178 protein-coding genes, 2 tRNA genes and 3 pseudogenes (1 of these 183 cut by a window edge) are annotated in these 230,686 nt (G+C 66.4%); 87 read left to right on the top strand and 96 right to left on the bottom strand.

Annotation, left to right across the window (positions count from 1 at the left end; genetic code table 11):
- Positions 1–352: 352 nt before the first annotated feature.
- The gene (locus tag ACFYO1_RS27155) at positions 353–1,360 is read left to right on the top strand and encodes a zinc-binding dehydrogenase (protein WP_387236605.1); all 1,008 of its coding nucleotides are present in this window, start codon (positions 353–355) and stop codon (positions 1,358–1,360) included.
- A 55-nt stretch (positions 1,361–1,415) separates the two neighbouring features.
- A complete protein-coding gene (locus ACFYO1_RS27150) occupies positions 1,416–1,574 on the top strand; it encodes a hypothetical protein (protein WP_387236603.1) in 159 nt (52 codons plus the stop codon).
- 6 nt (positions 1,575–1,580) lie between these two features.
- Here the strand turns inward: ACFYO1_RS27150 and ACFYO1_RS27145 are convergent, their stop codons facing one another.
- Together ACFYO1_RS27145 and ACFYO1_RS27140 are read right to left on the bottom strand one after the other, a co-directional pair.
- A complete protein-coding gene (locus ACFYO1_RS27145) occupies positions 1,581–2,012 on the bottom strand; it encodes a nitroreductase family deazaflavin-dependent oxidoreductase (RefSeq protein WP_378717354.1) in 432 nt (143 codons plus the stop codon).
- 150 nt (positions 2,013–2,162) lie between these two features.
- Positions 2,163–3,584 carry an RNA-guided endonuclease InsQ/TnpB family protein gene (locus ACFYO1_RS27140; RefSeq protein ID WP_387236600.1) on the bottom strand — a complete coding sequence of 474 codons (1,422 nt, stop codon included), beginning with the start codon at positions 3,582–3,584 and terminating at the stop codon, positions 2,163–2,165.
- A 129-nt stretch (positions 3,585–3,713) separates the two neighbouring features.
- Between ACFYO1_RS27140 and ACFYO1_RS27135 the strand changes: the two genes are divergently transcribed.
- Positions 3,714–3,787 (top strand) — tRNA-Ile (locus tag ACFYO1_RS27135).
- Positions 3,788–4,103: 316 nt separating this feature from the next.
- Here the strand turns inward: ACFYO1_RS27135 and ACFYO1_RS27130 are convergent.
- The gene (locus ACFYO1_RS27130) at positions 4,104–6,953 is read right to left on the bottom strand and encodes an ATP-binding protein (protein ID WP_387236598.1); all 2,850 of its coding nucleotides are present in this window, start codon (positions 6,951–6,953) and stop codon (positions 4,104–4,106) included.
- A gap of 62 nt (positions 6,954–7,015) precedes the next feature.
- Positions 7,016–7,453 (bottom strand): hypothetical protein, encoded by a 438-nt coding sequence (locus tag ACFYO1_RS27125; protein ID WP_387236596.1) that lies wholly within the window; start codon positions 7,451–7,453, stop codon positions 7,016–7,018.
- A gap of 150 nt (positions 7,454–7,603) precedes the next feature.
- Here ACFYO1_RS27125 and ACFYO1_RS27120 point away from each other — a divergent pair, with 150 nt between their 5' ends.
- The gene (locus ACFYO1_RS27120; RefSeq protein WP_387236594.1) at positions 7,604–8,011 is read left to right on the top strand and encodes a YdeI family protein; all 408 of its coding nucleotides are present in this window, start codon (positions 7,604–7,606) and stop codon (positions 8,009–8,011) included.
- On the opposite strand, the gene ACFYO1_RS27115 is transcribed toward ACFYO1_RS27120, so the two are convergent.
- Positions 7,991–8,638 (bottom strand): NAD(P)H-dependent oxidoreductase, encoded by a 648-nt coding sequence (locus tag ACFYO1_RS27115; protein ID WP_387236592.1) that lies wholly within the window; start codon positions 8,636–8,638, stop codon positions 7,991–7,993. The genes ACFYO1_RS27120 and ACFYO1_RS27115 overlap by 21 nt on opposite strands.
- A 51-nt stretch (positions 8,639–8,689) precedes the next feature.
- On the opposite strand from ACFYO1_RS27115, the gene ACFYO1_RS27110 reads away from it, so the two are divergent.
- Both ACFYO1_RS27110 and ACFYO1_RS27105 read left to right on the top strand, forming a co-directional pair.
- The gene (locus ACFYO1_RS27110; RefSeq protein WP_387236590.1) at positions 8,690–9,052 is read left to right on the top strand and encodes a MerR family transcriptional regulator; all 363 of its coding nucleotides are present in this window, start codon (positions 8,690–8,692) and stop codon (positions 9,050–9,052) included.
- Between the two features lie 126 nt (positions 9,053–9,178).
- Entirely contained in the window at positions 9,179–9,685 is a 507-nt protein-coding gene (locus tag ACFYO1_RS27105; RefSeq protein ID WP_387238591.1) for a flavin reductase family protein, read from the top strand.
- 1 nt (position 9,686) lies between these two features.
- Here ACFYO1_RS27105 and ACFYO1_RS27100 read toward each other — a convergent pair whose 3' ends face one another.
- Positions 9,687–10,523 (bottom strand): RNA polymerase sigma factor SigF, encoded by an 837-nt coding sequence (locus ACFYO1_RS27100; RefSeq protein WP_387236588.1) that lies wholly within the window; start codon positions 10,521–10,523, stop codon positions 9,687–9,689.
- Entirely contained in the window at positions 10,513–10,995 is a 483-nt protein-coding gene (locus tag ACFYO1_RS27095) for an anti-sigma factor (RefSeq protein WP_387236586.1), read from the bottom strand. The genes ACFYO1_RS27100 and ACFYO1_RS27095 overlap by 11 nt, the downstream gene beginning before the upstream one ends.
- 168 nt (positions 10,996–11,163) lie before the next feature.
- Here ACFYO1_RS27095 and ACFYO1_RS27090 point away from each other — a divergent pair, with 168 nt between their 5' ends.
- Positions 11,164–11,844, top strand: coding sequence for an ANTAR domain-containing protein (locus ACFYO1_RS27090; RefSeq protein ID WP_387236584.1), 681 nt, complete (start codon positions 11,164–11,166; stop codon positions 11,842–11,844).
- Between the two features lie 3 nt (positions 11,845–11,847).
- On the opposite strand, the gene ACFYO1_RS27085 is transcribed toward ACFYO1_RS27090, so the two are convergent.
- On the bottom strand, positions 11,848–12,750 hold the full coding sequence (locus tag ACFYO1_RS27085) for an STAS domain-containing protein (RefSeq protein ID WP_387238588.1): 903 nt from the start codon (positions 12,748–12,750) through the stop codon (positions 11,848–11,850).
- Between the two features lie 498 nt (positions 12,751–13,248).
- Between ACFYO1_RS27085 and ACFYO1_RS27080 the strand changes: the two genes are divergently transcribed.
- Positions 13,249–13,422, top strand: coding sequence for a CsbD family protein (locus ACFYO1_RS27080; RefSeq protein WP_375909435.1), 174 nt, complete (start codon positions 13,249–13,251; stop codon positions 13,420–13,422).
- Positions 13,423–13,579: 157 nt separating this feature from the next.
- Positions 13,580–14,263 carry a hypothetical protein gene (locus ACFYO1_RS27075; RefSeq protein WP_387236582.1) on the top strand — a complete coding sequence of 228 codons (684 nt, stop codon included), beginning with the start codon at positions 13,580–13,582 and terminating at the stop codon, positions 14,261–14,263.
- 26 nt (positions 14,264–14,289) lie between these two features.
- Here the strand turns inward: ACFYO1_RS27075 and ACFYO1_RS27070 are convergent, their stop codons facing one another.
- Together ACFYO1_RS27070 and ACFYO1_RS27065 are read right to left on the bottom strand one after the other, a co-directional pair.
- On the bottom strand, positions 14,290–14,709 hold the full coding sequence (locus ACFYO1_RS27070) for a MarR family winged helix-turn-helix transcriptional regulator (RefSeq protein ID WP_387236580.1): 420 nt from the start codon (positions 14,707–14,709) through the stop codon (positions 14,290–14,292).
- Positions 14,699–16,075 carry an MFS transporter gene (locus ACFYO1_RS27065; protein WP_387236578.1) on the bottom strand — a complete coding sequence of 459 codons (1,377 nt, stop codon included), beginning with the start codon at positions 16,073–16,075 and terminating at the stop codon, positions 14,699–14,701. The genes ACFYO1_RS27070 and ACFYO1_RS27065 overlap by 11 nt, the downstream gene beginning before the upstream one ends.
- 80 nt (positions 16,076–16,155) lie before the next feature.
- Between ACFYO1_RS27065 and ACFYO1_RS27060 the strand changes: the two genes are divergently transcribed.
- Together ACFYO1_RS27060 and ACFYO1_RS27055 are read left to right on the top strand one after the other, a co-directional pair.
- Positions 16,156–16,692, top strand: a complete 537-nt coding sequence (locus tag ACFYO1_RS27060) for an ATPase (protein WP_387236576.1) — start codon at positions 16,156–16,158, stop codon at positions 16,690–16,692.
- Positions 16,693–16,741: 49 nt separating this feature from the next.
- Positions 16,742–18,019 (top strand): VWA domain-containing protein, encoded by a 1,278-nt coding sequence (locus ACFYO1_RS27055; RefSeq protein ID WP_387236574.1) that lies wholly within the window; start codon positions 16,742–16,744, stop codon positions 18,017–18,019.
- Positions 18,020–18,032: 13 nt separating this feature from the next.
- Here ACFYO1_RS27055 and ACFYO1_RS27050 read toward each other — a convergent pair whose 3' ends face one another.
- The gene (locus ACFYO1_RS27050; RefSeq protein WP_387236572.1) at positions 18,033–18,551 is read right to left on the bottom strand and encodes a PadR family transcriptional regulator; all 519 of its coding nucleotides are present in this window, start codon (positions 18,549–18,551) and stop codon (positions 18,033–18,035) included.
- Positions 18,552–18,656: 105 nt separating this feature from the next.
- Between ACFYO1_RS27050 and ACFYO1_RS27045 the strand changes: the two genes are divergently transcribed.
- On the top strand, positions 18,657–19,211 hold the full coding sequence (locus tag ACFYO1_RS27045; protein ID WP_387236570.1) for a hypothetical protein: 555 nt from the start codon (positions 18,657–18,659) through the stop codon (positions 19,209–19,211).
- A gap of 18 nt (positions 19,212–19,229) precedes the next feature.
- Entirely contained in the window at positions 19,230–20,534 is a 1,305-nt protein-coding gene (locus ACFYO1_RS27040; RefSeq protein ID WP_387236568.1) for a carotenoid oxygenase family protein, read from the top strand.
- A 73-nt stretch (positions 20,535–20,607) separates the two neighbouring features.
- Here the strand turns inward: ACFYO1_RS27040 and ACFYO1_RS27035 are convergent, their stop codons facing one another.
- A complete protein-coding gene (locus ACFYO1_RS27035; protein ID WP_150406360.1) occupies positions 20,608–20,886 on the bottom strand; it encodes a hypothetical protein in 279 nt (92 codons plus the stop codon).
- Positions 20,887–21,273: 387 nt separating this feature from the next.
- On the opposite strand from ACFYO1_RS27035, the gene ACFYO1_RS27030 reads away from it, so the two are divergent.
- Positions 21,274–21,567 (top strand): hypothetical protein, encoded by a 294-nt coding sequence (locus tag ACFYO1_RS27030; protein ID WP_378717390.1) that lies wholly within the window; start codon positions 21,274–21,276, stop codon positions 21,565–21,567.
- Between the two features lie 82 nt (positions 21,568–21,649).
- Positions 21,650–23,065 (top strand): DUF1254 domain-containing protein, encoded by a 1,416-nt coding sequence (locus tag ACFYO1_RS27025; protein ID WP_387236565.1) that lies wholly within the window; start codon positions 21,650–21,652, stop codon positions 23,063–23,065.
- Here ACFYO1_RS27025 and ACFYO1_RS27020 read toward each other — a convergent pair.
- Positions 22,986–23,342 carry a hypothetical protein gene (locus ACFYO1_RS27020; protein ID WP_387236563.1) on the bottom strand — a complete coding sequence of 119 codons (357 nt, stop codon included), beginning with the start codon at positions 23,340–23,342 and terminating at the stop codon, positions 22,986–22,988. The two genes, ACFYO1_RS27025 and ACFYO1_RS27020, sit on opposite strands and share 80 nt — an antisense overlap.
- A gap of 160 nt (positions 23,343–23,502) precedes the next feature.
- On the opposite strand from ACFYO1_RS27020, the gene ACFYO1_RS27015 reads away from it, so the two are divergent.
- The 3 genes from ACFYO1_RS27015 (at position 23,503) to ACFYO1_RS27005 (ending at position 26,931) form a co-directional block, all read left to right on the top strand.
- Complete coding sequence (locus tag ACFYO1_RS27015) at positions 23,503–24,792, top strand: epoxide hydrolase family protein (protein WP_387236561.1); 1,290 nt, start codon at positions 23,503–23,505, stop codon at positions 24,790–24,792.
- A 175-nt stretch (positions 24,793–24,967) separates the two neighbouring features.
- Positions 24,968–26,197, top strand: a complete 1,230-nt coding sequence (locus tag ACFYO1_RS27010) for a cytochrome P450 (RefSeq protein ID WP_387238585.1) — start codon at positions 24,968–24,970, stop codon at positions 26,195–26,197.
- An 8-nt stretch (positions 26,198–26,205) separates the two neighbouring features.
- Positions 26,206–26,931, top strand: a complete 726-nt coding sequence (locus ACFYO1_RS27005) for a TetR/AcrR family transcriptional regulator (protein ID WP_387236559.1) — start codon at positions 26,206–26,208, stop codon at positions 26,929–26,931.
- A gap of 1 nt (position 26,932) precedes the next feature.
- On the opposite strand, the gene ACFYO1_RS27000 is transcribed toward ACFYO1_RS27005, so the two are convergent.
- Positions 26,933–28,705, bottom strand: coding sequence for a TerD family protein (locus ACFYO1_RS27000; RefSeq protein WP_387236557.1), 1,773 nt, complete (start codon positions 28,703–28,705; stop codon positions 26,933–26,935).
- Positions 28,706–28,799: 94 nt separating this feature from the next.
- Positions 28,800–31,040: an aminodeoxychorismate synthase component I gene (gene pabB, locus ACFYO1_RS26995; RefSeq protein ID WP_387236555.1), complete on the bottom strand. Its 2,241-nt coding sequence runs from the start codon at positions 31,038–31,040 to the stop codon at positions 28,800–28,802.
- An 89-nt stretch (positions 31,041–31,129) separates the two neighbouring features.
- Between pabB and ACFYO1_RS26990 the strand changes: the two genes are divergently transcribed.
- The 3 genes from ACFYO1_RS26990 (at position 31,130) to ACFYO1_RS26980 (ending at position 34,063) form a co-directional block, all read left to right on the top strand.
- Positions 31,130–32,185 carry a phosphotransferase family protein gene (locus ACFYO1_RS26990; protein ID WP_387236552.1) on the top strand — a complete coding sequence of 352 codons (1,056 nt, stop codon included), beginning with the start codon at positions 31,130–31,132 and terminating at the stop codon, positions 32,183–32,185.
- 71 nt (positions 32,186–32,256) lie between these two features.
- Positions 32,257–32,787 (top strand): DinB family protein, encoded by a 531-nt coding sequence (locus ACFYO1_RS26985; protein WP_387236550.1) that lies wholly within the window; start codon positions 32,257–32,259, stop codon positions 32,785–32,787.
- A 145-nt stretch (positions 32,788–32,932) separates the two neighbouring features.
- On the top strand, positions 32,933–34,063 hold the full coding sequence (locus ACFYO1_RS26980) for an NDMA-dependent alcohol dehydrogenase (RefSeq protein WP_387236548.1): 1,131 nt from the start codon (positions 32,933–32,935) through the stop codon (positions 34,061–34,063).
- Positions 34,064–34,094: 31 nt separating this feature from the next.
- Here ACFYO1_RS26980 and ACFYO1_RS26975 read toward each other — a convergent pair whose 3' ends face one another.
- The 5 genes from ACFYO1_RS26975 to ACFYO1_RS26955 all read right to left on the bottom strand — a co-directional run bounded on the left by ACFYO1_RS26975 (position 34,095) and on the right by ACFYO1_RS26955 (position 36,877).
- Positions 34,095–34,595, bottom strand: a complete 501-nt coding sequence (locus tag ACFYO1_RS26975; protein ID WP_387236546.1) for a peroxiredoxin-like family protein — start codon at positions 34,593–34,595, stop codon at positions 34,095–34,097.
- A gap of 72 nt (positions 34,596–34,667) precedes the next feature.
- The gene (locus tag ACFYO1_RS26970) at positions 34,668–35,015 is read right to left on the bottom strand and encodes an iron chaperone (RefSeq protein WP_375909464.1); all 348 of its coding nucleotides are present in this window, start codon (positions 35,013–35,015) and stop codon (positions 34,668–34,670) included.
- Positions 35,016–35,101: 86 nt separating this feature from the next.
- A complete protein-coding gene (locus ACFYO1_RS26965; protein WP_387236543.1) occupies positions 35,102–35,410 on the bottom strand; it encodes a GNAT family N-acetyltransferase in 309 nt (102 codons plus the stop codon).
- Entirely contained in the window at positions 35,343–35,591 is a 249-nt protein-coding gene (locus ACFYO1_RS26960; protein ID WP_387236541.1) for a hypothetical protein, read from the bottom strand. The genes ACFYO1_RS26965 and ACFYO1_RS26960 overlap by 68 nt, the downstream gene beginning before the upstream one ends.
- 92 nt (positions 35,592–35,683) lie before the next feature.
- Positions 35,684–36,877 carry a serine hydrolase domain-containing protein gene (locus ACFYO1_RS26955; protein WP_387236539.1) on the bottom strand — a complete coding sequence of 398 codons (1,194 nt, stop codon included), beginning with the start codon at positions 36,875–36,877 and terminating at the stop codon, positions 35,684–35,686.
- A gap of 42 nt (positions 36,878–36,919) precedes the next feature.
- Here ACFYO1_RS26955 and ACFYO1_RS26950 point away from each other — a divergent pair, with 42 nt between their 5' ends.
- The 3 genes from ACFYO1_RS26950 (at position 36,920) to ACFYO1_RS26940 (ending at position 41,294) form a co-directional block, all read left to right on the top strand.
- Entirely contained in the window at positions 36,920–37,753 is an 834-nt protein-coding gene (locus ACFYO1_RS26950) for a serine hydrolase domain-containing protein (protein ID WP_387236537.1), read from the top strand.
- Positions 37,754–37,848: 95 nt separating this feature from the next.
- Positions 37,849–38,382, top strand: a complete 534-nt coding sequence (locus ACFYO1_RS26945) for a DUF3145 domain-containing protein (RefSeq protein WP_387236535.1) — start codon at positions 37,849–37,851, stop codon at positions 38,380–38,382.
- Positions 38,383–38,693: 311 nt separating this feature from the next.
- The gene (locus tag ACFYO1_RS26940; protein WP_387236533.1) at positions 38,694–41,294 is read left to right on the top strand and encodes a P-loop NTPase fold protein; all 2,601 of its coding nucleotides are present in this window, start codon (positions 38,694–38,696) and stop codon (positions 41,292–41,294) included.
- Between the two features lie 28 nt (positions 41,295–41,322).
- Here ACFYO1_RS26940 and ACFYO1_RS26935 read toward each other — a convergent pair whose 3' ends face one another.
- On the bottom strand, positions 41,323–42,087 hold the full coding sequence (locus tag ACFYO1_RS26935) for an IclR family transcriptional regulator (RefSeq protein WP_387236531.1): 765 nt from the start codon (positions 42,085–42,087) through the stop codon (positions 41,323–41,325).
- Between the two features lie 144 nt (positions 42,088–42,231).
- Between ACFYO1_RS26935 and ACFYO1_RS26930 the strand changes: the two genes are divergently transcribed.
- From ACFYO1_RS26930 to ACFYO1_RS26915, 4 genes and pseudogenes are all read left to right on the top strand, one after another.
- The gene (locus ACFYO1_RS26930; protein WP_387236529.1) at positions 42,232–43,053 is read left to right on the top strand and encodes a hydroxypyruvate isomerase family protein; all 822 of its coding nucleotides are present in this window, start codon (positions 42,232–42,234) and stop codon (positions 43,051–43,053) included.
- Positions 43,054–43,068: 15 nt separating this feature from the next.
- Positions 43,069–43,977 (top strand): annotated as a pseudogene (locus ACFYO1_RS26925) (2-hydroxy-3-oxopropionate reductase); the annotation flags it as partial.
- Between the two features lie 2 nt (positions 43,978–43,979).
- Entirely contained in the window at positions 43,980–45,755 is a 1,776-nt protein-coding gene (gene gcl, locus ACFYO1_RS26920) for a glyoxylate carboligase (RefSeq protein ID WP_387236527.1), read from the top strand.
- Positions 45,756–45,762: 7 nt separating this feature from the next.
- Positions 45,763–46,911: a glycerate kinase gene (locus ACFYO1_RS26915; protein WP_387236525.1), complete on the top strand. Its 1,149-nt coding sequence runs from the start codon at positions 45,763–45,765 to the stop codon at positions 46,909–46,911.
- A 473-nt stretch (positions 46,912–47,384) separates the two neighbouring features.
- Here ACFYO1_RS26915 and ACFYO1_RS26910 read toward each other — a convergent pair whose 3' ends face one another.
- Complete coding sequence (locus tag ACFYO1_RS26910) at positions 47,385–48,113, bottom strand: IclR family transcriptional regulator (protein ID WP_387236523.1); 729 nt, start codon at positions 48,111–48,113, stop codon at positions 47,385–47,387.
- A 99-nt stretch (positions 48,114–48,212) separates the two neighbouring features.
- Here ACFYO1_RS26910 and ACFYO1_RS26905 point away from each other — a divergent pair, with 99 nt between their 5' ends.
- The 4 genes from ACFYO1_RS26905 (at position 48,213) to ACFYO1_RS26890 (ending at position 54,847) form a co-directional block, all read left to right on the top strand.
- Positions 48,213–49,379: a pyridoxal-phosphate-dependent aminotransferase family protein gene (locus tag ACFYO1_RS26905; RefSeq protein WP_387236521.1), complete on the top strand. Its 1,167-nt coding sequence runs from the start codon at positions 48,213–48,215 to the stop codon at positions 49,377–49,379.
- A gap of 298 nt (positions 49,380–49,677) precedes the next feature.
- The gene (locus tag ACFYO1_RS26900) at positions 49,678–51,030 is read left to right on the top strand and encodes an MFS transporter (RefSeq protein ID WP_387236519.1); all 1,353 of its coding nucleotides are present in this window, start codon (positions 49,678–49,680) and stop codon (positions 51,028–51,030) included.
- A gap of 75 nt (positions 51,031–51,105) precedes the next feature.
- Complete coding sequence (locus ACFYO1_RS26895; protein ID WP_387236517.1) at positions 51,106–54,045, top strand: FAD-binding and (Fe-S)-binding domain-containing protein; 2,940 nt, start codon at positions 51,106–51,108, stop codon at positions 54,043–54,045.
- A 7-nt stretch (positions 54,046–54,052) separates the two neighbouring features.
- Complete coding sequence (locus tag ACFYO1_RS26890) at positions 54,053–54,847, top strand: fumarylacetoacetate hydrolase family protein (RefSeq protein ID WP_387236515.1); 795 nt, start codon at positions 54,053–54,055, stop codon at positions 54,845–54,847.
- Positions 54,848–54,866: 19 nt separating this feature from the next.
- Here ACFYO1_RS26890 and ACFYO1_RS26885 read toward each other — a convergent pair whose 3' ends face one another.
- Positions 54,867–55,217, bottom strand: coding sequence for a hypothetical protein (locus tag ACFYO1_RS26885; protein ID WP_387236513.1), 351 nt, complete (start codon positions 55,215–55,217; stop codon positions 54,867–54,869).
- 128 nt (positions 55,218–55,345) lie between these two features.
- Here ACFYO1_RS26885 and ACFYO1_RS26880 point away from each other — a divergent pair, with 128 nt between their 5' ends.
- Complete coding sequence (locus ACFYO1_RS26880) at positions 55,346–56,305, top strand: helix-turn-helix transcriptional regulator (RefSeq protein ID WP_387236511.1); 960 nt, start codon at positions 55,346–55,348, stop codon at positions 56,303–56,305.
- A 6-nt stretch (positions 56,306–56,311) separates the two neighbouring features.
- Here ACFYO1_RS26880 and ACFYO1_RS26875 read toward each other — a convergent pair whose 3' ends face one another.
- Positions 56,312–57,007, bottom strand: a complete 696-nt coding sequence (locus ACFYO1_RS26875; RefSeq protein WP_387236509.1) for a DUF2993 domain-containing protein — start codon at positions 57,005–57,007, stop codon at positions 56,312–56,314.
- Between the two features lie 382 nt (positions 57,008–57,389).
- On the opposite strand from ACFYO1_RS26875, the gene ACFYO1_RS26870 reads away from it, so the two are divergent.
- Entirely contained in the window at positions 57,390–57,833 is a 444-nt protein-coding gene (locus ACFYO1_RS26870) for a hypothetical protein (protein ID WP_387236507.1), read from the top strand.
- Between the two features lie 35 nt (positions 57,834–57,868).
- Here ACFYO1_RS26870 and ACFYO1_RS26865 read toward each other — a convergent pair whose 3' ends face one another.
- Entirely contained in the window at positions 57,869–58,648 is a 780-nt protein-coding gene (locus ACFYO1_RS26865; RefSeq protein ID WP_387236505.1) for an alpha/beta fold hydrolase, read from the bottom strand.
- A gap of 276 nt (positions 58,649–58,924) precedes the next feature.
- On the opposite strand from ACFYO1_RS26865, the gene ACFYO1_RS26860 reads away from it, so the two are divergent.
- Positions 58,925–59,419: a hypothetical protein gene (locus ACFYO1_RS26860; protein WP_387236503.1), complete on the top strand. Its 495-nt coding sequence runs from the start codon at positions 58,925–58,927 to the stop codon at positions 59,417–59,419.
- A gap of 66 nt (positions 59,420–59,485) precedes the next feature.
- Here ACFYO1_RS26860 and ACFYO1_RS26855 read toward each other — a convergent pair whose 3' ends face one another.
- From ACFYO1_RS26855 to ACFYO1_RS26845, 3 genes are all read right to left on the bottom strand, one after another.
- On the bottom strand, positions 59,486–60,604 hold the full coding sequence (locus tag ACFYO1_RS26855; protein ID WP_387236501.1) for a serine hydrolase domain-containing protein: 1,119 nt from the start codon (positions 60,602–60,604) through the stop codon (positions 59,486–59,488).
- Positions 60,605–60,756: 152 nt separating this feature from the next.
- Positions 60,757–61,911, bottom strand: a complete 1,155-nt coding sequence (locus ACFYO1_RS26850) for an MAB_1171c family putative transporter (protein WP_387236499.1) — start codon at positions 61,909–61,911, stop codon at positions 60,757–60,759.
- 22 nt (positions 61,912–61,933) lie between these two features.
- On the bottom strand, positions 61,934–62,434 hold the full coding sequence (locus ACFYO1_RS26845) for a hypothetical protein (RefSeq protein WP_387236497.1): 501 nt from the start codon (positions 62,432–62,434) through the stop codon (positions 61,934–61,936).
- A 328-nt stretch (positions 62,435–62,762) separates the two neighbouring features.
- Between ACFYO1_RS26845 and ACFYO1_RS26840 the strand changes: the two genes are divergently transcribed.
- The 3 genes from ACFYO1_RS26840 to ACFYO1_RS26830 all read left to right on the top strand — a co-directional run bounded on the left by ACFYO1_RS26840 (position 62,763) and on the right by ACFYO1_RS26830 (position 65,111).
- Entirely contained in the window at positions 62,763–63,401 is a 639-nt protein-coding gene (locus tag ACFYO1_RS26840) for an O-methyltransferase (protein ID WP_387236495.1), read from the top strand.
- A 157-nt stretch (positions 63,402–63,558) separates the two neighbouring features.
- Entirely contained in the window at positions 63,559–63,954 is a 396-nt protein-coding gene (locus tag ACFYO1_RS26835) for a hypothetical protein (protein WP_387236493.1), read from the top strand.
- Positions 63,955–64,175: 221 nt separating this feature from the next.
- Positions 64,176–65,111, top strand: coding sequence for an alpha/beta hydrolase family protein (locus tag ACFYO1_RS26830; protein ID WP_387236491.1), 936 nt, complete (start codon positions 64,176–64,178; stop codon positions 65,109–65,111).
- A gap of 6 nt (positions 65,112–65,117) precedes the next feature.
- Here the strand turns inward: ACFYO1_RS26830 and ACFYO1_RS26825 are convergent, their stop codons facing one another.
- The 3 genes from ACFYO1_RS26825 to ACFYO1_RS26815 form a co-directional block, all read right to left on the bottom strand.
- Entirely contained in the window at positions 65,118–65,864 is a 747-nt protein-coding gene (locus ACFYO1_RS26825) for a HEAT repeat domain-containing protein (RefSeq protein ID WP_387238582.1), read from the bottom strand.
- 70 nt (positions 65,865–65,934) lie between these two features.
- Positions 65,935–66,291 carry an STAS domain-containing protein gene (locus ACFYO1_RS26820; RefSeq protein ID WP_387236489.1) on the bottom strand — a complete coding sequence of 119 codons (357 nt, stop codon included), beginning with the start codon at positions 66,289–66,291 and terminating at the stop codon, positions 65,935–65,937.
- A 191-nt stretch (positions 66,292–66,482) separates the two neighbouring features.
- Positions 66,483–66,902, bottom strand: coding sequence for an Hsp20/alpha crystallin family protein (locus ACFYO1_RS26815; RefSeq protein WP_387236487.1), 420 nt, complete (start codon positions 66,900–66,902; stop codon positions 66,483–66,485).
- Positions 66,903–67,045: 143 nt separating this feature from the next.
- Here ACFYO1_RS26815 and ACFYO1_RS26810 point away from each other — a divergent pair, with 143 nt between their 5' ends.
- Positions 67,046–67,405: a helix-turn-helix transcriptional regulator gene (locus ACFYO1_RS26810; protein WP_387236485.1), complete on the top strand. Its 360-nt coding sequence runs from the start codon at positions 67,046–67,048 to the stop codon at positions 67,403–67,405.
- 54 nt (positions 67,406–67,459) lie between these two features.
- On the opposite strand, the gene ACFYO1_RS26805 is transcribed toward ACFYO1_RS26810, so the two are convergent.
- The 4 genes from ACFYO1_RS26805 to ACFYO1_RS26790 are packed head-to-tail and all read right to left on the bottom strand — an operon-like array spanning position 67,460 to position 71,584.
- Positions 67,460–68,470: an ABC transporter ATP-binding protein gene (locus ACFYO1_RS26805; protein ID WP_387236483.1), complete on the bottom strand. Its 1,011-nt coding sequence runs from the start codon at positions 68,468–68,470 to the stop codon at positions 67,460–67,462.
- On the bottom strand, positions 68,471–69,295 hold the full coding sequence (locus ACFYO1_RS26800; protein WP_387236481.1) for a carbohydrate ABC transporter permease: 825 nt from the start codon (positions 69,293–69,295) through the stop codon (positions 68,471–68,473). It abuts the gene before it with no gap.
- Positions 69,292–70,206, bottom strand: a complete 915-nt coding sequence (locus tag ACFYO1_RS26795; protein WP_387236478.1) for a carbohydrate ABC transporter permease — start codon at positions 70,204–70,206, stop codon at positions 69,292–69,294. The genes ACFYO1_RS26800 and ACFYO1_RS26795 overlap by 4 nt, the downstream gene beginning before the upstream one ends.
- Positions 70,199–71,584, bottom strand: coding sequence for an extracellular solute-binding protein (locus ACFYO1_RS26790; protein ID WP_387236476.1), 1,386 nt, complete (start codon positions 71,582–71,584; stop codon positions 70,199–70,201). Before ACFYO1_RS26790 ends, ACFYO1_RS26795 begins: the two co-directional genes overlap by 8 nt.
- A gap of 112 nt (positions 71,585–71,696) precedes the next feature.
- Here ACFYO1_RS26790 and ACFYO1_RS26785 point away from each other — a divergent pair, with 112 nt between their 5' ends.
- Positions 71,697–74,699, top strand: coding sequence for an alpha-mannosidase (locus ACFYO1_RS26785; RefSeq protein ID WP_387236473.1), 3,003 nt, complete (start codon positions 71,697–71,699; stop codon positions 74,697–74,699).
- A gap of 69 nt (positions 74,700–74,768) precedes the next feature.
- On the opposite strand, the gene ACFYO1_RS26780 is transcribed toward ACFYO1_RS26785, so the two are convergent.
- The 5 genes from ACFYO1_RS26780 to ACFYO1_RS26760 all read right to left on the bottom strand — a co-directional run bounded on the left by ACFYO1_RS26780 (position 74,769) and on the right by ACFYO1_RS26760 (position 80,938).
- Positions 74,769–76,157: a cytochrome P450 gene (locus ACFYO1_RS26780; RefSeq protein WP_387236471.1), complete on the bottom strand. Its 1,389-nt coding sequence runs from the start codon at positions 76,155–76,157 to the stop codon at positions 74,769–74,771.
- Between the two features lie 8 nt (positions 76,158–76,165).
- Positions 76,166–77,245, bottom strand: a complete 1,080-nt coding sequence (locus tag ACFYO1_RS26775; RefSeq protein ID WP_387236469.1) for an alpha-hydroxy acid oxidase — start codon at positions 77,243–77,245, stop codon at positions 76,166–76,168.
- On the bottom strand, positions 77,242–78,810 hold the full coding sequence (locus ACFYO1_RS26770; RefSeq protein WP_387236467.1) for an NAD(P)-binding domain-containing protein: 1,569 nt from the start codon (positions 78,808–78,810) through the stop codon (positions 77,242–77,244). The genes ACFYO1_RS26775 and ACFYO1_RS26770 overlap by 4 nt, the downstream gene beginning before the upstream one ends.
- 21 nt (positions 78,811–78,831) lie before the next feature.
- The gene (locus ACFYO1_RS26765; protein WP_387236465.1) at positions 78,832–80,229 is read right to left on the bottom strand and encodes a class I adenylate-forming enzyme family protein; all 1,398 of its coding nucleotides are present in this window, start codon (positions 80,227–80,229) and stop codon (positions 78,832–78,834) included.
- A 70-nt stretch (positions 80,230–80,299) separates the two neighbouring features.
- Positions 80,300–80,938, bottom strand: a complete 639-nt coding sequence (locus ACFYO1_RS26760) for a WXG100 family type VII secretion target (RefSeq protein WP_387236463.1) — start codon at positions 80,936–80,938, stop codon at positions 80,300–80,302.
- Between the two features lie 35 nt (positions 80,939–80,973).
- Here ACFYO1_RS26760 and ACFYO1_RS26755 point away from each other — a divergent pair, with 35 nt between their 5' ends.
- Complete coding sequence (locus tag ACFYO1_RS26755; protein WP_387236461.1) at positions 80,974–81,513, top strand: hypothetical protein; 540 nt, start codon at positions 80,974–80,976, stop codon at positions 81,511–81,513.
- A 26-nt stretch (positions 81,514–81,539) separates the two neighbouring features.
- Here the strand turns inward: ACFYO1_RS26755 and ACFYO1_RS26750 are convergent, their stop codons facing one another.
- From ACFYO1_RS26750 to ACFYO1_RS26740, 3 genes are read right to left on the bottom strand one after another with little or no spacing between them, the layout of a single operon-like run.
- Complete coding sequence (locus ACFYO1_RS26750; protein WP_387236459.1) at positions 81,540–82,571, bottom strand: WD40 repeat domain-containing protein; 1,032 nt, start codon at positions 82,569–82,571, stop codon at positions 81,540–81,542.
- A gap of 43 nt (positions 82,572–82,614) precedes the next feature.
- The gene (locus ACFYO1_RS26745; protein ID WP_387236457.1) at positions 82,615–95,610 is read right to left on the bottom strand and encodes a hypothetical protein; all 12,996 of its coding nucleotides are present in this window, start codon (positions 95,608–95,610) and stop codon (positions 82,615–82,617) included.
- 19 nt (positions 95,611–95,629) lie between these two features.
- On the bottom strand, positions 95,630–96,052 hold the full coding sequence (locus tag ACFYO1_RS26740) for a YbaB/EbfC family nucleoid-associated protein (protein ID WP_387236455.1): 423 nt from the start codon (positions 96,050–96,052) through the stop codon (positions 95,630–95,632).
- Between the two features lie 238 nt (positions 96,053–96,290).
- On the opposite strand from ACFYO1_RS26740, the gene ACFYO1_RS26735 reads away from it, so the two are divergent.
- The 8 genes from ACFYO1_RS26735 (at position 96,291) to ACFYO1_RS26700 (ending at position 111,504) form a co-directional block, all read left to right on the top strand.
- Positions 96,291–96,782 (top strand): YbaB/EbfC family nucleoid-associated protein, encoded by a 492-nt coding sequence (locus ACFYO1_RS26735; protein ID WP_387236453.1) that lies wholly within the window; start codon positions 96,291–96,293, stop codon positions 96,780–96,782.
- Between the two features lie 12 nt (positions 96,783–96,794).
- A complete protein-coding gene (locus tag ACFYO1_RS26730) occupies positions 96,795–102,791 on the top strand; it encodes a hypothetical protein (RefSeq protein ID WP_387236451.1) in 5,997 nt (1,998 codons plus the stop codon).
- Positions 102,784–105,408 carry a hypothetical protein gene (locus tag ACFYO1_RS26725; RefSeq protein WP_387236449.1) on the top strand — a complete coding sequence of 875 codons (2,625 nt, stop codon included), beginning with the start codon at positions 102,784–102,786 and terminating at the stop codon, positions 105,406–105,408. Before ACFYO1_RS26730 ends, ACFYO1_RS26725 begins: the two co-directional genes overlap by 8 nt.
- A complete protein-coding gene (locus tag ACFYO1_RS26720; RefSeq protein ID WP_387236447.1) occupies positions 105,405–106,214 on the top strand; it encodes an ESX secretion-associated protein EspG in 810 nt (269 codons plus the stop codon). Before ACFYO1_RS26725 ends, ACFYO1_RS26720 begins: the two co-directional genes overlap by 4 nt.
- A 29-nt stretch (positions 106,215–106,243) precedes the next feature.
- Positions 106,244–106,552 carry a hypothetical protein gene (locus ACFYO1_RS26715; protein ID WP_387236445.1) on the top strand — a complete coding sequence of 103 codons (309 nt, stop codon included), beginning with the start codon at positions 106,244–106,246 and terminating at the stop codon, positions 106,550–106,552.
- Positions 106,553–106,567: 15 nt separating this feature from the next.
- A complete protein-coding gene (locus ACFYO1_RS26710; protein ID WP_387236443.1) occupies positions 106,568–107,869 on the top strand; it encodes a hypothetical protein in 1,302 nt (433 codons plus the stop codon).
- 166 nt (positions 107,870–108,035) lie between these two features.
- The gene (locus ACFYO1_RS26705) at positions 108,036–110,960 is read left to right on the top strand and encodes a BTAD domain-containing putative transcriptional regulator (RefSeq protein ID WP_387236441.1); all 2,925 of its coding nucleotides are present in this window, start codon (positions 108,036–108,038) and stop codon (positions 110,958–110,960) included.
- Positions 110,961–111,066: 106 nt separating this feature from the next.
- Positions 111,067–111,504, top strand: a complete 438-nt coding sequence (locus ACFYO1_RS26700) for a TIGR03618 family F420-dependent PPOX class oxidoreductase (RefSeq protein ID WP_387236439.1) — start codon at positions 111,067–111,069, stop codon at positions 111,502–111,504.
- A gap of 36 nt (positions 111,505–111,540) precedes the next feature.
- Here ACFYO1_RS26700 and ACFYO1_RS26695 read toward each other — a convergent pair whose 3' ends face one another.
- The gene (locus ACFYO1_RS26695) at positions 111,541–112,536 is read right to left on the bottom strand and encodes a LacI family DNA-binding transcriptional regulator (protein ID WP_387236437.1); all 996 of its coding nucleotides are present in this window, start codon (positions 112,534–112,536) and stop codon (positions 111,541–111,543) included.
- Positions 112,537–112,709: 173 nt separating this feature from the next.
- On the opposite strand from ACFYO1_RS26695, the gene ACFYO1_RS26690 reads away from it, so the two are divergent.
- The 8 genes from ACFYO1_RS26690 to ACFYO1_RS26655 all read left to right on the top strand — a co-directional run bounded on the left by ACFYO1_RS26690 (position 112,710) and on the right by ACFYO1_RS26655 (position 122,929).
- A complete protein-coding gene (locus tag ACFYO1_RS26690; RefSeq protein ID WP_387236435.1) occupies positions 112,710–113,786 on the top strand; it encodes an ABC transporter substrate-binding protein in 1,077 nt (358 codons plus the stop codon).
- Between the two features lie 22 nt (positions 113,787–113,808).
- Positions 113,809–115,353 carry a sugar ABC transporter ATP-binding protein gene (locus tag ACFYO1_RS26685; RefSeq protein ID WP_387236432.1) on the top strand — a complete coding sequence of 515 codons (1,545 nt, stop codon included), beginning with the start codon at positions 113,809–113,811 and terminating at the stop codon, positions 115,351–115,353.
- Complete coding sequence (locus tag ACFYO1_RS26680) at positions 115,346–116,314, top strand: ABC transporter permease (RefSeq protein WP_387236429.1); 969 nt, start codon at positions 115,346–115,348, stop codon at positions 116,312–116,314. The genes ACFYO1_RS26685 and ACFYO1_RS26680 overlap by 8 nt, the downstream gene beginning before the upstream one ends.
- Complete coding sequence (locus ACFYO1_RS26675; RefSeq protein ID WP_387236426.1) at positions 116,311–117,333, top strand: ABC transporter permease; 1,023 nt, start codon at positions 116,311–116,313, stop codon at positions 117,331–117,333. Before ACFYO1_RS26680 ends, ACFYO1_RS26675 begins: the two co-directional genes overlap by 4 nt.
- Before the next feature lie 447 nt (positions 117,334–117,780).
- On the top strand, positions 117,781–118,611 hold the full coding sequence (locus tag ACFYO1_RS26670; RefSeq protein ID WP_387236422.1) for an SDR family NAD(P)-dependent oxidoreductase: 831 nt from the start codon (positions 117,781–117,783) through the stop codon (positions 118,609–118,611).
- Between the two features lie 91 nt (positions 118,612–118,702).
- Positions 118,703–119,752 carry a 3-oxoacyl-ACP synthase III family protein gene (locus tag ACFYO1_RS26665; RefSeq protein WP_387236419.1) on the top strand — a complete coding sequence of 350 codons (1,050 nt, stop codon included), beginning with the start codon at positions 118,703–118,705 and terminating at the stop codon, positions 119,750–119,752.
- 3 nt (positions 119,753–119,755) lie between these two features.
- Positions 119,756–120,697, top strand: a complete 942-nt coding sequence (locus ACFYO1_RS26660) for a hypothetical protein (RefSeq protein WP_387236416.1) — start codon at positions 119,756–119,758, stop codon at positions 120,695–120,697.
- Between the two features lie 216 nt (positions 120,698–120,913).
- On the top strand, positions 120,914–122,929 hold the full coding sequence (locus ACFYO1_RS26655) for a LuxR C-terminal-related transcriptional regulator (RefSeq protein ID WP_387236413.1): 2,016 nt from the start codon (positions 120,914–120,916) through the stop codon (positions 122,927–122,929).
- 480 nt (positions 122,930–123,409) lie between these two features.
- Here the strand turns inward: ACFYO1_RS26655 and ACFYO1_RS26650 are convergent, their stop codons facing one another.
- From ACFYO1_RS26650 to ACFYO1_RS26590, 13 genes are all read right to left on the bottom strand, one after another.
- Positions 123,410–124,936, bottom strand: a complete 1,527-nt coding sequence (locus ACFYO1_RS26650) for a condensation domain-containing protein (RefSeq protein ID WP_387236410.1) — start codon at positions 124,934–124,936, stop codon at positions 123,410–123,412.
- A 23-nt stretch (positions 124,937–124,959) separates the two neighbouring features.
- The gene (locus ACFYO1_RS26645) at positions 124,960–126,261 is read right to left on the bottom strand and encodes an ATP-grasp domain-containing protein (RefSeq protein ID WP_387236407.1); all 1,302 of its coding nucleotides are present in this window, start codon (positions 126,259–126,261) and stop codon (positions 124,960–124,962) included.
- Positions 126,258–128,063, bottom strand: coding sequence for an amino acid adenylation domain-containing protein (locus tag ACFYO1_RS26640; protein WP_387236404.1), 1,806 nt, complete (start codon positions 128,061–128,063; stop codon positions 126,258–126,260). Before ACFYO1_RS26640 ends, ACFYO1_RS26645 begins: the two co-directional genes overlap by 4 nt.
- A 27-nt stretch (positions 128,064–128,090) precedes the next feature.
- Positions 128,091–128,342, bottom strand: a complete 252-nt coding sequence (locus tag ACFYO1_RS26635; protein ID WP_387236401.1) for an acyl carrier protein — start codon at positions 128,340–128,342, stop codon at positions 128,091–128,093.
- Complete coding sequence (locus ACFYO1_RS26630; RefSeq protein WP_387236398.1) at positions 128,335–130,224, bottom strand: HAD-IIIC family phosphatase; 1,890 nt, start codon at positions 130,222–130,224, stop codon at positions 128,335–128,337. The genes ACFYO1_RS26635 and ACFYO1_RS26630 overlap by 8 nt, the downstream gene beginning before the upstream one ends.
- Positions 130,225–130,248: 24 nt before the next feature.
- Positions 130,249–131,259 (bottom strand): 3-oxoacyl-ACP synthase III family protein, encoded by a 1,011-nt coding sequence (locus tag ACFYO1_RS26625; RefSeq protein WP_387236395.1) that lies wholly within the window; start codon positions 131,257–131,259, stop codon positions 130,249–130,251.
- Positions 131,260–131,279: 20 nt separating this feature from the next.
- On the bottom strand, positions 131,280–132,752 hold the full coding sequence (locus ACFYO1_RS26620) for a M28 family peptidase (RefSeq protein WP_387236392.1): 1,473 nt from the start codon (positions 132,750–132,752) through the stop codon (positions 131,280–131,282).
- A complete protein-coding gene (locus ACFYO1_RS26615; RefSeq protein WP_387236390.1) occupies positions 132,749–139,120 on the bottom strand; it encodes a condensation domain-containing protein in 6,372 nt (2,123 codons plus the stop codon). Before ACFYO1_RS26615 ends, ACFYO1_RS26620 begins: the two co-directional genes overlap by 4 nt.
- Positions 139,117–140,322 carry an MFS transporter gene (locus tag ACFYO1_RS26610; protein ID WP_387236387.1) on the bottom strand — a complete coding sequence of 402 codons (1,206 nt, stop codon included), beginning with the start codon at positions 140,320–140,322 and terminating at the stop codon, positions 139,117–139,119. The genes ACFYO1_RS26615 and ACFYO1_RS26610 overlap by 4 nt, the downstream gene beginning before the upstream one ends.
- 5 nt (positions 140,323–140,327) lie before the next feature.
- Complete coding sequence (locus ACFYO1_RS26605; protein WP_387236384.1) at positions 140,328–141,104, bottom strand: thioesterase II family protein; 777 nt, start codon at positions 141,102–141,104, stop codon at positions 140,328–140,330.
- A gap of 3 nt (positions 141,105–141,107) precedes the next feature.
- Positions 141,108–142,379 (bottom strand): cytochrome P450, encoded by a 1,272-nt coding sequence (locus ACFYO1_RS26600; protein ID WP_387236381.1) that lies wholly within the window; start codon positions 142,377–142,379, stop codon positions 141,108–141,110.
- On the bottom strand, positions 142,376–144,088 hold the full coding sequence (locus tag ACFYO1_RS26595; RefSeq protein ID WP_387236378.1) for an amino acid adenylation domain-containing protein: 1,713 nt from the start codon (positions 144,086–144,088) through the stop codon (positions 142,376–142,378). Before ACFYO1_RS26595 ends, ACFYO1_RS26600 begins: the two co-directional genes overlap by 4 nt.
- Before the next feature lie 883 nt (positions 144,089–144,971).
- A complete protein-coding gene (locus tag ACFYO1_RS26590; protein ID WP_387236375.1) occupies positions 144,972–146,198 on the bottom strand; it encodes a Glu/Leu/Phe/Val dehydrogenase dimerization domain-containing protein in 1,227 nt (408 codons plus the stop codon).
- 347 nt (positions 146,199–146,545) lie between these two features.
- Between ACFYO1_RS26590 and ACFYO1_RS26585 the strand changes: the two genes are divergently transcribed.
- From ACFYO1_RS26585 to ACFYO1_RS26565, 5 genes are all read left to right on the top strand, one after another.
- Positions 146,546–147,097 carry a GNAT family N-acetyltransferase gene (locus ACFYO1_RS26585; RefSeq protein WP_387236372.1) on the top strand — a complete coding sequence of 184 codons (552 nt, stop codon included), beginning with the start codon at positions 146,546–146,548 and terminating at the stop codon, positions 147,095–147,097.
- Positions 147,098–147,216: 119 nt separating this feature from the next.
- Positions 147,217–147,522: a hypothetical protein gene (locus ACFYO1_RS26580; protein ID WP_387236369.1), complete on the top strand. Its 306-nt coding sequence runs from the start codon at positions 147,217–147,219 to the stop codon at positions 147,520–147,522.
- 329 nt (positions 147,523–147,851) lie between these two features.
- The gene (locus tag ACFYO1_RS26575) at positions 147,852–148,118 is read left to right on the top strand and encodes a hypothetical protein (protein ID WP_387236367.1); all 267 of its coding nucleotides are present in this window, start codon (positions 147,852–147,854) and stop codon (positions 148,116–148,118) included.
- 49 nt (positions 148,119–148,167) lie between these two features.
- A complete protein-coding gene (locus tag ACFYO1_RS26570; protein ID WP_387236364.1) occupies positions 148,168–148,929 on the top strand; it encodes an HAD family hydrolase in 762 nt (253 codons plus the stop codon).
- A gap of 4 nt (positions 148,930–148,933) precedes the next feature.
- The gene (locus ACFYO1_RS26565; protein ID WP_387236361.1) at positions 148,934–151,294 is read left to right on the top strand and encodes a glycoside hydrolase family 65 protein; all 2,361 of its coding nucleotides are present in this window, start codon (positions 148,934–148,936) and stop codon (positions 151,292–151,294) included.
- On the opposite strand, the gene ACFYO1_RS26560 is transcribed toward ACFYO1_RS26565, so the two are convergent.
- Entirely contained in the window at positions 151,286–153,118 is a 1,833-nt protein-coding gene (locus ACFYO1_RS26560) for an FAD/NAD(P)-binding protein (RefSeq protein WP_387236359.1), read from the bottom strand. The two genes, ACFYO1_RS26565 and ACFYO1_RS26560, sit on opposite strands and share 9 nt — an antisense overlap.
- Before the next feature lie 179 nt (positions 153,119–153,297).
- Positions 153,298–154,233 (bottom strand): LysR family transcriptional regulator, encoded by a 936-nt coding sequence (locus ACFYO1_RS26555; protein WP_387236356.1) that lies wholly within the window; start codon positions 154,231–154,233, stop codon positions 153,298–153,300.
- A gap of 237 nt (positions 154,234–154,470) precedes the next feature.
- Between ACFYO1_RS26555 and ACFYO1_RS26550 the strand changes: the two genes are divergently transcribed.
- A complete protein-coding gene (locus ACFYO1_RS26550; protein ID WP_387236353.1) occupies positions 154,471–155,130 on the top strand; it encodes a TetR/AcrR family transcriptional regulator in 660 nt (219 codons plus the stop codon).
- Between the two features lie 81 nt (positions 155,131–155,211).
- On the opposite strand, the gene ACFYO1_RS26545 is transcribed toward ACFYO1_RS26550, so the two are convergent.
- From ACFYO1_RS26545 to ACFYO1_RS26530, 4 genes are all read right to left on the bottom strand, one after another.
- Positions 155,212–155,835 (bottom strand): hypothetical protein, encoded by a 624-nt coding sequence (locus ACFYO1_RS26545; RefSeq protein ID WP_387236350.1) that lies wholly within the window; start codon positions 155,833–155,835, stop codon positions 155,212–155,214.
- 148 nt (positions 155,836–155,983) lie between these two features.
- Complete coding sequence (locus tag ACFYO1_RS26540) at positions 155,984–156,445, bottom strand: DUF6299 family protein (protein ID WP_387236347.1); 462 nt, start codon at positions 156,443–156,445, stop codon at positions 155,984–155,986.
- 252 nt (positions 156,446–156,697) lie between these two features.
- Positions 156,698–156,868 (bottom strand): hypothetical protein, encoded by a 171-nt coding sequence (locus ACFYO1_RS26535; protein WP_387236344.1) that lies wholly within the window; start codon positions 156,866–156,868, stop codon positions 156,698–156,700.
- A gap of 139 nt (positions 156,869–157,007) precedes the next feature.
- A complete protein-coding gene (locus tag ACFYO1_RS26530) occupies positions 157,008–158,711 on the bottom strand; it encodes a TIGR03767 family metallophosphoesterase (RefSeq protein WP_387238579.1) in 1,704 nt (567 codons plus the stop codon).
- Positions 158,712–159,645: 934 nt separating this feature from the next.
- On the opposite strand from ACFYO1_RS26530, the gene ACFYO1_RS26525 reads away from it, so the two are divergent.
- A complete protein-coding gene (locus tag ACFYO1_RS26525) occupies positions 159,646–160,317 on the top strand; it encodes a hypothetical protein (RefSeq protein ID WP_387236342.1) in 672 nt (223 codons plus the stop codon).
- Between the two features lie 391 nt (positions 160,318–160,708).
- Here ACFYO1_RS26525 and ACFYO1_RS26520 read toward each other — a convergent pair whose 3' ends face one another.
- From ACFYO1_RS26520 to ACFYO1_RS26490, 7 genes are all read right to left on the bottom strand, one after another.
- The gene (locus ACFYO1_RS26520; protein ID WP_387236340.1) at positions 160,709–161,317 is read right to left on the bottom strand and encodes a hypothetical protein; all 609 of its coding nucleotides are present in this window, start codon (positions 161,315–161,317) and stop codon (positions 160,709–160,711) included.
- Between the two features lie 98 nt (positions 161,318–161,415).
- A complete protein-coding gene (locus ACFYO1_RS26515) occupies positions 161,416–161,880 on the bottom strand; it encodes a hypothetical protein (RefSeq protein ID WP_387236337.1) in 465 nt (154 codons plus the stop codon).
- Between the two features lie 132 nt (positions 161,881–162,012).
- The gene (locus tag ACFYO1_RS26510; protein WP_387236335.1) at positions 162,013–163,224 is read right to left on the bottom strand and encodes a hypothetical protein; all 1,212 of its coding nucleotides are present in this window, start codon (positions 163,222–163,224) and stop codon (positions 162,013–162,015) included.
- Positions 163,225–163,727: 503 nt separating this feature from the next.
- Positions 163,728–164,294: a hypothetical protein gene (locus ACFYO1_RS26505; protein ID WP_387236333.1), complete on the bottom strand. Its 567-nt coding sequence runs from the start codon at positions 164,292–164,294 to the stop codon at positions 163,728–163,730.
- Between the two features lie 349 nt (positions 164,295–164,643).
- On the bottom strand, positions 164,644–165,894 hold the full coding sequence (locus tag ACFYO1_RS26500) for a hypothetical protein (protein ID WP_387236331.1): 1,251 nt from the start codon (positions 165,892–165,894) through the stop codon (positions 164,644–164,646).
- A 147-nt stretch (positions 165,895–166,041) separates the two neighbouring features.
- Entirely contained in the window at positions 166,042–168,987 is a 2,946-nt protein-coding gene (locus ACFYO1_RS26495) for a BTAD domain-containing putative transcriptional regulator (protein WP_387236328.1), read from the bottom strand.
- Positions 168,988–169,092: 105 nt separating this feature from the next.
- The gene (locus tag ACFYO1_RS26490) at positions 169,093–169,944 is read right to left on the bottom strand and encodes a LysR family transcriptional regulator (RefSeq protein WP_387236325.1); all 852 of its coding nucleotides are present in this window, start codon (positions 169,942–169,944) and stop codon (positions 169,093–169,095) included.
- Between the two features lie 68 nt (positions 169,945–170,012).
- On the opposite strand from ACFYO1_RS26490, the gene ACFYO1_RS26485 reads away from it, so the two are divergent.
- From ACFYO1_RS26485 to ACFYO1_RS26460, 6 genes and pseudogenes are all read left to right on the top strand, one after another.
- Positions 170,013–170,906, top strand: a complete 894-nt coding sequence (locus tag ACFYO1_RS26485; RefSeq protein ID WP_387236322.1) for a DMT family transporter — start codon at positions 170,013–170,015, stop codon at positions 170,904–170,906.
- A gap of 54 nt (positions 170,907–170,960) precedes the next feature.
- Complete coding sequence (locus ACFYO1_RS26480; protein ID WP_387236319.1) at positions 170,961–172,223, top strand: alpha/beta fold hydrolase; 1,263 nt, start codon at positions 170,961–170,963, stop codon at positions 172,221–172,223.
- Between the two features lie 134 nt (positions 172,224–172,357).
- Positions 172,358–173,715, top strand: a pseudogene (locus ACFYO1_RS26475) (IS256 family transposase).
- A gap of 29 nt (positions 173,716–173,744) precedes the next feature.
- Positions 173,745–174,056, top strand: a complete 312-nt coding sequence (locus ACFYO1_RS26470; RefSeq protein ID WP_387236316.1) for a PadR family transcriptional regulator — start codon at positions 173,745–173,747, stop codon at positions 174,054–174,056.
- Positions 174,053–174,700, top strand: a complete 648-nt coding sequence (locus tag ACFYO1_RS26465) for a hypothetical protein (protein ID WP_387236313.1) — start codon at positions 174,053–174,055, stop codon at positions 174,698–174,700. Before ACFYO1_RS26470 ends, ACFYO1_RS26465 begins: the two co-directional genes overlap by 4 nt.
- Before the next feature lie 1,268 nt (positions 174,701–175,968).
- Positions 175,969–177,597, top strand: coding sequence for a DNA/RNA helicase domain-containing protein (locus ACFYO1_RS26460; protein ID WP_387236310.1), 1,629 nt, complete (start codon positions 175,969–175,971; stop codon positions 177,595–177,597).
- Between the two features lie 246 nt (positions 177,598–177,843).
- Here the strand turns inward: ACFYO1_RS26460 and ACFYO1_RS26455 are convergent, their stop codons facing one another.
- The 13 genes from ACFYO1_RS26455 to ACFYO1_RS26395 form a co-directional block, all read right to left on the bottom strand.
- Positions 177,844–180,075, bottom strand: a complete 2,232-nt coding sequence (locus ACFYO1_RS26455; RefSeq protein WP_387236307.1) for a 3'-5' exonuclease — start codon at positions 180,073–180,075, stop codon at positions 177,844–177,846.
- Entirely contained in the window at positions 180,075–186,377 is a 6,303-nt protein-coding gene (locus tag ACFYO1_RS26450; RefSeq protein ID WP_387236304.1) for a DEAD/DEAH box helicase, read from the bottom strand. Before ACFYO1_RS26450 ends, ACFYO1_RS26455 begins: the two co-directional genes overlap by 1 nt.
- Before the next feature lie 100 nt (positions 186,378–186,477).
- On the bottom strand, positions 186,478–191,061 hold the full coding sequence (locus ACFYO1_RS26445) for an Eco57I restriction-modification methylase domain-containing protein (protein WP_387236301.1): 4,584 nt from the start codon (positions 191,059–191,061) through the stop codon (positions 186,478–186,480).
- A 2-nt stretch (positions 191,062–191,063) separates the two neighbouring features.
- On the bottom strand, positions 191,064–193,946 hold the full coding sequence (locus ACFYO1_RS26440) for a helicase-related protein (protein ID WP_387236298.1): 2,883 nt from the start codon (positions 193,944–193,946) through the stop codon (positions 191,064–191,066).
- A gap of 160 nt (positions 193,947–194,106) precedes the next feature.
- On the bottom strand, positions 194,107–195,216 hold the full coding sequence (locus tag ACFYO1_RS26435; RefSeq protein WP_387236295.1) for a hypothetical protein: 1,110 nt from the start codon (positions 195,214–195,216) through the stop codon (positions 194,107–194,109).
- Positions 195,213–195,734, bottom strand: a complete 522-nt coding sequence (locus tag ACFYO1_RS26430) for a DUF4365 domain-containing protein (RefSeq protein WP_387236292.1) — start codon at positions 195,732–195,734, stop codon at positions 195,213–195,215. Before ACFYO1_RS26430 ends, ACFYO1_RS26435 begins: the two co-directional genes overlap by 4 nt.
- Positions 195,735–195,976: 242 nt before the next feature.
- A complete protein-coding gene (locus tag ACFYO1_RS26425) occupies positions 195,977–196,369 on the bottom strand; it encodes an integrase core domain-containing protein (RefSeq protein WP_387236290.1) in 393 nt (130 codons plus the stop codon).
- A 54-nt stretch (positions 196,370–196,423) separates the two neighbouring features.
- Positions 196,424–197,056: an IS3 family transposase gene (locus tag ACFYO1_RS26420; protein WP_387236288.1), complete on the bottom strand. Its 633-nt coding sequence runs from the start codon at positions 197,054–197,056 to the stop codon at positions 196,424–196,426.
- Positions 197,053–197,208: a transposase gene (locus tag ACFYO1_RS26415; protein ID WP_387236285.1), complete on the bottom strand. Its 156-nt coding sequence runs from the start codon at positions 197,206–197,208 to the stop codon at positions 197,053–197,055. The genes ACFYO1_RS26420 and ACFYO1_RS26415 overlap by 4 nt, the downstream gene beginning before the upstream one ends.
- 810 nt (positions 197,209–198,018) lie before the next feature.
- Positions 198,019–198,090 (bottom strand) — tRNA-Val (locus tag ACFYO1_RS26410).
- Between the two features lie 19 nt (positions 198,091–198,109).
- Positions 198,110–198,574, bottom strand: a complete 465-nt coding sequence (locus ACFYO1_RS26405) for a peroxiredoxin (protein WP_378721904.1) — start codon at positions 198,572–198,574, stop codon at positions 198,110–198,112.
- A 75-nt stretch (positions 198,575–198,649) separates the two neighbouring features.
- Positions 198,650–199,072: a DUF3052 domain-containing protein gene (locus ACFYO1_RS26400; protein WP_378721905.1), complete on the bottom strand. Its 423-nt coding sequence runs from the start codon at positions 199,070–199,072 to the stop codon at positions 198,650–198,652.
- 126 nt (positions 199,073–199,198) lie between these two features.
- The gene (locus ACFYO1_RS26395) at positions 199,199–199,756 is read right to left on the bottom strand and encodes a hypothetical protein (protein ID WP_387236282.1); all 558 of its coding nucleotides are present in this window, start codon (positions 199,754–199,756) and stop codon (positions 199,199–199,201) included.
- A gap of 234 nt (positions 199,757–199,990) precedes the next feature.
- On the opposite strand from ACFYO1_RS26395, the gene aceE reads away from it, so the two are divergent.
- The 8 genes and pseudogenes from aceE to ACFYO1_RS26355 all read left to right on the top strand — a co-directional run bounded on the left by aceE (position 199,991) and on the right by ACFYO1_RS26355 (position 210,296).
- Positions 199,991–202,897 (top strand): pyruvate dehydrogenase (acetyl-transferring), homodimeric type, encoded by a 2,907-nt coding sequence (aceE, locus tag ACFYO1_RS26390; protein ID WP_387236279.1) that lies wholly within the window; start codon positions 199,991–199,993, stop codon positions 202,895–202,897.
- Positions 202,898–202,908: 11 nt separating this feature from the next.
- Positions 202,909–204,243 (top strand): PucR family transcriptional regulator, encoded by a 1,335-nt coding sequence (locus tag ACFYO1_RS26385; protein WP_387236277.1) that lies wholly within the window; start codon positions 202,909–202,911, stop codon positions 204,241–204,243.
- Between the two features lie 127 nt (positions 204,244–204,370).
- The gene (locus ACFYO1_RS26380; protein ID WP_387236274.1) at positions 204,371–205,285 is read left to right on the top strand and encodes an ACP S-malonyltransferase; all 915 of its coding nucleotides are present in this window, start codon (positions 204,371–204,373) and stop codon (positions 205,283–205,285) included.
- 120 nt (positions 205,286–205,405) lie between these two features.
- A complete protein-coding gene (gene acpM, locus ACFYO1_RS26375) occupies positions 205,406–205,705 on the top strand; it encodes a meromycolate extension acyl carrier protein AcpM (RefSeq protein ID WP_150408150.1) in 300 nt (99 codons plus the stop codon).
- A 10-nt stretch (positions 205,706–205,715) separates the two neighbouring features.
- On the top strand, positions 205,716–206,966 hold the full coding sequence (locus tag ACFYO1_RS26370; protein ID WP_387236271.1) for a KasA/KasB family beta-ketoacyl-ACP synthase: 1,251 nt from the start codon (positions 205,716–205,718) through the stop codon (positions 206,964–206,966).
- Between the two features lie 196 nt (positions 206,967–207,162).
- Positions 207,163–208,596, top strand: coding sequence for an acyl-CoA carboxylase subunit beta (locus tag ACFYO1_RS26365; RefSeq protein ID WP_387236269.1), 1,434 nt, complete (start codon positions 207,163–207,165; stop codon positions 208,594–208,596).
- A 216-nt stretch (positions 208,597–208,812) separates the two neighbouring features.
- Positions 208,813–209,766 (top strand): annotated as a pseudogene (locus ACFYO1_RS26360) (cation:dicarboxylate symporter family transporter); the annotation flags it as partial.
- Between the two features lie 38 nt (positions 209,767–209,804).
- Complete coding sequence (locus ACFYO1_RS26355; RefSeq protein ID WP_387236267.1) at positions 209,805–210,296, top strand: winged helix-turn-helix transcriptional regulator; 492 nt, start codon at positions 209,805–209,807, stop codon at positions 210,294–210,296.
- On the opposite strand, the gene ACFYO1_RS26350 is transcribed toward ACFYO1_RS26355, so the two are convergent.
- Positions 210,269–210,964, bottom strand: a complete 696-nt coding sequence (locus tag ACFYO1_RS26350) for a nitroreductase (RefSeq protein ID WP_387236263.1) — start codon at positions 210,962–210,964, stop codon at positions 210,269–210,271. The two genes, ACFYO1_RS26355 and ACFYO1_RS26350, sit on opposite strands and share 28 nt — an antisense overlap.
- 130 nt (positions 210,965–211,094) lie before the next feature.
- Between ACFYO1_RS26350 and ACFYO1_RS26345 the strand changes: the two genes are divergently transcribed.
- Entirely contained in the window at positions 211,095–213,053 is a 1,959-nt protein-coding gene (locus ACFYO1_RS26345) for an Eco57I restriction-modification methylase domain-containing protein (protein ID WP_387236261.1), read from the top strand.
- On the opposite strand, the gene ACFYO1_RS26340 is transcribed toward ACFYO1_RS26345, so the two are convergent.
- Complete coding sequence (locus tag ACFYO1_RS26340) at positions 213,054–213,677, bottom strand: TetR/AcrR family transcriptional regulator (RefSeq protein WP_387236258.1); 624 nt, start codon at positions 213,675–213,677, stop codon at positions 213,054–213,056.
- Positions 213,678–213,881: 204 nt separating this feature from the next.
- Between ACFYO1_RS26340 and ACFYO1_RS26335 the strand changes: the two genes are divergently transcribed.
- The gene (locus ACFYO1_RS26335; protein ID WP_387236255.1) at positions 213,882–214,694 is read left to right on the top strand and encodes an SDR family NAD(P)-dependent oxidoreductase; all 813 of its coding nucleotides are present in this window, start codon (positions 213,882–213,884) and stop codon (positions 214,692–214,694) included.
- A gap of 102 nt (positions 214,695–214,796) precedes the next feature.
- Positions 214,797–215,792, top strand: a complete 996-nt coding sequence (locus ACFYO1_RS26330) for a GAF domain-containing protein (RefSeq protein WP_387236253.1) — start codon at positions 214,797–214,799, stop codon at positions 215,790–215,792.
- A gap of 24 nt (positions 215,793–215,816) precedes the next feature.
- On the opposite strand, the gene ACFYO1_RS26325 is transcribed toward ACFYO1_RS26330, so the two are convergent.
- The 3 genes from ACFYO1_RS26325 to ACFYO1_RS26315 form a co-directional block, all read right to left on the bottom strand.
- Positions 215,817–216,002 (bottom strand): hypothetical protein, encoded by a 186-nt coding sequence (locus tag ACFYO1_RS26325; protein WP_387238576.1) that lies wholly within the window; start codon positions 216,000–216,002, stop codon positions 215,817–215,819.
- A 170-nt stretch (positions 216,003–216,172) separates the two neighbouring features.
- On the bottom strand, positions 216,173–216,688 hold the full coding sequence (locus ACFYO1_RS26320; protein ID WP_387236250.1) for a gamma carbonic anhydrase family protein: 516 nt from the start codon (positions 216,686–216,688) through the stop codon (positions 216,173–216,175).
- Entirely contained in the window at positions 216,685–217,647 is a 963-nt protein-coding gene (locus ACFYO1_RS26315; RefSeq protein WP_387236247.1) for a GlxA family transcriptional regulator, read from the bottom strand. Before ACFYO1_RS26315 ends, ACFYO1_RS26320 begins: the two co-directional genes overlap by 4 nt.
- Positions 217,648–217,718: 71 nt before the next feature.
- Between ACFYO1_RS26315 and ACFYO1_RS26310 the strand changes: the two genes are divergently transcribed.
- Positions 217,719–218,492 carry an MBL fold metallo-hydrolase gene (locus ACFYO1_RS26310; RefSeq protein WP_387236244.1) on the top strand — a complete coding sequence of 258 codons (774 nt, stop codon included), beginning with the start codon at positions 217,719–217,721 and terminating at the stop codon, positions 218,490–218,492.
- 209 nt (positions 218,493–218,701) lie between these two features.
- Here ACFYO1_RS26310 and ACFYO1_RS26305 read toward each other — a convergent pair whose 3' ends face one another.
- On the bottom strand, positions 218,702–219,472 hold the full coding sequence (locus ACFYO1_RS26305; RefSeq protein WP_387236241.1) for a MerR family transcriptional regulator: 771 nt from the start codon (positions 219,470–219,472) through the stop codon (positions 218,702–218,704).
- Positions 219,473–219,541: 69 nt separating this feature from the next.
- A complete protein-coding gene (locus tag ACFYO1_RS26300) occupies positions 219,542–220,120 on the bottom strand; it encodes a TetR/AcrR family transcriptional regulator (RefSeq protein ID WP_387236238.1) in 579 nt (192 codons plus the stop codon).
- A 102-nt stretch (positions 220,121–220,222) separates the two neighbouring features.
- Here ACFYO1_RS26300 and ACFYO1_RS26295 point away from each other — a divergent pair, with 102 nt between their 5' ends.
- Complete coding sequence (locus ACFYO1_RS26295) at positions 220,223–220,903, top strand: nitroreductase (protein WP_387236235.1); 681 nt, start codon at positions 220,223–220,225, stop codon at positions 220,901–220,903.
- 9 nt (positions 220,904–220,912) lie between these two features.
- Here ACFYO1_RS26295 and ACFYO1_RS26290 read toward each other — a convergent pair whose 3' ends face one another.
- Positions 220,913–221,794 (bottom strand): alpha/beta fold hydrolase, encoded by an 882-nt coding sequence (locus ACFYO1_RS26290; RefSeq protein ID WP_387236232.1) that lies wholly within the window; start codon positions 221,792–221,794, stop codon positions 220,913–220,915.
- A 134-nt stretch (positions 221,795–221,928) separates the two neighbouring features.
- Between ACFYO1_RS26290 and ACFYO1_RS26285 the strand changes: the two genes are divergently transcribed.
- Positions 221,929–222,546: a TetR/AcrR family transcriptional regulator gene (locus ACFYO1_RS26285; RefSeq protein ID WP_387236229.1), complete on the top strand. Its 618-nt coding sequence runs from the start codon at positions 221,929–221,931 to the stop codon at positions 222,544–222,546.
- A gap of 270 nt (positions 222,547–222,816) precedes the next feature.
- On the top strand, positions 222,817–223,212 hold the full coding sequence (locus ACFYO1_RS26280; RefSeq protein ID WP_387236226.1) for a hypothetical protein: 396 nt from the start codon (positions 222,817–222,819) through the stop codon (positions 223,210–223,212).
- 103 nt (positions 223,213–223,315) lie between these two features.
- On the opposite strand, the gene ACFYO1_RS26275 is transcribed toward ACFYO1_RS26280, so the two are convergent.
- Together ACFYO1_RS26275 and ACFYO1_RS26270 are read right to left on the bottom strand one after the other, a co-directional pair.
- On the bottom strand, positions 223,316–223,480 hold the full coding sequence (locus ACFYO1_RS26275; RefSeq protein ID WP_387236223.1) for a hypothetical protein: 165 nt from the start codon (positions 223,478–223,480) through the stop codon (positions 223,316–223,318).
- A gap of 99 nt (positions 223,481–223,579) precedes the next feature.
- Entirely contained in the window at positions 223,580–224,614 is a 1,035-nt protein-coding gene (locus ACFYO1_RS26270) for a hypothetical protein (protein ID WP_387236220.1), read from the bottom strand.
- 652 nt (positions 224,615–225,266) lie between these two features.
- Here ACFYO1_RS26270 and ald point away from each other — a divergent pair.
- Positions 225,267–226,379: an alanine dehydrogenase gene (gene ald / locus ACFYO1_RS26265; protein WP_387236218.1), complete on the top strand. Its 1,113-nt coding sequence runs from the start codon at positions 225,267–225,269 to the stop codon at positions 226,377–226,379.
- Positions 226,380–226,638: 259 nt separating this feature from the next.
- Here ald and sigJ read toward each other — a convergent pair whose 3' ends face one another.
- Positions 226,639–227,601, bottom strand: coding sequence for an RNA polymerase sigma factor SigJ (gene sigJ / locus ACFYO1_RS26260; protein ID WP_387236215.1), 963 nt, complete (start codon positions 227,599–227,601; stop codon positions 226,639–226,641).
- 512 nt (positions 227,602–228,113) lie between these two features.
- On the opposite strand from sigJ, the gene ACFYO1_RS26255 reads away from it, so the two are divergent.
- Positions 228,114–229,031, top strand: a complete 918-nt coding sequence (locus ACFYO1_RS26255; RefSeq protein WP_387236212.1) for a cobalamin biosynthesis protein — start codon at positions 228,114–228,116, stop codon at positions 229,029–229,031.
- Positions 229,032–229,346: 315 nt separating this feature from the next.
- On the opposite strand, the gene ACFYO1_RS26250 is transcribed toward ACFYO1_RS26255, so the two are convergent.
- Together ACFYO1_RS26250 and ACFYO1_RS26245 are read right to left on the bottom strand one after the other, a co-directional pair.
- Entirely contained in the window at positions 229,347–230,255 is a 909-nt protein-coding gene (locus ACFYO1_RS26250; RefSeq protein ID WP_387236209.1) for an SURF1 family protein, read from the bottom strand.
- Positions 230,255–230,686, bottom strand: partial view of a low molecular weight protein-tyrosine-phosphatase gene (locus ACFYO1_RS26245; protein ID WP_387236206.1) — the 3' portion only. The gene runs 69 nt beyond the window's last position; the window shows 432 of its 501 coding nt (coding positions 70–501); its start codon lies beyond the right edge, outside the window; its stop codon occupies positions 230,255–230,257. The genes ACFYO1_RS26250 and ACFYO1_RS26245 overlap by 1 nt, the downstream gene beginning before the upstream one ends.

Here is a 230,686-nt window from a genome sequence, read left to right as displayed (position 1 = left end):
GACAGCTCGGACCCGTACTGGGCCGCCGGTGCCGCCGGGTTCGCCGATGGTGGGTCGTCGAGTAGCTGTAGCGGAGGGTGGGATTCGGGGCACGGGGGCGGTCATCATCACCATCACGGCGGTCATCACGACAGCGGTGGCAGTAGCAGTAGCTGTGGTGGTGGAAGCAGCAGCAGTTGCGGTGGGGGAAGCAGTTCCAGCTGCGGTGGTGGGAGCAGCAGTAGCTGTGGCGGAGGTTCCTGAGTTCGAAGGGGTTTCGCGGTCGGCATAATCGCTCGGCTTGACCTCAACGTTAATTGAGGTTCAATGCTTGTTCCTGTCAGTCGGAACAGGGAAGCGATGGAGGATGGTCATGCGGGCTGTGCAGGCAAGGGAATTCGGTGGACCCGAGGTGCTCACCGTGCGGGAGGTAACGGATCCGGTCGCGGGGCCGGGCGAGGTGGTCGTCGACGTGGCCGCCGCCGACGTGATGTTCCTGGACACCCGGTTGCGCAGCGGGTGGGGTGGTGAATTCTTCAAGCTGGAGACGCCGTATATACCCGGTGGCGCCGTGGCCGGCGTGATCAGCGCGGTGGGCGCCGGGGTCGACGCGTCCTGGGTCGGCAAGCGCGTCACCGCCACGACCGCGGCGAGCAAGATCGGCGGCGGCCAGCCGATCGGTGGCTATGCCGAAAAGGCGTTGGCCAAAGTCGAATCGCTGACCGTGGTGCCCGAGGAATTGAGCTCGGCGCAGGCGGTGGCGCTCGCGCACGACGGCAAGATGGCCCTCGCGGTGTTCGACCGGGCCGCGATCCGGCCGGGGGAGTGGGTGCTGATCACCGCGGCCGGAGGTGGCCTGGGCACCTTGCTGATTCAGCTCGCGCACGCGGCCGGCGCGCACGTCATCGCTGCGGCGCGGGGGCGCACCAAGCTGGAACTCGCCGAGCGGCTCGGTGCCGACGCCGTCGTGGACTACTCCGAACCGGACTGGCCGGACAAGGCGCGTGCGGCGACCGGGGGCGCGGGCGTGGACGTAATACTGGATGGTGCGGGCGGCGCGCTGGGCGAGGACGCGCTCGCCGCCGCGGCGGACAACAGCCGATTCCTCGGATACGGTGCCTCGGCAGGCGAATTCGCGGCGCCGGACACTGAGGCGGCGACTGCGCGCGGCATCACCGTCTACGGACTGTTCGACCTCACCGACGCGAACACCGACTGGGCCGGGCTCGCCGAACGTTCGCTCGCCGAGGCTGTGGCCGGTCGGCTGGAAGTGGTGATCGGCCAAGCCTTTCCGCTCGACGACGCCGAAAGCGCGCACGCCGCCATCGAATCCAGGATCGCGGTGGGGCGCACCCTGCTGACCGTGGGTTCTGCCCGCTGAGACCGTACGGTTTCAGCCCTGGCGGGCACCCTGGCTCGGCGCTAGGGTGCCCTGGGTGGAGACTCTGATCGTTATTGGTGTGGTCCTCGTGGTACTGGCCCTGGTCGTCGTTGTCGTGCAAATCGCCAGCAGACCCCCGAAAGACGGGAGACGTTGGGACAGAGATGATCCCGACGACTACTGGGAGGAGCCCGACGACGACTACCGGGCCTGACCGAACTCAGCCGACCGGCGTCAGCACGACCACCGGGATGGGCCGCTTGGTCATCTTCTGGTAGGCGCTGTACCGCCCCTTATTGATCTTGTCGACGATCGCGAACCGGCGAGCGTAATCCGCGTCGTCCGGATAAGTCGGCCGCGCGACCACCGCTATCGCGCGCCGCCCGATCTGAATCTCACACTCCGGCTTGGCTTTCACATTCGCCAGCCATCCCGGCGGCCGCGGCGACCCGCCATTGGACGCCGTCACCAGGTAGTCCGCCCCATCCGTCCCGTACGTCAGCGCCGAGGTCCGCGCCTGCCCCGTCTTGCGCCCCACCGTCCGCAGCAGCAACGTCGGATTCCCGAACAGCACCCGGTGCCCCACCAGCCCACCACTGTTCTCATACACCCACTGGTGCACCTTCAGCACATTCGCGAACAAACTCGCCATGCTCAACCCTCCACACCAGTCGCCGGACCCCAACCCTAACCGCCACCCGGGTCCAAGTGGTGCAAGCGCTTCATACGTGCGATAGCTCAGTCGGTTGAAGCGCGTCTCCCACGCCAAGTGGTAGAAGACGCCGTCCTTCTCGGACGTCCATTACCCACGCAATGCGCAGGATTTGGTTTCCGCGTCAGTCGGGCCGGTTTCACCGACACGTGGGTGCCGGCCAGTGCTGGCCCGTCGGCGGACATTGATCACCGGGGCTCGTGCTTCGGGCTCCCGGGCCTGGGAATTGTTGCGTTCGCCCCAGGCGGCGAGGTTGACCGCGGCGTTGAGGTCGCGGTCCAGTCGATGGCCGTTCTCGCACGAGAACACCCGATCAGCGAGAGTCAACTCCCGATTGCGCGCACCACAGCGTGAGCAGACACGGCTGGACGGGTACCAGCGGTTCGCGAGGAGGACTTCCCCGCCCCGCCAGGCCTGCTTGTAGCGGACTTGGCGGGCGAACTCGGCCCAGGCGGCGTCACTGATCGCCCGGGCCAGGCGCGGATTGCGGAGCATGCCAGCGGTATTGAGATCCTCCAAGACCAGCCGATCGTGAGTTTTGACCAGTTGGTTGGATACTTGGTGCAGAAAATGGTGACGAATGTTGCGCATGCGCGCGTGATGACGTCCCAGCCGAGCAACACACCTTCGTCGGTTGTTGGAACCCTTCGTTTTCCGGCATATCGACCGCGATAACCGACGTTGTTTCTTCAGCCCGGCAGCCAGCGCTCTGGGCGGATGGTCAGCGCGTGCGACCTCGATACCGTCGCATGTGCCGGCCACGACGAGCGCCGACAGACCGCGATCGACGCCTATCCACCCGCTGGAATCGTTCCCGTCCCGTGACTGGTGGCGCGCCTGTGGATGAAGCTCGTCGGCCTCGACATTGACGGCAATCCACCATCGCCCTGCGCGAAAGCTGACGGTGGCGAACAGGATCTTCGCCCGCCCGGCCGCCAGCATTCGTCGTAGTCGACGGGTGTCGTCATGCACCCGGATCACGCCGATCATCGGCAGTGTCACTGATCGCGCACACGCACCATCGCCGATTCGAATCGACGGTCGCCGCCCCTGGGAGTGTTTGTTGCGTAACCGGAAAGACCGCGTGCCACCCGCCTTCTTCTTGAATCGAGGGAAGCCGACCCGGCGGCCAGGCCTGGCGCCGCGCCGGGAGTCGGCCCGTGCGGCGAGAGCCCGTCCGCAATCCACCGCGGCCTCTTCGAACACCTGCTGGCACACTTGGTCTCGCCAGCTCAACCCCAGTGCGACCGTCGTGACGTCGCCCGCATTGTCAACGACGAAGACCCGGCCGGCATTCTCCGATTTCTTCCACTGATTGAAGTGATTGATCAGATCGAACCCTGACCACGGCACCGTGAAACCGGAGTCGGACCTGCGTGCGACCAACGCGGATTTGACGGTGTGCAGGCACTGATTGAAGGCGAATCGTGCGGCACCGGCATGGCGTGACAGGACTGCTTGCTGGTGACTCGACGGGTCCAGACAGAACTTGAATGTCGTGTGCCTCCCCACGCGGACAGCATCTCACCCGCCACCGACAAGGAGGACTACATCGCGCCGCTACCGGACAAAATGGCAGCTTCGATGGCGGTGTAGGTCGTTTTGCCCGTCAGACGCGGCACCCGGTAGGGTGTCCCCGATGCGCGGGTAGCTCAATAGGTTAGAGCCGTCGACTCATAATCGATTGGTTGCGGGTTCGAGCCCCGCCCCGCGCACAATTCTTCTGTTCGGCTCATTCGCAGATCGGCCACTGGGCGTCATGCCTTTATCGCGACTGGCCGTCGGTTCCAGAGCACGAGCGATGGGCTGCTCGAGTTCTGCCAATCTCCGGTTCCGGTCTGTTCCGGACCGGAACTTTTGTTTGCGGCCTCTGACCTGGTAGTTCGCCGTAAAACAGCCGATCTGGCTTGGCGGTACTTCAGTGTTTTCAGTGATGATTGCCCCGCCATCAGGGGTGATGGCGGGGGCGCCGCAGGTGGAGGGGATCAGCGGCGAGTCCAGGTATCCGGGCCGGTGCGCGGGAGCCGATCTCTAGGGCTCGGGCGGTGGGGGTTCGAGTGTGGCGAGATAGGTTGTCGCGGCATCGGTTTCGGATACGCCCAGAGTGCGGTAGAGGTCGATCGCGGCGCGCAGGTGGTTGGTGGCGCCTGAGGTGTCGCCATGGGCCGCTCGGCAGCGGGCGACACCCTCCAGGGCACGCGCCTGCTGGATTCGGCTGTCGATGTCGCCGGCTATGGCCAGCGCATCGGTGAACATTGTCGACGCCGCACCCGGGTCGCCGGTTGCCAGCAGCACCTTCGCGGTGTTGTTCAGTGCCTCGGCTTCGCCGATCCGGTAGCCGATTTCCCGAAACAGAGTCAAGGCCTGCTGGCAGAGGTCGGCGGCCTGTTCCCGGTTCCCGGTTTCCCAGCTCGAGGCGCCGAGGTTGGCGAGTGCTTCGGCCTCGCCGACGCGGTAGCCGGTTTTTCGGCACAGGGCGAGGGCTTGGCGGGAGAGGTCGGTGGCCTGCCGGTGGTTCTGGGTTTGTCGGCACACGCCGGCAAGATTGTTGAGGTTGATGGCTTCGCCGATCTGGTCGCCGAGTTCCCGGAACAGGGCCAGGGCTCGACGCGAGAGATCGATGGCCTGCTCGTAATCCCTGGTTTCCCGGCGCATGCTGCCGAGCGAACTGAGGGCGTTGGCCTCGCCTCTGCGATGGCCGATCTCCTGGAACAGCGTCGTGGCGCGCGAGAGCAGGTCGGCGGCTTGGTCGTAGTCCCCGGTGTACCGGCGCACGGTGCCGAGGAAGCCGTGGGCGCTGGCTTCACCGAGACGATGATCGGCCTCCCGGTACCGGACCAAGACTTCTCGGAACAGATGCGCGGCCTGCTCGTAGTCGCCGTTGTCCCGGCGGAGGCCGCCCAGGCTGGCAAGGGTTTTGGCTTCGCCGAGCAGATAGCCGGTAGCTCGGTAAAGGATCAATGCCTGCCGGAGTAGGTCGGCGGCCTCGTCGTAGTTCCCGGCTTGCCACTGCACCATGCCGAGATTGCGGAGCGCGTCGGCTTCGCCGAGCGGGTCGCCGGATTCCTGATACAGCGTCAGCGCTTGCCGGAGCAGGTCGGTGCCTTGGTCGTAGTTTCCGATCTGCCACCGCATCGCGGCGAGATTCGTGAGTGCGTTGGCGAAGGCGAGGGTGTTGCCGAGCCGGCCTGCGGCAGCGGCGGCGCGCTGGTGTAGCCGCAGGGCCGATGACCACGGTCCGTCGCGGTCCAGCAGTTCCGCGAGTACCTCGGTGAGATCGACCATGCGCGCGGGATCGTCGGTGGCGGTGTGTTCGATGCAGGCGAGCAGGTTGGCTCGCTCGGTGCGCATCCAGGTCAGCGCGTGCGACTCGTCATCGAATTCGCGCACGAGGGCGCCGACCCTGCCGGGGGTTCGGTTCTCATCGGCGGCGCGGGGTCTTCGGGTCAGCCGACGGTCCGCCGCTGCGGCGGTGCCCTGGTAGTAGTCCAGTAACCGCTGCACCGGCCCGGAGCTACCGCTCGAGGCGAGGGCGCGCACGTATTCGCGCACGAGGTCGTGCGTGCAGTATCGGCCGGGGGTGGTTTCTTGGATGAGGTTGTCGAGGTAGAGGGCGTCGAGGTGGGTGCGGGCGTCGGCGAGTGCCATGTTGTTCAGGGCGGCGACGGCGTGGGCGTCGAAATCGGTGCCCGGGTGCAGGCCGAGGGTACGGAACAACTGTTGGCGGTCGGGTGGCAAGTTGTCGTAGGAGGCGGTGAAGGCGGCGCGGACGGCTCGTTGGCCTGCGTTGAGTTCGCCGAGTCGGTCCTGGGCGGTGCGGAATTCTTCGGCCAGGCCGGTGAGGGTCCATGCGGGGTGGTGGGCGAGGCGGCCGGCGAGCAGCACGATGGCCAGCGGTAGATATCCGCATAGCTGGACGATTTCGGCGACCGCGGTCCGGTCGTCGCCCTGTGGTTTCCGTTGGGCCAGGCGGCAGAACAGGTCTGCCGCGTTATCGGGGTCGAGGGTGCCGAGGGGGAGTGGGAGGGCGTTGTCGAGGGCGATGAGTCGGCGGCGGCTGGTGATCAGGGTGAGGCATTCGGGTCCGGCGGGTAGTAGCGGTTCGATCTGGTCGTGGTCTCGTGCGTCGTCGAGGATGAGCAGGATTCGTTTGGTGGCGACGCGGTCGCGCCAGAGGTCGCGGCGTGCGTCGAGGGTGTCGGGGATGTGGTGGGGTGCGATGCCGAGGTCGGTGAGCAGGGTGGCCAAGACTTCGGCGGGGTCGGCGGGTGTCTGCCCCGGGGTGTGGGAATTCAATTCGACGAAGAAACGGCCGTCGGGAAACACCTCCGACAGTAGATACGCCGCACGGGTGACCAGAGCGGTTTTGCCGATGCCTGGCATGCCGTCGATGGTGTGGATGGAGACCACCCGGCCCGGTCCTGCCGCGTCGAGGATCCGCTGCACTTCGGCCTCGCGTCCGACGAACATCGGAACGTCCCGGCGTAGCGAGGTCAGTACCGCGGGGCGTACGGGTTGGGCGATGGCGGCTTTCCAGACCCGCCGCCACGTCGTCCGGTTGGACAAGACCGAGGGGACCGGGCCGGACGTCTGCCGGGCGAGCGAGATCAGTGTTACCAGTACGGGATCCAGTGATTCGAAGCGGGACGGAACGTTGCGTCCGCTGCGCCAATCGCTGATGCGTTGCATCGAGGAGCGTTGACTCTGTGCCGGTGTGCGGGCGGCTTTGAGTCGCGCCTCGGTGGTATCCGCGACCCGCTGCAGTGTGGGATTGCCCGCAGCCTCCCAGAGTTCGGCAAGTCTGGTGACGAACAGCGCCCGCGGCGAAACGTCCCCGCCGCTGGCTCCGGTCCGACCGGTCTCGCTAGTCTCGCCACGCACCCCCACACGATAAGGGGCCTGGTCGGCGGATTGCGGATGGGAGCCCGGCGATCGACACGCGACTAACGCGTCTTGCCCTTTTCCCTGGTCTGCTTGGCCAGCTCCTGCTCGAACTGTTCCGGGGTGAACTTGATGTCGCCCTTCGGGAAGGTCTTGCATCCCTTGGCGGTGACCTTGCCGGGAAGGGTGGCGGTGCCGGTCGCCGTTGTCGCGGGCGCGAGTCTGCCGTCGGGGTTGACCCCGCAGAGGTAGTACGGCTCCTTCTTGGTGGCGTCGAGGATGAAGAAGAGGCCGGTGATGTCGCCTTCCTTGGGCGCCTTGTTCACCGGGGTGCACTGGCCGGCCGTGACGGGAGCGAGGTTGTCGCTGATTTCCTTGCCCGGCTCGATGGTTGTGCATCGATAGCTCGGCGACGTCACGGCGTGCGCGGTGGGCGCGAGGAGGACCAGCGCCGCGACGGCGGTGAGGCCGGCGGCGAGGTGAGCAGGGCGACAGGGCACTGGGCGGGCCTCGATTCTGTGGGATTCCGGTGTGGAACACCCCGCTATTCGGACCCGAGTCGGTCTTTGGATTGGTCGCGTCCGAGATCATCTGCGGACCTCGACCGAAAGTGCTCATTCGGTGAGCACTTAAGTGCGGATCATGAGCTCATGGAAAACATCGACGCAGGCTCCCATCGGTTTTCGAACGCGGCGCAATGGGAGTCGTGGCTTGCCGATCAGCACGACGACGCGGTGGAGGTATGGCTGGTCATCGCCAAGCAGGGCACCGAAGGGCTCACGATCGGCGAGGCGCTGGATGTCGCGCTCTGCTTCGGCTGGATCGACAGCCATCGAAAGGCTTTGGACGAGCGGCATTTCCTGCAAAGGTATTCACCGCGCCGCGCGAAAAGCCCTTGGTCGCAGCTGAATGTGATGAAGGCCGAGGCCCTGATCGCGGCGGGCCGGATGCGGGAACCCGGATTCGCGGCGATCGAAGCGGCCGAGACGGACGGGCGTTGGGCTGCCGCGACGCCACGCGCCGCGCGGCCCATGCCGTCACTCGAGCAAGCGAGCTGACCGATCGAACGCCGCCTGCGCCCGCTGGGCCAGGTCGGCACCCAGCTTGTACCCCTGGGCGGCCAGCTCCTGATGTGCTTGCGGGTCACTGGTTTCGGTGCCGTAGAGGATCTCGATCGACGATTCGGCGATCTCGGAGTAGTCGGCGATCCCGTGCCGCAACTGGAGCGCGAGCGAGTCCTTGTATCCGTGGCGCTCGAACGAGTCCTGGTTGACGCCGGCCAGTGCGATGAAATGCAACTCGTCGATCGCGCTCGGGCCCTTCGGCGAGGTGTTCTCGTACGCCCAACCGCGGCTGAAGACCCGATCGATCCACCCCTTGGCCAGCGCGGGCATGGACCACCAGTAGACCGGGAACAGCAGGGCGACGAGGTCGGCCGATTCGACCAACCGCTGCTCGCGCCGCACATCCTCGGGAACCTCGCCGAGCAGGCGGTGGACCGCGAGATCCGCCGCGCTGAACACCGGATCGAATCCCGATTTGGTCAGGTCATGCGTTGTGGCAGTAGTGTTTCCGTCCGCCTGGAGGCCTTGCTCCACCGCGCGGGCGATGGCCCAGGTGGCGGATTCATGGTCCGGGTGCGAGACCACCAGCAGGACGGTCGGCCGAGTCCGTTCGTTCGTCATAGGGCCAAGGTAAAGTATGACACTAACGTCAATGTCAAGGAGGAGTGGGCGGTGCGGATCAAGGATTTGAGCGAGCTCACCGGCGCGACCCCGCGCATGCTGCGGCACTACGAGAACGCCGGCGTGCTGACCCCGCGGCGCGATCCCAACGGCTACCGGCATTACCGCCAGGAAGACGTCAAGACGGTGCACGACATCCGCTGCCTGCTCGCCTCCGGCCTGTCCTTGTCCGAGGCCGCCGCGCTGATCCACATCGCCTGTACCGCCCCGCAGAGCGCCACCGACCAGGACCGCGTCGACGTGCTGGCGCAACTCGACGAGCGCGCGCGCCAATTGGACGCCGGCATCGAACGACTCCTGGCCGAAAAGGCGAACATTCTCAAACTGCGCGAAGACGTCATGACCGGGCTCTGACGAAAACTCGTCGCCCGGCTCACCGTCGATGTCTCGTAGTGTGGGTTACGGACAGCCCACTTGCCGTGGTCCCCAGCCCTGCCGAAACCGCAGGAGAAGGTCACGGCCGAGCCGAGTGCGAGGACCATGTCGGACAACGCCACAGCAGCTAGAACCGGTTTCGACGCGGTGATCGCGGCCGCCGACTACCCGGTGTTCGTCGTGACCACCCGGGCCGATGGTCGCCAAGCCGGGTGCCTGGTCGGCTTCACCTCGCAGGTGAGCATCGAGCCGCCGCGCTTCCTGGTCGGCATCTCCAAAACCAACTTCACCTTCGGTGTCGCGATGGCGGCCGGGCACCTCGCCGTCCATCTGCTCGGCCGTGAACAGTCTTCGCTCGCCGCGCTGTTCGGCGCGGAGACCGGCGACGACATCAACAAGTTCGCCCATTGCAAGTGGCAGCCCGGCCCGGCGGACTTACCGATCCTGACCGCCGCCGCGGGCTGGTTCACCGGCCGCATCCTCGAACGACATGATCTGGGCGATCACGTCGGCCTGCTCATCGCACCGGAGGAATCGTCAGCCCCGCCGCCGCGAACGGAACCGTTGCGCTACAACCTCGTCGCCGGTTTGAAGCCCGGGCACATGGCCTAGCTCAGGCCACCTGCGCGGGGCGGTCGTCCAGCGCCTGCTCGCGCAGGGTGTTCAAGGTCTTGCTCAGAATGCGCGACACCTGCATCTGTGAGACCCCGAGTTGCTCGGCGATCTGCGCCTGGGTCAGCGAGTCGAAGAACCGCATGATCAGTACCTGACGCTCCCGCTCGGGCAACGCCGCGATCAACGGACGCACAGTCATCGACTGCTCCAGCAGTTCGTAACACGGCTCCTCGGCGCCGAGTCCGGCCACGACGGGCGCCGCCGCGTTCTCGTCATCGTCGCGGGTGAGGCCGTCGATCGAGTTGGACTGATACCCGTTGCGCGCGATCAGCGCCTGGGTTACCTCGCTGAGTTCGATATCCAGCTCGGCGGCGATCTCCCTGGCATTGGGCACCCGCCCGAGCTTGTTCGACAGAGTCTCGGTGGCCGGCCCGATCAGTTGCTGAATTTCCTTGAGCCGACGCGGAACTCGTACCGCCCAGGTGTGATCGCGGAAGTGCCTGCGCACCTCGCCCATGATCGTCGGTACCGCGAAGGACAGAAACGAACTCCCGCGCGACGCATCGAACCGGTCGATCGCGAGCACCAGGCCGACCCTGGCGATTTGATGGAGGTCATCGAAGGCCTCTCCGCGGCCGGCGAATTTACGCGCGATGTGTTCGGCCAGCGGCAGGCACAGCCGGGTTATCTGCTCGCGCAACTCGTTTCGGTGCGGGTCGTGCGCGGAGAGTGCGGCCATCTTCTCGAACCAGGGCTCGATGTCGTCGTAGCTGTCACCACGCGGACTGCTGTGCCGGGGTGTCTCGGTCCGGTCGGTGGTGAGCTCACGTTGCATCGGATATACCTCGCTCCCAACTGAATTCGATGGCCGTCGGATATCCACCCGTTTCGGGATCAAACGAATCCTGGTGCAACTCGGCCGAATCGGTCAGCACCTGCACCAATTGCCAGCTCAACGGATCGCGGCTGATTTCGACATCGCGGGTCGTGCTCGCGCTGAGCCGCACGCTGAGCCGTCGCTTGTTGTAGGTGAAGGCACACCGCAGGACCGAACCGGCCGCCGCGTCGAGCATCAGCGCGGTCGCCGCCTCGCTGAGCACCAGCCGGATATCGGGGATCGCGTCGAGTGTGACATCGGCCATCATGCATGTCGTATCGGTGAGCGCACGCAGCATCCCCAACTCGTGCGGCTCAGCGGCCAGCTCGAATGCCACTCGGTGTGCGACCACGGCCGTTTGATGTGGTGCCGATGTCTTGGAAACCACCTTCATCATGTTCACCGCCTCCCAACGATTCACTGATGCCATACCCGCGAAGCGTGGGCCCAACCCCGAGAGCCGAGAATCTCAGCGCGGCGATGTGACCCGATTTCACTGTCGGATAGGGCATAAGGTCCCTGCGGATAGGGCACAAAGACACGAGCGAGCGACCACCGAGATGGAGCAGAAAGCGCAGGTAGGGCGCATACTTACCCGGTGAGAGAAACAGGCGCGACGGCCACCGATGCGACCAGTGCGGTCGTCCAGGTGGTCGGTGGCGGCACACCGCAGGTGGCCGGAAGCTTTTCCTTCTGGTTCGCGGATCAGCGGTGGCAGTGGTCGGACGTGGTCGCCGCGATGCACGGGTACAAGCCGGGGACGGTGACGCCGACGACGGAATTGCTGTTGTCGCACAAGCATCCGGAGGATCGCGCGCAGGTCGCGGAGACCATCGCGAAGTCGCTGCACGATGCCCAGCCGTTCTGTAGCCGCCACCGCATCATCGACACCGCCGGCCAGGTCCGCCATGTGATCGTCTTGGGCGACACCCTGACCGAGGACGGCAAGGTTGTCGGCACCACCGGCTACTACGTCGATCTGACCGAAACCATCGACGAACAGCGCCAGGAGATGCTGGACGACGCGCTGCCGGAACTGTTCGAGACGCGCGCTGTGATCGAGCAGGCCAAGGGCGTGTTGATGCGGGTGTACCGGCTCAATGCCGAGCAGGCGTTCCGGGTGTTGCAGTGGCGCTCGCAGGAGACCAACGTCAAGCTGCGCACGCTGGCCTCGCGGCTCATCGCCGAACTCGACTCACTGCCGCCCGCGCCGCCACAGGTGCAGACCGCGTTCGACCATCTGCTGCTGACCGTGCACGAGAACGCCGGACCGGACTAGCCTTCAGATCTCCGGTCGCCGGCCGGTCTCGCCGGTGCCGCTGCGGCTGACCTCGTAGCCGAGCAGTCGTTCGGCCTCTTCGATGCCGCCCTGGAGGTCGCCGACCGCGTTCATCTTGGACAGGTCCAGGCCGATGGTGACCAGGGTCAGCGCGATCTCCGAGGACAGTCCGGTGATGATCACGTTCGCACCCATCAGTCCCGACGCGTCGACGGTCTGCACCAGGTGGTTGGCCACCGTGGAGTCGATGGTCGGCACACCGGTGATATCGATGACGACCACCTTGGCGCGGTTGGCGCGAATCGCGCGCAGCAGCTGCTCGGTGAGCTGACGGGCCCGCTGACCGTCGAGCACGCCGATGATGGGGAGGATGAGCAGCTGTTCACGCACCTGGAGAACAGGGGTGGACAGCTCGCGGATCGCCTCCTGCTGCTGGCGGATGATGCGCTCGCGTTCCTCGACGAAGGAGACGCCCACGGTGTTGGCGATGCGGTTGGCGGCCGGCTCGTACGCGTCGAGAACGGCGTTCAGCAACTGGAAGTCGGTCTGGTACTTCTCGAACAGCGAGCGGGCCAGCACGTCGCGCAGCAGCAGCACGATGCCGAGGACCTCGTCGGTTTCGACGCCTCGCGGAATGATGCGCTCGGACAGATCGCGGGCGTAATCCTGCAGCGCCTCCACCGAACCCGTTTCCAGCACGGCCACGTAGTTGTCGTAGACCGAGGTCGCTTCGGAAAACATCTCGTCCGGTGTCATCGCGGTCAGTAACTGCGCCTCGGTGATGCGCCGCGCCCACTCCTCGCGCAGCACGGTGCGGTTCTGCCGCAGGTGCTCCACCAGCTCGGACAGCAATCCCTCGCTGACACCGTTGGAGCTGGTGTCGGTCGCGAACGCAGTAATCGACAGCTCGGACAATGCCGCCTCCGGTCCATCCCACGCTTTTCGGAATCGCGTGCTCGAAATTACGATGCCCGGCCACTTTCTGGACCGTTCCACCGCCCGCAGAATCGTATACCTACCGGGGGCGACGCAGGCGGCGAAATCGGCGACACCGGGTTTCCGGGCGCGGCGGCCGGGGTATACCGCTCGCCCATTTCGTTTCCGCTCTCCGCCAGGCGAATTCGTCGCGACATCGGGTCACGTTCGGCCATCGGGATGGGGAGGACCGGATCGATCAGTGGTCGGCAGCCCGGCGTCGCTGCTCGGGGTGGCGCACAGCGCCATGTGCCGATGAAATTCACGTCGCACTGTCGGCCGTATCCCCAGCTCGGAGGGCGAGTGCAAGTTACCGGTAGTAACGGAAACGACTCGCGGGTGTTTGCATCGGCGTGAGCCGGTTATACGGCACACGACTGGCCCAAAAAAGGCAGGTCGGTCGAACCCGATTCGGAAGGGGTTAGACAAATGAGCACAGCTGACAAGGCCAAGAACAAGGCTGAGGATCTCGCCGGTCAGGCGAAGGAGAAGTTCGGTGACGCGACCGACGACCAGGACCTGAAGAACGAGGGCAAGGCCGACCAGGTCAAGTCCAACCTCAAGGACGCAGGCGAGAAGATCAAGGATGCCTTCCGCAACTGACCGATAGTTCGGTCGACTGCTGTCGAGCGGGTGTGCGCCCCACCGGGCGGCACCCGCTCGTCCATGTCTGGGTGCGGGTAATGCGTCGCGAGCCGGCCGGGTTCGGCGATAGGGTGCTGAGGTCCAGCGCGTAGATCGGCGACTCGGGAGGATCGGGATGATCGCGGCACGGATGGTGGCAGTTGTTGCGTCGGTGTTCGTCGGTGCGGGCTTGGTCGGGGGAGTGGGGCCCGCCGCGGCGGGGCCGGCGGCGTGTGCGGCGGGAAATCCGTTGCAGCCCACCGCGGAACTGTTCGCGACCGACAACACCGCGACGATCACCGATCCGCAGGACGAGCGGCTGCGTAACCGGCTGGCCGGGTTCGAGCTGGCCGTCGACGCAATCGCGGTGCAGCACATCGGATTACCCGTGGGATCGACGCTGGTCAGCGGGGTTTTCTGGTCGGACGAGCGGCAGCAGGCAACCTACGAGCGCTCCCGCGAGTTCCATCTGGCCTGTGTCGACGGCGCCGAACTGCGGCAGATAGCCGACCAGGTGCGTGTCCGGTATCAGCAGGAATCCGTGCTGACGTTCCAGCGGCTCGCCGCGAATTCGCCTGGGGTGGATGCCTTTACGGTTGCCGTCGGCGGAGTCGGCGAGCAGCGGTTCCGCGACGGGCTGGTCGCCGACCCGGTGGCCAGGGAACGGCTCGTCGGCGGCTCGATCACCGAGGACGGCACGCTGATCCTCGTGGTCGATCTCTCCGACCTGGAGTTGGCCCAGCGCTTCGTCGCGGGTCTCGGCGGTACCTGGGACACGGCCGGCATCCAGTACGGCGATCGCGAGTTCGTCAGCGCCTGAACGGTTTCAGTGCTCGATCCGGCTTTTCAGTGCTCGATCCGGCTGAGGATATCGCGTAGCGCCCGCAGTTCGCCGGCGGACAGCGCCGCGACGGATTCCGGCGCGGGATCCGGGGTCGCCAGCGCCTTGGCGAGCACGGCGCGGCCGGCGTCGGTGATGGACACCAGTTTCTGCCGCCGGTTGGTGGGATCGATCTCGCGCACGACGTAGCCCTGTTCCTCGAGGTCGTTGACCGCGACCGTGGCCGCCGGGGCGTCCATCGCCGCGGCGTGTGCCAGCTGCTTGACCGTCATCGGCCCGGTTCGCAGCCGGCGCAACACCCGAATCCGGCTGAACGACACCCCGGCCCGCTCGCTCGCGGCCCGCCGCCACGGGTCGCGCGAGTACATCACGATGCGGGTGAGCAGGGCCCACACCTCGTCGGGGGTGGGGTTGTCATGCGGCATGGACGGGCACTTTCTGTTCCAGTAGCGGGGCGACGCGGTCACTGGACCGCTTGGCCCACGGCGTGTTCGCGACTACGCCGAGTATGGCGACACCCGCGGTGAACACCGCGATCACCCACCACAGCCCGGCGCCGGCCAGCGCGCCGCACAGCGCGACCCCGATGCTCACGCCCACCTGCCGGCTGGTCGAGGCCACCGCCGACGCGGCGCCCGCCCGATCCAGCGGCATCCCGCTGACCGCGGTGGTGGTGATCGGCGCGTTCACCGCGCCGAACCCGATCCCGAACAGCGCGAATATGATCACCAGCGCCCACACCGGGGTGTGCGCGTCGAGCGTGGTGAGCAGCACGGCGGCCACGGTCATCAGCACGCCCGCGCCGATCAGCGACGGCTTGGTCCCGACCCGGCCGACCAGGCGACCGGACAGCGGCGAGACGATCACCACGGCGACGGCCATCGCGAGATACAGCAGCCCGGTGTGCACCGCCGAGTAGTGCCGCACGTTCTGCAAATACAGCGAGCAGCTGAACAGGAACGCGCCGAGCGCGGCGAAGGAGAAGATCGCGATCACCGTCGCCGAGGCGAACGGCACGCTGCGGAAGAACCGCAGATCGATGAAGGGATCCACGCGGCGCGACTCGTAGTAGACGAACGCGGCCAGCGCCAGCGCCGAAACCACGAAGATCAGCGGCATGCGCTCGATCAGCCCGAATACCGTGGTGAACAGGAACACCACCGCGAGCACCTGCCCGATCGGGTCGATGCCTCGGAAGGTCACCGACTTCGACTCCGGCACGAACAGCGCCGTGAACAGCAGCGCGAGCAGACAGATCGGCAGGTTGATCCAGAACACCGACTGCCAGCCCAGCGCATCGATCAGCACGCCGCCGATCGTCGGCCCGAGAGCCATCGAAATGCCGACCACCGCGCCCCACACGCCGATCGCGCGTGCGCGTTCCATTCGGCCGGTGAACACCGTGGTGATGATCGACATCGCCACCGGGTTGAGCATCGATCCGCCGATCGCCTGCAGGAACCGAGCGCCGATCAAAATGTCGATGGACGGCGCGAGGCTGCACAGCAGCGATCCGATCGCGAAGGTGACCAGCCCGATCCGGAACACCCGGCGCCGCCCGAACCGATCCGCCATGCCGCCCGCCAGCATCAACAGGCTGGCCAGCGTGAGCGTGTAGATATCGACGATCCACTGCAACCGGGACAGCGGAGCGTCCAGGTCGGTCTGGATCGCGGGTATCGCCACGTTCACGATCGTCGAGTCCATCGAGACGATCAACAGGCTGAGGCAACAGGTAACCAGCACCAGCGTCTTACGCTGTGCCGTCATCTCCGGAACAGTTGTAACCACACAACTATTGTGTAGTTACAACTGTTCCAGACGCAAGGGCTGTGATCTGAGTCGCACGACCCGGTTGGCATGCTGAGCGGGTGATCTCGGAAGCGCTGTTTCTCGGCGGACGTTCAGGAGTGGGCAAGACCCGGGTCGGGCTCGCGGTGCACGCGTTGCTGTCCACCGCGCGCGTCCGGCACGCCCTGATCGAGGGGGACAACCTCGATCAGGCTTATCCGTCGCCCGCCGAACAGGGGCTGGCCGAGCGGAACCTGGCGGCGATGTGGACCAACTATCGTTCGCTCGGCTATCGGCGGCTGGTCTACACGAACACGGCGAGCGTGTTCCCCAGGGTGATCGAAGAGCTCACCGCCGCGATGGGGGATCGGCCCTCGGTCACCGCGGTTTTGTTGACCTGCGACGATCAGACCGCGCGTGCGCGACTTGCGCAGCGGGAGAACGGTGTCGAGTTGGCACGTCACCTGGAGCGGAGCATCCTGATGGCGCGGGCGCTGTCTACCGCGGTGTCCGGTCGGACGCACGTGGTCGACACCATCGGCCGGTCGCCGGAGGAGATCGCCGCCCAGGTCATCGGATTGACCGGCTGGCGGCCGGATCCCCCGATGCTCGGGTAGGTACTGCCCTAACCTGACTGTGGTCGAAGGTCCGGATTAGGGAGTCGCGGTGGGTGCTGCACTGGTCAAGGGGCAGAACGGGGGAGTGGCGCAGGCGCGGGTGGTGGTGTCGGTGCGCACTGAGGCGGCGATCGATGTGTCGGCGTTGCTGGTGACCGCAGTGGGGAAGGTGCGCTCGGACGCCGACTTCGTGTTCTTCAATCAGCCGGCGGCGCCCGGGGTGGTGCTGCGGTCCGGGGCGCTGGAGGTTTCGTTCGCCGAGGTGCCGGCGGAGATCGCGCAGTTGCGGACGGTGATCACGCTGGACGATCCGGGCGCTACGTTCGGCCGGTTCGCCGCGCCGGTGGCCACGGTGGCCGATGTGTCCGGAAATGTGTTGTACGAGTACCGGATCGACGGGCTCGGCAGTGAGTCCGTGGTGATCGCGCTCGAGTTGTACCGGCGCGGTGCCGAGTGGAAAGTCCGGGCGGTGGGGCAGGGGTACGCCGGGGGCTTCGCGGATCTGGTCACCGATCATGGTGTGCGCGTGGACGATGCGCCCGACAGGTCGGAACCTGATGTGCCGCAGTCCGTCTCGGAGCCGTCCGGATCGGATCCGCAGGTGCGCACCGTGCCCGGTGAGGCGGCGCTCTCGTTCGAGAAGCGCCAGAAACTGGACCTGCGCAAGCGTGCCGTCGCCAAAGCTCTGATCAGCAAGGACGCCTTCGGCATTCGTGCCCGCGTGGTGCTGGTGATCGACAAGACCGGCAGCATGATCGGGCAGTACCGTAGCCGGGTGGTGCATCGCGTGGTGCAGCGGATGGTCCCGGTGGCAACCCAATTGGACGACAACGGCGCGCTGGAGGCGTATCTCTACGCCCTCTCGTTCGCCAAGCTGCCGGACATCACCGTCGAGCACAGCGACGAGTGGTCGCGGACCTACCTGCACCTCAGCGGAACCCACGCGGGCATCGACTACAACCGGATCGGTGGCCGCAACGACGAATTGCCGATCATGCGCGACATCATCGCGTCGCTGCGCCCCGGCGACGGGCCGACGCTGATCCTGTTCTTCACCGACGGCGGCTTCGCGAACAAGCGCGAGATCGCCGCGCTCATGCGCGAGGCGTCGCACCTGCCCGCCTTCTGGCAGTTCATCGGACTCGGCCGGGCCAACTACGGCCTGCTGCGCTCGCTGGACGAGATGACCGGCCGGATCGTCGACAACGCGGGCTTTTTCGCACTCGACGACATCGATCGAGTCGACGACGGCGAGCTGTACGCCCGCCTGCTCGGCGAGTTCCCGGACTGGCTGCGAGCCGCCAAGGCCGCAGGTGTCCTGCGCTGAACCGCAACGGATTTCAGTCCTCGGGGAGCTGCTCCATCGCCCACCTGGCCCACTGCTCGTTCATCGCGTAGAAGCGTTCGCCCCACTCCATCGCGATGCGGCCGTACCGGGAGAAGTCGTCATCGTCCCAGTCGATGGTCTCTTTGAGCGCGAGCAGCTCCTGGTGCCCCTTGCCGGATGTGGTCGCGATGCCGTCCAGATAGTCCGTGGCCTGAGCCCGTGACACCACGCCGAGGAAGAACACGCGCAGCAGCGTCTCGTTGCGGATCACCTGCTTCGGCCGGGTGCCGGTCAGCCAGTGCCGCAGCTCCGCCAGGCCGGCCGCGGTGATCGTGTATTCCTTGCGGCCGCGCGGCCCCTCGTCGGACACGGCGATCAGCTCGGCGTCGGCGAGCTTGCCCAGCTCGGTGTAGATCTGGCTCTGCGTCGCGGACCAGACATTGGCCAGCGAGACCTTGAACCGTTGCAGCAGGTCATAGCCGCTGGCCGGGCGGTCGGCCAGCAGTCCGAGCATGGCGTACCGGAGACTCATGGTCCTCACTCTACATTCCACTATTGACATGTCTAACTCGGATACTCTAGTTTCGACATGTCACAACTGGAATGTCGCGGCAACGCGAGTCGAGGAGCTCCGAACATGTCGTATCTGCGCACTTTCGCCCCCTGGATCGTCTACGCGATCATTCCGGCCGCGTACTGGCAGTGGGCCGCGTTGATCGCGCTGCTGCTGTCGGTGGTGGAGGTGGCCCGCCAAGTCCGCGGTGGCCGGACCCTCGACGCCCTGATGATCGACCTCGGATCGCTGGTTTTCTTCGCCGCGCTGACCGTGCTCGCCTTCGTGGATCCGAACACCGCCCTGCATCCCTACAGCCCCGCGTTGTCCTCGGGTGTGCTCGCGTTGATCGCGCTCTTCTCGCTCGCGGTGCGCAGGCCGTTCACCCTCGGTATCGCGAAACAGTCCACCCCGGAAGAGTTTTGGGACAACCCGGTATTCATCCGGACCGCCTATGTGCTCACCTCGGTCTGGGCCGCGAGTTTCACCATCGGCTGCCTCGTGCTGACCGTGCTCGCGCAGGCCGGCTCGACCCCGCGGACCATCGCGCAGGTCCTGGCCTTCGCGATCCCGGTGGTCTTCACCATTCGCTACGTCGCCTACATCCAGTCCAAGGCGCCCGCCGGCGCCGCAGCCTGACCAGATCGGTTGTCTCCCTTGACTTCTTCACCTCCGTACCTCGCCGGCAACTTCGCACCCGTCACCGAGGAACTGACCGCCCACGATCTCCCGGTCACCGGGCAGATCCCGCCGGAGCTCACCGGCTGGTACCTGCGCAACGGCCCCAACCCGCAGGCCGCGGCCGCCCGGCACTGGTTCGCCGGCGACGGCATGGTGCACGGGGTGCGGATCGAGAACGGCCGCGCGGTCTCCTACCGCAATCGCTGGGTCCGCACCTCGACGTTCACCGACGGCGCCCGCGGCTACGGCGAGACGGGCGAGCGGAACCTCACCGCCGGTGTCGCCAACACCCACGTCATCCGGCATGCGGGACGCACCCTGGCGCTGGTCGAAACGTCCTACCCCTACGAATTGACCCGCGAGCTGGACACCGTCGGCCCGTACGATTTCGACGGCGCGCTGCGCACCGCGATGACCGCGCACCCCAAGACCTGCCCGGTCACCGGCGAGCTGCACTTCTTCGGCTACGAGGTGGTCGGCGAGCCCTTCCTGACCTACCACCGCGCCGACGCCGACGGCACTCTCCTGCTCAGCCGTCCGATCGACGTGCCGGCCGCGACGATGCAGCACGACTTCAACCTGACCGCCGAGCACGTCGTATTCATGGACCTGCCGGTCGTTTTCGACCTGGCGAGCGCGGTCGCCGGCGACGGCATGCCGTTCCGCTGGAGCGACGACTACCAGGCCCGGCTCGGGGTGCTGCGGCGCGACGACCCGTTCGGCGAGGTGCGCTGGTTTCCGATCGACCCCTGCTACGTCTTCCACTCGCTCAACGCACACGACGAGCCGGGCCGAATCGTGCTGTACGTGATGCGCTACGCCGAGCTGTGGCGCGGGACCTCGGACGGTTTCGACAGGTCGACCTTGTGGCGCTGGACCATCGACCTCACCACCGGCACCGTCACCGAGGAGCAGCTCGACGATCGCAACGCCGAGTTCCCGCGGGTGGACGATCGCCTGACCGGCTTGGATGCCCGCTTCGGCCATGCCGCGGTGTCCGGCGATTCGGGCGCCCTGATCCGCTATGACCTGCACACGGGCGGCCAGACCGCGCACGAGTTCGGCCCCGGCCGGATCCCCGGCGAGGCCGCGTTCGCCCCTGCGGATCAGAACCCCGGCGGCCCCGGCTATCTCATGACCTACGTCTACAACGCCGAGACCGACCGCAGCGATCTGGCCATTCTCTATGCCGGTGACGTGGCCGCCGAACCGGTCGCCACCATCCACCTCCCGCGCCGCGTCCCGTTCGGGTTCCACGGAAGTTGGCTCGCGGACCGGTAGTTCGCCGCGCGGCCGCGGCGGTTCGATACCGCTGCGGCCGTTTCGCGGGCGTCGAGCAGCGGATTCGGGTAGGTCAGCCGATGACGGCGTTCATGATGGTGCCCGCGCTGGTGGCGACGACACCACCGATCATGGCTCCGGCCACCATCTTCGGGGAGTCGAGTCCGCCGCCGGTCCACTTCTCCCACGCGAACTTGCCGCCCGCGTAGATGATGGCGGTGATGCCCGCCAAGAGAACGAACCAGGTGAAGTAGCGGACCAGTTGGAGGAACTTGTCCGAGATCGGCGGAGCCTCGGGGCTGGGGTTGCCGATCTGAGCAAGCAGTGTGTCGTGCACGGCGAGCAGGATCATCGTGGTCAGCTCATTCTGGATTCGGGACAGGGCAAGATTCGCTGACTGCGATGGTATCGGTTTGTTCGCGGCAATGCAGTCGGGTCGGTGCAGCGCAGTGAAGTTCGGTGTCGCTGTGCCCTTGCCGGGGCTGCCATACGTCGGGATGATGGGTGGGGCGGGGTGCTCGATGACCCGGTCGCCGCGCGCCGTCGGTCCGCCGGCGGGTGGTCGCTTACTACCGCTTGGGGGCGATTTTCGGAGGTGCCGTGTGGTTACCCGCACGGTGGTCACGCGAGAGCCGGCGTGCCAGTATCCTCATTCAAGATCGAATTCATCGGTGGTCGAACAACTTTCGCGTGGCAGCTCGGCGGCGGAGAAGTTGTAGTGAAGCGTAGGGAGCAGACGGTGAGCATCATTTTGACGTCGATCGGGGACAGCTTCACGACGTTGGCGCAGGTGAGCAACCCGACCCCGGAGGCGCCGCCGTTGTCGGACAAGCTGTTACAGATGGTCCGCTACCTCACCTGGTTCGCGCTGCTGTCCGGGATCCTGGCGATCGTCTTCGCCGGCGGCAAGTTCGCCTGGGAGAAGTGGCAGGGCGGCGCGCTGCAATCGCCGAAGATGATCGCCGGCGCCATGATCGGTGGCGTCGTCGCGACCAGCGCGGGCACCATCATGAACGCCGTGCTGGGCACCTGAGCCGCCTTCGGCAAACGTTTGGCTATACTCCTGCGCGGATCTCTCGCAATGTCCGATCGGATCGGAAGCAGGGGAAAAACCTATGGGCGAGACCGACGGCGGAGTGTCGCGCCGGACCATGTTCGGCTTGGCGGCAACCGCCGCGGCCTCGGCGTTCGGGGTGACGGCGTGCGGCGGCTCCGATGAGCCGTCGGCGTCGCCCACCAGCGCGGCGCTCAGTACGACCGAGTCGATCGCCAAGGACGCGTACATCTTCGGCTTTCCGCTGGTGCTGATGGACGTCACCAGGACGGCCGCCGAGGCGCGCGTCCCGGCCAACCGGTTCCAGCACGCCGCCGCGCTGCCCACGCCCGAGCGCCGGGATGTGGTGCGGCTCAACCTGGACACGCTGTATTCGTCCGCGTGGCTCGATCTGCGCGCCGAGCCGATGGTGTTGCAGGTGCCGGCCATGGACGGCGGACGGTACTGGCTGATGCAGCTGCTCGACGCCTGGTCGAACACCACGCACAATCCGAGCAGCGTTCGGCCGCAAACGAAGTCGGGGGCGCCGTTCACCTACGCGATCGTCGGGCCCGGCTGGTCCGGCACGCTGCCCGACGGGCTCACCCCGTTGCCCATGCCGACGCCGACCGTCTGGCTGCTCGGCCGGATCCAGGTCAACGGCGCCGACGACCTGCCCGCCGTGCACGCACTCCAGCGGCAATTGCGGCTGGCTACGCTGAGCGACTGGACCGCCGGGCGACCGGCGGCGGATGTTCCTCCTGCGCCGCAAGCTGATTCGACGCCGCCGGCCAAGCGGATCGCCGAGCTGGACGCGCGGGCCTTCTTCGATCGGATGTCCGCGCTTCTGGCGATCAACCCGCCCGCGCCCGACGACGCGGCCGCGATGAAGCGCTTCGCCACCATCGGTCTCTCGCCGGGCGGCGAGGTCGACCGCCTCTCCGATCGCGAGCTGGGGGCCGCGGTCAGCACTGCGCGGCAACAGATTCCGGTCTACCTCGATCCGGCGGCGGTGAACGAGAACGGCTGGACCTTCGATCCCGCCATCGGCGCCTACGGCACCAACTATCTGCAACGGGCCGGCGTCGCGTGGAAAGGACTGGGCGCCAACCTGCCTCAGGACGCCATCTACCCGACCCTGTTCGCCACGGCGGGCGCCAACGGCAGCACCGGCCGGTTCCGGCTGCACTTCCCGGCGGGGGAGCTGCCGCCGGTCGACGCCTTCTGGTCGTTGACCGCCTACGACGCCGACAGCTATCTGATGCCCAATCCGGCTGGGATCTATGCGATCGGCCACCAACTGCCGGTGGTGCCGAACCCCGACGGGTCCGTCGATCTCGCGGTTCAGCACGCCGACCCGGGCCCGGCCGTGCCACCGGGCAATTGGCTGCCCATCCCGGAGTCGGGCCAGTTCTCCCTCACCATGCGCTTGTACGCGCCGAAAGACGAAGCGATCCAGGGGCGTTGGCAACCGCCACCGCTGACGCCGGTGTCCTGACCTCAGTCGCCCGCCCACGTCCAGTGCGGTACTGCTCGTCGGTGATGGCCAGGCCGCGGTGCACCGCGATCAGGTGGTCGAAACCGAGCTCGCGGCTGAATTGCTCAGGCCCACCGAATGATTCGGCGGTGAACCAGGTGAGATGATCGACGTGATCCGGCCGCCGTTCGGTGAACAGGGTCTTCAGCACCGGGTCGGCGAGCGCCCTGTCATAGAACGCCGCCTCGACGCGATGCAGCACCTCGGCGCCACCGACGTGCTCGTACATACTGGGCATGGAACCTCCCCGAACCGATGCGGGCCTCCACACCATTACATGCCCCTCCGTCGGCGAACGGGTGCGATTCCGGACGACTCGTTTCCGCTCAGGGCAGAATCCGTCGGCGGGTGCGCGGTTGGGAACGTAGCTGTCCTAAGCCGCCAATAGCGTTCTGACCATGACAAACACACCGGAGAGCATCCGTCCCTTCCGCATCGGCATCCCGCAGGCCGATCTCGATGACCTGCATGCGCGACTGGCCAACACCCGCTGGCCGGCGGAACTGGCCGGGGTCGGTTGGAGCCGAGGTGTTCCGGTCGACTACTTGAAAGGGCTCGCCGACTACTGGCGGTCCGGATTCGACTGGCGGGCACAGGAATCCCGGCTCAACGCGCACCCGCAGTTCGTCACCGACGTCGACGGCCAGACCATCCACTTCCTGCACGTGCCCTCGCCGGAACCGGATGCGACGCCGCTGCTGCTGTTGCACGGCTGGCCGGGCGGGGTTGCCGACTTCCTCGAGCTGATCGGCCCGCTGTCGGACCCGCGTGCGCACGGCGGCGATCCGGCCGACGCCTTCCATCTGGTGATTCCGTCACTGCCCGGCTTCGGCTTCTCGATTCCGCTGGCGGGTCCGGGCATGAACGCGGCGAAAATGGCTGGGGCGCTGAGTCGGGTGATGGACAAGCTCGGTTACGACCGGTACGGCGTGCACGGCTACGACACCGGTGCGTTGGTCGCGCCGCGGCTGGGCAAGCAGGACGCGGAGCGGGTCACGGGCGTGCACGTCAACGGGTTGATCACTTTCCCGGTGGGGATCGACGGGGAGCTGGACGGTCTCACCGAGCTCGAGCAGCAGCGCTGGGCGCGGATGCAGAACTTCAATGACGCCTACCTGCAATGCAATTCGAAAAGGCCGCAAACTGTGGCGTTCGGACTGAACGACTCGCCCGTAGGTCAGCTTGCCTGGATGGTGGAGAAGTTCAAGGAGCTGACCATGCCCGAGGACGGTCTGCCCGAGGACAGCATCGATCGCGATCGGATACTGCTCGAGGTATCGCTGTACTGGCTGACCGGGACCGCGGGTTCGTCGGCGCAGATCTACTACGAGGAGATCTCCGCGAACGACTGGAGTTCGGCCGAGTGGTCCGCAGGCGACACCGCCGGACGATCGGCAGACACCTGGGGTGCGGACAGCGCCATCGAGCAATCCGCCGGCGAGCGGATCGCCGGGCAACCCGACGAAGCCTGGGCCGACGGCGGCGCGGATTGGACGACCACGGCGCGCTCCACCGTCCCGACCGGCGTGCTGGTCTCCGCGCACGATGTGACCATCCGCCGCTGGGCCGAGCGCGATCACCACATCGTGCACTGGACCGAACTCGGTCGCGGCGGGCACTTCCTCTCGCTGGAGGATCCGCAGGCGGTGGTAGATGACCTGCGCGTATTCTTCCGCAAACTCGGCTGAGCCGGACGTCCGCGCGCCAAGCCGGGCGCGCGGACGGCCCGCGCGACTCGAGTAAACAGGATTTACTAAACACTGTTCACCGGCACCGGTTCTGTGGTTCCATCGTCACTGGAACGTGTTCCACACAATGTTGTGAGGTCTGCACGCCAGACCGGTAGGAGATAGCCCCGTGACCGTGACCACGCCCGCGATTCCCGCAGGATTCGACTTCACCGACCCCGACATGCTCGCCAGCCGACTGCCCGTGCGGGAATTCGCCGAGCTGCGCCGCACCGCGCCCGTCTGGTGGTGCGCCCAGTCCGGCCGCGCCAGCGGCTTCGACGACGGCGGCTACTGGGTGGTGTCGAAGCTCGACCACATCAAAGAGATCTCGAAGCATCCGGAGCTGTTCTCCTCGCACGAGAACGGCTCGATCATCCGATTCAACGAGGACGTCACCCCGGAGCAGATCGGCATGCTCAGCGACATGCTGCTGATCAACCTCGATCCGCCCAAGCACACCAAGGTCCGCCGGATCATCTCCAAGGGCTTCACCCCGCGCGCGATCGAGAGCCTGCGCGCCGCGCTCACCGAGCGGGCGGCCAAGATCGTGCACGAGGCGAAGAAGAACGGCAGCGGCGACTTCGTCGAGCAGGTCGCCTGCGAGCTGCCGCTGCAGGCGATCGCGGAGCTGATCGGCATCCCGCAGGAGGATCGCAAGAAGATCTTCGACTGGTCCAACCAGATGATCTCCTACGACGATCCGGAATTCGAGGGCGATCACCAGGTGGCCACCGCCGAGGTGATGGGCTACGCCTGGAACATGGCCGAGGACCGGCGTAAATGCCCGGCCGACGACATCGTCACCCAGCTGGTCAACGCCGACATCGACGGCGAGGGCCTGGCCTCCGACGAATTCGCCTTCTTCGTCATCCTGCTCTCGGTGGCAGGCAACGAGACCACGCGCAACTCGATCACCCACGGCATGAAGGCCTTCGTGGACAACCCCGCCCAGTGGGAGCTGTACAAGGAGCAGCGGCCGCGCACCGCGCCGGACGAGATCGTCCGCTGGGCCACCCCGGTGAATGCCTTCCAGCGCACCGCGACCCAGGATTTGGAGCTCGGCGGGCAGCAGATCAAGAAGGGCCAGCGGCTGGGACTGTTCTACGGCTCGGCCAACTTCGACGAGGAGGCGTTCCAGGATCCGTTCAGCTTCGACGTGCTGCGCAACCCCAACCCGCACGTCGGCTTCGGCGGCACCGGCACGCACTACTGCGTCGGCGCGAACCTGGCCCGGTTGCAGATCGATCTGATGTTCAACGCCATCGCCGACGCCATGCCGAACCTGCGTCAGGTCGCAGAACCTGTGCGCTTGCGTTCCGGGTGGTTGAACGGCATCAAGCGGTGGGATGTTCAATACGCTTGAATCACACCATGAGTAACCCCAAACCCCGGGGCCGCTCGCCGATCGTGACCGACGCTGAGATCCGGCGGGTGGCCAGGACGCTGCTGGTCGACCATGGGCAAGCAGCGGTGAGCCTGCGCGCGATCGCGCGCGAGCTCGGCATCACCGCACCCGCGCTGTACCGCTATTACGGGTCGCTGGACGACCTGTTGGAACGGCTGCGCCTGGAGTTCTGTGCCGACCTCGCCGACGAGTTGTCCGCCGAGATCGCGACGCTGCCGGACGACGGCGTGGTGCAGTTCTTCGCCATCTGCAAGGGCTTTCGCCGCTGGGCGCTGGCGCACACCAGGGAATTCACCCTGGTGTTCGCCTCGCCCGGCGGCGGCGAGGCCCGCGCGCTGCGGCGATTCGACGAACCCTTCGGCCGGATCTTCCTCGCCGCCGCGGGCCGGCTGCTGGCCAACTATGACATCGTCACCCCGCCCACCGACGTCATCCCGCCGGAATTGCGCGAAGACCTCGTGCACTTCCAGACCGAGCTGCTCGCGGCGCTGTCGGAGAGCGGGCAGAAGTTCCCGGCGGAGAAGCTCGACCTGGGCGTGACGTACCTGATGATCCAGATGTGGGCGCGGTTGTACGGGCACGTCACGCTCGAGGTGTTCGGCAACTACCCGATTCCGCTGTCCAACCCCGAGATCCTCTTCGACGCCATGCTGGTCGACCTGGGCCACACCGCAGGTCTGCTGACCGAGTAAGTCAGATACGCGCGCCCTTCGCGCGGTTGCAGGCGCGGCAGAGGATCTGCAGGTTCGTCGCGCTGGTGGCGCCGCCGCGGCTGAGCGGGATGATGTGGTCGAACTCCAGGTAGTGGCTGTCGCCGCATTCGACGCATTTGCCGCCGTCGCGTTGCCACACCTCGGCCTTCACCTCCTGCGGGATGCTGCGCGTGTCCAGCTGGCCCGGGGTCAGGATCAGGCGCTTGGCCACCCGGAGCGCGCCTTCCAGCGCGGCGGCGACGTAATCCGGGTCGCTGACGGTGAAGCTGGCGCCGCCGCGCGCCGAGGTGGCCGCGAGCACCACCGTGTTCTGCTCGGTGTGCACGGAAACGACACGGGACCAAGGCAATTCGGTGCCCGTGCCATCGCCGACGAAGCGCAGCTTCTTGTTGCTGACGATGAGCCTGCCCTCGGTGAGCCGCGGCCCGCGGGCCAGTTGCCGGACGTGCACCGCGGGCAGATCGAGGTGCACCTTCTCCTCGGGGTCCAGATGCAGGCCCGGTGTCCGCACCACCGGCAGGTCACCGGCCCGCAGCCGGGACAGGGTGCGGCCGCGATGCAGTCGCCGGCGCAGGTCCTCGATCAGCGGACCGGCCAGCGCCAGCTCGGTGACGGCGTGCTCGAAGGCGGCCAGCTCGTCCTGCTCGACCTCGCCGTCGGCGAAGGTGAAGGCGACCAGCCGCTCCACGTAGCTGAGCGCCCCATCGCGCAGCGCCTCCCGGCCCATCTGCTCGTCGATGCGCTGATACCGCAGCGACGCCCACAGCGCGGCCCATTCGGGTCCGCGCGGGCCGTGCGCGGTGAGCACCCGCCAGGCCTGGGTGTGCCAGTGGGTGAGGAACTCTTCGATCTCCGATTCGCACGACTCGCACCGGGCCAGGCCGCCGAACAGCTTGCGGCGCCGGAGGTTTCCGCATCGATCGCAGTGCCGGTCGCGCGGCTGGGGCCGGTGGTGGGTGGCACCGGTCCACTCGGTGCCGTCCCACCAGCGCAGGCGGGCCGGGTTCTCCGGATCCGAATGCCAGTCGGCCAGCTCGGGATTCGGCGGCGGGGCCGGCGGCGGCACCGGGTCGGCCGGGCGGCGGCCGAGAGTGATCGGGCGCCGGTGGTCGAGCAGGTCTGTGTGCCGCGACCGCGGATTCGTCGCGGCGCTCTGGTCGATCGAGCTGTCGTCGGCGGGAATCCGCTCCAGCGTCGGGGGTTGCGGAGGATGCCCGCCGAACGGGTTCGGCGGGTGCTGTGCGCGCGGCTGTTCGTCGACGCTGACCCCGAATTCGGTGACCAGTCCGGGCAATCCGGTGGACCAGCCCTGCGCGATGGCCCGGAATCGCCACTGTCCGTCGCGCCGGTAGAACTCGCCGAACATCAGCGCGGTGACCGGATCGGCGTCCTCGATGGCGAACCCGGCCATCGGCCCGTGCGCGTCGTGGATGGTGAGCGACAGGCCGGCGATGTCGCCGAAGGTCCCCTCGTCGACCGAGCCGGTGATCACGATCCGGTGCACGTCCGCCTCGGTGCGCGGCAATGAAACGCTGAGCCGGGCCGTGCGCGGCGCGGGCTCCTGATCGAGGGTCACCGCCTGGGAAACGTGGCGCGGGGCGTTGTAGAAGACCAGATCGCGATCCGTGCGGACCGTCCCCGTCTCGCCCAGCAAGAGGGCGTGCGCATCCACCGTGTGGTCCGACCGCCACGAAACAACCACGGCAAGAAGGGATGTCGGTACCGCTGCGTTGGCGCCTTTGCTGAGTTTCATCGTGACCGAACTATGCCACGACCCACCGACACGCCGAACCCGCCGACCCCCGCACTCGGCGGGCCGCACCGTATTCGGGCGGAGTTCGCCCGCGTCAGCGAGCGACGCGGTCCGTTGCCGCGCGCAACGTGGCGGCGGCCTTGAGCACCATCTCGTGGTACTCGTCCTCGGCGTCGGAGTCGAGCACGATCGCCCCGCCCGCGCCGATCCGCCAGCGCCCGGCGTAGCGCACCGCCGTGCGGATGACGATGTTGAGGTCGGCGGTGCCGCCGAGCCCGAGGAAGCCGATGGTGCCCGAGTAGATGCCGCGTGCCTCGGTCTCCAGCTCGTCGATGATCTCCATGGTGCGCAGCTTCGGCGCGCCGGTCATCGAGCCGCCGGGGAAACACGCACGCAGGCAGTCGATCACGCCGACGCCGGGGCGCAGCGTGCCGCGCACGGTGGACACCAGCTGATGCATGGTCATGTACGACTCGATGGCCATCAGCTTCGGCACGTGCACGCTGCCGATCTCGCAGACCCGGCCGAGATCGTTGCGCAGCAGGTCGACGATCATCAGGTTCTCGGCCCTGGTCTTCGGGCTGTCGGCCAGCTCGCGGGCCAGCCGTTCGTCCTCGGCGGGTGTGCCGCCGCGCGCGGCGGTGCCCTTGATCGGCTTGCTCTCCACCGTGCGGCTCCGGTCGACCTTCAGGAAGCGTTCCGGTGAGGAACAAGCGATTTCGAGGTCGTCGAAGCGCAGGAAAGCCGCGTACGGTGCCGGATTGCAGCGCCGGAGCGTGCGGTAGAAGTCGAGGCCGCCGTCCTCGACGGCGGGCACGGTCACGCTGTCGGTCAGGCAGATTTCATAGGACTCACCGGCCAGCAACCGTTCCCGGCAGACCGCGATGTCGGCGAGATAGCGTTCCCGCCCGCGGGTCAGCAGTGGTTCGACCGCCTCGCCGTCCGACGGCACCTCCAGGGTGGGCGGATTGGCCCAGGTGGGAAGGGTTTCCAGGGTTTCACCGGTGTCGCGCAACCAGTCCGCGCCCGCGCGCAGCGAGTCCGCCGTCGAATCCGTCAGGGACAGTAGGTGCGTGCGGCCGCCGACATGATCGACCACCACGATCCGGTCGGCGAAGATCCACTGCGCGTCCGGGGTCGGCGCTCGGTGAGTGGTCCGGCCGCCGCAATCGGCCTTCACCTCATACCCCAGGTAGCCGACGTACCCGCCGGCGAAATCGAAAGGCAGATCGGGCAGTTCGAGGTGGCGCAGCCGTAACTCGGTGGCCAGATAGTCCAGCACCCCACCGGCGACGACGCGCCGATTCCCGTCGGACGATTCGACGGTCACCGCACCGGTGCCGACCCGGTAGCGCACCACCTCGGCCAGCGGCCCGCTCGCGTCACCCAGGAACGAGAATCGATCCAGCCCCGGCTCGACGTGCTCGCTGTCGAGCCAGAAAGCCGTGGGCGAGTTGCCATACAGCCGCACGAACGCGCTCTCGGTATCGATCGCCCGGTCGATCACCGCGTGCTGGAGCTGCCAATGCCGCGGCGCACCGCCGTAGCGATCCAGGATGTCGGGTCGTGCCGCGCCGGTCAGCAGGTCGCCGCCCAGCGCGCCGAACTGCTCGACCAGCGCGGGGAACTGCTCGTGAGTCGACGTCGAGGTGGTGGATCGGGTTGTCTCGGAAGGTGATTGCGCGAGGGTGACCGGCCGCAGCCGCATCGTTACCGGATCTGCTCGCCGCGCGGCGGTCTCGCGGCCGGTCGCCCGGGCCCGGTGTGCGGCAGAAAGTTTCGCGAAGTTGCGCAGCAGCGCGGCGCCGAACTCGCTGGCGATCGACTCGGGATGGAACTGCACGCCCCACTGCGGCCGGGTGCGATGCCGCACCCCCATGATCACCCCGTCGGCGGCCGTCGCGGTGACCTCCAGGCTGTCCGGCAACGGCTGCTCGGCGGCCAGCGAGTGGTAGCGCACGGCGGTGAATCCCTGGGGCAGGCCCGCGAACAGGTCCCGATCGTCGTGCTCGATCCGGTCCAGGTAGCCGTGCCGCGCGGCCGGCGCGACGGCGACGGTCCCGCCGGCCGCGACCACGATGCCCTGGTGCCCGAGGCACACGCCGAGCAGCGGCAGATCCGTCTCGCGGATCACCGCGGCCGAGATGCCGACGTCGCGGGCGATGTCCGGCCGACCGGGTCCGGGGGAGATGACGATGTTGTCGAAGCGGGCCAATTCCAGCTCGCCGGCCTCGTCGTTGCGCACGACAGTCGGCTCGATGCCGTTCACCTCGCTGATCAGCTGATACAGGTTATAGGTGAACGAGTCGTAATTGTCGATCAACAACGTGCGCATGGTGCCCGAAACCCTACGCCGCCCAGGTTGGGCCAAACTGTTGTCCAGTGCCCTCAGTTTGGTTCGACCGGTGGTGCACAATGTGGGACATGTCTGTTGCGCAACCAGTCGGCGTCGATCCGGCACTCGTCGATTTCGCCCTCGTCGGCAAGTGGATGGATGAGCAGGGCTTGCCCGCAGGGGAATTCGAGGATGTGACCGCCCTCGGCGGCGGAACGCAGAACGTCATGCTGCGCTTCGGTCGCGGCGGCGCGGACTATGTGTTGCGCCGTGGCCCGAAGCATCTGCGGGCAAAGAGCAACGACGTGATCCGGCGCGAGGCCCGCCTACTCGCCGCGATCAACGGCACCGACGTGCGCGCGCCGCGGGTGATCGCGGCCTGCCCCGACGACTCGGTGATCGGCGCCGTCTTCTATCTGATGGAGCCGATCGACGGCTTCAATCCGGCCAACGAACTGCCGGAGCTGCACGCCGGCGATCCGGCCGTGCGCAAGGCGATGGGCCTGTCCGCGGTCGAGGCGATCGCCCGGCTCGGCGCGCTCGACTATCAGGCCCTCGGGCTGACCGACTACGGCAAGCCGGACGGCTTCCTGGAGCGGCAGGTTCCGCGCTGGCTCGGCGAGCTCGAGTCGTACTCGGCCAACGAGGGCTACCCCGGCCCGCAGATCCCCGGCGTCGAGCGGACCGGTGAATGGCTGGATCGCAACCGGCCCGCGCAGTGGACGCCCGGCATCCTGCACGGCGACTGCCACCTCGCGAACATGATGTTCGCCTACGACGGCCCGCAGGTCGCGGCGATGGTCGACTGGGAGATGTCCACCATCGGCGATCCGCTGCTCGATCTCGGCTGGCAGATCGCGACCCGGCCGGAGCCCGGCACCACCGGCGCCGCGCTGGTCGGCAAGCTGGGCGCCGCGGGCGGGCTGCCGACGCCGGAGGAGATGGTGGCGCACTACGGGCAGTTCTCCGACCGCGACCTCGGTGCCGTCCCCTGGTACACCGTGCTGGCCTGTTTCAAGCTCGGCATCGTCCTGGAGGGCACGCACGCCCGCGCCTTCGCCGGCAAGGCGCCCAAGCAGGTCGGCGACTTCCTGCACGCGATCACGCTGGAGCTGTTCGAACGCGCGCACCGGCTGATGGAGTGATTGTCGGGATGTTGCCGACAGTTGGCTGAATATCTGTGGTTGTCGATATTCGGCCAGGTTAGGTTGGCCGCATGCCGATCGTTCCTGATGTGAAGAACTGGACCTGGGTGCTCGAACGTGCCTGTGCCGATTGCGGTTTCGACCCCGCCGCGACCGGCTACGCGGATGTGCCCGCGCTGACCAGGGACACCGCGACGCGGTTCGCCGACGTGCTGGCCCGCCCCGACGCCAGGGTTCGCCCGGACGACGCGACCTGGTCGCCGCTGGAGTACGGCGCGCACGTCCGGGACGTGTGCCGTCTCTTCGATCACCGCCTCGCACAGATCCTGCGCGGTACGCCGGACGGCACGGTTCCGCGCTTCGCGAACTGGGATCAGGACGAGACGGCCGTGGCCGACCGCTACGGCCAGCAGGACCCGGCGCGGGTCGCCACCGAACTCGCCGGCGCGGCCGAGACGATCGCGCGCGCGTTCGAGTCCGTTCCGCTGGAGCGGCGCGGCCTGCGCGGGGAGCGCAGCGACGGCGCGGACTTCACCGTCGACTCGTTCGCGCTCTACTTCATCCACGATCTGGTTCACCACGTGCACGATGTGCGCGGCTGACATCGGCCACCGGACTAGAACGTGTTCCGAACCCTCGAGTGCCGATACCGCTCTATTTCCAACTCGGTACTAGAACGCGTTCCACTTTTCGCTTAGTGTGGGTGCAGTCACATATAAGCACGTGCATGCGAGAGGGTCGACAGGAATGAAGACGAAGGGCGCGATCCTGTGGGGGATCGACCAGCCATGGTCGGTAGAAGAGATCGAGGTCGGCGATCCGGTCTCCGGCGAGGTGCAGATCCGGCTGGAGACCGCCGGCATGTGCCATTCGGATCATCACATCGTCACCGGAGCGACGCCGATGCCCGCGTATCCGGTGATGGGCGGGCACGAGGGCGCGGGCGTGATCACCAAGCTCGGGCCGAACTGCCCCGCCGATCTCGCGGTCGGCGATCACGTGATCCTGTCGTTCATTCCCGCCTGCGGTCGCTGTCCGTCGTGCGTGAGCGGCAACATGGCGCTGTGTGATCTCGGTGCGGGCCTGCTGATGGGTCAGGCGATCAGCGACGGCACCTACCGCATCCAGGCGCGCGGCGAGAACGTCATTCCGATGTGCCTGCTCGGCACCTTCGCGCCCTACATGACGGTGCACCACACATCGGTCGTGAAGATCGACCCGACCATCCCGTTCGAGGTGGCCTGCCTGGTCGGTTGCGGCGTGCCCACCGGCTTCGGCTCCGCCACCCACGTCGCGCAGGTCGCGCCGGGCGAGACCGTGGTGATCGCGGGCATCGGCGGCGTCGGCATGAGCGCGTTGCAGGGCGCGGTGCTCTCCGGCGCGTCGAAAGTCGTTGCCATCGACCCGAATCCGTGGAAGCGCGAGCAGGCGCAGAAGTTCGGCGCCACGCACACCTACGAGAGCATGGCTGCCGCGATCATGCCGCTGATGGACGCCACCGAGGGGCGGATGGCGGAGAAGGTCATCCTCACCATGGGCGAAATGCACGGCGACTACATCGAAGAGGGCCTCATCCTCACGTCCAAGGCGGGCACCTTGGTGGTCACGTCGATGGGCCGGATGGAGCACGGCGATGTCAAGATGAACAGCTTCCTGCTGTCCATGTTGCAGAAGACCGTGAAGGGCTGCATCTTCGGCGGTGGCAACGCCCGCCAGGACGCGCCGAACCTGCTCCGCCTGTACAAGGCCGGTCAGCTCAACCTCGACGACATGGTGACCCGCACCTACGCGCTCGAGGAAATCAACCAGGGCTACCAGGACATGCTGGACGGCAAGAACATTCGCGGCATCATCAAGTACACCGAGGCCGATTGGTAGTCGAGCGTGTTCGTGACCTGGCCCGGCCAGGTCACGAATCCAGCTCGGCCAGAATGTCTTTGGGGTGGGTGGGCGGCAGGCCCTCGACGCGGACGTCGATGAAGCGCACGGTGCGGTTCCGGTCGAGAATGAGCGTGCTGGGATGGGGGAGCTCCCACTCGCCGTCCGCATTGCGGTTACCGACCGCGTAACCGGCCCGCTCGATCGCGTCCATGGTGTTCGGGTCCGCGAAGTGGGCGAGGCCGAGCGTGCGGGCGATCACGTTGCCCGCGTCGGTCAGCAGCGGGAAGGTCAGGTTGTTCAATACCCTGGTGTACTGCGATCCGTCGGGGAGCTGGGGACTGATCGCCACTAGGCGCACGCCGCGCCGGGACAGTTCGGGCAGCAGTTCCCGCTCGTATCGGCGCAGGGCCTCGGTGCAGCGCTGCGACCAGGCGCCGCGGTAGAAAATCAGCACGGCGCGGCCGTCGGCGACGACGTCATCGAGCGTGACCCGCCGGCCTTCGTCGTCCACCGTGGCGAACGCGGGCACGGTGTAGCCGAGCGGAACCGATCATGATGCCGCCTGCCGCGACGGCTGCGTAGACCCTTCTCCTGTGGGCCGTCAGGAGCGGGCGGCGAGGGTGGTCGCGATCTGCGCGATGAGCTCGTAGGGGATCGGCTTGGTCAGCGGGAACTTCAACGTGCCCTTACCTGCTCGATAGGGTTCGACGGCGCGATTGAAGGCCTTGTCGCCGTCCGGGATCGGATAAACGCTGATGTGCTTCTTCCAGCCGGCGAAGTGGACGGTGTTGTGGCCGTTCACCTTGAACGTCGGAATGTCGTAGCTGATCGCCTCGGTCGCCTCCGGCAGCGCGCGCTGAATGGTGTGCCGGATTTCCTCGAGGATGCCGCGCACGTCTTCGGGAAACGCGGCGATGTAGGTGTCGACGGTGGTGGGCTGCTCTGCCACGAGGTCCCTCGATTCCGTGCTGGGGTGGGGAGGCGAATCGCTGAAGCGGGTGGAGCATCGTCAGTGTAAGCAGGACTGCCGTTCGGTTACAGCCTCTTCTGATACCAGCACTCGGCGTACATCTGGTCGTTGTGTGGTGGCGACTCCGCGTATCCGAGCCGGGCATACAGGGCCCGGGCTTCGACCAGGTCGAGGCGGGTGTCGAGGATGATTCGCGCGGCGCCGAGGGCGCGGGCGTGCTGTTCGGCGGCGGCGCTGAGCAGTTGGGCCCCGCCCTTTCCGCGCATTGCTGGGAGGATGAACATCCGGTTCAACTCCGCGGTCTGCTCATCGAGCAGGTGAATTCCGGCGGTCCCGGCAGGCTCGCCCGCATCGAGCGACCAGTAATACGCCACCGGGCGGCGTGAATTCGGCCCCGGTCGTCGCGGCGATACCGCGTTCGAGTTCGGCCGGGTCGGTCGAGCGGCCTTCGTGCAGCTGATACCAGCGGTCGCTGACCTCGGTGTAGTAGGCGCGCCACAGCACGGCGGCGGCGGGGGAGTCGAACGCTTCCGGGGCGATGGTCCAGGTACCCATGTGGTCATTGTTGCCGCCGACCCGTTGCTCAGGTTTCGGCAGGTTCGGCGAAATGCGCTCGGGCAGTGCGGTTTCGGTGCGCCGCTCGATAGTCAGCCCACGCTGCGCAGCAGGGCTTCGCGGAGGTTGCGGCTGCGGACGTCGTCCAAGACGGCGAGACCGAGCCGGTTCATCGTGTAACCGAAACCGAGACCTGTTGTCGGATCGGCGAATCCGAAGGAGCCGCCGAGACCGGTGGTGCCGTAGGCGCGCTTGTCCGAGCCGAAGCGGAACTCGCCGCCGGACTTGCGGAAGCCCAGGTGGTAGCGAGTCTTGATGTGCAGCACCAGATCTCCGGCGGGAACATCGTCGGCGGTGTCCGCGGCGGCCAGCCGGTCGAGCAGCGCGTCGTCGATCGGGAGTTCGCCCGTGCGCCCCGCGGCGGCACCGTAGACGCGGGCCAGCGATCGCGCGTTGCCGACACCGTTGGAGCCCGGTAATTCCACCTCGAGGAATTCACGGCGGGTCGCCCGCGCCGGACTGCCGGTGCGCGGATTGCTCAGGGCGGCATAGGCGAACCCGCGCTTGGCGGCGAGCTCGGCGCCGATGCGCAGCGGGAAGTCACGCTCGTACCGCAGCGCGTCCAGCCCGCGGGTGGCGGCCATGGTGGCGATGCGTTCCAGCCCCTGCTCGGGCGGCAGGCCGATGAAGAAATCCAGGCCGAGCGGTGTCGCGATGTCCTCGGCGAAAATTCGCCCCAGCGTGCGGTGCTCCGGATCGACCCGGCGCAGCAATTCGCCCTGATAGAGGCCGAGGGTGATCGCGTGATAACCGTGCCGGGTGCCCGGCCGCCACGCCGGCTTCTGGCCGGCCAGGATCGGCGCGAGCCCGTCCAGGTCCGCGATCTGACTCAGCCGCACCACCGAATCGAGGCCGGACAGCCCGGCCTGATGGTCGATCAGCTGCCGCACGGTCACCGCACCCTTGCCGTGCGCGGCGAACTCCGGCCAGTACTTCGCCACCGGCTCCGCGTAATCGAGCAGCCCCTTCGACACCGCCGACGCGACGGTGAACGCCGCCAGCCCCTTGGTCGAGGAGAACACCGGGACGATCGTGTCCCGCTCCCATGGCAGCGTCTTGCGCCGGTCGCGGTGACCAGCCCACAGATCCACCACCGGCCGATCGCCCGCGTACACCGCGACCGCGGCGCCGATCTCGCCGTGCTGGGCGAAATTGCGCCGGAAGGCATCGGCGACGGGCCCGAAGCCGGACTCGACCTCGCCGTGGATCGTTAGCTTTTCACTCATGGTCATTCGATGGTAACGGCGTTCTTCTCGTACGCTCGCTGAGTGGGTGCACTCGAGCAGATCAGGGAATGGCCGGTTCGGCACGCGGCGGCCGCGGTCGTCGTGCGGGACGGGGAGACGGTGACCGAGGGCGACCTCGACCGGGTGTTCCCGCTGGCGTCGGTGACCAAGCCGCTGGTGGCCTACGCGGTGCTCGTCGCGGTGGAGGAGGGGGCGGTCGAACTCGACCAGCCCGCAGGCCCGCCCGGCTCGACCGTGCGGCACCTGCTCGCGCACACCTCCGGACTCGCCTTCGACACCACCGAGATCCAGGCCGCGCCCGGCACTCGCCGCATCTACTCCAGCGCCGGATTCGAGGTGCTGGCGCGTTTTGTCACCGAGCAGACCGGGATCGCGTTCGACGAATATCTGCACGACGCGGTGTTCGAGCCACTCGGCATGAAAGGTTCGGTTCTGGCCGGGCCCGCGGGTCACGCCGGCCGGTCCACCGCCGCCGATCTGACACGTTTCGCGGCGGAATTGCTGGACCCGCGGTTGATCTCCGCGCAGACCCACGCCGAGGCGACCTCCGTCCAATTCCTCGGGCTCAATGGGGTGCTGCCCGGTTACGGGTCGCAGCGCCCCAATGACTGGGGTCTGGGTTTCGAGATTCGGAACGGGAAGACTCCGCATTGGACGGGGAGCGCCAATTCGGGGGAAACGTATGGTCATTTCGGGCAATCGGGCACTTTTCTGTGGGTCGACCCCGCGTCGGCGTTGGCGTGTCTCGTATTGACCGATCAGAATTTCGGCGACTGGGCGAGAGCGGCCTGGCCGCCCCTCAGTGATGCCGTTATTGCGGAGGCGACACTCCCACGCAACACGGCGGTGAAGTAACACACGTAACATCGGGCACTCCAGTACACTCAGGCAACACCAGCAGACGGGCTCGTTGGGGAAGACGTCCCCTGTCGACGCTGGAGGTGTTAGTAGTGCGCGGATCGAGTCAGTTCGCGGACGTGACGGCGGGTGTGGTGTACATCCACTCGTCGCCCGCTGCGGTGTGCCCGCACGTCGAATGGGCGCTCGCCTCCGCTCTCGGCTCGACCGCCAAGCTGCGCTGGACCGCGCAACCCGCCGACGGCCAACTGCGCGCAACCAGCGAATGGCTGGGCCCGGTCGGCACCGCCGCCCGCATCGCTCAATCCCTGCGCTCCTGGCCGGTGCTGCGGTTCGAGGTGACCGAGGATCCCAGCGAGGGAGTCGACGGCGAACGGTACTGTTTCGTGCCCGGACTCGGCCTCTGGCACGGTTCCACCAGTGCCAACGGTGACGTCACCCTCGGTGAAATGCGGCTGCGGGCAATGTTGCAGGCCGCGGGGGAACTCGGGAAATACAACACCTACGACCTGGCCGCCGAGATCGATCGCGCGCTCGGGACACCGTGGGACGAAGATCTGGAGATCTACCGTTACGGGACCGAATCCGGGGCCGAGGTGACCTGGTTGCGGCGGGACGTGGGTTAGTCCCGCAACACCCGGTTTCGGCGATGTCTGTTGCACTACAATCCCTTTCGGCCTAGCAGACGCAGGCCGGCAGGGGGTGCACGTGGCTGACGAGGTCCCGTCCGGAATCGCGCTCGGTGTTATCGGGGATGTGCTGTGTTCGGTCGCGCGGACGAGCCGCCCGTGGGACCTGGAGATCGACACGATCGTGGTGTCGCTGGGTAGCAGTCTCGGAAATCTGGGGCGGGCGCTGGAAGGCCGGTTTCCCGACGCGGCTTGGGGTTCTATTCGGTTCGGTGAAATCCGCGCCGACGCGCCGACGGTGCTGGAGTTTGTCCGGGGAATTGTCGAGTTCCAGCACGCATCTGCGGCGCGCGATCCTGGCCACACCGCGGGACCAGGTCGGTGACCTCGGCGAAATTACCGACGGTTCTTTGCGACTCGTCGCCAGGAGCGCCGTCGCCGCCGCCGCGGCGAGCGGATCGAGAGCGCTCGGATTCCCATTGCTGGGCACCGGTGCGATGGCCGAGCCCGCGGGCGATATCGCGGCCGTCCTCGTGCCCGCCGTCCTCGACGCGGTGCAGGCGCTGCCGAGTGGGCGGCCGGATTTTCTCGTCTTCGTATGCCGGACAAGCGAAGACGAGGAGCTGATCAACCGGGAGTTCACCCGCTATCTGGAGCAGAGCGGATCGGAGCTGGCCGGTGGGACCGCCCGCGATCTCGTCGACGCCAACGAAGGACTCCCGCTCTCCAGCGACCAACTGGGCTTCGCCCCTTACGTCAGCATGCTGGCGACCGTAATCGCCGACAAGACAACCCCGTTGCCGCTGTCCATCGGCATCTTCGGCGAATGGGGCTCGGGCAAGAGCACTTTCATGGCCATGCTGCGTGACAGAGTCGCTCTGCTGGCCGGATCGGACGGGACCCGGTACTGCGGCCAGGTCGCGCAAATCGGTTTCAACGCATGGCATTACGCGGATACCAACCTGTGGGCGAGTCTCGGCGACGAGATCTTCCGGCAGCTCGCCGGCCCCGCGTTCGACCCGAAGGAGCACGCGAAGCAGATCCGCTCCGAACTGGCCGAGCGGCTCGATCAGCGAGATCAACTGGAATTCGTCACCGAGCAGGCAGGCGTGACTGCGGCTCGGCTACAGGCCACCGTGGATCGGGCGATTGCCGAGCGCAGAACCACGGCAGGCGATTTCATGACGGCGCTGCGGGCCTCGCCGGTGTTCGGCAGCCGGGTCGATCGGCTGTGGAGCCAACTGGGCGTCGACGATCAGGTCGAGCAAACCCAGCTGTTCACCGCGCAATTGCACGGCACGCTGACCGAGGTGGACGGGCTGCGGCGCGGGTCGTATGAACGCTGGGGCCGGCGCTCGCTGGCGGTCGCGGGGGTGCTGCTGCTGGTCGGCGCCGTGGTGGCGTTGGTGGCCCCGGTGGTCCGGGAGTGGGCGGCCCCGGCCCTCGCCTCGGTGGCGGTATTCGGCAGCATGGGGATCGGGCTACTGGCCCGCACCCGTGCGGGATTGCGGAATCTGCGCGAGGTCACCGAAGACGTGCAGTCCCAGCTGAGCCGGGCGACCCGGGACTCGGCCGTCGCGGAACTGGCCGACAAGCTCGCCGAACTGCGCACGGCCGAGGCCGAGCAGCGCGTCGCCCAGGCGCAACTGGACGACGTCGTCGCGCATGTCGGCGAGCTCGGCAGGCAGCTGGCGCAACTGGCGCCGGGCAGGCGGCTGTACTCGTTCCTCGCCGATCGTGCGCGAGGTGACTCCTACTCCGGAAATCTGGGCCTGGTTTCGACAATCCGAAAGGACCTCGCGCAACTCGTTCAGTTGATGGAGGAATGGCGCGCGAATCCGGAGGAATGGGCTGGTACCCAACGCCCTGCGGACCGAATCGTTTTGTACATAGACGATCTCGATCGCTGCCGTCCCGACCAGGTTGTCGCCGTCTTGCAGGCGGTCCATCTCTTACTGGCATTCAAGTTGTTCGTAGTCGTCGTCGGGGTCGACCCGCGGTGGTTGCTGCGTTCGCTGCGCAGTCAGTACGCGGACCTGCTGGACGACGGAATCGCCGGGGATATGGCCGATGACTGGCATACGCCCGAGGATTACCTGGAGAAGATCCTCAATATCCCGCTCGCGCTGCCCGCCATGTCGGAAGGAAGTCTCGGCAGACTGCTCAGATCGATCGATCAGGATCAAGCCGTTTCTCGCGCATCGGCCGAACAAGTAGCGACCCAGGCGAATACCCGTCGCCAACTCCTGCCCAATTCCACGAATCGTGTGTACAACGAGGGCGGGTTCACCATCATCGAGCCCGGCTCCGAGGTCGACACCCAGCGCCGCGCCACCCCGGTCCCGCCGAGACCGCTCACCGAACCCGAACTGGCCCTGCTGACTTCGCTGGACCTCCTGATCGAAACTCCACGCGAAGCCAAACGCCTCTTCAACCTCTACCGGATGGTGCGCGCCACCCGCGACCTCTCCGACGCCTCCCGCTTCCTCGGCACCGACGGCCACCCCGGCGAATACCAGGCCGTGATCCTGCTGCTCGGCCTGCTCACCGCCCACGCCCGCCTACTCGGCGGCGTCCTCGACACCCCACCGGACCCCGCCGCCGGCGTGGAAGGCGGAATCGCCCACCGCCCACCCCACACCCCCTGGCCCCGGTTCGTCCAGGACCTGGCACCCCACCGCACGGACGCAACCTGGTCCAACCGAGTAGTCGGCCAGTTCCCCAATCCCCAACTCCCACACTGGACCCGACTCCACCGAGGGCTGACCAAACTCTCCGAAACCATCGACCTCCAAGACCTCTCCCCCCTCCAAACCTGGCTCCCCCGAATCCGCCGCTTCTCCTACGTCCTCATGACCACCGAAACCCCGCCCGAAGCCCCCCGAACACCGGGAAATCCTTTGAGCTGACCACAGCGTCGAACGATCGTCATGCGGGTCAGCGGAGGTCGGTGGAGAGGGCTCGGCTTACTTCGGTGAGGAGGGGGACGGCTCGGTCCACCAGTTGTTCGGACATGCGGCCTACGGGGCCGGAGATGGAGATCGCCAGGTGGGCGGGGGCTTGGGGGACGGCGACGGCTACGCAGCGGACGCCTAGTTCTTGTTCGCCGTCGTCTATGGCGTAGCCGTTGCGGGCCGCGGTGTCGAGTTGGCGGGCGAATTCTTCGGGGTCGGTGATGGTGTGTTCGGTATAGCGGGGCATTCCGTTGCGCTGCAATAGGTCTCGGGTGCGTTCGAGGGGCAGGCCGGCGAGCAGCGCTTTGCCCACGGCGGTGCAGTGGGGGAGGACGCGGCGGCCGACTTCGGTGAACATGCGCATCGAATGGCGGGACGGGACCTGCGCGACGTAGACGATCTGGTCGCCGTCGAGCATGGCCATGTTGGCGGATTCGCCGAGCTCGTCGACGAGCCGCGCGAGGTGCGGGCGGGCGCGCAACCCCAGCATGCGCGCGGAGCTTTCGCCGAGCTTGATCAGCTTCGGGCCGAGGACGTATTGGCGCGACGGCTCCTGCCGGAGGTAGCCGAGGTCGACGAGCGTGCGCACCAGGCGGTGGATGGTGGGCAGCGGCAGGCCGGAGGCGGTGGCGAGCTGCGAAAGTCCCATCATGCCGCCCTCGTCGGCCATCGTCTCGAGCAGCCGGAACGCTCGCTCGATCGACTGGACGCCGCCGGTGCGGCCCTGCGTTTCGTTCGCTGCGGTCACTGCCTGCCTCCATGTTTCCGGATGGTGGAAGCCTACCGGCGGTGATCGACCGGAACGGTCCTTGACCAGGTCAGGGGCGGCTCCTAAGCTATTCCGTATATCAGAATACTTTTTCCGCATTGTGGAATTTGACCGGGAGGATTCATGAGTCATTCGCTCCGATACGAGGTCAACTGCTCGATCCTGTTCACCGAGCTGCCCCTGCTCGAACGCCCGGCGGCGGTGCGGCAGGCCGGATTCGACGCGGTCGAGTTCTGGTGGCCGTTCGATCGCGCGGTGCCAGGCGACAAGGAGATCGACGCCTTCGTCGCCGCTGTCGAAGAGGCCGGAGTGTCGTTGGTGGGCTTGAACTTCGCCGCCGGCGACATGCCGGGCGGCGACCGCGGGCTGCTGTCCTGGCCCGCCCGCTCCGCGGAGTTCCGCGACAATATCGACGTCACCATCGGCATCGGTGAGCGTCTCGGTTGCCGGGCGTTCAACGCGCTCTACGGCAATCGGACCGGCGAGCACACCGCCGCCGAGCAGGACGAGCTGGCGACCGAAAACCTCGCTCGCGCAGCCGAAGCCGCCGCTCGCATCGACGGCACCGTGCTGATCGAGCCGGTGAGCGGCGCGGACCGCTACCCGTTGCGGACCGCCGCCGACGCGCTCGCGGTCATCGATCGCGTGCAAACATCCACCGGCGCAGCGAATGTCGGGCTGCTCGCGGACCTGTACCACCTCGCGGTCAACGGTGACGACGTCGACAAGGTCATCGCCGAGCACACCGCCCGCATCGCCCACGTGCAGATCGCCGACAGTCCCGGCCGGAATCAGCCCGGTACCGGCGAACTCCCGCTGCACCGCCAGCTCGCCGAACTCGAGACCCGCGGCTACCGCGGCTGGGTCGGACTCGAATACAAACCGTCCGCGGCCTCCACGGACAGTTTCGACTGGCTGCCGCGCGAGCGCCGTGCGAGCGCGTAAACCCTTGCCGACGAACGACTTCAGGGACTACAGATGACCACTATCGCTTTCATCGGCCTGGGCATCATGGGCAGCCCGATGGCCGTCCATCTGGCCGAAGCGGGCCACGACGTGACCGCCTACAACCGCACCGCCGCCAAGACCGCGCCCCTCGTCGAAGCGGGCGGTCGCGCCGCCACCTCGATCGCCGACGCGGTGCATCGCGCCGAGGTGATCTGTGTGATGGTGCCCGATTCGCCCGACGTCAAGGCCGTGCTGGCCGGCGAGAAGGGCGTGTTCGACAGCGCCGAGCCGGGTGCGTTGATCATCGACTTCTCCAGTATCCGGCCGGACGTCACCGTCGATCTCGCGAAACAAGCTGTCGCACAGGGATTCCGGATGCTGGACGCACCGGTCTCCGGCGGGGAGAAGGGCGCGGTGGACGCCGCGTTGTCCATCATGGTCGGTGGTGCGGCCGCGGACTTCGAAGCGGCGAAACCGATCTTCGATGTCGTCGGCAAAACCGTTGTGCACGTGGGCCCCAGCGGTTCGGGGCAGACCGTCAAGGCGGCCAATCAGCTGATCGTCGCGGCCAATATCCAAGCGCTCGCCGAGGCGGTGATCTTCCTCGAGGCGTACGGCGTCGACACCGAGGCGGCTCTGCGCGTGCTCGGCGGCGGCCTGGCCGGTTCGAAGGTGCTGGACCAGAAGCAGGGCAACATGCTGTCCCGCTCGTTCAAGCCCGGCTTCCGGATCGACCTGCACCACAAGGACATGGGCATCGTGACCGCCGCCGCGCGCGAGGCCGGCGTGGTGGTGCCGATCGGTTCGCTGGTCGAGCAGTTGATGGCCTCCGCCAAGGCGATCGGTGACGGCGGACTCGACCACAGTGCCCTGCTGCGCGGGGTGGAGCGCCTGAGTGGGCGTGCGGATAAGGAGAACTGAAAATGGCACGGATGCGTACCGTGGATGCTGCGGTGTTGATTCTCGAAAAGGAAGGCGCGACGCAGGCGTTCGGGTTGCCTGGCGCGGCGATCAATCCGTTCTACAGTGCGATGCGGGCGCACGGCGGGATCAGGCATGTGCTGGCTCGCCATGTCGAGGCTGCTTCGCATATGGCTGAGGGTTATACCCGGGCTGCGGCGGGCAATATCGGTGTCTGTATCGGTACTTCGGGGCCGGCCGGCACCGACATGGTCACCGGGTTGTATTCGGCGAGTGCGGATTCTATTCCGATCCTGTGCATTACCGGGCAGGCGCCGGTGGCGAAGTTGCACAAGGAGGATTTCCAGGCTGTCGATATCGCTTCGATTGCTGGGCCGGTTGCCAAGTGGGCGGTGACTGTTCTGGAGCCCGCGCAGGTGCCGGGTACTTTCCAGAAGGCGTTTCGGGTGATGCGTGAGGGGCGTCCGGGTCCGGTGTTGATCGATCTGCCGATCGATGTGCAGCTCGCCGAGATCGAGTTCGATATCGAGACATACGAGCCGTTGCGGGTGCATCGTCCTGCGGCGAGTCGGGCGCAGGCGGAGAAGGCCATCGCGATGCTGAATGCGGCCGAGCGCCCGCTCATCGTGGCCGGTGGCGGCATCATCAACGCTGATGCCGCGAGTTTGTTGGTCGAATTCGCTGAGCTGACCGGTGTTCCCGTGGTGCCGACGTTGATGGGCTGGGGCACGATCCCCGACGACCATCCTTTGCATGCGGGCATGGTGGGTTTGCAGACCTCGCACCGCTATGGCAATGCGACGATGCTGGAGTCCGATTTCGTGCTGGGTATCGGTAATCGGTGGGCCAACCGGCATACCGGTGGGGTCGAGACCTACACCAAGGACCGCACTTTCGTGCATGTCGACATCGAGCCGACGCAGATCGGACGGGTGTTTGCCCCTGATTTCGGGATCACTTCCGATGCTGGTGCGGCGTTGCGGGTGTTCATCGAGGTGGCTCGTGAGCTGTCGGCGGCCGGAGAACTGGCCGACCGTAGCGATTGGGCCGGTCAGGTGCGGGCGCGAAAGCAGTTGGGCCAGCGCAAGACTCACTTCGACACTGTGCCGATCAAGCCGCAGCGGGTGTATGAGGAGATGAACCGCGCCTTCGGGCCGGAAACCCGCTACGTCAGCACCATCGGCCTCTCGCAGATCCAAGCCGCGCAGATGCTGCATGTCTACCGGCCGCGGCACTGGATCAATGCCGGCCAGGCGGGGCCGCTGGGCTGGACCTTGCCGGCCGCGCTCGGTGTGGCGACCGCCGTCCCCGACGCCACCGTCGTTGCGCTGTCCGGTGACTACGACTTCCAGTTCCTGATCGAGGAATTGGCTGTCGGCGCGCAGTTCAATATCCCGTATATCCATGTGCTGGTGAACAACTCGTACCTGGGCCTGATCCGTCAAGCCCAACGCGCGTTCAGCATGGACTATTACGTGCAGCTCGACTTCGACAACATCAACAGCCCCGAAGTCGGCGGCTACGGTGTCGACCACGTCAAGGTGGTCGAGGGGCTGGGCTGCAAGGCGATTCGAGTCTTCGAGCCCGAGCACATCGGTCAGGCCTTGGAGGATGCCAAGAAGCTGATGGCCGAGCATCGGGTGCCGGTGGTCGTGGAATGCATCCTCGAGCGCGTCACCAACGTGTCCATGGGCTTGGAGATCGACAACATCGTCGAATTCGAGGAGCTGGCCCAAACCGCCGCGGACGCCCCCACCGCGACCGCACTGCTGGACTGAGGAAGCAATGACCCGAGTCCTCATCGCACCCGACAAGTTCAAGGGTTCGATGACCGCCGCCCAGGTCGGCGCCGCCGTCGCGGCCGGTATTCGTCAGGTCGTGCCGCATGCGTCGGTGACCGTCGTCCCGGTCGCGGACGGGGGCGACGGCACCGTCGCCGCCGCGCTGGCGGCTGGCTTCGAGGCGGTACCGGTAGTCGCCACGGGACCGACAGGAGAACCGGTCGAGACCACCTACGCGAAGCGCGACGACCTCGCCGTCGTAGAGCTGGCGGACGTATCCGGTCTGCTCCGCCTACCGGGCGGCGCATTCGCCCCGATGTCGGCCACCAGCCGGGGGACCGGGGAGGTGATCGCCGCAGCCGTCGACGCGGGCTGCCGTCGGGTGGTGCTCGGCATCGGCGGCAGCGCGGGCACCGACGGCGGCGCGGGACTGGTGCGTGCTCTCGGGGCCCGCCTACTGGACGCTGGTGGCATTGAAATCGGCGACGGCGGTGCGCCATTGGCAGATGTGGCGACACTAGACCTGACCGCACTGCGCGAACGAATGGCCGGTGTCGAGATCACCGTCGCCTGCGACGTAGACAACCCGCTCACCGGACCACCCGGTGCGGCAACGGTTTACGGTCCGCAGAAGGGCGCAGACGTCGTCCAGGTAGCCGCACTCGACTCCGCCTTGGCGCATTGGGCCGACATCGTCACCGCAACCACCGGCACGGACCGCCGAGACATCCCCGGAGCAGGCGCAGCCGGGGGAGTAGGCTTCGCCGCCGTGGCAATACTCGACGGCACATTGGCCCCGGGCATCGAATTGATCCTGGAGCTAACCGATTTCGCCGACCACCTGGTGGCCACGGACCTGGTAGTGACCGGAGAAGGCGCCCTCGACGAACAAACATTGCACGGCAAGGCCCCCGCTGGCGTCGCCACTGCAGCACTGGCAGCAGGTGTCCCAGTCGTGGCGGTCTGCGGCCGTAACACGCTGTCCGGGAATCGCTTACAGTCCGCCGGCTTCACCGCCGCCTATTCACTATCAACGATCGAACCTGACATCAACCGCTGCTTCACCGACGGAGAGGAACTCCTGAAACGCCTAGGCGCCCAAATCGCCGAGCGCCATCTGGCCCGAGCACCTGCCGCCCCGAACCAGCGCTGAAGCACACTGGGCTCCACCCCTTGTGCGCTGAATACGCCCCGGCTCTGTCCCGTTCGGCGCACGCTGATGCCTGGATCGGGACCTGACGGAGCGTCCACTCGACGCCCGTCCCGGTCTGGTCCCGCTCGGCGCGTGGTGGTTTCCGGAACGGGACCTGACAGGGTGCCTATTCGGCATTTGCCGTAGTGCCGACTGGGGGCCGCAGCAGCACCGCTTCTGATGTCCCGCACTCCGACTCCCCGTAATCGGGTCGGTATTGGTCGATTACGGCGGTGTTGTGGCGTTGCGTGGTGGGCGGCTCGTCTCCCTCGGGCCTCCACCTCCCGGGATCCATAGAGTGCTGATGTTGTCCGGCTCTGTTGGTTGTCGATCTGCTCTTGGCCGGATATTCAGCTAATCATTCCGCTGGTGAATCGCCGCCCTGACACGCGTGCGTGTGTCAAAAGGCGTGCGTGTGGGGCGAGAAGGACTGGTTAGCCGAGGCGGGTGCTGAGGGTGGTTGCGGCTGCGTTCACTGCGGCGCCGAAGATAGGTTCGGTTTTGTCGGTGAGTCGGCTGAAGGGGACGTTCACGCTGAGGCTCGCTATCGGTTTTCCGTTGTCGCCCAGTACAACTGCGGCGACCGCGCCTACGTCGGAGCGCCATTCGCCGCGGTTGACCGCGTACCCCGTTTCCCGGATCACCGCGAGTTCGGCACGCAATTCGTCCGGGTCGGTGACGGTGGTGTCGGTGTAGCGCGGTAGTTCGGCGCCGAGCAGTTGCCGGACGAACTCCGGGTCGCTGTGTGCGAGAACGGCTTTGCCGTTGGCGGAGGCGTGCATGGGCAGCGAGTGGCCGAGTGCCATGTTGGTGCGCACGGGTTTGTCGGTTTCCAGCCGCTCGATCAGCACCATCCTGCTGTCCTCGGGCACGGTCAGGTGGATGGTTTCTTCGGTCTGGCGCCGCAGGTTTTCCATGATCGGCAGGGCGACCCCGCGAAGCCCGAGGTCGCCGCCGGCCCGGCTGCCGACCGCCAGCGCCTTCGTGGTCAACGCCCATCGCGTCACCTCGCCGGACGCAGGCCGGATCCACCCCGCCTCATCGAGGGTGACCAGCGCCCGCTGCACCGAACTCTTGGGCATCTCCAGCACCCGCGCCAGCTCGCCGACGCCGATCGGCTGCCGCGCCGCGACCTCTTCCAGCACGCGGAGCGTATTCAGCACGTTTCGCAAGGTATTGACTCCTTCATCACACATCCCTACCCTTGCTGCACCTTTTCACGGCACAGTGTGCCATATCACGGCACGGAACGGAACCGATCAATGACCGCTCACAGTGGACGGCATTTCCTGCAAATCCCCGGCCCGACCAACGTCCCGGACCGGGTGCTGCGCGCCATCGCGCAACCGACTATCGACCACCGCGGGCCGGACTTCGCCGAACTCGCCCTGGACCTGCGCGAACGGGTGAAACCGGTGTTCGGCACCGCCGGCCCGGTCGTCATCTACCCTTCGTCCGGCACCGGCGCGTGGGAGGCGGCGCTGGTGAACACCCTCTCGCCCGGCGATCGCGTGCTCGCCTTCGAAACCGGCCACTTCGCCAGCCTGTGGCGCGACATGGCGCAGCGTCTCGGTCTGGTGGTCGACTTCGTGCCCGGTGATTGGCGCCGTGGTGTCGATGCCGCGGTCGTCGCCGAGCGGCTGGCCGCCGACAAGGGCCACGGCATCGCGGCGGTGATGGTCGTACACAACGAGACCTCGACCGGCGTCACCAGCCGCATCCCGGAAATCCGGGCCGCCATCGACGAGGCCGAGCATCCCGCGCTGCTGCTGGTCGACACGATCTCGTCGCTGGGCTCCATCGACTACCGCCACGACGACTGGGGCGTCGACGTGACGATCGGCTGCTCGCAGAAGGGGCTGATGCTGCCACCGGGCTTGGGCTTCAACGCGATCAGCGATAAGGCGCTCGCGCTCGCACCGACGGCCCGGCTGGCCAAGTCCTACTGGGATTGGACGCCGATTCTCGACGCCAACGAGCACGGTTTCTACCCGTACACCCCCGCCACCAACCTACTCTACGGCCTCCGCGAGGCGCTGCGACTCCTCGAAGAGGAGGGACTGCGCAACGTCTTCGCCCGGCACAACCGCCATGCCGCGGCCACCAGGGCCGCCGTCCGCGGCTGGGGCCTCGAGGTGCTGTGCGTCAACGAGCGCGAGTACTCCGGTTCGCTGACCGCCGTGCTGCTCGGTGCGGAACACGACGCGGACAAGGTGCGCCGAATCATCTTGGACCGCTTCGACATGTCGCTCGGCACCGGTCTCGGCAAGCTGTCCGGGCGGGTGTTCCGGATCGGACATCTCGGCGACCTGAACGACCTGACCCTCGCCGGCACCCTCTCCGGTGTGCAGATGGGTCTCGAACTGGCCGGCGTGAGCGTCGACCCCAGCGGCCTGCAAGCCGCACTGTCGGTGCTACGCGCCGAGTGAATTATCTTCCGGTGCAACCGGATACCGCACAGCTCAACTGAATTCGATCGCTCCCGCTGGGCAAGTCGTCCGCCCCCGCCCGCCAACGGCGTTGGGCCGCAATGACAGATCCGCCAGATCGGCGCTTCACCGCGATACCGGCCTCCTGATCTCGACCCCTCGATGCTCCGCCCCGAGTGACTCTCCCGATGCTCCGCCGCGAGCCGGGATCCGCAATACGCCGGCGCTTTTCGTCGGCAACCTACGAGGAGGTAGGTCGTTGTCTCAGCGAACTTCCCCAGTCCGGCGCCTGTCCGAAATGAAGCGATGGACTTACATTCTGCCGGTCGTCGTCTTCATTTACGTCATCTGTTATATCGACCGAACCAACATCAGTTTCGCGCTGCCGCACCTCGAGACCGACATGGGGCTCACCAAAGCCCAGCAGGGCCTGGCCAGCGGCATCTTCTTCTGGGGTTATCTGCTGTTGCAGATTCCCGGCGGATATATGGCCGAAAGATGGAGTGCCAGACAGTGGATCGCGATCCTGATGGTGCTGTGGAGCGTGGCCGCGATGGCGCAGGGCCTGACCAATTCCGTCGGTCAATTGTTGATCGCGCGATTCCTGCTCGGGGTGGCCGAGGGCGGGGTGCAGCCCGCCCTGATGGCGACCATCCGCTCCTGGTTCCCGTTCGCCGAACGCGGCCGGGCCTACGCGATTTTCAAGCTGTACACGCCGATCGCGGCGATCGTCGCGGCTCCGTTCTCCGGCATCATCCTGACCTACTTCAACTGGCGCTGGATGTTCATCATTCAGGGCGGCGCCCCGCTGGTCGTCGGGCTTATCGCCTGGCTGGCCGTGGTTCGCGATACACCGGCCAAAGCGGGCTGGCTGTCGGCGGCCGAGCGGGACTATATCGAGCGTTCCCGGCTCGAGGAAGGTGAGCCGCTCGAGCATCACGGTACGTTCAAAGCCGCGTTCAAGAGCAAGATCGTGTGGCATTTCGCGCTGATCTACACGTGTACGCAGATGGGTCTGCTCGGGCTGACGCTGTGGCTGCCCAGCGTGCTCAAGAAGGCGTTCCACACCGATCTGAAGGTGGGGCTCGTCGCCATGCTGCCGCAGATCGCGGCGGGTATCGCGATCATTCTCGTCGGACGATCGGTGGATCGGCGCGGTGGGCACATCGCGCACATGGCCCTGGTGCTCGGGTCGGCGGCGATCATCCTCGGCGGCGCGAGTCTTGTTTCACCGCAACAGAAGTGGGTGGTGCTGGGCGCGATGATCCTGGGTACGGCGGCGTCGATCGCCTGGTACGGGCCGTTCTGGGCGACGGTCACCAAGCTGGTTCCGGTCGCCGCGGCCGGCGCGGGTCTGGGACTCATCAACGGGGTGGGCAATCTGGGCAGCTTCTTCGGACCCTATATCGGTGGCTGGCTCAGTGATCTCAGCGGTGGCGGGTACGCGCTCACGCAGGCGTTCTTCGGTGGGATCTTCGGTGTCGCCGGGTTGCTCGTACTGACGTTGCGAAAGAAGTTGCGCGAGGCCACGAGCCAGGAGGGGGTGCCGCCGGAGCCGAAACCGGTTCTGCCGGAGGGGAAACCGGTGGTCATCTCGAAATCGGTCAAGACGGACACACATCCGGCGACCGATCCCGCTCCGCTCGTCTAACCGCTACGGCGGCCGATTCGCCGGCCGGATCGGCCGCCGTGACCGTCGGAATCGCCAAGGACCAGAAGGACTCTCATGAACCAATCCACGACCGACCCCGAGCTATCGACCGTCGCCACGCGGCTGGAAGACGCGCTTCGGGCCACGATGGACGGCGAGGTCGCCTTCGACGACTACAGTCGGCACATCTTCGCTCGCGACGCGAGCATGTACTCGATAACCCCGCTGGGCGTGGCGTTTCCACGGCACGCCGACGATGTCGCCGCCGCGGTTCGGGCCGCCGCGGCACACGGTGTGCCGATCGTGGCGCGTGGCGCCGGAACGAGCCTCGCCGGGCAGACCGTCGGTCCCGGCCTGGTGCTGGACCTTTCGCGGTATATGAACCGGATCGTGTCCATCGATCCCGAGGCGCGCACCGCGCTGGTGGAGGCCGGCGTGGTGCAGGACCAGCTCAATCAGGCCGCGGCCGCGCACGGTTTGATGTTCGGGCCGGACACCTCGACCAGCAACCGGGCCACCATCGGCGGGATGATCGGAAACAACTCCGCGGGAAGCGGTTCCAGGACCTACGGCATGACGATCGATCACGTGCGGGCCCTGGACGTGGTGCTCTCCGATGGGTCGCGCGCCAGGCTGGAACCCGTCGACGAGTTCGAACGGAAACGGCGCGCGACCGCCCAAACGCTGGAAGGGCATATCTACCGGGCACTTCCGGAGTTGGTCATCGCCGAGGAGGCGGCGATCAAGGCGGGGATGCCGACATTCTGGCGGCGCGCCTGCGGTTACCGGCTCGACCGGCTGATGGGCTTCGGCGCGAACAAACCATTCGATCTGGCGAAGTTCGTCGTCGGTGCGGAAGGCACCCTGGTGATCGCCACGCACGCGCTGGTCGACCTGGTGCCCAAGCCGGCCCGCACGGTATACGCGGTGGGGCACTTCACCGATACCGTGAGCGCCATCGCGGCCACCGCGGACGCACTGAGCTGCGAACCGCATCAGGTCGAGCTGATGGACCGGACCATCCTGGAGTTGTCCCGGCAGAAGATCGAGTACGCCGAGCTCGGCACCATTCTCGTCGGCGATCCCGGTGCGCTGCTTTTCGTTTCGTTCAGCGGGGACGACGAGGAGCGGTTGATCGCCGATCTGGACCGGCTCGAGCTGCTGTGGCGGCAGAACGGGCACGGCTATCACACGCTGCGGGCGATCACCTCCGCCGATCAGACCGCGCTGCTCAAGGTGCGCAAGTCCAGCCTCGGCCTGCTGATGGCGGCGGGGGAGGGCACCCGGCGGCCGCTCGCGTTCGTGGAGGACACCGCCGTCGATCCGGCGCATCTGGCCGAATACACCAAGCGGTTCAAGGAGATCCTGGACGAGCACGAGCTGGAGGCCGGGTTCTACGGGCACTGCTCGGTCGGCTGCCTGCACATCCGCCCGTTCGTCGATCTGACCGATCCGAACGAGGTGATCAAGATGCGCACGGTCGCCGAGGCGGTCAAGGATCTCGTCGCGGAGTACGGCGGGGTGAACTCCAGCGAACACGGTGACGGACTCGCGCGCAGCGAGTTCAACCGCGAGATCTTCGGTGATGAACTGTACGAGGCGATGCGAAAGGTCAAGCGGCTCTTCGATCCCGGCGACATCATGAACCCGGGCAAGATCGTCGACGCGCCACCGATGACCGACAACCTGCGCGACCGTGACGCGCTGCCGCCCGCACCGCCGCTGACGACGGCGTTGACGTTCGAGGTGGTCGGCGGGATGCGCGGCGCGGCGGACCGGTGCATGAACATCGGGTTGTGCCGTAAGTCGGCCTCGGGGGTGATGTGCCCGTCGTACATCGCGACCAAGAACGAGGAGCATGCCACGCGCGGGCGGGCGAATGCACTGGTGAAGGCGTTGTCCGAGCCCGATCCGCACGCTGCGCTGGGTGGTGAGCGGTTGCACGAGATCCTCGATCTGTGCCTGATGTGCAAGGCATGCAAGAGCGAGTGCCCGATGAGTGTGGATATGGCGTCGCTCAAGGCCGAGACGCTGTCGCATCATCACGAGATCCACGGAACACCCTTGCGCTCCAGGGCTTTCGGATCGATCAGGCTGCTCAATCGGATCGGTTCGGCGACGGCTCCGTTGTCGAATCTGCCGGGGCGCAACGGATTCGCGCGCCGGATTATGGACCGTACGCTCGGCATCACCGCCGCCCGCCCGCTGCCGGTGTTCCAGCGAGTCAATCTGCTTCGATGGTTCCGTCGTCGCGACGTGCCCGCCGGCCAGGCCCCGCTGGGTACGGTCAACTGGCTGGCCGACTCGTTCACCACGTTCACCGAGCCGCATATCGGCGCTGCGGCAATCGAATTGCTGGAGCGTTCCGGCTGGCGGGTCGAGCTGGCCGGCGGTGGGTGCTGCGGGCGGTCGAGCATGTCCAAGGGGCTGCTCGACGATGCGAAGAAGAAGGCTTCGACGCTCGTCCGCTCGCTCACCGAAGACACCGAACCCGGCTCGCCGATCGTCGGCTGCGAGCCGTCGTGCCTGTTCATGCTGCGCGACGAACACGGTGCGCTGCTACCGGATTCGACGGCGGTGCGGGCGGTCGCGGAGCGGGTCCGGCAGGTCGAGGAGCTGCTCGTCGAGGCGATTGACGCGGGACGCCTGACATTGCGCGCGGATTCCCCGCTCGCGGGCCGGCGCATCGTGTTCCATGGTCATTGCCACCAGAAGGCCGAGGTCGGCACGGCGGCCACCATGGCTCTGCTGCGCCGGATTCCGGGTGTGGAGGTCATGGAGATCAACTCCGGATGCTGCGGGATGGCCGGTTCCTTCGGTTTCGAATCCGAGCATTACGAAACGTCAATGGCCGTAGGCGGTGACCGTCTTTTCCCGGCGCTCGCGGCGGAACCGGAGGACACCATCGTGGCCGCGACCGGTGTGTCCTGTCGCCAGCAGATCTTTCACGGCGCGGGCCGCACCGCGTGGCATCCCGTCGAGCTGGTGCGCGAAGCACTGGCCGGGTCCGAATAGGAGAGTTATGCGTATCGTCCGCTATTCCCTCGACGGACGGACCGGGTGTGGTGCGTTGGTCGGAGATGTCGTGCATGACCTGCTCGACGCAGAACTCGGCGCGGTGGTCGGAAGACTCTCGGAACTAACGCTTCTCGCGCCGTGCGAGCCGCGCACGATCGTCTGCGCGGGCAGCAACTACGCCGGGCAGATCATCGAGAAAGGCCGGCCCTGGCCGCAACAGCCTTCGCTGTTTCTGAAGTCCCCCAACGCGATTACCGGCATGGATGCTCCGATCCACCATCCCGCCGAGGTGGAGCGGCTGGAGTACGAGGGCGAACTGGCCGTCGTCATCGGGCGCACGGCGCAGAACGTATCTGCTGATCGCGCAACGGATTTCATCCTCGGATACACCTGCGCCAACGATGTCACCGCCGACGACTGGCGGGCCGACGGACAATGGACTCGCGCCAAGAGCGCAGACACCTTCTGTCCCTTGGGTCCCTGGATCGAAACCGACGTCCCCGACCCCTCGTCCCTGCGCATCACCACCCGCCTGGGCGGCCGGATCGTTCAATCCGCCGTCACTTCGGAAATGGTCTTCGGCGTCGGAGAACTACTGGCCTACGTCACTCGTTGGATCACCTTGCAACCCGGCGACGTCCTGCTGACCGGTAGTCCGTCCGGGGTAGGGCCGATGGGCCCCGGCGACACCGTCGAAGTCGACATCTCCGGCATCGGCACTCTGCGCAACACGGTCACGGGGCGAAGCGACCGGGCACGGCCCGCCGCCTGGACGGGAGCCCGCCCATATCGCTGCTGAAACGACGGTTGTCCTCGACTCAGAGGCTTCGAAACCAATCCGCCAGGACGGTGAAGTCCTCGTCGTCGAGACCACGAGCGGCTTCCACCCGGTGGAGCAGGGCCCGGCTCGCGTGGGTCGACGCGACCCACTCTCGATCGGACCGGGTGATCTCGTCGTCGACCCAGGCGAACGGGCGTCCAGCTGCCCAGTCCGATAAAGTCCTTGTCTTCCAATGTAATCCGAACCATCGGTCTTCGTGCAGGTGTTCGTCGGACGGATCGGGCCAGGCGACGACCGGTAGCGGCGGCAGGCCGATGCGCGGCGCTATCTCGGTGTTGGCGTCGTCCGCCCAGGTTGTGGCCCAGACCAGCTCGCAGGGCAGTGCCATCAACCGCAGTCCGATTTTCGGGCGTCACTATCGGTCCGTGGCGCTGAGTATCCGGCGGTGCGAACCGGCTCGATACGGCCGCGGAGTAGCGGACAGGATGTGTCCTTTTCTTGGGGGAGTATGGACGCATGCCGAAAACGTCCGCGCGACTGCTTGCGTTGCTCTCGCTGCTCCAGGCGCGCCGGGACTGGCCGGGGGCGCTGCTGGCCGAGCGGTTGGAGATCAGTCCGCGCACCGTGCGCCGCGACGTCGACCGGCTGCGCGAGCTCGGGTATCCGATCGCGGCCGTCAAAGGGCCGGACGGCGGGTATCGGCTCGAGGCCGGATCCGAACTGCCGCCGTTGCTCTTCGATGACGAGCAGGCGGTAGCGCTGGCCGTCGCGTTGCAGATCGCCGGCACCGCCGGGGCCGGCATCGAGGAGGGTGCGGCGCGTGCGCTGAATACCGTTCGACAGGTCATGCCCGCGCGGTTGCGCAGGCGGATCGACATCGTCCAGGTGACCGCCGTCGAGCAGTCGAATCAGCAGGTCGACAGCACTGTACTGATGACACTCAGCGCCGCTGTGCACGCCGGCGAAGTGCTGCGTTTCGACTACGCCTCGTCCGGAGACGCGCCGCCCCGTCGAGTAGAGCCGCACCACCTCGTCACCTGGGGTGGGCGCTGGTATCTCGTCGCCTGGGACCTCGACCGCGCGGACTGGCGCATCTTCCGCGCCGATCGCGTCTCGCCCCGCATTCCCACCGGACCCCGCTTCACCCCGCGTGACCTGCCCGGTGGTGACGTAACCGACTTCGTAGCCAGCAGGTTTCGCGGGTCCGACTCGGTCGACTGGCCGTGCCGTGGCGAGGTGATCCTCGACCTTCCGGCCGCGGTCGTCGCCGGTTTCACTCCGGAGGGAGTCGTCGAGGAGGTCACCCCGGACCGCTGCCGACTCATCCTCGGCTCGTGGTCATGGCCAAGCCTGGCGGCGGCCATCGGCCGGTTCGACGCAGAAATCGAGGTTGTCGGCCCGCCCGAACTGGCCGCTGCCTTCGCCCACCTGTCTCGCCGTTACGCCGCCGCTGCCCGCCTGCCTCGTCAAGGGTGAGCCGGCTCAGTTCAGGTCGGAGAACCGCACATCGTGGGCTACCGCGGTCACGTGCAGACCGTCAGGTCCCGGTTGGATCGACGTCAGCCGCGCGCCGAGCGGTAGCCGCTGCAACGGCACCGTGAAGGTGAGCGTCTGGCGCAGCATCGCCAGCGAAATCGTCGGCCCACCCACCGCGGACTGGACCGAAACCGGCGTGACCTCGATACCGTCCTCGACCGGCGCGACAGTGACGATCACCGTTCCCGGCACCGGGATGCCCTCGATCGAGAAGGTCCCGGTGACCCGCAGCCCCTCCGGAGCCTCCGACATGGACTCCACTCCGGACGGCGCGAAACCCCGCACGGTGTCGTAGGGCACCACCGCCGTCGCCGAAGCCGTGGCCGCGACCAGGTTCGACGTGCGGTTGTTGAGCAGATCGCCGAGCGGCGCAGACACATCGGTCAACGTCACGTCGAGATCGTGCACGGTGACCTTCTGCTCGCTCCAATCCCCGACCCGAATATCGATATCCCGATACTTCCCATCGACCGCCTGGGTCAAAAACGGAAACCCGCGAATATCGACACTCGGCCGCTGCGCCAGCTGATAGTCCGCCGCGATCTTGCGCCCGATCTCGTTCTGCGCCATCACCACAGCAACCCGATCGCCCACCACCAGCCCGATCGCCAGCACAACGACCAATATCAACAATCCACGCATACACTCACCAGCTCAGCCATCCCCCCATCATGCTGCGAAACACCGAATGCTGCCCACAACCCGCCACCGGACCGATCATGGTCGCCCGGAATCGGCACGCGGCAATCGGCACCCCGTGATCGAGTCAGTGGTCGACCGCCGCGCTGAGCTGCGGCAAGACGAGCCGCTTCCGAGCACGGCGCGAACTCCGGCCAGTACTCGACCGGTGACTTTGCGTTGTAGGACCGCAGCTCACTCGCGATGGTCAGCGAGGCAACGCCTTTGGTGGTCGAGAAGATGTTGACCGTGATGTCGCGCCGTCAGGTCGACCGGACGGCCGTTCCGGCGGAATTCCTGCCGTGGTGATGGATTATCCGGTGCGCGGGGGAATACATTCGTTCGAGTGATGGACGGATTGTGCACTCGCCGGCTCGAGGGGTCGGCACTGCGTGGGTTCCTGATGGATTGTTTCGAGGTTCCGGCATCGGAGATCTTCGTCGGACATCAGGACCGGGTGGACGAGTTGTTGCGCGATGTGCTGCGCGTGGGTCCTTTCGCGGTTTTCTGCACTTTCGCCGACGTCGGTGGGGACTTCTGTTCGAGTTTCTCTCTCGGTGTCGACGAGCGGGTGGCCGAACGAGCGGGAGTTGACGGGGAGGGCTTGGTCGTGTCGCTGGCCGGGCATTCGGGTGGCGGTGTTCTCTGTGGTCTCGGTACGGAGCCGCGGCCGTGGTTGTGGACGTTGATCGGGCCGGAAGGGGATCGGGAGCTGGTTCATCTCGATGAGGACGGCGAAGGTCTCGTCAGCACCTGTCCTTGCCGGTATGTGCATCGCACCGTCACCTGAAGTCTTGGGCGGCAACAGTTCTCGGTCAGGTAGGGCTATAGGTCGAGGAGGAACTCGTTGACTGCCTTGGCGAATCCGTCCGGATCGTTGGTGTAGACGAAGTGATCGGTGTCTAGTTCGATCATTCGGGTGTTGGGGCGGCGTTCGATCATGGCTTCGGCCTGCTCTCGCGGGATCACGCCGTGGGTGGCACGGATGAGGAGGGCGGGGCAGGTGGTGGCCAGCCAGTCGGCCCAATGGTCGCCGTGTACTTGGTTTTCGGAGTCCACGATGTCGCGGGGGTGGAACGGCAGGCTCCAGCTGCCGTCGGCGCGCTCGCGGACCAGATTGCCGAACATGGTGGCCATCGATCCCATGCCGTCGACGAGTTCCTGGCGGGTGGGTGCCGCGTAGGGGAGGGACAGGACGAATTGGAGTGGGTTCTGGCCGTCGAGGCCGAGACTGGCCGGTCCGTCGGCGTCGATGAACGCCTCGACCCGCTCGGGATGGCGGGCGGCGAACTGGTAGGCGTTGATGCCGCCGAGTGAATGTCCCAGCAGCACAACGCTTTCCAGTTGGAGATGGTCGAGCAGTGCGGCGATGTCGGCGATATAGCCGGCCCGGGAGTAGTCGGCGGCGCGATCGGAGAAGCCGTGTCCGCGTTGGTCCAGTGCGATCAGCCGCGAGCCGGGCGCCAACCGCTCCGCGAGCCCGCTGAAGCTCTCGGCGTCGGACATGTGGCCGTGCAGTGCGAGCACGGTGCGTCCGGTACCGCCGAAGTCCAGGTAGGACAGGTTGCGGCCGTCGATGGTGAAAGTGGTGCGGGTGATGGGCATTTCGGTCTCCTTCAGTTGCTGACAAGAAGAACCTAAACCAGTTGAGACAAATGTGCAAGACATTTGTACAAGATTTTCGTGCTCGCGGTCCGGGCCGATGCGAGCACAGGCGTAATGCCTGGTGAAGCGGGTTTTCTGAGGTGCGCGGGTGGAACCACCGAGCCCGGCACCGTAGGAATACTCATGATCCGATCCGGGATTCGGTGAACACTCGAACCGCAGGCACGACCCGAGCATGGGAGGGAAGCGGTGATTAGTGGGATGCGCAGGTGGGCCGTGGTTACCGCGACGGCGATCCTGGTAGTGCAAGTGGTAGACATCGTGGCCAGGTTCCTCGTAGAGCCCGGCTGGATCTTCGCCTTCCTGTTCGTCTTCGGCGCACCGCTATGGCTGGTGAGCTTTGCGCTCCTGGCCTGGATGGCACGCGGAATATGCTTGCCCACCAGTGCTTTCACCGCCGCGACAAAGATGCGGCAGGCCGTCGTCCTGACCCTGCTGTGCGGCTACCTCCTCGGCTTGACGATCTTCTGCTGGTTCATGTCCGACGGCGGTGACGCCGACGACTGGCAGTCACCGGCCGGCCGCCTCCTCGGCGTCGACGGCTACAACAGCCACACCCCCGAGTATCTGAACCAAGCTCAAACGCTCGCCATGCCTGCCCTGGGCCTAGGTTTCCTCGCGCTGTTCACCGCGACGATTGTCTACGCCACAATCAGCACCCCGGCTCGAACGGCTGAATCCGCGGTACCCATCGATCCGGTCGCCCCGTGACGAGCGGCACCGCGAATGTCGACGGTTGGTTCAGCAGTTCGAGCGGTCGCACGGCCGGCGGGATGTTCACCCGCACAGCGCGTGGCTGAGCATCCCGCCGAGATCCGCGTCGGTCACGGTGCCGGTGTAGGAAAAGGTCACCGCCCGACCGGAAGACGTCGCACCGGAGACGGCGGTAAATCCGGGCACTCCGCCGACATTGCCGACAAACTGTGCGCCGCAAGGCAGTTGGGTGTATCCGACACCGAGCCCGTAGGACATGCCGTCACCATTGCCCATGTCGACACCGTCGAGCATCTGCCGTAGTTGGTTGTGCGGCACCACCTGTCCGGCCAGCAACGCGGTGAAGAAGCGATTCAGGTCGGCGCCGGTGCTGACCAACGCACCCGACGTCCACGGCATGGACGGCTCGATCCGCGTCTGGTCCGTCATGAGGCCGTCGACCGTCGCATAGCCGGTCAGGTGTGGGTCGCGCAGACCGGTGTCGCCGGTGGCGGGCAGGTAGGTGTCCAAAAGTCCCAGCGGAGTGAGGATTCGGTCGCGCAGCTCGTCGGCGTACCGGTGCCCGGTCACCGTTTCGATCAACACACCGGCGACCAGATAATTGATGTTGGCGTACTCGAATCGAGCACCGGGAACGAATGTTGCCGGATGCCGCAAGGCCAGAGCGATCTCCTGCGCGGGTGTGTAGGTGCGCCCCGCGCGTGCCGCCGTGTACTCGTTCAACCCCTCGGGTTCGACCGGCTCGGGCAGCCCACTTCGATGTCCGAGGATCTGCCGGACGGTGATGACCCGCCCGTCGATCCCGTCACCGACGAGCAGGCCCGGCAGATACGTGTCGATCGACCGGTCCAGGTCGATACGCTGTTCGGCCACCAGTTGCAGCACGATCGCGGCGGTGAAAGTCTTGGTGACACTGCCGATCCGGACATACTCCGGACGATCGGTGCGGATCGAGGTCCGCGTAGCGGCATCGGCCAGACCCGCGGTCGAGACGGTCGTGTCACCGTTCTCGGTGAGGGTCGCAAGCGCCCCGACCGCGCCGGAACGGACCAACGCGTCGAGATCGCCGCGGACCACATCCACACGGGCGCCGTCCGCCGCCGCCTCGACCGGGTCCGCCGCACAGCCGACCACCAACGCCGCCACCGCACAGATCGAAAAAGCAAAGGCTGGAATACGCATGGACCGACGTTAAGAACCCCGGCCCCGCAGGCACATTGGACCGCAGTACTACTGCCCCTCACGCCGGAGTGCCAGATGGAATCGCGGCCGCTGGCAATCGTCGATGCCGGGCCGCCACGGATGACCCAGAACGCAACGGCAACCAGCGCGAGTCATCGCAAGCTGCGCTGTCCGGCCGCGATGCCCTCGGCGATCGCCCATTGCGCGCTGATGGCGGTCAATTCGGTGACCTCGTCGAGCAGGCTGTCGGCGGCGGAGAGGACGAAGTGGCGGCTGCCGGTCGGTGGGCCGCCGTGCGCTTTGGTGTCGCGGGCACGGACGAGCATGACGGCGCGGTCCAGTGCGTCGCGGGCAGGCCCGGCCGGCGCGGTGCTGACGATCGCCGCGTCGATCTCGGGTGGGTGCGGTGTCGCGTAGCGGGACAGGTCGAGGATGCTGTCGCGGATCTCGATGACGGTGCGGTGCAGCAGATATCGGTTGGGCTGGGCGCCGTGCGGTACGGGGCCGTGGTGCACGATCTCCGGACACGCGGCGGTCAGTTCGGCCCACAGCGGGCGAAGCGCTCGCCGATGGCGGGTCAGATCGTTGACGTCGCGCCGGCTGCGCGCCGCGGCGACTATCGCGGTCAGGGTCAACCCCATGCAGAGCAGGAGATCGAAGAACACGCCGTTGCGATCGATGACGGCCTGGACATCGGTGAACGAGTTGCGCGGCCCGGCGATTCGGATGGTGGCCGCCGCCAGCGTGGCGCCGACCCGGATGAGGACCGCGACGCCGCACAGCAGGATCGCCACGTACACCGCCGACTCCCGGCGGCCGACCTGGTTGCGCAGTTCGGCCATGGCCGCGCGGATGACGAGGACCGCCATCGCCGTGCCGATCGGCATCGTGCACAGCCAGTAGCCGAACTGCGCCCAGCCGGTGCGTTCGAAGATCGTGCCGTCGCCTCCGTCCACCGTGCTAAAACACAGCGCCACCACACTGAATACGACGGCCATGCCGTAGGCGACGCGCGGCGAGCGGGTGCGATGCAACAGCGCCGCCCCGATCAGCAGACCGCCCGCGTAACCGACATTGAAACCGACCACACCCAGTTCGAGTATCAGCTTTTCGGAGAGCCGGCCGCCGGAGAGCTCGCTGACGAGACGGGCCACCGTCGGTTCGCGGGTCGCCGCCGTGGCGACGAGACAGCCGAAGGCGATGGTGACCTGGCGGTCGAGGCCGGTGCTGAGCAAGCCGACGAGACGGCCGGCGAGCAACAGGAAGGCGGCGATCACGGTGGGCAGCGTCACCGCCGTCGGCAGCATCGAGGTCATCGTTGCGCGCGGCTCAGCGCCGGAAGACCAAGCGGCCGAGCACCGAGCGCGGCCGATCGACCTCCACGTCGGACATGAGCATGGAGGCGAACAGTTCGGCCTGGTTCTCATCGACGTCGTCGTAATCGCTGCGGGCCAGCACGCGCAGCACGCTGTCGATGTCCAGGTCGGGAAACAGCGTCGCGAGCGTCCGGCGCTGGGCGCCCGCCGAGACGAATCCGGCGTGATCGAGCAACAGATGGGCGATCTCGTGCATCACGATGTGATCGGTGTGATAGCCGGTGCTGGCCGCGTCGTAGGCGATGACGATATCGTCGGCGCGCTCGACGACGAGTCCGCACGGAAATCCGCCGGTGGTCAGGTCTTGCCGGGGAACGATCAGAATCGGCTTGCCGACCCGTTCCGCCACACCCTCGACGAAGGTCGCCAGATTCCACGGCCGCGGCACGTCGAGCGAATCCGCCAGCTTTCGGACTCGTTCGACGGCGGGGTCGAGACCGGCGCGTCGGAACATGGAGCCATCTTCGCCGCCGGTGGTCCGGATTGTCCAGGGGAGCAGGCTGCCGTCCGGCTGCTGCGCGAGCTGGTTCAGCCGGACCCGGGCGATCTTTCAGCGATCGCGGGCGGGCCGGCGTCCGTCCGCGATCGGCCGTTTCGCGGCTGTGGTTGGCCGCCTGCCGTCATCAGGCCACATTAGCCTTGCCTTACTACCGGCGGCGTCCCGCTCGGGCGGAGCGTCGTTGTGAGTGATTTATGCTGGGCCGCAATGCATTACGGATGTCCGCGCGAGGCGGGCGTCCGTCGGAACGCATTGCCGAACACTGAGCGAAGGAGATTCGATCATGATCGCCGACACCCACCGCCCCATCCTCGACCCCGTGGTCAACGCCGTCATCGCCAGACTCGCCGCGGCGCAACAGTATCCACCCGACGACCCGCGCCACGGCCGCGAGCGTGATCCGCACGCCTACAGCGAGTACGGCTTCTCCATTTCCCCGGACCAGGGTGACCTGCTCTATCTGCTGTGCCGCGGTCTCCGCGCGACCCGGGTCGTCGAGTTCGCGACCTCGGTCGGCATGTCGACGCTCTACTTCGCCGCTGCCATGCGGGACAACGGCGGCGGCACGGTGATCGGATCGGAGATCGTGCCCGCCAAGGTCGCCACCGCCCGGCGCAACCTCGCCGATGCCGGGCTCGCCGGCTACGCCGAGATCCGCGAAGGTGACGCGCGGATTACGCTGCGCGACCTCGGCGGCCCGGTCGACTTCGCGCTGATCGATGGCTGGCTCGGTGCGGAGCCGTCGCTCGCGCGGGAGCTTATCGAGATCATCGCACCGCAGCTGCGCATCGGCGGGTATGTCATGAACGACAACGCCGAGCCCGATTTCCTTGCCTACGTTCGTGATCCGGCCAACGGCTTCCTGTCGGTCACGCTGCCGTTGCACGGCGGAACCGAACTCTGCGTCAAGGTGGGGGAGTGACGATGGGCGAGGTGAGCGGTGGGGTGCACCTGTAACGCGCCGATCGCGATGTCAGTGGGACTGTCAGGTGCGTGTCAGCGCGGTGTCAGCGGTCCCGGACAGAGTGTGTACATCGGCACCGACCCGGTGCCACAACCGATTTCGAGGAGTACACGACATGTCCATCACCATCACCGACCAAGACAAGAGCACCCTGCGCACCGCCGCCTACGGCGCCGTCGCACTGCTGGCCGCCGCCGGTGCGCCGCACAAGGGCATCGCGCAGGGATCTACCGCACTGACCTCGGCGACCGGGCTGGTCGGGCACGTGCTCTCGGCCAAGTCGAAAGACATTCACCTGCCGGGTAAGTCCGTGGCCGAGCTCGCCGATCAGGTGCTGCCCGCGCTGACCGCGAGCGTGCAGTTGCTCGGCGAGCAGTCTCCGGACGAGGCGGGCAACTTCCGCGACACGGTCTTGGTCGCGGTCGAAGCCGCCGAACAGTCCGGCAAGGGGCAGGTGAGCCCCGCGGTGGCCGCAATGGCGCGCAAGATCACTGCGGCTCTCGACGCCTGACGAATGTGATTCCGGCGCAGCCTGATCGGGCGTGGGGTCCATATCGGACCGCACGCCCGGCGGTTCTCTGCCGGTACGCGGCGCTCCCTTCGCGGACCTCACTTGTCAATCGGAGCGCTGTTCCGTATATTCGGAACGGCGCTCCGGTTGACTGTCGTGCCCGCCGGAACCTGCGCGTCCGCCCATGGACGCGGCGCTCCTCACGTTCGAAGGGAACCCGCATGCCCGCACCCGCCCCGAGTGCCGTCCCCGCCCTGACCACTCCGATCATCAGCATCAAACCGGTCGTCCTACCAGTGCCGGATCGCGGTGAAGACCTGCAAGTTCGCCTCTCGGCACCGGTCTCCGGCCTCGACCTCCCGGTCGTCGTCCTCGCCCACGGCTTCGGCAAGTCGATGGCGTCCTACGACCCGCTGGTCGATTTCTGGGCAGGCAACGGGTTCGTCGTCATCCAGCCGACATTCCTCGATTCGCGCACGCTCGCCCTCGCCCCGTCCGACCCGCGGTATCCGGACATCTGGCGCACCCGCGTCGACGACGTCGTGCGCGTACTCGACCGGCTCGACCACATTGCCGCCGCTGTCCCCGGCCTCGCCGAGCGCATCGACCGCGACCGCATCGCCGTCGCCGGCCACTCGTGGGGCGGGCAGACCGTCGGCATGCTGCTCGGCGCGCGCGTCCTCGACGCCGACGGGCAACCCGGTCCGGACCTGACCGACGCTCGCGTGAAAGTCGGTGTGCTGCTTGCCACTACCGGCATCGGCGGTGGTGACCTGACCCCGTTCGCGGTGCAGAACTTCGCCTTCATGAACCCCGACTTCACCGGCCTGGCCACGCCGACCCTGGTGGTCGCCGGCGACCACGACCAGTCCCTGCTCTCGACCCGCGGCCCCGACTGGTTCACCGACGTCTATACCTACAGCCCCGGCGCGGAAAGCCTGCTCACCTTGTTCGGCGCCGAACACTCGCTGGGCGGAATCCACGCCTACGACGCCAAGGACACCACCGACGAGAGCCCCGACCGGGTCGCCCTGATCCGTCAGGCGTCGTGGGCCTACCTGCGCAGCGCGCTAGGGATCGACGAAACAGGTTGGAAGCAGTGCCAATTGGATCTCGCCCGATCCGCCGATCCGATCGGGCGCATCGATAACAAGTAGGCCGGGTTACCGGCGCTGCATCGCCTCGCGGCGCACTTCGGAATCGGGATCGGCGGCCAAGCGGGCCAGCAGGCGCCGGGCCTCCTTGCCCCGATATCGGTGCAACGCCCACGCGAGCGCGTACCGGACGTCGGGGTTGGGGTGGTCGGCGTAGCCTGCTACGTCATCGACGTCGCCACGGCTACGACGGCCGAGGCCATAGAGTGCGATCATCACGTCGTCATCGGTGGCCGCGTTCCGGAGTTGTTCCAGCAGTTGAGGTTTCGTGAGCTCCGGCGGGTCGGGGTCGAATCGGCGGCGCAGGACGGCAGCCTTGTATTCTCCGCGTCCCAGACATGCGGGACACGCGCAAGGTCGCCGGCCGTGCGCGTCGGGCCGGTACCGCCACCCGGTCACCTGACGTACCTGCCGAACCCGATGCAGCTCGGCGGGTGCGATCGAACGGGGTATGACGATCTGGTATCCGCGTGGATCGTCAGCATGCAGGATCACCGAAACGGCCTCGGCCGCGGTCATTTCCGTGCCGCCCGCCGAATAGTGCCCGACTCGGACGAGCTCGTGGTCGGGAACTCGGAAGTGCACTGCCACAATCAGTCGCTGCCCGCCCCGACGCAACTCGCGCAACCATTGATGCGACAGCACGTAAGACGGCAGCACCGGCATGCAGAACACCCCGCGCCGATATCCCGACGCGGCGATGCCCGCCCGGCGGATTCGGCGGGCGTTCTTCTCCGGTGTCAGGTGCACGAGCATGGCCACCAGAAGGCCGTAGCGATGTTATGGCGCTTGTGGATAAGGGTTTTCGGTTGAAACCAGGGTCAGGTCAAGCGGGGAGGTCCCCTGAGTGCAGCGCGGCCGGCAGGGTCTCGAACAGGTCGAGCATCCCGTCGAGTCCGGTCACCTCGATCGGTCGCCGCACCTGCGGCGAGGCGACCACCCGCAAACTGTCCTTCGCGAGCTTTTCCAACGCGAGCAGCAGCACGCTGAGCCCGGCGGATCCGAAGAAACCCACCCCCGAAAGATCGATCACGAGCACCGGGGGCGTCCGGTCCAGCGCTTCCTCGATCCCGGATTGCAGCTGGGGCGCGGATGCCGCGTCGACCTCGCCGCGGGCGGTCAGCACCGCTGTCGTGCCGACCCAGTTCAGGCGTACCTGCAGCGCACGCGACTCGGCGGTCATAGCGGCCCTGTCATCGTGACGGATTCGCTGACCACGGCCTCGCCCCCATGGGTGTGCCGCCCGGCGTAGCTGCTGGGGACCACGGCCATGGCATACCTCCTCGCATAGTTGTTTCCAATGGTGGACCGGGCGGGTCCGGTGGCCGGGCCCGCCCGGAACGCCGGGCTTTCGTCAGCGCCGCGGCAGACGGATCAGGCGTTGATCGCCTGCCGCCGATCGTGGTGCTCGATCTCGATCTTGCGCGGCTTGGCCTGCTCCGCGACCGGAATGGCCAGGCGCAGCACCCCATCGGTGTAGTCGGCGCGGATATTGTCGGTATCGAGGCCCTCACCCAGGAACAGCTGGCGGCTGAATGCCCCGCGGGAGCGTTCCGCGGCGATCATCGATCGACCCGAATCCAGTTCCGGGCGAGCGGCTTTCACGGTCACCACATTGCGTTCGATGTCCAGATCCAGCGATTTCGGGTCGATCCCCGGGAGATCGAACTCGACCAGGAACTCGTCGCCCTCGCGCCAGGCGTCCATCGGCATCACCGCGGGCCGAGCCGCTGTGCCGAACACCTGCTGCGTGAGACGGTCCAGATCACGGAACGGATCGGTACGCATCAGCATGGTCGCCACCTCCAACACACTCCATTCTTTATCGAGTCAGATAATCTGCGCCAAATGGCATAGATTTGTTGTAGCACTCTCGACATATGAGTGCAAGTGTCTAGAATAGAAAACCTGAACGAAACCTACAGATGAGGAGAGCGATGCAGCAGGACCCTCAGCCAGGATCACATCTACCCGACCCAGGCCAAGCTGTGTACGGGATCTCGGTCGCCGCCGACCTCGCCGGGATCGGCGTGCAGACACTGCGGCTCTACGAACGCCACGGCCTGCTCACCCCCGCTCGCAGCGACGGCGGCACCCGTCGCTACAGCGGTGACGACATCGCTCGGCTCCAGCGCATCGCCGCCCTCGCCGCCGCCGGGGTGAACCTCGCGGGCATCGGACGCATTCTCGACCTAGAAGACACCAACGCCACCCTGAATACCGACAACGACCGCCTCCGCGACGACAACACCGCCCTGCGCGCCGACAACCGAGCCCGCAGCGAGACATCTAAATAGCATCGATCGATGCGGCGCTCGCGCGTGACCTGATGACGTTCGGCCGACGCGAGGTCAGGGCAGTAGGTTGCCCGACGCTGCGTCGTAGCGCAGGACGCGGTCGGGTTGCGGGACTACCCAACCGGCGGTGCCCAAGGCGGGCTCCGCCGCCTCGGGGACGGTGACGCCCACGCTGAACCCGGTGCCCGCCACGGTGACAAGGGAAGTCGCGCCGAGGTGCTCGACCGTGGACACGGTGCCGTGCAGAGCGCCGTCGACGGCTGTGGTGGAGAAGCTGAGGTATTCCGGGCGGGCTCCCCAGACGACGGATGATTCGAGCCCGGCCAGCTCGCCGGGGATCAGGTTCATGGGGGTGGAGCCGATGAAGTTGGCCACGAACGTGTCTGCGGGCCTGCGGAATACCTCGCGGGCAGTGCCCAGTTGGCGGATCCGGCCGTCGGACATCACGGCGATCCGGTCGGCGAGGGCGAGCGCCTCGGCTTGATCGTGGGTGACGAACACGGTGGTCACGCCGAGTTCGTGTTGCAGCTTCTTCAGGAACGTACGGGCTTCCAGTCGCAGGCGAGCGTCGAGGTTGGACAGCGGCTCGTCGAACAGAAAGACCTTGGGGTGGCAGGCCATCGCGCGCGCCAGCGCGACTCGTTGTTGCTGCCCGCCGGACAGTTCGGCGGGGCGGCGGTCCATCAATCCCTGTAGCGACAGCTGATCGCCGGTCTCGGTCGCCTTCGCCGCGCGGGTCCGCCGATCGGTGCCGCGCACCTTGAGCGGGTAGGCGATGTTGTCGAGCACCGTCATGTGCGGGAACAGTGCGTAGTCCTGGAACACCATGGCCACGTCGCGCCGACCGGGGGACAGCCGGGTGACGTCCTTGCCGTCGATCCGAATCCGGCCGCTGGTCGGGGTTTCCAGGCCGGCGATGGTGCGCAGCAGGGTGGTCTTGCCGCATCCGGAAGGGCCGAGCAGCGCGAAGAACTCACCGTCGTTGATCGTGAAGCTCAGGGCGTCAAGGGCTTTGACGTCGCCGGGGAAGACCTTGGTGAGGCCGGCCAGATCGATCTGCGCCATCTAGGACTTGATCCCTCCGTGGAGCCGGAAGCCGTAGCGCCGGTTGACGAACAGGTACATCAGCACGACCGGGATGGAGTACAGCAGGGAGAAGGCCGAGATCGGGCCGAGTTGTGCTCCGCCGCCCTCGTCGTAGAAGGTGCGCACGACCACGGCGGCCGGCTGCTTGTCCTGATCGCGCAGCAGCAGGAACGGGACCAGGTAGCTGCCCCACACATTCACCACCGTCCATACCGCGATCGTCGCCAGTCCGGGCCGGGCGAGCGGCACCACGATGTCGCGGAGGATGCGCAATGGTCCCGCGCCGAACACTCGCGCTGATTCCTCGTAGGACCGGGGCACCGAGTCCATGAAGTCCTTCAGGATGAAGATCGCCGCGGGCAGCAACCCGCCGGACAGCACCAGCACGACGCCGAATTCCCGGTCCAGCAAACCGATTTTCCAGATCATCAGGAAGATCGGCACCATCGCCGCGGTGCCGGTGACCACGCTGGAGAGCAGTAACAGCAAGTACAGCAGGGCATCTCGGCCGGGGATCCGGACCCGAGACAGCGCGTACGCCGCGAGCGCCGCGCTGGAGACCACCAGCACCATGCAGAGGAAGGACAGCAGCACGGAGTTCCACAGCGAGCCCATGGTGAGGTCGTTCTCGAACAGCGCCGAGAAATGGCGCAGGGTCGGCTTTTTCGGAAACCGTGGGGCATACCCCGGGTTGGCGTCGAACGGCGCCGAAGCGAGCCACAGCATCGGCAACGCGAAGAACCCGGTCACCACCGCGACGAACGTATAGAACCCGATCCGCCCGGCCATCTGGCGTGGATTCACCGCGTCCTCCTTCGCAGCAGGCGCAGATAGAACAGTGCCAGCACCAGATTGATCAGCAGCATCAGCACCGACGCGGCGGCGCCGTAACCCAGTGCGCCGTCGTCGATTCCCTGCCGGTACAGGAAGATCGGCACGGTCTCGCTGCGATGATTCGGTTCACCGCGGGTGAGCAGGTACGGGGTGAAGTCGTTGAAGGTCCACAGGCTGATCAGCAACGTATTGGTCAGGACATGCCCGCGCAGGTGCGGAAACAGCACGTCCCGCGCGATCTGCGGTCCGGAAGCCCCGGCGAGCCGGGCCGTTTCGAGGTGCGAGGGCGGGACCGTGGACAGCGCCGCCGAATACAGCAGCATCGAGAACGCGGTCCCGCGCCAGATGTTGAACACGACGATGACGACCAGCGGTTGCTGGATCATCCACGCGTACCCGGGGGTGTCCAGCAGCCGGTTGGCGGAACCCTCGTCGCGGTCGAGCATCGCGATCCACAGCACCGCGACCACACTGGCGGGCAAGATCCAGGCCAGCAGCACCAGGCTTTCCACCACCGCGCGCACCCAGCGCGCGGCGGTGCGCATCGACCAGGCCAGGGTGAACCCGAGGCAGTTCTGCCCGATGATGGCCGAACCGAACACGAACAGCAGCGTGATCCACACGCTGTTGCCGAACAGTGGATCCGTCAGCGCCTTCGCGTAATTGTCCAGTCCCACAAAGGAAACGTGCACCGAGGTGCGCCCGGACACGGTGAGATTCGTCAACCCGATCCACAGCAACCACAGCGCCGGGAAGACCAGGAACGCGGCGATCAGCAACAGCGCCGGTGCGACGAACGCACTCGCCCGCCAGCGCCCCAACCCGGCGACGTCGGTGTCGGATCCGCCCCTCGGTACCTCGGTGACGACGGGTTCAGTCACCGGATACCTTGTCCGTGCCGACCGCCTCCTTCACCGCTTTGCCATACGCCGCAGCGGCATCCGCCGTGCTCTTACCGGTGACCACGTCCAGCGTCGCCTGCGCGAGCGCCTTGGATACCTTGGTGTACTCCGGCAGCGCCGGCCGCAACGACGTGATCGGCAGGATCTGCTCGGACACGAAGGTCAGCATCGGATCTTCGCCCAGGGCATCGGCATTCACGTCCTGCCGTGCGGTGATTCGTGGCCCGCCGCCGGCGATCAACGCGCTGAACGCCTCCGGTGAGTTCATGAATTGCAAGAGTTCCCAGGCCAATTCGACGTGCTTGCTCTTCGGGTTGATCAGCCTCCCGCCGCCACCGGACACGCTCACGAAGTCCTGGTTGTGCACTCCGGTCCCAGGCGCGGCCGCGGGGATCTTCGCCCAGCCCACCTGGGTGTCCCGGTCGGCCATCGGGAAGCTGCCGCCGCGGGGATTCAGTACGCCGCGCCAGAAGTAGTCGCTCTCCAACAGGATTCCCACCTGGCCCTTGGCGAACTTCTCGAAGCTCTTCTCCCGGCCCTTGGCGTCCTGCTGTAATTCCGCGTCGCCCAGCTGCTCCCCGTACAACGCGCGGTAGAAGTCCAGCACCGCACGGAATTTCGCAGTGTTCCCCACCCACTTCCCGTCCTCGAATAGGTTGCTGCCGGTGCCGGCCAGCAAGGGCAGAATGCCCTGCGTGGTGGTCGCCTCGCCGAAGCTGGTGCCCGCATTCAGTTGCACCGGAACGATTCCGGGCACCGCCTTCAGCTTTCGTGCGGCCTCCAGCACCTGATCCCAGCTGGTCGGCTGCCAGTCCGCCAGCATGCCCGCCTGCTGGAACAGCTTGCGGTTGAAGAACAGCACCCGTCCGTCGGTCTCCTGCGGTATGCCGTACTGCGTGCCGTTGTACGAGGTCAGCTGCTGCACGGTGGCCGGAATGTGCTGCCAGCCATCCCACGCCCGCACCCGATCCGCGCCGACCAGCTCATCGAGCGGCTCGATCTGCTCGCCCTCGGCGAACTCGCCGACCCAGATCCCGTCCAGCGACACGACATCGGCCCCGGTGCCGGTCTTCAGGTCTTTGGCGATCCGGCTCTTGTAATCCTCGTCCGGAACCCCGGTCGCCTGGAACTTCACCGTCACGGTGACGCCCTTGGCCTGTTGCTGGGCCACGAATTTCGGGATGACCCAGTCTTCGATCCATTTCGCCTCGGCCGCGTTCTTCCCGCCGGCCGAGTTGATCGCGTTCGCGGTGATCGTCACCGTCTCCCGGCCGCTGTCCGACCCGCACGCCACCCCTCCTGCCAAGAGCGAGCTGACGCTCACCACCGCCGCGAACAACCGCCAGTTCGACGCCATGGGTTCCTCCTGCAAGGCAGATCCATACTCACTGTGCCGGAGAATTCACCGCGCTGTCGCAGAATGGGTGCAGTTCGATCATCATGCCCACGATCCGATCGGAGCCACCGCTATGCACGATGACCGTCGGTTGATCGAGAGCCGCCTCGGACGAGTCCTGACGGAACGGATCGCGCCGGCGATCTATCCGGAATCGGTGCCGCTCACCGCGGGTATCTGGGTCGCGCCGGATGAGCCGGTGCCGGTCGCCGAGGGCTTGGCCGCGCCGCGGACGCCGATCCGGCCCGGCGCGCAATGGGGTGCGCCGTGGGGGACGAGCTGGCTCACCGTCGAGGGGACGGTGCCTGCCGAGTGGGCGGGCAAGACGGTCGAGGCGATCATCGATATCGGCTTCGATCCGAACATGACCGGCTTCCAGTGCGAAGGGCTGGTCTACCGGCCGGATGGATCGCCGGTCAAGGGGCTGCATCCGCGGAGCCAGTGGGTGCGGGTGGCGAAACCGGCGGTCGGCGGTGAACAGGTGCTGCTGCATGTCGAGGCGGCCTCGAATCCGGTCATCCCGTTCTTCGCGCCGACCGCGCTCGGGGACAAGCTCACCGCGGGCGCCGATCCGCAATACCGTTTGGGCCGAATGGATCTCGTGGTGTTCGACGAGGAGGTCTGGCAGCTGGTGCTCGATCTGGAGGTGCTCGGCGAGCTGATGCACGAGATGCCGGAGGATCCGGCCCGGCGCTACGACATCGTCCGGGCAATCGAGCGGGCACTCGACGCGATCGATCTACAGAACGTCAACGGCACTGCCGCGGCGGCACGCGCCTGCCTGGTCGAGGCGCTGGCCAAGCCGGCGATATCGTCCGCGCACACGATCTCGGCGGTCGGGCACGCGCATATCGACTCGGCGTGGCTGTGGCCGCTGCGGGAGACGGTGCGCAAGGTCGCGCGCACCACGGCGAACATGGCCGCGTTGCTGGCCGAGGAACCCGAGTTCGTCTTCGCGATGTCCCAAGCGGCGCAATACGACTTCATCAAGCGGCATCGGCCGGAGGTGTACGCGGAGGTCAAGGCGGCGGTGGCGGCGGGGCGGTTCGTGCCGGCCGGCGGCATGTGGGTCGAGGCCGATACGAATATGCCCGGGTCCGAGGCGATGGCGCGGCAGTTCGTGCACGGCAAGCGATTCTTCCTGGCGGAATTCGGGGTCGAGAACGAGGAGGCGTGGTTGCCCGATACGTTCGGCTTCGCCGCCGGGCTGCCCCAGATCATCAAGGCCGCCGGGAGCAAATGGCTACTGACCCAGAAGATTTCCTGGAGCCAGATCAATCAGTTCCCGCACCACACGTTCCTGTGGGAGGGGGTCGACGGGACCCGGATCTTCACTCACTTCCCGCCGGTCGACACCTATAACTGTTCGATGCAGGGGCGTGAGATCGCGCATGCCGCAAGGAATTTCAAGGAAAAGGGCCGGGCGACGCGGTCGCTGGCGCCGACCGGTTACGGCGACGGCGGGGGCGGGACGACGCGGGAGATGGTCGCCAAGGCGGCCAGGATGAAGAACCTCGAGGGTTCGCCGAAGGTGCGGTGGGACAAGCCCGCCGACTTCTTCGCGAAAGCAGAAGCGGAGTACCAGAACCCGCCGGTGTGGGTGGGTGAGCTGTACCTGGAGCTGCATCGCGCGACGCTGACCAGTCAGGCGAAGACCAAGCAGGGCAATCGGCGTAGCGAGCACCTGTTGCGGGAAGCCGAACTGTGGGCCGCGACTGCCGCGGTTCGCAAGGGTGTCGAGTATCCCTATGCGGCGCTGGACCGGATCTGGAAGACGGTGCTGCTGAACCAGTTCCATGACATCCTGCCGGGGTCGTCGATCGCCTGGGTGTATCGAGAGGCGGAGCAGACCTACGCCGAAGTGGCCGAGGAGCTTACGGCGATCATCGAGCAGTCCCAGTGGGCGCTCGGCGGTGAGCAGGTGGGGCCGAACGTCTTCAACCCGGCACCGCACGCGTGGCGCTCGATTCCGGCCGGTGCCGCCGGACCGGCGGATTCGGGTGATCCGTGCCCGGTGACCGAGCGCACGGAGGGCGGATTCGTTCTCGACAACGGTCTGTTACGGGTCGAGGTCGATGCGCGTGGACTCGTCGTGTCGCTGTTCGATGCCGAGCGTCAGCGCGAGACCCTGCCGCCGGGTTCGGCCGCGAATCTGCTTCAGCTGCATCCTGATCTGCCCAACTCGTGGGATGCCTGGGATGTCGACATCTTCTACCGCAACCGCGTCACCGACCTCGTCGAGGTAGACTTTATTGCCGCAGAACCGGATTCGAGTCGGATCCGGATTCGCCGGTCATTCGGCTCGTCCACGGTCGAACAGACCCTGACCCTGCGGCCGGGCGCGCACGGCCTGGACATCGACACCACCGTCGACTGGCACGAAACCGAGAAGTTCCTCAAACTCGCCTTCCCCCTGGACATTCACGCCGACCGCTACGCCGCCGAAACCCAGTTCGGCCACCTGTACCGCCCCACCCACACCAACACCAGCTGGGAATACGCCAAGTTCGAAGCCTGCAATCACCGCTTCGTCCACTTCGCCGAACCCGGTTGGGGCGTAGCCCTCGTCAACGACTCCACCTACGGCCACGACGTCACCCGCACCGTCCGCCCCGACGGCGGAACAACCACCACCGTGCGTGCCTCACTGCTCCGCGCCCCCCGCTTCCCCGACCCCCAAACCGACCACGGCGCCCACCACTTCCGCCACTCCCTGATCCCCGGCGCCACCATCGGCGACGCAGTCCGAGCCGGCTACCGCATCAACCTCACCCCCCTGCGTGCGGGCGTAGCCGAACCCGTTGCCCCCCTGTTCACCATCGACAACGACGCCGTAGTCACCAGCGCCGTCAAACTCGCCGACGACGCCACCGGCGACCTCATCCTCCGCGTCTACGAGTCCCACGGCGGCCGAGCCTCCACCCTGATCACCCCCGCTTTCGAATACACCCGGTTCCGGGCCTGCGACCTACTGGAGCGCCCGATAACCGACACCCCCGCAACCCCAGCCCCCTCCGGAGTCCGCCTCCACCTGCGCCCCTTCCAACTCGTCACCCTCCGCTTCACCCGTCCCTGAACCCGCCGCCGGGTGCGATCTATGTAGATCGAATCTACGTAGATCCGATCTACATAGATCGCATCTACGTCAGTGCAGTGGTGTGCAGGTGGGTTGGGGTGGATGGGCCACCGGGCAGGTGGGGGGTTGGGTGGCGAAGTGGGTTTGGCAGAGGTGGAGGCGGCGGGCGTCCAGGACCATCCAGGTGCCGAGGAGGAGTTGGGTGGTGCCGCGCCAGACGTCTTCGAAGCGGTCTCGGGCGCGTAGGGCGGTGAGGGCGGTGCGCAGCCGGATCGGGGATGGGGGGTTGGCGGGGGAGAGGAGGAGGCAGGGGGCTCGGTGAGGGATGGAGCGGGTGTGGGAGACGGAAGAGCGTAGGTGGTGGTGGGACAGGACTGTTCGGGTTACGGCGCGCATGGCTATCGGGGAGAGGCGCCAGGCGGGGCAGGGTCGGTTGGCGGCCACGCCGAAGGGGATGTGGTGGGTGTCTTTGGGGCGGTGGGTGGTCCAGCGGTCGGGATTGAAGCGGTCGGGGTCGGTGTGGCCGGTGCGTTCGAATTCCTGGTAGTTGAAGCAGAGCACTGTTCCGGAGGGGATGGTGGTGCCGTTTCCGATGTTGATGTCGGCGGTGGTGATTCGGTGGGCGATGCCGAAAAGCGGGAACTGGCGCAGGGTTTCGTCGAGTACGTGGTCCAGGTACTGGGTGTTCGGCTCGGCCAGGAGACGGTCTTGGACGTCTTGGTGCTGGGCGATCGCCAGCAGCAGGTGGGCCATGCCTTCGGACATCTGGACGACGGCGGTGTTGAAGAATGCGCCTTGCAGGTAGTGGGCGCGTTCGAGTCGGTCGAGCGAGCCGGGCAATTGGTGCGGTACATCGCCGGCGTCGATTCGGTCCAGCAGGTAGCGGGTCAGGCGGTCGCGGCGGCACATATGGCGCAGGCCGGTGCATTTCAGTGAGGTGACCACGTCGTCGGCATTGCCGACGATGAGAGCTCGGGCGTGCGGCGGGCAGGGCTCGCGAAAGACCAACTCGTAGAAGAACTCTGCCCAGATCGGCATCATCAGGTCGCGTAGCCGGACCAAGGCCAGTGGCCGGCGGGGTAGTTCGCGGAGTACTCGGCGGGTGCAGCGGTCCGCAAGGCGCTCGATCTCCGGAGTAGGCAGCGACAGGATGGCCCGGGTGGTGCGGGCCGCCTCGTCGTAGCGCGGCCCGTCCTCGAGGTGTTCCTGATGTACCTCGGGGCCGGGGGCGAGCCAGTACCAGAACAGGTCCGACAGCGCCGCTCCCCGGCTGCGTCCGTTGGCCGCCGGGTCCGAGTACAGACGCAGGAACAGGTCGGGCCCGCCGCGTTCGCCGGGGAGGGTTATCTCGTTGCTGCCGTTGACTTTCGCGAAAATCCACACCCGCAGGGTCACCACTGCTCGCGGCAACCAACGCGACACGGCCCACAGTGCGCCCGCGGCCGCCAGCAGCGACATCGATCGCTTCAAGACCTTGCCGCCCCTCGCACGGTGACCAGGTCCGCGTTCAGGTCGGACAGTGCGGCTACTCCGCACATGGTCAGCGTGTGCTCGAACTCCGAGCGCAGCGTGTCCAGCACGTCCGTCACCCCCTTGTCGCCGCCGACGGTCAAGCCCCACAGCACCGGCCGTCCCACACCGACCGCCGTGGCGCCGAGGGCCAGCGCCAGCACCACATCCGAGCCGCGCCGGACCCCGCCGTCGAGGTACACCGGGATCCGCCCGGCCACCGCCGCACTGATCGCGGGCAGCGCGTCCAACGTCGCGCACACGGTATCGAGTTGGCGGCCACCATGATTGGACACGACGATCGCGTCGGCTCCGTGCTCCACCGCCAGCCGCGCGTCCTCGGGGTGCAGGATCCCCTTGAGCACGACCGGAAGCCGGGTCAGCTCACGAAGGCGACGCAGGTGGTCCCAGGTGAACTCGGCCGACATCGCGATCGACCGAACCCCGTTTCCGGTCGTCCCCGGTAAGCCGCGCATGTTCTCCGCGTACATACCCGCGGGCAGGTCGTGGAAGCCGTGGCGATCCTCCCGGAACCTCCGGCCGCGCACCGGGGAATCGACGGTGACCACCAGCGCCGTGCAGCCCGCCCGCTCGCCGCGCCGGACCAGCTCCGCGGTCACCTCCGGCTCGGGGTGCAGATACAGCTGGAACCACACGCGCGCGTCGCGGTCGACCTCCCGGGCGGCGGAGGTCACCTCGCCGATGGCCACCGTCCCGGCCATGCTGGCGATCATGACGAGACCGGCTTCCGCCACACCTCGCGCGGTCGCCCGCTCACCGTCGGGATGAGCCAATCGGTGAAACGCGGTAGGCGACACGAAGACCGGCATGCTACTCGGATCGCCCAGCAGTTCGATGGCACTGGACCGGCCGGTGGTGTCGCGTAAAACCCTGGGCAGCAACGCGAGCCGCCGGAACGCGTGCTCGTTGTCGGCCAGGGTGACCTCTTCGCCCGCGCCGCCGGCGAAGTAGTCGTAATGTGCTGGGTCGAGCAGCTCCCGCGCCCGCTGCTCGAGCGCGGACAGCGGGCCGCTCATCGGGACGGCTCCGGCGCGGGTAGCGCTGTCTCGAGGAAATCGAAAAGCGGCTTGCGGTGGACTGTTTCGTGCACCCACTCGTTCTCGAGGTTCTCCGTGATGTGGTGTTCGGCGATCTGCTCGCCATCGCGATACTGCCGCAACACGGGGTGCAGATAGCGGCCGTCCAGAGCGTTCTCGGCGTCGGACTGTGCGATCCGCTTCGCGTTGATGTCGAACGGATCGACCCGGTCATGGTCTTTGCCGTACTCCAACGTGATCACGAAGTAGCTGTCCACCTCGCCGAGCGACCCCGCCGCGATCGCGTCTGCCACATAATCGACCGGCAGCTCCTCCCAATACCGCGCCGTCCCGGTCGCGTTCAGCGTGACGACATCGCCGAGGAACCCGAACAGCTGCCACAACGCCGACGTCCGGTTGACCCGTGCCAGGATCGCCTCACCGACATCATCGGCGGTCCCGGCCAGCTCGCGGTTCGGCCATTCCCGCGCATGCTCGCGTTGCTCCAGAATCCGATGCAATGACCTTGTCCCATAACGGAACCCATGGATGAACGCGCTGGTCGACTTCTTGAAATCGCGTACCTGCGTGATCGTGCCCGCGAAGTAGAGCCCTGGCACGTTGACCGATTCCCACGCCGGCGTCTGCGCCGGGAACCGGTCGTTGATCGCCAGCTCCGGCCGGCATTCCGGCGCGAAAATCGAAGCGTCGAACCGGAAGCCGGTCGCCACGATCACCCGGTCGTAGCGGATGTCCTTGGTGACCTCGTCGGCCCGGGAGAAGCTCACGGTCACCAGATACGACGAATCCGACTGCCGGGCAATGTCGATGACGTTGCCGTCCAGGATCGCGTTCTGCGACTTCAGCTGATAGGTGTCCAGGAAGTTGTTGTTGACCGCACGCAGGTGGCCGAGAAAGTGCGACTGCCAGGCCAGCCGGATGGAATGCGGACCGGCCACGTGGATGACGGCGGTGGTTTCGATCAGGTTGTCGGCAGTCTCGAAGGCCGAGTTGCCCTTTCCGATGATCAGCACCCGCTGGTCGGTGAAATCCGCTGGGTCCACCGATACTTCGGTGTACAGCTCGGCGGTCTCGATGCCGGGGATCTGCGGGACATAGGGTTTCGAGACACCTGTGGCCACGATCAATCGTCGCGCGCGCAGCACGTTCCCGTGCTGATCGACGGCTTCGAACGCGTCCGGTCGGGTGATCCGCTCGATCCGGGTGTCGTACCGGACCGAAAGCTCGTGTCGCGCAGCGAAATCGCCGAGGTAGCGGACCATGTCGTCGGCGGCGGGGAAGAAGCGCGGGGTGTATTCCTTGAACAGCGGTCCGGGGAGCAGCGAGTTCCAGTCCATCCGCATATTGAGCTCGGGATCGTCCCAGCCGGTGTGCACCTTGTTGATGGAGATCAGCTGACGGTGCCGGGGATACCGGCTGAAGAAGGTGCCCGCGGCCGCTCCGGCCTCGACGATCAGATAGTCGCGACCGGCCGCCTGTAAATGGTGGCCCATCTGGAGACCGGCCGGACCCGCGCCGATGATCAGGTAGTCGAGCTCTGACAAGGTCTCCTCCAAACGTCGTGCTTACCTTGGATATAGCTCCAGCAAGGCCTTCTTGTCCGGCTTGCCGCTGGCCGCGATCGGGGCGTCCGGCACCACCGTGTAGGTCTGCGGCACGCTCGATTCGCCGAGCTCCGCGCGCACCAGGGCGGACAGCGCGGTGGCGTCGGGGGAGTGCCCGGCGCGCGGGACGACGAAGGCGTGTACCGCCTCGCCGCGCCGGTCATCGGGTGCGCCGACGACGTAGGCCTGGTCCACATCGGGATGCCCGGCCAGTACCCGCTCGATCGGCCCGGCATACACCGGCAGCGCGTCGACGATGATCACGTCTCGCGCGCGGCCGGTCAGGTAGAGGTAGCCGTCCTCCAGATAACCCAGGTCGCGAGTGCGCATCCAGCCGTCGACGAGCACGTCGGCCGTCTCGGCCGGATCGCCGAAGTACTCCGACATCATGTAGTCGTTGCGGACGTAGATCTCGCCGTCGCGGACCTCGACGCGCACCCCGGGCAATGGCCGGCCGACCGAGGTGAGCACGCCGCTGCCGATGTCCTGCGGGGACAGCGCGGCCAACCCGCCGGTCTCGGTCTGCCCGTAGGCCTGGTGCACCACCGGACCCAGTACCTCGGCCGCCTCCGCGAGCCGATGTGCGGCCAGCGGCGATCCCGCGACCACCATGGCCCGCAGGGTCCCGGTGTCGGCCGGCGTGGCGCGCAGCGCGTCCAGCATCTGATAGAGCCGGGGCACGTTCATGATTGTCGCGGTGATCCGCAACCGCTCGATGACCTCGGGAAATAGTTGCGCACCACCGGGTTCGGGAATCACCGCGGTGCCGCCGCCGAGCAGGCACAGCGCGAGATAGTCCTGCACGACCGCGCTGGCCAACGTGCCGAACAGTAGATAGCGGCCGAAACAGGCAGCCAGCTGCGCGGTATCCGGGCTCCACGTCGGTTCACCCCAGGACCAGTGCGCGGACATCGCCGCATAGGTCTGCGCACAGCCCTTGGGGAGCCCGGTCGTGCCGCTGGTGTAGGACACCCGCGCGATGTCACCCGCCCGCGCCTCGATGGTCAACGGCTGCGCCGGGCCGCGCAGCAACGCCGCTACCCGCTGGTCGTCCAAGACGGCGTCCACGCCATTGCTCAGCACATGCCGCCGCTGACGCTCGCTGAGCCCGGGCCGCACCCCGATCACCCGGCAGCCGAGCGTGTACGCCGCGAGATACGCGGCCAACGACTCGGCGCTCACGTCCACGACCATGGCCACGCCGGACCCCGGGCCGAGTCCCGACCCACGCAGTCCCTCGGCGATCGTGCCCATCATCGTGAGCAACTGCCCCCGGGTGACCACCCGCGCACCGTGCTCGACCACCGCTTTCTCCGGGGCGGCACGCAACGCCTGAACGATCGACCCGGGAAAGCTCACCGGACCGATGATAGTGATTCCGCCCTCGAGATACTTTGAGATTCAACAAGTTTGGCCGCTACGCCAAACCCTATTCGGGGTCGGTGACTTCGCCTTCGGGTGTGTACATGTCGGCGCGCACCGCGTGGAGTGGTGCGCGGTCGGCCAAACGCAGTGGTTCGGGTTCGGTGACCTCGCCTTCGGGCGTGTACATGTCGGCGCGCACCGCATGGCGCGGCGCGATATCGGTCGCGCGCAGCGGTTCCTCGAACGGCTCGAGCGGGGCCGTGTCGTTCTGCGGCTTGAAGTCGGCGCGCAAGAGCCTGCTGCGCGGCACCGCCGCGATGGAATCGTGCAGGGCGGGGCTGTAGCCGTCGGTATAGCGTCTTACCGCGTGCTGCCGGGTGGGGTGCAGGGGTTCCCGGGCGCGCAATGCCGCCTGCTCGTTCTCCTCGAACGTCTTCGCCGAGTCCCGCAGGTTCTTCGCGTTGTCCTGGAAGACGCCGACGAGGCTGGACAGCGAGGAGAACGTGCCGTCGCGATTCTTCTTGTACCCCTTTTCCCCGTCCGCGAATTTCTCCCCGGCATGGTCGTGCCCCCACGGCTCGCCTTTGCTCTCCGAGGCGGCCTTCAATCGGTCCAGCACCTGCTTGGCCCGATCGGCGACATCGTCGAATTCGGTTGCGGCGCGGCGCAGTCCCTCCGGCTTGATCTCTACGGGTTTACTCATCGTGCTCCTTCGGTCGGTCGGGGTAGCATTTCCAGGTGCTTATTGCTCGGTCGTCCGTTGAATGCCAGCTCTATATGGATCTGCACGCCTGCTCCTGCGGCGAGACGAAATTCGAAGCCGAACATGTGCTGCGTGAGGACCAGGAGGGGCGCCTGCTTGCGGTCTACGGCGGCAGTTGTGCGCGGTGCGGGCTGCCGCGGCAATTCACCTTCGAACTGGATGAGGCCATCCCGCCGTCGCCGCCCGCGTTCGGTGGCCCGACCGCCTCGCGGATCATCTGCCCCGGTGAATTCCTGCTGGTCGCCGAGCAGGCCGCCGCGTCGGTCGCGCTGGTGCCGGTGGCCGGTGCCGCACCGGACCAGGACGTCCGCGACCGGCTCGCGGTGGCTACCGCCGTCGAGGCGGTGACCGAAGTCTTGAAGTTCATCCCCGACTCGATGGATGCCGTCCCCGAGGACGCGTTCATCTCGACGGCCGGTCGCGCCGCCTACACCCGCGAGCCGGGGCGTTTCACCCGCGCGCGGCTCGAGGCGGCCGCCAGTGCCTATCGCGAGGCCCTGTCTGCCCGGCTCTAGTTCCCGGCTGCTGAACCTGCTGCGGGTCAAGGCGTTTCCGGCCGCCGCAGCAGTTGGACCCGGTCACCCCAAGGGACGATAACGCTGCCGTCCGGAGCGATCGCGCAGCTCGAGATGCCGCCGGTCCCGGTACTGGCCTCGGCGATCAGCCGCCAGTCGCGCGGATCCCAGAGCCGCAGCCAATTGCGGCCGTCCGCCCGCACGTCACCGCCGCCGGCCAGCACGACCGGTCCGCTCGCGAGCTCCCCCCAGACGATCGCCTCGATCCGGCCGGGGCAGGCGACCGTCGTCCGCTGGCGCCGCTCGGCGAGATCCCACAGGCACAGACCTTCGCCGCCCGCCACGACCGCGACCGCGCGCCCGTCCAGGACACCCGCCGCCATCGGTTCGGCCACCGAGTTGCCGGTGAGCAGGATGGGTTCGCCGAGAGTCGCACCGGTCCGGATATCCCAGGTCGTGAGCTGAGATTCGGCGTCGTCCGGATCGAGCAGCGGTCGCGCGGCGTAGGTCGACCCCACGACCGCCACCGTGCGGTCGCCGTGCTCGACGACCGCGAGCGAGTCGGTGTAGCCGCCGTGCCACAGCGAGTGGATGGACTGCCCGGCCGTGATGTCCCACACCTCGACCGAACCGGAACTGGCCGGCACCTCGTACACCGACGAGGTCGCGCCCGCGCCGCGGCCGATCAGCAGCAGCTCACGCGCCGCGACGAGGGCGGCCGCGCGTCCGTACAGCTCGGCGATGGGCTTCCCGAGCGGTTCACCGCCGGCCAGGTCCCACGCGCGGACGCGGCCCGCGACGTCGGCGGTCACCGCGATCGGGGTTCTGTCGAGGCGCCCGATCGTCAGATTCAGCAGCGTCGAATCCGCTTGCTCGCCCGGAATGCTCGATCGGATGAGCGGTGCACCTGACTCGAGGTCCCACGCGGCGAGCGTAGGCCCGGCGACGGCGATCGCCGCCGGTCGTCCGGCCACCTCGGCCCAGGCGACGGCCCGCACCCACGCGTTCGGCTCGTCTACCACTGCCGTCCGCCATGCCTCCGCGAAGGCCGCGGTCATGGTTGGCTACCCATCTTGTCCTCCACGCCATCGGTTGTTCGTTTCATGAGAAGGCTCGACCGCCGCCGCGTCGCCACGCTGCATAGTGTGTGGCCTGAATGGCCGAGGCGACGTATCCGCCGTCGAAGTTTCCGCCCTCGGGTGGCGCGTCCCGGTTCGAGGCGTTCTGTGCGGCGAAGCCGTTGCCCGGCCGCGACAACGCGTAGCGAGAGTCATCGGTAGTCCATACGGTGCCGGGATTCGTCGCCGGCAGCGGCGGGACGACTCCGGTTCCAGGCTTGAAGAGCCGGCCGCCCGGGAAGAAGCGGGACGCGGCGCCCGTGACATCGATATCGCGGCCGTCGACAGTGATCCGGTAGCCGAGGTATTGGCCGTCGTTGTCGAAAAGCATTCGCGCGGAAACCGAATTCGGGTCGCGTTTGATCGCGGTGTCCACGAGGTCGGCGACGGCCGGGGGCACCGAATTGCGGGTGCCGAGCGAGGCGATAACGCCATCGCCTTCGAATCCCGCGACTACGAATGGACTGGGGCCTGCCTGCTTCGTGATGCCGGTGATGTCCATGTTTCCGTCGAACGACATCGTCAGTCGGCCGGTTGCGCCGGGGTTGGGCCACACACCGTTGATCTGCTTGCTCGCCGCCCTGGGGTTGTTGTGGTCGTAGCCGAGGTCGTGCTGCCCGCGTACTTCCTTCCACTGGGTGTTGTCGGCCAGCCCCGGTGGTGCGTTGCGCCCGATCATGGTGAATTTCGCGTCGGTGCTGAGCTTGAGCATGTTCTCGACACCGCTGATGCCGGTGCCGCCGGTGCCGGCGACGATCCAGTGTTTGGCGAGGTCGGGGTTGACGCCGGTGAGGTTGGCTTCGTCGCCGGAGAGGATTTGGCCGGGGTGGTCTTCGCGCAAGGATTTCCAGTTGGCGAGGGAGTCCAGGGCGTGGTTGACGTTGTTGCTGAGTGCGGAGCGGTCGACGTTGTTGTCGGTCAGGATCGTCAATACCTCGCCCGCAGACGCGGGGTCGCGCCAGGACAGTGCTTCGACCTGAGATCTGGCCGCGGTGGCTTCGGGTGTGTTGAGTTGCCCCAATTCCTTTGCGGCCGTGTCGAATGTCCCGTGCATTCCGCCGACGTTGCGGGTGCCGGGGATGATCTCGGGCGGGAAACCGGTCGCGATGACCGGAGTGCCTTGGACTTCCACGGTGAGTGGCGCCGAGCGATCCACCGGGGTGATGTCGGCGAGCAGCTTTCCATCCTCCATGCGGAAGGTCGCTTTGCCGTCGACCACCGGGCCTTGCGCGGCGATGGTGTCCTCCCAGTAGCGGACCGCGTCGAGCGGCACCCGCGCGCCGGGTCGGCGTTCGTCGACGAACTGGTAAGGGTCGCCGAGTCCGGTTTGGCGGAGGTTGCGCAGTTGGTCTGCGGTTTGGGCGATGCGGTCGCCGTTGTCGGACTGCCATCGTCCGCGATCATCGATCAGCAGTGCTTTCGGATCGCGTGCGGCGAGTGCGGCGCCGCCGCCTGCCTCGATGACCGACAGCTTCGGGTAGTCGCCGCCCGCGGCCTGCTCGCGCAAGTCGGCGAGGGTTGTCGCGCTGCGTTCCGCGCGTTGCTGGGTGCTCTGGTCGGCGAGGGTCCGCGTCTGTTCGGGTGTGGCTCGTTCTCCGTCGAACGCGATCGGGCGCTCGAAGGCCGGTCGCAATGCCGCCCGGTGCGCGTCGAACGCGGCCTGGTCCTGTCCGGCTTGGCGCTGAATGGAACGCAGCAGGCGCCGGTCATCGGCGGAAAGCTGATCACGGTGGCCACCGGTGTCGTCGAGCAGATGACGCACCTGGTCGCGGCCGTCCGGGGTGGACTCGAGGTGCTCGAGCACCAGGGCTCGGCGTTGCTCGGCGCCCGGTGTGCCGTCGCGCAGACCCACGTGCTCGACCAGCGCCATCGCTTCGCGGTGCAGTTCGTCGTAGCGGGTTCGGTCTTCGGGCGTCCGGTCGGCAGGGCCGGGGAGTTCGTCGAGTTGCTGTCCGAGTACGCGGAGTTCTTGGATGCGACCGGTGTCGTGCGGGGTGAGCTGGGGCTGGTCGGTGGGTCCGCCGGGACGCAGCACGCCTTCGTCCGGGCCGAAAGCGTCGAGCTGGTCGAGGAGGTAACGCCTGCGGTCGGCGACGATCTCGCCGATCTCGTGCGCCAAGGCGCGCGGTACGTGCTTGGTCGAAATGCGGTCGGAGATCTGGATGACGTGCTGGCCCTTGTCGTGGTTGAGGATCGAGCGAGCCGCGGTGTCATCGCCGATCCGTTGCGTTTCCACGCGCACGGTGAAGCTGTGCTGGTCCGTGCCGTAGATACCGCTGGTGTCGGTGACGCGATACTCGCCCCGGTTCGTATCGATGGGGTCGATCCGCAGGCCGCCATGGCCATCGATGGCGCTGTGCAGTGCGCTGTCGACTTGGCCGCGGATCTGTTCGACGTGACTGGTCGAGGGTGGTTCGACGTGACCGTGGAAGTCCGAACCCGGCACGGCCGCAGCGGTAATGACGTTCGATCCGTCGGCGTCGCTGCGTCGCCATGCGGCGTAGTGCGTGGCTTGAGTGGCGGTGGCGACGTAGCCGCCGTCGAAGTTTCCGCCTTCGGGTGGGGCGTCTCGGTTCGAGGCGGTTTGTGCGGCGAAGCCGGGCTCGGGCCGGGCCAGCGCATAGCGGGAATCCTGTGTGCTCCAGACTGTTCCGGGATTCAGCGCAGGCAGCGGTGGGACGTCGCCGGTTCCGGGCTTGAAGAGTTGTCCGCCGGGGAAGAAGCGGGAGGCTGCTCCGGTGACATCGATATCGCGGCCGTCGACGGTGATCCGGTAGCCGAGGTACTGCCCGTCGTTGTCGAAAAGCATTCGCGCCGATACCGAATTCGGGTCGCGTTTGATCGCGGTGTCCACGAGGTCGGCGACAGCGGGTGGCACCGAGTTGCGGGTGCCGAGCGAGGCGATGACACCGTCACCTTCGAATCCGGCCACCGCGAAACGGGATCCGGGACGTTCTTCGATTCCGGTGATGTTCATGGTCCGGTCGAATGCCATGGTCAGTCGGCCGGTTGCGCCGGGGTTGGGCCAGCTGCCGTCGGAGTTCTGCCGGCTGGCCGCAGTGGGATTGCCTGCGTCGAAACCGAGGTCGTGCTGCCCGCGTACTTCCTTCCATTGGGTGTTGTCGGCGAGCCCCGGTGGTGCGTTGCGGCCGATCATGGTGAATTTGGCGTTGTCGCTGAGTTTGAGCATGTTCTCGACGCCGCTGATGCCGGTGCCGCCGGTGCCCGCCACGATCCATTCACCAGCACGGTCGGGGTCGACGCCGGCGAGGTTGGCTTCATCGCCGGAGAGGATCCGGCCGGGGTGGTTGTCGCGCAACGACTTCCAGTTGTCGATCGCACCCAGGGAATCCCGCGTGGGCTTGGACAGCACCGAAGGATCGATACCGTTGGCCGACAGAATCTCCAGAGCCTTGCCCGCCGAGGCCGGGTCCCGCCAGGAGAGGGCTTGGATCTGCGCTTTCGCCGCCGCCGCGCCGGACGTGGTGACGTTGCCCAATTCCTTTGCGGCCGTGTCGAATGTCCCGTGCATCCCGCCGATGCCGCGAGCGATGCCGGGGATGATCTCGGGCGGGAAGCCGGTGGCGATGACCGGGACACCTTGCACCTCCACGGTGATCGGCGGGGTACCGTCGAGCGGAGTGATGTCGGCGAGCAGCTTCCCGTTCTCCATGCGGAATGCTGTTCTGCCGTCTACCACCGGGCCTTGGGCCGCGATGGTGTCTTCCCAGTAGCGGACTGCGTCGAGGGGTACGCGGGCATCGGGCCGACGGTCACCCACGAACTGGTAGGGATCACCGAGTCCGGTCTGGCGGAGGTTGCGCAATTGGTCTGCGGTTTGGGCGATCCGGTCGCCGTTGTCGGACTGCCACCGGCCGCGATCGTCGACCAGCAATGCCTGCGGATCGCGCGCGGCGAGCGCCGCCCCACCGCCTGCCTCGATGACCGACAGCTTCGGATGTTCGCCCTGCGGTGCGGCGGCCGCTTGCGTGCGCAGGTCGGCGAGGGTTTGTGCGCTGCGCTGCGCACGCTGCCGAGTGCTCTCGTCGGCGAGCACACGCGTCTGTTCGGGGGTGGCTCGTTCGCCGTCGAACGCGATGGGTCGTTCGAAGGCGGGGTGCAGGGCTGCCCGACGCGCCTCGAACCCGGCCTGATCGTCCTTGGCCTGATCCTGAATACGTTGCAGGAGTTGCTGATCCTCGGCCGGTAGTCGATTCCCTTCGCGGCCTGCGTCGTCGAGCAGGGTGCGGACGTGCTCGCTGCCGGAGGGGGAGCGGTCGAGATGGTCGAGCACCAAGGCCCTGCGCTCCTGGGCGCCAGGCATGCCTTCGCGCAGACCCAGGTGATCGACCAGCGCCATCGCGTCGCCGCGCAGGGCGTCGCGTTCCGGATGCGTGGCAGGCAGCCGGTCGAGCTCGTCCCCGAGTACGCGCAGTTCTTGGATACGGCCGGCGTCGTGGGGTGTGAGCGCAAGTTCGCCGGTCGGTTCGCCCGGACGCAGAACACCTTCATCGGGACCGAAGGAATCGAGCTTGTCTACGATGTAGCGTTTCCGGTCGGCGACGATCTCGCCGATCTCGTGGGCCAGCGCGCGGGGCACGTGCTTGGTCGAAATGCGGTCGGAGATCTGGATGACGTGTTGGCCCTTGTCGTGGTTGAGGATCGAGCGAGCCGCGGTGTCATCGCCGATCCGTTGCGTTTCCACGCGCACGGTGAAGCTGTGCTGGTCCGTGCCGTAGACACCGCTGGTGTCGGTGACGCGATACTCGCCTCGGTTCGTATCTATGGGGTCGATCCGCAGGTTGCCGTGACCATCGATCGCGCTGTGCAGTGCGCTGTCGACTTGGCCGCGGATCTGTTCGACGTGACTTGTTGACGGCGGTTCGACGTGACCGTGGAAATCCGAACCCGGCACGGCCGCAGCGGTAATGGTGTGCGATGCGTCGGTACCGTCGCTGCGTCGCCATGCCGCGTAGTGCGTGGCCTGGGTCGCGGTGGCGACGTAGCCGCCGTCGAAGTTTCCGCCTTCGGGTGGTGCGTCTCGATTGGAGGCGGTTTGCGCGGCGAAGCCGGGCTCCGGCCGGGCCAGCGCGAATCGGGAATCCTGTGTGCTCCACACTGTTCCGGGATGTCCCGCGGGCAGCGGTGGAACGGAGCCGGTGCCGGGGCGGAAGAGTTGTCCGCCCGGGAAGAAGCGGGAGGCCGCGCCCGTGACGTCGATGTCGCGGCCGTCGACGGTGATGCGGTAGCCGAGGTATTGGCCGTCGTTGTCGAAAAGCATTCGCGCCGATACCGAATTCGGGTCGCGTTTGATCGCGGTGTCCACGAGGTCGGCGACGGCCGGTGGCACCGAATTGCGGGTGCCGAGCGACGCGATGACACCGTCGCCCTCGTGCGGGCCGACGGAGAACCGGGTGCCCTGGGGACCGGTGTGTTCTTCGATCCCGGTGATGTTCATGGTCCGGTCGAATGCCATGGTCAGTCGGCCGGTTGCGCCAGGATTGGGCCAGCTGCCATCGGGGTTCTGCCGACTGGCGGCGGTCGGGTTGTTCACGTCGAAGCCGAGGTCGTGCGGCCCGCGTACTTCCTTCCACTGGGTGTTGTCGGCCAGCCCCGGTGGTGCGTTGCGCCCGATCATGGTGAATGTGGCGTCGGTGCTGAGCTTGAGCATGTTTTCGACGCCGCTGATGCCGGTGCCGCCGGTGCCGGCGACGATCCAGTGTTTGGCGAGGTCGGGGTTGACGCCGGTGAGGTTGGCTTCGTCGCCGGAGAGGATTTGGCCGGGGTGGTCTTCGCGCAAGGATTTCCAGTTGGCGAGGGAGTCCAGGGCGTGGTTGACGTTGTTGCTCAGTGCGGAGCGGTCGACGTTGTTGTCGGTCAGGATCTTCAATACCTCGCCCGCAGACGCGGGGTCGCGCCAGGACAGTGCTTCGACCTGAGCCTTGGCCGCGGTGGCTTCGGGTGTGTTGAGCTGGCCCAATTCCTTTGCAGCCGTGTCGAATGTCCCGTGCATCCCACCCACCTCGCGGGTGCCGGGAATGATCTCGGGCGGGAAACCGGTGGCGATGACCGGGATCCCCTCGACCTCCACGGTGACGTGCGGACCGCCGTCGAGCGGGTCGATGTCGGCGAGCAGCTTCCCGTTCTCCATCCGGAAGCTCGCCTTGCCGTCGACCACCGGCCCTTGGGACGCGATCGAATCTTCCCAGAAGCGAACCGCATCGAGCGGCACGCGAGCGTCCGGCCTGCCCTCGTCGACGAATTGGTAGGGGTCGCCGAGTCCGGTTTGGCGGAGGTTGCGCAGTTGGTCTGCGGTTTGGGCGATCCGGTCGCCGTTGTCGGACTGCCACCGTCCGCGATCATCGATCAGCAGTGCTTTCGGATCGCGTGCGGCGAGCGCGGCGCCGCCGCCTGCCTCGATCACCGACACCTTCGGGTAGTCGCCGCCCGCGGCCTGCTCGCGCAGCCCGGCCAGGGTCTGCACGCTGCGTTTCGCCCGCTCGCTGGTGCTCTCGTCGGCGAGCTCCCGGGTTCGCTCCGGGCTGATCTTTCCGCCCTCGTCCGCGATAGGCCGCTCGAAGGCAGGCCGCAACTCGGCCCGGTGCGCGTCGAACGCGGCTCGGTCCACCCCGGCCTGGCGCTGGATGGAACGCAGTAGGCGCTGATCGTTGGCCGAAAGCTGATTCCGGTTGCCACCGGCGTCGTTGAGCAGATGGCGCACCTGGTCGCGACCGGCGGGGAAAGACTCCAGGTGCTCGTCGATCAAGGTTCTGCGGTCACCGGCACCCGGCGTGCCCTCGCGCAGGCCCAGATGCTCGACCAACGCCATCGCTTCCCGGTGCAGTTCGTCGTAGCGGGTTCGGTCTTCGGGCGTTCGTTCGGCCGGGCCGGGCAGCTCGTCGAGTCGCTGCCCGAGTATCCGGAGTTCTTGGATGCGCCCGGCGTCGTGCGGGGTGAGCGCCGGTTCGTCGGTCGGTCCACCGGGCCGCAGCACGCCTTCGTCCGGGCCGAAAGCGTCGAGCTTGTCTACGATGTAGCGCTTGCGGTCGGCGACGATCTCGCCGATCTCGTGGGCCAGCGCGCGGGGCACGTGCTTGGCCGAGATCCGGTCGGAGATCTGGATGACGTGCTGGCCCTTGTCGTGGTTGAGGATCGAGCGAGCCGCGGTGTCGTCGCCGATGCGCTGGGTTTCCACGCGCACTTCGAAGCTGTGGTTGTCACTGCCGTAGACACCGCTGGTATCGGTGATGCGATACCGCCCCCGCGCCACATCGATCGGGTCGACCCGCAGGCCGCCATGGCCATCGACCGCGCTGTGCAGCGCGGTGTCGACCTGGCCGCGCACCTGATCGACCTGCGCGGCGGTCGGGGCTTCCACATGACCGCGAAAATCCGAACCCGGCACGGCGGCCGCGGTGATCGGGTTGTGCTGATCGGGCGTGCGGTGCGCGCTGCTGCCGTCGGCGGTCGCGCTGCGGTCCGGTCGATTCGACATGGAATCCGTTGCGCCGTTACCAGATTCGGTCGATCTAACGGACTCGTTGGAAAAGAGTCGGTGTCCGGTTCCGGACTGCCGCGAAGGCTGCTCCGCCGGACCGGACTCGTGCCGGCTCGGCAGTGAACCGTCCGGCACGCCGCCCGGCATCCGGTTTCCGGTGGTGTCGTGCACCGTGACGGAATTCGAATCGACGTGCGGGACAAGCGACTTCGCGAGCGAACCCGGTGCGGACACCTGCACCCGTGCCGCAGGGTGCTGCCCGCTGAATTCGGCGATCGCCGTCCCGAGCCGGTCCGGCGTGGGGTCGGGCGATCCGGGAAAGAGCTTGGCGAACAGCCGAGACGGCCCGGCGTTGCCGCGCGTGGAGTCGTGGTCGACCCACATCACGGTCGCGTGGTCCGGTTGGTTGCGTGCGGTTTCCACGTGCTGCTGCGCGGCATGCGCCACCGCGGGACCGGCCGATCCGAGAGACGCGCTCGGCGAGGCCTGCCAGTGCACCGTCGCGGCGGAGTCGACGGGACCGAATCCGATGACCTCGCGGCCCCGCCGCCCCCGGGCATCTTGATCGAAGGACAGCAGATGTGTCGCGGGCTGCTCGGTGCCCGCGTGGTGGGCGGCGATCGCGGAGTCGAGGTCCGCGGTGTGCACGTCGGTGAGTACGGCTTTCAGGTTGTTCAGTTGCCGCCGCTCGTTCGACGACAACGACGAGCTTTCCGCGATCTTGTCCAGGCGCTGGATCTCATGCTGGATATAGGTGGTGTTGAGGGTGTTCCGGACCGCCGCCGGGATGCCTTCGCTGTTGCGCAGGCCGGGGAAGTCGGTGAGCAGGCCGTGCTGGTAGCCGGGTGACAGGTCGTCGAATCGCAGGTTGTTCCACCAGGATTCGCCGGTGTCTCGCCACCAGGCGGCGGTCCGGTCGGCCGAGGGATTCCTGCCGTCGAGCCCGGGTGGCGGTTGTGGTGGCGTGATCCGGTCGTTCGGGCCGGTGGGATTCGGATGCGCGACGAGCTGGTCCCGCAGCTCCGGCTGAACCGTGCCCTGGTCGAGTCCGGTCCGCCACCGGTTCAGCTCGTTCTGCTCTTCGTTCAACAACTCCCGTCGGGCCTGCACGATCCGGCGGGTATCGGCATCATCGTGGGTGCCCGGCCGGTCGAGTGCGTCCTCCTTGCGGCTGAGCGCTTCGGCGGCGGCATCGAGCGCGATCTGGCGGCGCGTGAGTTCGTCCTGCTGCCGATCCAATTCGCCGAATCGGTCACGGGGTTGGTTGTCGAAGCCGAGGCGCGCGAAGTTGTCGTCGAGGGAAAGACCCTGTCGCCGTAGGAGATCCACGGCGTAATCGTTGAGCTCGCCGCGCGGCAGGTAGTGCCCGCTGCGATCGCTCATCACGACCAGCCTGCCGTCGCGCACCTCGATCTCACCGGCGGCCGTGACGGTTCGGCCACCGAGGAACGACGAATGATGGAGCGAACCGAGTTCCTGGTCACCGGCGTAGAGGTTGCCGAACTCGTCCATGACGAAGATGGCGCGCGCGTCCCCGCCCTCGCGCGCCGAGGCGATCTGGGTGGTGTCGAACAGCCGTCCGTCGGCGGCGCGGAACAACCTCCCCTCGTGCACGAACAACCGGTGGTTCTCCAGCTCCGCGGGGCTCATGTGCCGCACCGGCGTGTGATACGGCAGGCGTTCGTGAACGGCAAGCGGTTTCGCGTCCGGGATCGGGTCGAGCTGGGACTTGACCGCGATCGGGCGGCCTTCTCCGGTGTAGTGCGACGCCAGCGGTGCGCCGTCGAGCAACGGGATCTGCGGCGAGGCGAGGACGCGATCCAGCGGCGGCGGGATTTCGCTGCGCGGCACCACCGTATCGATCACCGAACTGAGCGGCGCGGGCGGACTCGGATGCCGGTGCGCCGCGAACAGGTTGCCCTCGGGCGTGACGCCGATCTCGAACTCGCCGGTTGATGCGTAGCGCAGGAACACATTCCGCTGTCCCGGCACGAAGGCGTGCTCGGCGCCGGCCCCGTCCGGATGCTGGACGACGACGTTCATCCCGAAGGCGGACGCCGCCAAGTGCAGATCCCGGTCCACGGAGTCGCGTTGCGGCGCGGCCGGTGGCGCCGCCGCGAGGTTGCGCTGGTCATCGAGCCACTTCTCGAACTGACCGCGGCGATCCAGTTCGCTCTGCCATTGGGTGTCGTCTACCCGGCCCTGCCGGCGTTCCTCCTCGATGGTGGCTCGCCATCGAGTGTCCTGCTGTTCCAGCCGGTTCAGATGATCGGTAATACCGGACCGGACCTGCGTGGCATCCGGGAGACCGAGAATCCGGGCGACGGTGGTGAACAGCGGATCGGTGCGATCGGGCACCGGTGCCCAGTGCTGCGGCCACGGCGCCTGCTGCGGAGTCGGGTCGCCGACCACTATCTCGGGGGGCAGTGGTGACGAATCACGCGACGGCACCGGGGTATCCGTCCGCTCCGGGCCGGGATCGCTTCGGGCGGCGTCGGCCGGATGCGTGCTCGCGTCGTCGGGGTGACGCATGATCGGTTCGGACGCGGTTCCGAGCCGTGGATTCGGTTCGGCTGTGCGTGAATAGTCTGTGCCCGAGCCGTTTTCATGGGTGGTGGTCGGCGAGTGCTCGGATCCCGCCTGGATCGGTTCGGCGACGTGATAGTGACCGCCGGCCTCGTCGACGCGGACCAGGATGTGCTCGGGCCGGTCCTGCGGGCCGAAATGCATTGCGGTGCCGTCGTGGTCCACCACCACGAGGTGCAGGCCGAGGGCGTCGGCGCCCTCGGGGATGAGGAAATCACCGAGTTCGTTGTTGTAGTGGCCCGGCCGGGACAGATCGTCGAGCTGCCGATCGAACGCCTCCGAGCGCTCGAAATCGTATTCCCACTGGCGGAATTCCCGCTCGGCGAGCAACTCGGCGCGCGACGGATGGTCGGGCTGGTCGCGCAGCGTGGTGTCGATCCGGGTGATCTCCGCCGCGGCCTCCCGGAAGTCCGCGGAATTGGGCACGAACCTGTCCAGCAGCTGGTCTTTCCTGGCCCGCAGCACGCCGACGAATTCCCGGCGGATGTCGTGCGGCCCGAGTCCACGGGTCTGGCCGGTCGCGTGGTCTATCGCTCGGAAGAGGCAGTCGCCGTCGGCCGGGATGCGCTCGAGGCGATGACCGGGCAGCGCGGCCACCTGCTGCGGGGTGGGGTTGAAGTCGTCGTGGGGCACGAATTCGAGTCCGGCGGGCGGCTTTTCGCCGATCGACTGCGGGCGTTGCTCGGGAGCGATCGAGTCCGACGGATGCGGTACCTGATCTTCAGGCTTCTGCGTCGAGAGGTCGCCCGAGTCGCGGGGTGATCCGAGCCGGGTCTCGGGGCTTGTGGACGCGTTCGAGCCCGGCGAAGCCTCAGGCTGCCTCGGGGTTACCGGGTGGTCCTGGGGACCCTGTGCCGGTTCGACCTGACGGAATTGCGATTCGGGGGTGACCGCCGACGAGGTCGATGCGCGTTGATTGGTCGGGATCGGGTCGGTTCGCACGCCTGCCGTGATCGGCGGGCGGGCGGAGCCGTCGCCCACCGAGGAGATGCTCGGGCGGGGCGACTGCGGTGGCGCCTGGACCGAGGACTTGTCGGTGACCGAAGGCGGAGGAGGTGGTGCCTCGCTCCGCGACGACGTCACCGATGGCGGGGTGCTGCTCGCCGCTGCGCTGGCGTTCGTCGTCCCCGGCTGCGCGGCCGGCCCTTCCGCGCGGATTCCGGTGCTCGACTGTGCGGAGGGCGGCGGCACAGGCGATTCCATGACGTTCGGCACGTGCGACGACTGCGGGATCGGCGAATTCGTGGACGCATCCGTGCGTGGTTGCTCCACAGACGTCTGGGGCTGTGCGACCGAGGTCGTCGAATTGTTCGAGTTCCCTTCGAGATTCGACGTCGCCGCGGAGTGGGTCTGCGATGCTGCCGGTGGCGCAGGGGAATCCGTGGACTGTGCGTGCACCGGCTGCTGCGGCGGTTGCGACGTAGCCGAATTGGGATCGATCCCGGTGCGCGTCGCGGGTTGCTGGGTGGTCTGTCCCTCGACACGGGAGGACGTGGCGGGCTGCGGCGCGGGCGAGGTGCCGTTGGACCGCCCAGAGCTGGAGTTGGACTGCGACTGGTTGTTGGATTGCGACTGGTGGTTGGACTGGGACTGGTTGTTGGATGGCGACTGGTTGCCGGACTGCGGTCGGTCGCTGGAACTCGTGGAGTTGTTGTTCCGTGGCGAGCCGTTCGCCTGCTGCGCGGCCGAGTTTCCGGTCTCACTCCTGCCGTTCGTCTCCGCGGAGTTCGGCCGACCGTTCCGGGTGGTCGAATCATTGTGCGTGGAGATGTTCTCCGCGGGTGCCGTGCTGGACCGATCACTCGTCGAATGCACTGACGGCGAACGGTAATTCCCGCGGTCACCGTCGTAAAGCGAAGAGGCGCGCGAAGATCCGCCGTCTCCCTCGTTGACCCGCGGGCTCGGTCGCTCGTGACTGCCGTCGGCGCCGACCGGCGGCGGGACGGCAAGACCGGTGTAACCGCCCTTGGCCATCCCGATCGACTGCGCGTGTCCGGCGACCCCGTGCACGCCACCGACCAGGCCACCGCCGACACCGCCGAGAATCGCGGCCGGATCGAACTCCCACTGGCCGGTGAACACACCATTGGCGACAATGCCTGCCCCGGCGCCGACCACACCCGCGGGGATGCCGGCGCCGATCGCGATGCCGCCGGCCTTCCACCAGGTCATCGACTCCTGACCGACCCAATTCCCGAGGCGCTTACCGATCATGCTGCCGACCGGCGCCGCCACCGCGCCCGAGATACCGCCGACGGCGCCGGAGATGACCATCTGCTTGACGTCGAAGCTGTCCCGATGGCCCTTGCCCAGCTGAATGCCCTGAGCCAAAGCGTCCGCGCCCAGGCCGATGGCGGCCTGCTCGACGCCGGTGATCGCGGCGAGCTTCCACATCGGCATCTGCGCGAGGCGGGTGGCGCGGTTGGCCAGAAAGGTGACCAGGCGCTGGCCGATGAGCTGGCACACGCCGGCCGCCTCGGCCTCCATGGCGGGCACCGCCCACGCGCCCCAGAGCGTGGCCAGCGCGTAGGCGATCTCCGCGGCCAGGATCGCCAGGGTGATGATGATCTGGAGCTTGGCGTACTCGGTCTGGGTGCCGCACTGGCGCACCGATTCGCCCAGCTGCTCGAGCTGTTTGGCCAGCTTGTCGACGGACTGATCGCCGGCGAAGAACTGGTCGAACTGCTTTTTCATCTTGTCCGCGCCGTCGCCGGAATAGCTCACCTGCGCGGTATTACACGCGACGTGCAGCGCCTCGATCAGGTCGTGCAGGTCCTTGGATGCCGTTTTCCAGTCGTCGCCGAGCGCGAACAACGCGTCCTCGTCGCCTTTCGGCCAGGACGCGCCGGCGAGATAGCTGAGCCACTGCAGGCCCTCGGGCATCTCGATGCTCATGGATCAGGCCAGGGCTGGTTCAGCGGTCGTTGTCACGTGCCGACGGGGGATCGAAGGAGGCCCGCTGCGGTTCCGGGACACGGGTTTTCAGATCCGGCAGGCCGGCGACGATCTCGGACAGGCTCGGCAGTTGCGAACGGGTGCGCTGGATGGGTGCGATCAGCTCGTTGGCGCGCCGCGCCACCTCCATCGCGGCTTCCTGGGTGGCGTCGGTGACGGCGTCGGCGATCTCGTCGTAGTCCAATTCGTCGATGTCGTCGGCGAAGCGGGTCTCGATCACGACCCCGTCGGCGTTGACGGTGATCTGCACCCGGCCCTTGGCCGCCGTGGCGGTCGCGGTGAGTTCGACCCGCTGGCGCTGTGCCTCGGCGATCGAGCGGATATGCAGATTGACCGTGTCGAGCAGATCTGCGAGGTCACCCTTGGCTCGGTCGTTGTCCACGTCGAATTCTCCTGCTGCCCGACGAAATTCGGAACCCGCGATGCCTCCGCATCGATTCCCCGCTGAACGTTACCGTGCCTAATCGGAGGGCATAATCTCCGATTATCAAATACTTATGCCGAGATTATGCGGAAGATTATGCCCGCGTGACCGGTGCCGTGTTGAATCGCATTATGCGGCAACTGGGTTCGGCGTGGCGCCGCGTAGCGAGCTCGAACTACGAGGTGGAGGCTTTCTGGTGGCGAACGAACGACTGAAGGCCGACGCCGCGATGATGCTGGAAGCCCTGCATGAGCAAATGCTCGGTATCGCCAAAATTCAACGAGATCGTTCCCGGCTCACCGCCACCGCCACCGCGTGCGACAAACGCATCACCGTGACCGTCAACGCCGACGGCATTCTCATCGACACCAAGTTCGCCGACGATATCGGCGACCTGACCCACACCGAGATCGCCGAGGCGATGACCGAGGTCGTGCAGGAGGCCGCCCGGCGGGTGACCGCGCAGGTCGGCCTGCTCATGGAACCGTTGCGCGAGCGCAAGTCCCAGCTGCCGAAGCTGTCCGATCTCATCGAGGACGCGCCCGACCTCGGATCCGCGATGCCGGTCGCACCGCCCGCGTCGTTCGCGCCGCCGAACTCACCGGAGCGGCGTTACGACGACGCCAGCTTCGATGACGCGCACAGATTCGGCGGACGACGGTCGATGGTCAGTGGCCACGACGACTGAGTTCGCGCCGAGATGGGACTGTATCTGCCACCTGAGCTGCGCTGGCTGGGGTGGATCGCGGGCGGTGCGTGGCCGGACGGCGACGAGACCGAGGTATGGCACGTCTCGGACGCCTTCAAAGACGCCGGCTCGGCGCTGAGCAAGCTCACCCCGGATATCGAGGACGTCAAGCGCATGACGATGTCCGCCTATCCCGAAGGGGCGGGCGGCGAGAAGATGGGCGCGCTGTTCGACCAGATGATCACCGGCGATCAGTCGATGGAATCGCTGGCGAAGTTCATGGAGCAGATCTCCGACGCCGTCTTCGATTTCGGCACGCAGATCGAGGCCGCGAAGCTGATGACGATCGTCTCGCTGATCGCGCTGGCCATCGAGATCGCCTGGGCCTGGATGTTCCCGCCGACCGCGCCGGCCGTCGAGGCGGCCGAGACCGCGGCCACCCAATCGATCCTGCGCAGGCTGGAATTGCAACTCCAGGAACGGATCCTGGCGAAGGTGCTGTCAGTGTTCGGCGAGAAGTTCGCCAACCTCAGCAAGAGCTACCTGCTGAAGATCCTCGAGGCGATGTTCATCTCCGGTGCGCTGGACGCGAGCGTGCAGCTCGGGCAGATGGCCGCCGGTCACCGGAAGCATTTCGACGGCAAGGAGTTCGGGGTCTCGGTGCTGTCCTCCGGTCTCGGTTCGCCGTTCGGGCGCATCGCGGCCGACGGGATCGGCAAATTCACCGGAAAGCTGCTCGGCGAGAAGATCTCCAACCCGTGGGTGCGCGCCGGGAACGGGATGGTCGTCGGCATCGGCTCCAGCCCGTTCGGGGCCGCGGTCGGCGGTCTCGGCGCGGTCATGATCACCGGCGATTGGGAGGGGACGTTCGGCAACCCGGCCAGCTGGGTCGGCGGTGCGGCACGCGGCGGGATCGCGGGCGGCGTCAAGGGTTATGTCGGGATTCACGGATTCAACAACCGCAACGGCTTCGAGGTTCCGTGGGGATCGCACAAGGACGGGTCGGCCGGCTTCTCCGGGAAGGGCGGGTTCTCCGCCGATCCGGGGCGCAACGGAGCCAACGGCAACCGCGCCGGTTTCGACGGTGAGCACGCGACGAACCGGCCGGGGAACTTCGGGACGAACGGATCCCCGGGAAGCAACCGGGCGATCACCTTCGACGAGTCCGGTTCGGGATCGCGTGGGGGCGGCCGGGATACGTCGCCCTCGACCTTTCCGACCCGGACCAACGAGTCGAACGGCCCTGGTGAATCGAACAACAGCGGAAACTCGCGTAACGGGTCGGGTGGCGGGAACGGCACCGGCGGGAATAGGTCCGAGCACAGCACGGCGAACGGGCAGAACAGTTCCTCGCCGGGCGGCGGGGGAGGCCGTGAAGGAAGCTCGCCGCCGCTGAATACTGCTGGGGGGAACGGGAATTCGCGCGACGTGAACGGCTCGACGTCGACGCATGGCGGATCGGCGCCGAATAATCAGTCCACCGGTGGCGGGCAGAATGGGCAGCAGTCCGCGTCGAATCAGCCGGGCAGCACGCAGCAGCGCCCCTCGGCCGCCCCGAATTCCACCGCCGGAAACGGCAATTCGTCGAGCGCCGGCGGTTCGCCCGAACGCACCGACGGCGCCGGCCGGGACACGCGCACCGCCTCCGGGAACGATGGCTCGGCGCAGTACCAGCGTTCGCCGGCCCCGCAGCCGTCGGCCGGCGACGCGCAGCCCTCGGTGCGCCCCACCACGCCCGAATCGAATATCACTGCGGGACAGTCGCAACGGCCGTCGGGTCCGGAGTCGACCCCGGCCGGTTCGTCGCCGCAGCGGGTGCCTGGTTCGGAGTCGGGTTCTGCTGGCTCGTCGCCGCAGCGGGTGCCTGGTTCGGAGTCGGGCTCTGCTGGCTCGTCGCCGCAGCGGGTGCCTGGTTCGGAGTCGGGTTCTGCTGGCTCGTCGCCGCAGCAACGGGTGCCCGGTTCGGAGTCGAGTTCGGCGGGTTCGTCGGCGCAGCGTGGGGCGGGTTCGGAGTCGAGCTCGGCGGGTTCGTCGCAGCAGCGGGTGCCTGGTTCGGAGTCGGGTCCGGCGGGTTCGTCGGCGCAGCGTGGGGCGGGTTCGGAGTCGGGTCCGGCGGGTTCGTCGCAGCAGCGCGGGGCAGGCTCGGAGTCTCCGGCCGGGCCGCCGCAACGTCCGTCGGTGTCGAATGCCGGTGCGGGCGAGGGAACATCGTCGTCGCAACGCCCGCCGACGAACGAGTCGAACTCGACCCCGGCCGGCCGCCCGCGTTCATCGGTGCCCGAGCCCAACTCGACTACTGCGGGTCAGCAGCAGCCGCCGCAACGGATCGCCGCGTCGAATTCCGGTGGGACACCGCCGGCCTCGCGTCCGGAGTCGACCAACGTTTCCTCGTCGTCCAACGCACGGGGCGAACACGACACGGGTGCGCCGCCGCGCCCGGAGCAGCGGCTGCTGCCGCCGCCCGAGGGGCACCAGCCACCGCCACGGGCGGCCACGCCGCCGGGTCAGCACGACCCGAGCGGGCCGCCGGGAGCGGTGCAGAGCGGCCGCGGCGGCTGGACCCACGAGGAACAGCGTCCGGGGAATCCGAACTGGATCCGCAACGAACGAGGCGACGTGCTGGTCACCTCGCCCGACGGCACCCGCCACCTGGTGGGCCGCGACGGGAACATCACCATCGCGCGTCCCGGCGATCCGACGGCGGTCCGCATCCGCCCCGACGGCGCCACCGAGTTCGTGCCGAACTCCGCCAATCACCCTGCGGCACAACCCGCCCCACGCGGCGGCGGAGCGAACGGGTCCGAGCGCGAGTTCGGTTTCGGCCGGCCCGACGGCACCCGGCACACGGTGCTGCCCGACGGCTCGGTGCAGACCAGGTCCCCGGACGGCTCGACGACGACCATCCAGCGCAACGGCGCGACGGACTTCCGTTCGGCGTCCGGCGATCGGACGCAGCGCGAGCCGGACGGCACCACCATCCACACGCCGCCGGACGGGCCCACCACGGTCACCAGGCCCGACGGCAGCACGCACGTCGTGCCGAATGATCGCGCGGGCTGGGAACGCAAGGCCGACGGCTCCTTCGTCGTCACCTCCCCGGACGGCACCAAGCACGTGATCGACCCCGACGGCACCATAGTGGTGAGCCGCCCCGGCGATCAGCAGGCCCTCCGGATCGCCCCCGATCAACCGATCGCGTTCGTCTCGCCCGACGGCACCGGCGCGGCACCGCGTCCCGAGGGTTCGGCGGGCAAGGACACCGGCGTGCGCTCGCCGTCCTTCAACCGGCCGGAACGCATCTCGCACACGGTGCTGCCCGACGGGTCGGTGCAGACCAAGTCGCCGGACGACTGGACCACGACGGTGAAGCCCAACGGCGCAACCGAATTCACCGCACCCAACGGCGACAAGACCGTCTCGAAGCCGGACGGCACGGTGGTCGAATCCGGGCCGGGCAAGCCGATCGTCACCACCGGCATCGACGGGACGAAGCAGACCGCCGAGCCCAACGGCGCCGTCACGGTCGAGAACCCGGACGGCACGAGGCATGTCGTCTTCGACTCCGGTAACAATCAGGGCGGCGGTCGATCTCAGCATCCCGACGGGACCGTCGTCCACAGCGACCTGAAAGGCACGCTGGAATTCAGTCCGCGCGACCGGCTCGGCGGCTTCCCACAGGACGGTCCGCGCAAGCACGGCATCATCCAGATGGATCGGCCCGACGGGACCGGCTTCGAGTCGACGCCCAAGGGCAGCAAGGTGTTCGACCCCGATGGGACCACCTACGAGTCGGGCTCGCGCGGATCCGTGCGCATCACCACGCCGAACGGCGAGACCGAGGTCCGGAAGGTGACAGGGCCGCTCGACCTGTCCAACGGTGCGCAGGTCGAGCGGACCTCCGACGGCTTCCGCGTCACCCATCCGGACGGTTCGACCGCCGAAATCGGTTCGCGGGGTGCGAAGGTCACCGATGCCGACGGCGTCGCGCGCGGGACTCGGCCGGACGGCACGACTTTCGTCACCGAGGCGGACGGTACCGTGCGCGAGGTCCGGCCGGACGGGGCCGTGCGGGTCACCGCGCCGGACGGAACCTCCTGGGGCAGCAGACCGGACGGCACCACCTGGAAGGTCGACGGCGACGGAAAGATCTACGTCTCCCATCCGAACGGGACCGACGCGCCGCCGCCACCTCCGCTGCGCAAGAACTCCTGGATCGACGGCAGTGACGAGACCACCAAGACGCGTCCGCGGCGCGTGCCGGAGATCGGTCCGCGGCCGGGCGAGTACCACGCACCGCGAGCGCCCGAGCTCGACGATTGGATTCCACCGGGATACGGCAGAGACGTAGATGGGAACGATTGGGAGCCACCGGATCCCGATCTCTTCGACGACTATCAAGGGTATTGGGGTCCGGGTGGGGAGGACCGCTACTACTACGGCGACGGTGCGGGCTCCGACGGTGACGGCCGCGACTCGGGTGACGATCGGGATTCCGGACAGGGCAACGACTCCGGCGGCCCGGGTACCGGCGGCGACTCGGGTCAGGGTGACGGACCCGATGGCGTTGGTGGTAACCACTACCGCGATTCCGATGACTCCGGTGGTTCCGGCGAACAGCGAGACGATTCCGGCCAGGGGGATGAAAGCCGCGGTGATTCCGGTGCGGATCAAGCGGACTCGGCCGAAGACGACCGCGGAGATCAGTCCGCCGACCAGCAACTGGACCCGGCGGAGCTGGCGAACATGTTGCAGAACCTGCACGCCGCGGACGGGATGATTCCGCCGCCGGATGACAGCGGCGCGTCCCTGCTGCCGAGCGAGAGCGGGCAGTCGCCGGACTTCACCCGCCTTGCCGAATCGAGTGCGGGTTCATCGCCGAATGTGCCGCCGCCGCCGGACCTGTCCGGGTTGCGCGGGATGCTGAATCAGCTGGGCGAGCAGGCCGCCGGCGGTTCGGGCGAGCAAGGTGCGCATTCCGGTACCGGGGGCAACTCCGCTTCATCGAACGACTCGCGCGGCGGCTCCGGTGCGCCGGACCCGCGGGGCGAAGCGAAATCGCTTGGCACTGAGCGCAATCCCGGCAGGCCAGAGTTCCGCAATCATCCGGATACTTCGGGTGCCGGCAACCGTCCGGGTGATGGCCAGCCGAGTGGTCAGGGCACAGATGGGCAGGGTTCGGACAATCGCCCGGGTGGTTCGGGTTCCGAGGGCCGACCAGGCGGTGTGGGGTCTGAAGGCCGACCAAATGGTTCGGATTCTGAAAGTCGCCGGGGTAGTGCCGGTTCGGAGAACCATTCAGATGGTCGCAGCGCCGAGGATCGCCTAGACGGGCGGGGGGCGGAGCATCGTCCGGATGGACAGAGCGATTCCAACGATTCCGGAGGTCAGGGCTCCAGAGGCCACGCGGGTGCCCCCGGTGGCCCGGATCAGCCGCACGCTCCCGGCGCCGAGAACGGCTCGGATACACCGGGTTCCGGCGACCGACCTGGTGATCCGGGCCACGGTGAACGGCAGGGCTCCGGAGAACATCCCGGCGGCCAGGGCGCCGGGGACCGGCATGGCGGGCCAGGTGGCCAGGACGACTCGTCCAGGCCTGGAACGACGAAAATCCCCGAGCAGCACGGAAACTCGTCGCATCCGGACGCGGCCGGAGCCCAGCACCCGTCCACCCCCGGACGCCCGCCCGCGCCACCGCAGGACGGCCATCAGCCGGGTGGGTCCTCCGCGCCAGGAGGCACGCCGCCACCGGGTGCCCCGCCCAGCGCCCCACCGCCCACCACGCAATCCGCCGCCGGAGCGAAACAGAAGCCACCACGCCGAGAGCGCAAGAAGAACGACAAGCCACGAAAGGCACCGAAATCAATGCTGATGCCTTCGCCGTCCGAGGCACCCGAACGAGCCGGACCCGACGAATCCGTCGATGTCCCTTTTGCTTTGGGAGCTTCGAACCAGGACCCCGAACCGGATAGCACAGCGCGATCGACCACGAGGAGAAGCGCAGATGGCTGACGAGCCCAAGAAGATCGACGACACGACCAAGACCTCGGCCAACGACTGGAAAGACCTGCATTCCAAGGCCGATAACGGCACGTTGTCGTTCGACACCGTCAAATTCGATCCCAAGGTCGTGCTCGCAGCCGCCCAACTGTGTCACGACATGATCGGAAAACTGAAGTGGTATCAGGACTTCATCACGAATAACAAGATGGCCAGCATGGATGATTGGTCCGACGAGACGGGCGGCATCCAGCTCACGCACCGATTCAATCAAAAGGGTCGAGACGTCCTGACCGCGATGGACACCATGAAAAAGATCATGGAGGACATGGGGGACACGTTCATCATCGCGGGCAAGAAATATCGCGACGCTGACGGCAAGTCGGCCGAGGGGATCGACAAGGTCGGCGACATGGGCAAGGTCGATCCCATGAAGCCGAAGAGCGATCCGCCGAAGGAGCCGCATCTTTCGAATACCAACAGCAACCCGGACAAGCTGAAGCCGCCCACCGGCGTCGATCCCGGCCAGCCGATCAGCGTCGAGGACGGCAGCGGCTGGGGCTGGGATCGGTTTCACACCTTCGGCCGCTCGTTGATCGGGCACGATTGGCGGACCTATGAGGCCGGTACCCGCTACAACTGGATCAGCGGACAGCTCAGCGGAGATCTCACCGATCTGAACGGCGCGCTGAAGCGCGTGACGTCCGAGATGTGGACCGGCCAGGGTGCGGACCAGGCCACCAAGGCGATTCAGCGATTCACCGAAAGCTCGATCACCTTCTCCAACAGCCTGATCAACCTCGGCAACGATCTGCTGTACTGCTCGAAGTGGCTCAACTACACGTTCAACAAGACTCCGGAGAAGACCTGGGACAACACCTACGCCTCGGATTGCGTGAAGCGGGATCGGCTCGGCGATTACCGGGGCCGGTACAAGGACACCTATCTGCCGGGCATCGAGGGCGCGGTCGCCGCGATGCCGCTGATCGCCGTGACCGGCACTGTTGCCGCACCGCCGCCGCCCGGCGACAACAAGGGCGACGGGAAAGGCGACAACAAGGGTGATGGAAAGGGCGACAACAAGGGTGATGGAAAGGGCGACAACAAGAACAAGGTCGATAAGGACAGTCCTGAATACAAGGCGGGTTACCAGGACGGTTACAAACAGGGCCTGAAAGATGGCGGTGGTAAGGGCGACGGCAGCGGCGGAAACGGTAACGGCGACGGCAAGGGCGACGGCAAGGGCGGACCCGGCGGTGGCGGAAACTCCGGCACCGGCGGCGGCGGTAACCCCGGCGACGTAGACAAGAACAGCCCCAACTACAAGGGCGGCTACGAGGACGGCCACAAGCAAGGTCTCGGCGACAGCAAGTCCGGCGGCATCGGCGGCCCCGGCGCCAGCGGACCGGGCGCCAGCGGCTCCGGGTCGAAAGGCGGCCCCGGTTCGAGTGGCAGCGGCTCGCCCGGCCCGAACACGCAGATCCCCGATTTGTCCAAGCTCGGTGCGGCCGACGAGGAGCGCAAATCGCCCGCGCCGAGCGGCTCGGTCGGCGGACCCGGCCTCGGTTCTACCGGCGGCCCGGGCGGCGGTTCCAGCGGCAGCCCCACCGGTAAGCCGATCGGTGGTCCGGGCTCCGCGTCGCCCGGACCCAAGATCAACCCGCCGATCCCGGGGCCGGGCAAGCCGGGTGGCAGCCCCGCCCCCGGCTCGCCGGAGGATCTGCTCAGCAAGCTCCTGCACGGGGAGAACCCGCTGAAGGATCTGAATCCGGAGGCGCTGAAGAAGATCGGGGCGGATCTGCTCGGTGGTCTGAGCCCGGATCTGCTGAAGAACATGAGCCCGGAGGCCTTGCAGAAGCTGGGTGCCGATCTGCTGCAAGGGTTGAGCCCGGACGAACTGAAGAAGCTGGGCTCCGACATCCTCGGCGGCATGAGCCCGGAACAGTTGAAGCACCTCAGCCCGGAAACCCTGAAGAACCTCAGCCCGGACGTGCTCAAGAACATCAGCCCCGAGACGCTGAAGAACCTCAATCCGGAAGCACTGCGGAACCTGAGCCCGGACACCATGCGCGATCTGGGGCGCAGCATCGCCCAGACCCCGGGCGGCGGGGACCTGCTCAAGCTGTTGACGGACGGATTGAACGGGCTCACCTCGACGATCGGCGACGTGGTCAAGACCGGCACCGAGGCGCTCGCCGGCCTTGCGCACAACGGGGCGCTCGGCATCCCCGGCCTCGGCGAACTCCAGCACATGGAGATGGCCGGTGGCAGCGGAGCGCCGACCGATCTCGCGTCGGCGCTCAGGCACGCGGCCGGCCTCCCGTCCGGGCCGGGCGGTCCCGGACCCGGCGGACCCGGCGGATCACACCCGCCGCTCACCACGCTGTCCGGTGGCCCGGTCGAATCGTCGAAGTTGTTCCCGCGGGCGGCGATTCAGGGCATCTCCGAAGCTCATCAGGTGCAGACCTCGCCGGCCGGAGCCGCTCCGGGCCCGATGGGTCCCGGACCTGGTCCCGGCGCGCAGGGCAGCGGGGAGTACAAGCGGCCCAAGTACCTCGACTCGGTGACCAATCTGGATAGCGCCCTCGGGCCGGACATCGAGCGGTCGAAGCCGGTGATCGAGCCGTGACGCAGCAATGGAAGTTCACCGCGCTCGAATTCATCGTCCTGTGCGAGCAGTATCGCGACGGCTCGCTGCCGACGCCGTTCCTGTTCGTCACCGACGAGGTGGTCATGGCCGATGAGCTGCAACGGCGTAAGCGGGTGGTCTGGGCAGACCTGCGGCGTCGGCTCGGCGGCTCGTTCGACGGCGCGATCGAGGTGCTGACCGCGCCCGAACTGTTTGTGCGCGTGCGCAGTTGGGACGAGCAGGCGGAGAGCAATTTGGCCAAGCAGTACCACCTGCACGCGGCGCGGGCAGGCGCGCACGGCTACCTCTTCGAACAGGCGCCCGGCCTGATCACCTACGACACCCCGGCGTTCACCGTCACCGAGTGTGATCCGCGCGCGCTGGCCGGTGCGGTGGTCGCCTCGCTCCCGCCGGTGGAAGCCGGTCGGCTGCCGGACATTCCGGTGATCACCGATCCGGCCGAGCACGAGGTGCCGACCTGGGGCAGCAGCTATATCCGGGACGAGCGGGAGGATTCGCCGGTCTATCAGACCCAGCAGTTCTTCCAGCGGCGCGCGGACTGCACCGGATCGATCATCGTGGTGCAGGGGCGCTCGAAGTACGGTCCGCGCGGCATTCACGAGACGAAGATGATGTGGCGCGACGTGGCCGACGACGGCCGGTACGTCATGTCGCTCGACGAAGCGCCGATCGCGGTCGCCACCGGTCAGCGGCAGCTGACCGAGCGGATCCAGCGGGATATCGACAATCTGATGCAGCGCCTGGAAACGCATTGGGAGACAGGGCGTCCCGACGACCGATACTGACCGTACGAGCAGAGACAGGAGGCGACGCCATGTCCGGTGAACGCAGGATCGAGGTGGACACCACGCGATTGCGCGGTGCCGCGGCCAAGATGGAGGAGGTCGGCAAGAAGACCGAGGACATCATGACCACATTGCGAAACAACTTGCAGGCCAGGGGGTTTCCGTTCGGCACCGACGACTACGGGGACAAGTTCACCAAAGGCGACAAGGGTTACACCAAGTCCGCGGAGAACCTGCTGACCGGTGGTGACAACATGACCGATTCGACGAAGAAGTTCAGCAAGGGCATGAACGGCGCCGCGGACAAGATGGACAACATGGATTCCGGGAATTCGTGAGGAGTGGCTGACTAGATGACCGATCCACACCAGCACCCTCCGGCCGAGGCCGGTGCCACGCCGGACGTCGCCTTCCGGCTCGGCGGCCTCGGTTCTTCGGGGGCGAATCCGGGCCCCGAGCTCTCCGATTCGCCGGTGCCGCAACCCGAACCGGAACCGGTCTCGGCCGAACCGACGGCCGAAGATCAGGCCGCCGAACTGGCCCAGCGAATCGCGCAGGAACTGGCGGTCGCCGGTCCCGAAGGCTGGCGGCGGATGGCGGCGGTTTTCGCGCTCACCGTCGCGGGCGGGGTGCGGACCGCCGTCTACTTCGACGAGGCCGACGGGGCCGTCCGGATCGAGCCGTCGGACGAGATCATGGAACTGGTCCGGTGGCAGCGCGAGGCCTCGGCCCCGCTCGGCGACGGACCCTGGTGGCGGCTGACGATGCAGTTCGACGTCAGCGGCCGGCTGGAACTCGACTACGACTACGGCGACGAGCCGTTCCCGGACGAGCACCTGCTGGTGCCCGAGGCGTATCTCGCCGATCTCCAGGCGTTTCCGCGCCGGCGGTTGCCGATGTGGCTGGCCGCCTACCTCGGCCACGAGAATCGGCAGTGGCGCTCGCCCCAGCAGGCGGCCGCGCAGGCTCGGGCCGACCGGGAGTCCGGTGTCGGCGCGACGCGGTCGGCGGACGACTTTCCGGTGCTGCCCGTGCTGTGGGCCCGATGGGCGACCATCGCGGCCACCTTCGTCGCCGTCGGTTCCGAGTGGGGTCCGCGGATCCAGCCCGCGCTCGGCATCTTCGAGGGCTCGGCGCGCAGCGGGTCCACGCTGTATGTGCTGCCCGGCGGCCGGGCCATTCTGTCCGGCGGCGTGTGGAATGCCCCGGAACTGGACGCCGCGTACAACGAGGGTGCGCCACATCCGGACCTGTACGCGGGCGCGCCGGAGTGGGTGGCCAACCAGGTGCTCAACCCGCGGGCGGCCCGCGGGTTGATGTCGTTCTGTTACTGGTGGGAGGACGACAGCTGGTATCGGGGTGACTCGCCGACCGCGGATCTGCTGAGTCCCGCCGTGCCGGGCATCTGGACCGACGAGACCGTGATCGACGTGGTGTGTGGCGTGCTCAGCGACGATCCGAGCGACGAACTGCGCACCGCCGCGGCGACATTGGTGGCCGCCGCGGAGGCGGGCGTGGTCACGCGCGACACGGTGACCGCACTGTTCACCGACCCGAACGACGACATCGACGGTGCTCTGTACCAGCTGTCGCTGGCGGGGTTGGTGACCAAGGTGCCGGCCGCACTGGCGCAGGATCACGCGCCGTCGCGCTAATGTGACCTCCATCACATCCGTTTGAGTGTGCCGTACCGGCATGGTCTCTGCTGGGTAGGAACTGAAATCCTTGTTGCTCGGCTGGATTCGAATGTGAGGGATTCGTTTGGCACCGCAGCAGTGTTCGGGTGTTGATGGGGCGGGGCCCGGAGAACTACGACTACGCATGTTGGGGCCGGTCGAGGTGTGGCTGGGGAATCGGCAGCTCGACATCGCGGCGCCACAGCTGCTGGCCGTACTCGCCATGCTCGCGGCCGAGCCGGGATCCACGCTGTCGACGACGCAGCTGGCCGCGCGCCTGTGGGCCGACCGGCCGCCGAAAACCGCGGCCAGCGTGCTGCGCAATCATGTGCTCGTGCTGCGTCGGCTGTTCGACGCGCACGGGCACGCGGGTGCCGGGAGCGAGTGGCTCGCTTCGACGCGCGGTGGGTATCGGCTGGACCTGCCGGTCGAGTTCGATGTCGTCGCGGTCGAGGAACTGATCGCGGCCGCCGAATCCGATCGCCGCTCGGGTTCGGTCGACGAGGCGGACGCCAAGCTCACCGTCGCACAGCAGATGTGGCGCGGGGATCCGCTGATCGGGCTGCCCGGGCCGTGGGCCGAGGGCGAGCGTGCCCGCTTGAGCCGGCTGCGCTTGGCCCTGTATGAGGTCGGGGTCACCGTCGCGCTGGATCTGGGGCGGTATTCGGTCGCCGTCGCGGAGTCGGAGGCGCTCATCGCGGCCGACCCGCATTGCGAGCGCTGGTACGAACTGCTGATGCTCGCGCTACACCGCAGCGGGCGGCGGGTCGAGGCGCTCGACGTGTATCGGAAAGCGCGCCGGGTGCTGGCCGACGAGCTAGGGCTCGAGCCCGGTCCGCAGCTGGCTCGGCTGCATCAGCAGATCCTGTCGGCGGAGGCGCCGGACGCGGGCGAAACCGCCGAGCTGTCCACCGCTGCAACGGATTCCGGTCCCCGGCGGATACCGGCGCAGTTGCCGCCCGATCTGGCCGACTTCGTCGGCCGCGAAGGCGTGGCGCACGAGCTGGCCGAGGTCTTGGACGCGGACTCCGACCACCGCCCGGTGATCGCCATCACCGGGCTGGGCGGTGTCGGAAAGACCACGCTCGCAGTGCATCTCGCGCATCGCGCGCGGAAGAACTATCCGGACGGCGCGTTGTATCTCGATCTCGGTGGGCTGGACGAACATCCGCGATCGGCCGACATGCTGCTGGCAGTCGCGTTCCGCTCGTTCGGCATCGAGGCGGCTGAGCTGCCGTCGGACCTGGCGGAACGAACCGCACTGTGGCGCAACCTGGTCGCGGGCAAGCGCATTCTGCTGGTGCTCGACAACGCGCGTGACGTCGAACAGCTCGCACCGTTGCTGCCCGGCTCCGGCACGGCGGCGGTGCTGGTCACCAGCCGTTCGAGCCTGGCGGAACTGTTCGATGCGCGACTTGTCCCGCTGGACGTCCTGACCCCGGACGAGGCGTGGTCGCTGTTGGAGCGCATGGTGTCGGTCCGGCGGCTGCGGGACGAGCCCGACGCGGCGCGCGCCATCCTGCGCGCGTGCGGGCATCTGCCGGTCTCGCTGCGCATCGTCGGTGCGCGACTGGCGAGCAGACCCACGTGGCGGCTCGCCGCGGTGGCCGAGCGCCTGGCCGACGAGCGCGGCCGCCTGGCCGAACTCTCGGTCGGCAACACGAGCGTGGAACTCGTGTTCCGGGAGAGTTACCGCCTGCTCACCCCCGAGGTCGCCCGCGTCTTCGTGCTCGCCGCGTTCTCCGACGCGCCCGATCTGTCGGTCGCCGCGATCGCCGCGCTGATCGACCGGGATCGGACCGAGACCGAGCGGCTGTGCGAAACGCTGGTCGACCTGGGCATGTTGCAGACGCCGGAGCGGAGTCGCTACCGGTATCACGACCTGCTGCGGCTGTTCGCCCGCGGTGTGGCCGATCCGGCGCAGCGGGCGGAATGGTCGGACGCCCTGCGCAGGCTGATCGACTTCTATCTGGCCAGCGCGAAAAACATTGTGGAACTGCGTGATCCGGGTGTCGGCACGGACTACTACGCCGCGACCTGCGTGGCCGGGCAGTCGTTCGCGGACGAACGGCAGTGTGCCGCATGGGCAAAGGCGGAACGGTTCGGGCTGGTCGCGCTCTATCGGCAGGTCGCCGAGGTGCCCGACGCCCGAACCCGCACGCTCGCCGTCGATCTCGCGCTCTCGCTGGCGGTGGGCGGCGACGCGGGCGAGCACCTGCCGCAGGTGGCGACCGTGCTGGACACGTTGAGCCGGGCCGCCGAGCAGGACAATGATCAGCAGACCATGGGCCGCGCGCAACTCGCCGCCGCGGTCGCCCGGTTGGTCGGCATGGGCGATCTGGACGCCGCGCGCGTCCTCCGGCAGGTGGGTGCGCTGCTGCGGGACCTAGGCGATCTGGCCGGCGCGGTCCTCGCCGAGCAGATGCTCGGCACCGCCATGGCGTACCAGGAGAACGTGGACGTCGCCGCGGAACACTTCCGGCGCGCCATCGAACTCGGACGCGAGGGCGGAAACCAGTGGAGCGAAGGCATGGGCTGGGCAACCCTCGCCCGCACCTACTGTGACGCCCGGCGCTGGCCGGAGGCCGCCGAATCCGCCGAACACGCTCTGTGTATCGCGCGGCTGGTCGGCAGCCTTCGGCTCGAGTCGATGGCCCTGCACGAGCTCGGCTTCGCGACGCTGCACCGCGGCGATCCGGTGACCGCCAGACAGCTGTGTGAGCAGGCGCTCGAGGTGGCCCGCCGGGACGGGCGCCGGCATCAGGAGGGTTGGGCGCTGGCCAGATTGGCCGAGGTCGCGCTCTACAGCGGCGACGCCGAGGCGGCGGTGCCGATCGCCGCGGAGGCCGTGCGGGCGCTCACCGAGGTCTCGGCCACCGTGCGCCGCCTGCGCGCGATGCGGGTGTACGGCCGCGCGCTGACCGCGGTCGGCCGCACCGACGAGGCCGAGCCGATCTTGCGGAAGGTCGCCCAGCTGAGCAAGCGCATCGGACTGGCCGGCCCCGACCGGTCGTCGCCGCGTCCGGTCAACGGCTCCTCCGCGTTGTTCGCGTTGTCGCGAAGCAAATAGCGGATTCGCGATGCGCGGAAACCTATCCGAAATCGGGGTTCCCTTAGGGAACTCAGAGTGCTACGTTCTTGGAGTCTCTTGAAGGAACTCTGAAAGGCATATCGAGATGAGCAAGGACTTCAGCGCCGACACCGCGTCGGCCGACCAGGTCGATTCCGTACCTCGCACCCTCGACCCGGAAGTGCGCCGAGTGCTCGACGGCGCACCGCACGCCCACCTCGCCAGCCTCCTGCCCGACGGCTCGCCGCACGCGATCCCGGTCTATGTCGGCACCGACGGGGACCATGTCGTCATCCTCACCGGTCCCGGCAGCCGTAAGGCCCGCAACCTGCGCCGCGATCCCCGCGTCGCGCTCTCGATGACCCCGGCGGAGAAGTTCTTTCAGCCGGTGATCATCCGTGGCAAGGTCGTCGAATGGCTGACCGGCGACGCCGCCTGGCCGATCATCGACCGCCTCGCGATGAAATACACCGGCAACCCGTACTCCCGTGATCTCGAGCGGGTCGTCGCCCGGATCGAACCCGACTACCAGAGCGCCGGCTGAAGCGTCTCCTCGCCGCCGCATCGAGCCGAATGTCGTTCAGCTGCCGGTGCTTTCCCGGATCTCCAGCGTGAACGGGATCTGAATGTCCTGGATGGCAAAGGTTTCGGTGCCTCGGCGGCGGAGCAGTTCGACCGCCGTGCTGGCGATGGCGGACTTGTCCGGCGCGATGGTGGTCAGCGACGGGACGCTGAACGCGCTCTCCTCGGTGTTGTCGAAGCCCACGATCGCCACATCCTCGGGGATGCGCATGCCCCGTTCGGCGACCCTGCGCATCGCGCCGAGGGCGAGCAGGTCGTTGAAGCAGAAGACCGCGTCGGGCGGTTCCGGCAGATCCAGGAGATGATCCATGGCCTCTGCGCCGTCGCGCCGGTGATACTCCAGCGCCGTCACGATCAACTCGCTCCGCTCGAGAATTCCGTTCTCGGCCAACGCCTCCCGATAGCCGAGGAGGCGAAGCGCGGCGGTGCCGCGGTGCGGGTTGTGGCCGATCGCCGCGATGCGCCGGCGGCCGATCCGGGCGAGGTGACCGACGGCGGTGCGGGCGGCACGCACGTTGTCGATGGCCACGTGGTCGAAGGGGACGTCGACGGCGTGCTCGCCGAGCAGCACCAGCGGGACCGCGGGGGACAGCTCGGCGAAGTCCGCGGCCTCGAGCGCCTGCGGGCTGACGATCGCCCCATCGATCAGGTAGGGGCCCATCGATGAGAGGGCGTCGCGTTCCTGGCCCCGGACGCCCTGGGTCTGTTCGATCAGCACACCCCACTCGTGCCGGTGGGCGGCGGTGATGACCAGGCCGGTCAGCTCGGCGAAGTACGGGATGCTCAGCTCCGGCAGCACCAGCGCGATGAACCCGGTCCGTCCCCGCCGCAGATTGCGCGCGCCACGGTGCGGCCGGTAGCCGGTCGCCTCCAGCGCCGCCAGCACCTTGCGCCGGTTCTCCGGTTTGACGAAGTCGTACCCGTTGACCACGTTCGATACCGTCTTGATGGAGACGCCGGCAAGTGTCGCAACATCTTTGAGCGTGGCGGCCACTGCGCTGCTCCTCCTCGCCATCGGCCCGATCCACGGAAACCGAACTACAACGGTTTTCTCCAAACTACTTACAACGTTGTTCCAACGTTGTAAAACTCATCTAACGCCTCGCACGGCAGCGAGGACCGGGTCGCGCTCCGGCCCTCGACGCCGGTGCCCTGGAGGAGTTACCGATGCCCGTCACCAAGACCCACGCGATCGTCGTCGCGGTCACCACCGCGGTCGGCCTCACCCTGTCCGGATGTGCGAAATCCGAGACGGATTCGTCCGCGCCGACCGGGGCCGGCCCCGCGGCGTCCGCGGCCGCGACTCAGCCGAGCGGGCAGTCGACCTGCACCCTGGCCCAGACCGGCTATCCGAAGATCGACCCGAAGACGGCGAAAATCGGCTTCTCCCAATCGGAGAAGGAGGCCAACCCGTTCCGGATCACCGAGACCGCGTCGATCAAGGCACAGGCCGCCGCGCTGGGCATCCCGTCCGGCAACCTGCTCGTCACCAATGCCCAGAGCGACCTGAACAAGCAGATCAGCGATATCAAGTCGCTGCTCGACCAGGGCGTGCAGGCGCTGATCGTGGCCCCGCTGAATTCGGACGGCCTGCAACCGGCGCTGGACGCGGCGAAGGCCAAGCAGGTTCCGGTCATCACCGTCGACCGCAAGGTGACCTCCCAACCCTGCACGGACTACCTGACTTTCATCGGTTCCGACTTCGTCGAGCAGGGCAGGCGCGCGGCCGATCAGATGATCCGGGTCACCGGCGGCCAGGGCAAGATCGCGATCCTGCTCGGCTCCTCCGGCAACAACGTCACCACCGACCGGACCAAGGGTTTCAAGGACCGGCTGGCAGGCACACCCGGGCTGACCATCGTCGCCGAGCAGACCGGCGACTTCGATCGGTCCAAGGGACTGTCGGTGATGGAGCAGCTGTTGCAGAGCCACCCGGACATCACCGCCGTCTACGCCGAGAACGACGAGATGGGTATCGGGGCGGTCAACGCGATCAAGGGTGCGGGCAAGAAACCCGGAACCGACATCAAGATCGTCTCGGTGGACGGCACGCACAACGCGGTGCAGCTCATCGTCGACGGTTCGTACAACGCGGTCATCGAGTCGAATCCGCGCTTCGGCCCGCTGGCTTTCCAGACATTGCAGCAGTTCCAGGACGGCGCCGCCATCCCGGCGACGGTGATCATATCCGACGACGAGTACGACGAGACGAACGCCGCCGCGAAGGCGGCCAACTCGTATTGATCACGCCGGCAAGCAGGTTCCGATGATCGAACCGGTCCTCGAGGTGGTCGAGGCGCGCAAGGAGTTCGGCGGCACCCGCGCGCTCGACGGCGTGAGTTTCGCCCTGCGCCCGGGTGAGGTGCATGCGCTGGTCGGGGAGAACGGTGCGGGCAAATCCACCCTGATCAAGGCGCTGACCGGCGTCTATCAGCTCGACGGCGGAGAGTTGCGCTATCGGGGCGAACCCGTCGTGTTCCCGACGCCGCTGCACGCGCAACGCGCGGGCATCTCCACGATCTACCAAGAGGTCGATCTCGTCCCGATGATGAGCATCGCGCACAACGTCTTTCTCGGGCGCGAACCGCGAAATCGGTGGGGGCTCATCGACCAGCGGAAGATGTTCCGGATGGCGGCCGAACTGCTGGCCGGATACGGCGTCGTCGACGATGTGCGCCGGCCGCTGCGCAGTCTCGGCGTCGGCGCGCAGCAGATGGTCGCGCTGGCCCGCGCGGTGTCGATCGACGCGCGGGTGGTCATCATGGACGAGCCGACCTCGGCGCTGGAGCCGCGCGAGGTGGAGACGCTGTTCGCGGTGATCGAGCGCCTGCACGAACGCGAGATCGCCGTGGTCTACGTCAGTCACCGGCTCGACGAGCTCTACCGAATCTGCAACCGGGTCACCGTCTTACGCGACGGCAAGCTGGTGCACACCGGGCCGCTGGCCGAACTCGAGCGGCTGCCGCTGATCGCCATGATGCTCGGCCGCGATATCGGCGAGCTCGAGGCACATGGCGCGACCAACTTCAGCGACGATCGGCACGCCACCGCCGAACAGGTGTTGCGCGCCGAGGATCTGGCCCGCAGGCATCGGCTCGCCGGTGTCTCGGTCTCCGCCCGTGCCGGTGAAATCGTCGGGCTGGCCGGGCTTCTGGGTTCCGGGCGCAGCGAGACCGCGCGCGCCATCTTCGGGGCGCTGCCGCTGGATCGGGGCACGGTCGTCGTCGGCGGCAAGTTGGTTCGATCCGGCAGCACGCCCGCGTCGATCGCGGCCGGGATCGCCATGCTGGCCGAGGATCGCCGGGTGGACGGGATCATTCCGGAGCTGTCGGTCCGGGAGAACATCGTGCTGGCGGCCTTGCCGCGGCTGTCCCGGTTCGGCTTGGTCAGCCGTGCGCGACAGGACCGGATCGTCGACACGTTCATCACCAGGCTGCGGATCAAGGTGGCCGGTCCGGAGCAGAAGGTATCCGAACTCTCGGGCGGGAATCAGCAGAAGGTCATGCTCGCGCGCTGGTTGTGCCTGCAGCCCAAGCTGTTACTGCTGGACGAGCCGACCCGCGGCATCGACGTCGGCGCCAAGCTCGAGGTGCAGGCGCTGATCGATGAACTCGCCGACGCGGGGCTGGCGGTCGTGCTCATCTCCTCGGAGTTGGAGGAGTTGCTCGACGGCGCCGACCGGCTGCTCATCCTGCGCGACGGGGCGACCGTCGGTGAACTCGCCGGCGATCAGCTCACCGAGGGCAATGTGCTGGCCGCGCTCGCCGAGGCGCCGGACGCCGTCGAAGCCGAAGGGGCGACGCATGATTGAGCAGGTGACGGTCCGGCGCCCACCCGCCTGGCGGGGCCGGGCCACGGTCTGGTTACAGGCCTACGGGGTGTACGCCGCGCTCGGCGGGCTGATCCTGTTCAATCTGGTGGCCACGTCGAACTTCTTGACGCTCACCAATTTACGCACCCAGCTGCTACAGGCCGCGCCGGTGATCATCGTGGCGCTCGGCATGGCGCTGGTGATCGGGACCGAGGGCATCGACCTGTCCGTCGGCGCGGTGATGGCGCTGGCCGCCGCCATGATTCCGCGATACCTCGGCTACGGGCCGGCGGCGGCGGTGCTCGTGGCGCTGCTGATCGGCTTGGCGGCGGGAGTTTTCAATGGAATTCTGGTGGCGCGCATCGGTATTCAACCCATCATCGCCACGTTGGCACTGCTGGTCGGTGGGCGCGGGCTGGCGCTGGTGATCGCGAACGGGCAGCTCGTCGACATCAAGAACGCGTCCTTCCTCACCCTGGGCTCCGGTGATCTCCTCGGCGTGCCGTTCAGCGTGCTGATCGCGGCGGTGCTCGCGATTGGCACCGGATTGCTCATTCGCCGAACGACATTCGGCCGCCAGCTGGTGGCGATCGGCGGCAACCGATCCGCGAGCGAGCTGGCGGGGCTGCCGGTCCGGCGGGTGCTGGTCACCGTCTACGCGATCTGCGGTGTGTTCGCCGGGCTGGCGGGGGTGCTGGCCACCGCCCGGCTGCACGCCAGCGATCCGGCCGATATCGGTCTGCTGATGGAGCTTTCGGCGATCACCGCGGTCGTCGTCGGCGGCACGCCGTTGACCGGCGGCAAGGTCAGGGTGGTCGGCACCGTGGCCGGCGCGTTGCTCATGCAATTGGTGCTGGCCACCCTGATCAAGCACGATCTGCCGTCTTCGACCGCGCAGATGGTGCAGGCGGTCATCATCGTCGCGGCCGTGTACGTCGCGCGGGAGCGGAACAGCCGATGAGCACTACGATCCGATCGGCCGATCGCCGGGCTCGCTCCGGCGCGCCCGCCGAGTCGGCTGTGCGCAGGAGCGCACGACTGCTCCTCGAGTTCTTGCAGAAGCAGCCCGCGGCGGTGGTTTTCGTCGTGGTGGCGGCGGTCGCCTGGGTGGCGCTGCCGCATTTCGGCAGCGTCACCGATATGCGCGATCTGGCGATGCAGAGTTCGTTCCTGGCGGTGATCGCGCTCGGCATGACCTTCGTGATCATCTCCGGTGGCATCGACCTGTCGGCGGGGTCGGTGTACGCGCTCGGCGGGGTGCTGGCCGCGTACGGATCACAGTGGGGGTTTCTGGCTGCGCTGTTGTTGCCGCTGGCGGTCTGCGGCCTGATCGGGATGATCAATGGGCTGCTGGTGGCGCGGACCGGGATGGCGCCGTTCATCGTCACGCTGGCGACCCTGCTCTTTGCCCGCGGGTTGTTGCTCGCCATCACCGACGAGGGCGCGACCACCTTCAAGATCGAGCGGGGGCAGGCGTTCCTGGAGATCGGCCGGGGGACACTGTTCGGGATCGGGTATCCGGTCTACCTGACGTTGATCCTGTTCGCGGCCGGGGCGGTGCTGCTGCGCCGGACGGCCTTCGGTCAGGTCGTGTTCGCGACCGGCGGGTCCGAACGGTCGGCCGTGCTCATGGGTTTGCCGGTGATCCGCACGAAAATCATGGTTTACACGCTCAGCGGGCTACTGGCCGGCTTCGCCGGGGCGATGACCGCGGCCTATCTGGAATCCGGGGTCACCGTGATCGGCGTGGGCACCGAGCTGGACGCGATCGCCGCGGTGGTGATCGGGGGAACGCTGCTCACCGGTGGGGCCGGCACGGTGATCGGCACCCTCTTCGGCGTTCTGTTGCGCAATGTCATCCAGGACATTATCAACGAGATCGGCACCCTGGACAGCAACTATCAGTCGGTGGTCAGCGGCGCGTTCCTGCTCGTGGTGGTCGTGTTGCAGCGGCTGCTCGGGTACGTGCGCCGGGAGTGAGATCGCCGGTCGCGGATCGCCCCTGTCGCCCGCCGTTGGCTTCTTTCTCGATAGCTGGGTAACATCTAGCAAACACAATCCGATAAGACGTCTGACCAGATTGGATCACGGTTAAGGAGACTGCAATGGACGTGAATAATCCCGAAGGCGCGCTCGTCTGGCTCGTCCTGCTCTCGCCACTGCTCGTCATCGGCGGGGCGTACGCGCTCATCAGCGGAATCGGCCGGGCACTCGGAATCGGCTGATCGGGGCATACCCCTATAACCCCCTACCCGCTGCCCCGCGGCGATGCCTGCGGTGGTGGCGGGTAGGGGTATGGCGGGCCGGCGCGGCTGGCCGGACCTGCGTATTTCGGCAAATGCTGTTCCTGCGCAGCATGTTTCAGGTCGCGTGGGCAGCCGATCGGCGCCGCCGGTATGCCGGAAACGTGTGGCAGGGTGATCGGCTATGAAAACGATCCTGATCACGGGGGCGACGTCGGGTATCGGTCTTGCCGCAGCACAGCAGTGCGCCGCAGGAGGTGATCGGCTGATCCTCGTCGGACGGAATCCGCGCAAGCTGGCCGACGCGGCGACCGCGGTGCGGGCCGCCGGGGCGGGCGGCGTGGACACCTTCGAATGCGATTTCGCCGCGCAGGCCTCGATTCGTCAGCTCGCCAAAAATGTGCTGGCGCACTACGACCGGCTGGACGTGCTGGCCAACAATGCGGGCGGTTATCACAAGCAGCGCACCGAGACCGAGGACGGCGTCGAGGCGACGTTCGGCGTCAATCACCTCGGCGGTTTTCTGCTCACCGAACTGCTCATCGATCTGATGGTGCGCAGCGCGCCGTCGCGGATCCTGTTCACCTCGTCGGTTCTGCATTTCGGCGCCACCCTGGACTTCGACGACCTCGGCTTCGAACAGGGGTACTCGGGCGAAAAGGCCTACAGCCGATCGAAGCTGGCGAATATCCTGTACGCCAGGGCATTGGCGCGCCGGGTCGAGGGAACCGGCGTGACGGTCAACGCCTTTCATCCCGGCGCGGTGGAAAGCGGGATCTGGGATTCGCTGCCGTGGTACGGGCAGCCGCTGATCGCGCTGGCCAAGCGCCTGTTCATGATCCCGGTCGGGGAAGGCGGGCGGGCGCTGACCTATCTCGCGACCGACCCGGAGGTGGCCGGGGTGAGCGGCGCCTATTTCCAGAAGAACCGCATCAAGACTCCATCGCGCCGGGCGCAGGACGACGCGCTCGGGCAGCGGTTGTGCGAGGTGAGCGCGACCATGGTCGAGCCATAGCGCGGCCGCTGTGCAGTCAACGACAACGCTGTCGGAAATCCCAAGCGACACATCAGGTTTGTCCTCGACTGATCTGCAGGAGGCAGAGGCTATGCAGCGTACGCGTTTCGAGTCGATCGGCTCGTACACGCCGGAAACCGTCCGTTCCACCGCGGAACTGATCGACAGCCTGGCGGTGCCGAGGTCGCTGGATCTGGAGCGGATAACCGGGATCAAGAATCGGCGGGTCTACGACGCGCATCCGGACCGCTACGAATCGTCGTTCGAATTGGCGCTGCGGGCCATCGACGATTGCCTGAGCCATTCCGACTACGCCGCGGACGAACTCGACATCGTCATCTCCGCGTCCATCACCCGCACCCGGGGCAAGGAAGTCTTCTGCTACGCGCCGGCCTTCGCGCTGATGCTCGGCAACGCGATCGGCGCGACCTCGGCCCGGCATTTCGATGTGTCGAACGCGTGCGCGGGAATGCTGACCGGAGTGCTGGTGCTGGACCGGATGATCAAGGCGGGGGTGGTGCGCAACGGTCTGGTGGTCAGCGGCGAACAGATCACGCCGATCGCGGAGACGGCGGTGCGGGAAATCAGCAAACCGTACGATCCGCAATTCGCCGCGCTGACCGTCGGTGACGCGGCGGTGGCCGTGGTGCTCGACGACCGCGGTGACGACCACGACGAAATCCATTACGTCGAATTGCTGACCGCCGCCGAAGGAGCCGAGCACTGCCTCGGCATGCCGAGCGACCGGACGGCGGGGATCGCGCTCTACACCGACAACCGGGCCATGCAGAACGAGGGCCGGTACCGGCAGGCGATCAACCGCATCGACACCTTCCTGCAAGAGACCGGCCGCACCTGGGCGGGCGAGAAATTCGACTACTGGATCCATCACCAGTTCAGCGCGCCGGTCATCGATTACCTCGGGCACCTGACCGAGCAGCATTTCGGCACGCCGATGCCGCAGGCCTTGAATGTGTTGCACGACTTCGGCAATACCGCGTCGACCTCACATTTCCTGGTGCTGCACGAGCATCTCGCGCAGCAGAAGATTCCCAAGGGATCGAAGATCCTGATGATTCCCGCGGCTTCCGGGCTCGTCTCCGGTCATCTGGCCGCGACTATTTCGCGTCTGGAGGCGTGAGTTATGGGTACTACGATTGTCGCGGCCGCGACCAATACCGATCTCGACACCGGCAGCTATTTCGAGCTGGCCACCCGTGCGGTCCGCAAGTGCCTGGCCGGTTCGGATGTCTCGGTGGACGAGGTCGGCATGCTGATCAACGTCGGCGTGTTCCGCGACCACAACATTTCCGAGCCGGCGGTGTCCGCGCTGATCCAGAAACGGATCGGCCTCGGCCTGGAGTATCAGCCCGGCCGGGTGCCCGCGTTCTCCTTCGATCTGATGCACGGCGCGACCGGGCTGTTGCACGCCGTCAACACCGCGGACTGCTTCCTGGCCAGCGGTGACGTGGAGTACGCGCTGGTCGTGGCGGGGGACACCCATCCGTCCACCCAGCGTTACGTCGAGGGGTTTCCGTACACCCCGGGGGCGGGCGCGCTGTTACTCGGCGGGTCGCCCACCGCCGGGGGCTTCTGCCCGTTGCACACGCGCGAGACCGCCGGACCGGCTGATCCCGCCGCCTGGGTAGACCTGGCCGCGGCCGGTCCGAACGGGCGCTCGGCCATGCGCATTCGGCACCGGGCGGAGGATCCGCTCGAGCTCGCGGCCGCCGCGGTCCGGGCCTGTGTGGCGGACGAGGGCCTCGACGATGACGATTTCGCCGAGGGGCGCGCGGTGTTGCTCGCGCCGGCGCCGACCGCGGGGTTCTCGGCTCGGCTGGCCGAAACCTTGGGCTTGCGCACGGAATCGGTGGTCGGTGTCGCTCCGGCGGTCGGCGATCCGTACACGGCGGCGCCGGTGCACGCGTACCTGAACGCGCGCGAATCCGGTGTGCTCGAGCACGCCGATTCGGTGCTGTTCCTGGCCGCCGACGAGGCCGCGGCCGCCTGCCTCGCCTACCACCCGCAGTCGGCGGCGGTCGCCACGGTGGGCGCGGGTGGCGTGGCGCGGCGCGAAAGTCGTTGATGTAAATCGTATTCCGTCATGGATGTCGGAATCGTGGCGGCGATCTTGTTGCCGGGATTCGATGACAGGCCAGCGGTCGGCGACCTACGCTATGGGCACCGGCTGGATCAATGGGCGTACGGATACGCCCCTGCTGCGACGATGCCGCATTTACAGCACCCCTTCGATGGTGCCCGTCACAGTCGGGTACACCTCGTCGATGAAGGGGGCTCAGGAATGCACCAGCAGATCTCGTCGCAGGGCGAGAAATGGTCGGAACTCGACCGATCCGCGGTCGGCCAGGCAATGGCCGTGCTGGGCGGCGCGAGCACGGTCGGCCTGGTGGCCGAATTGCTCGAGGCGGACGAGGCGGTGGTGCGCACGGCGGTCCGGCAGCTCGCCGCGGGGGCGTCGGCGCGGGCGATGTTCGACGATGTCGATCTCGCCGAACAGATCCTGCGCGATATCCCGGCGCAGATCCGCCGCGAACTGCACGCGCGGGCGGCGAAGCTGTTACACGACAAGGGTTTTCCGCCTGCCGCCATAGCCGACCAGTTGGTCGCGGCCGGTGCCGCGGACCATCCGTGGGCGGCGGTGGTGCTGCTCACCGCCGCGGCGGAGGCGTTGGCGAACGACCAGATCGACCGCGCGGTGGCGCGGCTGGAGCTGGCCTACCGGGCCACGCGCGACCCGGCCGACCGTGCCACCATCGCGATTCGCCTGGTGCGGGCCGAATGGCGGAGCAGTCCGTCGAACCGCACGCGGAACTACACGCGGATGCGCGCGGCCGTTCGCGCGGGGCGGGTGCCCACCTCGGGTTTGCCTGCCGTCGTCATGTTCCTGCTCTGGCACGGCCAGACCCAGCACGCGGATCAGGCGCTCGGACAACTGGATTGCGGTCCGCTCGACGAGGCGGCGCCGAAGGTCGACTTCCTGTGCGCGTGGCTGCGGTCCGCGCATCCGCCGCACGCGCAACGCCATCCGCGCCTGCTGGCCGCCCGCGCGCGGCGGCACTCGGCGATGGCGCTGCAGCTGTCTCCGCATCTGCTCGGCGCGGAGCTGCTGACCAGCCTGTTCACCGGATGGCCGCAGGCCGAAACGGTCACTCTGGCACAGCGTTTGCTCACCGGCCATCGGCTCGCGGCGGGCACGGTGGAAACCCTTGCGGCAGCGGTACATTGCCTGATCTACACCGATCAGCTCGATATCGCGGCGGCCTGGTGCGACTCGCTGCTGGCCGAGGCGGAGGCGCGGCGGGCCCCGACCTGGCAGTCGATCTTCACCGGGCTGCGCGCGGAAACGATGCTGCGCAAGGGCAATGCGCGGGCCGCGGCCGAGGACGCGGTGTTCGCGCTGAAGCATGTGCCTGCCGAACAGCTCGGGGTCTGGATCGGGACACCGATCGCGGCGCTGGTGCGCGCGCTCACCCTCGCCGGCAAGCACGCGGGCGCCGAGGCGCAACTCCGAAGACCCGTGCCGCGTGCGCTGTTCGAGTCCCGGTTCGGCCTGCCCTACCTGCACGCCCGTGGCCATCACTACCTCGCCGTCGACAACGCCGGCGAGGCGCTGCGCACCTTCCGCCGCTGTGGCCACCTGATGCGTCGCTGGCACATGGATTTTCCCTGGCTGGTCGCCTGGCGCAACGACGTCGCCGCCGCCCATCTCGCGCTCGGCGAGCACGGGCACGCCCGCGCCGTCGCCCACCGCCATCTCGACCTGCTCGGCGCCGCGAGCCAGCACCGCACCGGCGGCGTATCGCTGCGCATGCTCGCCGCGACCGCCGACCGCTATCAGCGCGTCCGGCTACTCCGCGCCGCCACCGCGATCGCCCGCTCCGGCGGCTGCGACCTCGAATTGGCCACCGCCCTCGGCGAACTCGGCGCCGCCCACCGAGCCGTCGGCGACCACGACAAAGCCCGCCTGCTGACCCGCGAGGCCATCCGCCTGGCCGAGTCCTGCGGGGCCGACGCCCTCCTGCGCGCCCTCCTCGGCGACCGTGCCCAGCGCCCTACCCCGCCCCGCCCCCGCTTGCGCCCCCACCCCAACGCCCTCGACACCCTCAGCCCCGCCGAACGCCGCGTAGCCGAACTGGCCGCCCACGGCAAACGCAACCGCGACATAGCCGCCACCCTCGACATCACCACCAGCACCGTCGAACAACACCTGACCCGCGTCTACCGCAAACTGGAAATAGCCCGCCGCACCGAACTAACCTTCGTCCTCACCCCCACCGGAGTCCCCGCGACCGGATAATCCCGCGCAGGCCGGCGGCTTGGCCGCGCTGCCTGCCGCCACAACACCGCTACCTGAACAACCCCGCTCGGCCCGCCATGCAGTCGATCCGGCCTCGATATCGCAGTGGTCCAGAGTCGGCCACCTCCGCAGACGTAGCGGATTACCGCCGCTCCTCACCGGAGTCATTGAGCTGAAGTCGATTCCGGACCTTCGCGACGTGCGGGCGTTGCAACGGCCAGCGCAGGGCGATGACCGACAGAACGTCGTCGATAAGCGGGAGGTCTGCCCCCAAAAAAATGCCGGACTCGGCGGGTCGATGAGCTCTTCGCAGCTGTTGAGCAGCAGGCTGCATCCTGTCTCGTCCAGGACGCCGACCTGATCGGCGACGGTGTGGCGGCCGATGCGCGAACCAACCACGATTCGTCGGTCTGCGTTCGAGAAGTTGCCGGCGGCGGTGAAGGGGCTTCGCCGCCGCCGACGGAGCTGGGTTGGGGGTGGTTAGGTGGGGCGGGAGAGGGTGTGGATTTCGTGGAGGAGGGCTTTCAGGAGGCGGGTGGGGAGGTCTTCGCCGAAGCGGGTGGTGTCGGCGGTGACGTGGACGCTGAGGCCTTGGCCGCGGCGGTCGTCGAGGAGTTCTACGCGGACGGGGAGGCTGGTGTGGTCGCGCATGTCTTCTTCGGCGGCGATGAGGCCGGCGGCGAGGAGTTCGTCGCGGGGGTGGAAGTGGACGTAGTTGAACATGACGTGGTAGGGGTCGCCGCCGAGGAGTTTGCGGACCTCGGAGTGGGGGAAGCGGCGGTGGGTGAGGAGGCGGTTCTCCGCGTCGAATGCGCGGCGGGCGGCGGCTTGCCAGTCGCGGCCGGACAGTTCGAGACGCAGCGGCAGCTGGTTGAGGAACAGGCCGAGGGTGACGTCGGAGCCTGCGCGTTCGGGCCGGCCGTTGAGTAGCAGCCCGACCACCGGGGCGTCGGTATGCCACACCGTGCCGATCGCCGCGCAATTGGCCGCCAGCAGCAGGCTTTTCAGCGGCAGGCCCCACTGCGCGGACAACTCCTCCAGGCGGCGGGCGTCGTCGGCGGGCACGGCTGCACTTACCTTGCGATGCACCGGGATTCCGGTACCGGGCTCGGGGACGGCGCCGAGGAGTTCCCGGAACAGATCTGCGGAGTCGGTCGCCCGCATGGCTTCGCGTTCGAGCCGGATGAACTCCGAATACGGCACCGGCTCCGGGAATTCCGGCGGTTCGCCGTCCAGCAGACCGGCGTACGTGCGGACCAGCTCGTTGCAGAACACCGCCTCGCTCCACCCGTCGAGGATCGCGTGATGGAACGAGTAGGACAGCGCGAAGGTGTCGGCGCCGGTGGCGGCGGCGTGCACGCGGATCAGCGGCGCGGTCTCCGGATCGAACGGCTGCCCGAGCTCGGCCATGATCTGTTCGTACCGTTGGGTTTTCCCGGTGTCGTCGAGACCTCGGTGATCGGCGGTGGTCAGCGGGATCGGCGCGGCCCGCTGCACCAGCTGCATCGGCTCGCTGAAGCCGGCCAGGTCGAATCGCGTGCGCAGCACCGGATGCCGCGCGGACAGCAGATCCAGCGCCTGCCGCAACACCGCGGCATCCAGCGGGCGCAGCACGGTGCGGGAGACCACGTCCAGATAGAAAGCACCGTCGCTCATGAGGCTTTCGTGAATGAGCCCGAGCTGCAGCCGCGCTGCGGGATAAGCCTGTTCGACATCATCGGGCAGTCGTGCGCGATCCAGTAGCGACAGCAGATCATCGGCGCCCGCCGGGGACGCGGCGGAGGTGCCGAGCGCCGCGCAGGCCCCGCGCGGGGTCGGATTGCGGAACAGATCGATCAGGGTCAGCGCCAGCCCTTGCTCCTGCGCCGCGCCGAGCACCTTGAGCGCGAGCAGCGAATCACCACCGAGCGAGAAGAAGTCGTCGTCCGGTCCGACGTGGTCGACCTGCAACACCTCCTGCCAAATGGCGGCGAACACGTCCTCGGGCGCCGCAATGCTGTCGTTCATCGAGAAATCCTTCCGTAGCGTGGTCACAGCTGCCCCAGCTCTGCCGCGGTGACTGTGCGGGTGTGTGCCGGTGCGTCCGGCGCGGCCGGAAAGTCGAATCGGTAGCGCAGGGTCGACTCGACTTGCTTTGCGATGACGGCCAATTCGCCGATGTCGTGCGCCTCGCCCATCACGATGTCCATCTCCCTGGTCTCCACCCCGCCCGGCAGCGCGGTGCCCGGCCGGACGTACGGCCGGTGCAGGGTGACGCCGGGCAGCGCCTTGATGTCGTCCACGCCCTCGATGGCCACCAGCGTGGCGGCCCGGCGCGGTGCCGGGTGGAACAGCTGGTAGTAGGCCCGTCCCTGGTAAACCGCTGGCAGACTGCACGATTCGCCGATCGCCACCCGCCCGGCCAACTCGATCAGATCCAATCCCAGTGCGCGCCGGGCGAGTTCGTTGATGCCGCCGCCGAGTCGCCCGTTGACCTCGATCAGCCGCGGCCCCCGCGGGGTGAGCTTGACCTCGGTGTGGGTCAGGCCGGTGACCACGCCGAGCGCCTCGACGGCCTGCCTGGCCAGCGTGCGCACCTGCTCGTCCTCGTCCGGGGCGAGCGGCGACGGCCAGAACCGCCCGGTCTCGCGGAACGGCGGCACCATCGGAAACTTGCCGGTGACCGCCAGATCCCGGATCTCGCCGTGCTGCACGACGCTCTCGATCGAGACGTAATCACCGAACGGCGCGCAATCCCGGCCGACCAGGTACTCCTCGAGCACGAGCGTGCCGCCGGCGACCAGACCGGGCCGGGACTGCGCGAGCAGCGTCCGGGTCAGCTCGAGCCCGGTGTCCGCGTCATCGATGTAGAAGGTGTTGCGGCTGCCGCCGCCGTGTACCGGCTTGAGCACGGCGGGCAGCCCGGTCGCGGCGACGGCGGCCGGCCAGTCCGACTCCGCATCGATCCGGTGACAGCGCACGGCGTCGACACCCGCGCGCCGCAACGCTTCTCGCTGCTCCCACTTGTCGGTCAGCGCGGCGAAGGTCCGCCGATCGTGGAACGGCAGTCCGAGCGCGTCGGCCAGCTCGACCGCGAGCCCGAGACCGCGTTCGGTGTAGGTGACCACACCGTCGGGTTTGTGCGCCCGTGCGGCGTCGGCGGCATGGGCGATCGACTCCGCCCACAGCACCGAACCGAATTGGGACAGTAGGGGTTCCATCGTGCGGGTGTGCTCGTTCGGCTCGGCGACGAAGACACAGTTCGCCCACCCCGCCAGCCCGACCGCGATGTCGCCGGGGTGTGCGGCGCCCTCGTCGTACGCGACCACCAGGGTCGGACGTGCGCCGCTCATAGCTCGACGACCGTGACGGCCCGGCCCGTGTCCGGAACCGAGGCGGCGGGCCCGTCCAGCGCGGCCGCCAGATCGGCGATGCAGGCGTGCGCGTAGATCTGCGCGATGACCAGCGTCGGATAGTGCCGCCGCAGGCGCGCGAACACGGTGAGCGCCTTGAACGAATCCCCGCCGATCTCCATGAACCGCTCGTCTCGCCCGATGTCGGCGCGGCCGAGCACCTCGCTCCACAGCCGGGCGATCAGCTGTTCGGTGGGGGTACGTGGCGGATCGATCGCGCGGGCGGGGGCCGGATCGGCGAGCGCGTGCAGGGCGGTGAAGTCGGCCTTGCCGTTCGGCGTGACCGGGATGTGCGGCACCGGCACGATGCGGCTCGGCACCAACGCCGAGGGGAGCGTGGCGCGCAGCGTTCGAATCAGTTCTGCCGGTTGCACAGTGCCGACCACGTAGGCGACCAGTTCGAGCGGCTGCTCCGGTTGCGCGCGCTCCCCGGTGACCACCGCCTGCCGCACGCCGGGCGAATCCAGCAGCGCGACTTCGACTTCGCCCGGCTCGACCCGGTTGCCGCGGATCTTGATCTGCCGGTCGGCCCGCCCGAGATAGTCGAGCGTGCCGCCGGGTTCGCGGATCACCAGGTCGTCGGTGCAGTAGAAGCGGTCACCGGAGGCGTCGAGCCGGAGGAATTTGGCGTCGGTGCGCGCGGGGTCGCCGAGGTAGCCCAGGGCGACGCACTCGCCGCCGAGGTACAACGTGCCGGGGGTGCCGTCCGGCACCTGGCCGAGGTCGTGGTCGAGAACGACGCCGCGCACGCCGTTGAGCGGCGTGCCGACCGGCACTCGGGGGCGCTCCGCGTCGGCGGCGGTGACCCGGTGCATGGTCGCCAGGATGGTGGCCTCGGACGGGCCGTATCCGTTGTGCACCTCCAGGTCTGGGCGAGCCCGCAGGATCGCGGCGGCCAGGCGCGGCGGAAAGGCCTCGCCGGCGACCACCAGCACGCGCCTCGGTAGCAGCGCGGCGAGATTGCCCTCGGCGGCCAGGGCCTCGAGCTGAGACGGGGTGTAGGTGAGGCAGTCGACCGGATGCGCGGCCAGGTCCGCGGCCAGCGCGATCGGGTCGAGGGTTGTGTCCCTGGGGTATACATCGAGCCGCGCCCCGGACAGCAGTGCGCCGTACACCGACACCTTGCCGAGGTCGGCGGCGAAAGTCGTAGCGAGGCCGAAGCTTTCCATCGATCGGACACTCACTCGCTCCCAGAACGCCGCGCAGTAGTTGAGCAAGGCGCGATGCGATACCTGGACCGCCTTCGGCGTGCCGGTCGAGCCGGACGTGCACACCAGGTAAGCGACATCGTCGCGGTCGAGCCCCGCTGCGATATCCAGGTTTTCGGTGGACGGCTCGTCGCTCAGCACATGCACGGGCAGGCCGTCGGCGGGCAGCCGCGACCGGTTTCGAGCGTCGGTGAGCACCGCCCGCGCCCGGGTGGTGTCGAGCAGCGAGCGCAGGCGTGGCTCGGGATCGGTCGCCTCGAGCTGGACGTACGCGGCGCCCACCGCCCACGCCCCGAGCACTCCGGCCATGCAGCGCACGGATCGATCCATCAGTGTGGCAACGACATCGCCGCGGCCGATGCCTTCGCCGCGCAGCCAGGCGGCCACTGCGGCCGCGTGGGCGGCGAGTTCGCGGTAGGTGAGTTGTACTTCGACCTGCCGCAAGGCCGGACGATCCGGCAGGTCGGCGGCGAGGCGCGCGAAGGCGTGTGCGGCGGTCGGGGACTGTCGTAAGGCGACAGACGTTGTCGGCATGGGAAACTCGATTCGTTCCGGGGAAGTTCAGTGCGACGCGGCGGCCGAACGAGTGGTCTCGATCAGCTCGGCCAGCGCCGCTACGGTCGGGGTGCGGAAGTAGGTCTTGAGCGAGAGCTGGACCGCGAAGCGTTCTTCCAGCGCGGTGAACAGGCGAAGCGCGGTGTGGCTGGTCCAGTTGTCCAGCTCGTCGAACCGGCGCTCGCCGGTGATCGCCTCGGGCGGTAGATCGGTGACCGTGGAAATCATGTGGGCCAGTTCTGTTTTCAGGTCAGGCATGGGGCTTCATCGATTCTTCGGTGTGGATCGAGATCCACGCGGGGGACAGTGCCGGACGCGGGTCGAGGTGCAGCACGCGCCGGACGGTGCCGTCGGGGTCGGGATCCCGTTGGGCCGGAACGAAACCGGCGTCGGCGAGGAATCTCTCCGCCGGTCCGTTGCGGCCGGTGCCGCGGAAGGCCGCCTCGAGCCGCAGTACACCGGTCGCGGCCGCTTCGTCGATCACGGTCTGTAGCACCGCGAATTCGATGCCGCGCGCGAACACCCGGCAGCTCATCACCGCGTTCTCGATCAGCCAGTGATCGGTGTGTTTGGCGATCCACAGCGCCCCCACAATGCCCTCGCGGCCGAACCGATCGGCGACCTCGAACCCGAGCACCGCGTGGTCGGGGGAGTCGGCCATGCGGCCGGTCTGCTGCGCCGAATGCGCGCGCCCGACGAGATTGAATTGATTGGTGCGCCCGCCGAGTTGCACGATGCGCGGCAGCAGGTACTCGTCGGCCCGGCGGACGGTGACCTCGATGCCGAGTTCGCTCAGGTAGCCGTCGAGGGCGGAGTGCCCGCGCGTCCACTCCTGCCGATGCACCCTGGCGCGGTACAGCTCGGTGCGTTCCCGGTCGGTGTCGGTCGTCGTGAGCACGGTGAAGTGATCGCCGGCCAGCAGCGTGCCGAGGTGCCCGGCCGGATCGCCGCTCATCGGCACGACGGTGACCTGCGGCAGCGAGCGGGCGACGAGCTGACATTCGAACGGCGAGTCGTCGGCGAAGACCAGGCTGTCGAGTCCGAGGTTCAATTCGGCGGCGAGCGCCGTGAGATTCGCGTCCTTGGGTTCCCAGTTCGCCTTGACCGCGACGAAATCCGCGGCGCGGACCAGCATTTCGGGATGCTCGGCGAGCACCTGGGTCACCAGGTCCGGATCGTTCTTGCTGGCCACCGCGAGCAGCACACCCTGATCGCGCAGCGCGAGCGCGGCCCGTTGCAGCTCGGTATAGGCATTGCCCGGATACAGCGAACCCAGCTCGATGTTCTCCGGCCCGTCGTCGCCGAGCACGCCGCCCCACAGGGTGTTGTCCAAGTCCAGCACCAGGCACTTTTTCGAGCGGCCGGTGAGCGCGCTCGCGTACCCGGCCACCTGGCCGGCGAAGAGTTGCTCGACTGCCGGCGACCAGGCCATGCTGCCGAAGCGATAGAGCCGGTCGTCGCGCAGCGGGACGGCGGCGTCGGCGAGCAGCATCTCCAGGTCGAGCACGCCGACGCCGTCGAGGCGGTCGGCGAGTTCGAGCAGGCCGCTGTTGAGTTCGCGCCAGGCCCGGCCGAGCCGTGCGCGCGAGCGGTAGGCGTTGACGGTCCGCCAGCGCGGCTGCGGCAGCGGGACGGTGTGCACGAGAACTGTTCCGGTGGTGCGGGTCGCGAAGTCCGACAGAGCAGCGCCGAACAGGTCCAGGCGTTGTTCCAGGAGGTCGCGAACGGCGTCGAGATCCGCGGTGGGGGCGTCGCGGGGCAGGAACAGCTCGTCATGGATCGGGCACACGGTGAGATCGGGCGCGGAGCGCGCCAGCGCCGAATCCGGATCACTGAGCTGCATGAGCAGCTGATCCGGTGGGATCAGCTGGAATTCGGCGTCGATCCCCGCCGCGAGCAGCGAAATCCGCAGCAGCGGAACCACATTGTCGGCGGTGAAGGAGGCGGCGACAGCCACCCGCAGCGGGTAGGGCTTCGTGCCGGGCCTGGTCACCAGGGTGGGATCGATGCGTCCGAGCAGTCGCCCCGCCTCCCGCGCGGTGCCGATGTCGGGGGTGTGTGCCAGCGCGGACGCCAGCGTCGGATCGGGTTCGGCGCCCGGCTCGGTCAGCCGCCGGGCGCGGTCGAGTAGGTCGTTCACGACCGTCCTCTCTTTCGTTGTCGATCAGATGCGGAGCAGCGTGCAGGCCCAATGCATGCCGGTGCCCATGCTCAGCAGGGCGACGGTGTCACCGGTGACGAGTTCGCCGGTGGCCAGCAGCCGCTCCAGGCTCAGGAGTTGATCGGCCGGGCCGAAATGCCCGTGGTCACGGGCGATCTCGAGATTCGTGCGGTCGAGCGGTATGCCGAGCGCCTTCGCGAGATCGGCGAACGCACCGCCGTTGTCGTGCAGATACAGCACCCGTTCGATCGAGCCGATCGCGACATCCGCACTCGCGCAAGCGCGTTCGACGACATCACGATTTCGGGCGTGCAGTTGGTCGACGAAGGCCAATGCGGCGCCGCCGTTTCCGTCGAAGAAGGTGTCCATGCGGTCGATCAACGGAGGAATGGCGGGCCGTTCGGCACCGGTAAACGGGTGCGCGGCGCCACCCGCCTCCATCCGCATGAAGTCCGCGTAGCGGCCGTCGGTGACGACCTCGGTCGCCAGCCATCGGCACGACGGGTGGTCGCGCCGCAGCACCGCGGCCGCGGCGCCGTCCGAGCTGAGCGACGTGCTCGTTTCGACCCGGTCCCAATAGGATTCGGCGATGCGGTTGGCGGCGATGACCAGTGCGGTCCGGTATCGAGGGTGGGTGGCGAACTTGCCGGCGACGACGTCGAAGGCCGCGACGCCGCTACCGCAGGCTTGACTGAGCAGCATCGCCTCCGCGTGCCGGGCATCGAGGCGGCCCGTCACCGCGGCGGCGGCGTCCCAGTACAGATACTCGGCGATATCGGTGATCGCCAGGATCACCAGATCGACCTCGTCGGCCTCGACACCGGCGCGCCGCAGGGCGGTCTCTCCCGCTCGGACGGCCAGATCGGTCAGTCCGGTCTCCTCCGGTGCGCGATGCAGGCGGCGATAACCCCACTGCCGCACCTTCGCGTCGTCGGTGATGCCGTTGGCCGCCAGCTCGTCGAGCGGGACCGGCGTGCCCAGCGCGTAGCCGATGGCCATGATTCCCAATGACATTCGTCGTCCCTCCGCTGCGACTAGCGCACGCCGTTGATGTCCTCGGTGCTCACCGCGAACCGGCCGGTCGCCCACGCGAGCGCGCGCCCGAACTGGTCGAAACTGGTGCGATTGATGTTGTCCAGGTTGTCGCAGGCCTGGTGGTAGCAGCGGTCGAGCATCTCGCCCTCGACACCGCCGAACATCTGCACCCAATCCGCCTTCTTGACCGTGTCGGCGCCGCCGTTGACGCCGCCCGCCGGAATGCCCGCGTCGATGAACGGGGAATGGTCGGAGCGGCCGTCCAGGATCAGCCCGACGGTGGGCAGATTCCGCTCGGCGAAGTATCCGTTGATCAGGGCGGAGATCTGATCGGAGCCGGCCGGTCCCTGGCCGTTCGCGGTCTTGCCGTTGTAGACCTGACGGGCGAAGTTGGGCGAGCCGATCATTTCCGCGTTCAGATAGAGGGCGGTGTTCTTGCGCTGCTCGGGGGAGAGCCGATCGACGTAGAACTGCGAGCCCGCCAGACCCTTCTCCTCGGCGGCCCACCAGGCGAACCGCACCTTGTTGCGGACCTGATCGCGGTACGGGGCCAGGCGCAGCGCCGTCTCCAGGTTGACCGCGGCGACGGAGCCGTTGTCGTTGATCCCGGGACCGGTGTCGACGGAGTCCAGGTGTGCGCCGACCACGATCATGTTGTCCGCGCGGCCGGTGGGGGTGTCGGCGATGAGGTTGAAAGTGTTGGTTTGGATTTCGGCGCCGCGCAGGTCGAGGGTGAGCTGCACCGGGCCGGCCGCGACCTCGCCGATCAACTGCTCGGCCTCGCCGCGGGCCAGGGTGGCGGTGGGGATGCGCGCGTCGGTGGGCGGGACCATCCGGTAGCGCAGATTGAGCGTCGGGTTCGGGGTGTCGCCGTTCATCAGCATCGCCGCCGCGCCGACTTCGGCGGCCACCAGCTGCTTTTGGGTGATGAAGCAGTCGCCCACCCGGACCAGCACGATCTTGCCGCGCACATCGCTGTTCGCGTAATCGTCAGCGCTGCAACCGGTGTCCTTACCGGTGGGCAGGCTCAGGGCGGCGTTCAGGCCGCCGTTCGGCGTGGGCCGGGAGAATCGAGCGATCACCGGGTGCAGCGGGCGGGCCTGCGGCGCGGTCACCGAGCCGGTCTCGGCCTGAATGTCGTAGTCGGGGAAGCTGAATTGCTGCCGCGTCACCTGGTATCCGGCGGCGGTGAGCCGCGCGGCCAGATACTGCGCGCTCGCCTCGTAGGCGGGCGAGCCGGACAGCCGGTTCCCGCCGAGGGCCATGGTCACCCCGGAGATCGCGGTGAGGTGCTGCCACGCTCCGTCGCCGGAGACCTCGTTCGCGAGCCGGTCGGCGAGTGCGCGATCGCCGGGGTCCGCGGCGGCGGAGATGGCTTGCGCGCCGAGCAACGCCGCCGCCGTCAGCACTACGAGGCCTTTCCAGGTGAAGTGCCTGCGCCGCAGCCGGATTCGGCCTGACATTTTCCTCATCGGGTAACTCCTGTTTTCTGGTGAATCATTGGTGCGGGCGTGGCCGAGGCCGCGCCGAAGGCTTCCGCGAGCGCGAGAATCCGGTCGGGAGTGAACAATTCGCCGCTGTAGCGCCACTGCACCCGGATCCGGTCGGCGACGAGCATGGGGTAGACCTCGATGGCGCAGGGTCTCGGCATGTCGTCGGGGCGGTCCTGGCCGACGAGTTCGTTGTCGGCGTTGGTGAGTGCTTTGGCCGGGTCTTCGGCTGCGGACAAGAATTCGGGGGTGCCCCAGAAGGAGAACTGCACCGTGGGGGTGCCTATCCGATCCAGTGCGGTGCGGATCGCGGCGTCGGGGTGGAACCTGCGCAGGGGCTCGAAGTCGAAGCCGCGCCCGGGAATCGAGCGGAGCTGTTCGGCGACGAAGGCGGCGTGATCGGCAGGCGTGCGGCGACCGGGGAGGCCGAGGGCGAACGGGTAGGTGGTGTTGAAGTAACCGACGGTGCGGCCGAGGTCGAGATCGTCGAACAGGTCCTCGCGGCCGTGGCCGACCAGTTGGACGGCGATCTCGCCGCCGCGTACGTTCAGCCAGTGCTGGATGGCGGCGGCGAGGGCGGCCAGCAGCTGTTCGGCTCGGCTGAGACCTGGAACCTGTTCTGGGGCTGGGAATTCGGTGACCAACTCGCCGGTGTTGCCCTCTACGCCGAAGGACTCGGTGTCGGCGAGACGTAGTTGGGTCGCCTCGCCCCACGAGCGGTCCAGCCAGTAGCTGGCGTCGAAGGTGTTCGGGGCGGTGCGGACCAAGTGAGCCAGTCGGCGGGCCCACTCGAAGTAGCTGGAGCTCGATGCGGGGAGTTCGGCGGTGCTCGTTCCGGCGAGCAGTGCCGAAAGGTCCTCCGTCACCACGTTCCACGAGTAGAGGTCGACCATGGTGTGGTGGATCACCAGCACGAGTTGGTCGTGGTGGCCCGGCGGGGTGCGGAAGATGCCCGCTCGGCAGACGGGGCCGTCGGACAGGTTCAGCGTGCGGTGCAGTGTGGTTGCCGTGTTGTGCACCAGGGTCGGGAGGTCGGCGGGATCGGCTGTGGTGAGGTCGAATTCGGTGACCTCGGGTAGAGCGCCGTCGGGTAGCAGCTGCCATTTGCCCGCGACGGTGCGCAGCTGGGCGCGTAAGGCGGGGTGGCGGAGAGCCAGATCCCGTACGCCGCGTTCGATGGTGTCGGTGTCGATGTTGTGCCGCAAGGTGTAGCGCACGCCGTGGTTCCAGTGGTCCGGGGTTGGTACGCCACGGGCGAGGAACTCCAGCTGGGGTGGGGTCGGGTCGGCCGTGTACTCGTCCGGTCGGATCGAAGACGCGTTGCCGGAAGCGGTTTCGGCCGGGCTGATTTCGCGCTCGGTGATCGTGGCGGCGACGGCCGCGATCGTCCGGAGTTGGAGAATGTAGCGCGGCCGCAAGGGGATGCCGTCGGTGCCCGCGTCGGCGGCGATGGCGATCGCGGAGATCGAGTCGCCGCCCAGGTCGAAGAAGTCGTCCTCGATCCCGATTCGGTCGCGGCGCAGATAGTGGGACCACAGCGCGAATAGTCGTTGCTGCAGGGCGGTATTCGGTGCCGCGTAGGCGGCGGTCGTCTGTGTGCTGGTGCTGAGCTGTGCCGGTCGGCGACGGGGCGTCGATGCGATACCGGTCGACAAGGCGCGTACCGGTGTCTCCGGTGCCAGAGACACCAGGCGATCCAGCAGTGCCTGGTATGCGTCGGCCCAGCCGCGAATCGTGCCCGCGCGCAACATCGCCGGGTCGTATTGCAGTCGGCACCGCAGTTGGTCGTCGTACTCCAGGACGGTGACCGCGACGGGGAAGGCGGCACCGCCCTGTCCGACATCGAGGAGCTCCACTGCCGGGCCGTCAGTGCCGAAGCGCCGCAACGGTTCTACGTCGCTGGTGACGGTGAACATGGTGGACGCCAGTGGGTCCGCCGAGTGGGGGCGCGCCAATCGCCGGAGGCGATCGGTAGGTAGGTCCTGATGGTCGAGGGCGCGCAGCGCGGCGGTGCGTACCGTGGTGAGCAGGGCGGTGATCGACTGCTCGGGCCGCACCGTGGCGCGCACGACCAATGTCGTGGCGTAGTTGCCGACCACCGGTTCATCGATCGGCTTGCGTCCGGCCGCCGGGAACGCCACGCAGACGTCCTGCTCGCCGGTGATCTGCCGAAGCAGTGTCATCCAGGCCGCCAACAGCACGGTGTTGAGGGAACAGCGTTCGCGTCGTGCGAGTTCGCGTAGTCGTGCGGCGCGGGCATTGTCGATCGGCAGCGCCAATTCGCCTGTGCTGTCCGCTGTTTCGCTTGGCTCCGGATCGGTGGGCAAGGGCACATAGGGTGCGCCGGACAGATATTCCGACCAGAAATCGATCAGGTCGGTTCCCGCCGGCCCGTCCAGGAGCGCTTGCTGATCGGCGACGTAGTCGGCGTAACGGCGTTCCGGCGCGGGCAGGGCGATCGGGTCACCGCCCAATTCGGCGAACAGCAGGCTCCACGACCAGCCGTCCACGAACAGGTGATGGAAGACGGGCAGCAGGATCGTCTGTGCACCATCACTGAACTCGGCCCGCACCAAGAGATATCGACTCGACGGACCGTAGGGCGACAGTGGCTCGGCGACCAGCGCCCGCAGCCGGTCCAGCAGTTCCGCACGCCCCTCGGCCACGGCGACGCCGGTCAGATCGACCACCAGCTCGGTGAGCCGCACCCGAACCTCATCGACAGGCGTAACCACCTGCCGGGGCCCGTCGGCGGTATCCACGACCCGCGCCCGCAGCATCGGATGCCGCGCCACGACCACCCGCAGCCGCTCGGTGACCGCCGCGATATCCACCTCACCGTCGAGCAGCAACGCGGCAGGCACGTTGTACGCCCCGGTGTCAGGGTCGAGCCGGTCCGCAGCCCAGATCGCCATCTGTTGCCCAGACAGCGGGCTCTCCTCGGCGTGTGAGCTCTCCAGCGACGAAACCGCAGTCGGCTCCTCGTGGGTCTGGCCGGCGGTTGCGGAGGAGCCCCTGCCGACCAATTCCGCTACTGCCGAGGCGGTTTCGCCCAGGTCTTGATAGTCGTACAGGTCGAGGACGCCGAGGTCGGTGCCGAATTGCTCGTTGATCCGGGCGACCCATTGGGCTCCGTTGAGGGAGGTGCCGCCGACGTCGAAGAAGTCGTCTTCGGGCTGTAGTCCCGGCTCTTTGAGTACCTGCCTGGCCAGGTCGATCACGGTCTCCGCGACGGAGTGGGGTTGCAGCGCGGTCGATGCCTCGGCAACGGAGGTGAATGAGGTGCCGCCGGTGAGTGGCGTGTTGTCGGTGTGCGTCGTCCCGTTGGGAACTGATGCGGGGCCGGCGAGCGCTGGGGTGGAGGGGGTTCCATCTACCAACGCCGCGTTGGGGTTGGGGGCCGTTCGTGCGCCAGCGATCGTGGCGGGGGACGTGATTCCAGCGGGAGCTGTATCGCTGGCGGATACGGTGCCGCCGTTGAGTGATTCGTCGGTGAGCGGAGTGGTGTCGGTGAATGATGCAGCGGTGGTCGAGGTTTGGCTGCCCGCCGGCGGTATGGACGCGGTGGGCGCTGCGGGGGTGGAGGTTGCGTTCGCCGTGGTTGATGCGGCGGAGGGGCCCTCGCCGACCAATTCCGCGACAGCTGCGGCTGTTTCGCCCAGGTCTTGATAGTCGTACAGGTCGAGCACGCCGAGGTCGGTGCCGAACCGGTCGTTGATCCGGGCGACCCATTGGGCTCCGTTGAGGGAGGTGCCGCCGACGTCGAAGAAATCGTCCTCGGGTTGCAGTGCCGGCTCTTTGAGTACCTCTCGTGCCAGCGCGATCACGACCTCGGCGACCGAGGGTGCCGGGGGCTCAGGTGTAGGCCGGGGCGTGGTGGTGGCGTTCGAGGTGGTCGGTTCACCGGCCGGGGCAGTGTCAGCGGGCGATGTGTCATCCACCGCTTTGCAGATGGCAGGTGTCGCGACGCTGGACGCTGATGTGGCGGTGGATGATGTAGCGGCGGTGAGCGATACGCCGGTCGTGGGTAGTGGGGCCGCAGTGGACCACGCGTCGGTGGACGTTGCATCGCTGGTGGGGGCTGTGCCGCCGGTCGGTGACGTAGGCGTGGGCGCGGCGCCGTTGGCCGACGCGGCGATCCGGGATGGTGTCGCGATGGGGATGGGTGATGCGGTCGTGACGGTGGGGGATGCGTCAGACGTCGGTGCATGGGGTGTGGCGACCGTGGGCCAGCAGTGCACCTCGGCCATCGGAGCGACGGGGAGTTCGAGTCGCCGGCGAGGTGTCTGGCCGTACACGCCGCGCCAATTCATCTGGTGCCCGGTGAGATACAGCTGGCGGAGGGCGTCGGCCAGGGTTGAGGTGACTGCGGCGGACGGGTGGTCGGCGAGCAGGGTCGACAGCTCGGTGCCTGGTGCCAGATCGATGATGACCGGGGCGGCGGGCAGGCCGGCCATGGCTTTGGCGAGGGCATCGGCTCTCGGTGGGTGGGGTGCGACGGTTTCGGCGTGGAGGGCGGTTGCCAGGTCGTCGTCGCCCCTGGCAACTCGGGCCGCGGTCGCACCGATTCCGTGCGTGAGGAGCAGGTCCGGCGTGATTCCGGCGTCGGCGAGGACTTGATGTGCGCCGAGCAGCCAGATCAGTCCGCGCTGCGTGGGTGTCCAGTCTTCTTCTGTCGCAGAAGATTTGGCCTCGCAGATGATGCGGGCGAAGGCGGGGAACGTGTCGGCGGCTGCTTGCAGTTGGTCGGCGGGCAAATCGCTGATATCGCCCAGAGCGACCACAACGGGGGTGGGATCCGATGGTCCCTGCTGATCGCCGGGTGTCGCCAAGGTGTCGGACAGCCGCTCCAGCAGTTCCTTCGCGTCGTGCACGACCCAGGCGTGGCGGTGCGCGAAATGCTCACGGCCCAAGGACAATACGGCCGCTGCGGTGACGAGGTCGAACGAACCCGGATCGGCGGCGACCTGATCGTGCAGGGCCTGCACTTGGGCGCGTAGGCCGGCGCTGTCGCGGGCCGAGAGCACGATCACCTGGGCACCGCCCGACGGGGCGGCGGCGGACTCGGTAGGCTCCGGCGCCTGGATGATCATGTGCGCGTTGGTGCCGCTCAGGCCGAAGCTGCTGATTGCGGCGTAGCGCGCGCCGTCCGCCCACGGCTGGACGCGATCGGCGATGCGCAACGGCGCACCGTCTATGTCCAGCAACGGATTCGGCCGTTCGAGGTGTGCGGTCGGGAAGATCTCGCCGGCCCGGAATTGCGCGAGGATGCGGACCAGTCCGGCGAACGCGGCCATGCAGCCGAGGTGGCCGACGTTCGCCTTGATCGAGGAGACCGCGGGCCCAGCTTCGTCGAGCTGCCCGGCGTACGCGTCGAGCAGCCCCTGGATCTCGATCGGGTCGCCGATCTTCGTGCCGGTGCCGTGCGCCTCGACGTATCCGATTGCCGCAGCGGATATTTGCGCGTCGCGCAGGGCCGCGGTGATGACCTCGGTCTGGGCCTGCGGGCTCGGCGCGGTGAGCCCTGCGCCGCGCCGAGCGTCCTGGTTGACCGCACTGCCGCGGAGTATCGCGTGCACCGTGTCGCCGTCGCGCAGGGCGGCGTCGAGCGGTTTGAGCAGGACGAAACCGCCACCCTCGCCGTAGGTGGTGCCGTCGGCGCCGACGTCGAACGGCCGGCACCGATCCACGGGGGAGAGCACGCCCATACCGTCGGCGCCGCGCTGCGGGAGCGCTCCGAGGACCAGCTCGTAGCCGCCGGCCAGCGCCAGATCGCTTTCGCCCCTGGCGAGTTTCCAGCGCGCCTCGTGCAAGGCGATCAGGAAGGACGAGCACGCGGTGTCCACCACCTGCGCCGCGCCGCGCAGATCCAGGTGATACGCGATACGCCCGGCGGCGTAGGCGTGCAGGCTGCCGGTCTTGGCTTGGCCGCTGTGGCGCTCTTCGGCAGGCAGCAGGTCGGACAGGCTCGGATGCGGAGCGCCGTACCCGCCGACCACCACGGCCGTATTCGTCCCGGCCAATTCCGCGGGCGCGTAACCCGCGTGCCCGATCGCGCGGCAGGCCAGGTGCAGCATGCGCCGCTGCCTCGGATCGATCAGTTCGGCTTCCGCCTTGGCCAAGCCGAAGTAGCGGTAGTCGAAGCCGGTGATGTCATCGATCCAGCCGCCCTCCCGGTCGGTCGCGGACCGGGCCACGCCGGTGGCCTCGGCCCGCGCGTCCGGGAAGCGGTGCATGGTGTCCCGGCCGTGGCGCAACAGCGCGGTGAGCGAGTTCCAGTCGGGACAGCCGGGTAGTTCGAAGGCGACGCCGATCACGGCGACCGCCGCTGCGTCCTCGCGGTTGTTCATAGCCGTGTCGTTTCTTTCTCGGTGGTCATCGCCCGGACCTCGGGCAGCGCGATGATCGCCAGGTTCACCACCGCGACCAGGACGGCCATGGTCAGCAGCGGGACGGCGTTGCCGGTGGCCGCGGCGATCGGAGCGGCCACGGCCATGCCGAGCGGGCGCGCGGCGAAGGACAGCAGCGCGTCGTAGGAATCGGCGCGGGCCAGTGCCTCGGCCGGGAACTCACGCTGCATCGTGGTCTGCCACACCGTGTTCAGCAGCCCGACGCCGAGCATGGCGGCGCCGTAGGCGATGGCGTCGACCCAATTCGGCAGCAGCGCCGCGAAACTGATCATCGGCAGGGCGAAGAGCGCGCCGCACAGCGACGTCAGCACCAGCGGACGGCGCGCCCGCAGCCGGGGCGCGACCAGCGAGCCGATCACCACCCCGGCCATGCCTGCCTGATAGATCAGCACCCAGGACACCTCGCCGCCCAGCGAGTGCACGGCGATCAGCGGTCCGAGCGTCATGAGCACGCCCGCAGCGAGATTGGAGACGCCGTGACCGATCAGGTTGGACCAGAACCACGCTCGGCTGCGCACCTCGAGCCAGCCGTCGGCCAGCTGCCGGAAGAACGTCACCGGATGCGCGATCGCCGGTCTGGGTGCGATCCGGAGTCCGCCGAGGGTGCAGGCCGCGACCGCGAACAGCACGGCGGTGGCGACGAATGTCCAACCCGCGCCGACGGTTACGGTCAGCACGCCGGCCACGCCGGGACCGGCCACCAGGGTGACGCCGCGGACCACGCCGAGATAGCTGTTGGCCTGCAACCGATGCGCCTGCGGCACGGTCGCGAAGACCAGCGGCGACATCGTCGGGGTGCCGAAGGCGACGCCGATGCCGGTGATCGCCGAGAGGATCACCAGATCGGTGATTCGCACTACGCCACAGAGCAATTCGATACCGATGCCGAGCTGGGCGAGCCCGCGCGTCATATCCGCGGCGAACGCCACCTTCTGCGGCGGGAACCGGTCGGCGAGCACCCCGCCGATCGGCAGCAACACCAACTGCGGCAACAATTCCGCCGCGAGCACGATGCCCAGATCGCTGCCCCGTCCGGTGGCGTCGATCACCGCGAGGGTGAGCGCCATCGGCACCAGGGCGGTGGCCAGGAAGGACAGCGTGCGCCCGAGCAGCAGGCGACCGAAACCGGGAACCTGCGCCATGGTTTTCAGCATTGGCACGTCCCGTGCGCGTGCGCGAACGGTTCGCAGAGATGTGCCAGCAACGGTTCCGGCGCGCTGAGGAAGTCGTAGTGACCACCCTCGACCACCGGGAAGCGGACGTCGGCCGAATAGTGCTGCCAGCCGCGCAGTTCCGCCGCGGTGACCTCCGGGTCCTCGGACCAGTGCAGCACGGTGATCGGGAACGGCACCTCGATCGGCGCGGACCTGCGATAGACCCGATTGGCGGTCAGATCCTCGTGCAGGATGGCCAGGCCGAGCTCGATCAACTGCGGGTGCACCAGCCCGCCGCGGGTGGCGGTGAGGAATTCCAGCTCCGCGCGCAACTCGTCATCGGACATGTCCAGGAATCGATCGTGCGGGCAGTCGTGCGGCGCGACCTGCGCGGAGACGAACAGCTGCTGCGGCGTCGGGAGTCCGCGTTCGGCCAGCAGCCGGGCGGTTTCGAAGGCGGGCAGCGCGCCGGCGCAGTGCCCGAAGAAGGCGAACGGCCGGTCGAGGTGCGGCAGCAGCTGTTCGGCGAGCACCTCGGCCAGATCTTCGTAGGTGCCGTAATGCCGTTCCCGGAGCCGGTTTTCGCGTCCCGGCAGCTGGATGGAGCAGACCTCGATGCCCCCGATGCGGCGCGGCCATTGGTTGAACATGGACCCGCCGACGCCGGAGTACGGGAAGCAGAAGATCCGGGCGGTCGAGTCGTCGTCGGGTAGGCGGAGCAGCCAGCGGGTCAGCGGTGTGGTGTCGCGGAGGGTGGTATCCGAAGTCACGAGTTACATCCCTTCGTTGAAGTGCCGGCTTTCGCCGGACTGGTTCATCGGGGTCCGGATCAGGAAGTGCGTCATCCCGGCAATGAAGACGGAGGCCAGGTGTTGCGGCGGCGCGACCGGCTCGACGCCGGTGCACCGCCCGAACAGCTCCTCGAACAGCACCCGAAAGGTCAACCGCGCCAACGGTGCGCCGAGGCAGTAGTGCGGTCCGTGGCCGAAGGCGATGTGGCGGTTGTCGGTTCGGGTGACGTCGAAACGGTACGGGTCGGCGAACACCGATTCGTCGCGATTGGCCGAACCGATCCAGACCGCGACCGCCTCACCCGCCTCGACCAGCCCGCCGCTCAGCTCGGTGTCGGTGCTGGCGTAGCGCAGGAAGCTGTTGGCGGGCGAGGTCCAGCGCAGGCCCTCCTCGACGAGCCGGGGGATCAGGGCGGGGTCGGCGCGCACGGCATCCCACTGGTCCGGGTGCTCGCTCAGCGCGAGCAGGGTGCCGCTGACCGTGTGCGGCGTGGTGGCGTTCGCGCCGAGCAGCAGGCTGTAGCAGTTGTAGATGACCTCTTCGTCGGTGAGCGGGGCGCCGCCGGCGTCCATGCTCACCATGTGCCCGAGCAGATCTGCGGTCGGTTCGCTGTCGCGCAGGCGTTTGACCTGCGCGGCGAAATAGTCGAACAGCTGGTGGTGGGCGATGGCCAGCGTGGCGAATCCGTTGCGTACCTGGAACTCCGGATCCTCCGGCGCCGCGGCCATCGCCGTCCACTGCACCAGCTTGTCCCAGTCGGCCTCGGGGACGCCGAGCAGCGCGCCGGCCACCGTCATCGGCAGTTCGTATGCCCGCTGTGCGACATCCCAGGCGTCACCGGTCGACGCCGGGGCCAGGAACCGGTGCACCACGGCGCGAATCCGGTCCTGCCACGCGGCGATCGTGCGTACCGAGAGCTTCGGTTGCAGCGGTCGGCGCAACTCGGAATGCCGTGGGGGATCGGTGGATACGAGCATCTTGCCGGCCGAGATGTCGCCGTGCCCGAGCTGGGTGAGCACGCTGCCGCGTTCGGAGGTGAAGGCACGATAGTCGCCGAGCACCCGGCAGGCATCCGCATGCCGGGTGACCGACCGGAACGACCGCCCATCGGGCAGCACCTGGCGATGCAGGGGTGCGTCGACGCGCATGGCCGCCCACACCGGATGCGGATCGCCGGTGGCGAAGAAATGGGGATCGAACAGGTTGATCTGAGCCAGGTCGACGGCCGCGGGCACGTCGGTGCTGATTTTCACGCGGTCGGCCGTCCCTGCTCGACGGCCGTGGCCAGGCCGGCGGGGGTCGGATCGAGATAGAAGGTGACCGGCGAGACGGCGACGCCGTACTCGCGTTCGAGGTCGGCGGTGATCCGGACGCCGAGCAGCGAGTGGCCGCCGAGCTCGAAGAAGTCGTCGTCCGCGCCGATGCCGGCGATGCCGAAATGGTCGCTCCAGAGCGTGGTCACGGCCGTTTCCATCGCGGTGCCGGGCTCGCGATAGGCCATGGTCAGCTGTGGGCGTTCGGTGGGTCGGTCGGCCGCCAGGGCTTTCCGATCGATCTTGCCGTTGGCGGTCAGCGGGAGTGCGTCGACGATCCGGATCAGCGTCGGGACCGCGTAGGCCGGGAGCGCTTCGGTGAGAGCGCGGCGGATGTCGAGGGTGGACAGGGCGTGGTCAGGCTCGCCGACGATCCAGGCGGCCAAGCGTTTTCCGCCGCTGTGCTGGTCCTGTGGGACGACCGCGAGTTCGGCGACGCCGGGCAGCGCGGCGATCGCCGACTCGACCTCGCCGAGTTCGATGCGGAATCCGCGGATCTTCACCTGCTGGTCGGCTCGGCCCAGGTAGTCGAGGGTGCCGCTCGCTCGGCGCCGGACCAGATCGCCGGTGCGGTACATGCGCCGGCCGGGGATCTCGGCGGCCGGATCGGCGACGAAGGTTGCCGCAGTGAGCGCGGGATCTCGCCAATATCCTTGTGCCAGACCGGTTCCCGCCGCATACAGCTCACCGTCCTCGGCCGGCGCGAGGTGGGCGTCGAGCACCCGGACCGCGGTGCCCTGGATCGGTCGGCCGATCGGAACCGGACCGGACGGTTCGTCGGTAATTATGTGACAACAAGTGAAGGTGGTGTTCTCGGTTGGTCCGTAGCCGTTGATCACCGTGGTGCCGGTGAGGGTGGCCACGGCGCGCCGGACGTGTGCGGGGGACAGGACGTCGCCGCCGGCGAGCAGATAGCGCAGGCCGTTGAGTTCGTCCAGACCGGCGTCGGTGACCTGCTGGAACAGGCCCGCGGTCAACCAGAGGACGGTCACCCGGTAGTGGCCGACGAGTTTGGTCAAGTCGCTGATCGAGAGTTCCCTGGCGGGTGCGAGGACGAGTTGGGCGCCGTTGAGCAGGGCTCCCCAGATCTCCAGAGTCGAGGCGTCGAACGCGATCGGGGCGAACTGGAGGAAGACGTCGTCGGGCGTCACCGCGATGAAGTCGGTATCGACCACCAGGCGTGCCACTGCCTGGTGCGGGATACACACGCCCTTGGGCGTGCCCGTGGAGCCGGAGGTGTAGGCGAGATAGGCCGGGTGCAGCCCGGTGATGGTGACGGGTGCGGGCGGGGTGTCGGGCCGGTCCACGTCCAGCGAGACCGCGGTGAGGTCCGCGGGCAGGTCTCGCGTCTGTCCGTCGTGGGTCAGGACGATCTTTGCGTTCGATCGGCGCAGCACGAGTTCGCGGCGCCGGCGGGGCGAGCGTTCATCGAGTGCGAGGTAGCCGGCGCCCGCTTTCAGAATCGCGAGCAAGCCGACGATGGTGGTAATTCGGCGTCGGGCGTCAATTGCGACGATGTCGCCCGGGCGTACGCCGGACTCTTGCAGATGCCGGGCCAGTGCGTCGGATCGCCGGTCGAGTTCGGCATAGCTGAGTTGGCCGCCGTCGCCGATAACCGCTACCCGTTCCGGGTGCTGTTCCGCCAGCAACGTGAATCGTTCGCCGATAACCGGCGGGGATGTAAGAGCGTGTTCGTTCACAGTCAGCCTCACAATCCCGGGGATCGCCCGAGACTTTCGCGCAGAGAAATCTCACCGGGCGTGGAAAGTCTAATAAACCCGGTGCTGGATATTTGCGGACAGCACGACCAAAGATGGCGGTCGCGGCTTTTCCGCGGAGTTCGCTGACGTCGGCCCAGGGCGATGTGGGACGACATCAGAACGGGTAGAGCTCGGCATTCGCGCTGGTAGCGCGGCCGAAGCTAGTCAGGTTCGGGACTGTCCGAACCGCGGTGCCTCGACCGGCACCGGAATGTTCCGTCCGGAAAGTCCGTGCATATCTCACCCCCTGTGAGAGCTTGGTGTTCCCCTGGTTCCGAGTGAAATCATTACAGTCGATCTTACAAAGTAGCGGCAACAAAATTCATATGTGACTTGCATCACACAGCGGTAACACTCAATAATGCCTCAATTTTCGCTGGAATACCGCCCTAGCCATATAAGTCGGAATAATCTCTTACAAGACCGTAGTTTTCGGGGGTAATACTGACACGTCTTCTTTATAGGCGACTGGTCGGTATCTTATGCAGGCGAAAACGGAGGATTTCGACCGATTAATTGCCCCGCGGTACGGCACCGATCAGCGCGCGAGGGCTACGGGCAGCGCCGGCTGTTCGGCGACGAGCCGGTGGTGGCCCCGAGCAGTTCCGCCGACCGTGGTCCGCGGCAGTCGTTCCGGCTCGTCGCCACCGCCGCCTCGTCGAGTCGAGTGCGTTGGCTGGTGGAAGCTGGTCGTGCGTCGGCGGCCGACGCACGGACCATTAAACAGGCCTGATCTCGGCGGAGTACGTCCGCGACCTGACTCGACCCGGTCCTAGACGAGTTGGTCGAGGGCGATTTCGAAGGCGGTGCTGGCGAGGTTTGTGGTGAGGGGGGAGCGGGAGTGGCAGCGGTCGAGGGCGGTGGCGATGGTGGTGGAGATGTCGCCGAAGATCGCCTCGTCGGAGACTTCTACGTCGCCTTGCATCAGTAATGCGAAGGCGCGGGCCATGCCGCAGTTGGCGATGAAGTCGGGGACCACGGCGACGCTCTTGTCGGCGTGTTCGTAGATGGGGCCGTAGAAGATCTCGGAATCGGCGAACGGCACGTTGGCGCCGCTGGCGATCACCTGCAAGCCGTTCGAGGTCATGCGATCGATCTGGTCGTGGGTGACCAGACGGGACGCGGCGCACGGTAGGAACACTTCGGCGCCGAGATTCCAGATGCGGTCGTCGACCTCGTCGAACGGCAGCGCGTCGTCGGCGCGCAGCGCGTTACCTTGCTTGGCCAAGAACAACTCTCGGGTTTGCTCGAGGGTGTAGCCAGCCGGATTCAGCACACCGCCGTCGCGGTCGATGATGCCGACGATCCGGGCCCCGGCCTGGGCCGCGTAGTAGGCGGCGGCCGCGCCGACATTGCCCCAACCCTGGACGATCACCCGTTTCCCGGCGATATCGCCACCGTAGATCCGGTAGAAATGGCGGACCGATTCGGCTACGCCCCAGCCCGTGATCAAGTCCGCGACAGTGTATTTGCCATTCGGATCGGGGGTGAAGCGCCGATCCTCGACCACCTTCGCCACACCCAGTCGCAGCTGGCCCACCCGCTGGACGAGTTCCCGATCGTCGGCGCCGTAGTGCCCGTTGACCACGCCTTGCTGCGGATGCCACAACCCGTAACTCTCGGTGATCGGGACGACCTCGGCCATTTCGTCGACATTGAGATCGCCGCCGGTTCCGTAATAAGCCTTCAGCAGCGGTGCGACCGCCCGATACCACCGGCTGAGCACCTCGCCCTTGCGAGGATCACGCGGGTCGAAATCGATCCCCGATTTCGCGCCGCCGATCGCGGGCCCGGACACGGTGAACTTGATTTCCATGGTCTTCGCCAGCGATTCGACCTCGTTGCGATCGAGTCCGCGGCGCATCCGGGTTCCGCCGCCCGCCGCCCCGCCGCGCAGCGAGTTGATCACCACCCAGCCCTTCGCGGTGGTCTCGGAGTCCTGCCACTCGAACACGATCTCGGGCGCCTTCTCCTCGAACTGGAAAAGTAGGTTCTTCATCTGCGTGTTCCTCACCGTCCGGAATGTGCCGTCGACCAAAGGGGCAGGGCGGCAACCCAACTCGAGCATGATCCGAGCCGGACGGCACCCGCTGTGTCAGCAACTGTGAATTCCGGATGATTTCCGCGCAACCTGCCTAGTCACTGCCGGGCAACCTGCACAGAATGCCTGCCGCAACCGCACTATTGCGAGGCAAGATGCCTAGCCTAGTGCGGTGCATCCGGCCGATCCCCGCTCTGCGGGGGAAGTACTGCCTCTGGCCGTCGCCTGACTACCCTCGTCGAGTGGTGACCGGTGACAGTCACCCGCAAGCTCTGACGCATGGCCGCACGAAAGGCGATCGAAGCGTGAACACCGATGAGACGGTACTGAAAGTCGTCCGATACACCTCGTCGGAAATACCGCGGCACGCCGACGAGATCAAGGCGGTCTATCTCGCCGCCCACCGGTCCCGGCAGGGCGATTCTTGGTACTGCCCGGCGAACTTCTGGGCACGACTCGAGCAGCTGTATGCGCCGGTCCCCGGTTTCGAACTGGTCGCCGGGTGGCGTGACGGCCGGATAGCCGGCTATGCCTTCGGCACCCCGTATCGACGGCCGGCCGAAGCCAGAGCCAAAGCGGCGCAAGTCTTTCCGGAACTCGCCGCCGAAGCCGCGGACGCGCCGGTCTACATCTTCCGAGAGTTCTCCGTTCACCCGGACCATCAGCGTCAGGGTTACGGGCGGATCATTCACGACGCGGTCCTCGCCGAACGGCCCGAACGGCTCGCCTACCTACTGGTGCGGCGCGAGAACCCGGCCGGGGAGCTTTATGCGTCGTGGGGGTGGCGAGTCATCGGGCAGGCCCGGCCTGTCGCTGATTGGCCGTTGATGGACGAGATGGCGAAACGGCTGGGCTGACAACGGACCGGGAGCCGAGAGCGGAATACTCCTGGGTCGTTCGGCGGCGCGGAACAGTCGGTTTCCGACCGGGCATGGATACGCCATCCTGCATCGACGGCCTACGAAGGAGATTCATCATGCCGGATGTTGTCATGCCTACCCAGGTCACCCACCCCTGGCAGGCCACCGCGCGCACGGTCTTCGCCGTGCTCGTCGCACTCGCCTCGCTCATCCCCGTCGTCGCAGTCGCGGGCGGCATCGATACCGTGCCCGCTGTCGCGCAGCTGATTACGGTGTGCGGCGCGGTGACCCGCATTCTGGCGTTACCTAGCGTCGAGGAATTCCTGTCCCAGTTCCTGCCGTTCTTGGCGGCGGGCACCGACCTGTCGGGTTCGGCCGAGCGTCGCTCGCAAACGGCGCGCCGAGGACCTGGTCGTCAGTGAAATGCCCGTGCTCCTGGGCGGGATGCCGGAACCTGGAGCGGGCCGTTGGCGAGCCATGCTCCCCGGGCCGGACCGTGGGTGCGAGCCGGGACGCGATCGAGCGTTTCAGCCTGGTCGCCGGGTCCGACTCGGTCGAAGCCGACGGCGAAGCGGCGCGCGGGCAGCGCGGCCCGCATGCATGACTCGCGAGATCGCGGGTACGCGGTGGCTGTGACCTGTGTATATTGGCGACCCGCCGAGGCGCCGCGGTGAGCGGCCGAGGCCGTCCGACCCCGGACACTGACCGGGGGAGCCGGGCTTATCGTCACGCGGGGTTGTTCGTCGGCGGCGTGGTAGTGCTGGCGCTCGTCGCCATGGTGATCATCGGAGCGTGGGTCGGCCGAGCCGACTGCGCCGGTTGTGCGAGTCACCCCAGGTATCTGGTCTCCGTCGTGCCCGCGGCCATCCTGCTGGCCGGCACCCTCGGGGCATTCGGCACCACGTATCGGGTGTGGCGGCGCGGCGGTTCGTGGGTGACCTGGCAGGGCGCGGGCTGGTTTCTCATGACGATCACGCTCATCTATATCGCCATCTCGGCAGGGGCCGTACGCGATTGAGCGGCGCGTGCCACAGTTTCCGTACCGATCGACGGGGTAACGTCCCGGCATGACCTCATCGCGGGACGGCCAGGGTGGTCGGCTGGGCTTACCCGACTCGATATCGGTCGCGCTGTTCGATCTGGATGGTGTGCTGACCGATACGGCGACGGTGCATCGGCGAGCGTGGCGCGAGGTGTTCGACGACTACCTGCGCAAGCACGGTGGCCCGGAGTTTCGGCCGTTCAGCGAGGACGACTACCTGCGGTATGTCGACGGACGCCCACGCGCGGACGGAGTTCGCGAGTTCCTGCGCTCGCGGGGGATCACCCTGCCGGAGGGCGATCCGGACGCCGAGCCGGGAGATTCGACGGTGCAGGCGATCGGCAATCGCAAGAACGCGCTGCTGCTGTCGCTCATCGATCGTGAAGGCGTGCAGGTGTATTCCGGCTCGGTCGACTATCTGGCCGCGGTCCGGGCCGCCGGGTTGAAGGTCGGCGTGGTCACCGCGTCCGCGAATGCTGTTGCGGTGCTGGACACTACGGGGCTCGCCGAGAGCGTCGACGTTCGGGTGGACGGCACCGTCGTCGCCGAGCTGGGGCTGCGCGGCAAACCGGCGCCGGACGGTTTCCTCGAGGCCGCGTCCCGATTCGAGGTGCAGCCGGGGCAGGCAGCGGTTTTCGAGGACGCGGTCGCCGGGGTCGCGGCGGGACACACGGGAGGATTCGGCTTCGTCGTCGGCGTCGATCGGGTCGGCGGCAGTCACCGGCAGGAGCTGACCGAGGCCGGCGCCGATATCGTCGTCGGCGACCTGTCGGAACTGAAGGAGTAGCCGAATGGGTGCGGACCGTCGCGGCTTCGAGGTGGATCCTTGGCAATTGCGTTGGTGTGGACTGGATCTCGAGGCACTACGGCGTACGGAGTCGATCTTCGCGCTGTCGAATGGGCATATCGGCATGCGGGGCAGCTTCGAGGAAGGGGAGCCGGTCGGGGAGCCGGGCACCTACCTCAACGGCTATTACGAGAAGCGTGAATTGCCCTATGCCGAAGCGGGTTACGGATACCCGGAGAACGGCCAGACCGTGGTGAACGTCACCGACGGAAAGATCATCCGGTTGCTCGTCGGTGACGAGCCGATGGACATGCGCTACGGCGAGGCCAGAGAACACGAGCGGGTACTGGACTTCCGTTCCGGGACGTTGCGGCGCAGCACGGTATGGACCTCGCCGACCGGTCAGTCCGTGCGTATTCGTACCGAACGTCTGGTCTCGTTCACCGAACGGGCGCTGGCCGCCATTCGCTACGAGGTCGAGCCGATCGATAACGATCTGGACCTGGTGATTCAATCGGATCTGCTCGCCAATGAGCCGGTCGCGAAGCGTGGCGACGATCCGCGACTCGCGGCGACGCTCGACCGGCCGCTGGTGGCCGAATTCGCGGCAGCCCGGGATTTCCATGCCGTCCTCGCCCATCACACCAAGCGCTCCGGGCTGCGGATGGCCGCGGCGATGGACCACGAACTCGAGGCGACCGCGGAGCCGAGATGTTCGGTGGACGCCGAGGAGGATCTGGCGCGATTGACGATCGCGGTCGACGTCGCCAAGGGCGACACCCTGAAGCTGACCAAATACCTCGCCTACGGCTGGTCGAGTCAGCGCTCGACGCCGGCGTTGCGCGCACAGGTCGACGCGGCTTTGGCGGCGGGAATGGAGACCGGCTGGGACGAGTTGCTCGCCCGCCAGCGTGCCTACCTCGACGATTTCTGGTCGAGTGCCGATGTCGAGATCGACGGCGATCCGGAAATGCAGCAGGCGGTGCGCTTCGCGCTGTTCCATGTGCTGCAAGCTGGCGCACGCGGCGAGACCAGGGCGATACCGGCCAAAGGGCTGACCGGGCCTGGCTATGACGGCCATTCGTTCTGGGACACTGAGACTTTCGTGCTTCCCGTGCTGATTCACACCGTGCCGATGGCCGCGGCGGACGCGCTGCGTTGGCGACATTCCACGCTGGATCTGGCGCGGCAGCGGGCGCGCGAGCTCGGTCAGTCCGGGGCGATGTTTCCGTGGCGATCGATCAACGGCGAGGAAGGGTCCGGTTACTGGCCGACCGGTACCGCCGCCGTGCACGTCACCGCCGATATCGCCGACGCCGTCATCAGGTACGTCGCGGCGACCGGGGATGAGCAGTTCGAGAAAAGTTGCGGCGTAGAGCTTTTGGTGGAGTCCGCGCGATTCTGGGCCGATCTCGGCCATCTGGATTCGGCCGGGATCTTCCGGATCGACGGGGTCACCGGACCGGACGAGTATTCGGCGCTGGCGGACAACAACATCTACACCAACCTGATGGCACAGCGGAATCTGCTGGGCGCGGTGGCCGCGTGTGAGCGGCACCGCGCGGTGGCGCAGCGGCTCGGGGTGTCCGACGCCGAGATCGGCCGGTGGCGCGACTGCGCGAAGAATCCGGCCATGCCGTACAACGCCGACCTCGACGTGCACGAACAGTCCGAGGGCTTCACCCGTTACGCGCGTTGGGATTTCGCGGGTACCCCGGCCCATAACTATCCATTGCTGCTGCACTATCCGTACTTCGATCTGCACCGCAAGCAGGTGGTCAAGCAGGCCGATCTGACGTTGGCGATGTACCTGTGCCCCACCGCGTTCACGCCGGAGCAGAAGGCCAGGAACTTCGACTATTACGAAGGGCTGACCGTCCGCGATTCGTCGCTGTCGGCCTGTGCCCAATCCATTATGGCGGCAGAGGTCGGTCACCTCGGCCTGGCCTATGACTACTTCGTCGAGTCCGCGCTGACCGACCTGCACGATCTGCACCACAACGTGCCCAGCGGCTTACACATAGCCTCACTCGCGGGCACCTGGAGTTGCTGCGTAGCTGGTTTCGGCGGCATGCGCGAATGCGACGGCGAACTACAGTTCGCCCCAAGGCTTCCCGAGGCGCTGAACCGGCTCGCGTTCCGAATCATGTGGCGCGGCAGTCGTTTATCGGTCGAAATCACCCGCCAGGAAGTCGTCTACCGCCTGCTCTCCGGCGACCCGTTGACCTTCCGTCACCACGGCCACCGCCACACCCTCGCCCACGACCCCCAGTCCCTGGCAATCCCCGACCTGCCCTCTCGACCGACACCGGAACCCCCGGACGGGCGCGCGCCGTATCAACGGCCGGGGGATCGGTCACTGTAGGGACCGATCCGAGGTTGCGGACTGGTGGTCGAGCGCGAGCTGAGCGCGTAGTTCTCTCGGTGTCACGGACACCTCGGTCAAGCGATCGATGGCTGCTCGGTTTATCGCCGACAACCATGCGCGGATGTCGAACTGTGCCAAACCCGTGCGGAGTTTCAGATCCAACTGCGCTCGGTACTCGGCGCGGCGCCGGCGCTCGCGAGCGGCCAGGCGCTGGATTTCCAGGGAGACCAGGTCGGCCCACTCGTTGTCCAGGGCTGGAGTTGGCGGGCCGTCGGGTTCGCTGCTGTCGAATCGGGATTCGAGGTGGCGCAGCACATGTGCGGCCACCGAAACGGAATGGTTCTTGATAGTCGCCAGATTGAAACCGAAGGCGCCGAGACGTCCGTGCCGGACTATTTCGTCGCCTTCGCGCGGAGCTCCCACCGCGCAGATCGCTCCGGACCCGCGACCATCGGCCATGAGCAAGGTGCCGAATTCGTCTACCTCCACGCCTCTTCCGGTCTTTCGGTGCGGCACGGCCAAGCCGCTGCTCAAAAGACGTTGCCACAGTGGGGAAGCCACCTCGGTGTAGTCGAACTCGCGGCCGAAGTTGGAGATGACCAGGTCCGCCTCCACGGTCCGCGGAGACCCACCGCCGGACAGCGTCAGCGACAATCGGTCTTGCCCGAGCGGCCGCACGTCCGTGACCCGGCCGGTGATCACCTGGACCTGGCCGCTGTCGCGGTAGGCGGAATCCACGAGTGCGGTCGTATAAGCCATCGCGCTGACCCGCAGAGTGGCGATACGGCTGCCGTACCGGGCCAAGAGGGTCTGCAAGTCCTCGGCGGAAACGTGCCGGATTATTTCGGGTAGATGCGCTTCCCAGGATTTCGCGATGCGCTCCGAGATCACCGTGGGATGCACCTCGGGATGCTGACCGGCAACGAAAAGACAGGCTCGCAGCCACTCGGCTTCGAATTGACCGGCGAGCGTTGCGCTTCCACGCTCGACATCGATGGTGGGCGCCGGGATATCCAGGACCCCATGTCGATGGTCGGCCGGATATGTTCTCGGTGTCAGGCTCGACGGCGAAATCATGTAGATCGGGCCGGCGTGCCCTTGACGTAGCAGTAGTGCGGCGAAATCGTAGGCGCTGAGCATCGTGCCGATGATCGCGACGACCGCATGCGGCGGAAGCGTCCGGATTCGCTCCACCGCCGCGCCGGTGTACGGCATTCGAAGGTAGGACGGGTGATCGAGCACGGCAGCCGCGAACCGCGGGTGACGCAGTTCGGGCCCGGTCGCGAGAATAATGTGGTCGGCGTCGAGGGTGGTCGATCCGAGACCGGGTTCTTTTCCCGGCCAGGACAGGTTTTCGATGACGGCGGTGACGCCGGCGGCGCACGGCACCAGGTCGATCATCTCGCCGTCTGCCTCCCGCAGGACGACGCCGGCACAAGCTTCCCCGGCGGCTTCGGTCAGCCGTTGAGCGAGGTAATCGGCGTACAGCCGGCGCGGAGCCGGATCCGATTCGAAGAATGTGACGTCTCGCCATTCCGCTGACCACGCGGACCGATCGGCTTCCTCGTTGGCCCAATTCAGAAAGTCGTCGACGTCCTCACGGAACGCCGACATCCGGCCCGCTTGGATATTGAAGACGTGGCTCCACGGATTTCCCGCCGGGAAATAGGCGACCCCCGCGTGTCTGTGTTCTTTCCGGCGTTCGAGGAGGACGATCTCAACCGGCTCGGTGGCGAACCGCAGCAGCCGTATCGTTGTGGCGGTACCTGCCAAACCCGCGCCGACCACGACGATTCGCCGAGATCTGTGTGGAGACTCCACCTGCCGTACCCCTCATCAGCTCGAAATCGCGACAACCCGCCTACGGTAATCCCTTGCGCCAGTTCGAGTCTGCGCAATGGCGCACGGGCGCGAGCCGACACGCGACCCGCGCACGAGATCCAGGTACGCGCCGAACCGGCACCGCCGGTCCGGGTATCGGTGTGTCGCGAAGCGCTGCTTCAGGATTCCGGCCGCCGGACCTCCAGCAGGCCCGAGGCCGCGAACCGTCCGATGAGGTCCGAGTCGGTGATGACCTCGAGGAACTTCTCGACCTGGACGGATTTGTCGCGTGCGTGCACGGTCACATCCCGGCGAATCGGGTGGGAGAGCCGAATCATGGACAGCATCCTGGCCGATCCGTGCAGCGCCATTTTCGGTACCAGTGCGACGCCGACGCCGTGCTCGACCAGGTTCAGCGCGGTGGGGACGTCGGGTGCGCGGACGGTGAATCGAGCGTGCACGCCTGCCCGGCCGGCCTCGCGCGCGACGATGTCGGTGAGATCGGAATTCGCGCCGCAACGGATCCACGGCGCCTGGACCAGCTGTTTCCACGAGCCGTCGAAGCTGCCGCGCTGGCCGGGATGGCAGACGACGACGAGTTCTTCCGCGCCCAAGCGGTGCGTCACCCGCGAGCTGGACTGTTCGAGCGGTCCGACGGCCAGATCGAGGGCGCCCTCGGCCAACGCCGCGCTGAGCTCGCGGAGGTCGTCGAACGCCCGGACCTCGACGTTGTCCATATGTTGCTGATGGCGCAGGCGGTAGATGAGCGGCGGCAGCAGTTTCTGGGCGATGGTCGGGGTGGCGCCGACGGTCATCATGCCCTCGCCGAAGGTGTGCCCCATGGCGATTGCTTGCCGGGCGGACTCGACCACAACGGCGGCCTGGGCGAAGAACTCCCGCCCGAACTTGGTGAGCCTCGACCGGCGTGACCGTGGATCGAACACCTTCTGGCCGAGGGTGGACTCGAGCGCGTCGATCTGCTGCGACATCGCCGACGGTGTTATCCCGAATCGCCTGGCCGCGGCCGACAGCGAGCCGAGTTGCACCGCGCTCACGAAGTAGTCGAACTGGCGCAGCGTGATCGTGTTGGAAGTCGGAAGGGGGCAGTCAGACATCGGCAACCTTTGTCCAGAGCCGTCGGCTCATTCGCAGCACATTCGGCCCGGTCACGGGAGAGCTCGAGGACCGCCCGCCGGCCTGGGGTTCGTCCTGATCACGGCGCACCGCGTCGCGGATCGAACGCAACGGAAACACTGTCGTACCTAAACAATGGGGGACTGTATCTCTCATTCCCTCGACGCGCAATAAGGGACGCCGCCCTGGCCTGCACGATCTCGGATACGCTGCTTCCGATGAGTGCGCGCAACGCTGGTTCGGCCACCCGGCTACCTCCTGGGCGGCACAAACTCGCGCGCGACACCGTCGTCACCTCGCAGATCCAACGACTGCATCGCGCCGCGTTCGAGCAGATCGCGGCCCACGGCTACCACGGCACCTCCGTCGCCGCGATCGTCGCCGCCGCGGGCGTCTCCCGGCGCACCTTCTACGAGTTCTTCGCCAACAAGCAGGATTGTTTCCGCGCGGCCTGCGACTACTTCATCGCCACCCTCGACACCGAAGTCCGCACGCGCGCGGCAGCGCTGGACACCCGCCACTGGCGCACGCTGGTCCACGACTCGCTCGAGCTGTATCTCACCGCGCTCGCCGACAACCCCGCCATCGCGCAGGCGCTGCACGTCGAAACCCTGGTCGCCGGCCGCGAACTCGCCGACCAACGAGCCCAGGTTCAAGCGATCCTCGCCGACCGCATGCGCCGAGCCCACCACCTGGCTCGCCAACAGCAACCCACGCTCCTCGCCCGGCCGGACGAGACCTTCGACTTCATCATCGGCGGCATCGATGACCGCGTCCGTCACTGCCTGCAAACCCGCGGCCCCGCGCATTTGCCGGCCCTGCTGCCGCTGCTCGAAACCGCCACGGTCGACCTGTTCGGTGCCACCGATCACCGGTGAGCCTCGCCGCCGCCTGAGCGGAACCGTCTGGACCCGAGATCATTTCAGGCAATTATCGGTGCGAGGGGTTTCGACGGTGGATCAGTAGGGTGGTCTCGGCAGTCGCGTCGCATCCGGGTCGCGGAGAAGGTAATTGCCGCTGCCGACGACGTCGTGGTGCTGGTGGTCGGCCGGGCACAGGCCGGCGGCGCCGGGGGAGGCGCCGTTGTAGTACAAGCCGAAACATTTACGGCACCAGCGCCAATTGGTGGTCCCGCCCGGCCCGTCCCGATTGGTGATGTCTTCCAGTCGATAGTTGCCGGATCCCGTGGAGTTATGACCGGGAATGCGATAAGGCGAAGGGCATACTCCGAATCCGCCGTTTCCTTGAAACCACAGGCCCTGGCAGTTCCGGCACCAGAACCAATCGGATTGGCCCTGACCGCCATCCGGGGTTTCCTTCAAGATGAAGTCGCCGGTTCCGTCGTCGTGGTGGCCACCGTCGAAGATGTCGCCGGCCGGGCAACCGCCGCGGGTGCCGTTACCCGAGAACCAGAGCCCGCTACACCGTGCGCATCGTCGCCACAGGCGCTGGGTGGCCGAGGCGGGGGCGGCCTTCTCGATCATCAAAGGCGCTGCGGTAGAGGCTATTCCGAGTCCCGCCGCGAGACGCAACAGGGTACGTCGCGGTGTGCTGGATGCGTCACTTGTCGTCATGGGATCCACGTTCCTCCCCGGACAGCGGATTCTTCGGAGTCATTCCTCCGAATCATGATGCTAACGCCAAAATGCTTGAACCACAGTGGTTTCGGCGCAGTTCGACCGGTCAGGGGTATTGACGATGCCGGAGTCCGCGCGTGCGGCCCGAATTTCGCTATTGCAGGGTGACGGGAATATCGGTGAGCCTGACCTCGGTGCTGCCGTCGGCGCTGTACAGATCCCAGGTGACGTCGACGGTGGCGGGGCCGAACTGGTAGGGGAAGGTCACCGGCGCCGCGACGTCGCTGGTGAAGGGGTGTGCGGCGCCGTCACAGGTCACCAACCCGCGTCCGCCGGGCGCGTCGCCCTGGATCTCGCCCTGTCGCAGGAAGGCGAACCTGGCGGTATTGGCCCGGCCGACGGCGGTGCAGGTGTAGGTGCCGGTGATTTGCGCACTGCCGTCGTCCTTGAGGTGCTGTTTGCTGTCGATTGTGAGTTTGAGCGTGGGGTCGGCCATGGCGGTGCCGGCCAGAATCGTGGTGCCGGCGCACGCCGCCACCGTGGCGACGGCCAGTTTCAAGATCCAATTCTTGGGCGTGGTTGCCCGCCGTCCGGCGGTCCCCGGATACTCGGCCATGACACGGCATCCTTCTATGTCGGAAAAGAATTCAGACCACTCATAGGGTCGCCACAGGACGCCGGGCCGCATCCCCGGCCTACTTCCCGGGCGTTTCGCAACCGTAGCAATATGACTGGGCGAAGTGTTCCCCAGTCATGTTCTGCACCAGGCAATTACCTGTCTCGGGTGATTGATTGCGCTCTCCACCATCACACCTCGGTCCGTCCTCGATCGAATCCCCAGACAGCTCGGCACGTGGGAAGTGCCGACTCATGCGTCAGGTCTCACGTCGGTGGCTTGGCTCGCCCGTCTGCCGCCGAGGAGGTCGCCGATCGCGAGTAGCACCGCGAGCACCGTCGCGATCAGCAGCACGGTCAGCGATTTGATCCAGCCCCAAGGTTCGTGCAGGGCGGCGAATGGTGGAGGTGTCTGATTCGTCATGGTTCGGACGGTAAGGATCGCCGTTCAACACCGAATCGCCCGCGATGAACGGGCGATCAACGCACCTGGTGGGAGGGACGAAGTAGTTCACCCGGCACCTGGTGGGAGGCGGCGGATCCGCGAAAATCGGTGATGCGCATTACCGCAGCACTTTGACCACGAGTTCCACGTTGCGATCCGGCGGCGCGCCGGCCAGGTCTGCCGACCGATGAATGTCGTTGTAGGAAAGTTCTCGGTAGAGCGACGCCAGCCCCAGCGGGGAGTGGTCGTCGTAATCCACGGAGTAGGGGCTCATCGCCTCGAAGAGTGTCGAGAACAGTGAGACTGTGCCGTCACGGTTGTCGGTGATCTCGATAATCCGTCCCAGCTGCGGAAAGTCGATATGCGACGCGGTGTTGATCTCCCAGAATCCCTGCTCGGGCGTAGGCCCCGGCCATGGCGTGATCTTGTTCATATGAGTGTGGCCGTTGACCCAGCCGAGAACGTTAGGGAAACGGCGTAGCAACTCGATGAGTTGGGCTCCGCTGTACCGGAGCTCCTGCGGACGTTCCGGATCCGGGGCCAAATTGTCCATGGTGGCGCTGGTGTGGTGACTGAAGATGAGGAAGTAGGTGTCGGTTTTGGGCTCGGTCGTCAAATATCCGGCGGAGTCGTAGAACTTGCTGCTCCCCGCGCGCAGCAACCCCTCGACCCAGCGGAACTGCGCTTCGCCGAGGGAACCGTCGACCAGGCCGGCTCGATTGGCGGTGTCCAAGCTGATGCCGACGACTTGCGGTGCGATCTCGAAGGAGTAGTAACCGATGCCGGTCTCACCTGCGTCTGGAGCAAAGCCGTGTCCGAGGGGTCCCGGCCCGGTATGGGCTGGATCGAGATGCGCGGCAATGTATTCCCTTGGTGAGAGGGGTCGGCGAGCAGGGTCGGCCGTGACCAGCCGGGGCGGAACCGTGGCGGCGGACAGCGCTGCCACGATCGCTGCCGGATCGGTATCGATGGCCGCACTGACCGCCCGAGCTGTCGGGGAGGCCGGTGAGACGTACTTGAGGTTGCCGGTGTACATCGCTTGTAGCGGAGGAATGCCGAACGGCGCGACGCCGCTGACGGAGTTGTCGTGATTACCGAAGACGCTGTACCAGGGCGTTGTGAGACCGGGGCTGTCCACCGGCTTGATCGCGGCCTCCAGTAGGCCCGGGACGGTGGGGAAGCCGGCCTGCTTGTACAGATCGAATATCGGGTCGTCGGGATTCCAATACTGGTTGCTACTAAATTTCTGGACGCCCTCGTACACGTTCGGCAGGCCGGTATCGGGTGCGATTCTGCCGCCGTTCAATGCGGTCAGAAACCACTCCAGCTCTGCGATCTCCATATTGTCGCAGTTGTCTCCGGTGGATATCACGGCGTCGAAGGCGCGCCCCCCATGCGGCCCCGCACGAAGCGCGTTGATCCGATGTACCAGTGCGATGAGGCCCTGCACTGTCAGCGTCTCTTGCGGACGAAACGCCGATCCATTGATGGGGTGCAGATACTCGAATCGTGCGGGGCTTTGCGCATCGATGATGTGGACATCGGTCAACTGCACCACCGAGGCGAGCGGCACCCGGCGGTCTTCTCGACTCGGCAGTGGTTCGGCGAGATCGCTCCGGATGATTGTCGGCCAACCCGGTCCGGGGCCGAGTCGTTGGTATCCGTGGTCACCGAGTGGTGTGGCGACAGCGTCGAGCGTCGTTCCCGAACCGTCGGAGACGAGTGGTCGTGCCGTTGCCATCGGGGACAAGCGGCCGCCGGTGGCCAGGATGCTGGCGAAACCCGCGATTCTGAGGAGATCCCGCCGGTTGACATTGTGCACTTGCCGCTCCTCGTCGAGACAAAAATCAGAATGTGCCGAAAAGAGCGACAAATATAGATGCGAGCACTGTCCCGATAATTGCGAATGCGATCAGTAACCCTACTACTACCGACTTCATGTCACCTTCTGCTTGCTGGAAACGCTTGCGGTTGTGCAATGGAATGGGGTTGGTGCGAAACCTGCTGTTATGTCACGATCAGGTAGGCGGCCGGATGGTCGCGTAAGCGGGAGATGAGCTGCCGGGCACGAGTCGGCCGCGCATGGTGGGCCAGCGGCACCGGGACGTGTCTCGGCGGTGGTTGTGCGGGCGGGTGAGCTCTGCGGGCGGATGGGCCCAGGTAGAGCTGTTCGCAAGGGAGCCGCGGCAGGCCGCCGGTATCGGCTGTTGATACCTGTATCGAGTCATAGCTGTTGGAGGCCCTGGACTCCCGGAGAAAGCCGCAGGCCGCCGACACGCAGGCGGCAAAGTCCATGCGCACTCCGCGCAAGTAGACCAGGACGCGCAAGTCCGCTTCCCCGGGATTCGGCGATTGAGCGGAAGGCATGGGGGTCGCGAGCGGTGGCCTTTCGGGCTTATCCATGTGTTCCTCCCTGTCCGTCGATGTGGGTCCGGTCGGCTATGGCACCTGCGACAAGCTCATCGCCGAACGGGAACCTATCACAGTATGGTTCAATATTGGGACGCACTGTGTCACATCTATCGGGAGCCGATGGAGATTTATGCCAGCTCACGTAGTGAGGGTTGCGTACGGGCCGGTTGAGATGCTTGACAGAGTGTTGCAATATGTGAACACTCTAGCTCGATAGCGGCACGCTTGCGGGTGACCTTCTGGTGGAACCGGCCTCCTGTTCACGAAGTCGTCCGGCAGTCGTGTCCAAGGCCGTCGAATGTTCCCTTGTGGTGCGCAACAGCAGGTTAAGAGAAAGCGTGTAGATGCAGAAACGTCTTACCAGCAGCCGTGATGAGCTGATTTCCAGCGGCGTGCAGCTTGCGCTCGAGCTTCGGACGAGGAGCATCGCGGTCGACGACCTACTGGAACGCTGCAATCTTCCACGTGACGTCTTCTACTTCCATTTCAACGGGATCGATGAGCTCTTCGACTTCGCGGTGGTCTCCAGCGGAGACGAGGTGGCAGAGCTCATCGAGGGCCGAGAGGGCTTTGGCGGGCCCGCTGCCATTGTGCTCATAGATATCTGGCTTGCTGTGCTTTTCGGCACGGCAGGTCAGCGACCGATCGTGATCGACGGTATCCGGGGTGTCCAGTGGTCGACGACGCGAAACGCGTACGGGCAGTTGGTCGTCGGTTCGCATCGCCTGCTGTTGCGGGCGATGCGCGAAGGTGACGTGTTCTGCGCCGGCGACGCCTACAGCGTCGCCCTGCGCCTCGCGCGAATGCTGTTGACGCCGCGAATTCATACCTCCGATCGCCCTGTTCCCGACGCGACGGCCTTGGCGCGAGCCATTGAATTGACCGCACGCGATATCGGGATACAGGTAGGTCGGCAATATCTCCGTCACTACCTTGTGCACCGATTGCAACTGCTCATGCGCAGGGAGCAATGGAGAACGATTCTGCTTGATGGAGATCCGCCGAAAACCGTCTAGCGGACACGCGGCACACCGTGGTGCCCGGCGGCGGTGCGGTCAGCTGAAGGATCTCCTCTGGAGAGTCATGGCCGACCTGGCATCACTTGCTGAAAGCGACTCCTGCACCGTTCGGCCGTGCGAGGCCGCGGTCGCAACCTGCGGGCTATGTGCATCACGCGAACCGGTCAAATCAAACGATGGCTTGCCTTTGGCGTGGGCCGATCATTCGAGTGCGGATCGTGGAGAGTGGTCCCTGGAAAATGCACCTGGTTTACCGACAGGCGGGGCGGCAAATGCGGACGCACATTCGCGGGTTCAGTTCATATTGCCCGGAAATGTTTGCGGTGCAAGGATTTAGGTGGTGTCACCGTTCGGGGTTCGGTCGTCGCCGGTCCGGTCGCTCTCTTGCTCAAGAGTCGTAGGGTTCATTCATGGTGTTCTGAAACTGGATCGCGGCGGCGATACCCACCGGGACTCCGAGCAGGGCTGCGCCGAGGAGGGAACCGACGCTGATGAGGGCCCCTGCGCCGGCGAGGCAGCCTGCGATGATCGTGAGCCCCCCGGCGTCGAGAATGGGCGCTCCGAAGATCGCACCGGCCACGCCACCGACACCGCAGCCGATGGATGCGCCGGCGATTCCACCGACCAGCGTCCCGATGCCGGTGGCCAGCCCGAACTCCGTGGCAGCGGCCCCTATCGCTGTGTTGAAGCGCTCGGTGTGGGGGTCGAGGCGAATATCGCCGAGGCGCATGTCGAAGGCGGCGTCACCGGTCGTGGAGTCGTCGGCTGCGTCTGGTGCCCGGAGCCTGTCGCTTTGTCCGACAAAGGTGGCCATGCCGGTCTGCATGGCAATACGCGGATTCGGGCTATCGCCGGCGTGCGTACCGAGCATGATTTCGAGGCCGGATGGTAGCGCGTCCGTCTGCACCGGCGCGGCCGCGGCCGCGCCGGTGGATCCGATCCCGATGGCGCCCACGGCGGTGACCGCGACCGTGGCAGCGCAAGCGAGTGGGCGCATGGATGACTCCTTCGAATGGAAGATGTACTGCCCAATGGGATAGCGCGTGATTGTCCGTCGGAGACGGCGATGTCGCCTTGTGGTATGCGGCGTGACGCTCAGGGGAGGTTCGCCGACCCTGTAGCGGGCAGGCCGTCCAGGGGGATCGAGTTCGCGGATCCCGTTGTGCCGGGGCGCTCACCGCTCGGATCGACAGGGTTTTTGTCGGCCACCACGACGGTGATGGTTTTGGAATCTATTCCGCCGATTCGCTGCCACGCTGTGAGCTCATGAGTGCCGGGCGTTTTCGGGGTCCAGGTAACGCTTGCCTCGAATCCCCAGGGGCGCACGGGACTACCGTTGATCTGGTCGCCGTTGTCGGTGAACGAAACCAAAGAGATCAGGTCGCGGGAAATAATCGCAGTCACTTTGTAGGAGTAACCAACGGTCAGTCGTTCGCTGGAAACCTTGATGCCACTTACCCAAGCATTGGCCGGGGGAGCGGCAATTGCCGCTGCCGTCGCCAATGTGAAAACGAACGCGACGCCTACCCCGTAAGCGCGACTGCTGTGCTTTTGCAACATCTCGTTGACACTCCTTATGGGTCAGACTATCTGAACGCTATTGGAGGTCCGCAGGCGATAGATGCCTGCGGCAGAGCTTGCATTATCGGCAGGTGACCGATGTCGAACGGTAATAGTCTTACGCGCCCCGGATTACACGGCGCACATTGATTGCATAACACCTTTGAGGATCGGCGCACCATATACAGATGGCGCAAAGTCGAGGGTTTGGACGGTCGTCAGGGGCATCAGAACGGCCTCGCCCAGTTCGAAATACCAATCAGCGGCCGTGGTAGTCGCCCGCATCAGCAAGGATGCGGTTTCCAGGGGCAGGGTTATCAGGTCGAGGATATTCTCGACCTTGATCTCGGAGAGGGCGACGGTGTCGAGTGCCTTGCCCTCGTGGATATCGAAGCCGAGGTTGGCCAGGAAGGTGATAGGGGCGTAGTCGAAGGCGTCGACCATGGGGCCGAGTTCTTCGGTGCGGCGTAAGAGCGCGACCTTGGCGATCCGATGCTCATCGAGGAACTGTTGCAGTGTGCCGGCGGCGGCCGAGAGAGCTGAACGGTCCAGCGGTAGATCGGCGCTGTCCAGGACAGCCCGGGTCCGTTCGACCACGGCGCGGGTGGTCAGCTCGGCGACCGGAGTGCACACGCCGTCAGCGGGCATAACGCTGTCGGCCAGGGTGATCAGTGGCGCGGGCAGGTCGAGGTGTTCGGTGCCTCGGGTGACCGATCGCAGCTCTGGATACACCGTCGGTACGGCGCAACTGGCGGCGAGGTGGTTCTGTACCTGTCGGGCCAGCGCTTTGACGCCGAAGAACGTCGCACTTACTGCCGCCCGCAGCAAGAACCCGCCGGTGGGTACGAGGCCGGCCATCAACTGGGTGGGGATCTTTACGATCCGGGCAGCCAGGATGAACACCTCGATCGCTTCGTTCACCGTCAGCTGGGAGACTGACATTGTGGTGTCGATCCGTCCTGTGCGCACCGCGTCCAAGCCGTTCACCACATAGGTGACGACAGGGTCGTCCAGAAATGCGGTGCGTTCATTGACGTTTCGGGGGTCGACTGGCAATCCGTCTCTATGTACCCGCACCGTGGCGAGCGCGGCACGGACCTCGCCCACCCTCCCGTCGAACGCCGCTAGCTGATTGGTGGGAACCAGCATTCGCAGCATTGTCGACGTCGCCGCGACCACGTCATCGAACGTTGGGGCATTGAGGTCGCAGCGGCCTTCCTCCTTCCGGATCGGCACTGTCGCCAAAGTGCTGTCCGCTGCAGCCCGAGCTGCGGGTATTACCAGCGGGGTGCCGAGCACGCTGAAAGCAACTATCAGCACAGTGAATAGGCGGAACGTGCGCATCGTTTTCTTTCCGTCTGAAATCAGGCCGCTGATTCACAAAGGAGTTGGTCCTGTGCAGGATCGACCGACCACCTCGAGGGGTATCGAGGCCGCACCGTATCGGCACCGATAGAGCTCACTTTGTTTCTTGGCGATCAAATGGAAGTCCGCATCGATGCGGCCTGTCACTATGGACCCGGTCGACGCTCGGCAGTCGCCTTTGCCCACTATTTCCATGTCCGGGACGGAAGCGGAACCGAGAGACCCGAACGGATTCGAACTGGCCGCAGGCCCGCCTGCGCTGCCGCTGGATGTAGCAGACTGCTCTGTCACGGTGTCGCATATATACACATAGGCGGTCGCGTCGTCGGCGACCGCATCGGCCGCCGGAACCGCTACTATCGCCGCGATCGGAAGTATTGCCGCGAAGGTCAGTACTTTGCCCACTGAATGCTCCAATTTCTGCCGGGAGAGCTTACTGGAATCGAACTCGATGCCGAATCGGTGATTGCCGAGCCCGGAAACTAGGCGGCAGTGACGCCGTCGGCGCAGCCGGACACGAAGCCCCGCCAAGCGCCTGCGAGACCGGCCAGTGCCGCGCTCGTCACGATCCCGATGGGGCCGCCGGCCAGAACAGCGGTAATGCCGCCGGAGATCGCGGCGATCAATGCTGTCTCCAGCGCTGTGGCGGTTCCTTCGGTCAGGCATTTCATGACTGTCGTGCCCGCCTCGGACACGAAATTGCCGACAACCTTGGCGCCTGCGCGTATGCCGCCTTCGACAGTCACCCGCATTCGTTGACCTCCTTCGGTGATCGCGAATTTGACCCGGCGTGCCATGTCGTCAACTGTCACTACCGGGACCAGCTGCTCGACGAGCTGTCCGGCCGCGTCGACGAGGTCGACCACTCCGGTGGCGGCCTGCTCGACGAAGCGGCCGGCGCTCACCGCCAGTTCCGCGCCCGCGTTCTCGATATTCGTGGCCAGTACTACCGGAGCGCCGTGGGTCGGCGCCGCGGTCGCGGTAGCCGAAACCAGACCGCTTGTGCCCATGACGCACATGCCGACCAGGGTGGCGACCAACGCTTGCATTCGCAGCCTCGCGCAAACGCCGAATCGTGATTGACGCACCAAGATTCCGTTCCTTTCCGTGCGCCGCGGATGCCGCGGCGAATCAGGGGTCGGTACCTGCAAAGAAGTCAGCCGTCCGGCACGAGACGTGGAAGGCTTTGATACGCGGTCGAGAAACGCCGCAGGAGCGTGAACGAAACCTCACTTGTCCCGAATGTGAAACAAAAATGCTCACCTTGTTTCTTATGTGCAACACTATAGGGGGCGGGGCTCGGCGAAGCGCAAGGCTTGTGATCTATGTCATAGCCGGTGCCGCCGTTCATCGCCGAATTGCTCGCGATGAACGGGCGATCAGCGCACCCTGGCGGCGCTAGGCAAGCGCCGGCTGGGGTTCCGGGACAACCTGTTTCAGGTTCTCGACCACGATGTTCCGCAGGTGGGCGACTCGCTCGGGTCGATGGTGCTGTTCGGAGTAGGCGAATTCGAGGTTCAGCCGTCCTTGGAATGTGTAGGCGAAGTAGCTCAGTTCCGGCACCGGACCGGAGGTGGCGAATCCATGAAAATCGGTGATGCGCATGCCTTTCGGGGATTCCAGGACGGGCACCACACCCCAGTTGGTGACGGTGTTCACGGCGACCGCCCTGGCATCGCTCTGCATGACATGGGCGGCCGCGTACATGGTCGCGAGTGCGGTACCGCTGTCGATGCCGTGCACGATCTGCGCCTTGATCTCCTTGCCGAGCAGGTGCAAATCGGAGTCGGCCGTGCAGACGGTCACGGTGGGCGCGAAGCCGAGGGCGTTGGTCGCGTCGGCGGGCCGTGCGGCTGGTTGCAGATGCGGCCGCAGGTCCACGGCATGACCGATGAGCATCGGTAGCTCGGTTTCGGCCGCGGTGGCCGGTGTTTCGGTGATCGTCGCGCGCTCGGCCCGGACGATCGCGGCGCCGAGCAGCGCGTGCACGGTCGTGCCGAGTGTGCGCGCGTGCTGTATCAGCCGACCGGTTTCGTTCTCGGACAACGTGATCCGCTCGCCGGGGGCGAGGCGGCGACCAGGTGCGCCGGGTGTCTGCGGGCCGGTGAAGCTGTACACCTGCCCCGGATCGGGCAGGGACGGTGCGGGCGGCGTGACCCCGCGATCGGCGAGTAGATCCTCAAGGCTGCGCGGGTAGATCGGCGTCGGATCGAGCAGCGCCGCACCCGTGCTGAGTGCCGCGGCGGTACGCCAGAAGTCCGCGAGCAGCGCGAATCCCATATGAGCGTCGTTGATGGCGTGGCACACCCGGAGGCTGACCGCCGCGGTCTGCCCGGCCTGCACGATCTCCAGCTTCGCCAGCTCTCGTGCGGGATTCAGCGGTGTCGCCCCGTTGCGTAACCAGTCGGACAGGGTGCCGTGGCTGATCTCGGTCACCACGCTGCCCGCGCCGTCGTCCGGAATGTGGAGCAGGCATTCATCGTTCGCGAGTTCGATGGTTCCGGTGAGCATAGGGTATCGCCGGGCGGTCAGTTCGAAGGCGAGCTGTAGCAACGTGCTGTCGATCTCGCCCTCGCATACGGTCACGTAACAGACCGTGAACTGTTTCGGCACGAATCCTTCGTCGATCTTTCCGAGTCGGTACTGCACGTTCGCTCCTGGCGTAGGGCACACGAATGCTCATGCGCTGTAAAAGATTTGGATCCCGTAAAGGGAGCCGGGCGGACTACCCGGGGAAATCTTCGGCAGCGCGCTCGAGCGCTCGATGAGCCGAGCATGAACGCCCTGGTGGACCGGCTAGTTTCGCTGGTCTCCGGCGGTCGCCATCGCGATGGAATCCGCGACCGAGTCCGACGGCGGGGGCGTCAGGCCGATTCGCGTGTAGAACTCATCGAGCCGGCCGCGTACTGCGCGCGCCTCGCCTATCCGGCCCTGGCCCGTGAGTGCGGCCGCCTGGAACTGCAAGGCATGGCCGCGCCGGATCGGATCGGCGGCCTCGGCCAGTACCGTGGCCGCCTCGGCCGCGGCTGCCTCGGCCACATCGAACCGACGGTCGTGCAGGCCGACCTGTGCCAGCCGGAACAGCGCCCAGCCCAGGTGCAGCCGCCGTCCGTGGGTCCGGGCCGCGCGCACGCCTTCCGTGCACAGCGACAGCGCCCGTTCCGGGTCCCGGTCACGGATCAGCGCCACCCGCCCGAGCTGACCCAACGCCAGTGAATCGAAGGCCGCGCCGCCGAGCTCCGCGGCCAAACGCAGTGCGCGCTCGGCGGTTTCGACGACGCGATCCCATTGCGCGGCATCGCCGTACCGATCGGCGAGGGTGGCGCACGCCCAACCCTCCCACGACGGGTCGCCCAGTTCGCGGAACAACTCGACCGCCGCGGCCATGTGCATGATCGCGTCTTCGTCCCGGCCGGTACCCCACGCGGCAGCGCCGAGCAGATGTTCGGCGAAGCCGAGCAGCAAGCGATTCCCGTTCGGGTGGAGCAGATCCCAGGCCCGCTCGAGCATGATGGCGGCTTCGGCGCCCCGGCCCAGGTCCAGCGCGAGTACCAGGCCGAGTGCCAGACGCGCCCGGATCTCGGTGTCCGGGACGCCGCGTTGCTCGGCGACGGCGAGGAGTTGCCGCAGTGCCTGCGCCAATTCGCCGGACTGGGCCGAGGTGTCGATGGTCTCGCTGATCAGCATCGCCACGTCCACGCTGGCCGGCACCAGGTCCGGGTGGCCGGCGGCGATCTGGCGGTGCAGGGCGATCAGGCCCGCACGCTCGGCGTCGAGCCAGGCTTGCGCTCGCGCCGCCGTGCGGATCGGTTCGCCGCCGTGCTCGGTGGCCGGGACATAGTCGAGGCTGTGCCCCGGATAGCGTTGGCGGACAATTGTTTTCGCGGTCGCCAGGTAGTAGTCGAGCAGTCGTGCGAGTACTTCTTCCGGATCGGTTCGCGATTCCATCGTGCGTGCGAACAGCCGCAGCAGATCGTGGTAGCTGTAGCGGTCGGCTGTGATCGATTGCAGCAGACCGAGATCGACCAGGGACTCGCACACATCCATCGCGGCGGCGGGGGTGACCCCGAGGATCGCGGCCGCCGCCGCGAGCGACAGGTCCGGCAGCGCGGGGACGGCCAATCGCACGAACGCCCGCGCGGTCGCCGAATCCAGCTGCCGATAGCCGAAGGCGAAGCTGGCATCCACGGCCAGATCACCACACCGCAACTCCGGTAGCCGACGCTGCTCGTCGGCCAGGCGCCCCGCGACCGTGGCGATACTCCATTGCGGGCGCGCGGCCAGCCGGGCGCCGATCACCCGGATCGCCAACGGCAGTCTGCCGCACGCGGTGACGACCGCCTGAGCGGCTTCGGGTTCGGTCGCTATTCGTTGCTCACCGATGATGCGCCCCAACAGGTTTCGTGCTTCGCCGTCGGACAGCACATCCAGCCGCCGGATCGTCGCGTCGGCCAGCGGCAGCACCGCGCGGCTGGTGATCAGCACCGCGCAGCCGCCGCCACCCGGCAGCAGCGGTATGACCTGATCCAGTCCGCCGGCGTTGTCGAGCACCAGCAAAATCCGCCGATCGGCCAGCAGGCTGCGCAGCAGCCCGGCCCGCTCGGGACCCGCGGACGGCAGGTCACCGTCGAGCACTCCCAGTGTGCGCAGGAACGTGCCGAGCACTGCCACCGGATCCGCGGGGCGCTCGTCCATTCCGTGCAGGTCCGCGTAGAGCTGTCCGTCCGGGAAGCGGTCCTGGACCGCGTGTGCGACATGCGTTGCCAGGGTGGTCTTTCCGACCCCTCCCATGCCGATGACGATCGCGATGGGCGCGGAGCTCCCGGTGGGGACGAGCGTCTCGCACAGCTCGCGCACGACTGCCTCGCGGCCGGTGAAGTCGGCGACGTTTCTGGGGAGCTGGGCCGGCCGCACGCTCGTGCCGACCTCGAGGGGCGTCTCGTTTGCTGGAGAACGGGATTCGGCTCTGCTCAGCCCCGGGTCGTCATCGAGGATCCGTTGATGCAGCTCGGCCAGTTCCGGACCGGGTTCGATACCGAGCTCGTCGATGAGCAAGCGGCGGGTGCCGGCGTAGACCGCCAGCGCCTCGCTGCGCCGCCCGCAGTGATACAGCGCGGCCATCCACAGCCCTCGAAGGCGTTCGCGCAGCGGGAATTCGGCACTGAGCGCGGCCAATTCGCCGATCACCTGGTCGTGTCGCCCCAGCCGCAGATCCACGTCCAGCCGAGCCTCCAGCAGGGACGTGCGCAGCTCGGACAACCGCTGTCGCTGACCGGCGGCCGCCGGGCCGGGCACGCCGGCGAGAGCCTCGCCGTGCCACAACCCGAGCGCGCGACCGAGAAGTTCCCGCGCCTGAATGAAATTTCCTGCGGCCCTTGCATTGTCGGCAGAGCGGGCCAGCTCCTCGGCCTGCCGGACGTCGACCGCGGTGGGTGCCACGCGCAGTTCGTATCCATCGCCCACCGACACGAGAATCGAAGACGGCGTGCGTGGAGCACGGTCGGGCTCGATGAGCCGGCGCAGCAAACGCACGTGCGAACGCAGCGAGGCAACGGCATCGCCGGGAAGTTCGTCACCCCACACCGCGTCTACCAGTTGCGCCGCGGACAGCGGTCCACCGGCAGCGAACAGCAACGCCGCCAGCACCGCCTGGGTGCGTGGGCGTGCCAAAGGCATCGTGAGTTCGCCGTGGCGGACCGTGACCCGGCCCAGCATGGTGAAACTCAGCGCCGCGGGGTCCATCGGCCTCTCTTTCTCGCAAAGCTCGAACAATCCTACAAACCGTGTGGTATGTCCGGTTCCCGGCGGCATTGGGTACGCATTTGTTGCGGCTCAGGCGTCGATCGGTCACGTGCGGTAGAGCTCGGTCAGAAGCTCGAGCACGGCGCGGGTCGCCGGGTGCGGGTCGTCGCGCCACCAGGCCAGTCGTACGGCGACCGGTTCGGCGTCGCGTACCGGCAGGTAGACGATGCCGGGGCGCGGGTACTGGTCGACGACGGACTGCGCGGTGACCCCCACGCAGCGGCCGGTGGCGATGACCGTGAGCCAGTCGTCGATGTCGCGGCTCTCCTGGATCGCAGGGCGCGCGTTCGCGGGCCACAGATCCGCGCCGGTCGTTCCGGTGCGGTGGTCGACGAGCAGGACGCGGCTGCTGAGGTCGTCCAGATGCACCGAGCGGCGCCGCGCCAGCGGGTCGTCGGCGGCCAGCGCGCACCAGCGTGGTTCCAGGCCCACGATGGCGCCTTCGAAACGGCGATCCGTCAGTGGCCTGCGGATGATCGCGAGGTCCGCGGTGCCTTCGGCCAGGCCGGCGCTCGGGGAGTTGATGCGGAGCAGGTGCATTTGCGTTGTCGGGTGCGCGTCCCGCCACCGGTGCTGAAAGTCGAGTGTGCGTCGGCCGAGTGCCGACCATGCGTGGCCGATGCGGAGTTCGATGTGGCCCGATGTGGCTTCCTGCACCAGGTTGTCGACCTCGGTCAGCACGCGCCGGGCGTGTGCGACGACGCGTAGTCCGATCGCGGTCGGCGTGGTTTCGCGGGACGTACGCCGCAGCAGCCGTACGCCGAGGCGCTGCTCGAGCGCCGCGAGGGTACGGGAGACCGCAGCCTGGGAAACACCCAGAGCGATCGCCGCGTCGGTGAACGTGCCCTCGTCCACGATCGCGACGAGGCAGCGCAACTGACGCAGCTCGATATCCATAACCAAATCGTATAGTCGGTGTGCGCCATGCATTTTGCGCAAGGCCCGGTGCGGCACAGGATCGATGCGTGCAAACGGATCCCGCCACTCGTCCTGCGGACGGCACCTCCCGGCCCACGCATGGCGGCGTGCCCATGGCCGGGGTCGGCACGATGCTCGCCAGCGGCCTGTCGACCCAGCTCGGCGCCGCGATCGGATCGCTGGCCTTCCCGGTGCTCGGCCCAGTCGGTGTGGTCGCGGTCCGTCAGTGCGTTGCGGCGGTGGTGCTGCTCGCCGTCGGCCGGCCCCGTGTCCGGTCCTTCACGCGGGGTCAGTGGGGGCCGGTGCTGGTGCTCGCGGCCGTCCTCGGGGTGGTGAATCTGTCGCTGTATACCGCGATCGACCGGATCGGTCTCGGGCTGGCGGTGACCCTGGAGTTCCTCGGTCCGCTCGCGATCGCGCTGGCCGGCTCGCGCAGACGCGTGGACCTGGGCTGTGCGGTACTTGCCGCGGCGGGAGTGGTCGTACTGATGCGTCCTCGCCCTACGGCCGACTACCTCGGGATGGGGCTCGCGCTGCTCGCCGCCGCGTGCTGGGCCGCGTACATCCTGCTCAACCGTTCCATCGGGCAGCGCTTCCCCGGCGCCGAGGGCACGACCGCCGCGGCGGGGCTGTCCGCCTTGGTTTACCTGCCCATCGGAGCCTTCGTCGTGGTGCATCACTCGCCTTCCGCCGGGGCGGTCGGTGCGGCCGTCACGGCCGGAATCCTGTCCTCCGCAATGCCTTTCCTCGCGGACCTGTTCACGCTGCGCCGCGTCCCCGCCGCGGTGTTCGGATTGTTCATGAGCGTCAATCCCGTGTTCGCCGCAGTCATCGGCGTGCTCGTGCTGGGACAGAATCTCGATCTGCCGGCCTGGTCGAGCATCGCGGCCATCATCGCGGCGAACGCCATCAGCATCCTCACGAAGTCGAGAGGCGGTTGACGCCGCTCCACGTACGCGCAAGCGCTATAAGTTGTTTCAGGAAAGGACCCTCCCGTGCGCGGTATAACGCTGACCGATCACTTCTTCTCCGTTCCCCTCGACCACGATCAGCCGGAAGGCGAGCACATCGAGGTCTACGCGCGCGAGGTGGTGGCCACCGGACGCGAGCGACTTCCTTGGCTGCTGTTCCTGCAAGGCGGCCCCGGCATGCTGCCGCCGCGTCCGATCGGCCGGGAGTCCTGGCTGGACCGCGCACTCGACGACTACCGCGTCCTGCTGCTCGACCAGCGCGGCACGGGCCGCTCCACCCCGATCACCCGGCAAACGCTCCCGGCCCGGGGCGAGCCCGCCGCGCAGGCCGACTATCTCACCCATTTCCGCGCCGACGCCATCGTCCGCGACGCCGAACTGATCAGGCGCGAACTGGTCGGCGAACCGTGGTCGGTGCTCGGCCAGAGCTTCGGCGGCATGTGCACCGTCACGTACCTCTCGTTCGCGCCCGAGGGCCTGCGTGAAGCGATGATCACCGGCGGTCTTCCCGGTTTGCGCGTCACCGCCGACGAGGTCTATCGCGCCACCTATCCGCGCGTGCACCGCAAGAACACCGCCTACTACCGCCGGTACCCGCAAGACGCCGCCGCCGTCCGCCGCATCGCCGCGCACCTGATCGAGCGCCCGGCGCCCCTGCCGGACGGATCCTTGCTCACCGTCGAGGCGTTCCAGTCGCTCGGCCTGATGCTCGGCACGCGCGACGGCGCGGACGTGCTCCACTACCTGCTCGAAGACACCTGGGCCGGAGCGGAACTGTCCGACAGTTTCCTCGCCCGCACCGCGGCTTTCCTCAGCTACGCCCAACTGCCGCTGAACCCGCTCATGCACGAACTCACCTACGCCCAGCGCAAAACTGGCGCGACGAACTGGGCCGCCGAGCGGGTACGCGCCGAGTTTCCGCAGTTCGACGCGCGCGCCGCATTGGCCGGGGACGACCCGGTGCTGTTCACCGGCGAGATGACCTACAGATGCCATTTCGACCAGCCCTACCTCGCGCCCCTACACGAGGCCGCGGAAATATCGTTCGCCCGCAAGGACTGGCCCGACCTCTACGACCCTCAGCGCCTGGCCGACAACAACGTCGCCGTAGCCGCCGCCGTCTACCTCGACGACATGTACGTCGACGCCACCTACTCGCTGCAAACCGCTGACACCATCCGTGGCCTACGCCTGTGGGCCACCAACGAGCACGAGCACGACGGTCTTCGCGTCAGCAACGGACGCGTTCTCGACCATCTGCTGCGAATGCTGCACGGGGAGCTCTGAAGTGAGCGTCACCGAGGACAACCGCCCTCCCGGATCGAGACTCGAGGGCGAGGATGTCACCCGACTTCAACGACAACTCCGCAATCCGGCGGACTGTAAGAACAGCGGTGTAACTCCGAAACGAGGAGTGGCACATGAACTCTGATGTGGCGAGTGCCGAGTTGGTCGATACTGACGCGGTGGCCAGAGCCAGGAAAACGAAGACGACAGCGGTGGATGCCGATGTGGTGGGCCGGCTCGTGGCCCAGGCCCGCGCGAGCGGGCTGCAGCTGACCGGCGAGGACGGGTTGCTGGGGCAGCTGACCAAGCTGGTGGTCGAGTCCGCGCTCGACGGGGAGATCACCGATCATCTCGGCTACGACCACAGCGATCCGGCCGGACGGGGAACACCGAATTCGCGTAACGGAACCCGATCGAAAACGATCGTGACCGATGTCGGTCCGGTCCAGATCGACGTCCCGCGTGACCGTGACTCCAGCTTCGAACCGCAGATCGTGCGCAAGCGCCAGCGTCGGCTCAACGGGGTGGAGAACATGGTGCTGTCGCTCTCGGCCAAGGGGCTGGCCCATGGTGAGATCTGCGCGCATCTGCGCGAGGTCTATGGCGCCGAGGTGTCCAAGCAGACGATCTCGACGATCACCGACAAGGTCATGGACGGGATGGCCGAATGGCAGAACCGGCCTCTGGGCTGGGTTTATCCGGTGGTCTTCCTCGACGCCATCCACGTCAAGATCCGCGACGGCAAAGTCGCCAACCGGCCGATCTATGTCGCGTTGGCGTCACGGTCGAGGGCGGGCCGCGAGATCCTGGGGCTCTGGGCCGGTGACGGCGGGGAGGGCGCGAAGTTCTGGTTGGGAGATCCTGACCGAGCTGAAAAACCGTGGCATCGACGATGTCTGCATGCTCGTCTGCGACGGGCTCAAGGGACTGCCCGAGGCGATCCGGCAGACTTGGGCGGCCGCGGTGGTCCAGACCTGCATCGTTCACCTGCTGCGCGCGTCGTTCGCCTATGCCGGACGCCAGGACTGGGCCGCGATCGCCAAAGCCCTCAAACCGATCTACACCGCACCCACCGAAGCCGCGGCGCTGGAACGGCTTCACGAGTTCACGCAGGTGTGGGGCACGAAATATCCTGCGATCGTGCGGCTTTGGGAGAACTCGTGGGCCGAGTTCACCCCGTTCCTGGCCTTCGACACCGAGATCCGCCGCGTTATCTGCTCCACGAGCGCGATCGAGTCGGTCAACGCCCGCATCCGCCGCGCAGTCCGCGCCCGCGGCCACTTCCCCAACGAACAAGCCGCCCTGAAAATGCGTCTACCTCGCCCTCATGGCCCTCGACCCGACCGGCGAGGGCCAGAAACGCTGGATCACCCGCTGGAAAGCAGCGTTGAACGCCTTCGACATCACCTTCGACGGCCGACTCACCGCCGGACGGAAATCTCAATCAACCCGAGTTACACCGTTATCTGGTATCTGGACAGACCCATCATAGCTCGTGTATTACCTATGTAGACTACGGCAATGCGGATGACACGCAGTTTGATACAGGTCGCGGCTGAACTGTTGTCGCGACCTGACGACAATCATTGGGGTTACGAGTTGGTCAAACGCTCGGGTGAGCGCTCAGGTGTGGTCTACCCGATGCTGACGAGAATGTTGGTGGACGGGTGGTTGGCCGACGGGTGGGAGGACCCGGCAACGATCAAGGAGAAGCGCCCACCGCGCCGTTACTACACGCTAACGATGCTAGGAAGGGAGGAACTAGGTGCGGCACTTCGTGCAGCTCGCAACGACAGACGTTTTGCCGCAATGAATCTCGGTTGGGTGAGATGACAGAACTCATTGGTGCTATCGCGTCGTGGCCTACGCTGCTTCTTGCCATCGCGTTCTTCGGCTTTGCGCCGGGTTTCGTCCTGCGGATCATGGTCAAGGTGTATCCGTACGGCGATCCGCGGCGTCAGGAATTGATTGCTGAGCTCTACGCGATCCAGCGGATCGAACGACCACTATTCGTTGCCGAGCAGTTGGAAGTCGTGTTGGTCGACGCCATCCCGCAGCGGCTCGCTGCACGCCGGAGACGAGGGCGTGCCGAGGCAATGGTGGCTTTCGTATTCGCTTCGGTACTTCTTGAAGAGAAGTGGGAGGTCAGAGCCTTAACGGCAGCCCTCGATCAGAGTGAACCACAGGAAGAAGATGGTCCGTTGAGTGTCCGGATCGGTTTCGATGACAGCCTGTTCGACTTCACGGGGTGTCTCGTGGTGCTCAGGGACGTAATCGATGCGCTCGACAAGCTTACTGGTGTGAGATTGGAAGAGAGCGACATTCGGGCGTCGTCGACGCCAGCCACACTGGCAGCCAAGATCGTCGCTGCTGGCGGACAAGTCGACAAATACGCACGTACGCCGTGGAATCGAGCATGGAACAGGCGACGGGGGGCTCGGCGTCGCCGGGAAATCATCATGGAGATGCGGGACTGACGATCGAATTCGTGGCCGGTGCCACGGCTTGTCAGTCGTGCAGCATCTCGGAATCATCCACCGCCCGCCCGACAGCCGTGTCCCGCTACGCACCTACCGACCGACCGAGACCGGAATCGTCATCCCGGCCGAACCGATCATGCGACCCGAGCAACTCGCGCTCGACCTCACCGCCGAGGAACCAACGTTATGAGACAACACAACTAGGCCTCATGGCGCCCGAGTACCCCCTAACTCGCAACCTAGTAGGACGGCGTCGATGCGATCAGCTGCTCCACGTTTGCTCTACGGTGTGGGCGTGGAGCAGGCGGAGTAGGAAGACATAACTGCCGTCTACCTGGTACTTCATCTGTGGACCTAGCGGGACGTTATTCAAACCGTGCTGACCTGCGGGAACTTGAAGCTGCCCGTGCCAAGATCGAGGCAGTGGATGCACCGGCGGTGAGGCGCGGCCCCAAACGGCCATCGCGATCAAAGTCGAAACGTCAAGCCTTTCAGCGGCTCGAACGTCGGTTGTCGGAGTCCGTGGTTGAGGAGTTGGTCCAGGCATACGTCGGTGGCGCATCCACTATGGAGCTCGCCAAAAATTATCGCGTATCCAAGAGCGCGGTTCTCGGTTTGCTGACTAAGTGTGGCGTCACGCGGCGCTATCAGTCCTTGACCGAAGCCGACATCGACCGGGCCGAACGGCTCTACCTGGAAGGACACTCTCTGGTCGCCTGCAGCAGATTGACCGGATTTCCCTCCAGCAGCATCAACCGCGGACTCAACAAGCGCGGCACCCCGATGCGACCAGCAGGTCGACCTCATAGCACCACCTGAAGACGACGTGAACCTAGTTCCTTCCGCGGTCGATTAGATCGTGGAGGTGACGAGCAGTTGCCAGTGCAGCGAGTAGCCCGGCCGCGATGGCCGCGACGAATCCCGCTGCGAGGCCAGCGCTCCCGCCATAGGCTTTTGCAACGGGCAATCCGGCAGCTGCCGCCGCCGTTGCCCCAGCGCACAGGCCGACCAGAACCGATATGCCGATGATTACCGCTGACCGCAAAGAGACGATCGACTCGTCTCGATCGCCGCTTCCGGATCGGCCACGCGGCCGCTGGCCGCCGGAGCCGGTTACTGGTGGCATTCTCGTCCTCCCTGTTAACCACGGTCGTGCCGAGAACGCCCGTTGCCTGTAGGAGTAGTTGCCTTTTCGGGCGCCGATTAGCCGTCTCTGACGACAAGCCTCCACGCCAGAACCTCTTTGGTCAAGGGAAACATTTTATATGTTGATTTTCGACAAAATGAGCTATGGTTCTGCCATGGCTAAGCAAGTAGCGGCGCTGGGTCCTGCGGGGATCCGGGTAGGGCAGCGCGTGCGAGACCTCCGCCGTCACCAAGGTCTTACTCTCCACGCTCTGGCATCGAAGCTGGCGGACCTTGGCCGGCCAATCGATATCTCAGCGTTAGCGAAGGTGGAGAAGGGGCAGCGGCGGATCGATGTCGACGATCTGATGGCGCTAGCTGTCGCGCTAGATGCGTCGCCGAACTGGATTCTGCTGCCGGATCGAGTGTCGGACGACTCGCCTATCGAGTTGACTCCATCGCATCAACAAGGAGGGCTTGAGGTATGGCAGTGGGCTGTTCGCGACCATCCCGATGAACTTGATCCACCCTCGCCGGACTCGCACGTGCCGGTAGATCAACTTGATCAATCCTTGGACCTTGGGGTTACGCAGAGCGTGTGGTCAGGAGCTCATTCCCATGTGCCGTACGAGAGTGTACTGAGCCAGGTTAAACATGCCTTCGAGGCAGACAATAAGCGAGTCATCATCGTCATGGGCGGGCCCGGAAGCGGAAAGAGCATGATCGCAATGTCTTTGCTTTCTGCCCTTCGGCATGATCACCGTCGGGTAGTGTATGCGTCCGGATCCTCTGCCCGCATCGAATACATGAGGAAATCTGTGGGCAAGGGAAGGCCTGATATGCGGCAGCTGTTCACTTACTACAGCAACCTAGCTACCGCTGCGCCGAACGGGGTTGATGTGCTGATCTGCGACGACGCTCATCGAATCCAGAGAACATCCTCGAACAGATTCGCCCCACGGGGGTTGAAAACAGACCGGCCCCAAGTTGATGAATTGATATCGGCCGCAAGGGTTCCAGTTTTTTTTCTGGACGAGAATCAGATCGTCAGGCCCGATGAAGTTGGAACAGTTGATCTGATCACTGATCATGCGGCACGTCTAGGGCTTCCGGTGATCCGTATCAGTCTCGACGGCCGGTTCCGCTACGGAGGGAGTGCTGCGTACGAGGAGTGGATGTTGAATCTGCTCGGGCTGCGAGCATTGGGACCTACAAAATGGAAGGGCGACAAAAACTTCGATGTGCGAGTCGCGGCCTCACCGCAGGAGATGGAAGACTTCCTCCGCACGAAGATCAACGGTGGCGAGACTGCGCGCATCGCGGCAGGATACTGCTGGCCGTGGAATAAGCAGTTGCGTACGGATGGTTCGCTTGTAAACGACGTCACGATCGGGAACTGGTCGAAACCATGGGCCAAATTTGACCGTAAACTGACCGACGCAGCTCCTCCTGCGGAGTTTTGGGCAACGGATCCGCGCGGCTTCGATCAGATCGGCTCCGTCTATACAGCACAGGGCTTCGAATATGACTGGGCCGGCGTCATACTCGGGCAGGACATCGTTGTCGACGGGCAGAACCTGACTATTCGCCGGGACGCCAATATGGATCGTGCGCTGAAAGGCACGAAGGGTAAACCAGTCTATGATCAACAGTTCGATAATTTGGTGCGAAACTCATACAAAGTGTTGCTAACGCGTGGAATGCGAGGCGTAGTTATCTATGCAGTGGATCCAGCGACGCAAGAGTTCCTCGCGAGTCTCGTTGACTGACTTGTGACCAAGCGAATCAATAAGTCAAACGATAACTAAGCCTAAGTAGAGGATGTACCGGCAGCGCGGCACTATCCCAAATGACCGGCGGGAGCAAAGTCGAAACATTGAAGCCGGATTGATGCTGCTGGTGGTAATGTCGGCCAGCTCGCTACAAACAGTGAGAGGTAGAAACCACTCCACAATGAGCAAGTACGACTCGGGCTCCTTGAAGGCATGGAGCCTTCCGATTCGGATAGTTTCCGACTAGCCGAGCAACTCCGACCGCTTGCCACTCCAAGTCACGACGAGCTCATCGCGGGCTCGGCTGGCCGCGACATAGAGCAGGGACCGTTCGCGCAGCTCCGCTTCGGCCTTCTCCTCTTCGGGAACCGTGTGCATGGCGGCCTTTGAGGGAACATGGGCGTCGTCAATTCCGGCCAGGACCACCTTGGAGAACTCCATGCCCTTGGAACGATGCATAGTCAGCACCTGCACGTGCCCTGTGCCTGCTAGGTTGTCGTCGAGAGCCCGTGCTTCGATCCCGCGTTCGCCGAGAGCGCGCACGAATTGACTGCGGTCGTTCTGGCCGCGGGTGAGCACGGCGATGGTCGACGGCTCGACGTCGGGAGCGGCGAGCCATTCACGGACCTTATTCGCTACCTTGTCGAGCTCATCGACAGCCGAATTGCATTGGACAGCTATGGGATTCGGGCCTTTGCGGGCAGATCGGTAGCCCAGTGTGGACTCTTCTGCCGCTTCCAGGTCGTGATATTCAGCGCCGGACAGGATGGTCAGCGCGAAGTGTAGATTTTGGGCTGTCGTGCGGTAGTTCAGTGTGAGCCGGCGAGACCTGCCAACTATCTTGACGCCGAGACGGCCCAGCACAACTGACTGGCCGTAGATCCGCTGATGCGAATCTTCGGCAATGAACAGGTCATTGGGCCCTTCGGCAACCAGTGCGCGCAGCAGAGCCCAGTGAGTGGCATGCAGGTCTTGGGCTTCGTCGACGATCACATGGTCTGCCAGGTGTGGCTGACCCGAATCGTTGCGCTGCCTCATGTATTCGGCGGCGAGAGCCAGAACTTCGGGGAAACTCAGGCTGGCGTCCATTCGGCTGCGTCGCCGGTAAGCATCCACCAGTTTCCACATCGCTATCCGTTGCTGGCGGCTCAGGCGTACACCCCGTCCGGTGCGGGCTACTTTGACGTACTGCTCGAGCGTGGCCACCCGGTTGGCGAGGACGACCGCGACGTACTCGGTGTCGAGGAACCAAGGAGTGCGCAATCGAGGATCGAGAACACTGTCGACCGTCTGGATCACATCTCGCCACACCTTGTCCTTGTTGGTACGAGCGGAGGTTACGTCGAATCGGTGGCCAAATAACGCTTCGGTGGCGGGACCTGGGTCGTCGGCTCGGTTCAGAATATCGCTCGCGACCTTGTCGATGCTTTCTACGTAAACACCTGGATCGCCCGGCTTCTTCGCGATTGTGATGTTGGGCTGCAGGACCTTCAGGTCAGCCTCGAGGCCCTTGGCAAGAGTTTTATTGAAGGTAGTCAGGATGATTCGCGCATGTCGGTTTCGTCTCCAGAGGTTCCGAGCGCGATGGATTGCGACAACCGTCTTTCCTGTGCCGGCACCACCGGAAAGACGGAAAGCGCCATTAAAGTCCTTCTCGGCATACGTCCGCTGCTCGGGATGTAGGAAGGTGCGCCAGGCGGCGAAGTCTCCGCCCTCGATCACACGTCGCAGCTCGTCGCTACCTTCGATGTAGGTGAACTGCATCTTTGACGCCGGTCGGTCGAGCGCTTCTATGATCTGAGTGTCTTCATCGAGATCGGGATCGACCACAGCGTTGGTGAATTGATATTTCGCCCGTATCTCGTCGATGGCGGTGCCGCACGCCAGATCGAGCAGTGCGTCGGCCTGCCAGCCATCGATTTTCGTGGCGATATCGTTGATGGCGTAGTCGTCGACGGCAGAGAGGGCGAGCTCGGCAAGTCCTGGGTCCAGACCGAGGCCTTCGGTGAGATCGGTGGGTGTGAAACCAGCTTGCGCCAGAAAGCCAACCCGATCGTCCGTGCTGGCCGGTTCAACTGCGGGAAAGCCGTTTCCGGACGTGGTGGCGGTGCACTTGTGCTGCTCGGCTTCGGCGCTGAGTTCTCCAATAATGCCCTCGAGCGTGCCGTTGATGGGGTTGACCCTCAGCGTGCTGCGTTCGGCGAGTGAATTGGCCTCGTCGTGCTTCCAAGTACCCATGTAGATGTAGGTGGTGTCGCCACCTTTGGGATCGATGCGGAACATGATCGCCCGGAAGTTCAAGTCGACGCGCCCTGTCCGCACCCTAGCGTCGACAGCACCTTTGAGCGGCTCGATGTGCAAACCCGGTGCGGTGTCGTCCTTTTGAACTTTTTCGAGGAAGTCCCACACCTTTGCTTTGATCGACCCGTCGAGCTTGCCCATCGCTTTGCTGGTCGCCATCACGATGTTGGCCATCACATCACCCCGTTCGTGTTCAAAGCGTCAATGATTTGTGCCGGGTCTGGTGGGCAGATCGTCCACCCGAGTTTAGCCATCGTCTGGACTGTCTCGGAGGCATCGTCGAAGAGCACACCGACTCGCGCAGCCGGCCAGGCAAGGTCGATGACATCACCGTCGTCGGTCTCGGCCCCGATTTCTGGAGCGGGTGCGCTGGCGCTGGCCAACGCCAGCACGAGCTCTTTCTCTGCGTCAGTGACGGTTTGGGCAAGCACCTGTTCCCATTCGAGGGTGAGGTGCACGCCAGTCGTATCGGGTTTCGGTGCAGGAGAAACGGTCTCGGTACCGATCAAGCTACGAGTGGTAACGAAATGGTTGTCGCAGAGTCCAAACCAATTCGACAGGCGAACCCATTCTTTCCACGCCTTACCGTCGAGGACTTCGAGTTTCTCATCTCGGTCGTCGAGGGCGAGGACCGAGGTGATCGTTTTGGTGTCCATACGCATGGCCGCAGTGACAGCGAGCGGTCCATCTGAGTATGACCAACAAGCGTAGGTCCCTGCGGCAACTGATGGCTTCTTGCCGTCGAGGATATCCAACGCCCAGGGGGCGATGGCGTTGATATCGCCCTTAATTTGGTCCTTGCGCATGAACATCATTGGCAGCCACTGACCTACCGCCGCCCATGCTTCCTGGTCGGGGTCATTGATGAACTCCAGCAGCTGCGTGATCGGGTCGGCGGCGAGCAGTTTGAGTAGCGCTGGCCGCAGATTGCCGTTCTGCATGGTCAAGTGAGCCAACTTATCGGTGTACCAGGGCGGAGCCACCGACGAGTTGTTCTTGAATCGTTGGAGATCTTCATGCCCGAATGACCATACGATGACGTTTCCGGCTCGCAGGTCCTCGCGTTTCCTGGCATCATCAGCGACTCGGTTGGCGCCGGACACGGCGTGGAACTTGCGGCCGTCGGCGAAGATAGCGATGCTGGGAATGGCAGAGTCGGTGCAATCGAGTACGAAGTCCGGCCTGCTGTTGCCCATCTGCACCTGCGGCGCAAGACTCCAGGTGCGAATCGTTTTGCCAGGCATGGTGATTGCCGCGGAGGGCGCGTAGGTTCCTGGCCGCTCCTTGACAGTCGCGCCCGCCGCCCGCAGGCGGTCGATGAACGCCATGTAGAACTCGCGCTCAAGTGGTGACTCCTCGCTGCCGAGCGGCTTGAGAGGCGCTTCCGAGGTGAGCGAGCTCTTCCAGGTCGCCCAGACCGGTTCTGCGGCGCTGTTTGTGCCCAGCAACTTGTCGAGCACCGCCGCCGCCGTTTTGCGCGAAGTCTTGTCGAGCTCGTGCGGCGCGGCGAACGGCAGCAGACACCGGTGGCAGGCGAGCCGGTCCTGGGCGGCGCATTCGCAGTCCTCGACCACCTGCCGGGCAGCCACCAGCACTGACCAGACCTTTGCAGCATCGGCGAATTCCGCGAGGTATCCGGTACCTCCAGGCACCGTGTCGTGAATGAGTAACGCGCGCTGATTCGGTGCATGCAGTGCGTCGGTGATGGTCACGACATCCAGATGCTCGGGTGAACCGCCGATTACTTGTCGCAGACCCAGCAGAAGCGCTGCACTGAGGCTGGGATGGGCGAACGGGTCATACTCCAGCCAGCCGGGCAGGTGCAGCAGCACAGCCTGAGTGCGCAGCGTTCGGGCGAGTGCGATCTCCCGGACGTGTTTTTCATCGGCAGCCTTCCGGTACTTGCACCAACTACGATGTTCGCGAGGCTCATTGCGCCCGGCGGTGCGGTCGAGCTGGCCACAGCTCGAGCACACCCGGAACAAGCCGCTCGTCGTTTCGGCACCTGCGATCGTCCGTCTCGCGCCCTGCGAGGTCCGCTTCCCCATATTGAGCCAGCGAATATCCATGCGCTGCAGATACTCTGCGCCGAATTCGTAATCGGTCACAAACCATCGTTCGACGATGTGGTCCGGGTCGATATCGGCAGCGGTGACCACCGTGAACGTCTCCCGCTTGCGGTCGTCACGGGAGTCGGTGATGGCGGCTTCGTCGCGCCGCACCTCGGCGGACACCCGTGACATCTCCACCACATGAAGCTGTTGGCTCACATCGGCGATGGCACTGGTGTGGCAGCGCGGGCATTGAACCGGTTCGGGAGTGTCCTCGGTGGCATGAGCGATTCCCGCCCATCCGCATTGCGGGCACATCCTCCAGGTGTGGATGTTCGATTCGCCCGCGCCGAGGTCGATGGCATCGATCTGCACCGCGAGCCCTTGGGCGTAGAACGTCGAGCCAGGCGCCAGCTCCTGAAGAGCAACCCGTGACCCGCGCTTATAACTTGCTGTGTCCCCGACGTATTCGTTGGTGTCTGGGTCGATCCAAGTTATCCCGACATCCAGCGTCACAGCATCGTCCAGCAGAGTGTAGTTGGGCAGCACACCGTACCGTTCGAGCACACCGACCCAGTGCTCATTCGTCAGATCGCTGATGTGCTTGCCGAGTAATCGCAGGGTTCCCCGTGCGGTACGCAGCTCTCGCCTGTCGTCGTCGGTGGCGGCTGGCGAGTTGGCGCGTCGCTCGAACTCCGGCATCGCGGCATCGACGGCCGTGCGACGGGTACGGAGTTCTTTGACATCCCGATTCCAATGGCGTACCGAGTCTTGCAGATGAGTGCGCAGTGCACTGGGGACACCACTGCCCGATGGAGTGGCCCAGGTTCGCAGAGATTCGTTGGTGTCGGTGTCGAGGAGACTGTCGAACTGCGCGAGGAATATATCTAGGAGTTCCTCTGAATTCTCGTCCGCGACAGCGAGAAGCTTTCCCATCCAACTGCCCTCGTCGAACGTATTCAGGACAGGCTCGGCTGCCATGGGATCTTCAGCGCCGGGCTGTCGGGAGATCCGGTCGACGATGTGGGCAACGTACTGACGTTGCAGGATCTCCTCAGCAGTGAGAAAAGTGGCTGGTGGCCGAACCTCTCCTTGGATGACGGATTTCGGATCGTAGAGCTTCGGCAGATGTTCGCCGCGGCCTCGGATGAAGGCGAGTACCAGAGAATTACCGGTGAGACGGCCGGCACGGCCGACTCGCTGGAGATACGAAGCAACACTGCGCGGCATCGATCCGAGCATGACGGTCGACAAATCGCCAATGTCGATACCCATTTCAAGCGTTGGAGTCGCGACCAGCACATTCGGCGCGGTTGGATCGGTGCCACCGCGCTTGAACTTGTTTTCGTATTCCAGGCGAGTTTTTGTCGGCAGCAACGAGGTATGCTCGCGGGCAACTACCCGCTTCATCTCGGAATCGTTGTAGAGCCTGCGGTAGAAGTTGTTCTGTCTCGGCGCACGGTGCAATGTCCCCGGGCAGCGGTCGAGAAGGCATGGGGCACCATCAAGCTGATCGACTACAGCAAAACTGCCCGGACTGGGTGACTGACAGACGTCGCAAGTCAGCAGATGACGTCCGCCTTCCAGATCGTCGAGTTCTGGCGCGCCGACCAGGATGGCGTTGGCGCTGAGCTGGTATGCGGTGTGTTGTTTCTCGGTGCTGCACGCCGTCGCGATGCGTTCTTCGGCGAGGGCCGCAAACAGCGACCTGGCCAAGGCGCCACCTTCGAAGGCCGAAACGTCCAAACACTTTGAAGCCCAACGGGCATACCAAGATGCAGGCGCGGTAATCGCGTCGAAACCTTCGGGAATCGTGCGTGAGCCGACAGCTGGAAATGCCGGGGCGGGACGGCCTTTCGGAAAGGCAGGCATCCCCTCGCCCTTGGGGCGGGCACCCCACACCCATCGCCGGTTGGCATCGTTCGCGATGTACTTGTCCAACCATCGATGCCCGATCGCGCCCTGCATGCGCATGCGCTCGACCGTCCCGCGCACCCACCGCGTCACCGCTGTGGGATTCGGCTCGGAGAAGGCGATCTGGTGTTGCGCGCCTTCTAATGCCTGCAGACCGAGCTGAGCGACCCGCTCAGCGGGACCTAGATCCACCTCGGCGACGGCGCTACCGGTGAGCTCCAGGGTTCGACCCAGCCGGGCCTGTAAACCGAACTCGAGGTCTATATCGAACTGGAGGCGCCGTTGCACCAATCGGAGAGCCTTCCGCCGTTCGGCGGTGGACTTGTCGGGACGCCAGAACGCCGCGAACTCATCGAGCTCCACAATGTCGGGCGCGAGTAGGTGGTAGCGGCGCATCGGGTCGTCCGCGGCCCTATCGATTACCGCCTGACACAGCTCGGCCAACGTCATCAGGCCGGTTCCGGAGTTAGCAGCATCCAAGGCGTTTCGCAGTGTCGAACGCAGACTCAACGTGTGCGAGCGAGCCTGGACGAAGCCGGCCCGATGCGCGGCGTCCTGCACGCTGTCGGTGAACATCAATGCCTTCTTTTCGTCGGCGTCGAGGTCGGCGTCGCCGAACATGCTTGACAGCGCCACCGACAGTTGGGTGGCGACAGCACTACCGAGAAACCGAATGCCATCGGCAGTCCGGCAGGCCGGACACACGTCGTTCCGCGAATGATCTTCCGCCTCAGGGCCATAGAGGGCGAGGATCGGCAGCACGCGCCCCTCGACCATCTCGGCACTCTCGGGATCCGGTGTCTGCTCGCTGATTTCGCGTTCATCGATATGCAACCAACGCAACCCCTCGACTTTCTCCCCGAGCTGAGCTTCGACTGGCGCGGAGATCAACGCACGGAAGCGGGAGCCGCCGGAGGCGTGGTGGGCGCGGATGGATTCGTCGCTCACGTCGAGCGAGTCGCCGGTCGGTGCGAGGCGCGCGCCCCATCCGGACCGACCGCAGTGTCGGCAGAACAACGCTGGCAAGTACATGACGCTTGGGTCCTCGATGGCACCGTCATCGGACCAATGGAAGCCGGCAGCGCTGGCCACGGTGCGGTCGATGCGTGATAGCTCTCGAATCCACAGGTGTACATCGACATTCAGAGCGCTGCGTCCGATCTCCGCACGCAGGTGCGACAGAGCAGCGAAGATGTACTCGACATAGCGTTGCCGTTTGGCACGGGCACGTGGGCTGTCCCGCTCCGCCGTGGGTGCGGGAAGGATCGTGTCGGTTAAGTCTTCGATGGAGACGGCGTTAACTGTTATCGCCAGTAGAGCTTTGAACAGGTCGTGGTTCTTAAAAAGGTCTAGTTGCTCAGTTTCCTCGAGCAATCGAAGATCTGCCGCGGTGCGCTCGAGGTCATCGCTGGAATCGTTGGAGCGTCGAAACAGGGTGGCAAGCACCGCCGCTGTCAGCAATGCATTGCCGGGGGAGTGCTTCTGTATGAAGTGCTCGAGCTGGTCGACCGCTTGCTCCACTGCAGGCTTAACGGCCTCGTAGAGGCGGTCCAAGGTGGTGCCCCGGTCCCTCAGCCACTCCTCGGGGGTGAGACGCGTCTCGCCGATCAATGTGTCATCGGTGAAGGTCTCGCCGAAAATGGTGTGCGCGAAGTTGAGCATCGCCTTCGGCGAGCCCTCGCCACCCAGCGTTGCCGAGGTGGCGACCGGCGTGATCCGCCCGAGCGGACGTGCGCGATCTTCATCGGTAGCCGGCGAAGAATCAGTCCAATGCGCCTTGATCGTGAGACCGAGCCGCCGCAACAGCATCGCCACATCGGTGCCCTGCGCGCCGTCGTAGGTGTGGAACTCGTCGAGCACCACGTATTGCAGAGACTCTGACGACTGTCGCCACATAGCAGCGCGATCTGGACGAAGCAGAAGGTGGTCCAGCATTTTGTAGTTTGTCAGCAGGATGTCCGGTGGTGAGTCGTGCATGAGCCGCCGGTCGGTGATCAGACCGTCCGCCGAAACCAGCGTCCGGCCTCCAGCGGATTGCTCGCCTGTGTAGAGGCCGGCGGTCACACCGGCGAGTTCGGGATATGAGCTGATCAGCTTGGCGAGGCGTTGCTCCTGATCGTTGGCCAGCGCGTTCATCGGGTAGATGATGAGTGCCTTCATGCCGATCACGCCAGCCTTCTTGGCACGCAGCACGTGATCGAGGATGGGAATGAGGAACGACTCGGTCTTGCCGGAGCCAGTACCCGTGGTCACAAGGGTTGGCTGTGGGCGTTCCTGAAACTTTGTCGACAAACGCTCGAATGCGCTGGCCTGGTGGCCGTAGGGCACAAATTCCTTTGGCCACCAATCCAAGTGCATGCCCCAGTTACCGCGCGCAGGTGCGAACGGCAACCGCAACCGTAGGTACGGGCCCTTGAACATTCCCGACACCGGGTGGCCGATGAAATCGGTCAGCGCGCCCTGTGCGTCCGGGTCGGTGAGCGCAAACGTCGTGGTGAGATAGTCCGTCAACCCTTCTCGCAAGCGATCGGCTTGCAGAGTGGGTAGCAACGCTCCCATGGTCGGCTCTCATCCCTTCTTTGCTTGTGAAACGCATAGTTGACCGTTGAGATCAGGGGTAGCTTGAGTGCTCAAGAAGTTGAGTGAAATGTTTGTGAGCCAACTCCATGTCGCGTTCGCGGTCCACGCCGAGAAAAGGTTCCTTATAGATGATCCCGTCGACTACCAGTTGAGAGGGTCTTAGGGTACGCTTTCTATGATATTCGGCGGCCAGCTTGCCGGGGAGTTGTCGGCCGTTGGCATCGTAAAGGGCGTCACGATCGTACTTCTGGAGAACTGGAAACTGAGTGCGATAGACCGTCAAGAGTTCATCCGTGGTTATTTCAAGCATGATCGCGACGATCGCATCGATCTCCACAAGAGCCTGACGGCGGTCGGCTGCTCGGCGCAGTGGAGTTGACCATGTCCATTCATTTTCGATCTCGCCTAGAGGAGTTCGACCGAGGTAGTCCAATCCAATATGCGGTACCCATGAATCCTGACGCCAGGTAGAGTCGTGCAACTCCGACCAGAGTGGACCATAGGGCTTCACGAGGCAATTGAGGCGTAGCGCTCGATGGATAAGCCGCGACTCTAGGGGATGGTTGCGGATATGGGGAAGGCGGCGGATCACGCCTTGATTTAGTTCGGAGATACCAGCGGCTTTGATGAAGTAGTCAACAGGTATGGACGCCCAAAAGGCGCTGGCGACTGCAAGATCGGATTTTTCTTTAAATGCTCCCGTGAGTACGGGGTTAACATGACAAGGTCCCGGAGGGATGATTGCGGCGTGCAAGGTCCGGACATTAGCGGTTTGCCCCATCCGTCGCCACGCAATCCGGAAGAATTCTGAACTGGGTGCGCTAGACCATTTTTTGTATGCGGATATATACTCGCGATAAGTGAGGTTGGGTTGGTAACTCGTCCGGGGGATAAAATTATCTGGGATATCTTCGAGATCTATTATGCTTGTGTCGAGATTATTCTTCATTGTCTGGTTCGGTTGCTTAAATAGAGGAGTCGCAACAGTGAAATGTGGGCCCTGCAGTATGACCTCTTTCCAATTTTCGGGCACGGCCGATTCTGATCTGAAGTATCCGCGCTTTCGATCGGCCGTTTCGTGCCAGCCAGCGGTCCAGTTGAAGCCTAGGCTGCCGAGCCTAGATGACGTTGCAATTTTGTCAAGGACGTCAGCGCTCGCTCGGTTGACGGGATATAGCATCCTCGCATCTGCGGCAGGGGTGCCGGGCTCGTCGATCAAGGCAGACCACGTCGATAGCCGCGAGCAGCTCACTTTAATAATCCGTTGTGCGTGGGGGCGAAGATCCCAATCTCCGTTCTCGTCTTTGATGCCGGGTGCGGTACCCGACCCGTCATGGAGAAAAGAGCGCTCGACGGTGTCGGGATGGTAAAATGACGCTCCGTGCAAGAATCTAATTTCTGAGGCTACGCCGTACACGTGGACGCCAAAATCCTTCGCATGATCAATTTCGAATAGACGTTCCTCGTTACGAAATTGCCAGTGTCGCCGAAGGCGAGCGTAAGTATTTCGCCGGAGAGCATGTGCTCGTTGTTCGGTAAAATGGCTTTCTGGATGGATTAGGGCGACGATGCCTCTAGGTGACATTGATCGCCATGTGTGATCCATGAAGCATCGATAAAGATCAGGCTGCAATCCTGCCAACACTGGGCGATCCACTCCGGACGTTAGATGTTCATTCACTCCAGCCCGCTCAGCTCGCTCGGTGAGCAATGTAGTAAATGCTCCAGGTTGTGCAAGTGTATCGTTACGTTTTTGCTGCTTCACGCTCTCTTCGGGCTTGGTAATCAGTTGCCACCAAGGATCTATCTCCGCGAGGACAGATGCCTCGTCCCACTCCGGGCGAACCCACGGCGGGTTACCGATCTGGAGGTCGAAACCTCCTGTTCTGAAGACAGGGGCAAGATCTAATTCCCAATGGAAGAACCCTTGCGCGCTCGCGATATCGGCGGTCACTTTCAGCCATGGAAATCTTTTGAAGCCTGTGTCGATCAGTTGAACCCTGGCGAACGAACGATCGATGTCCTCCGCTACGTCAAGGTCGTGCCAGTCCATATCGCCGGTAAAGCTGGTCTGCCCGTACTTCTCAAACCTGTCGGCCTTCGGGGCCAGGCCAAGAATTTCCTCGAGTCCGCTAACCCACTGGTCCAAGTCTGGTGGCTTGACATCTGTTATCAGTGGCCAGGACCAAAGAGCACACCACGCGTCCATCACACGGCGCAGTCGACGGTATGGACCATTCTCGTCCCGGAGCGCTAATTCGATCTGATCACGGGTTACCGCTGGGGTGTACTCGACCGCCTCGGACTCCCAGAGATGGATATCTCGGCGGATCTCTGACTCTGCGATGGTGAGTCGGCGTAGGGTGAATTCCCAAAGTGTCTCGACCCGCTGTGAAAGGGCAGCGAGTCGCTTGGTTATCTCCTTGGTTGGCGATTTGCGAATCTCACTGCGCCACAATCGCAGTTCTTCGCGTCGGTCGGGGGCGTAGGTCTTGGCCTCTGCGGTATCGATGACCGCGCCCCATCCCTCGGACGGCAGCAAGAAGTGGTGAATGCCGGTGCCGATGTCAGTACCTAGCGGGACGTCAGTGGCCGGAGTTTTGAGCCAGGCCTTTTTTCCCATTTGATTTGGGGCGTAGACCGCCCGGCGCGCCCCGATGAGCGAGTTACCTCGGCGCAAGTGTAGGCCGAACCATGGTGCCTGTAGACCGGCGACCATGGTGTCGAGCCACAGTGAAATCTCCGCAAGTTCGACGGCCGTTGCGTTGAGGTCCACACCATATACCTGGTGCAGCGCGATGTGTGCCTTCACCTTTTGTAGCTCAACTGGGTACTTGTCGGCCGGGATGCGTTTGTCGAGTTTCTCCTGCTTGCGTTTGAGGTATTCCGCCGCCAGTTGGCGGACTGCCTCGATGGCGAATGCGCCGGAACCGAGGGCAGGTTCACAGATCGTGAGTTCGAGAATCTCCTCAGGAGTGGTCTCGTGGGTGAGGAGTTCTTCGAGTGCCTGCGAGACAACGAATTTGGTTAGTACTTCGGGCGTGTAGTAGGACGCGGATTGCTGGCGTTCGCGGCCGGCGAGTCGGAAAACAAACGTGCCCTTGCGGTGCACGACAGGCTTCTTCTCGTGAGTGTTCGAGTCTTCAGTGCGAACGAAGTCGGACTGGGAAAGATGGTCAGCGCGGTCGACTGGCACCACCCACGAACCTTTGTCCGGATCACCGTTCTTAGCGACCTCGAACAGGTCCTCCTCGGCAAAGAAGCCGGTGTAGGACATGAGTCCCTCGTAGACCGCGCCGAGCTGGTTGATGCCGAGTTCGGCGTAGCTGATGAAGCCGCGGTCGGAACCCTTGCGGCTTTTGCTCTCCTTGGTGAGCAACAGGTGTTCGAGAACATGCTGTACGGCTTCGTTCCCGAGTTGCACATCATCAATTAGCGCAGTTGCCTTGGGCGAGAACAGATCCGCGCGCAGGGGATTGAACTGTAGTCCTGGGGCCGGGTCGTCTACGAGGCGTTCTCCGCGTTTCGGTTCGTGCCCGAACTCCACAAGGTCGAACAGCTTCTTCAGGGACTCGTACAGATGGGTGCCGTTTCTGGCTCGTACCGAGACGAGTTCAGTGAGAGTTAGCTCCCGGAGCCGGTCCAACCCGTAACCCTCGTCGTATTCCGCGGCCCCGGAGGGAAGTACTTCCATTTCGGGAGAAGCCTCTGCGTACAGAAGAAACAAGATTCGGTAGAGAAACCGCAGTGATTGCTTTGCGAGCTCGTTGGCGTCGACTCCCGCCATAGTCAGATCGAGATCTTTGCGTCGGTTCACGACCTCGTTCGCGATAATCTCGATCGACAGGCGGATGCCCTCGCGCAGATCCTTCGACACACCGACGGTGTGCTTGACTGAGTCCTCCAGCGCACCGGTCCACCAAATATTGCCATCGGCGTCTTCTCTCAACGCGTGATGCCCGAAGATTGCTGCTGCCCTGTCTATTTCGCCACCGCGAGCCTCATGCTTGCGCTCGGCAACCACGAGCACGTCGACGGCAAGGTAGCGACCTTCGGCCCAGCGCTCTCGCTCTGCGAGCAACATCCACTGTCCCGCCTGCACCACGACAAAGGGAGGCTCGGCGTCGGATCGAAAGGCTGCTGACACTGCCTTTGAAACGGACTCGATCGGTTTACCGTCCTCGGTGGCCGGTTTGATTAGTTGTCCGATCTCGGGGTCGAGAAGGTCCTCGATGGCGGTAACTGGGTTCGCCTGGATGAAGAGGGTTTTCGCGATGCCCGGCAGTGCTGCATCGGGAATCTCCAGCTCGGAGCCAGCCCGCGCAGCGTTGAACGTCGCCAGCTCGCCCGGGAATCCGAAGGCGGCACGCACCTGTGTGTGTGCTGCAGGCGCTGCCTCAGGATTTTCGACCAGCGCGGCCAAAGCGACCTGTAGGCTCCGGCAGGCGTTTAGCAGCGAGCTGCGGACAGTCGTCCGCCCTTCTTTCGCCTCGGCGTCCCAGAATTTGCGCAGCTCCATCACTTTGCCGTGGAATGACTCCTTCACAGAGTCAGTGGTGAAGTAGTGCTCGCTGATCCAATCCTCACCGATGACGATGGAATCGAAAGAAGCCATGGTTACTGATCCTTCTCGGGAACGATCATCAGGAGCGGACGCACCAACTGCTGGGTCGGTGCCAGGGATTCGGCGAGGCGCTGTTCCTCGGCGATGCGACGGGACAGCTTGTCGACTTTGTTTTTCTGACTGCCGAACAACTCCAGCTGCTCTGCGCTCGAGTGCCAGCGGTCGGCACGTTGTCGCCACTGCCGAAGTCGTTGCTCTGCGGAGCGTTGGTGTTCGTCCAGCACCAATCTCATGGATTCGGCAGCCTTGTCGACGGCCACCGGTACGAGCTCGCTGAAGCGCTCTACCGCGGGGATCGGACCAGGATTGGCAGTGCCCGGCTTCAAACCGGTTTCTGTGGTGAGGAATCCGAGGTCTTCCCGCGTCTCGACCAGACAGAACGACGGATTATCCAGATTTGGGAACGCAGCGCTGGAGAAGACACGTGAGACGAGCTGACCGCGGTGGTTCATCAGCGTGCCCATCAGCAGCACCATTGTTGCGTCCACCTCGCCCCGAATCACGAAGATCTGATTTCGACCCAGCGCGCTGAGCGCACGGTCGCTCGCCCAATCCAGCACCGGGTGCAGGGGGCCGAGGAAATGTGCTTCCGGCCAGGTTGTGTTGTTGATGCCATTACCTTTTCGCGCGGCACGCAGCTGCGCGTCGCCCACCGCTTTCGATGTGGCTAACTTAAGCCGCTTGTCCACGCCTTGCTCTACATACGCCTGCGGGAGCTGCTTCAGTCGCTGCGTGAGATCCTTTGGCGGAATGAGTTCGGCGATCCCATGGTTGGTATGCATAGTCCATCCGATTCCGCCGCTGGCCGGATCGGCATGCGGCACATCGTGGAATGCGGCTCGCATTGCTTCATCGAGGAAGCTGATGTCATCGGCGTACAAGCTGTGGCGCGGCTCCTCCTGCAGAGTCGGCGGCTCGATCTCCTCCGTGTTGAACTGTGCGAAGAATGCATCCATGTCCTCGCCCTCGACCACCTGGTCGACCGTTCGCAGCACCTCGTCCAGGGACGTCTGTCTGGCGAGCGCATCACGGATCGCCGATTCTTCCTCGCCTACACTGTGTTTGCCCATCAGGGAAGCGACGTCGCCTAGCGCAGTGTGCGCCTCGTTCTCCCGCTCGAGGAGGCGTGAGAGTACTCGCAGGTCGCCGGAGAATTCCGGATCCGACGGCTCGAGAATAATTGAGGAGATCACCGGCGGGAACTTCTGCCCGTATCGGTCGATTCGGCCATTGCGCTGTTCGATGCGGATCAGCGACCAGGGAATGTCGTAATGAATCAGGTTGTGGCACTGGGCATGCAGGTTTACGCCCTCGGAAGCGACATCGCCGGTGACAAGTACACGAATAGGTGAGGTCTCCATTTTAAATCCGTCGACAATAGTTTGCTGTTCCATATCCGACAGTCCGCCGTGTAGCATCGCTACGCTCTCAGGTTTGAGTCCGAGCTCGGCAGGCAGGGATTCGCTGAGCCATTTCAAGGTGGCGACGCGTTCAGCGAAAACCACTGCACGCATAGGGGATTTAGCACCGATTCCGATTTCGCGGAGGCGGTCGATCAGCGCCCTCTGCTTCCCCGCCGATTCGCCGAGGGCGTGTTCATTCAATTTCGCGAGCATATCTAGGGACTTCAGCTCGACCTGCTGCGCTGCGGTGTGCGGGCCACCCTTGTCGCGAAGCTTCTTGCGCCGCTGCTCGACTGACTCCTGCAGGGCAGCCGGGGACGAGAGGAACGCTTTCGCGAGTGTCCAGGGAAACAGTGCCTTCGTTTCTCCGGAGTAGGGCGATGAACCCTGCTGCGGATACAGCCAGGTCTGTGAAAGTTCCTGTGCTACAGCATCTTCTGCACCTGATGGAGCGACTAGACGGTGCACAGGCTCGGCTCGTTCAGCCCAGTCGCTGCCTACCTCAGCAGCAACCTCGCTGTGGTGCCGATGCCGACGGATCAGCAGTGTCGAGACATCCTCTTTCGTGAACGACCCGTCTGCTGCAACCATCGTCGGATCAAGCAGGCGTAGCAGCTCGGCAAAGGATTCTTCGCGACCATTGTGCGGGGTCGCAGATGCCAGGATCAACGCCTCGGCGTTTGGCGCAAGGACACGAGCCAGTTCGTTGTTCTGCGTGCCCACATTGGTCAGATTGTGCGACTCGTCGATCACGACCGCATCCCACGTCTGGCGCTCCAGATGCGCCCTGTAGCGTGGACTTTTGAGGGTGTCGATCGAGATAATCGCGCGCTTGTAGTACGTGAACGGATTACGGGTCGCCGGCAGCTTCTGGCGAACCTTCTGGATGCCTGCCGAGTCGAGCCGGACGAACGGTAGTGCGAAGCGGCACCACAGCTCGTGTTGCATCTGCTCGAGCACATGCTTCGGCGTCACAATAAGGATACGTTCGCCCCGGCCGCGCCGCACCAACTCTGAGAGGATGAGTCCGATCTCGAGAGTCTTTCCGAGACCGACCGCATCCGCCAAGAGGATGCGAGGTCGAATATGTTGTGGGTCTAGGGCTTTCGCCACAGCAGCGCGTTGGTAACCAAGTGAGTCCGCGAGCATACGAGGTGATACCGTCAGGGTCTGGTCGCCATAGGGGAAAGGGGTTTTCCTAAGCAGCGACTCAAGCCACAGTCGAGATTGCCGATACCCGGAGGAACCGTCGGCGACGACTTGCGCTTTTGCGGGATCGAGCACCTCGACGTCGTCGAGGCTGTCATAGAACGCTGCGCTGGTGTCTGCTACCAATTCGGACAAACCGCGCACTCGCAGTAGCCATCCGTCAGAGCCATGTTCGGCGGACGTGACCAGCCACTCCTCGTCGCGAACAACGACTATCGAACCTGGGGCGACTGTTAGACGCTCACTCTCTGCGGCGTAGGTCATTCGAAGGTGCTCCTGATGGGGGACGCGGGGCAGGGGTCAAACTTGGTACCGACACTGCAGCGAACCGTGTTTCCCAGGTATCGGCGCGATTCGGTCATCCGTTAGTTCAGGGGGAACGGGGCGCCCCGTGTCCGGTGCGCGGTGGTTCACCGTGTGATACCTACAGCACATCGAATCCGCCTGGATCTGGACGCATTTCGAGGCGCTTTCGATCAGGGACCAGCTGACCCGTCACGCGAAGCTGCCTCTTAGCGTCATGCGCGTCGAACGCACGGCGGTAGTCGTCCGGCGTCAGCACTACCCAGATCGAACGTTGGAAGGTTTCGTTGCTCGCGTGAAGAGCGCCTTTGATCCGAACTCGCGGTCCCTCCCCATCTGGCCACGTGAGGGTCTCTACGATTCCGGTGACTGTGGCACGTCCAGACTTCGCGAGCTTTTCGAGCTCAGAACTCGCCGCTACCAGTGTGCGAACCATTCCCGGACTGAACGAGAGAGTGGTCGACGGCAACTCGGGGACCTCGGCTCGTGCCCATGTGATACCGACGTCGAACGGACGGTTCTTGTCCACCCCACCGAGATTGCCCAGCGCAGAGCACAGATTCGCGGAAACACCTTGTTCCGTTCCATCGTCGAGCAGACCGAAGCCGGCCTGATCGCCCGCAACATTCGCCGCAGCTGTGTGAACAGCGACGATGGCTTGATAAAACGTGGTCATGACGTGACGGCCGGGCAACTCGTTATTCCATAGCTCGTCGAGCGTCAGCCTTGGCGGTGCCCCGATTGGAACACGCGCGTCGAAGACGTAGCTTCCCGCGCGCGTCGTTCCGATGCGTACTCGCCGCAGAAAGTGGTCTATATAGCGTGAGCGTTGGCCGGTATAGAGCAAACGTGGCCCGAGCTCGACGGTCTGCGCCGACACTTTCAGCGCATCGTGTATACCCTGTATCGCTTTCATCGCTGAGGGAAGTGGGATCGTGCCTGAAGGGGTATCGGGTTGCAGCCGGAAAACCGGTACGTCCATCTCCGGTTCAGCGATATCCAGCATGATCTCACGCGGTGCGCGATCCTCGATACCCGCGAGTTTGATCACCGCGGTTTGGAGTAGCTCCGCGTCATCGGCATATTCGACGTGCTCAGGAACTAGTAACCGACCGCGGTCAGGTTGGGTCCAGATGTGCGCACCGCGCCACGAACCGTCCTGCTGCCAGCCGCGACTGGCGAGGTACCCGCTGAGAGCAGCGGGATCGATGGGGCTGGGAAGCTCGCTCATGGTCGGCCCAACTCGCGCAACGGATCGAACAGATCCAGCAATGTCCTAACACTGAGCAGATGTGTCTCGGGAACAAGCACCTTTCTACGCCTCAACTGGCTCGGGTTGGGAACACGATCCTCGTTTTCGAACGACTGCCAGTAAGCTGCACGAGCGAGCATAAGGCCCGACTCCGCCGCAACCGTGTAACCGCTGCTGGAGTCGGGCACGATTACGAGGAACAGGAATCGCGGAACGCGGCGTTTCCCGGCCAGTGCATTGAACTGCTTCTCTGTCAGCCCCCGGTACTGCCAGCATCCGTTTGCCTGCTTCGGCTTGGACCAGCTCTTGACCTGGACCTCCATCCGGGGGAAGTCGTCGTCTCGCTCGCTGGGCAGGGTGAGCTGGTAGTCGATGCCGGTGCAGTCCGGGTAGGGGCGGGCGGTCTGTAGGCCAGCGGCGGCAGCGAGGGCTTGCACAAAGCTCTCGCCGTAGAGCCCCTGGTGTTCTTTCTCGCCCAAGGCCCACTGACCAGTCATGGATATCTCGCCTCCCCCGCGTCGGCTCTTCAGCCCGAACAAGATCCACTTCTTACGTTAGTCGGTTGTCTCGCCGAATGTGGCATCGTCGGCGAAGGTCATTGCCAGCTGACGGTTGCCAACCCAGGCATCTCCCGGTCGAAGCTCCCTCGAGCGAGCTTCGACCGCAAAGTGTCCAGGGTTGCGCGTCCGACCAAGGTGCGTGTCGGACAACGTGAGGTTCCCCCGAAAAGTGGACGCGGTTAGCTCGCTTCGGGGGTGGCGTTCAGGGACTGCTCGTAGTCGATAGGTGAGAGCATTCCGATCGCCGAGTGACGCCGCTGATGATTGTGGAAATGCATCCAATTGTCAACTGCAGCAACAAGTTCGGCCTTCGTGGCGAAGGCGTGCCGGTAGTAGGACTCATGCTTGAAACTCGACCACAGGCCTTCGGCACCAGCGTTGTCCCAGCATATTCCAGTCGCGCCGGCGGATCGGAGCAAGCCGTGACGGGCGCAGGCCGCGGCGGTGGCCTTGGCGGTGTCCTGGGTGCCGCGGTCGCTGTGCAGGATCGTCGACCGGCAGCGGCCTCCGCGCACGAACACCGCCCGGTCGACCGCGGTGATGACGAGTTCGGCGCGCATATGGTCGGCCACAGCGCCCAGCCCAGCGCCCGGGAATGCTCATCGCGGATGGCGCACAAGAACATGTCACCTTTCACCGCAGGTCAGATAGGTGATATCCGAGGACCATACGAGATCGGGACGGCCACGGTCGAATCGGCGGACAACCAGATCTGGAGGAAACTCCGCGACCGGGTCGACCACGGTGGTGGTCTTGAACGTGCGCGGGCTGATGCCCTCGATCCCGAGGTCGGCCATGATCGCTGCGACGGTGTTCTTCGAGACCCGCTCGCCCTCGGCGTGTAGGTCGTCGGTGATGCGCGGCGAACCGTAGGTGCCGCGCGAGGCACGGTGGTGGGCAAGGATTTTCACTTCCAGACCCCGGCGCCGCTGCAGTCGCGGTACGGGTTGCGGATCGGCACGGACCTGCAGGAACCGGTAGTAGCCCGAGGTTGAGACGCCGAGCAGTCCGGCCATACGGCACACATCGTGGTCGGCGCACGCTGCCGCCATGAGCTCGAACCTGCTCATTTTGGATGCCGTACCGCAAAGTACGCCGAGGCTTTGTGCAGGAAAGCGATGTCCTTGGCCTGTTCGGCCATCTTCGCCGCCTGACGCAGTCACCGTGGCCAGTTCCGCACGCTCTTCCTCGGAAAGTGGTTGCTCGCCTCCGGTATTGGGTTCTCGCCCACCACGACCGGCCTGCCCGGCCGCGGTCATTCGCCGCCGCTCTCACGCACCCACCTGTGCAGCAGGTTCTCGTGCACATCCAGCTCGCGAGCGACATCACGCACCGGACGACCGGAATCGATCACCCGATGCGCCGCCTCCACCCGATACTCGGGCGAATACGATCGACGCGGACGAGGCATGAGGAACATCCTTCCAGGGACCATCGGTCCCGCTATCTCGGATGTCCACTACTTCAGGCGAACCTCACTCCATGCGAAGGCCATGCTCCTGATCGGGTCAACGCTAGCCCCTGGATTCATCCTGCCTGCGGATCGGGCCAGCCACTGGTATGGCATAAGCAGCGAAACTGCTGAGCGGGGATTACGAGAACTGCGCCGAGTCGGTTTGCTGGAACATGAAATTTGGAGCAAGCCAACACCCCTGGCGGCCTGGCCGGTCGCTCAGGAGTTCCGCTACACCTTCGTGAGCCCGTTCGGCCGGACAGCTGCGCAACGTCCCCGGTCGCGCCTTGCGACTGCCCCGGAATTGCAGAGCCACATCGTGTAGTCGACAGCAATTACTGCGGAGACAATGAGGTGACGTTGATCAACTGCTCGCGGGCGCCGGCACAGTTGCGACGGTAGTCGGCGCCTTGGCTTGGTGGCTGCACTGCGATGGTCCAGTCAGGCTGTGTGCTGGCATCGTTGCCGTTTTTCATCGAGACAGCGGCCGTCGTGCTGATGCTCGCGCCGTCTTGTCCAACACGAAAAGGCGGCAGCCCTGATCCCTAAGGGCGTCATGCACCAGTTCTGCGGGGCGCAACGACATGTCCCGGCGGGCCTCGGGACGGACGCCTGGGATGGGGTCCAGGGTGCGACTTTCGGGACTGACAGTCAGTGGGCATGGTCTCGGGACCGGCGAGCTGGGCAGGCGGTGCACCGCCCCCACTAGACAGACAAAGCGAACCAGGCTCGCGCTTTTCCGCGAGGAAGGCTCGTCCTTGAGCGAAGTGGGCGCAGAGGGGTTCGAACCCCCGACCGCTGGTGTGTAAAACCAGAGCTCTACCGCTGAGCTATACGCCCTTGATCGTTGACGACCGGGTTATGAATCTAGCGCGGTGAGCGCTTTCTCCCAAGCCGCCTGGTCACGGGGCTCTCCGGGGCCGTTCATCTCCGAGAATCGGATGTAGCCCTCGCGGTCTACGACGAAGGTTCCGCGGTTGGGGTAGCCGGATTTCTCGTTGAAGACTTGGTAGGCCTGGGCGACGGCGCCGTGCGGCCAGAAGTCGGAGAGCAACGGGAAGACGTAGCCCTGTTCGGCCGCCCAGATCTTGTGGGTCGGGGGCGGGCCGACGGAGATGGCGAGGATCTCCGCGTTGTCGTTCTGGAACTTGGGCAGTTCGTCTCGCACCTTGCACAGCTCGCCTTGGCAGATGCCGGTGAAGGCGAGCGGGTAGAAGACGATCAGGACGTTCTTCTTGCCGTGGTAGTCCGACAGGCTGACGTCTTGGTTGTTCTGATCCTTGAGCGTGAAATCCGGCGCGACAGTGCCAACTTCGAGCGGCATCGCAAATCCTCCATCGTGTCGGGTTTCCGCCGGGCGGCGCGATCACCGCCCGGCGACACCATAGCGAAAGGTGGGTCAGCGCTGCTTCGAGGGCGCCTTCGGTTGCACCAGGCGGCTACCCGCCCAGCTACCCAGAGCGATCGCCGAGGTCTGAGTCAGACCGGCGGTCGGTGCGGATTCTGCGATTTCGCTCGGTTCTACATGTCCTGGATGTCCGGTTTTGGGCGTGAGTACCCAGACGAAGCCTTCGTCGGCGAGCGGACCGATCGCATCCATCAGTGCGTCGACCAGATCACCGTCCCCGTCACGCCACCAGAGCAGCACGACGTCGACTACTTCATCGGAATCCTCATCGACAAGATCGCTGCCGATGGCCTCCTCGACGTCGGCTCTCAAGTCGTCGTCGACGTCCTCGTCCCAGCCCAATTCCTGGACAACCAAGCCGTGTGTAATGCCAAGCTTCTGAGCGTAGTTCTGCGCGTCCGCCGCGGCGACCACGGTGGTGTCCTCCTCAACTCCCGACAATAGGTAGTTGCAAGCGAACATGGTTATTGCCGCCAGCGCAAGCCGATCCGCAGAAAATGGCCCGGAATGTCGCGTGACAATGTTGTGTCATGGACCGTTTCAGCGCTTCGGGCAGGCGTCGCGAACGGCGTTGCGCGCGTCGTTGACCCGCCTGCTTGCGTCGTTGAGCGGCCCGACAGGCGCGGTGTAGGTCATCTTGCGGGTCTCGGCGGAGAGCGCGCGGGCCGCTGTGACGTAATCGGTGAGTTTTGCCGCGAGCTCCGGCGGCAGCGCGTCCTTGCCGGTGCTGACTCCGGTCTCCACCTTGTTCGCGGCGTCATCGAGGGTTGACGCGGCGAGTTCTCGTTTGGCGGCGTAGTCGGGCGCGTTGGCGTCGTGCGCGTCGATGAACTCGTTGTACTTGGAGACTCCGACGCCGGTGGTGGTCGGGAACTGAGCGCAGTTGTCGGTGATCGCCCGGTCCTGTGCCGCAGCGCGTTTGGACGAGGTGGCCGCGGCCGACGAGGCTGCCGCCTCGGTCTTGTAGGCCGCCAGATCAGCGGTATTGGGGTTGGCCGTGCCCTCGACCCGATTCGCGCAGCCGGCCACGACCATGCCGACAACGACCGCTCCGGTCGCGCACACCAATCCGAACCCGCGCGGGTCCAGCGTCTTCATCGTCCTCCCGTATGACGTGCGCCTCGCTGGCGCTGGAAAACTATCGCGGCCTCGGCTCATGTTGCCCAGCGCACGGTACTGGATTTCCTGCTGACATGATGACCTGGGGCACACCATCGGCAAGGATGGAGGGTGCGCCCCGACCTTACGTAAACGAGTGGTACGCAAACCCACGCGCCATCACTCGGGGATACCGACGCTATCCGCATGTCCACCCCTGTACGAGGAGCAGATTTGACCGACCTGATCCACTCTTCCGCTCCAGCGCAACCCGCTGGATCCGATCCCGCCGCCCCGGCCGGCCGTGATCCGAACGGATCGCAAGTCCAGCCGACCGAGCGTGTTCGGGTTATCCGCGAAGGGGTGGCGTCCTACCTACCGGACATCGACCCGGAGGAAACCAGCGAATGGCTCGAGTCGTTCGATGAAATGCTCGACCGTGAGGGTCCCGGCCGAGCGCGTTACCTCATGCTCCGTCTGCTGGAGCGGGCCGGTGAACGCCGTGTCGCCATCCCCGCGTTGACCTCGACCGACTACGTCAACACCATCCCCACCGAGAACGAGCCGTGGTTCCCCGGCGACGAAGAGGTGGAGCGGCGCTTCCGGGCCTGGATCCGCTGGAACGCCGCGATCATGGTGCATCGCGCCCAGCGCCCCGGCATCGGTGTCGGCGGCCACATTTCGACCTACGCGTCCTCGGCGGCGCTCTACGAGGTCGGCTTCAACCACTTCTTCCGCGGCAAGGATCACTCCGGCGGCGGCGATTCGATCTTCATCCAGGGGCACGCCTCGCCGGGCATCTACGCGCGCGCGTTCCTCGAGGGCCGGCTCGGCACCGACCGGCTCGACGGCTTCCGGCAGGAATACAGCCACGGTGGTCCGGGGCACGGTGTGCCGTCGTACCCGCACCCGCGGTTGATGTCGGACTTCTGGGAATTCCCCACGGTGTCCATGGGTCTCGGCCCGATGAACGCCATCTATCAGGCGCGGTTCAACCACTACCTGCACGACCGCGGCATCAAGGACACCTCCGATCAGCACGTGTGGGCGTTCCTGGGCGACGGCGAGATGGACGAGCCGGAGTCGCGCGGTCTCGCGCACGTCGCGGCGCTGGAGGGCCTGGACAACCTGACCTTCGTGGTCAACTGCAACCTGCAGCGGCTCGACGGCCCGGTGCGCGGCAACGGCAAGATCATCCAGGAGCTGGAGTCGTTCTTCCGCGGCGCGGGCTGGAACGTCATCAAGGTGATCTGGGGCCGCGAGTGGGATGCGCTGCTCGGCGCGGATCGCGATGGCGCACTGGTGAATCTGATGAACACCACGGCCGACGGCGACTACCAGACCTACAAGGCCAACGACGGCGCCTACGTGCGCGACCACTTCTTCGGCCGCGACCCACGGACCAAGGCGCTCGTGCAGGACCTGTCCGATCAGGACATCTGGAACCTCAAGCGCGGCGGCCACGACTACCGCAAGGTGTATGCCGCCTACGCGGCCGCGATGGCGCACAAGGGTCAGCCGACGGTCATCCTGGCCAAGACGATCAAGGGCTACACCCTCGGCAAGCACTTCGAGGGCCGCAACGCCACGCACCAGATGAAGAAGCTGACCCTGCAGGACCTCAAGGACTTCCGTGATCTGCAACGGATTCCGATCACCGACGCCGAGTTGGAGAAGGATCCGTACCTGCCCCCGTACTACCACCCGGGCATGGAGTCGCGCGAGATCCAGTACATGCTCGATCGGCGTAAGTCGCTCGGCGGGTTCCTGCCCGAACGACGCACCACAGCTAAGCCGCTGCAACTCCCGGGCGACGAGGCGTACAAGTCGGTGCGCAAGGGTTCGGGCAAGCAGGCCGTCGCCACCACCATGGCGCTGGTGCGGCTGATGAAGGAGCTGCTGCGGGACAAGGAGATCGGCAAGCGGATCGTCCCGATCATCCCGGACGAGGCCCGTACCTTCGGTATGGACTCGTGGTTCCCTTCGTTGAAGATCTACAACCGCAACGGCCAGTTGTACACATCGGTCGACGCCGAGTTGATGCTTGCCTACAAAGAGAGCACGGTCGGGCAGATCCTGCACGAGGGCATCAACGAGGCCGGTTCGACGGCGTCGTTCACCGCGGTGGGTACCTCGTACTCCACCCACGGCGAGCCGATGATCCCGCTGTACATCTTCTACTCGATGTTCGGTTTCCAGCGCACCGGCGACGGCCTCTGGGCCGCGGCGGATCAACTCGCGCGCGGATTCGTGCTCGGAGCAACCGCCGGGCGAACCACGCTCACCGGTGAGGGCCTGCAGCACAACGACGGGCACTCGCTGTTGCTCGCGTCCACCAATCCGGCTGTGGTCACCTATGATCCGGCGTTCTCCTTCGAGATCGCGCACATCATTCGCGACGGCCTGCGCCGGATGTACGGCGGCGGCGCCCCGGAACCGGGTCCGTACGCGGTGCCCGGCACCGATACCCGCAAGGCGGACGGCGGCTTCGGCGGCGAGGACATCTTCTACTACATCACCCTCTACAACGAGCCGTACCAGCAGCCGGCCGAGCCGGAGGGTGTCGACATCGCCGGCCTGCTCAAGGGCATCTACCTGTACAAGCCCGGCGGCGAAGGCGAGGTGCGGGCGCAGATCCTGGTCTCCGGCGTCACCGTGCCGGACGGCCTGCGCGCGCAGGCGCTGCTCGCCGAGGAGTGGGGCGTGCAGGCCGATGTCTGGTCGGTGACCTCGTGGGGTGAGCTCCGCAAGGAGGCCTTGCAGCGCGAGATCGCCGCACTGCGTTACCCGGACGAGGATCACGGCACGCCGTATGTCACCGAGGCGCTCTCCGGCGCCGAGGGCCCGTTCGTCGCCGCGACCGACTGGATGCGTGCGGTTCCGGACCAGGTGCGCAAGTGGGTTCCCGGCGACTTCATCACACTCGGCACGGACGGCTTCGGCTTCTCCGACACCAGGGCCGCGGCTCGCCGGGTGTTCAATGTGGACGCGCAATCGATCGTGGTAGCGGCGCTGTCGGGTCTCGCGAAGGCGGGAAAGATCGACAATGCCAAGGTGATCGAGGCCGCGAGCAAGTACCGCATCGATGACGTCGACGCCGCGCCGAAGAACGCCTCGAGTTCCGACGGGGACGGCGAGTAGCGGACGATTGGATGGTGGACCGTAAACCGCCGCGGCCGCGACGGATCTCCGAGGGCTCTTCCGAGCACGAGGTGTATCTGCCGACGGGCGCGCTCTCCCCGAACCGGCAAACCCGCGACCCGCTACCGGACACGCTGCTCAAACGCGTGAAGCAGTTCTCGGGCCGCCTCTCCACCGAGGCGGTCGGGTCGATGCAGGATCGGTTGCCGTTCTTCGCCGATCTGGACGCCGCGCAACGCGCGGGCGTGCAGATGCTGGTGCAGACCGCGGTGGTGAACTTCCTGGAATGGCTACAGGACCCGGACAGCGATATCCGGTTCAGCCTCGACGCGTTCCAGGTGATCCCGCAGGATCTGGCGCGGCGGTTGACGCTGCGCCAGACCGTGGACATGGTCCGGGTGGCCATGGAGTTCTTCGAACAGTGGCTGCCCGCGCTGGCGCGCAACGACCGGCAGCTGGTCGCGCTCACCGAGGCGGTGTTGCGGTACGGGCGTGAGCTCGGCTTCGCCGCCGCCTCGGTGTACGCGAGCGCCGCCGAATCGCGCGGCGCGTGGGACACCCGACTGGAGGCACTGGTCGTCGACGCCGTGGTGCGGGGCGACACCGGGCCGGACATGCTGTCCCGGGCCGCCACGTTGAACTGGGATGCCACCGCGCCGGCCACCGTGCTGGTCGGCACACCACCCGGCGAGCAAGGTGTGTCGTCGGTGGGTGCGGTGCACGCGATCGCGGCGCGACACGGCCGCGCCGCGCTCGCCGTAGTACAGGGCACTCGCCTGGTGATGGTCGTGAGCGGCCACCTCGGCGAGTCCTCCTATATATCGCCGTTTCTGGCCGACCTGCTCGCCGACGTCTTCTCCGACGGCCCCGTGGTGATCGGCCCGACCACCCGCACGCTGGGCGCCGCGCACGCCAGCGCGGTCGAGGCGCTGGCCGGCATGGAGGCCGTGGTGGGCTGGCGGGGCGCGCCACGCCCGGTGCATGCGACCGAATTGCTGCCGGAACGCGCCTTGCTCGGCGATCGAGCTGCGATCGACGCGTTGAACGAGTATCTTGTCCTTCCGTTGGCCTCGGCGGGATCGTCACTGGCGGACACGCTCGAGGCCTATCTGGATTGCGGTGGAGCCGTCGAGACGTGCGCGCGTCAGTTGTACGTCCATCCAAATACCGTTCGCTACCGCCTCAAACGGATTGCCGAAATCACGGGACGTGATCCGATGAATCCGCGGGACGCCTACGTGCTCAGAATCGCCGCCACCGTGGGTCGTTTGACACGAACCCGTAACGAAACGTCAACACCAACCCCAGAGGCCACTCATTTCACGGTGGGCGAAGAGGGCCTGTAACGGAAATCGTGGGACGTTCGATCTGATCGACCCACGTGGCGTTTTGTGGGAGTCCCACAAAACGTGAGGGCAAGCTTCATTCGCGTCGACATCTCCGGCGAGGCGCCTCACAGTGTTCTCTTAGGGAGTGATCGCGTTGTTCGCCCCTGGACAGGGGTCCCAGACTCCCGGCATGCTCGCGCCTTGGCTCGATCTCCCTGGCGCGCGTGACCGGCTTATCCTCTGGTCGATGGCCTCCGGGCTCGACCTGGTTCGCCTCGGCACCACCGCGACGGCGGAGGAGATAACCGATACCGCAGTGACCCAGCCACTCGTCGTGGCCGCCGCGTTGCTCGCCTATGCGGAAATCCCCACGGATTCACTTCCGGCCGCTACCATCGTCGCCGGGCATTCGGTCGGTGAACTCGCCGCCGCCGCTGTCGCCGGGGTCATCTCCCCGGATGACGCGGTGCGATTGGCCGCCATCCGTGGTTCGGAGATGGCCAAGGCGTGCGCGTTGGAGCCGACCGGCATGTCCGCGGTGCTCGGTGGCGATGAGGCCACCGTGCTCGCCCGGCTCGCAGAGCTCGACCTCATTCCGGCCAACCGCAACGCGGCGGGCCAGATTGTGGCCGCGGGCCGGTTGGACGCGCTGGCGGAACTCGCCGCGAACCCGCCGGAGAAGGCGCGGATTCGCGCGCTGCCCGTCGCGGGTGCTTTCCACACGGCGTTCATGGCGCCGGCACAGGAGGCTGTGACCGATGCCATATCGCAGATCGTGCCGAACAACCCGACCAGGACGTTGCTGTCGAACTTCGACGGCAAGCCGGTCAGCTCGGGTCGCGACGCGATCAACAAGCTTGCTGCCCAGGTCACCCGGCCCGTCCGATGGGATCTGTGCACCGAAACCGTAAGGCGGGCAGAGGTTTCCATGGTGGCAGAGTTGCCACCGGCGGGCACCCTCGTCGGCATTGCGAAACGGGAGCTGAAGGGCACACGCACCGTGGCCCTGAAGACCCCGGAAGACCTCCCCGCGTTGGCCGGGGTGAGCATTTCCGGCTAGTTTTCCTGCGCAGCCATGCATCGATATGCACGGTTGTGACCGAGCGGACGTAACCTTCGGCCGTCTCGATCCGAAAAACCAGTACACGCCCTACAAAAAGAACAAGAAGGGAGCCACGAAGTGGCCGCTCTGACCCAGGAACAAATCGTCGAGGAACTCGGCAAGATCATCGAAGAGGTGACGGGTATCGAACCCTCCGAGGTGACGATCGAGAAGTCCTTCGTCGATGACCTGGACATCGACTCGCTGTCCATGGTCGAGATCGCGGTTCAGACCGAGGACAAGTACGGCGTGAAGATCCCGGACGAGGATCTGGCCAGCCTGAAGACGGTCGGCGACGCTGTCGGCTACATCCAGAAGCTCGAGGCGGAGAACAGCGAAGCCGCCGCGGAGCTCAAGGCCAAGTTCGACGCCGAGTAGGGCTGACACTGTGACCACTCCTTCCACCTTGAACGGGAACTTCCCCAACGTCGTCGTCACTAGCCTGGCGGCGACCACGTCGATCGCTGGTGATGTCGATGCGACGTGGAAGGGACTCCTCAACGGCGAGAGCGGTATCGACGTTCTCGAGGATTCCTTCGTCGAGGAATACGACCTTCCGGTCCGCATCGGCGGTCACCTGAAGGTCCGGCCCGAGACCCTGCTGACCCGAGTCGAGTGCCGGCGCATGGCGTACGTCGAGCAGCTCGCGACCGTTCTCGGTCGCGAAGTCTGGCGTAACGCGGGCAGCCCGGAGGTCGACCCGGAACGGCTGGGTGTGGCCATCGGCACCGGGTTGGGTGGCGGCGACGCCCTCATCGACTCGGTGGACAAGCTGAAGAGCGGTGGCTATCGCAAGATTTCGCCGTTGGCTGTGCAGATGGTCATGCCGAACGGCCCTTCGGCCGTTGTCGGCCTCGAATTGAAGGCCAGGGCAGGAGTGGTCACTCCGGTCTCGGCATGCTCGTCCGGTTCGGAGGCCATCGCCAACGCATGGCGGATGATCGTCATGGGCGATGCCGACATGGTCGTCACCGGTGGTGTCGAGGGTTACATCGACGCGGTGCCGATCGCGGCGTTCAGCATGATGCGCGCCATGAGCACCCGCAACGACAATCCGAAGGGTGCCTCGCGTCCGTTCGACAAGGATCGCGACGGTTTCGTCTTCGGTGAGGCGGGCGCGCTGATGGTCATCGAGACCGAAGAGCACGCCAAGGCACGTGGAGCCACCATCCACGCCCGCCTGATGGGTGCCGGTATCACCTCCGACGGCTTCCACCTCGTTGCGCCCGCACCCGACGGTGTCGGCGCGGCGCGGGCGATGACCAGGGCGATGCAGACCGCAGGTCTGTCCGCCAAGGACATCACGCACGTCAACGCACACGCGACCGCGACGCCGATCGGTGATACCGCCGAGGCGAACGCGATCAACCTGGCGATCGGCAAGCACGCTTCGGTGTACGCCCCGAAATCCGCGCTGGGACACTCGATCGGCGCTGTCGGCGCCCTCGAGTCGGTGCTCACGGTGCTCAGCATCCGGGACGGCATCGTCCCGCCGACGCTGAACCTGGACAACCAGGATCCGGCGATCGATCTGGATGTGGTGCACGGCGAGGCTCGCCGTCAGGAGATCGAGTACGCGATCAACAACTCTTTCGGTTTCGGTGGGCACAACGTGGCGCTCGCCTTCGGCCGGGCGTAACAACAGCAGCGCCGAATTCGGTCTGTGCGGGGCCCTGCGTGGTGACGCAAGCTGCCGCCTCCGGGCCTACCGCACAGACCGGATCGACTGCACGACGACCCCGGCGGGATCGGGCCAGCAGGTCCGAACCCGCCGGGGTTTCCACATTTTTGCGGCCGCAGTGGCGCTGCACTCATCGAGGTGAGGAGAGAACGCGATGACGATTATCGCTCCCGCGTTGCAACAGGGGACGGACCTGGATCCGCGCGATCCACTCGGCCGACTACAGCGGTTCTTCGATCCCGGCACGATTCTTCCGCTGCACCCCAGGGACAAGTCCGGTGTGCTCGCCGCCATCGGCGAGGTCGACGGCGTGCGCACCGTGGCCTACTGCTCGGATGCCACCGTGATGGGTGGTGCGATGGGTGTGGAGGGCTGCAAGCACATCGTCGACGCGATCGACACCGCGATCGAATCCGGTGTGCCGATCGTGGGTATCTGGCATTCCGGCGGGGCCAGGCTCGCCGAGGGGGTCGAGGCTTTGCACGCCGTCGGACTGGTCTTCGAGGCCATGGTTCGCGCGTCCGGGCTGGTCCCGCAGATTTCCGTGGTTGTCGGTTTCGCCGCCGGTGGCGCCGCGTACGGCCCCGCGCTGACCGACATCGTGATCATGGCCCCGGAGGGCCGCATTTTCGTTACCGGCCCGGATGTGGTGCGCAGTGTGACCGGCGAGCAGGTCGACATGGCGACCCTCGGTGGGCCTGTCACCCACGGCAAGAAGTCCGGTGTCTCGCACATCGTCGCCGATGACGAGGCCGACGCGGTGCATCGCGCGCGTCGCCTGGTGTCGATGTTCGCTGAGCAGGGCGAGTTCGATCTGGTCGCCGCCGAGCACGGCGATGTCGATCTGAAGGCGATGCTGCCGGAGTCGGCCAAGCGCGCCTATGACGTGAAGCCGATCATCCACGAACTGCTCGACAACGTGGATGGAGAGAGCTCGTTCGAGGAGCTGCAGGGCGGGTACGCGCGCAGCATCGTCACCGGTCTCGGCCGGTTGGCCGGGCGCACGGTGGGTGTGCTGGCGAACAACCCGATTCGGCTCGGCGGCTGCTTGAACTCCGAAAGTGCCGAGAAGGCAGCGCGTTTCGTGCGGCTGTGCAATTCGTTCGGTATCCCGTTGATCGTGCTCACCGACGTTCCCGGGTACCTGCCGGGCGTGAGTATGGAGTGGGAGGGTGTGGTGCGTCGCGGTGCGAAGCTGCTGCACGCCTTCGCCGAAGCTCGCGTTCCCCGGGTCACCCTGGTTACCCGCAAGATCTACGGCGGTGCCTACATCGCGATGAACGCGCGTGCCCTCGGGGCGACCGCGGTGTACGCGTGGCCCGGGTCCGAGGTCGCGGTGATGGGGGCCAAGGCTGCCGTCGGAATTCTGCACAAGAAGGCATTGGCCGCGGCTCCGGAAGAGGAGCGCGAAGCGCTGCATGAGCGCCTGACCGCCGAGCACGAACGCATCGCCGGCGGTGTCGAGCGTGCCGTCGCGATCGGCGTGGTCGATGAGGTCATCGATCCCGCGAAGACGCGCAGCATCATCGCCGCGGCCCTGGCTGCGGCTCCGGCGCGGGCCAGTCACCTGAAGAACATTCCGCTCTGATCCGAGCGCTAATAGTGGGCTTCTGAACTGAGCGCCAAACAGTGGGCTCCGGGTACACCCGGGGCCCACTTTCGTTGTCCGGCACCCCTTTCGCACACCCACCGGCTACTTTGCGCACTTGCTGATTCCTCGCACACCTCTGCGCAGGTTGAGTGGTGTGTGATGAGACAACCAGGTGCGCAAAGACGCGGCTGTGTGGGTGCCGGATATATCTGTGGGGACGTGAAGGCGGTCGGGCGGATCGGCGTGCAGGCGTTGATCTATTTCGAGGTGGTCACCACGTTCGCGGTGCTGTTCGGGTTGGCGCTGGCCAAGTTCGGCTCGGGGAAGGCGGGCGACGGGCTGAGTAAGCAAGCGCCGCCGGTGATCCTGGAGGGCATCGATCATCTCGGGCGGATCTTCTTCACCATCATCGGCTGGATCATGCGCCTGGCCCCGCTCGGCGCGTTCGGTGCGATGGCTTACATCGTCGGCCAGTACGGGCTGTCCTCGCTCGGCAGCTACGGCAAGCTCATCGCCTGCTGTTACCTTGCGGCACTGCTGTTTCTGGCGATCCTGGCGGTGGTTGCGCGGGTGTTCGCGGGGGTGAGTCTGTGGAAGTTCGTCAAGTACATCAAGGACGAACTGTTCCTCGCGCTCGGCACCGCGTCGACCGAAGTCGTGTTGCCGCGCATCATGATCAAGCTCACCGAGGCCGGCTGTTCGAAGGCGACCACGGGACTCGTTGTGCCGACCGGATATTCGTTCAACCTCGACGGTGCGACGCTGTATCTGTCCATCTGCGTGCTGTTTCTGGCGCAGGCGCTCGGCGTGGACCTGAGCCTCTGGGAGCAGCTCACCGCGGTCGGCGTGCTGGTGCTGACCTCGAAAGGCATGGCGGGCGTGCCGGGTTCGTCGTTCCTGGCGCTCTCGGCCACGATCACCGCCATCGGCCACGGCTCCATCCCGGTCGCCGCCGTCGCCCTCCTCCTCGGCGCCGACCGCATCATGGACTCGATGCGGGTCACGGTGAACCTGCTCGGTAACTGCGTCGCCACCTTCGTCGTCGCGAAGTGGGAAGGGCAGCTGGACACCGAACGAATGCGCAAGGTGCTCGACGGTGCGGAGGTCCCTCCGCTGGAAGACCCTGATCCGATGTCGGAGTACGCGCTGGAAAAGGCGGCACCGTGAACGGCTGCCGGCGCAGCCCCGCTCGGTAGCATCGAGAAGTGCGCTACGAAGAACTTGCCGACGTGCCGTGCTCGATCACGCGCCCGCTCGTGATCTTCGGCGACCGCTGGACCCTGCTGATCCTGAAGTTCGCGTTCTCCGGCATCCGCCGCTTCAACGGCTTCCAGAGCGCGCTCGGCATCTCCCGCAGCCGCCTGCAGGACCGGCTCGATCGGCTGATCGAGCACGAGATCCTGGTCAAGCGCAAGGCCGACGTCGGCGCGCACGAGGAGTACCGGCTCACGCAGAAGGGCCATGACATCTATCCGATCCTGATGGCCATCCGGGACTGGGGCGACACCTACCTGGCCCCCGACGGCCCGCCCGTGCGCTACGCCCACCAGGGTTGCACCGGCGAGGCACACGCGACCCTCGGCTGCGACGAGTGCGGGACCGAACTCACCGCGCGCGACGTGCGGCCCGAGGCCGGCCGGGGCCTGCTCGCGCCGGCGAGCGAAGCGGATCAGTCGGTGAACCAGGTCGCGACCTGATCCAGGTCCGCGCGGGCGGTGCGGAACCCGTTGACCGGATGTTCGGTGTCCGGGTAACCGAACGAGATTCCGGCGACTACCCGGCGATGGTCCGGGATGCCGAAATAGCCGCGCAGGAACGGCGAATACGACGCCAGCGCCGCCTGCGGTGCCGCGCCGAGCCCGAGGGCGTGCGCGCCGAGCAGGAAGTTGCCGAGGTAGAGGCCGCAGTCGACGGCGCCGTACACGCCGAGATCCGCCTCCGTCGTCACGATCGCCACGTGCGGCGCGTCGAACAGTTCGAAGTTGCGCACCGCCTGCCGCATCGTCTTCTCGTGGTCGCCCTTGCTGATGCCGACGCTGTCGTAGAGCTGCATGCCGCACTCGCGCCGACGGTCCCGGAACACCCCGGTGTACTGCGCGGGAAACGGGAAATCCGGTTCCGGCGTTGCGGTTCGGACGTGCGCGAGCAGTTCGGCGCGGAACCGTTCGGTGCCCGCGCCCTCGGTCAGCACGACCTGCCACGGCTGGGTATTGCACCAGGAGGCGGTGCGCTGGGCCAGCCGCAACAGCGTCTCGATGACCTCCCGAGGCACCGGATCGGGCCGGAACTGCCGGCAGGTCCAGCGTTCGTCGAGCACCCGGGCCAGCGCCGTGTACTGGTCCGTGGCCGCATCGGCAGTGGTCATCCCCGCTCCTTCGTTTAGTCCCATTATGAGACCGAACGTTAGCAGCGGAAGCCGGTCGTTGTCGCGGGCAGAGCGGGCCAGTGCGCGCATTGCCCTGAATGCCGGGCGCTGACAGGGCAGAATCCAGCGCATGGCGTCCGGAGCCCCCGCCGCACGGGATCGCAAGCGGCACGGCAGGCACTACACGCCGCCCGAGCTCGCACGTTTCCTGGCCGGACGGCTGCTCACGCACGTGCCGCGGCCGGAAAACGGGGTGCTGCGCGTGCTCGATCCGGCGTGCGGCGACGGGGAGTTGCTGTTCGCGTTGCGGGACGAGGCCGCGATCCGGCTGCCGGGGGTCCGGGTCGAACTGACCGGGTACGACCTGGACGCCGCGGCGCTCGCGGCAGCGCGAGCGCGCACCGCGGGCAATGGTGTCGACTGGCAGGTCGGCGACTTCCTGACCGTGGCCGAGGAACTCGCGGCGGGTTCGTTCGACGCCGTGATCACGAATCCGCCGTACGTGCGGACCCAGCAGTTGGGCGGGGCCACCGCGCAACTGCTGAGTAAGCAGTACGGATTGCGCGGACGAATCGATCTGACGCATCCGTTCGTCGCGACGTTGCCCCGATTGCTCTGTGCCGGTGGGGTACTCGGGCTGCTGTGCGCCAACCGATTCCTGACGACCAAGGCCGGCGCGAACATTCGCCGGTTATTACTGGCCGAGCTGACACCGGTAGAGCTGTACGACCTCGGGGACACCAAGTTGTTCGAGGCAGCGGTACTGCCGGCCATCACCATCGCGACCAGGGCCGAGTGTGACGATGCCTGCAGGTACGTCTCCGCATACGAGGTCGAGGGAAGCGAAACCGACCCCACGACAGACCTTTTCGACGCACTCACCGGCACAAGTGGTCGCCGTGTCACACACCGCGGACGAACATTCGCGATAGAAGTCGGCACCTTGGTAACCGGACAGTCGGCGGGGTCAGCAGGGGTGCAGGATGTTTCTGCGGGGGACCGCGCGGACGATCCTGACACAGGCCCCCGCCGACCCAGGGTGAAGGCGAGCCTGGGGGCTGAGGGTTCGTTGAGTGTTGGTGGGTCGAGGGCGGATGTGGGGGCCGGTGGTTCGTCGAAGGTTCGTGGAACGAGGGCGGGGCTGGAGGGTGACGGGCCGTGGCAATTCGGATCGAATTCGGCGCTGCAGTCAGCGCCCGAACGCCTATCCAACCGGACCGGGCGCCGAAGAACTGTGCGGCGCAAGGAGGAATCCGAGACCGCGTGGCGCATGTCGAACGCCGAGGTCGACTCGTGGTTATCCGGTATCGCCGCGACCACCTGGCGGACCTTTGGTGAGGTTGCCCGAATCCGGGTGGGTATCAAGACAACTGCCGACAAGGTGTTCATCTCCGACCGATGGTCCGATGTCGAGCCGCCTCCGGAGCCGGAACTGTTGCGCGAGTTGATCACCCACCACGATCTGGAACCGTGGCGGATCGCCCGAGCACACGATGCCCGTGTGCTGTACCCGTACGACCTCGGACGCCCGAACCGCACACCGATCGATCTCAACGAATTCCCCTGCGCCGCCGAGTATCTACGCGCCCACAAGGACACCCTCGCCGCCCGCCACTATCTGGCTCCGAGCGGCCGCGAATGGTTCGAGATCTGGGTACCGCAGCGTCCGCACCTGTGGCGCGAACCGAAACTGGTCTTCCCGGACATCAGCGACCGCCCCAGGTTCGCCCTCGATCGATCGGACGCGGTGGTGAACGGCGACTGCTATTGGATTTCGCTACCCGATCTGGCCGCGAACCCCGCCGACGCCGACCGGCTGGCGTATCTGCTGATGGGCGTGGCGAATTCGGCGCTCGGACTGCGGTTCTACGACACGGTCTGCGGCAACCGCCTGTACTCGGGCCGCCGTCGATGGATCACCCAGTACGTCTCGCGACTACCCCTGCCGAATCCCGGATCGGCGGGTTCGGCGGCCATCGTCGAGCTGGCCCGTGAGTTCGTCGACGGCCGTCTGCCGGACGCGGCGGCGCGGTCGGAACTGGACCAGCGGGTGGCGAGGGCGTTCGAGGTGTCGCTGCCCGTCCTCTGACTACGCGGTGACGTGCACGCCCACCATGGGCATCAACGTCCGCCGGGCGAACTCGCGAGCGGCGTCCCGGTCGGCGACCGGAATGAGCCCGTCCGGGGTGAGCGCCAGCGACAGCGCGAGCCGGGCCATGATCTCGGCGACCAGGTCGGCGTCGAAGTCGTGGGTGTTCTCCGTGTCGCGCAATTCGCGCAGTTTCTCCGCCAGGTAGCTGCGGCCGACGGTGAGGATCGGGCCGGCGTCGGTGGTGAGCCGGGGCAGGATCAGGTCCGGTTCGGTGCGCAGCAGGCGGCGCAGCAGCTCGTTGTTCGCGATGGCGGTGATGAACGCGACGAAGATCTCGATCAGCTGGTCCTCGGAGCCGCTGACGGCCCGCACCTGCTTGTCGATCATCGCCACGAACCGCTGCGCCTCGCGCACGCTCACCGCTTCGACCAGCTCGTTCTTCGATTCGAAGCGGCGGTAGAGGGTGGCCGGGCTGATGCCTGCCCGCCGGGCGATCTCGCCCATGCTGGTCCGCTTGATGCCGAAGTCCAGGAAGGCCGACAGCGCGCTTTCCAGGAGTTTCTCGCCGTCGGCGACGGGCTTGTCCAGGATGCGCTGCAGCATGGGCGGGACAGTGGGCATCTGGTCTCCAGTCGATTCGTGCGAGTGCCGGGCGTGCGGAAAGGCGTCGCGACGGTGCGGGTGATGGACCTTCATTATTTCACCGACGTGCGGCGGGCCGGTCGCGGATCGCCGGAATGCGGCATAGGTCGCGCCTCCGGCATTGTCTGGTTAGCCTTCATGGATATCCGATTTGGATGTATTCACGCTGGAAAGGGTTGAGCGGTGGCGTATTTCGCGGACCGAGTGGTGGCGATCACCGGAGCCGGCTCGGGCATCGGCCGCGAACTGGCCCTGGCGCTGGCCCGGGACGGCGCGCTGCTGGCGCTGTCGGACAAATCGGCCGACGCGGTCGCCGAGACCGGGCGGCGGTGCGCCGAATTGGGAGAGAAACCGGCGGTGACCACGCTCGACGTCACCGACCGGTCCGCGGTGCTGGCGCATGCGGCGGCTACCGTCGCGCATTTCGGGCGGGTCGAGGCGCTGTTCAACAATGCCGGAATCCTGCACGTCGGCGGGGTGGCGGAGTCGCCGTTCAGCGATTTCGAGCAGGTGATGGACGTCGACTTTTGGGGAGTGGTCAACGGCACCAAGGCGTTCCTGCCGTATCTGCTGGCCGCCGAGCAGGCGCACGTGGTGAACACATCCTCGGCGTTCGGGCTGGTCGGGATGGCGCAGCACGCGCCGTACAACGCGGCCAAGTTCGCGGTGCGCGGATTCACCGACTCGTTGCGCCAGGACATGCGCGCCGCTGGCGGCAAGGTCCGGGTGACCGCGGTGTATCCCGGCGGGGTGCTCACCACCATCGCGCGGTCGGCACTGGTCGCGCCCGGCATCGACGCCGAGGCGGTGGCCCGGCGGTTCGAGGGGCATGTCGCGCGCACCAGCCCCGCCGCGGCGGCCAGGACGATCCTGCGCGGAGCCGCGCGCGGCGAGGCCAAGGTGCTGGTCGGACTGGACGCCCTGCTTGTGGATCTGGTCACAAGGTTCGCGGGCTCATATCACGAACGGGTGCTGGACATGGTATTTCGTTCCTGACCGCGCAACCGTGCGCGATCGGGAACGGGTGATTGAAATGTCAACTGGTCGAACACTTCTCGCGACGGCAAACGATTTTGCGCGATCGATCGGGCGCGACTGATGGCGAAATGGATCCTGGTCGAATGCTTTTCCGGCCCGCCGGGCAAGGTGATCGCGTTCGGCGCCGCGCCCAAATCGTTCGTGCCGCTGAGCAATATCCTGCGTAACCCACTGTCGCTCGCGGACGCGGAAGCCGCTCTCGCACAGGCGTGTTCGTCTCGGTCCGTGGTCGACCGGGTCTCGGACGACGGACGCCGCGCCGTGCGCGCCGAGCCATTGCTGATCTCGCCGGAGCGGGCGCACGCCGTCCGGCTGTGGGTCGGTCCGGTCAAGGAGCCGCTGCCGCCGCGAGAACCGGTGGGGGCGTGGTACTTCAACCTCACCACCAATCGGTCGGTGCGCAGCGTGGACCTGCTCGACCTGTACGGCGTCGCGCCGCAGGACCGGGAGGCCGAACTGGCCATCGCGGGCGCGTTCACCCGGTTGGTCACCAATCGGGACGAGAGCGAGGCGCTGGCGAAGATCGTGAATTCCGCGCCGGGTACCGAGCATCAGGCGGTGTGGACCGTCCGCCGCGACGACGAGGCCTTGCGCGCAGGACATTTCGCCTGCCGGATCATCGTCGAGGTCGATGCGGACGGCCGCCGGGAGGTGTTGTTCCGCGGGGTGACCCAGGACATCGGGGAGGCGATCGCGGTGCCCGCCGCCCCGCCGCCGATGATCCTGGAGTATCAGCTGCTGGAGGCGTCGACGGCGCCGGGGGAGTATCGCGCGATCGTGAATCTGCGCTCGCTGCAACTGATTCGCTGGATCGGCGCGCCGATGCCCGGCATCGCCTGGGCGGATCTGCCCGGCCAGCCGCCACCGCAGATCCATCCGGACGATCTGTCGGCCGCGCTGGAGATGACGCGCGAGCTGGCCCGGCATCGCGCCGAGGGCACGTTGCGGCTGCGCCGGATCGACGGCGGCTGGCAAAAGGTTCGGGTGCGGGCCGCGCTGATGGTGCTGGATCAGCACACCACGGCCGGACTGGCCACGGTCACCGCCGCCGAATAGCCGGCGATGACCGTGGACCGGCGGTCACTGACGCGGTAAGTCCAGCGCCGCCATTTCCTGCTCGATCGCGTTCGCGGCGAAATCTACGCCGCTGGAACGTAATTCATGGACTCGTCGCTGTAATGCCTCGACACCACCCGGCTGGGCCGCGATGTCGGCCAGGCTGATCCGCCCCATGGACCGGTGCATACTCGACTGCACGTAGACCATCACCGATACCTCCTGCCTTGCACGCTTCCGGACCCACCGACCCGCGTGGGTTATCCACTGCGCTACAAGCCGCCACGACTACCGTATCGGCAGGAGACCCCGAGTCACCGGGCACGCTGGCAAAATGTTATCAGCGATTCCTACTGGTCGCTTGATCAGTGTGCTCTGTCTCACACCTCTTTTGCGGCCCGGTGATTCGCCGTGTTGTGTAGGTACACAGCCCCATTCAGTCGAATGCCGTCCTGTTCGGCCTCGCTGAGTTCGCGCCGCACCTTACCCGGTACTCCGGCGACCAGCGACCCGGGCGGAATCTGCGCGCCCTCCGGAATCAGCGCGTTGGCCGCGATCAGGCTGCCCGCGCCGATCACCGCGCCGTTGAGCACGGTCGCGCCCATGCCGACCAGCACGTCGTCGCCCACCGTGCAGCCGTGCAGGATCGCGTTGTGGCCCACCGACACCCCGCTGCCGACGGTGAGCGGGAAGCCCGGATCGGCGTGCAGCACGCAGCCGTCCTGGATGTTGGTCCGCTCGCCGACGGTGATCTGCTCGAGGTCGCCGCGCAGCACGGCGTTGTACCAGACGCTCACCTCGGCCGCGAGCCGCACCCGGCCGATCACCGTGGCGTTGGGCGCGACCCACGCCGCGTCATCGATCTCCGGGGCGAACTCGCCGATCTGAATCCTCATGCCGACGAACCTAGCCGTGCGCCCTGGAACAACGCGCGGTGGGCGGCCGGGCTGGTGCCGAGGATGCGGTGGAAGTGGTGGCGCAGGCTGACCGCGGTGCCGAAGCCGGTGTCGGTGGCGATGCGTTCCATGGTGTCGTCGGTGGTTTCCAGCAGCAGCCGGGCCCGGTCGGCGCGCTGGTGCAGCAGCCACTGCTGCGGGCTGTTGCCGGTGCGATCACGGAAGCGGCGGGTGAAGGTGCGCCGGGACATGAGCGCGACCCTGGCCCAGCCGTCGAGATCGATCGATTCGCCGAGATGTGTTCTGGCCCAGACCATCGCGCGTTCGATCGGGTCGTCGTCGGTGGCGTCGGGGACCGCGATCGGGATGTACTGGGCCTGGGAGCCGCTGCGGTGCGGCGCGGTGACCAGGTCCCGGGCCAGCTCGGTGGCCGCGCGGCTGCCGAGGTCGTTGCGGACCAGGTGCAGGCAGCAGTCGAGGGCCGCGGCGACGCCCGCGGAGGTGATCACGTCGCCCAGGTCGGACCAGAGCGTGTCGGCCCGCACCCGGACCGTCGGGCAGGCGCGGGCCAAGGCGGCGGCGCCGGCCCAGTGGGTGGTCACCTCGCGGCCGTCGGCCAGTCCGCTGACCGCGATCGCCCACGAGCCGAGGCACAGGCCGACGATCCGCGCGCCGGCCGTGTGCGCGTGGTGCAGGGCGGCGCGCAACTCGGCGGACAGCGGCATATCGCGTTCCCAGCTGGGGATGATCACGGTGTCCGCGCGGACCAGCCGATCGAGTCCGTGGCGGACCTCGATGTCGAAACCGGCTGGGGTGCGCAGGGTTCCGGGCTTCTCCGCGCAGACGTCGACCTGATAGGGCGCCTTCCCGCCGATGCCGACCCGGGCGAAGACGAGGCTCGGCACGGACAGATGGAACGGGCTCATGCCGTCATAGGCGAGTACAGCCACAGTATGCATGGCCCGATTTTATCGGTAGGCGGCTCTCGGGCCACTGTTGGGTGCGTCGACGCGTTGACAAGCTCTAAGCCATGACCGACACGATCGAAACCACTAACCAGCTCGACGTTCTGCACATCGGCGGACCCACCGTGCGCCTCCGGTACGCCGGCCTCACCTTCCTCACCGACCCCACCTTCGACGAGCCCGGCGACTACCCGTCGGGGCCGGTCACCCTGCACAAGCTCGTCGGCCCGGCGGTGTCCGCGGAGCAGGTCGGTGCGGTGGACGTGGTGCTGCTCTCGCACGATGAGCACGCCGACAACCTGGACAACGCCGGGCGCGAGTTCCTGCAGACCGCCGGGGCCGTGCTGTCCACGCCCGGCGCCGCCGAACGGATCAATGGCGTTCGCGGACTGGAGAATTGGGAGTCGGTGACGATCGGCGACGTCCGGATCACCGGGGTGCCCGCGCTGCACGGGCCGGAAGGATGCGAATCGGTGACCGGGATCGTCACCGGGTTCGTCTTGCAGGCCGATGGTCAGCCGACCGTGTACGTCTCGGGGGACAACGCCTCGGTCGACCGGGTCGCGCAGATCGTCGAGCGGATCGGGCAGATCGACGCCGCGGTGCTGTTCGTCGGCGCGGCGAACGTCGGGCACTTCGGCGACATCGACCTCACGCTGAACGCGCGGACCGCGGTTCAGGCGGCGGAACTGCTCGGCGACGCGGTGATCGTGCCGGTGCACGGCGAAGGGTGGGTGCATTTCAGCGAGACGCTCGACCGGCTGGGTCTGCTGTTCGCGTACGCCGGGCGGGAGAAGCAGTTGCGGATTCCGCCGCTGGGCGAGGAGATCACTGTCTGAAGGTGCCGGTCTGGGCGGACAATTTCGCCCTGATTCGGGGGCATCGGTGCGAGTTGGCGCGAGTATTGTCCGCTGGGACCGGCCGGTTGAAAGCGTCTGGCCGGTCCCGCCCGCCGGGGTAGCAGGGGGACGACTCAGTCTTACCCGTGCGTGGAGCCGGGCCTTACGTGCGAGGCGGAACCGTCCTCACGCGTGCGGCCCCGCTGTCCTCACTGCTGGTGGCGTCGGCAGTTCGCCGCGATCGCGTCGTGGATGTATTGGGACAGCCCCGGCGCCATGTCGTCGTAGTTGCGCCCGAGCCGGCGATTGGCACGGTAGTCCTCGGCCAGGCGGAGATGCGTGTCGTAATCGCAGTCGTGGAACCACTTTTCGAGATGGCGGCGCTGCTGTTCGGCCAAGTCCATGACCGCCTCGTCGTCGGCCGGAGTTCCTGTGTGCATGGCGTCGGCGAGGCGCTGATGGATGTCGCGCTGTTCGGCGCGCAGGTCGAGCCAGTCCTGCTTGCTGTACTGCGCGCTGCGCTCCCGGCGCTGGGTGAAGTCCGGGTTGTGGCCCCAGCGGCGTTCGGCCTCGTCGGCGGCGTCTATGAGGCGGTCGCCGCCGAAGACTTCCAGGCGTTCGGCGGGAGTGAGGGTGATACCGGCCTTGCGGGCGGTCAATTCCTTGTCGATCAGGGCCAGCATGGACCGATGGCGGGTGATCCGATCGGTCAGCAGGTCCTGCTGGCGGCGCAGGTGGTCTTCGTCGGACAAACCCGGGTCGTTCAGCAGGGCGGCGATGTCGTCTAGGCCGAAGTCGAGTTCGCGATAGAACAGAATGCGTTGCAGCCGTTCGAGATCGGCGGTGTTGTAGAGGCGGTATCCGGTCGCGCTGCGGCCGTTGGGGTGCAGCAGGCCGATCTCGTCGTAGTGGTGCAGGGTACGGACCGATACCCCGGTCAACTGGGCGACTACGCCGACGGTGTGCTCGATGGGTTCCATGTCTGTCACTGTGCGGCCTCACGTCGCGGGAGGGTCAAGGTGCGGAATCGGACGCGGTGCCTCACGGTTTCAGGAGGCGGCATCGAGCAGAGCCTCGGCGGCGGCTCGGGCGTGGCTGCCGGGCGCGGAATCGTTGAGCACCATCGATCGGCTGGCGGCGCCGTCGGCGAGGATCGCGAGCTGCTCGCCGAGGACTTCGGGGTGCGCCGCGCCGAGTTGGCGTAAGAGGTCGGTGATGCGCCCGGCGAAGCGCTGTTTCTGCTGTTTCGTGTAGGCGTGCACCGGGCTTTCCGGATCGGGGAACTCGGCCGCGGCATCGATGAACGGGCAGCCCCGGATGGGACCCGCGGATTCCGGCACGGCGAACAACTCCAGGAGTCGCTGCCTGGGCGGCAGATCCGCGCGGTCCAGCACGCCGTCCATCGTGCGACCGGTCTCGATGAGGTGGCCCAGGTATGCCACCACCAGCTGATCCTTGGTCGGGAAGTGTTGATAGAGAGTGCGTTTGGAGACCGGAGCCTGCGCGGCGACCTGCTCCATGCTCGTGGTGTTGATTCCTTGCGTTTCGAACAGCGAGGTGGCGGCCGCCAGGATGCGCTCGTGTCCGCCGCGCCCGCGGCGTCGGGCGGTTTCGTGTTCGTCGATCACAGCTTAAGTATACGTTGCCGTTTACCTATGACGGATTCTCCGCTAGGGTCCATTCCTAGGTAAACGATCTCGTTTACCTAGGAACAACCAGGACACGAGGCGATGATCATCGACTACCAGCCCGAATACGCCGAACACCTGATCCGCGGACGACGAGCGACCCGCGCGTTTCTTCCAGACCCGGTGCCCGAGGACGCGCTGCGAGCTGTCTTCTCGCTGGCCGGTGCGGCACCTTCTAACTCCAACACCCAGCCCTGGCACATCGAGGTGGTCAGCGGCGCGACCCGCGATCGCCTCGCCGACGCGTTGGTGGCCGCGCACTCGCGCAACCACCTCTCGCTCGACTTCCCCTATAGCGACGATCTCTATCGCGGCACTTACCAGCGGCGACGGCAACACGCGGGGGAGCGGCTGTACACAGCGGTCGGCATCGCCCGCGATGACCACGCCGGACGCGAGGCCTACAACGCCCAGAGCCTGCGCTTCTACGGCGCTCCGCACGTCGCGCTACTGTTCACCGCCGCCAATGCCGAGGTGCGGATGGCCGCTGACGTGGGCATCTACGCGCAGACGCTCATGCTGGCGATGACCGCGTACGGCATCGCCAGCTGCCCGCAGGGGCTATTGAGTTTCTACGCCGACACCATTCGTGCCGAGTTGGGTGTCGAGGACCGAAAGGTCTTGCTCGGCATCTCTTTTGGCTACGCAGACCCCTCGGCTGGGGCCAATGCCGTCACGGTGCCGCGCGCCGATCTCAGTGAGACCACTCGATTCCACTCGTGAACCAGTGGTTCATGCCCGGACCTGATCGTGGCTGGCGATGAAGTCCTGGAAGCGCGGAATCACCTGGTCCGGGTTGGCCCACAGCAGATCGTGCCCGATGCCCGGATAGATCTCGATCTCGACCGACGGGATGTGTGCGCGGGCGCGAACCGCGCACCGCTCGGGATCGTTGATCACCGTTTCGGCGCCGAAGAGCATGAGGTTCGGTGCGGTGATGCCGGCCAGTTGCTCGTCGGTGAACGGACGGTCCCACGGCACACCCGATCGAAACTTCAACAGCGCCATGACAAGTGCGAACTCGTCGTCGGTCATCTCGAGACCGGGCGTCAGCCACTCATTGAACTTTCGCATTCGTTCAGGGGTTGGCCGTAGGCCTACCTTCAGGAATTTGAACAGCAGCCCCCAACTCGGCTTGGTAAAGGTCGCTCCGCTCGGTTCGAACATGGTCAGGCTCGCCAGGCGGTCGGGATGGAACACCCCGACGGTCCCGGCCAGCCATGCGCCGTAGGAGTTTCCGGCGAGGTGGACTCGATCCTCGCCGAGGCCGTCGAGCGTCTCGGCCAGCCATTTCGCGACGTCTTCCGCATTGTGTAGCGGTGCGGTCTGCTTGCAGCGCCCCGCCCAGCCCATGACGTCGGGCGTATATACGACTCGGTCGCGCGTCAGTTCGCGGATGAACCGATACCAGATCATGCCGTTGCCTCCGATGCCCGGCAGCAGCACGATCGGCGCGCCCGCTCCGGCCCCGGATTTGCGCACTCGCGTTGTCCCGAAAGATGTTTCGACATCGAGGTCTTCCGACGGCACCGGCCATTGCGCGGCCACGGTGTCGTAGATGCGCGCGAACGTGGCCTGCGCCTCGTCGTTGGTGAATTTCCCGATCTTCGGCATGAGCGCCTCCCCTTTACTTCGTCTTTACGATATGACCGTATCACATAAAATGATATGGCCGTATCACGGAAGCGATACGTGCGTACCATCTAGGGCTCAGGGTTCTCCGGCGGGAAGGGAAGGCGGCAGGTTTCGTGCCACGATTGGTCGACCATGAGGTCCGGCGACGCCAGATCACCGATGCCGTAAGGCAAGTCATCGTGCGCGGCGGCCTCGAAGCCGTCACTTTTCAGACCGTCGCCGCCGAGGCCGGGATCTCGGTCCGGCTCGTGCAGTACTACTTCGGCGCCAAGCGGGACTTCCTCCTCGCGACGCACCGGTCGGTCATGGAAGATGCCGGCGCGCGTTTCGCCGAACGCTGGACGGCCCTCGGTTCCGACCCCGCGCCCCGCGACGCCATCCGCGCGGTCCTGACCGAGTTGCTTCCCCTCGACGATCAACGCCGAGCCGAGACGATCGTCCTCGGCGCCTTCGGCTGGGCCGCGATCACCGGCCAGGGCATTGCGGCTGAGGAAACATTCGCCGCGCCAAGGGCTTTGGTCACCATCGTCGCCGGCCAGCTCCGCCGAACCCGGCTCGTCGGTAACCCGGAACTCGACGCCGAACTCATCGCCATGGCCATCGGCGGCCTCGCCCAGGGCATGCTCCAGGGCTACGGCACCGCCGACGCCGCCCTCGTCCTCGTCGACCATCTCCTGGACCGCATCCTCGGGCCGGAAACGCCGCACGGTAGAGCGGTTCGCTCCAGCTGAGCGAGCGAAGTGGACGGGTTTATAGACCGCCGCGCACCCTCGAATCCTTCCTGGCCGAGAATCTCGACGCCTTCCGGGACTTCCGGCCGAATAGTCCCCGATGACCGTCCGGCCAGGCCGGATGCACGCTGTTGGACGGCGGCGCCAGGGTGTATTCCCCGCAAAACTCGTTGCTGATGATTAGCCATGCGGCAACATGGGCATCCGGTACGAGTTCCTCACCGATTGTGTCCCGCGATCTACTTCCACTACCCAGGAGGACAAAGATCCATGGTCACCACCCGGAACTACCGTCGTCCAGCCCTCGTCGCAGCCGCTCTCGGCGCAATGACCTTGGCCATTGTCTCGACCTCGGCCCCCGCTCTCGCCGCCAACTCCATCGATGTCGACGGCCTCGGCCCGGTGAACGTGCGGGTCAATTACAGCTGTGACAACCGGGCCGAGGTCGCCGCGGTCAAAGTGATGGTCGGCGCTCCCGAAGCCGACGGTCCCTCGGCTATCGGCGAGCAGACCGAGGTGAACTGCACCGGCGAACAGCAGAGCACTGTCGTCACCCTGGACGGAGCGCCCCTGGGACCGGGCCAGACGGTCCAGGTCCGGGCCGCCCTCGTCGACCACGTCAACACCGTGATATCCGGCACCGCGAAGGTGGTCACGCTGGGCTGAGGCCGGGCGGACACGTCCGCGCTGTACTCACCTGAATGCGTGTTCACCGCAGTGAATGGTGCGCTGCGTCAACGACTTCCGCGTGCCTGCTGGTCGCGCGCTCCTACCTGACGTTCTCGTCCAGGCTGATGCCGAGCCGGGTGGGCACATAGACGAGGTCCTTGTCCTGCCGCAGGGTGAGTTCGATCGAGAGTCCGAGTATGAGAAGAAGGTCCTCACCGCGCTCCGCGAAGCGCTCCACCACGCCGCGCGAAGCGCACCACCGCACTGAGCTTGTCGACAGTGCCGAGAATCGAAGCACCGCAACGCGGGAGCACGAAACCCCCTTCGCAATGCGTGATGGCAGCCACCGACGACCTGGCTTGCGCTACTTACGGGTGAGGCAGATCGTCGCTCCGTTGGTTACGCCTGGATCGAAGGTGATCCAGGCGGGTGATGTTGCGGGGCAGTTGCCGTCGTTGGAGTCGTGACGGTCGATCACCTGGTGGGTGGCGGCCGGGTCGGCGCAGTCGGTGCGGCGTGAGCGGTCGGCAGGGCCGGTGCCGCCGGAGACGACGCAGTCGCCGACCTTGGCGTAGATGACGGCGTTGTTGTCGGAGGGGCCCAGGCAGATCGCCAGCACCAGATCGGTTTTCTCGTTGTGGGTCATCGAGAAGGCGTTGGCGCCGAACACATCTGGGCACTGTGGCTTCGTCGGCCGTTGGTGCAGTGCGCGGACGGTCAGCACGCGAAGGTTGGCCTCGGGTGTCTCGCACCGCACTATTTTGCGCAGATCCTTGTTGGTGCAATCGTTCACCTGCGCCGAGTCGATGTTCTGCGGGTCGGTGATGAACGTGCACAGCACGATCGCGCGCCCGCCGAGCGAGGCCTGCGCGAACGCTTGCCGGGCCTGCGGTTGATCGCGGCAGGCCTGATCGGTCACCGGCACCTGGCGATGCAACTCGGTGCTGAGCACCTTGGTTTCCTTGTTGGCCGCACAGGGAATTCGGCTCACCGTGTCACCCGCGCCGGTGATCTCGACGCAGTCGCCGGCTTGCGGCGCGCCCGGGTCTGAGGTGTTGAAGCGTGTCGGGGTCAGGCAGAGTACGACCCCGGGGTTCGGGCTCGGGACGTCGCCGACGGCCTTGGTGACGTCCGGGTACTTCATGCATGCCGACTCCAGCGGCCATACGACCGATTCGCGGGCGGTGATGCGGTACAACGCTTTTCCGTCCGCGCAGCCGTATTCGATCGGTCCCGAGACGTCGAGCGTGACGCAGTCGCCGACCGCCAGGGCGATAGGTTCGGGGCGGAGCAGAAAGTAGCCGCCGGTCAGGGCCGACCCGATCAGTACCAGCACCGAGGCCAGTGCGAGCCACACCCACTTGCGCCGCCCGGTTGATCCCGAGGTGGTCTCCGGCATCGAATCCAATTGTGCGACAGGCATTGCCGACGATTCCCAGTGGCTACTCGTTGCCGGTCCACTGATACCTCGAGTATCGATCTCTCGGGCCGCAGGTATGGGCATCTGTTGTCCGGCAGGCGTTTCCTGTGCTGCCCATCGGTTACTTGTCGGCGGTTCATCGGTGGCCCTAGCGCCCATCTCTGGGGCGGTGGATTCGGACTTCTGTTGTGCGGTAGGCGTTTCCTGCGCACCCCATCGGCTGTCGGGCCACGAATCACCGGATTGCGCACCGAGATCCGGAGTCTGCTGATCGCCGGGGCCGCCGCCCGCGGCCGGATCGACATGGTTGTACCACTGGTCTTGCACGATCTTCCCCCACCGGCTGAGCACTCAGCCCTCGAGCACCCGCGCACTCGCGCGGAACCGAAGATCATAACGCGTAGGTCAGCGGTCGCAACCGCTTGGAAGTTCGTCGGCGACCGGCCGGGTTCGCGCCGGCAGCACTCATCGCCGAGGCTGCCCTCCCGCACGGCGCCGATTGTTCAGGCCCCTATCGGCGTGCTGATCAACTTGCGTAGAAATGGTCGGCGACCGGGCCGTCTCGTGATCATCGTGTGATATCCGCGCGTCGTTCGTGGCGTGCGACCCGCGCTGGGTTCACGATGGCGTTATGCAGATCGGAGTGCCACGCGAGGTCAAGGAGCAGGAGTTCCGGGTTGCCCTCACGCCGGCGGGGGCCGGGGAGTTGGCCGCGCTGGGGCATGAGGTGGTGGTCGAGGCCGGGGCGGGCGTCGGGTCGGGGTTCGTCGACGCCGACTATGCCGCGGTGGGGGCGCGGTTGGCACCGGTCGATCAGGTCTGGTGGGAGGCGGACCTGGTGTTGAAGGTGAAGGAGCCGATCGCCGAGGAGTATCCGCGGCTGCGGCGGGGGCAGGTGCTGTTCACGTATCTGCATCTGGCTGCGTCGCGTGACTGCACCGACGCCATTCTGCGTTCCGGGATCACCGCGATCGCCTACGAAACGGTGCGGGCCGCGGACGGTTCACTGCCATTGCTCGCGCCGATGAGTGAGGTGGCGGGCAAGCTCGGCAGCCAGGTCGGCGCCTACCACCTGATGGCGCCGCTGGGTGGTGGCGGCATGCTGCTCGGCGGGGTGCCGGGCGTACGCGCGGCCGATGTGGTGGTGCTCGGCGGAGGTGTCGCCGGGTCGAATTCGGCCTCGGTCGCCGCCGGCATGGGGGCGCGAGTCACGGTGTTGGACACCAACTTGCCTCGTCTGCGTGAGTTGGATGCGCGGTTCGACGGGCGGATCGCCACGGTCGCTTCGAATACCGCCGAGATCGAGCGGGCGGTGTCGTCCGCCGATCTGGTCATCGGCTCGGTCCTGGTGCCCGGTGCGCGCGCTCCGAAACTCGTCTCCGATGATCTCGTCGCCCAGATGCGACCCGGCTCGGTGCTCGTCGACATCGCCATCGATCAGGGTGGGTGCTTCGCCGGCTCCCGACCGACCACGCACGCGAATCCGACTTTCCGCGTGCATAATTCGCTGTTCTACTGTGTCGCGAACATGCCAGGGGCCGTGCCCCACACCGCAACGGTCGCCCTCACCAACGCCACATTGCCGTACATCCGCGCCATCGCCGACCTCGGTTGGCGAGAAGCCTGCGCCACCCACTCCGACCTCGCCCACGGACTGACCGCGGACTCGGGAAGGTTGCTGTCCGCGGAAGTCGCCGCGGCACACGGATACCCGACGGCCCAGCCGGTCGGCTCGGCACGCTGACGGTCGCGCCGCATCGATGCCCCGCCGCAGTGGGATTGCGCCGCACGGCTTGTGGCCGGTTGCACGCGGCTTGGGGCGTGCGCGCCTGCGGGCCTGGGTCGGCGACCTTCCACGACGCCTTCCGCACGCCGAAACGCCTCTCGCCGTACTTGATTGACGACAGCCGCACACCACCTGACCTGCCGCATACCGAATCGCATGCGATTGCGTGGCGGGAGGTCAGGGGATGTGCGGCCGACGTAGACGGTGTGCGCGTGGACTATTCGTCCTCGGTGGCAGTAGCGCCGAGGTACCAGTCGGGCTCGCCGCTGGTGGGGAGGTCGTGCAGTTTGTCGGGGTTGCGGATGACGTTGATCGCGACGATGCGGCCGTTGTCGATGACGAAGGCGAACACGCCGGTGTGGTTGCCGTCGAAGACGACCAGGCCGGGCGCGCCGTTGACCAGCACCGCGCGTCCCCAGCCGTTCGCCGCGGACGGCGCGTGGTACCAACCGAGCAGCATCTTCGCGATGAGCTCGGCGCCGTGCACCGGCTGCCGGATCGCGGGAACCTTGCCGCCGCCGTCGGCGGTCAGGCTGACGTTGGTGTCGAGCACGCCGAGCAGCGCGCTGAGATCGCCCGAACGCCAGGCGACGGCGAACGCGGAGACGACCTTTTCCTGCTCGGCGGCCGAGGCGGGGAAGCGTGGCGTGCCGTCCTCGACCCGTTTGCGGGCGCGGGAAGCGAGCTGCCGCACGGCGGCCGGGGTGCGGCCGACCACCTCGGCGACCTCCGGGCCGGTCATGCCGAACACGTCTTGGAGAACGAACGCCGTGCGTTCGGCGGGTGACAGCGATTCGAGGACGACCAGCAGCGCCGTGGTCACCCGTTCGTCCTGGGTGATCCGATCCGCCGGATCGTCCCAGCTGGTCACCTCGGGCTCCGGCAGCCACTCGCCGACGTACTGCTCGCGGCGCGCGCGGGCCGACCCGAGCTGGTCCAGCGCGAGCCGCCCGGTGACGGTGCTGAGCCAGGCGCGCAGGTTCTCGATCTGCCCCGCGGTGCCCGCCTCGTACTGGCGTTGCAACCGCAGCCACGCCTCCTGCACCACATCGTCGGCATCGGTGAGACTGCCGAGCGTGCTGTAGGCGAGCCTGCGCAGATACGACCGGTGCTCCTCGAACCGCCGAGCCAGTTCGGCCTGGTCGAGAGGTTCCGGAGTAGAAGGCTGTTCCGAAGTCACTGCTGTTCGCCGTTCGATCGTTCCGCCCCGCCGGGGCGCGAGTCCTATGAGTACGTCACCAGGTCGACGACGCAGAGAACCAGAGTGTGACACGCCGACCCGCCACGCCCACCACCAGCGAGGTCCGCGTCACTAGAACGCTCGGCAACCCATAAGCCGCCCGACCCGGAGAAGTGAGGTCGGCCCGCCGCATACGGATCGCCCACCGCATACCGATCGCCCACCGCACACGGATCGCCCGCCGAATACCGATCGGTTCCGGCGCATGCGGAGTGGCCCGGCGCGTATGGAGTGGCCTGCAATTTGCGCGCAGCCGACCGATGGCGCGTAAAGCCACGTCGGCCGGGAAGCCGCCCGTTCGCCCACCGCACGCGAGGTCTCCTCCGCAGTGCTGCCACGTAGGCCCGCAGGCTGCGAGCGGGGCATGGTCGAGTCGTTGTGTGAGTGCGAGCGCTGTCAGGTCCCGTTGGGCATCGGAGGTGGGTTGGTGGGGGAGGGGATAGGCTCGGCGGGTGCAGAAGGGGACCTCGACGGCGGTGGGGCTGGTGCTGGGGTTTGTGCTGGATCGGGTGTTGGGGGATCCGCGGCGGTGGCATCCGGTGGCGGGATTCGGTTCGGCGGCAAGTGCGCTCGAATCGGTGACGTATGCGGATCGGCGTAGTGCGGGGGTGCTGCACGAGGTGCTGCTGGTGGGCGGTGTGGTCGGGTTGGGGGTCGGGGTTCGCCGGCTCGGGCTGCCGGTGACCGCGCTGGCGACCTGGACGGTGCTCGGTGGTCGCAGCTTGGCGCGGGCAGGTAGCGAGATGGCAGATCGGCTCGAGGCCGGCGATATGGACGGCGCGCGGGCGCTGCTGCCTTCGCTGTGCGGGCGCGACCCCGAGGTGCTCGACGCCGACGGATTGGCCCGCGCCGCACTGGAATCCATCGCCGAGAACACCTCCGACGCCACGGTCGCACCGCTGGTGTGGGGCGCCATCGCCGGCGTCCCCGGCCTGCTCGGCTACCGCGCGATCAACACCCTCGACGCCATGATCGGCTACCGCAACGACCGCTACCACCACTTCGGCTGGGCCGCCGCCCGCACCGACGACCTGGCCAACCTCCTACCTGCCCGCCTCACCGGCTTGCTCACCGTCGCCCTCGCCCCGGTCGTCGGCGGACGCCGCGCCGCCGCCCTGCACGCCTGGCGCCGCGACGCCGCCAAACACCCCAGCCCCAACGCCGGAGTAGTCGAAGCCGCCATGGCCGGCGCGCTCGGCGTCCGTCTGGGCGGCCGCACCCAATACCGCCACGGGACCGAACTGCGCCCCACCCTCGGCGACGGCCCCGCCCCCACCGTCGCGGATCTCCATCGCGCCGTACACATGTCGGAGTCCGTGCAACTGGCCTCCCTCGCCGTCGCCGCCCTCTGGTCCGCGCTTCGCCGCTAGGTCTGCACAGCCACGCCGTCGCACTTGAACCGACCCCGCAAAAGACTGAACTGGGTCCAACCCGCCGAACTCTCGACGAGCGGCTCTCGAACCCGACCAATCCACCCAGTGATGCAATGACCACCTGAATTCGCCCGGCTTCAAGCCCCGTTCACCATGCGGATTCGGTCCGCGTTGGGAAGTCCTCAGCTGTTCGTACCGGGTAGCGCTGAGCACATCGAGTGAGGTAATCCGGCCTACCTACGCAGCTGGTATGGGTTCCGGTGTGGTCATCGGGTGGTGGTCCCGGAGAAGCTCCAGCGAATGCGCGCCGAGTCAGTCCCGCCCGCGGCCGTATCGGTCTGCCAGGCGCGCTTCGGTGGTTGAGGCGGCGGGCGGAGTTGGTGCAGAGGATTCGGCGCCGGCCGGAGAACGCGGGGTAGTAGCGGCTACAGCTTCGGCGGGTTCGGTTGTGGGACTTGCCTTTTCCCGGCGACGCTCGCGGATTTCGGCATACAGGAAATAGCCGAGCCCGAGCGGGGCCATGATGCCGAAGGCGAGCCATTGGAGGCCGTAGGAGAGGTACGGGCCTGCGTCGAGCTGGGGGAGGGGGGTGGGGGTGAAAACTCCGGGCTGGTTTTCGTCGAGTTGGAGGTAGCCGCCGCGTTCGCCGGTCGGGATGGCGGTGAGGGGTTGTTGCAGGACGGCGGCTTCCTGGGTGGTGTCGATCGAGTAGACCTGCCGGTAGCCGTCTTGGACGGACGGGTCTTTGCCGGGCGTGCTGCCTTCGGACATCCGGACTCTGGCTTCGAGGCGCTGCGGTCCGGTGGGCGGGTCCGGGATCGGCGGCGGCCGGGAGCCGTCCACCGCCGCGACCAGTCCGCGATCGATGAGCAGGACGCGTCCGTCGTCCAACCGGAACGTGGCCAGCACGGAATATCCGGGAGCACCGTCGAGGTGGCGCAACCGGACCAGCACCGTGGAGTCGGGAACGTAGCTCCCGGAAGCGGTGACCTTGCGCCATTCGGTGTGCGAGTCATCGTCGGCGGAACTACCGAGCACGGTGGTGATGTCGATCGGCGCGGCACCGACCGAGTCGGCGATCAGCTGATTGCGATGCGAGGTGGTCGTGTTCTTGCCGAGCTGCCACGGCGCGAGCACCGTGAAGCACAGGTAGGCGAACACGGCGACCACCGCGGCGAGGATCACCCAGCTCGGCCGCAGCAGGAAGGTCAGCTTGCGCATCAGCGGCGCCCGTCGGGCACGGGCTCGCCGAGCGCCTCGCGCACCCAGTCGAGCAGACCGGGCATCGCCGCTTCGATCTGATCCCGGACCAGTTCGAAGCCCGCGATGTCGCCGTAATAGGGATCCGGCACGTCGGGTCCGTCGGCGGCCGGGTCGAAACTGCGCAGCAATCTGCGCTGATCCGCCGGCACACCGCGCCGGGCCAGCTCACGCTCGTGCCCCGTGTCCAGCACGACCAGCAGATCCGCGTCGTGATGATCGGCGCCGAAGGCGGCGGCGACATGCCCGGTCGGATAGCCGTACTTGCGCAACGTTTCGTTCGTGCGCGAATCCGCCTCGTCGCCGACGTGCCAAGAATCGGTACCCGCGCTGCTCACCCGAACCCGATCGGCCAATCCCGCGCGGTCGAGATGCGTGGCGAAGATCTTCTC

This window comes from Nocardia sp. NPDC006044, from assembly GCF_042871115.1.
In the GTDB taxonomy this organism is placed as follows: Bacteria; Actinomycetota; Actinomycetes; order Mycobacteriales; family Mycobacteriaceae; genus Nocardia.
The sequence above is the reverse complement of the archived record's forward strand: the minus strand, read 5'-3'. Positions and strand labels throughout refer to the sequence as shown.

Bases quoted from the DNA above. Each gene is read 5' to 3' on its own strand.
- ACFYO1_RS27155 (WP_387236605.1), top strand. From the start codon at position 353: ATGCGGGCTGTGCAGGCAAGGGAATTCGGTGGACCCGAGGTGCTCACC.
- ACFYO1_RS27145 (WP_378717354.1), bottom strand. From the start codon at position 2,012: ATGGCGAGTTTGTTCGCGAATGTGCTGAAGGTGCACCAGTGGGTGTAT.
- ACFYO1_RS27120 (WP_387236594.1), top strand. From the start codon at position 7,604: ATGGAAAACATCGACGCAGGCTCCCATCGGTTTTCGAACGCGGCGCAA.
- ACFYO1_RS27115 (WP_387236592.1), bottom strand. From the start codon at position 8,638: ATGACGAACGAACGGACTCGGCCGACCGTCCTGCTGGTGGTCTCGCAC.
- ACFYO1_RS27105 (WP_387238591.1), top strand. From the start codon at position 9,179: ATGTCGGACAACGCCACAGCAGCTAGAACCGGTTTCGACGCGGTGATC.
- ACFYO1_RS27100 (WP_387236588.1), bottom strand. From the start codon at position 10,523: ATGCAACGTGAGCTCACCACCGACCGGACCGAGACACCCCGGCACAGC.
- ACFYO1_RS27095 (WP_387236586.1), bottom strand. From the start codon at position 10,995: ATGGCATCAGTGAATCGTTGGGAGGCGGTGAACATGATGAAGGTGGTT.
- ACFYO1_RS27080 (WP_375909435.1), top strand. From the start codon at position 13,249: ATGAGCACAGCTGACAAGGCCAAGAACAAGGCTGAGGATCTCGCCGGT.
- ACFYO1_RS27075 (WP_387236582.1), top strand. From the start codon at position 13,580: ATGATCGCGGCACGGATGGTGGCAGTTGTTGCGTCGGTGTTCGTCGGT.
- ACFYO1_RS27070 (WP_387236580.1), bottom strand. From the start codon at position 14,709: ATGCCGCATGACAACCCCACCCCCGACGAGGTGTGGGCCCTGCTCACC.
- ACFYO1_RS27050 (WP_387236572.1), bottom strand. From the start codon at position 18,551: ATGAGTCTCCGGTACGCCATGCTCGGACTGCTGGCCGACCGCCCGGCC.
- ACFYO1_RS27045 (WP_387236570.1), top strand. From the start codon at position 18,657: ATGTCGTATCTGCGCACTTTCGCCCCCTGGATCGTCTACGCGATCATT.
- ACFYO1_RS27035 (WP_150406360.1), bottom strand. From the start codon at position 20,886: ATGATCCTGCTCGCCGTGCACGACACACTGCTTGCTCAGATCGGCAAC.
- ACFYO1_RS27025 (WP_387236565.1), top strand. From the start codon at position 21,650: ATGGGCGAGACCGACGGCGGAGTGTCGCGCCGGACCATGTTCGGCTTG.
- ACFYO1_RS27020 (WP_387236563.1), bottom strand. From the start codon at position 23,342: ATGCCCAGTATGTACGAGCACGTCGGTGGCGCCGAGGTGCTGCATCGC.
- ACFYO1_RS27015 (WP_387236561.1), top strand. From the start codon at position 23,503: ATGACAAACACACCGGAGAGCATCCGTCCCTTCCGCATCGGCATCCCG.
- ACFYO1_RS27005 (WP_387236559.1), top strand. From the start codon at position 26,206: ATGAGTAACCCCAAACCCCGGGGCCGCTCGCCGATCGTGACCGACGCT.
- ACFYO1_RS27000 (WP_387236557.1), bottom strand. From the start codon at position 28,705: ATGAAACTCAGCAAAGGCGCCAACGCAGCGGTACCGACATCCCTTCTT.
- pabB (WP_387236555.1), bottom strand. From the start codon at position 31,040: ATGCGCACGTTGTTGATCGACAATTACGACTCGTTCACCTATAACCTG.
- ACFYO1_RS26990 (WP_387236552.1), top strand. From the start codon at position 31,130: ATGTCTGTTGCGCAACCAGTCGGCGTCGATCCGGCACTCGTCGATTTC.
- ACFYO1_RS26985 (WP_387236550.1), top strand. From the start codon at position 32,257: ATGCCGATCGTTCCTGATGTGAAGAACTGGACCTGGGTGCTCGAACGT.
- ACFYO1_RS26980 (WP_387236548.1), top strand. From the start codon at position 32,933: ATGAAGACGAAGGGCGCGATCCTGTGGGGGATCGACCAGCCATGGTCG.
- ACFYO1_RS26960 (WP_387236541.1), bottom strand. From the start codon at position 35,591: ATGGGTACCTGGACCATCGCCCCGGAAGCGTTCGACTCCCCCGCCGCC.
- ACFYO1_RS26955 (WP_387236539.1), bottom strand. From the start codon at position 36,877: ATGAGTGAAAAGCTAACGATCCACGGCGAGGTCGAGTCCGGCTTCGGG.
- ACFYO1_RS26930 (WP_387236529.1), top strand. From the start codon at position 42,232: ATGAGTCATTCGCTCCGATACGAGGTCAACTGCTCGATCCTGTTCACC.
- gcl (WP_387236527.1), top strand. From the start codon at position 43,980: ATGGCACGGATGCGTACCGTGGATGCTGCGGTGTTGATTCTCGAAAAG.
- ACFYO1_RS26915 (WP_387236525.1), top strand. From the start codon at position 45,763: ATGACCCGAGTCCTCATCGCACCCGACAAGTTCAAGGGTTCGATGACC.
- ACFYO1_RS26905 (WP_387236521.1), top strand. From the start codon at position 48,213: ATGACCGCTCACAGTGGACGGCATTTCCTGCAAATCCCCGGCCCGACC.
- ACFYO1_RS26900 (WP_387236519.1), top strand. From the start codon at position 49,678: ATGAAGCGATGGACTTACATTCTGCCGGTCGTCGTCTTCATTTACGTC.
- ACFYO1_RS26895 (WP_387236517.1), top strand. From the start codon at position 51,106: ATGAACCAATCCACGACCGACCCCGAGCTATCGACCGTCGCCACGCGG.
- ACFYO1_RS26890 (WP_387236515.1), top strand. From the start codon at position 54,053: ATGCGTATCGTCCGCTATTCCCTCGACGGACGGACCGGGTGTGGTGCG.
- ACFYO1_RS26885 (WP_387236513.1), bottom strand. From the start codon at position 55,217: ATGGCACTGCCCTGCGAGCTGGTCTGGGCCACAACCTGGGCGGACGAC.
- ACFYO1_RS26880 (WP_387236511.1), top strand. From the start codon at position 55,346: ATGCCGAAAACGTCCGCGCGACTGCTTGCGTTGCTCTCGCTGCTCCAG.
- ACFYO1_RS26875 (WP_387236509.1), bottom strand. From the start codon at position 57,007: ATGCGTGGATTGTTGATATTGGTCGTTGTGCTGGCGATCGGGCTGGTG.
- ACFYO1_RS26865 (WP_387236505.1), bottom strand. From the start codon at position 58,648: ATGCCCATCACCCGCACCACTTTCACCATCGACGGCCGCAACCTGTCC.
- ACFYO1_RS26855 (WP_387236501.1), bottom strand. From the start codon at position 60,604: ATGCGTATTCCAGCCTTTGCTTTTTCGATCTGTGCGGTGGCGGCGTTG.
- ACFYO1_RS26850 (WP_387236499.1), bottom strand. From the start codon at position 61,911: ATGCTGCCGACGGCGGTGACGCTGCCCACCGTGATCGCCGCCTTCCTG.
- ACFYO1_RS26845 (WP_387236497.1), bottom strand. From the start codon at position 62,434: ATGTTCCGACGCGCCGGTCTCGACCCCGCCGTCGAACGAGTCCGAAAG.
- ACFYO1_RS26840 (WP_387236495.1), top strand. From the start codon at position 62,763: ATGATCGCCGACACCCACCGCCCCATCCTCGACCCCGTGGTCAACGCC.
- ACFYO1_RS26835 (WP_387236493.1), top strand. From the start codon at position 63,559: ATGTCCATCACCATCACCGACCAAGACAAGAGCACCCTGCGCACCGCC.
- ACFYO1_RS26830 (WP_387236491.1), top strand. From the start codon at position 64,176: ATGCCCGCACCCGCCCCGAGTGCCGTCCCCGCCCTGACCACTCCGATC.
- ACFYO1_RS26825 (WP_387238582.1), bottom strand. From the start codon at position 65,864: ATGCTCGTGCACCTGACACCGGAGAAGAACGCCCGCCGAATCCGCCGG.
- ACFYO1_RS26820 (WP_387236489.1), bottom strand. From the start codon at position 66,291: ATGACCGCCGAGTCGCGTGCGCTGCAGGTACGCCTGAACTGGGTCGGC.
- ACFYO1_RS26815 (WP_387236487.1), bottom strand. From the start codon at position 66,902: ATGCTGATGCGTACCGATCCGTTCCGTGATCTGGACCGTCTCACGCAG.
- ACFYO1_RS26810 (WP_387236485.1), top strand. From the start codon at position 67,046: ATGCAGCAGGACCCTCAGCCAGGATCACATCTACCCGACCCAGGCCAA.
- ACFYO1_RS26805 (WP_387236483.1), bottom strand. From the start codon at position 68,470: ATGGCGCAGATCGATCTGGCCGGCCTCACCAAGGTCTTCCCCGGCGAC.
- ACFYO1_RS26790 (WP_387236476.1), bottom strand. From the start codon at position 71,584: ATGGCGTCGAACTGGCGGTTGTTCGCGGCGGTGGTGAGCGTCAGCTCG.
- ACFYO1_RS26785 (WP_387236473.1), top strand. From the start codon at position 71,697: ATGCACGATGACCGTCGGTTGATCGAGAGCCGCCTCGGACGAGTCCTG.
- ACFYO1_RS26780 (WP_387236471.1), bottom strand. From the start codon at position 76,157: ATGTCGCTGCTGGCGGCCGCGGGCGCACTGTGGGCCGTGTCGCGTTGG.
- ACFYO1_RS26775 (WP_387236469.1), bottom strand. From the start codon at position 77,245: ATGAGCGGCCCGCTGTCCGCGCTCGAGCAGCGGGCGCGGGAGCTGCTC.
- ACFYO1_RS26760 (WP_387236463.1), bottom strand. From the start codon at position 80,938: ATGAGTAAACCCGTAGAGATCAAGCCGGAGGGACTGCGCCGCGCCGCA.
- ACFYO1_RS26750 (WP_387236459.1), bottom strand. From the start codon at position 82,571: ATGACCGCGGCCTTCGCGGAGGCATGGCGGACGGCAGTGGTAGACGAG.
- ACFYO1_RS26745 (WP_387236457.1), bottom strand. From the start codon at position 95,610: ATGAGCATCGAGATGCCCGAGGGCCTGCAGTGGCTCAGCTATCTCGCC.
- ACFYO1_RS26730 (WP_387236451.1), top strand. From the start codon at position 96,795: ATGGGACTGTATCTGCCACCTGAGCTGCGCTGGCTGGGGTGGATCGCG.
- ACFYO1_RS26725 (WP_387236449.1), top strand. From the start codon at position 102,784: ATGGCTGACGAGCCCAAGAAGATCGACGACACGACCAAGACCTCGGCC.
- ACFYO1_RS26715 (WP_387236445.1), top strand. From the start codon at position 106,244: ATGTCCGGTGAACGCAGGATCGAGGTGGACACCACGCGATTGCGCGGT.
- ACFYO1_RS26710 (WP_387236443.1), top strand. From the start codon at position 106,568: ATGACCGATCCACACCAGCACCCTCCGGCCGAGGCCGGTGCCACGCCG.
- ACFYO1_RS26705 (WP_387236441.1), top strand. From the start codon at position 108,036: ATGTTGGGGCCGGTCGAGGTGTGGCTGGGGAATCGGCAGCTCGACATC.
- ACFYO1_RS26700 (WP_387236439.1), top strand. From the start codon at position 111,067: ATGAGCAAGGACTTCAGCGCCGACACCGCGTCGGCCGACCAGGTCGAT.
- ACFYO1_RS26690 (WP_387236435.1), top strand. From the start codon at position 112,710: ATGCCCGTCACCAAGACCCACGCGATCGTCGTCGCGGTCACCACCGCG.
- ACFYO1_RS26685 (WP_387236432.1), top strand. From the start codon at position 113,809: ATGATCGAACCGGTCCTCGAGGTGGTCGAGGCGCGCAAGGAGTTCGGC.
- ACFYO1_RS26680 (WP_387236429.1), top strand. From the start codon at position 115,346: ATGATTGAGCAGGTGACGGTCCGGCGCCCACCCGCCTGGCGGGGCCGG.
- ACFYO1_RS26675 (WP_387236426.1), top strand. From the start codon at position 116,311: ATGAGCACTACGATCCGATCGGCCGATCGCCGGGCTCGCTCCGGCGCG.
- ACFYO1_RS26670 (WP_387236422.1), top strand. From the start codon at position 117,781: ATGAAAACGATCCTGATCACGGGGGCGACGTCGGGTATCGGTCTTGCC.
- ACFYO1_RS26665 (WP_387236419.1), top strand. From the start codon at position 118,703: ATGCAGCGTACGCGTTTCGAGTCGATCGGCTCGTACACGCCGGAAACC.
- ACFYO1_RS26660 (WP_387236416.1), top strand. From the start codon at position 119,756: ATGGGTACTACGATTGTCGCGGCCGCGACCAATACCGATCTCGACACC.
- ACFYO1_RS26655 (WP_387236413.1), top strand. From the start codon at position 120,914: ATGCACCAGCAGATCTCGTCGCAGGGCGAGAAATGGTCGGAACTCGAC.
- ACFYO1_RS26650 (WP_387236410.1), bottom strand. From the start codon at position 124,936: ATGAACGACAGCATTGCGGCGCCCGAGGACGTGTTCGCCGCCATTTGG.
- ACFYO1_RS26645 (WP_387236407.1), bottom strand. From the start codon at position 126,261: ATGAGCGGCGCACGTCCGACCCTGGTGGTCGCGTACGACGAGGGCGCC.
- ACFYO1_RS26640 (WP_387236404.1), bottom strand. From the start codon at position 128,063: ATGCCGACAACGTCTGTCGCCTTACGACAGTCCCCGACCGCCGCACAC.
- ACFYO1_RS26635 (WP_387236401.1), bottom strand. From the start codon at position 128,342: ATGCCTGACCTGAAAACAGAACTGGCCCACATGATTTCCACGGTCACC.
- ACFYO1_RS26625 (WP_387236395.1), bottom strand. From the start codon at position 131,259: ATGTCATTGGGAATCATGGCCATCGGCTACGCGCTGGGCACGCCGGTC.
- ACFYO1_RS26620 (WP_387236392.1), bottom strand. From the start codon at position 132,752: ATGAGGAAAATGTCAGGCCGAATCCGGCTGCGGCGCAGGCACTTCACC.
- ACFYO1_RS26615 (WP_387236390.1), bottom strand. From the start codon at position 139,120: ATGAACAACCGCGAGGACGCAGCGGCGGTCGCCGTGATCGGCGTCGCC.
- ACFYO1_RS26610 (WP_387236387.1), bottom strand. From the start codon at position 140,322: ATGGCGCAGGTTCCCGGTTTCGGTCGCCTGCTGCTCGGGCGCACGCTG.
- ACFYO1_RS26590 (WP_387236375.1), bottom strand. From the start codon at position 146,198: ATGAAGAACCTACTTTTCCAGTTCGAGGAGAAGGCGCCCGAGATCGTG.
- ACFYO1_RS26580 (WP_387236369.1), top strand. From the start codon at position 147,217: ATGCCGGATGTTGTCATGCCTACCCAGGTCACCCACCCCTGGCAGGCC.
- ACFYO1_RS26570 (WP_387236364.1), top strand. From the start codon at position 148,168: ATGACCTCATCGCGGGACGGCCAGGGTGGTCGGCTGGGCTTACCCGAC.
- ACFYO1_RS26565 (WP_387236361.1), top strand. From the start codon at position 148,934: ATGGGTGCGGACCGTCGCGGCTTCGAGGTGGATCCTTGGCAATTGCGT.
- ACFYO1_RS26555 (WP_387236356.1), bottom strand. From the start codon at position 154,233: ATGTCTGACTGCCCCCTTCCGACTTCCAACACGATCACGCTGCGCCAG.
- ACFYO1_RS26550 (WP_387236353.1), top strand. From the start codon at position 154,471: ATGAGTGCGCGCAACGCTGGTTCGGCCACCCGGCTACCTCCTGGGCGG.
- ACFYO1_RS26540 (WP_387236347.1), bottom strand. From the start codon at position 156,445: ATGGCCGAGTATCCGGGGACCGCCGGACGGCGGGCAACCACGCCCAAG.
- ACFYO1_RS26535 (WP_387236344.1), bottom strand. From the start codon at position 156,868: ATGACGAATCAGACACCTCCACCATTCGCCGCCCTGCACGAACCTTGG.
- ACFYO1_RS26525 (WP_387236342.1), top strand. From the start codon at position 159,646: ATGCAGAAACGTCTTACCAGCAGCCGTGATGAGCTGATTTCCAGCGGC.
- ACFYO1_RS26520 (WP_387236340.1), bottom strand. From the start codon at position 161,317: ATGCGCCCACTCGCTTGCGCTGCCACGGTCGCGGTCACCGCCGTGGGC.
- ACFYO1_RS26515 (WP_387236337.1), bottom strand. From the start codon at position 161,880: ATGTTGCAAAAGCACAGCAGTCGCGCTTACGGGGTAGGCGTCGCGTTC.
- ACFYO1_RS26510 (WP_387236335.1), bottom strand. From the start codon at position 163,224: ATGCGCACGTTCCGCCTATTCACTGTGCTGATAGTTGCTTTCAGCGTG.
- ACFYO1_RS26505 (WP_387236333.1), bottom strand. From the start codon at position 164,294: ATGCAAGCGTTGGTCGCCACCCTGGTCGGCATGTGCGTCATGGGCACA.
- ACFYO1_RS26495 (WP_387236328.1), bottom strand. From the start codon at position 168,987: ATGGACCCCGCGGCGCTGAGTTTCACCATGCTGGGCCGGGTCACGGTC.
- ACFYO1_RS26490 (WP_387236325.1), bottom strand. From the start codon at position 169,944: ATGGATATCGAGCTGCGTCAGTTGCGCTGCCTCGTCGCGATCGTGGAC.
- ACFYO1_RS26470 (WP_387236316.1), top strand. From the start codon at position 173,745: ATGCGGATGACACGCAGTTTGATACAGGTCGCGGCTGAACTGTTGTCG.
- ACFYO1_RS26465 (WP_387236313.1), top strand. From the start codon at position 174,053: ATGACAGAACTCATTGGTGCTATCGCGTCGTGGCCTACGCTGCTTCTT.
- ACFYO1_RS26460 (WP_387236310.1), top strand. From the start codon at position 175,969: ATGTTGATTTTCGACAAAATGAGCTATGGTTCTGCCATGGCTAAGCAA.
- ACFYO1_RS26455 (WP_387236307.1), bottom strand. From the start codon at position 180,075: ATGGCCAACATCGTGATGGCGACCAGCAAAGCGATGGGCAAGCTCGAC.
- ACFYO1_RS26445 (WP_387236301.1), bottom strand. From the start codon at position 191,061: ATGGCTTCTTTCGATTCCATCGTCATCGGTGAGGATTGGATCAGCGAG.
- ACFYO1_RS26440 (WP_387236298.1), bottom strand. From the start codon at position 193,946: ATGACCTACGCCGCAGAGAGTGAGCGTCTAACAGTCGCCCCAGGTTCG.
- ACFYO1_RS26435 (WP_387236295.1), bottom strand. From the start codon at position 195,216: ATGAGCGAGCTTCCCAGCCCCATCGATCCCGCTGCTCTCAGCGGGTAC.
- ACFYO1_RS26430 (WP_387236292.1), bottom strand. From the start codon at position 195,734: ATGACTGGTCAGTGGGCCTTGGGCGAGAAAGAACACCAGGGGCTCTAC.
- ACFYO1_RS26420 (WP_387236288.1), bottom strand. From the start codon at position 197,056: ATGACCGCGGCCGGGCAGGCCGGTCGTGGTGGGCGAGAACCCAATACC.
- ACFYO1_RS26415 (WP_387236285.1), bottom strand. From the start codon at position 197,208: ATGCCTCGTCCGCGTCGATCGTATTCGCCCGAGTATCGGGTGGAGGCG.
- ACFYO1_RS26405 (WP_378721904.1), bottom strand. From the start codon at position 198,574: ATGCCGCTCGAAGTTGGCACTGTCGCGCCGGATTTCACGCTCAAGGAT.
- ACFYO1_RS26395 (WP_387236282.1), bottom strand. From the start codon at position 199,756: ATGAAGACGCTGGACCCGCGCGGGTTCGGATTGGTGTGCGCGACCGGA.
- ACFYO1_RS26385 (WP_387236277.1), top strand. From the start codon at position 202,909: ATGGTGGACCGTAAACCGCCGCGGCCGCGACGGATCTCCGAGGGCTCT.
- ACFYO1_RS26365 (WP_387236269.1), top strand. From the start codon at position 207,163: ATGACGATTATCGCTCCCGCGTTGCAACAGGGGACGGACCTGGATCCG.
- ACFYO1_RS26350 (WP_387236263.1), bottom strand. From the start codon at position 210,964: ATGACCACTGCCGATGCGGCCACGGACCAGTACACGGCGCTGGCCCGG.
- ACFYO1_RS26345 (WP_387236261.1), top strand. From the start codon at position 211,095: ATGGCGTCCGGAGCCCCCGCCGCACGGGATCGCAAGCGGCACGGCAGG.
- ACFYO1_RS26340 (WP_387236258.1), bottom strand. From the start codon at position 213,677: ATGCCCACTGTCCCGCCCATGCTGCAGCGCATCCTGGACAAGCCCGTC.
- ACFYO1_RS26330 (WP_387236253.1), top strand. From the start codon at position 214,797: ATGGCGAAATGGATCCTGGTCGAATGCTTTTCCGGCCCGCCGGGCAAG.
- ACFYO1_RS26325 (WP_387238576.1), bottom strand. From the start codon at position 216,002: ATGGTCTACGTGCAGTCGAGTATGCACCGGTCCATGGGGCGGATCAGC.
- ACFYO1_RS26320 (WP_387236250.1), bottom strand. From the start codon at position 216,688: ATGAGGATTCAGATCGGCGAGTTCGCCCCGGAGATCGATGACGCGGCG.
- ACFYO1_RS26315 (WP_387236247.1), bottom strand. From the start codon at position 217,647: ATGCATACTGTGGCTGTACTCGCCTATGACGGCATGAGCCCGTTCCAT.
- ACFYO1_RS26310 (WP_387236244.1), top strand. From the start codon at position 217,719: ATGACCGACACGATCGAAACCACTAACCAGCTCGACGTTCTGCACATC.
- ACFYO1_RS26305 (WP_387236241.1), bottom strand. From the start codon at position 219,472: ATGGAACCCATCGAGCACACCGTCGGCGTAGTCGCCCAGTTGACCGGG.
- ACFYO1_RS26295 (WP_387236235.1), top strand. From the start codon at position 220,223: ATGATCATCGACTACCAGCCCGAATACGCCGAACACCTGATCCGCGGA.
- ACFYO1_RS26290 (WP_387236232.1), bottom strand. From the start codon at position 221,794: ATGCCGAAGATCGGGAAATTCACCAACGACGAGGCGCAGGCCACGTTC.
- ACFYO1_RS26280 (WP_387236226.1), top strand. From the start codon at position 222,817: ATGGTCACCACCCGGAACTACCGTCGTCCAGCCCTCGTCGCAGCCGCT.
- ACFYO1_RS26270 (WP_387236220.1), bottom strand. From the start codon at position 224,614: ATGCCGGAGACCACCTCGGGATCAACCGGGCGGCGCAAGTGGGTGTGG.
- ald (WP_387236218.1), top strand. From the start codon at position 225,267: ATGCAGATCGGAGTGCCACGCGAGGTCAAGGAGCAGGAGTTCCGGGTT.
- ACFYO1_RS26250 (WP_387236209.1), bottom strand. From the start codon at position 230,255: ATGCGCAAGCTGACCTTCCTGCTGCGGCCGAGCTGGGTGATCCTCGCC.